The organism is Burkholderia arboris, assembly GCF_038723655.1.
Lineage (GTDB): Bacteria > Pseudomonadota > Gammaproteobacteria > Burkholderiales > Burkholderiaceae > Burkholderia > Burkholderia arboris.
On record NZ_CP109821.1, the window covers coordinates 57,672 to 282,305 of the forward strand.

General features: G+C 67.6%; 209 protein-coding genes, 2 tRNA genes, 1 pseudogene and 3 riboswitches (2 of these 215 running past the window's edge). Of the genes and pseudogenes, 117 read left to right on the plus strand and 95 right to left on the minus strand.

Features of this window, described 5'->3' with window-relative positions:
• Together OHZ10_RS00265 and OHZ10_RS00270 are read right to left on the minus strand one after the other, a co-directional pair.
• Nucleotides 1-648, minus strand: the 5' portion of a protein-coding gene (locus OHZ10_RS00265) for an LrgB family protein (protein ID WP_059232829.1). Its footprint begins 75 nt before the window's first position; 648 of the gene's 723 nt are visible here — the first part of the coding sequence; its start codon is at nt 646-648; the stop codon falls past the left edge of the window.
• A gap of 13 nt (nt 649-661) precedes the next feature.
• Complete coding sequence (locus tag OHZ10_RS00270; RefSeq protein ID WP_342703312.1) at nt 662-1,135, minus strand: CidA/LrgA family protein; 474 nt, start codon at nt 1,133-1,135, stop codon at nt 662-664.
• A 139-nt stretch (nt 1,136-1,274) separates the two neighbouring features.
• On the opposite strand from OHZ10_RS00270, the gene OHZ10_RS00275 reads away from it, so the two are divergent.
• Entirely contained in the window at nt 1,275-2,201 is a 927-nt protein-coding gene (locus tag OHZ10_RS00275) for a LysR family transcriptional regulator (RefSeq protein ID WP_059232828.1), read from the plus strand.
• A 72-nt stretch (nt 2,202-2,273) separates the two neighbouring features.
• On the opposite strand, the gene OHZ10_RS00280 is transcribed toward OHZ10_RS00275, so the two are convergent.
• Nucleotides 2,274-3,836 (minus strand): DHA2 family efflux MFS transporter permease subunit, encoded by a 1,563-nt coding sequence (locus OHZ10_RS00280; RefSeq protein ID WP_059232827.1) that lies wholly within the window; start codon nt 3,834-3,836, stop codon nt 2,274-2,276.
• A 177-nt stretch (nt 3,837-4,013) separates the two neighbouring features.
• Nucleotides 4,014-4,499 carry a MarR family winged helix-turn-helix transcriptional regulator gene (locus tag OHZ10_RS00285; RefSeq protein WP_059232826.1) on the minus strand — a complete coding sequence of 162 codons (486 nt, stop codon included), beginning with the start codon at nt 4,497-4,499 and terminating at the stop codon, nt 4,014-4,016.
• A gap of 175 nt (nt 4,500-4,674) precedes the next feature.
• Here OHZ10_RS00285 and OHZ10_RS00290 point away from each other — a divergent pair, with 175 nt between their 5' ends.
• Nucleotides 4,675-4,959, plus strand: coding sequence for a multidrug ABC transporter ATPase (locus OHZ10_RS00290; RefSeq protein ID WP_081051891.1), 285 nt, complete (start codon nt 4,675-4,677; stop codon nt 4,957-4,959).
• Between the two features lie 270 nt (nt 4,960-5,229).
• Complete coding sequence (locus OHZ10_RS00295; RefSeq protein ID WP_059232824.1) at nt 5,230-6,801, plus strand: efflux transporter outer membrane subunit; 1,572 nt, start codon at nt 5,230-5,232, stop codon at nt 6,799-6,801.
• A gap of 21 nt (nt 6,802-6,822) precedes the next feature.
• On the opposite strand, the gene OHZ10_RS00300 is transcribed toward OHZ10_RS00295, so the two are convergent.
• The 8 genes from OHZ10_RS00300 to gspG are packed head-to-tail and all read right to left on the minus strand — an operon-like array spanning nt 6,823 to nt 12,825.
• A complete protein-coding gene (locus OHZ10_RS00300) occupies nt 6,823-7,611 on the minus strand; it encodes a type II secretion system protein N (RefSeq protein ID WP_059236553.1) in 789 nt (262 codons plus the stop codon).
• Between the two features lie 36 nt (nt 7,612-7,647).
• Nucleotides 7,648-8,154: a type II secretion system protein GspM gene (gene gspM, locus OHZ10_RS00305; RefSeq protein ID WP_059236551.1), complete on the minus strand. Its 507-nt coding sequence runs from the start codon at nt 8,152-8,154 to the stop codon at nt 7,648-7,650.
• A complete protein-coding gene (gene gspL / locus OHZ10_RS00310; protein ID WP_342703316.1) occupies nt 8,151-9,524 on the minus strand; it encodes a type II secretion system protein GspL in 1,374 nt (457 codons plus the stop codon). Before gspL ends, gspM begins: the two co-directional genes overlap by 4 nt.
• A 26-nt stretch (nt 9,525-9,550) precedes the next feature.
• Nucleotides 9,551-10,690, minus strand: a complete 1,140-nt coding sequence (gspK, locus tag OHZ10_RS00315) for a type II secretion system minor pseudopilin GspK (RefSeq protein WP_174993446.1) — start codon at nt 10,688-10,690, stop codon at nt 9,551-9,553.
• Between the two features lie 2 nt (nt 10,691-10,692).
• On the minus strand, nt 10,693-11,382 hold the full coding sequence (locus OHZ10_RS00320; RefSeq protein ID WP_081051773.1) for a PulJ/GspJ family protein: 690 nt from the start codon (nt 11,380-11,382) through the stop codon (nt 10,693-10,695).
• Complete coding sequence (gene gspI, locus OHZ10_RS00325; protein WP_081051772.1) at nt 11,360-11,767, minus strand: type II secretion system minor pseudopilin GspI; 408 nt, start codon at nt 11,765-11,767, stop codon at nt 11,360-11,362. The genes OHZ10_RS00320 and gspI overlap by 23 nt, the downstream gene beginning before the upstream one ends.
• Nucleotides 11,764-12,333: a GspH/FimT family pseudopilin gene (locus OHZ10_RS00330; protein ID WP_174993445.1), complete on the minus strand. Its 570-nt coding sequence runs from the start codon at nt 12,331-12,333 to the stop codon at nt 11,764-11,766. The genes gspI and OHZ10_RS00330 overlap by 4 nt, the downstream gene beginning before the upstream one ends.
• A gap of 39 nt (nt 12,334-12,372) precedes the next feature.
• Nucleotides 12,373-12,825 carry a type II secretion system major pseudopilin GspG gene (gene gspG / locus OHZ10_RS00335; RefSeq protein ID WP_034188200.1) on the minus strand — a complete coding sequence of 151 codons (453 nt, stop codon included), beginning with the start codon at nt 12,823-12,825 and terminating at the stop codon, nt 12,373-12,375.
• 175 nt (nt 12,826-13,000) lie between these two features.
• On the opposite strand from gspG, the gene OHZ10_RS00340 reads away from it, so the two are divergent.
• Nucleotides 13,001-13,411: a type II secretion system protein N gene (locus tag OHZ10_RS00340; protein WP_059232820.1), complete on the plus strand. Its 411-nt coding sequence runs from the start codon at nt 13,001-13,003 to the stop codon at nt 13,409-13,411.
• A 31-nt stretch (nt 13,412-13,442) separates the two neighbouring features.
• Here OHZ10_RS00340 and gspF read toward each other — a convergent pair whose 3' ends face one another.
• Genes gspF through gspD form a run of 3 tightly spaced genes read right to left on the minus strand, consistent with a single transcriptional unit; the run spans nt 13,443 to nt 18,488 of the window.
• Complete coding sequence (gene gspF, locus OHZ10_RS00345; protein ID WP_059232819.1) at nt 13,443-14,660, minus strand: type II secretion system inner membrane protein GspF; 1,218 nt, start codon at nt 14,658-14,660, stop codon at nt 13,443-13,445.
• Between the two features lie 4 nt (nt 14,661-14,664).
• On the minus strand, nt 14,665-16,164 hold the full coding sequence (gspE, locus tag OHZ10_RS00350; RefSeq protein ID WP_174993444.1) for a type II secretion system ATPase GspE: 1,500 nt from the start codon (nt 16,162-16,164) through the stop codon (nt 14,665-14,667).
• Nucleotides 16,161-18,488, minus strand: coding sequence for a type II secretion system secretin GspD (gene gspD / locus OHZ10_RS00355; protein ID WP_342703320.1), 2,328 nt, complete (start codon nt 18,486-18,488; stop codon nt 16,161-16,163). The genes gspE and gspD overlap by 4 nt, the downstream gene beginning before the upstream one ends.
• Before the next feature lie 367 nt (nt 18,489-18,855).
• Here gspD and OHZ10_RS00360 point away from each other — a divergent pair, with 367 nt between their 5' ends.
• Nucleotides 18,856-19,308, plus strand: coding sequence for a lytic transglycosylase domain-containing protein (locus OHZ10_RS00360; protein ID WP_059232816.1), 453 nt, complete (start codon nt 18,856-18,858; stop codon nt 19,306-19,308).
• 159 nt (nt 19,309-19,467) lie between these two features.
• Nucleotides 19,468-20,781: a GTP-binding protein gene (locus OHZ10_RS00365; RefSeq protein WP_059236545.1), complete on the plus strand. Its 1,314-nt coding sequence runs from the start codon at nt 19,468-19,470 to the stop codon at nt 20,779-20,781.
• 129 nt (nt 20,782-20,910) lie between these two features.
• On the opposite strand, the gene OHZ10_RS00370 is transcribed toward OHZ10_RS00365, so the two are convergent.
• The gene (locus OHZ10_RS00370) at nt 20,911-21,189 is read right to left on the minus strand and encodes an HU family DNA-binding protein (RefSeq protein WP_006401505.1); all 279 of its coding nucleotides are present in this window, start codon (nt 21,187-21,189) and stop codon (nt 20,911-20,913) included.
• A 388-nt stretch (nt 21,190-21,577) separates the two neighbouring features.
• Here OHZ10_RS00370 and mnmC point away from each other — a divergent pair, with 388 nt between their 5' ends.
• The 7 genes from mnmC to OHZ10_RS00405 all read left to right on the plus strand — a co-directional run bounded on the left by mnmC (nt 21,578) and on the right by OHZ10_RS00405 (nt 30,439).
• Nucleotides 21,578-23,503, plus strand: a complete 1,926-nt coding sequence (gene mnmC / locus OHZ10_RS00375) for a bifunctional tRNA (5-methylaminomethyl-2-thiouridine)(34)-methyltransferase MnmD/FAD-dependent 5-carboxymethylaminomethyl-2-thiouridine(34) oxidoreductase MnmC (RefSeq protein WP_342703323.1) — start codon at nt 21,578-21,580, stop codon at nt 23,501-23,503.
• 670 nt (nt 23,504-24,173) lie between these two features.
• The gene (locus OHZ10_RS00380) at nt 24,174-25,388 is read left to right on the plus strand and encodes a cation:proton antiporter (RefSeq protein WP_059232814.1); all 1,215 of its coding nucleotides are present in this window, start codon (nt 24,174-24,176) and stop codon (nt 25,386-25,388) included.
• A 14-nt stretch (nt 25,389-25,402) separates the two neighbouring features.
• The gene (locus OHZ10_RS00385; RefSeq protein ID WP_006490006.1) at nt 25,403-26,518 is read left to right on the plus strand and encodes a YbdK family carboxylate-amine ligase; all 1,116 of its coding nucleotides are present in this window, start codon (nt 25,403-25,405) and stop codon (nt 26,516-26,518) included.
• 507 nt (nt 26,519-27,025) lie between these two features.
• Entirely contained in the window at nt 27,026-27,664 is a 639-nt protein-coding gene (locus tag OHZ10_RS00390) for a MarR family winged helix-turn-helix transcriptional regulator (protein WP_043184842.1), read from the plus strand.
• A 28-nt stretch (nt 27,665-27,692) separates the two neighbouring features.
• Nucleotides 27,693-28,403: a glutamine amidotransferase gene (locus tag OHZ10_RS00395; RefSeq protein ID WP_059236543.1), complete on the plus strand. Its 711-nt coding sequence runs from the start codon at nt 27,693-27,695 to the stop codon at nt 28,401-28,403.
• Nucleotides 28,404-28,616: 213 nt separating this feature from the next.
• On the plus strand, nt 28,617-29,729 hold the full coding sequence (locus OHZ10_RS00400; protein ID WP_059232813.1) for an NADH:flavin oxidoreductase/NADH oxidase: 1,113 nt from the start codon (nt 28,617-28,619) through the stop codon (nt 29,727-29,729).
• A gap of 179 nt (nt 29,730-29,908) precedes the next feature.
• Entirely contained in the window at nt 29,909-30,439 is a 531-nt protein-coding gene (locus tag OHZ10_RS00405; protein WP_340623674.1) for an SET domain-containing protein, read from the plus strand.
• A 144-nt stretch (nt 30,440-30,583) separates the two neighbouring features.
• On the opposite strand, the gene OHZ10_RS00410 is transcribed toward OHZ10_RS00405, so the two are convergent.
• Together OHZ10_RS00410 and OHZ10_RS00415 are read right to left on the minus strand one after the other, a co-directional pair.
• Nucleotides 30,584-32,068 carry a sensor histidine kinase gene (locus tag OHZ10_RS00410; protein WP_059232811.1) on the minus strand — a complete coding sequence of 495 codons (1,485 nt, stop codon included), beginning with the start codon at nt 32,066-32,068 and terminating at the stop codon, nt 30,584-30,586.
• Between the two features lie 118 nt (nt 32,069-32,186).
• A complete protein-coding gene (locus OHZ10_RS00415) occupies nt 32,187-32,879 on the minus strand; it encodes a response regulator (protein ID WP_006401494.1) in 693 nt (230 codons plus the stop codon).
• Between the two features lie 122 nt (nt 32,880-33,001).
• On the opposite strand from OHZ10_RS00415, the gene OHZ10_RS00420 reads away from it, so the two are divergent.
• On the plus strand, nt 33,002-33,232 hold the full coding sequence (locus OHZ10_RS00420; RefSeq protein ID WP_006756491.1) for a DUF3717 domain-containing protein: 231 nt from the start codon (nt 33,002-33,004) through the stop codon (nt 33,230-33,232).
• A 92-nt stretch (nt 33,233-33,324) separates the two neighbouring features.
• On the opposite strand, the gene OHZ10_RS00425 is transcribed toward OHZ10_RS00420, so the two are convergent.
• Together OHZ10_RS00425 and phhA are read right to left on the minus strand one after the other, a co-directional pair.
• A complete protein-coding gene (locus OHZ10_RS00425; protein WP_256085417.1) occupies nt 33,325-33,633 on the minus strand; it encodes a 4a-hydroxytetrahydrobiopterin dehydratase in 309 nt (102 codons plus the stop codon).
• A 129-nt stretch (nt 33,634-33,762) separates the two neighbouring features.
• Nucleotides 33,763-34,695, minus strand: coding sequence for a phenylalanine 4-monooxygenase (gene phhA / locus OHZ10_RS00430; RefSeq protein ID WP_342703326.1), 933 nt, complete (start codon nt 34,693-34,695; stop codon nt 33,763-33,765).
• Nucleotides 34,696-34,801: 106 nt separating this feature from the next.
• Between phhA and OHZ10_RS00435 the strand changes: the two genes are divergently transcribed.
• On the plus strand, nt 34,802-35,287 hold the full coding sequence (locus tag OHZ10_RS00435) for an Lrp/AsnC family transcriptional regulator (protein ID WP_006408082.1): 486 nt from the start codon (nt 34,802-34,804) through the stop codon (nt 35,285-35,287).
• A 68-nt stretch (nt 35,288-35,355) separates the two neighbouring features.
• Here OHZ10_RS00435 and OHZ10_RS00440 read toward each other — a convergent pair whose 3' ends face one another.
• Together OHZ10_RS00440 and OHZ10_RS00445 are read right to left on the minus strand one after the other, a co-directional pair.
• Complete coding sequence (locus OHZ10_RS00440; protein ID WP_059232810.1) at nt 35,356-35,889, minus strand: class IV adenylate cyclase; 534 nt, start codon at nt 35,887-35,889, stop codon at nt 35,356-35,358.
• A 130-nt stretch (nt 35,890-36,019) separates the two neighbouring features.
• Complete coding sequence (locus OHZ10_RS00445; protein ID WP_059232809.1) at nt 36,020-36,919, minus strand: LysR family transcriptional regulator; 900 nt, start codon at nt 36,917-36,919, stop codon at nt 36,020-36,022.
• 186 nt (nt 36,920-37,105) lie between these two features.
• On the opposite strand from OHZ10_RS00445, the gene OHZ10_RS00450 reads away from it, so the two are divergent.
• From OHZ10_RS00450 to OHZ10_RS00570, 25 genes are all read left to right on the plus strand, one after another.
• Complete coding sequence (locus OHZ10_RS00450; RefSeq protein WP_342703327.1) at nt 37,106-38,791, plus strand: GMC family oxidoreductase; 1,686 nt, start codon at nt 37,106-37,108, stop codon at nt 38,789-38,791.
• Between the two features lie 433 nt (nt 38,792-39,224).
• Nucleotides 39,225-40,004, plus strand: a complete 780-nt coding sequence (locus OHZ10_RS00455; RefSeq protein ID WP_006477266.1) for an ABC transporter ATP-binding protein — start codon at nt 39,225-39,227, stop codon at nt 40,002-40,004.
• Nucleotides 40,001-40,756 carry an ABC transporter ATP-binding protein gene (locus OHZ10_RS00460; protein ID WP_059232807.1) on the plus strand — a complete coding sequence of 252 codons (756 nt, stop codon included), beginning with the start codon at nt 40,001-40,003 and terminating at the stop codon, nt 40,754-40,756. The genes OHZ10_RS00455 and OHZ10_RS00460 overlap by 4 nt, the downstream gene beginning before the upstream one ends.
• Before the next feature lie 77 nt (nt 40,757-40,833).
• Nucleotides 40,834-42,033: an ABC transporter substrate-binding protein gene (locus OHZ10_RS00465; RefSeq protein ID WP_342703329.1), complete on the plus strand. Its 1,200-nt coding sequence runs from the start codon at nt 40,834-40,836 to the stop codon at nt 42,031-42,033.
• Nucleotides 42,034-42,161: 128 nt separating this feature from the next.
• Complete coding sequence (locus tag OHZ10_RS00470; RefSeq protein WP_059232805.1) at nt 42,162-43,046, plus strand: branched-chain amino acid ABC transporter permease; 885 nt, start codon at nt 42,162-42,164, stop codon at nt 43,044-43,046.
• Entirely contained in the window at nt 43,046-44,020 is a 975-nt protein-coding gene (locus OHZ10_RS00475) for a branched-chain amino acid ABC transporter permease (protein ID WP_059236539.1), read from the plus strand. The genes OHZ10_RS00470 and OHZ10_RS00475 overlap by 1 nt, the downstream gene beginning before the upstream one ends.
• A 1,073-nt stretch (nt 44,021-45,093) precedes the next feature.
• Entirely contained in the window at nt 45,094-46,251 is a 1,158-nt protein-coding gene (locus tag OHZ10_RS00480) for an ABC transporter substrate-binding protein (RefSeq protein WP_059232804.1), read from the plus strand.
• A gap of 199 nt (nt 46,252-46,450) precedes the next feature.
• A complete protein-coding gene (locus OHZ10_RS00485; protein WP_059232803.1) occupies nt 46,451-47,506 on the plus strand; it encodes a branched-chain amino acid ABC transporter permease in 1,056 nt (351 codons plus the stop codon).
• 4 nt (nt 47,507-47,510) lie between these two features.
• On the plus strand, nt 47,511-49,295 hold the full coding sequence (locus tag OHZ10_RS00490; RefSeq protein WP_174993437.1) for an ABC transporter permease subunit: 1,785 nt from the start codon (nt 47,511-47,513) through the stop codon (nt 49,293-49,295).
• Nucleotides 49,295-50,050 (plus strand): ABC transporter ATP-binding protein, encoded by a 756-nt coding sequence (locus tag OHZ10_RS00495; RefSeq protein ID WP_096472134.1) that lies wholly within the window; start codon nt 49,295-49,297, stop codon nt 50,048-50,050. The genes OHZ10_RS00490 and OHZ10_RS00495 overlap by 1 nt, the downstream gene beginning before the upstream one ends.
• 507 nt (nt 50,051-50,557) lie before the next feature.
• On the plus strand, nt 50,558-52,528 hold the full coding sequence (gene mnmG, locus OHZ10_RS00500) for a tRNA uridine-5-carboxymethylaminomethyl(34) synthesis enzyme MnmG (RefSeq protein WP_340623681.1): 1,971 nt from the start codon (nt 50,558-50,560) through the stop codon (nt 52,526-52,528).
• Nucleotides 52,525-53,211 carry a 16S rRNA (guanine(527)-N(7))-methyltransferase RsmG gene (rsmG, locus tag OHZ10_RS00505; RefSeq protein WP_059232799.1) on the plus strand — a complete coding sequence of 229 codons (687 nt, stop codon included), beginning with the start codon at nt 52,525-52,527 and terminating at the stop codon, nt 53,209-53,211. The genes mnmG and rsmG overlap by 4 nt, the downstream gene beginning before the upstream one ends.
• A gap of 51 nt (nt 53,212-53,262) precedes the next feature.
• Nucleotides 53,263-54,042, plus strand: coding sequence for a ParA family protein (locus OHZ10_RS00510; RefSeq protein WP_059232798.1), 780 nt, complete (start codon nt 53,263-53,265; stop codon nt 54,040-54,042).
• A 31-nt stretch (nt 54,043-54,073) separates the two neighbouring features.
• Entirely contained in the window at nt 54,074-54,967 is an 894-nt protein-coding gene (locus OHZ10_RS00515) for a ParB/RepB/Spo0J family partition protein (RefSeq protein ID WP_342703331.1), read from the plus strand.
• A gap of 10 nt (nt 54,968-54,977) precedes the next feature.
• Nucleotides 54,978-56,108, plus strand: a complete 1,131-nt coding sequence (locus OHZ10_RS00520; protein WP_059232797.1) for an SLC13 family permease — start codon at nt 54,978-54,980, stop codon at nt 56,106-56,108.
• 568 nt (nt 56,109-56,676) lie between these two features.
• Nucleotides 56,677-57,198 carry an ATP synthase subunit I gene (locus OHZ10_RS00525; RefSeq protein ID WP_059236535.1) on the plus strand — a complete coding sequence of 174 codons (522 nt, stop codon included), beginning with the start codon at nt 56,677-56,679 and terminating at the stop codon, nt 57,196-57,198.
• Nucleotides 57,199-57,307: 109 nt separating this feature from the next.
• Nucleotides 57,308-58,159, plus strand: a complete 852-nt coding sequence (atpB, locus tag OHZ10_RS00530) for a F0F1 ATP synthase subunit A (RefSeq protein WP_011350522.1) — start codon at nt 57,308-57,310, stop codon at nt 58,157-58,159.
• Nucleotides 58,160-58,234: 75 nt separating this feature from the next.
• Nucleotides 58,235-58,504, plus strand: a complete 270-nt coding sequence (gene atpE / locus OHZ10_RS00535; RefSeq protein WP_006482730.1) for a F0F1 ATP synthase subunit C — start codon at nt 58,235-58,237, stop codon at nt 58,502-58,504.
• Between the two features lie 129 nt (nt 58,505-58,633).
• Nucleotides 58,634-59,104 carry a F0F1 ATP synthase subunit B gene (locus OHZ10_RS00540; protein ID WP_006751767.1) on the plus strand — a complete coding sequence of 157 codons (471 nt, stop codon included), beginning with the start codon at nt 58,634-58,636 and terminating at the stop codon, nt 59,102-59,104.
• A 2-nt stretch (nt 59,105-59,106) separates the two neighbouring features.
• Entirely contained in the window at nt 59,107-59,646 is a 540-nt protein-coding gene (locus OHZ10_RS00545) for a F0F1 ATP synthase subunit delta (RefSeq protein WP_059232796.1), read from the plus strand.
• A gap of 44 nt (nt 59,647-59,690) precedes the next feature.
• On the plus strand, nt 59,691-61,232 hold the full coding sequence (gene atpA / locus OHZ10_RS00550; protein ID WP_021160444.1) for a F0F1 ATP synthase subunit alpha: 1,542 nt from the start codon (nt 59,691-59,693) through the stop codon (nt 61,230-61,232).
• A gap of 118 nt (nt 61,233-61,350) precedes the next feature.
• Entirely contained in the window at nt 61,351-62,226 is an 876-nt protein-coding gene (gene atpG, locus OHZ10_RS00555; protein WP_059232795.1) for a F0F1 ATP synthase subunit gamma, read from the plus strand.
• A gap of 66 nt (nt 62,227-62,292) precedes the next feature.
• Nucleotides 62,293-63,687: a F0F1 ATP synthase subunit beta gene (gene atpD, locus OHZ10_RS00560; protein WP_006477287.1), complete on the plus strand. Its 1,395-nt coding sequence runs from the start codon at nt 62,293-62,295 to the stop codon at nt 63,685-63,687.
• 148 nt (nt 63,688-63,835) lie between these two features.
• Complete coding sequence (locus OHZ10_RS00565) at nt 63,836-64,261, plus strand: F0F1 ATP synthase subunit epsilon (protein ID WP_006477288.1); 426 nt, start codon at nt 63,836-63,838, stop codon at nt 64,259-64,261.
• A 242-nt stretch (nt 64,262-64,503) separates the two neighbouring features.
• A complete protein-coding gene (locus tag OHZ10_RS00570; RefSeq protein ID WP_342703335.1) occupies nt 64,504-66,231 on the plus strand; it encodes an AMP-binding protein in 1,728 nt (575 codons plus the stop codon).
• Between the two features lie 286 nt (nt 66,232-66,517).
• On the opposite strand, the gene OHZ10_RS00575 is transcribed toward OHZ10_RS00570, so the two are convergent.
• Together OHZ10_RS00575 and OHZ10_RS00580 are read right to left on the minus strand one after the other, a co-directional pair.
• On the minus strand, nt 66,518-66,673 hold the full coding sequence (locus OHZ10_RS00575; RefSeq protein ID WP_342703336.1) for a hypothetical protein: 156 nt from the start codon (nt 66,671-66,673) through the stop codon (nt 66,518-66,520).
• Between the two features lie 279 nt (nt 66,674-66,952).
• A complete protein-coding gene (locus OHZ10_RS00580) occupies nt 66,953-67,753 on the minus strand; it encodes a transporter substrate-binding domain-containing protein (RefSeq protein WP_342703337.1) in 801 nt (266 codons plus the stop codon).
• 149 nt (nt 67,754-67,902) lie between these two features.
• Between OHZ10_RS00580 and hemE the strand changes: the two genes are divergently transcribed.
• From hemE to OHZ10_RS00600, 4 genes are all read left to right on the plus strand, one after another.
• Nucleotides 67,903-68,997, plus strand: a complete 1,095-nt coding sequence (gene hemE / locus OHZ10_RS00585) for a uroporphyrinogen decarboxylase (RefSeq protein WP_319002396.1) — start codon at nt 67,903-67,905, stop codon at nt 68,995-68,997.
• 451 nt (nt 68,998-69,448) lie between these two features.
• Nucleotides 69,449-71,710, plus strand: a complete 2,262-nt coding sequence (locus OHZ10_RS00590) for a primosomal protein N' (RefSeq protein ID WP_174993431.1) — start codon at nt 69,449-69,451, stop codon at nt 71,708-71,710.
• Nucleotides 71,711-72,066: 356 nt separating this feature from the next.
• Complete coding sequence (gene putA / locus OHZ10_RS00595) at nt 72,067-75,999, plus strand: trifunctional transcriptional regulator/proline dehydrogenase/L-glutamate gamma-semialdehyde dehydrogenase (RefSeq protein WP_174993430.1); 3,933 nt, start codon at nt 72,067-72,069, stop codon at nt 75,997-75,999.
• 84 nt (nt 76,000-76,083) lie between these two features.
• Nucleotides 76,084-77,223: a branched-chain amino acid ABC transporter substrate-binding protein gene (locus tag OHZ10_RS00600; protein ID WP_166963881.1), complete on the plus strand. Its 1,140-nt coding sequence runs from the start codon at nt 76,084-76,086 to the stop codon at nt 77,221-77,223.
• A gap of 119 nt (nt 77,224-77,342) precedes the next feature.
• Here OHZ10_RS00600 and OHZ10_RS00605 read toward each other — a convergent pair whose 3' ends face one another.
• Together OHZ10_RS00605 and OHZ10_RS00610 are read right to left on the minus strand one after the other, a co-directional pair.
• Nucleotides 77,343-78,851 carry a class I adenylate-forming enzyme family protein gene (locus OHZ10_RS00605; RefSeq protein ID WP_340623687.1) on the minus strand — a complete coding sequence of 503 codons (1,509 nt, stop codon included), beginning with the start codon at nt 78,849-78,851 and terminating at the stop codon, nt 77,343-77,345.
• Nucleotides 78,852-78,884: 33 nt separating this feature from the next.
• The gene (locus tag OHZ10_RS00610; RefSeq protein WP_342703340.1) at nt 78,885-80,537 is read right to left on the minus strand and encodes an acyl-CoA dehydrogenase family protein; all 1,653 of its coding nucleotides are present in this window, start codon (nt 80,535-80,537) and stop codon (nt 78,885-78,887) included.
• Between the two features lie 120 nt (nt 80,538-80,657).
• Here OHZ10_RS00610 and OHZ10_RS00615 point away from each other — a divergent pair, with 120 nt between their 5' ends.
• The 4 genes from OHZ10_RS00615 to OHZ10_RS00630 all read left to right on the plus strand — a co-directional run bounded on the left by OHZ10_RS00615 (nt 80,658) and on the right by OHZ10_RS00630 (nt 84,984).
• On the plus strand, nt 80,658-81,326 hold the full coding sequence (locus OHZ10_RS00615; RefSeq protein WP_059232786.1) for a TetR/AcrR family transcriptional regulator: 669 nt from the start codon (nt 80,658-80,660) through the stop codon (nt 81,324-81,326).
• A gap of 211 nt (nt 81,327-81,537) precedes the next feature.
• Nucleotides 81,538-82,692: a pyridoxal phosphate-dependent aminotransferase gene (locus tag OHZ10_RS00620; protein WP_059232785.1), complete on the plus strand. Its 1,155-nt coding sequence runs from the start codon at nt 81,538-81,540 to the stop codon at nt 82,690-82,692.
• A gap of 61 nt (nt 82,693-82,753) precedes the next feature.
• Complete coding sequence (locus OHZ10_RS00625) at nt 82,754-83,542, plus strand: ABC transporter substrate-binding protein (protein WP_342703342.1); 789 nt, start codon at nt 82,754-82,756, stop codon at nt 83,540-83,542.
• 11 nt (nt 83,543-83,553) lie between these two features.
• A complete protein-coding gene (locus OHZ10_RS00630; RefSeq protein WP_342703344.1) occupies nt 83,554-84,984 on the plus strand; it encodes an FAD-binding oxidoreductase in 1,431 nt (476 codons plus the stop codon).
• 44 nt (nt 84,985-85,028) lie between these two features.
• Here the strand turns inward: OHZ10_RS00630 and OHZ10_RS00635 are convergent, their stop codons facing one another.
• Both OHZ10_RS00635 and cadR read right to left on the minus strand, forming a co-directional pair.
• Nucleotides 85,029-85,601 carry a PadR family transcriptional regulator gene (locus OHZ10_RS00635; RefSeq protein WP_174993425.1) on the minus strand — a complete coding sequence of 191 codons (573 nt, stop codon included), beginning with the start codon at nt 85,599-85,601 and terminating at the stop codon, nt 85,029-85,031.
• A 68-nt stretch (nt 85,602-85,669) separates the two neighbouring features.
• Nucleotides 85,670-86,101 (minus strand): Cd(II)/Pb(II)-responsive transcriptional regulator, encoded by a 432-nt coding sequence (cadR, locus tag OHZ10_RS00640; RefSeq protein ID WP_011546785.1) that lies wholly within the window; start codon nt 86,099-86,101, stop codon nt 85,670-85,672.
• A gap of 81 nt (nt 86,102-86,182) precedes the next feature.
• Here cadR and OHZ10_RS00645 point away from each other — a divergent pair, with 81 nt between their 5' ends.
• Both OHZ10_RS00645 and OHZ10_RS00650 read left to right on the plus strand, forming a co-directional pair.
• On the plus strand, nt 86,183-88,801 hold the full coding sequence (locus OHZ10_RS00645) for a heavy metal translocating P-type ATPase (protein ID WP_342703346.1): 2,619 nt from the start codon (nt 86,183-86,185) through the stop codon (nt 88,799-88,801).
• Between the two features lie 10 nt (nt 88,802-88,811).
• Complete coding sequence (locus OHZ10_RS00650) at nt 88,812-89,198, plus strand: zinc ribbon domain-containing protein (RefSeq protein WP_342703347.1); 387 nt, start codon at nt 88,812-88,814, stop codon at nt 89,196-89,198.
• 83 nt (nt 89,199-89,281) lie between these two features.
• Here the strand turns inward: OHZ10_RS00650 and OHZ10_RS00655 are convergent, their stop codons facing one another.
• Nucleotides 89,282-90,160, minus strand: a complete 879-nt coding sequence (locus OHZ10_RS00655) for an AraC family transcriptional regulator (protein ID WP_059232779.1) — start codon at nt 90,158-90,160, stop codon at nt 89,282-89,284.
• 276 nt (nt 90,161-90,436) lie between these two features.
• On the opposite strand from OHZ10_RS00655, the gene OHZ10_RS00660 reads away from it, so the two are divergent.
• From OHZ10_RS00660 to eutC, 4 genes are all read left to right on the plus strand, one after another.
• A complete protein-coding gene (locus OHZ10_RS00660) occupies nt 90,437-91,900 on the plus strand; it encodes a mechanosensitive ion channel (RefSeq protein WP_059232778.1) in 1,464 nt (487 codons plus the stop codon).
• A gap of 186 nt (nt 91,901-92,086) precedes the next feature.
• Nucleotides 92,087-93,508, plus strand: coding sequence for an ethanolamine permease (gene eat / locus OHZ10_RS00665; protein WP_342703349.1), 1,422 nt, complete (start codon nt 92,087-92,089; stop codon nt 93,506-93,508).
• A gap of 104 nt (nt 93,509-93,612) precedes the next feature.
• Complete coding sequence (locus OHZ10_RS00670; protein WP_059236533.1) at nt 93,613-95,010, plus strand: ethanolamine ammonia-lyase subunit EutB; 1,398 nt, start codon at nt 93,613-93,615, stop codon at nt 95,008-95,010.
• Entirely contained in the window at nt 95,007-95,798 is a 792-nt protein-coding gene (gene eutC / locus OHZ10_RS00675; protein ID WP_059232776.1) for an ethanolamine ammonia-lyase subunit EutC, read from the plus strand. Before OHZ10_RS00670 ends, eutC begins: the two co-directional genes overlap by 4 nt.
• Here eutC and OHZ10_RS00680 read toward each other — a convergent pair whose 3' ends face one another.
• Nucleotides 95,799-96,683, minus strand: coding sequence for a LysR family transcriptional regulator (locus OHZ10_RS00680; RefSeq protein ID WP_059236531.1), 885 nt, complete (start codon nt 96,681-96,683; stop codon nt 95,799-95,801).
• 155 nt (nt 96,684-96,838) lie between these two features.
• Between OHZ10_RS00680 and OHZ10_RS00685 the strand changes: the two genes are divergently transcribed.
• The 5 genes and pseudogenes from OHZ10_RS00685 (at nt 96,839) to OHZ10_RS00705 (ending at nt 102,783) form a co-directional block, all read left to right on the plus strand.
• Nucleotides 96,839-98,389, plus strand: a complete 1,551-nt coding sequence (locus OHZ10_RS00685; RefSeq protein ID WP_059232775.1) for an MFS transporter — start codon at nt 96,839-96,841, stop codon at nt 98,387-98,389.
• A gap of 216 nt (nt 98,390-98,605) precedes the next feature.
• Nucleotides 98,606-99,076, plus strand: coding sequence for a hypothetical protein (locus tag OHZ10_RS00690; protein ID WP_059232774.1), 471 nt, complete (start codon nt 98,606-98,608; stop codon nt 99,074-99,076).
• A gap of 214 nt (nt 99,077-99,290) precedes the next feature.
• Nucleotides 99,291-100,817, plus strand: a complete 1,527-nt coding sequence (gene exaC, locus OHZ10_RS00695) for an acetaldehyde dehydrogenase ExaC (RefSeq protein WP_174993420.1) — start codon at nt 99,291-99,293, stop codon at nt 100,815-100,817.
• A 168-nt stretch (nt 100,818-100,985) separates the two neighbouring features.
• A pseudogene (locus tag OHZ10_RS00700) lies at nt 100,986-101,538 on the plus strand (hypothetical protein).
• A 210-nt stretch (nt 101,539-101,748) separates the two neighbouring features.
• A complete protein-coding gene (locus tag OHZ10_RS00705; protein ID WP_059232772.1) occupies nt 101,749-102,783 on the plus strand; it encodes a helix-turn-helix domain-containing protein in 1,035 nt (344 codons plus the stop codon).
• Nucleotides 102,784-102,873: 90 nt separating this feature from the next.
• On the opposite strand, the gene OHZ10_RS00710 is transcribed toward OHZ10_RS00705, so the two are convergent.
• The gene (locus OHZ10_RS00710) at nt 102,874-103,980 is read right to left on the minus strand and encodes a glycosyltransferase family 9 protein (RefSeq protein WP_059236529.1); all 1,107 of its coding nucleotides are present in this window, start codon (nt 103,978-103,980) and stop codon (nt 102,874-102,876) included.
• Nucleotides 103,977-105,680, minus strand: a complete 1,704-nt coding sequence (locus tag OHZ10_RS00715; protein ID WP_340623695.1) for a thiamine pyrophosphate-binding protein — start codon at nt 105,678-105,680, stop codon at nt 103,977-103,979. Before OHZ10_RS00715 ends, OHZ10_RS00710 begins: the two co-directional genes overlap by 4 nt.
• 352 nt (nt 105,681-106,032) lie before the next feature.
• Here OHZ10_RS00715 and vapB point away from each other — a divergent pair, with 352 nt between their 5' ends.
• Nucleotides 106,033-106,269: a type II toxin-antitoxin system VapB family antitoxin gene (gene vapB, locus OHZ10_RS00720; RefSeq protein WP_059236527.1), complete on the plus strand. Its 237-nt coding sequence runs from the start codon at nt 106,033-106,035 to the stop codon at nt 106,267-106,269.
• Nucleotides 106,269-106,670, plus strand: coding sequence for a type II toxin-antitoxin system VapC family toxin (locus OHZ10_RS00725; protein WP_256085429.1), 402 nt, complete (start codon nt 106,269-106,271; stop codon nt 106,668-106,670). The genes vapB and OHZ10_RS00725 overlap by 1 nt, the downstream gene beginning before the upstream one ends.
• Nucleotides 106,671-106,739: 69 nt before the next feature.
• Here OHZ10_RS00725 and OHZ10_RS00730 read toward each other — a convergent pair whose 3' ends face one another.
• The 8 genes from OHZ10_RS00730 to OHZ10_RS00765 form a co-directional block, all read right to left on the minus strand.
• Entirely contained in the window at nt 106,740-108,128 is a 1,389-nt protein-coding gene (locus OHZ10_RS00730) for an L-serine ammonia-lyase (protein WP_340623697.1), read from the minus strand.
• Nucleotides 108,129-108,158: 30 nt separating this feature from the next.
• Nucleotides 108,159-109,301, minus strand: coding sequence for an alginate lyase family protein (locus tag OHZ10_RS00735; RefSeq protein ID WP_342703353.1), 1,143 nt, complete (start codon nt 109,299-109,301; stop codon nt 108,159-108,161).
• A 151-nt stretch (nt 109,302-109,452) separates the two neighbouring features.
• The gene (gene gcvP / locus OHZ10_RS00740; RefSeq protein WP_059232768.1) at nt 109,453-112,380 is read right to left on the minus strand and encodes an aminomethyl-transferring glycine dehydrogenase; all 2,928 of its coding nucleotides are present in this window, start codon (nt 112,378-112,380) and stop codon (nt 109,453-109,455) included.
• Nucleotides 112,381-112,445: 65 nt separating this feature from the next.
• A complete protein-coding gene (gene gcvH / locus OHZ10_RS00745; protein ID WP_059232767.1) occupies nt 112,446-112,826 on the minus strand; it encodes a glycine cleavage system protein GcvH in 381 nt (126 codons plus the stop codon).
• Between the two features lie 114 nt (nt 112,827-112,940).
• The gene (gcvT, locus tag OHZ10_RS00750) at nt 112,941-114,059 is read right to left on the minus strand and encodes a glycine cleavage system aminomethyltransferase GcvT (protein WP_342703356.1); all 1,119 of its coding nucleotides are present in this window, start codon (nt 114,057-114,059) and stop codon (nt 112,941-112,943) included.
• Between the two features lie 83 nt (nt 114,060-114,142).
• Nucleotides 114,143-114,276: riboswitch (glycine riboswitch) on the minus strand.
• Between the two features lie 34 nt (nt 114,277-114,310).
• A riboswitch (glycine riboswitch) is annotated at nt 114,311-114,413 on the minus strand.
• A gap of 120 nt (nt 114,414-114,533) precedes the next feature.
• The gene (locus OHZ10_RS00755) at nt 114,534-114,902 is read right to left on the minus strand and encodes a hypothetical protein (RefSeq protein WP_059232765.1); all 369 of its coding nucleotides are present in this window, start codon (nt 114,900-114,902) and stop codon (nt 114,534-114,536) included.
• Between the two features lie 200 nt (nt 114,903-115,102).
• Complete coding sequence (locus OHZ10_RS00760) at nt 115,103-116,155, minus strand: oxidoreductase (RefSeq protein WP_059232764.1); 1,053 nt, start codon at nt 116,153-116,155, stop codon at nt 115,103-115,105.
• Between the two features lie 244 nt (nt 116,156-116,399).
• A complete protein-coding gene (locus OHZ10_RS00765) occupies nt 116,400-117,107 on the minus strand; it encodes an SGNH/GDSL hydrolase family protein (RefSeq protein ID WP_059232763.1) in 708 nt (235 codons plus the stop codon).
• Between the two features lie 286 nt (nt 117,108-117,393).
• Between OHZ10_RS00765 and OHZ10_RS00770 the strand changes: the two genes are divergently transcribed.
• Complete coding sequence (locus tag OHZ10_RS00770) at nt 117,394-119,481, plus strand: UvrD-helicase domain-containing protein (RefSeq protein ID WP_342703359.1); 2,088 nt, start codon at nt 117,394-117,396, stop codon at nt 119,479-119,481.
• 83 nt (nt 119,482-119,564) lie between these two features.
• On the opposite strand, the gene OHZ10_RS00775 is transcribed toward OHZ10_RS00770, so the two are convergent.
• Nucleotides 119,565-120,446 carry a c-type cytochrome gene (locus OHZ10_RS00775; RefSeq protein ID WP_342703361.1) on the minus strand — a complete coding sequence of 294 codons (882 nt, stop codon included), beginning with the start codon at nt 120,444-120,446 and terminating at the stop codon, nt 119,565-119,567.
• Nucleotides 120,447-120,698: 252 nt separating this feature from the next.
• Between OHZ10_RS00775 and OHZ10_RS00780 the strand changes: the two genes are divergently transcribed.
• Nucleotides 120,699-120,774 (plus strand) — tRNA-Arg (locus OHZ10_RS00780).
• 54 nt (nt 120,775-120,828) lie between these two features.
• Here the strand turns inward: OHZ10_RS00780 and OHZ10_RS00785 are convergent.
• The 7 genes from OHZ10_RS00785 to OHZ10_RS00815 form a co-directional block, all read right to left on the minus strand.
• Complete coding sequence (locus OHZ10_RS00785) at nt 120,829-121,860, minus strand: site-specific integrase (RefSeq protein ID WP_342704352.1); 1,032 nt, start codon at nt 121,858-121,860, stop codon at nt 120,829-120,831.
• A complete protein-coding gene (locus OHZ10_RS00790; protein ID WP_338083538.1) occupies nt 121,773-122,228 on the minus strand; it encodes a helix-turn-helix domain-containing protein in 456 nt (151 codons plus the stop codon). The genes OHZ10_RS00785 and OHZ10_RS00790 overlap by 88 nt, the downstream gene beginning before the upstream one ends.
• 9 nt (nt 122,229-122,237) lie before the next feature.
• Nucleotides 122,238-122,609, minus strand: a complete 372-nt coding sequence (locus tag OHZ10_RS00795; protein WP_174993415.1) for a hypothetical protein — start codon at nt 122,607-122,609, stop codon at nt 122,238-122,240.
• A complete protein-coding gene (locus OHZ10_RS00800) occupies nt 122,606-125,398 on the minus strand; it encodes a toprim domain-containing protein (RefSeq protein ID WP_256086029.1) in 2,793 nt (930 codons plus the stop codon). Before OHZ10_RS00800 ends, OHZ10_RS00795 begins: the two co-directional genes overlap by 4 nt.
• A 5-nt stretch (nt 125,399-125,403) precedes the next feature.
• Nucleotides 125,404-125,667 carry a hypothetical protein gene (locus OHZ10_RS00805; RefSeq protein ID WP_342704354.1) on the minus strand — a complete coding sequence of 88 codons (264 nt, stop codon included), beginning with the start codon at nt 125,665-125,667 and terminating at the stop codon, nt 125,404-125,406.
• Nucleotides 125,668-125,795: 128 nt separating this feature from the next.
• Nucleotides 125,796-126,044: an ogr/Delta-like zinc finger family protein gene (locus tag OHZ10_RS00810; protein ID WP_006485448.1), complete on the minus strand. Its 249-nt coding sequence runs from the start codon at nt 126,042-126,044 to the stop codon at nt 125,796-125,798.
• Between the two features lie 181 nt (nt 126,045-126,225).
• Entirely contained in the window at nt 126,226-126,441 is a 216-nt protein-coding gene (locus OHZ10_RS00815) for a hypothetical protein (protein WP_059232740.1), read from the minus strand.
• A gap of 162 nt (nt 126,442-126,603) precedes the next feature.
• Here OHZ10_RS00815 and OHZ10_RS00820 point away from each other — a divergent pair, with 162 nt between their 5' ends.
• Nucleotides 126,604-127,023, plus strand: coding sequence for a hypothetical protein (locus OHZ10_RS00820; RefSeq protein WP_059236517.1), 420 nt, complete (start codon nt 126,604-126,606; stop codon nt 127,021-127,023).
• A gap of 316 nt (nt 127,024-127,339) precedes the next feature.
• Nucleotides 127,340-127,636, plus strand: a complete 297-nt coding sequence (locus OHZ10_RS00825; RefSeq protein ID WP_059232739.1) for a hypothetical protein — start codon at nt 127,340-127,342, stop codon at nt 127,634-127,636.
• 174 nt (nt 127,637-127,810) lie between these two features.
• On the opposite strand, the gene OHZ10_RS00830 is transcribed toward OHZ10_RS00825, so the two are convergent.
• From OHZ10_RS00830 to OHZ10_RS00890, 13 genes are all read right to left on the minus strand, one after another.
• The gene (locus OHZ10_RS00830) at nt 127,811-128,881 is read right to left on the minus strand and encodes a phage late control D family protein (RefSeq protein WP_059232738.1); all 1,071 of its coding nucleotides are present in this window, start codon (nt 128,879-128,881) and stop codon (nt 127,811-127,813) included.
• Entirely contained in the window at nt 128,878-129,309 is a 432-nt protein-coding gene (locus OHZ10_RS00835; RefSeq protein WP_059232737.1) for a phage tail protein, read from the minus strand. Before OHZ10_RS00835 ends, OHZ10_RS00830 begins: the two co-directional genes overlap by 4 nt.
• 24 nt (nt 129,310-129,333) lie before the next feature.
• Nucleotides 129,334-131,907: a hypothetical protein gene (locus OHZ10_RS00840; protein WP_342703369.1), complete on the minus strand. Its 2,574-nt coding sequence runs from the start codon at nt 131,905-131,907 to the stop codon at nt 129,334-129,336.
• 15 nt (nt 131,908-131,922) lie between these two features.
• Nucleotides 131,923-132,036: a GpE family phage tail protein gene (locus tag OHZ10_RS00845; RefSeq protein WP_006484104.1), complete on the minus strand. Its 114-nt coding sequence runs from the start codon at nt 132,034-132,036 to the stop codon at nt 131,923-131,925.
• A gap of 8 nt (nt 132,037-132,044) precedes the next feature.
• Nucleotides 132,045-132,425 carry a phage tail assembly protein gene (locus OHZ10_RS00850; RefSeq protein WP_059232735.1) on the minus strand — a complete coding sequence of 127 codons (381 nt, stop codon included), beginning with the start codon at nt 132,423-132,425 and terminating at the stop codon, nt 132,045-132,047.
• A 74-nt stretch (nt 132,426-132,499) separates the two neighbouring features.
• The gene (locus OHZ10_RS00855) at nt 132,500-133,009 is read right to left on the minus strand and encodes a phage major tail tube protein (RefSeq protein ID WP_059232734.1); all 510 of its coding nucleotides are present in this window, start codon (nt 133,007-133,009) and stop codon (nt 132,500-132,502) included.
• A gap of 28 nt (nt 133,010-133,037) precedes the next feature.
• The gene (locus tag OHZ10_RS00860) at nt 133,038-134,210 is read right to left on the minus strand and encodes a phage tail sheath protein (RefSeq protein WP_059232733.1); all 1,173 of its coding nucleotides are present in this window, start codon (nt 134,208-134,210) and stop codon (nt 133,038-133,040) included.
• Between the two features lie 55 nt (nt 134,211-134,265).
• Nucleotides 134,266-134,994 carry a tail fiber assembly protein gene (locus OHZ10_RS00865; RefSeq protein WP_342703374.1) on the minus strand — a complete coding sequence of 243 codons (729 nt, stop codon included), beginning with the start codon at nt 134,992-134,994 and terminating at the stop codon, nt 134,266-134,268.
• A 17-nt stretch (nt 134,995-135,011) separates the two neighbouring features.
• Nucleotides 135,012-137,654 (minus strand): phage tail protein, encoded by a 2,643-nt coding sequence (locus OHZ10_RS00870; RefSeq protein WP_342703375.1) that lies wholly within the window; start codon nt 137,652-137,654, stop codon nt 135,012-135,014.
• Nucleotides 137,655-137,660: 6 nt separating this feature from the next.
• Nucleotides 137,661-138,203 carry a phage tail protein I gene (locus OHZ10_RS00875; RefSeq protein WP_059232730.1) on the minus strand — a complete coding sequence of 181 codons (543 nt, stop codon included), beginning with the start codon at nt 138,201-138,203 and terminating at the stop codon, nt 137,661-137,663.
• Nucleotides 138,196-139,110: a baseplate J/gp47 family protein gene (locus tag OHZ10_RS00880; protein ID WP_342703376.1), complete on the minus strand. Its 915-nt coding sequence runs from the start codon at nt 139,108-139,110 to the stop codon at nt 138,196-138,198. Before OHZ10_RS00880 ends, OHZ10_RS00875 begins: the two co-directional genes overlap by 8 nt.
• Complete coding sequence (locus tag OHZ10_RS00885; RefSeq protein ID WP_059232728.1) at nt 139,107-139,469, minus strand: GPW/gp25 family protein; 363 nt, start codon at nt 139,467-139,469, stop codon at nt 139,107-139,109. The genes OHZ10_RS00880 and OHZ10_RS00885 overlap by 4 nt, the downstream gene beginning before the upstream one ends.
• Nucleotides 139,466-140,152 carry a phage baseplate assembly protein V gene (locus OHZ10_RS00890; RefSeq protein ID WP_342703377.1) on the minus strand — a complete coding sequence of 229 codons (687 nt, stop codon included), beginning with the start codon at nt 140,150-140,152 and terminating at the stop codon, nt 139,466-139,468. The genes OHZ10_RS00885 and OHZ10_RS00890 overlap by 4 nt, the downstream gene beginning before the upstream one ends.
• Nucleotides 140,153-140,319: 167 nt before the next feature.
• On the opposite strand from OHZ10_RS00890, the gene OHZ10_RS00895 reads away from it, so the two are divergent.
• The gene (locus OHZ10_RS00895) at nt 140,320-140,478 is read left to right on the plus strand and encodes a hypothetical protein (RefSeq protein WP_155627097.1); all 159 of its coding nucleotides are present in this window, start codon (nt 140,320-140,322) and stop codon (nt 140,476-140,478) included.
• Nucleotides 140,479-140,637: 159 nt separating this feature from the next.
• On the opposite strand, the gene OHZ10_RS00900 is transcribed toward OHZ10_RS00895, so the two are convergent.
• From OHZ10_RS00900 to OHZ10_RS00930, 7 genes are read right to left on the minus strand one after another with little or no spacing between them, the layout of a single operon-like run.
• The gene (locus OHZ10_RS00900) at nt 140,638-141,087 is read right to left on the minus strand and encodes a phage tail protein (protein ID WP_059232726.1); all 450 of its coding nucleotides are present in this window, start codon (nt 141,085-141,087) and stop codon (nt 140,638-140,640) included.
• Nucleotides 141,080-141,322: an Rz1-like lysis system protein LysC gene (gene lysC / locus OHZ10_RS00905; RefSeq protein ID WP_226196743.1), complete on the minus strand. Its 243-nt coding sequence runs from the start codon at nt 141,320-141,322 to the stop codon at nt 141,080-141,082. Before lysC ends, OHZ10_RS00900 begins: the two co-directional genes overlap by 8 nt.
• A complete protein-coding gene (gene lysB / locus OHZ10_RS00910) occupies nt 141,204-141,644 on the minus strand; it encodes an Rz-like lysis system protein LysB (protein WP_340623708.1) in 441 nt (146 codons plus the stop codon). Before lysB ends, lysC begins: the two co-directional genes overlap by 119 nt.
• Nucleotides 141,641-142,486, minus strand: coding sequence for an N-acetylmuramidase family protein (locus tag OHZ10_RS00915; protein ID WP_342703379.1), 846 nt, complete (start codon nt 142,484-142,486; stop codon nt 141,641-141,643). The genes lysB and OHZ10_RS00915 overlap by 4 nt, the downstream gene beginning before the upstream one ends.
• Before the next feature lie 3 nt (nt 142,487-142,489).
• Nucleotides 142,490-142,756 (minus strand): phage holin family protein, encoded by a 267-nt coding sequence (locus tag OHZ10_RS00920; RefSeq protein ID WP_059232722.1) that lies wholly within the window; start codon nt 142,754-142,756, stop codon nt 142,490-142,492.
• A 1-nt stretch (nt 142,757) separates the two neighbouring features.
• Nucleotides 142,758-143,102, minus strand: a complete 345-nt coding sequence (locus tag OHZ10_RS00925; protein ID WP_059232721.1) for a putative holin — start codon at nt 143,100-143,102, stop codon at nt 142,758-142,760.
• Between the two features lie 16 nt (nt 143,103-143,118).
• Nucleotides 143,119-143,325, minus strand: a complete 207-nt coding sequence (locus tag OHZ10_RS00930; RefSeq protein ID WP_059232720.1) for a tail protein X — start codon at nt 143,323-143,325, stop codon at nt 143,119-143,121.
• Nucleotides 143,326-143,886: 561 nt separating this feature from the next.
• Here OHZ10_RS00930 and OHZ10_RS00935 point away from each other — a divergent pair.
• The 4 genes from OHZ10_RS00935 to OHZ10_RS00950 all read left to right on the plus strand — a co-directional run bounded on the left by OHZ10_RS00935 (nt 143,887) and on the right by OHZ10_RS00950 (nt 149,241).
• Nucleotides 143,887-145,497, plus strand: a complete 1,611-nt coding sequence (locus tag OHZ10_RS00935) for a TIGR04222 domain-containing membrane protein (RefSeq protein WP_342703380.1) — start codon at nt 143,887-143,889, stop codon at nt 145,495-145,497.
• Between the two features lie 264 nt (nt 145,498-145,761).
• A complete protein-coding gene (locus tag OHZ10_RS00940; RefSeq protein ID WP_059232718.1) occupies nt 145,762-146,505 on the plus strand; it encodes an acetyltransferase in 744 nt (247 codons plus the stop codon).
• Nucleotides 146,506-146,544: 39 nt separating this feature from the next.
• Entirely contained in the window at nt 146,545-148,485 is a 1,941-nt protein-coding gene (locus OHZ10_RS00945) for a tetratricopeptide repeat-containing glycosyltransferase family protein (RefSeq protein WP_342703381.1), read from the plus strand.
• Between the two features lie 93 nt (nt 148,486-148,578).
• Nucleotides 148,579-149,241, plus strand: a complete 663-nt coding sequence (locus OHZ10_RS00950; protein WP_059232716.1) for an acetyltransferase — start codon at nt 148,579-148,581, stop codon at nt 149,239-149,241.
• A 10-nt stretch (nt 149,242-149,251) separates the two neighbouring features.
• On the opposite strand, the gene vioA is transcribed toward OHZ10_RS00950, so the two are convergent.
• The 5 genes from vioA to OHZ10_RS00975 form a co-directional block, all read right to left on the minus strand.
• Nucleotides 149,252-150,394 (minus strand): dTDP-4-amino-4,6-dideoxy-D-glucose aminotransferase VioA, encoded by a 1,143-nt coding sequence (gene vioA / locus OHZ10_RS00955; protein WP_059232715.1) that lies wholly within the window; start codon nt 150,392-150,394, stop codon nt 149,252-149,254.
• 28 nt (nt 150,395-150,422) lie between these two features.
• Nucleotides 150,423-152,771 (minus strand): tetratricopeptide repeat protein, encoded by a 2,349-nt coding sequence (locus OHZ10_RS00960; RefSeq protein WP_342703382.1) that lies wholly within the window; start codon nt 152,769-152,771, stop codon nt 150,423-150,425.
• Nucleotides 152,772-153,011: 240 nt separating this feature from the next.
• Nucleotides 153,012-153,311 carry a flagellar protein FliT gene (locus tag OHZ10_RS00965; RefSeq protein WP_059232713.1) on the minus strand — a complete coding sequence of 100 codons (300 nt, stop codon included), beginning with the start codon at nt 153,309-153,311 and terminating at the stop codon, nt 153,012-153,014.
• Between the two features lie 25 nt (nt 153,312-153,336).
• A complete protein-coding gene (fliD, locus tag OHZ10_RS00970; protein WP_059232712.1) occupies nt 153,337-154,845 on the minus strand; it encodes a flagellar filament capping protein FliD in 1,509 nt (502 codons plus the stop codon).
• A 132-nt stretch (nt 154,846-154,977) separates the two neighbouring features.
• Nucleotides 154,978-156,135, minus strand: coding sequence for a flagellin (locus OHZ10_RS00975; protein ID WP_059232711.1), 1,158 nt, complete (start codon nt 156,133-156,135; stop codon nt 154,978-154,980).
• Between OHZ10_RS00975 and OHZ10_RS00980 the strand changes: the two genes are divergently transcribed.
• Both OHZ10_RS00980 and rpsU read left to right on the plus strand, forming a co-directional pair.
• Nucleotides 156,134-156,328 (plus strand): hypothetical protein, encoded by a 195-nt coding sequence (locus tag OHZ10_RS00980; protein ID WP_155627096.1) that lies wholly within the window; start codon nt 156,134-156,136, stop codon nt 156,326-156,328. The two genes, OHZ10_RS00975 and OHZ10_RS00980, sit on opposite strands and share 2 nt — an antisense overlap.
• Nucleotides 156,329-156,656: 328 nt before the next feature.
• Nucleotides 156,657-156,869 (plus strand): 30S ribosomal protein S21, encoded by a 213-nt coding sequence (rpsU, locus tag OHZ10_RS00985; RefSeq protein ID WP_006401410.1) that lies wholly within the window; start codon nt 156,657-156,659, stop codon nt 156,867-156,869.
• 160 nt (nt 156,870-157,029) lie between these two features.
• On the opposite strand, the gene OHZ10_RS00990 is transcribed toward rpsU, so the two are convergent.
• Nucleotides 157,030-159,153, minus strand: a complete 2,124-nt coding sequence (locus OHZ10_RS00990) for a TonB-dependent receptor (RefSeq protein WP_342703384.1) — start codon at nt 159,151-159,153, stop codon at nt 157,030-157,032.
• A 230-nt stretch (nt 159,154-159,383) separates the two neighbouring features.
• Here OHZ10_RS00990 and OHZ10_RS00995 point away from each other — a divergent pair, with 230 nt between their 5' ends.
• Complete coding sequence (locus OHZ10_RS00995) at nt 159,384-160,619, plus strand: PepSY-associated TM helix domain-containing protein (protein ID WP_342703385.1); 1,236 nt, start codon at nt 159,384-159,386, stop codon at nt 160,617-160,619.
• A gap of 65 nt (nt 160,620-160,684) precedes the next feature.
• Here OHZ10_RS00995 and OHZ10_RS01000 read toward each other — a convergent pair whose 3' ends face one another.
• Nucleotides 160,685-161,287, minus strand: coding sequence for a DNA-3-methyladenine glycosylase I (locus OHZ10_RS01000; RefSeq protein ID WP_059232708.1), 603 nt, complete (start codon nt 161,285-161,287; stop codon nt 160,685-160,687).
• Nucleotides 161,288-161,429: 142 nt separating this feature from the next.
• On the opposite strand from OHZ10_RS01000, the gene OHZ10_RS01005 reads away from it, so the two are divergent.
• Together OHZ10_RS01005 and OHZ10_RS01010 are read left to right on the plus strand one after the other, a co-directional pair.
• Nucleotides 161,430-162,311, plus strand: coding sequence for a BadF/BadG/BcrA/BcrD ATPase family protein (locus OHZ10_RS01005; protein ID WP_059232707.1), 882 nt, complete (start codon nt 161,430-161,432; stop codon nt 162,309-162,311).
• Between the two features lie 136 nt (nt 162,312-162,447).
• A complete protein-coding gene (locus OHZ10_RS01010) occupies nt 162,448-163,272 on the plus strand; it encodes a Cof-type HAD-IIB family hydrolase (RefSeq protein WP_342703386.1) in 825 nt (274 codons plus the stop codon).
• A 132-nt stretch (nt 163,273-163,404) separates the two neighbouring features.
• On the opposite strand, the gene aqpZ is transcribed toward OHZ10_RS01010, so the two are convergent.
• Nucleotides 163,405-164,148 (minus strand): aquaporin Z, encoded by a 744-nt coding sequence (gene aqpZ / locus OHZ10_RS01015; protein WP_006477345.1) that lies wholly within the window; start codon nt 164,146-164,148, stop codon nt 163,405-163,407.
• Between the two features lie 300 nt (nt 164,149-164,448).
• Between aqpZ and OHZ10_RS01020 the strand changes: the two genes are divergently transcribed.
• Entirely contained in the window at nt 164,449-164,745 is a 297-nt protein-coding gene (locus OHZ10_RS01020) for an H-NS histone family protein (RefSeq protein WP_059232705.1), read from the plus strand.
• Between the two features lie 103 nt (nt 164,746-164,848).
• Here the strand turns inward: OHZ10_RS01020 and OHZ10_RS01025 are convergent, their stop codons facing one another.
• Nucleotides 164,849-165,913: a glycosyltransferase family 4 protein gene (locus tag OHZ10_RS01025; protein WP_340623714.1), complete on the minus strand. Its 1,065-nt coding sequence runs from the start codon at nt 165,911-165,913 to the stop codon at nt 164,849-164,851.
• Nucleotides 165,914-166,141: 228 nt separating this feature from the next.
• Complete coding sequence (locus OHZ10_RS01030; RefSeq protein WP_226196786.1) at nt 166,142-166,579, minus strand: hypothetical protein; 438 nt, start codon at nt 166,577-166,579, stop codon at nt 166,142-166,144.
• Here OHZ10_RS01030 and flhD point away from each other — a divergent pair.
• The 26 genes from flhD (at nt 166,578) to metF (ending at nt 192,503) form a co-directional block, all read left to right on the plus strand.
• The gene (gene flhD / locus OHZ10_RS01035; RefSeq protein ID WP_011350590.1) at nt 166,578-166,898 is read left to right on the plus strand and encodes a flagellar transcriptional regulator FlhD; all 321 of its coding nucleotides are present in this window, start codon (nt 166,578-166,580) and stop codon (nt 166,896-166,898) included. The two genes, OHZ10_RS01030 and flhD, sit on opposite strands and share 2 nt — an antisense overlap.
• Nucleotides 166,899-166,991: 93 nt before the next feature.
• Complete coding sequence (gene flhC, locus OHZ10_RS01040) at nt 166,992-167,546, plus strand: flagellar transcriptional regulator FlhC (protein ID WP_034209584.1); 555 nt, start codon at nt 166,992-166,994, stop codon at nt 167,544-167,546.
• Nucleotides 167,547-167,713: 167 nt separating this feature from the next.
• The gene (gene motA / locus OHZ10_RS01045; RefSeq protein ID WP_006482649.1) at nt 167,714-168,574 is read left to right on the plus strand and encodes a flagellar motor stator protein MotA; all 861 of its coding nucleotides are present in this window, start codon (nt 167,714-167,716) and stop codon (nt 168,572-168,574) included.
• Nucleotides 168,575-168,587: 13 nt separating this feature from the next.
• Nucleotides 168,588-169,607 carry a flagellar motor protein MotB gene (gene motB / locus OHZ10_RS01050; RefSeq protein ID WP_059232703.1) on the plus strand — a complete coding sequence of 340 codons (1,020 nt, stop codon included), beginning with the start codon at nt 168,588-168,590 and terminating at the stop codon, nt 169,605-169,607.
• A 29-nt stretch (nt 169,608-169,636) separates the two neighbouring features.
• A complete protein-coding gene (locus OHZ10_RS01055) occupies nt 169,637-170,014 on the plus strand; it encodes a response regulator (protein ID WP_034188085.1) in 378 nt (125 codons plus the stop codon).
• A 33-nt stretch (nt 170,015-170,047) separates the two neighbouring features.
• Entirely contained in the window at nt 170,048-172,276 is a 2,229-nt protein-coding gene (cheA, locus tag OHZ10_RS01060) for a chemotaxis protein CheA (RefSeq protein ID WP_342703391.1), read from the plus strand.
• Between the two features lie 47 nt (nt 172,277-172,323).
• Nucleotides 172,324-172,839: a chemotaxis protein CheW gene (gene cheW, locus OHZ10_RS01065; protein ID WP_059232701.1), complete on the plus strand. Its 516-nt coding sequence runs from the start codon at nt 172,324-172,326 to the stop codon at nt 172,837-172,839.
• Between the two features lie 37 nt (nt 172,840-172,876).
• Nucleotides 172,877-174,841, plus strand: a complete 1,965-nt coding sequence (locus OHZ10_RS01070; RefSeq protein WP_059232700.1) for a methyl-accepting chemotaxis protein — start codon at nt 172,877-172,879, stop codon at nt 174,839-174,841.
• 3 nt (nt 174,842-174,844) lie between these two features.
• On the plus strand, nt 174,845-175,837 hold the full coding sequence (locus OHZ10_RS01075; protein WP_059232699.1) for a CheR family methyltransferase: 993 nt from the start codon (nt 174,845-174,847) through the stop codon (nt 175,835-175,837).
• Nucleotides 175,834-176,589 carry a chemoreceptor glutamine deamidase CheD gene (gene cheD, locus OHZ10_RS01080; protein WP_342703394.1) on the plus strand — a complete coding sequence of 252 codons (756 nt, stop codon included), beginning with the start codon at nt 175,834-175,836 and terminating at the stop codon, nt 176,587-176,589. The genes OHZ10_RS01075 and cheD overlap by 4 nt, the downstream gene beginning before the upstream one ends.
• Nucleotides 176,586-177,677 carry a protein-glutamate methylesterase/protein-glutamine glutaminase gene (locus OHZ10_RS01085; protein ID WP_059232697.1) on the plus strand — a complete coding sequence of 364 codons (1,092 nt, stop codon included), beginning with the start codon at nt 176,586-176,588 and terminating at the stop codon, nt 177,675-177,677. The genes cheD and OHZ10_RS01085 overlap by 4 nt, the downstream gene beginning before the upstream one ends.
• 67 nt (nt 177,678-177,744) lie before the next feature.
• Nucleotides 177,745-178,140, plus strand: a complete 396-nt coding sequence (gene cheY / locus OHZ10_RS01090) for a chemotaxis response regulator CheY (RefSeq protein WP_006485893.1) — start codon at nt 177,745-177,747, stop codon at nt 178,138-178,140.
• Nucleotide 178,141: 1 nt separating this feature from the next.
• Nucleotides 178,142-178,873, plus strand: a complete 732-nt coding sequence (cheZ, locus tag OHZ10_RS01095) for a protein phosphatase CheZ (protein ID WP_059232696.1) — start codon at nt 178,142-178,144, stop codon at nt 178,871-178,873.
• A gap of 259 nt (nt 178,874-179,132) precedes the next feature.
• Nucleotides 179,133-179,636: a DUF2844 domain-containing protein gene (locus OHZ10_RS01100; RefSeq protein ID WP_059232695.1), complete on the plus strand. Its 504-nt coding sequence runs from the start codon at nt 179,133-179,135 to the stop codon at nt 179,634-179,636.
• Nucleotides 179,637-179,652: 16 nt separating this feature from the next.
• A complete protein-coding gene (locus tag OHZ10_RS01105; RefSeq protein WP_342703397.1) occupies nt 179,653-180,882 on the plus strand; it encodes a DUF3443 family protein in 1,230 nt (409 codons plus the stop codon).
• Nucleotides 180,883-181,047: 165 nt separating this feature from the next.
• Nucleotides 181,048-181,545, plus strand: coding sequence for a VOC family protein (locus OHZ10_RS01110; RefSeq protein WP_059232693.1), 498 nt, complete (start codon nt 181,048-181,050; stop codon nt 181,543-181,545).
• A gap of 124 nt (nt 181,546-181,669) precedes the next feature.
• Entirely contained in the window at nt 181,670-181,843 is a 174-nt protein-coding gene (locus OHZ10_RS01115) for a hypothetical protein (RefSeq protein ID WP_155627095.1), read from the plus strand.
• A gap of 184 nt (nt 181,844-182,027) precedes the next feature.
• Nucleotides 182,028-182,408 carry a DUF805 domain-containing protein gene (locus OHZ10_RS01120; RefSeq protein WP_059232692.1) on the plus strand — a complete coding sequence of 127 codons (381 nt, stop codon included), beginning with the start codon at nt 182,028-182,030 and terminating at the stop codon, nt 182,406-182,408.
• Nucleotides 182,409-182,718: 310 nt separating this feature from the next.
• The gene (gene flhB, locus OHZ10_RS01125; RefSeq protein ID WP_342703398.1) at nt 182,719-183,918 is read left to right on the plus strand and encodes a flagellar biosynthesis protein FlhB; all 1,200 of its coding nucleotides are present in this window, start codon (nt 182,719-182,721) and stop codon (nt 183,916-183,918) included.
• Nucleotides 183,919-184,117: 199 nt separating this feature from the next.
• Nucleotides 184,118-186,217, plus strand: coding sequence for a flagellar biosynthesis protein FlhA (gene flhA / locus OHZ10_RS01130; protein WP_059232690.1), 2,100 nt, complete (start codon nt 184,118-184,120; stop codon nt 186,215-186,217).
• On the plus strand, nt 186,214-187,959 hold the full coding sequence (gene flhF, locus OHZ10_RS01135) for a flagellar biosynthesis protein FlhF (protein ID WP_342703399.1): 1,746 nt from the start codon (nt 186,214-186,216) through the stop codon (nt 187,957-187,959). Before flhA ends, flhF begins: the two co-directional genes overlap by 4 nt.
• Nucleotides 187,952-188,770 (plus strand): flagellar biosynthesis protein FlhG, encoded by an 819-nt coding sequence (locus OHZ10_RS01140; protein ID WP_059232688.1) that lies wholly within the window; start codon nt 187,952-187,954, stop codon nt 188,768-188,770. Before flhF ends, OHZ10_RS01140 begins: the two co-directional genes overlap by 8 nt.
• Before the next feature lie 18 nt (nt 188,771-188,788).
• Complete coding sequence (locus OHZ10_RS01145) at nt 188,789-189,523, plus strand: RNA polymerase sigma factor FliA (protein ID WP_059232687.1); 735 nt, start codon at nt 188,789-188,791, stop codon at nt 189,521-189,523.
• A gap of 98 nt (nt 189,524-189,621) precedes the next feature.
• Nucleotides 189,622-189,735: riboswitch (S-adenosyl-L-homocysteine riboswitch) on the plus strand.
• Nucleotides 189,736-189,767: 32 nt separating this feature from the next.
• On the plus strand, nt 189,768-191,186 hold the full coding sequence (gene ahcY / locus OHZ10_RS01150) for an adenosylhomocysteinase (RefSeq protein ID WP_059232686.1): 1,419 nt from the start codon (nt 189,768-189,770) through the stop codon (nt 191,184-191,186).
• A gap of 98 nt (nt 191,187-191,284) precedes the next feature.
• Nucleotides 191,285-191,638, plus strand: coding sequence for a phage holin family protein (locus tag OHZ10_RS01155; RefSeq protein WP_006477367.1), 354 nt, complete (start codon nt 191,285-191,287; stop codon nt 191,636-191,638).
• A 34-nt stretch (nt 191,639-191,672) separates the two neighbouring features.
• On the plus strand, nt 191,673-192,503 hold the full coding sequence (gene metF / locus OHZ10_RS01160; RefSeq protein ID WP_059232685.1) for a methylenetetrahydrofolate reductase [NAD(P)H]: 831 nt from the start codon (nt 191,673-191,675) through the stop codon (nt 192,501-192,503).
• Between the two features lie 126 nt (nt 192,504-192,629).
• Here metF and OHZ10_RS01165 read toward each other — a convergent pair whose 3' ends face one another.
• The gene (locus OHZ10_RS01165; RefSeq protein ID WP_174994495.1) at nt 192,630-194,108 is read right to left on the minus strand and encodes an amidase; all 1,479 of its coding nucleotides are present in this window, start codon (nt 194,106-194,108) and stop codon (nt 192,630-192,632) included.
• Between the two features lie 82 nt (nt 194,109-194,190).
• Complete coding sequence (locus tag OHZ10_RS01170; RefSeq protein ID WP_059232683.1) at nt 194,191-194,883, minus strand: dienelactone hydrolase family protein; 693 nt, start codon at nt 194,881-194,883, stop codon at nt 194,191-194,193.
• Nucleotides 194,884-195,106: 223 nt separating this feature from the next.
• Here OHZ10_RS01170 and OHZ10_RS01175 point away from each other — a divergent pair, with 223 nt between their 5' ends.
• Entirely contained in the window at nt 195,107-196,186 is a 1,080-nt protein-coding gene (locus OHZ10_RS01175; protein ID WP_342703401.1) for a nitronate monooxygenase, read from the plus strand.
• A gap of 418 nt (nt 196,187-196,604) precedes the next feature.
• On the plus strand, nt 196,605-197,747 hold the full coding sequence (locus OHZ10_RS01180; RefSeq protein WP_059232681.1) for a branched-chain amino acid ABC transporter substrate-binding protein: 1,143 nt from the start codon (nt 196,605-196,607) through the stop codon (nt 197,745-197,747).
• Between the two features lie 94 nt (nt 197,748-197,841).
• Here OHZ10_RS01180 and OHZ10_RS01185 read toward each other — a convergent pair whose 3' ends face one another.
• On the minus strand, nt 197,842-199,059 hold the full coding sequence (locus OHZ10_RS01185; RefSeq protein WP_174994496.1) for an MFS transporter: 1,218 nt from the start codon (nt 199,057-199,059) through the stop codon (nt 197,842-197,844).
• A gap of 221 nt (nt 199,060-199,280) precedes the next feature.
• On the opposite strand from OHZ10_RS01185, the gene OHZ10_RS01190 reads away from it, so the two are divergent.
• The 3 genes from OHZ10_RS01190 to OHZ10_RS01200 all read left to right on the plus strand — a co-directional run bounded on the left by OHZ10_RS01190 (nt 199,281) and on the right by OHZ10_RS01200 (nt 201,989).
• A complete protein-coding gene (locus OHZ10_RS01190) occupies nt 199,281-199,940 on the plus strand; it encodes a HugZ family protein (RefSeq protein ID WP_256085451.1) in 660 nt (219 codons plus the stop codon).
• Nucleotides 199,941-200,296: 356 nt separating this feature from the next.
• Complete coding sequence (locus OHZ10_RS01195; protein ID WP_006491875.1) at nt 200,297-200,590, plus strand: H-NS family nucleoid-associated regulatory protein; 294 nt, start codon at nt 200,297-200,299, stop codon at nt 200,588-200,590.
• A gap of 241 nt (nt 200,591-200,831) precedes the next feature.
• Nucleotides 200,832-201,989, plus strand: a complete 1,158-nt coding sequence (locus OHZ10_RS01200) for a cation diffusion facilitator family transporter (protein ID WP_059232679.1) — start codon at nt 200,832-200,834, stop codon at nt 201,987-201,989.
• A 51-nt stretch (nt 201,990-202,040) separates the two neighbouring features.
• Here the strand turns inward: OHZ10_RS01200 and OHZ10_RS01205 are convergent, their stop codons facing one another.
• The 3 genes from OHZ10_RS01205 to OHZ10_RS01215 form a co-directional block, all read right to left on the minus strand.
• Complete coding sequence (locus OHZ10_RS01205; protein ID WP_006477376.1) at nt 202,041-202,511, minus strand: Lrp/AsnC family transcriptional regulator; 471 nt, start codon at nt 202,509-202,511, stop codon at nt 202,041-202,043.
• Nucleotides 202,512-202,590: 79 nt separating this feature from the next.
• Complete coding sequence (locus tag OHZ10_RS01210; protein ID WP_256085452.1) at nt 202,591-203,250, minus strand: exonuclease; 660 nt, start codon at nt 203,248-203,250, stop codon at nt 202,591-202,593.
• Nucleotides 203,247-203,891, minus strand: coding sequence for an MBL fold metallo-hydrolase (locus tag OHZ10_RS01215; RefSeq protein ID WP_059232678.1), 645 nt, complete (start codon nt 203,889-203,891; stop codon nt 203,247-203,249). Before OHZ10_RS01215 ends, OHZ10_RS01210 begins: the two co-directional genes overlap by 4 nt.
• Before the next feature lie 656 nt (nt 203,892-204,547).
• Between OHZ10_RS01215 and OHZ10_RS01220 the strand changes: the two genes are divergently transcribed.
• Nucleotides 204,548-205,159: a septal ring lytic transglycosylase RlpA family protein gene (locus OHZ10_RS01220; protein WP_059232677.1), complete on the plus strand. Its 612-nt coding sequence runs from the start codon at nt 204,548-204,550 to the stop codon at nt 205,157-205,159.
• Between the two features lie 99 nt (nt 205,160-205,258).
• Here OHZ10_RS01220 and rsmI read toward each other — a convergent pair whose 3' ends face one another.
• Complete coding sequence (rsmI, locus tag OHZ10_RS01225; protein ID WP_059232676.1) at nt 205,259-206,137, minus strand: 16S rRNA (cytidine(1402)-2'-O)-methyltransferase; 879 nt, start codon at nt 206,135-206,137, stop codon at nt 205,259-205,261.
• A gap of 46 nt (nt 206,138-206,183) precedes the next feature.
• On the opposite strand from rsmI, the gene OHZ10_RS01230 reads away from it, so the two are divergent.
• From OHZ10_RS01230 to OHZ10_RS01250, 5 genes are all read left to right on the plus strand, one after another.
• Nucleotides 206,184-206,612: a YraN family protein gene (locus OHZ10_RS01230; RefSeq protein ID WP_174994509.1), complete on the plus strand. Its 429-nt coding sequence runs from the start codon at nt 206,184-206,186 to the stop codon at nt 206,610-206,612.
• A gap of 126 nt (nt 206,613-206,738) precedes the next feature.
• Complete coding sequence (locus tag OHZ10_RS01235; protein WP_174994499.1) at nt 206,739-207,323, plus strand: SIS domain-containing protein; 585 nt, start codon at nt 206,739-206,741, stop codon at nt 207,321-207,323.
• Between the two features lie 17 nt (nt 207,324-207,340).
• On the plus strand, nt 207,341-208,141 hold the full coding sequence (locus tag OHZ10_RS01240) for a BON domain-containing protein (protein WP_059232673.1): 801 nt from the start codon (nt 207,341-207,343) through the stop codon (nt 208,139-208,141).
• Nucleotides 208,138-208,500 (plus strand): c-type cytochrome, encoded by a 363-nt coding sequence (locus OHZ10_RS01245; RefSeq protein WP_059232672.1) that lies wholly within the window; start codon nt 208,138-208,140, stop codon nt 208,498-208,500. Before OHZ10_RS01240 ends, OHZ10_RS01245 begins: the two co-directional genes overlap by 4 nt.
• A gap of 66 nt (nt 208,501-208,566) precedes the next feature.
• Nucleotides 208,567-208,642, plus strand: a tRNA-Ala gene (locus tag OHZ10_RS01250).
• A gap of 68 nt (nt 208,643-208,710) precedes the next feature.
• Here the strand turns inward: OHZ10_RS01250 and OHZ10_RS01255 are convergent.
• From OHZ10_RS01255 to OHZ10_RS01270, 4 genes are all read right to left on the minus strand, one after another.
• Nucleotides 208,711-209,190 carry a DUF4386 domain-containing protein gene (locus OHZ10_RS01255; RefSeq protein ID WP_230950375.1) on the minus strand — a complete coding sequence of 160 codons (480 nt, stop codon included), beginning with the start codon at nt 209,188-209,190 and terminating at the stop codon, nt 208,711-208,713.
• The gene (locus OHZ10_RS01260; protein ID WP_256085460.1) at nt 209,148-210,545 is read right to left on the minus strand and encodes an enolase C-terminal domain-like protein; all 1,398 of its coding nucleotides are present in this window, start codon (nt 210,543-210,545) and stop codon (nt 209,148-209,150) included. Before OHZ10_RS01260 ends, OHZ10_RS01255 begins: the two co-directional genes overlap by 43 nt.
• Before the next feature lie 62 nt (nt 210,546-210,607).
• Entirely contained in the window at nt 210,608-211,948 is a 1,341-nt protein-coding gene (locus OHZ10_RS01265) for an MFS transporter (RefSeq protein ID WP_059232658.1), read from the minus strand.
• A gap of 212 nt (nt 211,949-212,160) precedes the next feature.
• Entirely contained in the window at nt 212,161-213,135 is a 975-nt protein-coding gene (locus OHZ10_RS01270; RefSeq protein WP_340623725.1) for a LysR substrate-binding domain-containing protein, read from the minus strand.
• A gap of 40 nt (nt 213,136-213,175) precedes the next feature.
• On the opposite strand from OHZ10_RS01270, the gene OHZ10_RS01275 reads away from it, so the two are divergent.
• From OHZ10_RS01275 to OHZ10_RS01285, 3 genes are all read left to right on the plus strand, one after another.
• A complete protein-coding gene (locus OHZ10_RS01275; protein ID WP_342703407.1) occupies nt 213,176-213,907 on the plus strand; it encodes a glutathione S-transferase in 732 nt (243 codons plus the stop codon).
• A gap of 126 nt (nt 213,908-214,033) precedes the next feature.
• Nucleotides 214,034-214,666 carry a DUF2239 family protein gene (locus OHZ10_RS01280; RefSeq protein WP_342703408.1) on the plus strand — a complete coding sequence of 211 codons (633 nt, stop codon included), beginning with the start codon at nt 214,034-214,036 and terminating at the stop codon, nt 214,664-214,666.
• Nucleotides 214,663-215,994, plus strand: a complete 1,332-nt coding sequence (locus OHZ10_RS01285; RefSeq protein ID WP_342703409.1) for a carotenoid oxygenase family protein — start codon at nt 214,663-214,665, stop codon at nt 215,992-215,994. Before OHZ10_RS01280 ends, OHZ10_RS01285 begins: the two co-directional genes overlap by 4 nt.
• A gap of 22 nt (nt 215,995-216,016) precedes the next feature.
• Here the strand turns inward: OHZ10_RS01285 and OHZ10_RS01290 are convergent, their stop codons facing one another.
• From OHZ10_RS01290 to OHZ10_RS01310, 5 genes are all read right to left on the minus strand, one after another.
• The gene (locus OHZ10_RS01290; protein ID WP_059232653.1) at nt 216,017-219,088 is read right to left on the minus strand and encodes a metallophosphoesterase; all 3,072 of its coding nucleotides are present in this window, start codon (nt 219,086-219,088) and stop codon (nt 216,017-216,019) included.
• 111 nt (nt 219,089-219,199) lie between these two features.
• Nucleotides 219,200-220,366, minus strand: coding sequence for an ABC transporter permease (locus tag OHZ10_RS01295; RefSeq protein WP_342703410.1), 1,167 nt, complete (start codon nt 220,364-220,366; stop codon nt 219,200-219,202).
• An 8-nt stretch (nt 220,367-220,374) separates the two neighbouring features.
• Nucleotides 220,375-221,529, minus strand: a complete 1,155-nt coding sequence (locus OHZ10_RS01300; RefSeq protein WP_059232651.1) for an ABC transporter permease — start codon at nt 221,527-221,529, stop codon at nt 220,375-220,377.
• 21 nt (nt 221,530-221,550) lie between these two features.
• The gene (locus tag OHZ10_RS01305; protein WP_342703411.1) at nt 221,551-222,249 is read right to left on the minus strand and encodes an ABC transporter ATP-binding protein; all 699 of its coding nucleotides are present in this window, start codon (nt 222,247-222,249) and stop codon (nt 221,551-221,553) included.
• A gap of 7 nt (nt 222,250-222,256) precedes the next feature.
• On the minus strand, nt 222,257-223,462 hold the full coding sequence (locus OHZ10_RS01310) for an efflux RND transporter periplasmic adaptor subunit (protein ID WP_059232649.1): 1,206 nt from the start codon (nt 223,460-223,462) through the stop codon (nt 222,257-222,259).
• A gap of 358 nt (nt 223,463-223,820) precedes the next feature.
• On the opposite strand from OHZ10_RS01310, the gene OHZ10_RS01315 reads away from it, so the two are divergent.
• Nucleotides 223,821-224,054, plus strand: a complete 234-nt coding sequence (locus OHZ10_RS01315; RefSeq protein WP_059232648.1) for a hypothetical protein — start codon at nt 223,821-223,823, stop codon at nt 224,052-224,054.
• A gap of 77 nt (nt 224,055-224,131) precedes the next feature.
• Here OHZ10_RS01315 and OHZ10_RS01320 read toward each other — a convergent pair whose 3' ends face one another.
• Nucleotides 224,132-224,634, minus strand: partial view of a Mut7-C RNAse domain-containing protein gene (locus OHZ10_RS01320; protein ID WP_174994519.1) — the 3' portion only. The gene runs 268 nt beyond the window's last position; only the last 503 of its 771 coding nucleotides appear in the window; the start codon falls outside the window, past its right edge — the gene reads right to left on this strand; its stop codon occupies nt 224,132-224,134.

Sequence of the window (224,634 nt, forward strand, 5' to 3'; positions counted from 1 at the left end):
CACGACGCCTTCCTCGCTGCCGATCTCGCGCGCCTTCGCGGTGCCCACACCGTGGGCCGCCGCGCCGAACAGCGCGCCGCGCGCGAGCCGCGTGCGCATCGGCACCAGCGCGAGCACGAGTTCGCCGAGCAGCATTCCGCAGATGCCGGTCGCGATCACGAACAGCGCCGTGAGATCCTTCGGCGCGTGGATCTTGTCCGATACGGCGAGCGCGAACGGCGTCGACACCGAGCGCGTCATCAGCGAGCGCTGCAGTTCGGGCGACAGGTGCAGCAGCTTCGCGAGCAGCAGCGACCCGCACACGCCTGCGGCGATCCCGACCGCGACGCCGACCGACAGCGACAGCCAGTGCCGGCGGATCAGGTCGCGATACTCATAGATCGGCACCGCGAACGCGATCGTCGCCGGGCCGAGCAGCCACATCAGCCAGCGCGTATCGCGGAAGTAGACCGAATACGGGATGCCGGTCACCAGCACGAGCAGCACCAGCACACCCGGCACGAACACGAGCGGCGAGAACAGCAGCGTCTTCTTGTACGCATAGAGCCGCTTCGACGCGAAATACAGCACGACCGTCAGCACGAAGCAACCGAGGGAGATCGCGGTATTCGCCTGGTCGGCGGACAGGTTCGATAGCGCAGCCAGCATGGTCAGCTCCGGCTCAGTGCGCGGACACGGCGCTCAGGCGCGTGCGGCGGCGTTCGGCGAACACGCGCTGCGCGGCGAGCCGGCGTTCGAGCTTCGCGGCGAGATCGACCGCGACGGCTACCGCGACCATCACGAACGCGGTACCGGCGAGCATCACCAGCGCGATGCGCCAGCCGTCCTCGCGGAACAGCCCGCCGTACTGCACGGCCGCGACGGCGGCCGGCACGAAGAACAGCAGCATGTCGGACAGCAGCCAGTTCGCGCCGTCCTTCACCCACGCGGGCGCGACGCGGCCCGAGAACAGCAGCGCGAGCAGCACCGCGAGGCCGATCACGCCGGACGGAATCGGCAGCCCGACCTTGCGCACGGCCCAGTCGACGGCCATCCACAGCGCGCCGAGCGCGGCGGCCTGCAGCACGATCCGGCCCGTATGCGCGAGGCTGCCCGAAGCGGCAGGGCGGGCGGCGGCGGCGATCGGCTTGGTCATGACGGGCTCCATACGGATAGTGCGTTGATGGTGTGAGTATAGGGTTTCCCCTAACCATAAATAAAATGACTTGTCTCTATCCTTGTCATTCCAATTCGGAATTCGCTTGTGATTGCCGCACCAATTTGGGGAGACACCGATGGAATTGCGCGCACTGCGGTACTTCGTCGAGGTGGTTCGCCAGCAGAGCTTCACGGCGGCCGCCGACAAGCTGTTCGTGACGCAGCCGACCATCAGCAAGATGGTGAAGGCGCTCGAGGACGAGATCGGTTCGCCGCTGCTGCTGCGCGACGGCCGGCAGATGGTGCTGACCGATGCGGGGCGGATCGTGTTCCAGCGCGGCCAGGACGTGCTCGCCGCGCAGGCGCAGCTGCAGTCGGAGCTGAACGATCTCGGCACGCTCGGCCGCGGCGAGCTGACGATCGGGATCCCGCCGCTCGGCGGCTCGCTGTTCACGCCGATCATCGCCGCCTACAAGCAGCGCTACCCGAACATCGAGCTGAAGCTGTTCGAGCAGGGCGCGCGGATGATCGAGGCCGCGCTGACGTCGGGCGAACTGGAGCTCGGCGGGCTGCTGGAGCCGGTCGATCCCGGCACGTTCGAGCGGCTGCCGATGGTGCGCGCGCCGCTGTGGCTCGTCGCGCCGCGCGAATCGCGCTGGGAGGATCACGCGGCCGTGCCGCTCGCCGATCTCGCGCGCGAATCGTTCGTGTTCTATGCGGAAAGCCTCGCGCTGCACGACGCGGTGCTCGATGCGTGCCGGCAGGTCGGCTTCACGCCGTCGATCGTGAGCCGCAGCGGCCACTGGGATTTCATGGCCGCGCTCGTCCATGCGGGCGTCGGCATCGCGCTGCTGCCCGAGCCGTATTGCCGGCGGCTCGACGCGGGCCAGTTCACGTGCCGGCCGATCGTCGAGCCGGAAATCACGTGGGCGATCGCGCTCGGCTGGCTGAAGAAGGGCTACCTGTCGCACGCGGCGCGCGCGTGGCTCGATGTCGCGCGGGCGACGCTGCCGATCGCGCCCGGCGACGATCTCGCATTCGGCGGGTTGCGGGCGAGGGCGTGACGGCAGCGCGGCGGAGCGCGGAAGCGGGCCGTGAAACAAAAAGGGCGGCCGTCGTGGCCGCCCCTTTCACGCTCAATGCCCCATCGCGGGCCCCGCACCCTTCCTCGGCTTCGTGATCCACACGAGCGCCGCGAGCGCGATGAACATCCCCGCCGACAGGTGGAAGAAGTCGTTGGTCGCCATCATGAAGCCCTGCTGCGTGACGAGCTGATTCAGCTGCGCATTGGCCGTCTGCCCGACGATGCCGAGCTGCGCGAGCGCGCCCTGGTAATCGGTCGTGTTCTGCGCGTAGATGCTCACCGATTCCGACAGCCGCGCATGGTGGTAGATCGCGTCGTTCTCCCAGAATGTCGAACTCGCCGCGGTGCCGATCGCGCCGGACAGCGTGCGCAGGAAGTTCGACAGCCCCGACGCGCTCGCGAGCCGCTCGTCGGAAATGCTCGACAGCGTGATCGTCGTCATCGGCACGAAGAAGCATGCAACGCCGATCCCCTGCACGAGCCGCGGCAGGATCACGTGGTTGAACGGCACGTCGAGCGTGAACGTCGCGTTCCACAGCGACACGCCCGCGAACACGATGAACGCGAAGCTCGCGACCATCCGCAGGTCGAGCCGGTGCATGTTGCGGCCGATCAGCGGCGACAGCACGAGCGCGAGCAGCCCGACCGGCGCGGTCGCGAGGCCGGCCTTGCCGGCCGTGTAGCCCATCACCGTCTGCAGCCACAGCGGGAAGATCACGACCGAGCCGAAGAACGCCATGAAGCCGAACGAGATGATCATCGCGCCGAGCGCGAAGTTGCGGTCCTTGAACAGCGACAGGTCGACCACCGGCTCCTTTTCGGTCGCCTCCCACACGAGCATGAACGCCAGCGACACGACCGCGATCAGCGCGAGCGCGACGATGAACGACGAGTTGAACCAGTCGCGGTCCTTGCCGAGGTCGAGCATCATCTGCAGGCACGACACGCCGATCACGAGCAGCGCGAGGCCGATCGCGTCGATCCGCTGCTTCGACGTCTTCGTCTCGCGGCCGCGCAGCAGGAAATACGCGCAGGCCGCGGAGAAGATGCCGATCGGCAAATTGATGTAGAAGATCCACGGCCATGTGTAGTTGTCGCTGATCCAGCCGCCCAGCAGCGGGCCGAAGATCGGCGCGACGATCACCGTCATCGCCCATAGCCCGAGCGCGAGCCCGCGCTTCGCGGGTGGATAGCTGCGCATCAGGATCGTCTGCGACAGCGGCACCATCGGCCCCGACACGAGGCCCTGCAGCAGCCGGAACGCGATCAGCGTCTCGAAGTTGGTCGCGAAGCCGCACAGCGCCGACGCGACCGTGAACGCGAGCACCGACAGCGTGAACAGCCGCACCTCGCCGACCCGCCGCGCGAGCCAGCCGGTGAGCGGCACCGCGATCGCGGACGCGACCGAATACGACGAGATCACCCAGGTGCCTTCGCTGGTCGCGACACCGAGGCTGCCCGAGATGGTCGGCACCGCGACGTTCGCGATCGACGTGTCGAGCACTTCCATGAAGGTGCCGAGCGCGAGCCCGATGGTGAGCAGCGCGAGCGTCCCGCCGGACAGCGGCGCGGGTTCGGCGGCGGGGGAGGCGGCGGATGCCGGGGTGGCGGACATCGGAATCTCCTAGATGCGGCGCGCGCAACGCGCCGGCACAACGCACGGGCGTGCGACGCAGCGCGGCCCGGCCGGGTGGAACGAAAAAGGGAAAAAGCGGAGCACGTGTCCTGTCATTTTCTGCCCAGACAGATAAATAAGCGAATGCTTAACCTAGACATGGGGCCGCCGCGCGCATCAGGCGTCTTCGTCGGGCTTCGGGCAGCCGGGCGTGCCGGGCCCGTTGGCGATGAAGCGCTGCAGCAGGCCGGTGAGCGTCGCGAGTTCGTCGGCCGAGAAGCCTTCGAGCTGCGCGTTGAGCGCGGTCGCGACCAGCGACGGCAGCGCGCGGGCTGCTTCGGCGCCGCGCTCGGTCAGCGTCAGCTCGATCATCCGGCGGTCCTGCTCGCTGCGCGAACGTGCGATCAGCCCCTTGCGTTCGAGCCGGTCCAGCATGCGCGTCATCGAGCCGCTGTCGTAGGACATCTTGCGCGACAACTCGAACGGCGTGCGCGCGTAGCCGCGCGACAACAGCAGGATCACGCCGATCTGCTGCGCGGTGAGGTCGAGCGGCTCGAGCGCACGGTCCATCCGCTCGACGAGCGCCTGCTTCGCCTTCGACAGGTAATAGCCGAGGCTCGTTTCCAGCGCGATGTTCTCGGGATCGTAAAGGCCGCCGGTCATACGATTGCGCGCGCAGCAATAGTGCGTTTCAGGTTAAAACGCGCCCAGTATCTTGAAAAATGATTGCTTAGTCAATATTATTTGAGGCAACCAGTTACGACGTGCATGTTGCACTGCCGGAGACGATGTTCTGACCGATTCGCCCGCGCTGCCGGGCACCCCTAGGATGTTCGCGATGCTGTCCCTGAAAAATGCCGCCGGCGCGCTGCGCCGCAACCTGACCGATACCGCTCATCATGTGTTTTCCGGGCCGCACCGCGGCTGGAAGATCGCGCTGTACGTGACGATGCTGGTCGTGCCGGGCGGCTCGCTCGCGGCGCTCGGGTTCGCCTGGTTCGATCATCGCCGGCAACGCAACGCGAAGGGCGGCGCACGCCGCACGAGCCAGCCGGCCGCCACGGAGCCGTCGACATGGCGGTCCGCCGCCGACCCCATCCCGGTGCCGGTGCGCTGCCACTGACGCCGCACCGCTCCCGCTTCCCCGTCTGATCCGGCCGGGCGCCGGCAGCATTGCTGCGCGGCCGTCGTCGCACGCCCGTTTTCCCGCAAGCGATCCGTAATGGCCGGTAAACCGGCCGGCTGCGCCGGTAACACATTCCGGCCTTCGCGCACCGTACCCTTAGGGCTGCGCAGCTTCCCCGCCGTCAGTTACCATTTGTCCGCCAGCGGCATGACGACCGCATCGCGCGGCGCCGCTCGCCGGCCGTCACGCCCAGACAGGAAAACCACGATGCCGTACGCCTCCCTCCCGCGCGCCCTTCGCCCGCTGAGCGCCGCCGTCGCCGTTGCGACGGCCGTGCTGCTCGCCGGCTGCGCCGTCGGGCCCGACTATCACCGGCCCGACACGTCGATCCCCGCCGCGTTCAAGGAAGCGCCGGCCGGCTGGAAAGTCGCGCAACCGGCCGACCGCACCGATCGCGGCCCGTGGTGGACGGTCTACAACGATCCGCAGCTCGATGCGCTGATCGGCAGGCTCAACGCATCGAACCAGACCATCGCGCAATCGGCGGCCGCCTACCGGCAGGCGCGCGCGCTCGTCACCGAGGCGCGCGCCGCGTATTTCCCGACCGTCGGGCTGACCGCGTCGGGCTCGCGTGCCCGCACGCCGCGTACGTCGGTGTCGTCGGGCTCGTCGTCGAGTTTCGGCAGCGGCTCGTCCGGGTCGATCAACAACAGCTACAGCGTCGGCCTCGATGCCAGCTGGGAACCGGACCTGTGGGGCAAGGTGAGCCGCACCGTCAGCGCGCAGCGCGCCGGCGAAGCCGCGGCGGCGGCCGATCTCGCGAACGCGCGGCTGTCGCAGCAGGCGCTGCTCGCGCAAACCTATTTCCAGTTGCGCACGTCCGATGCGCTGCAAAAGCTGCTCGACGACACCGTGAAGTCGTACGAACAGTCGCTGAAGCTCACGCAGAACCAGTACGCCCAGGGCGTCGCCGCGCGTGCGGACGTGATCCAGGCGCAGACGCAGCTGCAGAGCGCGCAAGCCGCGCAGATCGACAACGGTGTGGCGCGTGCGCAGTACGAGCATGCGATCGCGACGCTGATCGGCGAACCGGCGTCGACCTTCTCGCTGCCGCCGGCCCCGCTCGCGGCCGAGCCGCCGATCACGCCGGTCGACGTGCCGTCCGCGATCCTCGAGCGCCGGCCCGACATCGCGGCGGCCGAGCGCCGCGCGGCGGCCGCGAACGAGCAGATCGGCGTCGCGATTGCCGCGTTCTTTCCCACGCTTACGCTGTCGGCCACCGGCGGCTTCCAGAGCTCGGTGTGGTCGCAGCTGTTCACGTTGCCGGCGCGTTTCTGGACGGTCGGCCCGCAGCTCGCGGCCACGCTGTTCGATGCAGGGCTGCGCGCCGCGCAGACCGACGCCGCGCGCGCGACCTACGACCAGGACGTCGCCGCGTATCGCCTCGCGGTGCTCACCGCGTTCCAGGACGTCGAGGACAACCTCGCGTCGCAGCGCATCCTCGCGCAGGAAATTGACGTGCAACGGCAGGCCGTCGACAGCGCCGAGCACTCGCTCGCGATCGTCACGAACCAGTACAAGGCCGGCACGGTCGCGTACCTGAACGTGCTGACCGCGCAGACCACCGCGTTCACCGCGCAGCAGAAGCTCGCGACGATCGCCGGCCAGCGGATGGTGTCGTCGGTCGGACTCGTGAAGGCGCTCGGCGGCGGCTGGGATGCTTCGGACATGGCGCGCGAGAACGGCGACATGGCGGCGCCGGCCCCCGTGCCGGCGTCCGGTGCAGCCGCGCCTGCCGCCACCGCGCCATCAGCCGCTACGCCGCTCGCGCAGAAGTAAGGAAAACGGGCGACGCGCGCGTCAGCGCTGCGCGTCGCCGAAGATCAGCGACACCTCGTTGTTTCCGATCGGGTGGCCGAGCAGGTTCAGCAGCCCCGCGAGGTTCGCCTGCTGTTCGGGCGCCGCATGCGCGGTGCCGCGGAACGATCCCTGCCCAGGGCCGAAGTTGCCGTGCCCGTCGAGGAACAGCGGGCCCTGCGTCGTCGACAGGTCGAGATCGGCGCCCGCGCCCTTCGCCTGCAGCACCGCGCGGTACGAACCGAGCGGCTTCACGCGCGACACGCGCGAACTCATCGAGTCGATCGTCACCGTCAGCTGGCCGAATGCGTTGTTGCCGAACAGGCGCCAGTCGCTCCAGCCGATCCGCACGTCGCCCTGCAGGTCGAGCGTGTTGAACGGCGTGCCGAGCCCCGCGAGCAGCGAAGCGGGCACGGCCATCGTGCCCGCCGACAGCACCGCGCCGCGCCACGTCGCATCGAGCGTGACGGCATCGGGCATCGCCTCGGTCTGCCGCATGCGCATCTGCACGCGGCCGGTCAGCAGCGGCCAGAAGTGCGTGGTCCATTCGACCCGGCCCGGCAGCAGCGTCGCCGCGCTCTGGTCGGCGCCCGGCGCGAGCATCAGCGTGCCCGAGCCGTGCCACAGCGACCCGTCCGGATCGACGAGATTCACGTGTCCGCCGGTCGCGCGCGCGAACTGCGGCGCGATCCACGCGGCCGGCGCCAGCGCGACGAGCGTCACCGCCGTCGCCAGGCCACCTGCCAGTACCCACGGCAATACCGTGACGAGCCGCTTCGCCCACGGCCTCATCGGCCGACCCGCGTTTGCATCATCCGCTGCCGTCATCTATTTCTGGACGGAAGGTTGCATCACGGCCGTCAGGTCGACCTGGCCGTCGTCCTTCAGCGCGGTCGCGTGCGCCTCGCCGACCTGCACCTTGAACTGCCGGCGCGCATCGTCGAGCCACTGGGTCCACGCCGGGAACGACACGTTCTTCATCTGCACCTGCACGCCGTTGCCGACGATCTGCACCTGCGCCCCCTGCAGCCCGTGATCGGACAGCGACGCGGTCAGTGCGTCCTTCAGCGCGAGGCCGGTCGGCGCGACGCCTTGCGCGGCGGCCGTCAGCGACTTCGCCTCGTTCGCCTGGGCGGTCATCTGCGCAAGCTCGTGACGCATCGTCGGCAGCTCGCGCTGGATCCGTGCGCGGCCTTCCTGCGCGGGCGACCACAGCACCGAATACGCAATCGCGACCGCCAGAACGGCGCCGCCCCAGCCGAGCAGCGTCTTCTCGCGCGGCGAGCGTTCGCCCCAGAACTGGGCCAGCGTCTGGTTCAGTTGTTCCGTTTTCATGAGCGGCTCCGGATCGTCCATTTGCCCGTGTTGCTGTCGACTTCGCCGGACAGTCCGTTGCGCGCGAGGCGCTGCGTGAAATCGGGATCGACCTTGACCTCCGGCTTGAAGCCGACGTCGAGCCGCCGGTCGTGATAGTCGAGCGACGCGATGCCGTTCAGCGGCAGCGCGCCCATCGACCGCGACAGCCCGCTCGACAGCGCGAGGAAATCGTTCGGCGACAACTCGCCGGCCGCCAGGCGAAGCTGGTCGAGCTGGCGCTGCATCTGCGCGGGCGGATCGAGCACCGTCGTCGTCTTCGGGAACGCGGACAAGAGCGTCTCGGTGATCTGCGCGGACAGCGCATCGCGTTCGCGCGACAGCTTCCACCAGTGCAGGTTCATCCCGATCACCGCGACGCCGAGCGTCGCCGCGACGAGCGCGAGCGGCACGCGCAGGCGTTTCACCGTCGCGCGGTCGAAACGCCAGGGCTGCGACTCGAATTCGAACTGGCACAGATCGAACTTCTCGGTCAGCGCGCGACGCGCGAACGTGTCGAACGGCAGCGGCGCGGCGCCTGGCAACAGCGTCGCGTCAGGCCGGCCGACCGACGCGAGCCGCGGCTCCGCACCCGGTTCGCCGAGCTCGTACAGTTCGACGTCGCCGCCACGCGCGAGCGCGGTCAGCGTGCCGGCCGCGCGCGCCGCAGGCGCCGCGAAGCCTTCGCCGAGCGCACCGCGCGCCACGGCGAGTTCGAGGCGCGGCGCACCGGCCGCGGCCGGCAGCGCGCCGGCGTCGACCAGCACCGGCTCGACCGACGTCGCGAGCCCGAGCACCGCGGCGACCGTCGCCGGGCGGGCAGGCGGCTCGGCGGCGTCCGCGGCAAGCGCGGCGGCGTCGGTAGTCTCACCGTCGGCCGGCGCGGTCGATGCCGTTTCGGCCGACGCACGCGGCGCCGGCAGGCAGCGGGTGGCGGGCACCGCGCTCAGGTGCCGGTGGCCGGCCGACGTGAACGCTTCGCAGATCGTGCGGAACCACGCGCGATCGACGACGGCCAGCACGCGGCGCCCGTCGGGCAGCGCGGCCGGATCGAGCGCGATGTGACAGCCGAGCGGATCCTGGATCAGCTGATCCTCGACGATGTTGGGCAGCGCCTGGCGCAGCTTCGGCCCCTTCAGCGGCGGCACGGTCGCGGCCAGCAGCAGCACGTCGCGCGCGGCGACGATCAGCACCGTCGCATTCGCGCGCGGCAGCAGCGCGAGCGCGGCGCGGCCCGCGCGCTGCACCTGGCCGGCCTTGTCGACGAGCGTGAACGGCAGCTCGGGCCACTGCCATTCCTGCAACGGCACGGCAGGCTCGCGCGGCGGCAAAGAAACAATCAACGTGCTCACAAGAGCTCCTCTCCCGATTGGCGTCGTTATAGCTGGTCGCGGATACGCACGACCCGCGTCGAGTGCGTGGTCGGATCACGATACACGAGCGAGGTGCGGTCGACCTCCGCGCGATCGTGCTGGATCCGGCCGTGCACGATGAAATAGCTCGAATTGACATCGACGAGGCTCGAGTCGATCGTCACGTTCGGCGGCGCGCCGGCCCCGCGCAGCGCGAGCTGCACGTCGCCGACGTTCCGGAAAAACACGGTCTCGCGGCGCGACACGAGCGCCTGCGCGGACGACACGCTCATCCCCGGCACCAGCGCGGCGATCACTTCGGCCGGCGCGGTGTTCATGTTCACGGGCGTCGTGGTCGGCAGCACGGTGACGAACGGGCGCAGCCGCGCAACCATTTCGGGCGTCACGCCGTCGACGTCGAGCAGGCTGTCGACGCTCGTCATCATCAGCGGCGCGGGCCCGCGATCGCCACCGGAGAGCCCCGGATCGTCGGTGAAGCCGCTACCCTGCATGTCGCCGCTGGTCACCGGCGCGGTCGCGGCGTTCGCCGCGGTGCCGCCGCCGCCGGGCAGGTTCGGCATCTGGAAGCGCGTCGCCGAATGCAGCAGGCCCGCGCGCACCTGCAGCGCAATGCGCTTCGCGAACGCACCGTCGTAGCCGAGCGTCGTCAGCAGGCGCTGGAACGCCTGGAGCTGCGTGACGTTCAGCTGCAGCACGCCGGGCGCCGGCGACGACACGAGGTTGCGCAGGTTGAACTTCGCCTGCGCGTCCTCGATCGAGCCGGAGATATAGGTGTCCTCGCCGCCGTTGTCGTTGGGTGCACCGATCCGGCCGAGGAAATCCGACAGCTTCGTCTTCGCGATCGGCACGCCCCAGATCCCGCCGAGATAGGTGATGCCGGGCGCCGTGTCGCCTTCGGAGCGCAGGATCATCCGCGTCCAGTCGAGCGCGCCGCGCGCGACCCACTGCGCCTGCGCGATCACGCGCTGGTTTTCGATGCGGCGGATCTGCACCTGCTGGCGCCACAGCATCCCCGACACGAGGATCGCCGACAGCGCGACGACGAGCAGCGCGGTGATGATCGCGGCGCCGCGCTGGCGGCCGCGTGCTCGCACGCGTGCGGCGGCGCGGCTGCGGGAGGATGGACGGGAAGGGCGCACGCGCATCGTCATTCCCCGACGAGGAAGATGCGCGTGACCGGCACGCGCAGCGACGTCGCGCCGATGCTGACCTGCAGCCCCGTCACCGCGCGCGTCGGCGGCGCGTTGCCGATCTGCGGCACCTTGAGCGCGTCGTTGTTCTGCGCGAGTGCTTCATCGGCCGTCTGCAGGTTGGTGGTCCAGCCCACGCGCGGCACGTACAGCTTCGCGTCGATCGCGCCGACGCCGCCCATCAACGCGACCCAGCTCCAGCCTTCGACGCTGCTGTCCTTCAGCACGGTCCGCAGCCGGTTCGCGTCGTCGATCGGCGGCGATGCGTAGCGCACGACACGCCCGCCGGCGATCCGGTAGCGAACCACCTGCAGCCGCGGCGCCGCGCCCGGCACCTCGAGCTCGCGCACGATCTGCAGCGTATTGCCGGCGACGCCGATCGCCGGCTGGCCGGCCTCGTCGTCAGTCGCGGCGAGCCGCGCGTCGATGCGCATCTGGTCGAACATCTGCGCGAACACGCGTTCGTCTTCCATCGCGGCCGCCACCTTGTCGCGGCCGCGCATGATCTGGTCGAGCCCGCGCCACGCGAGGATCGCGACCACCGCGAGGATCGCGATCGCGATCATCAGCTCGATCAGCGTGAAGCCACGGGCGGGGCGGGCGAACGGGCGTCGCATCGGCGCGTCAGAGCGGACGGCTGGTTTCATTCGCGACCACCGTCACCATTTGCGCGAGCACGCCGGAATGGCCGGGCATGCTCACCGAAATCCGGACGCGCCGGAACACCGGGTTCGGCGTGGTGCTCACGCGCTGCGTGCAGACGAGCTGCACGTTGCCTTGCGAGCAGTCGAAACTCTGTTCGCCGACCTCCGGCCATGCATGCGTGAGCCGCAACTGCGCAAGCGCGTTGTCGGCGCTCCAGCCCGCGAGCAGCCGGCGATGCAGGTCGGACGCGTTGGTCGCCATCGTGCCGACCGCACGGATCGACGCGGCGAGCGCGACCGCGATGATCGCGAGGGCGACCAGCACCTCGATCATCGTGAAGCCTCGGGATGAAGAAGCGGAACCGGGCAGGCGACGACGCATCGTCATTGCACCTCGTAGCGGCCGTTGCCGGTGCCGACGATCGTCGCGCTGCCGACAGCCGAATGCAACGTCACGCGCACCGGCGTGTCGATGCTTTCGGTGCCGAACACGACGCGATTCGCGTGCGTGTCGGACCCCGGATAGTCGATGTCGGCGCCCGTGACGCCGCCGTCCCAGTCGCGCGGGCGCAGCAGGTCGTCGCGCAGCGTGCGCCAGCCGTCGGGCGAGCTCACGTCGAACCGGAAACCGTGCTCGGTCGGCTGCCATGCGATCGGCCGCGCGCGCACCTGCGCTTCGTCGCCGGCCGTCTCGAACAGCAGCGCGACGCGCTGCGCTTCTTCACGCAGGTCGGTGCGCGGATTGCGCGTCAGCGACAGCGACGCGAGCGACACGAGCAGCCCCGCGATCACGAGCACGACCAGCATTTCGAGCAGCGTGAAGCCGCGTGCGCGGCGATGCCGCGCGCCGCGCTTCATCCGCCCGCCATCGGCACGCGCCGGTACGGACGACACCGCGCCGCGACGCACACGGCAATCGCGGCCGCAGCGGAAGGTCGTGCGAATGGCGAGCATGAAGAACGGGATTGAAACGTCGGGGCGATCAGTGCCGGCTTATTGCCACGAACCGATGTCGGTATCGTTGCCTTCGCCGCCTTCCTTGCCGTCGGCGCCGTAGCTGAACACGTCGATTTCGCCGTGCACGCCCGGGTTCAGGTACTTGTACCCGTTACCCCACGGGTCGTTCGGCAGGCGCTCGAGGTAGCCGCCGTCCTTCCAGTTGTTCGGGATCGGATCGGTGGTCGGCTTCTGGATCAGCGAATTCAGGCCCTGCTCCTGGGTCGGATAGCGGCCGTTGTCGAGACGGTACAGTTTGAGCGCCTGCATGATCGTGCCGATGTCCTGCTTCGCGGCGATGCGGCGTGCCTCGTCCGGGCGGCTCATGATCTTCGGCACGATCAGCGCCGCCAGGATCCCGAGGATCGCGACCACCACCATGATCTCGATCAGCGTGAAACCGCGCTGACGACGCACGGCCGCGTTGCGGCGAGTGATCCACGTTTGCATGAGTGACTACCTCTTTCCAAAAAATGTCGTCGATTGAGTGACGCACCCGGCGCACCGGACAATTGCCTGACAGCAAGCTTCCGAACCCGCGGGCGCGGAGCACGCATTGTAAGGCGCGCATCGCCGAGGGCTTTCACCCAACGCAAATTTCATATACATCCGTACAATAGCGCGCATGAACGCGCTCTCGATCCGGATCCTCTCCCTAGCCCTCTTCGCGGGTTTGTGCGCGACGGCCACCTATTGGGTCGTCACGCTGTCTGCCCGCGAAGCGCCGCTGCCCGCCGCCGCCGCGCGGCTGCCGATCCGCACCGAGGACGCCGCGGCGCTCTTCGGCGGTCAGCTCGACAAGAATCCCGTCCAGGACATCCACCTGTTCGGCATCCTGTCGCTCGACCGCGGCGCCGCCGCGATCGTCGGCGTCGGCGGCGAACCGCCCCGCGCCGTGTCGCTCGGCGCGGACGTCACGTCCGGCGCGAAACTCGCCGAAGTCCGCCCGCGCTCGATCGTGATCGACCGCAACGGCGCCCGCGCCGAAATCCAGCTCCCGGCGAACACGCCGTCCCCCGCGATCTACATGCGCTGAACGTCGGCGGCCTGACACGCAGGCCGCCACGTCACTGCACCATGTTGTTCAGCTCGATGATCGGCAGCATCACCGCCAGCACGATCACGAGCACGATCCCGCCCATCGCCAGGATCAGCAGCGGCTCCAGCAGGCTCGTCAGGAACATCGTGCGGCGTTCGAGCTCGCGCGCTTCGCCTTCGGCCGCGCGATCCAGCATCGTCGTCACGTCGCCCGTCGCTTCGCCCGAACGGATCAGGTGCACGAGCACCGGCGGAAACGTCTTCACGTTGTTCAGCGCGCGCGACAGCGCGGAGCCTTCGCGCACGCGCACGATCGCATCGTCGATGTTCGCGCGCATCGCGCGGTTCGACAGCGTCTCGCCGGCCGCCTGCAATGCGCGCAGGATCGGCACGCCCGCCGCTGTGAGGATGCCGAGCGTGCTCGCGAAGCGCACCGTGTTGTAACCGCGCACGAGCTTGCCCGCGAGCGGGGCGGTCAGCACCCAGCGGTCGAACGCGAGCCTGGGCCCGTCACGCGACAGCGTCGCCTTCACGAACCACACGACGAGCACGAACGCGATCAGGATCGCCCACCACCAGTGCCGCACGAATTCCGACAGCGCCATCATCACGACCGTGAGGATCGGCAGCTGCTGTTTCGTACTCGCGAACACGTTGACGACCTGCGGCACGACGTAGCTCAGCAGGAACGTGACGATGCCGAATGCGATCAGCGTGACGATGCCCGGATACGTGAATGCGAGCAGGATCTTCTGCTTCAGCGCGTTGCTTTGCTCGATGTAGTCGGCGAGGCGCGACAGCACGATGCCGAGCTTGCCGGTGTGTTCGCCCGCCGCGACGAGCGCGCGGTAGATTTCCGGAAAATCGCGCGGATGCTGGCCCAGCGCATTCGCGAGCGAATGGCCGCCGAGCACCTCGGCGCGGATCGCGGCCATCAGTTCGCGGATGTAGTCGCGCTCGGCCTGCTCGGTCAGCACGCCGAGCGCCTCGTCGAGCGGCAGCCCCGCGATCAGCAGGCTCGCGAGCTGGCGCGTGAGGATCGCCTGTTCGCGCTGCGACAGCTTGCGGCCGAACGCGAGCCGCTGCGAACGCGCCCCGCGCGTCGCGCTGGCGGCCGGCTCGACGACGAGCGGCGTGAGCCCCTGCGTACGCAGCTGGCCGCGCGCGGCACGCGCGCTGTCGGCATCGATGACGCCTTTCTGCGCGCGTCCCGCCGAATCGATTGCTTCGAAACGGAATGCCGGCATCGCGCTATGCGCCTCCCGTCACGCGCAGCACTTCCTCGAGCGACGTCGCGCCGGACGCGAGCCAGCGCTCGGCGTCGTCGCGCAACGTGCGCATCCCATCCGCACGGCCGGCGGCGAGAATCTCCGCGTCGGCTGCGTTGCGGTGGATCAGCGAGCGGATCGACTCGTCGACCAGCAGCAGTTCGTACACCCCGCGCCGGCCCGCATAGCCCGAATGGCCGCACTTGTCGCAGCCGACCGGATGCCACACGGTGCGGCCGTCCTCGTGCCGCTCTTCCTTGCAGGCGGAGCAGAGCTGGCGCACGAGACGCTGCGCGAGCACGCCGAGCAGCGACGACGCGAGCAGGTACGGCTCGACGCCCATGTCGGTCAGACGCGTGACGGCGGAAGCCGCATCGTTCGTGTGCAGCGTCGCGAGCACGAGGTGGCCCGTCAGCGACGCCTGCACCGCGATCTGCGCGGTTTCGAGGTCGCGGATTTCGCCGATCATGATCACGTCCGGATCCTGGCGCAGGATCGAGCGCAGCGCACGGGCAAAAGTCATCCCGATCCGCTCGTTCACCTGCGTCTGGCCGATGCCGCCGAGGTCGTATTCGATCGGATCCTCGACGGTCATGATGTTGGTCGTCGCGGTTTCGAGCCGCGACATCGACGCATACAGCGTCGTCGTCTTGCCCGAACCGGTCGGGCCCGTGACGAGCACGATGCCGTGCGGACGCGCGATCAGCTTGTCGAACTGGACGAGCGTGTCGCGGCCCATCCCGAGCGCTTCGAGGTTCAGGCGCTGCGCATCCTTTTCCAGGAGACGCAGCACCGCGCGCTCGCCGTGCCCGGTCGGCAGCGTCGACACGCGCACGTCGACCGGCCGGCCGCCGACGCGCAGCGTGATGCGGCCGTCCTGCGGCAGGCGTTTCTCCGCGATGTCGAGCTGCGCCATGATCTTGATCCGCGAGATCAGCGCGCCGTGCAACGCCTTCTTCGGCCGCACGACGTCGCGCAGCGTGCCGTCGACGCGAAAGCGCACGACCGATGCATTCTCGAACGGCTCGATGTGAATGTCCGACGCCTGTTCGCGCGCCGCTTGCGTGAGCAGCGCGTTGATCATCCGGATGATCGGCGCGTCGTCTTCCGACTCGAGCAGATCCTCGACTTCGGGGATGTCCTGCATCAGCCGCGACAGATCGACTTCGCCTTCGACCTCGCCGACCACCTGCGCGGCGCTGCCGTCCTGGCGCGCGTAGGCCTGGTTGATCGCCTGCGCGAGCTCGTCGGCCGGCACGCGATGCACGGCGATCGAACCGAAGTTGCGGGCGATTTCCGCGAGTGCAGCATCGCTCGTGCGTTCGCTGATCCACACCTCGAGCGTGTCGTCGAGCTGGTGCGCGATCAGCACCTGGCCGCTCTTCGCGAAGCCGTACGGCAACAGCCGCGCGGCGAGCGGCGACGGCGGCTGGCGTTCGCCCGGCGCGCCGTCGTGGGCGGAAGACGCGAGCACGTCGCTCACTGCGAGGCTCCCGGCGTGGCGGTCAGCGGCTGTTGCGGCACGCTTTGCGGCTGCGCGGGCGTCGCCTCCGGCAACGGCTGGGCCGGCACCGGCACTACCTGGCGCTGTACCTGCTGGCGACGCATCTTGTCGAGATCGAACAGGTTGCCGGCGGCCGTGCCGCCCTGGCTCGGGCCGATCGGCATCGGCGGGACGATCGGGTCGTCCTTGTCGCGCATCACGTTGTTGTCCGACTTGTACGCGCCCGTCACGCCCTGGATGTAGTCGTAACGGTTCGCCGTGACTTCCTGCGCGGTATTGCGGTCGGAGATGATCACCGGGCGCAGGAACACCATCAGGTTGGTTTTCGCGCGCACCTTCGATTCCGAACGGAACAGCTGGCCGATCCACGGAATGTCGCCGAGCAGCGGCACCTTGCTGTTCGTTACCTGGTAGTTGTCCTGCATCAAGCCGCCGAGCACGATGATCTCGCCGTTGTCGGCCAGGATCGTCGACTGGATCGACCGTTTCGTGAAGGTCGGGCCGGTCTGCGCGCTGGTCGTGCCGGCGACGACCGCCGAATCCTCGGTATAGAGCTGCAGCTTCAGGATCCCGCCGTCGGTGATCTGCGGCTTCACGTGCAGCGTCAGGCCGACGTCGCGACGGTCGTAGGTATTGAATGCATTGCTCGTCGTGCCGCTCGTCAGGTTCGAATACGAGCCGGTCGCGATCGGCACGTTCTGGCCGACGACGATCTTCGCTTCCTCGTTGTCGAGCGTGATCAGGTTAGGCGTCGACAGCACGTTCGCGTCGCTCACGCCCGCGAAATACTGCAGCAGTGCGCCGAGCCCCTGCACGCCGAACATGTTGTGCAGCCAGCCGATGTTGAGCCCTTGGGACAACTGCCCGAGATTGGAGGCAAGCCCGCCGCCGGTGATCCCGCCGGCGGCGTTGGCCACACCGCCGGCCGTCAGGTTGATGATGCTGTTGCCCAGGCCGAGCCCGGGGTTCAGGTTCGTGCCGCCGAGAAACTGGCCGCTCGCCACCTGCCACTGGATGCCGAGGTTGCCCTGCGACGTCGAGTTCAGCTCGACGATCAGCGCTTCGATGTAGACCTGCGCACGCCGCGCATCGAGCTGGTCGATCACCGAGCGCAGGTTGCGGTAAACCGGATCGGACGCGGTGATGATCAGCGAGTTCGTCGCCGCGTCGGCCTGGATCATCCCGCCCGGCTGGTTGTCGTCGCCCTTGTCCTTGTCGCCGCCGAGCAGGCCGCCCGAACCGAGACCGCCGCCACTGGACGAGCCGCCGTACGACGATGAAGACGAAGACGAGCCGCCGAGGCCGCCCGACGGCAGCGGCGGGGTGCCGGACGAGCCGGTCGAGAAGTTGCCGCTCGACGACGAGCCGCCGTTCTGGTTGAAGCTGTTCGCATCGTTGGACGACGCCGACGAGCCGCTGTCGTTGCCGCCCTTGCCGAGCATCCCGCGCAGCGTCTTCGCGAGCTTCACCGCATCGGCATTGCGCAGCGGCACCACGTGCATGTTGCCGGGCACCGCGCTCGGCGCGTCGAGCTGCTGCGCGAGACGTTTCGCGGCCGCGAGGCGCGAACCGTTCGACGCGCGCAGCAGCAGCGAGTTGGTACGCGGGTCGGCCGTGACCGACACCTTCAGCGTCGCATCGCTGTTGCCGATCGCACCGGGGTCGAGCATCTTCTGCATCTGCGCGGCGAGGTCGATCGCGTTCGCGTTGCGCAGCGTCACGACCTGCACCTGCGAGCCCGCGGCACTGTCGACGCCCGAGATGATCTGCGCGATGCGGCGCACGTTGTCCGCATAGTCGGTCACGACGATCGTGTTGTTCGCCGGGTAGGCCGTCACCGTGTTGTTCGGCGAGATCAGCGGCCGCAGCACGGGCAGCAGGTTGTTCGCCGATTCATTGTGCAGCTCGAACACCTGCGTGATCACCTGGTCGCCGCGTGCCTGCGGCGCATTGCCGACATAGGTCGGCACGCCCTGCAGCTTCGCGTCGGCTTCCGGCACGACCTTCAGCACGCCGTGATCCTGCACGAGTGCGAAGCCCTGCATGCGCAGTGCCGACTGCAGCGTCTTCAACGCCTGGTCTTCCGGCACCGGCCGTTCGGCCACGAGATTGAGCTGCCCCTTCACGCGGGGGTCGACGATGATGGTCTTGCCGGTCGCGGCGCCGATCGCTTTCGCGACCTGGTCGATATCCGCATTCACGAAATTGAGCGTGACCTGAGCGTAGGCGGCCTGCGAAGCGATGATGCCGGCCACGAGCAGAGTCGTGGCAACGCGCCGCATAACGAAGCGATTTCTTGTCATGGATGAATGGGTCGATGCCGGCTCAGGCCACTTCCGGCGGTAGTGCTGGGATCCAAGTCCGAAAGAGGCGACATTAGCAGTTTTTCATGTCCGAAATATCACATTGATCCGAGGACTGTCTCACATACGACATGTGTCCGGTGAATCGTATGCAATATGTAAGGATCGGCGTGGCCCTCCGCATGCCGGCCATCGCCCCCGTTTCACGATGAACCGACACATCAATCCGGTATAACCGGGTTGCCGTATTCCTGCCTGTCGCAATCTGACGGTCTGCCGGTATGATACGGGCGACGCGTTTCTCGTCGCACTAATAACAGGCACGGGTTTTCCCGAGCTTCGCGAAATTCCTTTTCGTTTCCGCACGATGAACAGACGACGGTTCGCTTCGATCGCGTTGATCGCCGCTGGCGCGTGGTTCGCCAGCGCAAACGCTCGTGCGGATTGTTTCGACGAAGCGGCTAAATATCAGCAGGTCAATCCGCTGATCCTGCGCGCGATCGCCTGGCAGGAGTCGCGCAACCGGCCCGACGCGCTGAACAAGAATACGAACGGCTCGGTCGACTACGGCCTGATGCAGATCAATTCGATTCATCTGCCTGCACTGTCGCGCTTCGGGATCGGCCGCGACACGCTGATGGAGCCGTGCAAGAACGTGTACATCGCCGCGTGGCATCTGAAGCAGAAGATGAACCGCTACGGCAACACGTGGCAGGCCGTCGGCGCCTATCATTCGGAAACGCCGTCGCTGCGCGACAAGTACGCGCGGCAGATCGCCGGCATCCTGACGCAATGGAAGCTGCTGCCGCCCGTGCAATGACGTTGCGCCGCATCGCGGCCTGACGCCGTGCCGGCCGGCCGGCGCGCGTTTGATGCACAATGCGGATCTCACGCCGCAACTTCGCCCGTCCGCGGGCCGATCGCGCCCCGGAAGGGCGCCGCGGCCGCTTTTTCATCTTTACCGTTGGTGCATATCATCATGAATCCGGCAATGAACCAGCCGTTGCCCGTCACCGTGCTGTCGGGCTTCCTCGGCGCCGGCAAGACCACGCTGCTCAACCACGTCCTCGCGAACCGCGCGGGCCTGAAAGTCGCCGTGATCGTCAACGATCTCGCGGCGGTCAACATCGACGCGTCGCTCGTGCGCGATGCGCAGGCACTGTCGCACGTCGAGGAACGCCTCGTCGAAATGTCGAACGGCTGCATCTGCTGCACGCTGCGCGACGACCTGCTCGTCGAGATCCGCAACCTCGCATCCGAAGGCCGCTTCGACGCGATCATGATCGAATCGACCGGTATCGCGGAGCCGATGCCGATCGCCGAGACCTTCACGTTCGTCGACGACGACGGCACGTCGCTGTCGGCCGTCGCGCGGCTCGATACGCTCGTCACCGTGGTCGACGCGTACAACTTCCTGCGCGACTACGGCTCCGACGACGCGCTCGCGACGCGCGGCATCGCCGCGTCGGAAGAAGACGACCGCACGCTCGTCGAGCTGCTGATCGAGCAGATCGAATTCTGCGACGTGCTGGTGATCAACAAGGCCGACCTCGTCAGCGCCGACGATCTCGCGCGGCTGCAGCACATCCTCGCGCGGCTCAACCCGCGCGCGCACCAGGTCGTGTCGACGTTCGGCAACGTGCCGCTCGACGAAGTGCTGAACACCGGCCGCTTCGATTTCGACGAAGCCGCGAACGCACCCGGCTGGCTCGCGTCGCTCGATCACGATCACACGCATTGCGACGACCCCGATTGCCATGACGCACATCATGCGCACGTGCACGGCGAAGCCGACGAATTCGGCATCGGCAATTTTGTTTACCGCGCGCGCCGGCCGTTTCACCCGGCACGACTCTGGGCGCTGCTGCATCAGGAGTGGCCGGGCGTGCTGCGCAGCAAGGGCTTCTTCTGGCTCGCGACGCGCAACGATATCGCCGGTTCGCTGTCGCAGGCAGGCGGCGTATGCCGGCATGGCCCGGCGGGTCTGTGGTGGGCCGCGCAGGATCGCGCGGAATGGCCGGACGACGACGAGCTGCTCGACGAAATCCGCGCCGAATGGCTGGGCGATCTCGACGATCGCGCGGTGGGCGATCGCCGGCAGGAACTCGTGCTGATCGGCATCGCGCTCGACGCCGACGCGTGGCGTACGAAACTCGATGCGTGCCTGCTGACCGATGCGGAATTCGCACTCGGCGCGGCGGGATGGGCCGCGTTCGACGATCCGTTCCCGGCGTGGGATGTCGATTCGCACGACGACGACGATCACGGCGACACGCAGATCGTGCACGCGTGACCCCGTGGTAACGGCTTGTAAAAGTAACCGTTAACTTTTGCAAGAGCGGCGCGGACTGTGGCGAAAATGCCGCGCGCGCCCAACAAAAAACCCGCCGAGAGGCGGGTTTTTCTTGGAACAGGCGCTGGTTTAACGCTTGTTGACGGCGTCCTTGAACGCCTTGCCAGCCGTGAACTTGACCGTCTTGGCTGCCGGGATCTTGATGGTTTCGCCCGTCTTCGGGTTGCGGCCCGTACGTGCTGCGCGCTTGCCCGAACCGAAGCTGCCGAAGCCGATCAGCTGAACCGCATCACCCTTCGACACGGCCTTCTTGATGACTTCGAGCAGCGTGTCCAGCGTTTCGCCGGTTTGAGCCTTGCTGGCGCCCGTTTGGGCGGCGACGGCGTCGATCAGTTCCTGTTTGTTCATTAAGGTTCCTTTATCAGGTTAGGTTGACACGAACAGCGCGAACGCGCCGATTATACGTGCGCGAACCGTGCCGTCGAGAGTCAGACTCCGACGACACAGCGCCGAATCCTGGCCCGCGCGACGCGCCCTCCGGTTTGCCGGCGGCCACCCCGCGGTACGGCGTTGCTATGATAGCGCAGCGCAAACCCAATAACGACAAGGGTTTCAAAGATTTTCATCGGTATTTCGCCGAATGAATCGTCGATTGCCCATTTTTTGACCTGCGCCAACCGGACCGGATACACAGCGCGGTCCGCCCGTGCGCCGCGCCGTTGCCCATTTCCAACGGCCGCGCGGACGGCTCCGCGCAATCCCTTGCCAGGCTTGGCTGCCACGTTTTTTGTTTCGCATGCCCGACCGACTTGTTCCCGCCTCGCTCGCCCTTCGCGACGACGGCACGCTCGTCTCGCCCGAGTTCGGCGAGCTTCATCGCAGCGCGTCAGGCGCGCTCGCGCATCACGCGTTCGTCGCGGGAAACGGGCTGCCGGCGCGCTGGCAGCAACGCCGCACGTTCACGATCGTCGCGACGGCATTCGGCGCCGGCGCCGGCTTCCTCGCGACCTGGGCCGCTTGGCGCGACGACCCCGCGCGCTGCGAGCGGCTGCATTACGTCGCGGTCGAACCGCATCCGTTCTCGCGTGAAGACCTCCGCAGTGCAGTTGCCCATATGGTTGCTAACACAACCATTTCGGCGGATGTCGATGGATTGATCGACGCATGGCCGATGCTCGTGCCGGGCCTGCACCGGCTCGAATTCGACGAAGGGCGCGTGGTGCTCACGCTTGCGTTCGGCGATGCGCTCGACACGTTGAAGAAGCTTGTCGTGCGCGCCGATGCGTTCTATCTCGAAGGCGCCGCGGCATCGAACGACGCGGTCCGCGCACTCGCGAAGATGGCCGGTGACGATGCAACGTTTGCGGCACATGCAAGTTCCGGCGACATGAAGCATGCCCTCGGCGAAACAGGTTTCACGTTCCGCGAAGTCGACGGTCGTCTCGTCGGCGACTATGCGCCGCGCTGGCGCGCGCGCCGGCACGAACCGCCGCGTGCGCTGCCCGTTGCGACGCGCCGCGCGATCGTGATCGGCGCGGGCCTCGCCGGTTGCGCCGTCGTCGAACGCCTGGCAGCGCGCGGCTGGGACGTGACATTGATCGAGCGGCACGAACGGATCGCGAGCGAGGCATCCGGCAATCCTGCCGGCGTATTCCATCCACTGATGACACGCGACGACAACGTCGCGAGCCGCCTCACACGCAGTGGCTTCCTGCACGCGCTCACGCGCTGGCGCACACTCGAACGCGCGGGTCATGCATTCGCACGCAGCACGCACGGGATGATTCATCTCGCCGAATCGGCCGACGACTTCGCGCGGATGCGCGATGCATTCGATGCGTTCGGCGCGCCGTCCGACTACGTGACGTTGCTCGATGCCGATGCCGCGCGTGCGCATCTGAATCTGCCGGTCGCGCATGGCGGCCTGCTGTTTCCGCACGGTGGCGCCGTCTGGCCGGCCGCGCTGTGTGCCGCGCAATGCGCGGCGGCCGGCGAGCGCGTACGCCTGCTTGCATCGACCGGCGTCGCGCGGCTCGAGCGGCGCGGCGATGGATGGCACGCGCTCGACGACACGGGCGCGACGCTCGCCGAAGCGCCCGTCGTCGTGCTCGCGAACGCGGGCGACGCTGCGCGTCTTGCCGGGTTGCAGCATGTCGCGCTGCAACCGGTACGCGGCCAGCTCACGCTGCTGCCGCCGGGCACCACGGCGACGCTGCCGTGCCCGACGATCGGCGACGGTTACGCGGTGCCGCTCGACGACGGCACGCTGCTGATCGGCGCCACGTTCGAACCCGACGACATCGATCCCGCGATGCGCGTGGCCGGCCACGTCGAAAACCTCGATCGTGTGCGGCACCTGCTGCCGGGCCTGATCGGCGACCTGCCGGAGCCTGCCACGCTGCGCGGCCGCGTCGCGTTCCGCTGGGTCGTCGGCGACCGCCTGCCGCTCTTCGGCCCGCTCGCCGACGAAGCGCAAGCACTCGCGAACGCACGCGCGCTGGGTGGCGCGCAGGCGCGCGACTTGCCGCGCATGCCCGGCCTCTACGGCGCATTCGGCTTCGGCTCGCGCGGCCTCGTATGGGCCGCGCTCGGTGCCGAACTGATCGCGTCGCAACTCGAAGGCGAACCGTGGCCGCTCGAGCGCGAACTCGCCGACGCCGTCGACCCCGCACGCTTCCTGATCCGTGCCTTGCGCGCACGCCGCGTCGGTTCCGCCGGCTGACCGGCACGTAATCGCTCACAGTCTCCCGATTTCTTCGCGCAAGGTTATCCACGCAACGCTGTGGATAACCGCGCGAAATCCGCGCGCACTTCGTGTGCAATCACAGTGGACGTAAACTGGGCAACTCGGCACAGCTGTGCAGCGGCCCGAAAGTTGCTCAACTCAAATGTCTGTGCACGAACAGCCTGTGCAACCGGTTATGGTTTCGCCAAGGCCTTGATCCATCAGCGTAAACCGAAGTTATCCACAGAACTGTGCGGCCTTTGTTAACTTCTACTATGTATATATACAAGTAAACCTTTGAAACCAAAGACCTGCGGTGCCGCACAGCGCCGCGAGTCGATTCAATCGGTTCCAGAGCGAAAAAGCTGTGGCACAATCGGTTTCCTTCGCGTTCGTTCGGCCAGGCGCCGGACATGCTTCAATGGAACGGTCGGCACGATTTCGAATCTGAATCTTCGAGACTGCGCTGTCCGTTCACACACCAGGCCGACAATCCAGATCGGCAACCTGAACGACGTTCCGCCCTGTGGCGGAACAGGCGGATCCCACGTACCGCCGTCGTCGACCACAACAATCACATTCGGGGCGATACCCAGCCGGCGCGCATCCATTTCTGACGCTTGACCCCGCGTCGCTGGCGGTTGCTTCCAAAGGAGAAGTCACCACGATGAAGTCGGCGTTCTCATTCCTGCCCAACTGGCCGCTCGCGCCGGATGCCGTGTTCTGGGCCGGGCTCGCGTTGTTCGCGGCCGGCCTGTGTGGCGAGCTGTGCTATCGCGCGTGGCGTCTGCCACGCATCACAGGCTATGCCGTGATCGGCCTGATCGCCGGTTCGTTCGGATTCGGCGTGATCGACGCCAGCACCGACGAAACGTCGCGGCTGCTGATGGACGTCGCGCTCGGTCTGCTGCTGTTCGAACTCGGCAGCCGCCTCGATTTGCGCTGGATCCGGCGCAATCCGTGGCTCGTCGCGTCGAGCCTCGCGGAAGCCACGCTGACGTTCGTGCTCGTGCTGTTCGTGATGCTCGCGCTCGGCGTGTCGGGGATGGTCGCGCTCGTGCTGTCGGCGATCGCGATCGCGACGTCACCGTCGATGGTGATCCAGCTGAAGACCGAACTGCGCGCGGAAGGGCAGGTGTCGCAACGCCTCATCACGCTCACCGCACTCAACAGCGTGTACGCGATCGTGCTGACCAAGCTCGTGACGAGCTGGCTTCACCAGGAAGCGTACGGCAACGTGTTCGCGACGGTCCTGCAACCGCTCTACCTGATCGCCGGTTCGTTCATCGTCGCGTATCTCGTTGCGCGTTCGTGCAACTACCTGTTCCGCCACATGACCGCGACGATGCGCGACGAGCATTCGTTCGTCGCGCTGTTCGGGCTCGTGATGCTCGCGATCGCGGTCGCACAGGCATTGAAGCTGTCGACGCTGCTCACGCTGCTGCTCGCCGGCATCATCGTGAAGAACCTCGAAGCGCGGCCGCAGCTGTGGCCCGAGCATTTCGGCACGGCCGGCTGGCTGCTGACGGTGGTCCTGTTCGTGCTGACACTCACGTCGTTCACGTGGGGCGACATCGCGCTCGGCGGGCTGCTCGCGATCGTGCTGATCGTCACGCGGCTCGCCGCGAAGCTGGCCGGCGTCGTCGCGTTCGCGAAGCCGAGCGGCCTCGGGATGAAGCAGGGCATTGCGCTCGGCATCGCGCTGACACCGATGTCCGCGCTGTCGTACCTGCTCGTCGACGATACCTACCAGCTCTACCCGAATTTCGACCCGCACCTGCGCGCGATCGTGATGTGTTCGATCGTGATCCTGCAGCTCGTCAGCCCGTTCGTCGTCTACCGCTGCCTGTCGGCGGTCGGTGAACGCAGCGACAGCAACTGATTCCGGAACCTGCCATGGCACTCGAAACCTTCGTCAATTCCGAACCGTTCACGTTCGGCGTCGAACTGGAGATCCAGGTCGTCAACACGCACAACTACGACCTGACCAAAGCGGCATCCGACCTGATGCGCCTGATCCAGGGCGAGACCTTTCCGGGCAACATCACGCCGGAAATCACCGAGAGCATGATCGAGCTGTCGACCGGCATCTGCCATTCGCACGAGCAGGCCGTCAGCGAGCTGCATGCGATCCGCGACGTGCTCGTGAAGGCGGCCGACCAGCTCAACGTCGGGCTGGCCGGCGGCGGCACGCATGCGTTCCAGCAATGGAGCGACCGGCAGATCTACGATGCGCCGCGCTTCCAGTACATCTCCGAGCTGTACGGTTATCTCGCGAAGCAGTTCACCGTGTTCGGCCAGCACGTGCACATCGGCTGTCCCGATCCGGACAGCGCGCTGTTCCTGCTGCACTCGATGTCGCGCTTCATTCCGCACTTCATCGCGCTGTCCGCGTCGTCGCCGTTCGTGCAGAACGTCGACACGGGCTTCCATTCGGCACGCCTGAATTCGGTGTTCGCGTTCCCGCTGTCGGGCCGCGCGCCGTTCGTGCTGACCTGGGACAGCTTCGAGGAGTACTTCACGAAGATGGTGAACACGGGTGTCGTCAACTCGATGAAGGACTTCTACTGGGACATCCGCCCGAAGCCCGGCTACGGCACGATCGAGGTGCGCGTGATGGACACGCCGCTGTCGGTCGACCGCGCGGCGGCGATCGCCTGCTACATCCAGACGCTCGCGCGCTACCTGCTGACCGACCGGCCGCTGAAGCTGTCGGAGGATGACTACCTCGTCTACACGTTCAACCGTTTCGAAGCGTGCCGCTTCGGGCTCGAGGGCACCTGCGTGAATCCTCAGACGGGTGAACGCCGTACGATCGCGGAAGACATCCTCGACACGCTCGACCGGATCGCGCCGCATGCGGCCGCACTCGGTTCGCGCGCGGCGCTCGACGAGATCGGCGCGCTCGCGAAAGCACGCGTGAACGACGCATCGTGGTTGAGAACCGTTTTCAAACAGGAAAAATCGCTGAACGAGACGGTCCGGCAGCAGTGCTTACGTTGGCGCGAATGAAAAAATGTTTTGCAGATTGCAGGCTCGACCGCATCGCGATTCGCTGAACGGCGGTCGGCGCCATTTCGGGCCGAAATCGTTGCCAGTCGTCCTGAAAATCTGTGGATAACCCGATATTCCGCTGCAAAGTCAACGACCTGTGCGCGGGATAACCCGGTGGATCAAATCCATCCGACCGATGGCCGATCCGAACAGGAAAATGCTGGCGCGCCCCGTTCCGCGGGCGCGCGGCATTGCAGGCACAACGAAAAATTTCAGTTATCCAGCGATTTTCCACAGAATGCAGGGGATAACTTAGCTGTGCGATTTTCCGCTCTCGCTTAGAATGTCGGCTTTGCGGACACCGGAACGACGCGTGTCTCTCCGGTCGCCGCGAACGCGACCGCCGCGTGTGCCTCGCGACGGCCGTGCTGACGCACTCGAGAGAGCGCGTCTGTTTTGAGATAGACATTCGATCTCCACACTACGGCCGCTCGGCAACCCGGGCGGCGGCAAAGCGAAAAGACTATGAGCGAAGGCGTTTACGGGAACCAGGCTTCGGGACGTGTGACCCACAGCCTGCTGCGGTTGAGTACGGCCATGCGAAGCCAGGCATGGGATTGGGCGGAAGGCGCTGGCCTCACGCCGACGCAGGGCGAGATTCTCGTGCTGCTGCTGCAGCGCAAGGGCCCGATGCGGCTCGGCGAGATCGCGCGCGAGACGCAGCTCACCGCGGCAACCACGAGCGATGCGGTCAGCACGCTCGAGACGAAGGGGCTCGTCGAGAAGCGCCGTGCGCTGGACGACGGCCGTGCATTGGCCGTGCGTCTGTCGGCGCGTGGCCGTACGGCCGCGAAGAAGGCGCTGCAATGGCCTGAATTCCTGACGAAAGCGGTCGGCAAGCTCGGCGCGGACGAGCAGGGCGCGCTGTACCGCGCGCTGCTGAAGACGCTGCGCGAGCTGCAGGTGGCCGGTGCGACGCCGCCGCAGCGCATGTGCGTGACGTGCGCCCACTTCCAGCCGGGCAAGTTGTCGAAGAAGACCGTGCATCACTGCGCGGCGCTCGACATCTCGATGTCGGACAGCGATCTGCGTCTCGACTGCTCGGTGCAGGAAGAAGCCGACGCGGCAACGCAGAAGAAGACCTGGAAGATTTTCGCAGGCTGACGTCCGTCGATCGACCGGGAGGCCGATGATGAACGCTGAAGTCGTGGCGATCCGCCATGTGCATTTCGAGGATCTCGGGAGCTTCGAGCAGGTGCTCGGCGAACGGGGGAGGCGGGTGCGCTACGTCGACGTCGGATCGTCGCGGGTCGAGGTGCTCGACGTGCTCGAGCCGTCGCTGTTCGTCGTACTCGGCGGGCCGATCAGCGTGTACGACGATGCGCAGTATCCGACGATCGCGCCGCTTCTTGCGCTCGTGCGCCAGCGTATCGACGCGGGGCTGCCGATCCTCGGCATCTGCCTTGGCTCGCAGTTCATCGCCCGTGCGCTCGGTGCGCGCGTCTATCCGGCTGCGCAGCACGAACTCGGCTGGGCGCCGCTGACGCTTACCGACGCCGGCCGTGCGTCGGCGCTGCGTCATCTCGATGGCGCGGCGACGTCGATGCTCCACTGGCACGGCGATACGTTCGACCTGCCGGGCGGGGCGATCCATCTCGCGTCGACGCCGGCCTGCCGCCACCAGGCATTCGCTTGGGGGCAGCACGTGCTGGCGCTGCAATGCCATCCGGAAATCCGCACCGACCGCTTCGAACCGTGGCTGATCGCGAACGCCGGCGAAATCGCGGCGACGCCCGGCATCGACGCCCGCCAGTTGCGCGCCGATACCGTGCAGCACGGCCCCGCACTCGAAACGGCCGCGCGGCGCATGTTCGCGGAGTGGCTCGACAGCGTCGGGTTGTAACTCGGCGGGCGGCCCCGCCCGCCGCGAAGATTTGGCCCGGCCTGCATCCGTTGCAGGCCGGCGCACTGCTGTACGCCACGCATTTTCCGCATGGCCGGCACGTTGCCGCCGGCCGTACCTGACCATCCGCTTACTGCCGGTTGCGCCGTCTGCACGCTTCAAGCCTGCGTGCTACGCTCGTCCGCTCTTTCCCTTTCCAGGCGAGCGGCCTCCATGACTGCGCTGTTTTCTCCGTTCACGCTGCGCGGCGTGACCCTTCCGAACCGGATCGTGATTTCCCCGATGTGCCAGTACTCGGCCGAACGCGGTGAGGCCACCGACTGGCACATGATTCACCTCGGCCATCTCGCGCTGTCGGGCGCGGGGCTGCTCTGCATCGAGGCGACGGCAGTGGAGCCCGACGGGCGCATCACGCACGGCGACCTCGGCCTCTGGGACGACGTGACCGAAGCTGCGCTGAAGCCCGTACTGGCCGCGATCCGCAAGCATTCGCCGGTTCGCATCGCGATGCAGCTGTCGCATGCGGGGCGCAAGGCATCGAGCGCCGCGCCGTGGGAGGGAGGCCAGCTGGTATCGGTTGCCGATGGCGGCTGGTTGCCGCACGGGCCGTCGGCCGTGCCGCACAAGGACGGCGAGACGCCGCCGCTCGCACTCGATGCCGCGGGCCTGAACCGGATCCGCGAAGCCTTTGCCGCGTCGGCGAAGCGTGCCGCGCGGCTCGGGATCGACGCGATCGAAGTGCATGCGGCGCACGGCTACCTGCTGCACCAGTTCCTGTCGCCGCTCGCGAACCAGCGCACCGACGAATACGGCGGCTCGCTCGAAAACCGGATGCGTTTTCCGCTCGAGATCTTCGAGATCGTGCGCGCGGCGTTTCCGGCGGACCGGCCGGTCGGCGTGCGCGTGTCCGCGACCGACTGGGTCGAAGGCGGCTGGGAGCTCGACGATACGATCGCGTTCGCGCACGAGCTGAAGCGGCGCGGTTGCGACTGGATCGACGTGTCGTCCGGCGGCGTGTCGCCGCTGCAGAAGATTCCGCTGTCGCCCGGTTACCAGGTGCCGTTCGCGCAGGCCGTGAAGCGTGCGGTCGGCATGCCGACGATGGCGGTCGGCCTGATCAACGAGCCCGAGCATGCGAACCGGCTGATCGAATCCGGCGATGCCGACTTCGTCGCGATGGCGCGCGCAATGCTGTACGACCCGCGCTGGCCGTGGCATGCGGCGGCCGCGCTCGGCGCGCAGGTGACGGCGCCGCCGCAATACTGGCGTTCGCAGCCGCGCGAGCACAAGGCGTTGTTCGGCGACATCGCATTCGGCCAGCGTTGAGCGTCCGGCGTGCAATATTGCGCGCGATGTTGAACGAAGCAATCGTGAACGTGTAGGATGCGGGTGATTCGCCGCATGCCCCGACGCGGCACCAACTGGTGCCGCGTTTTCGTTTGGTGCGACGGCGGGCCGCGATCGCGGCCGCTTCCATTCAAGTCGTCTTCACAAGGATTCGTTCGATGAGTTCACGCAGGATCGCGGTGCGCCGCTCGGGAGTACACGGCAAGGGCGTGTTCGCCGTGGCGCCGATCAAGGCCGGCGAGCGCGTAGTGGAATACAAGGGCGAGCGAATTTCGTGGAAGGAAGCGTTGCGCCGCCACCCGCACGACCCGAGCGAGCCGAACCATACGTTCTACTTCGCACTCGACGAAGGCGGCGTGATCGACGGCAAGATCGATGGCAACAGTGCGCGCTGGATCAATCATTCGTGCGCGCCGAACTGCGAAGCCGAGGAAGTCAAAGGCCGCGTGTTCATCCATGCGCTGCGCGACATCGGGCCGGAAGAGGAGCTGTTCTACGACTACGGCCTCGTGATCGACGCGAAGCTGACGAAGACGCTCAAGCGCGAATACGCGTGCCATTGCGGCGCGCCGTCGTGCCGCGGCACGCTGCTCGCGACGTCGGATGAAGGCGGGAAGAAGAAAAAGAAGAAGGACAAGAAGGACGGCAAGTCCGAGCCCAGGTCGAAAGACAAGAAGAGCAAGAAGTAACGCAGACGGCGGCGCACCATGCGCCGCCGTTGTTGTTTTGGCGGACGGTTGCCGCGTCGCGATCGTCCTTCCTGCCTCCCGTATCCGGCGCGCGGCCCGCCCGGCGGACCGGCGGTTGCCCGCCGCGACTCGTTCAGCCCAAGCTCAGTGCGTCGACGCCGCGGCCGGCGTTTCGCTGGCCGGCTTTTCCGTATGCGCGGCGAGCGGCACCCGCACCACGAAGCGCGACCCCCCCTCCGATGCATCCTCGTACGACACGGTGCCGCCATGCATCGCGATGATGTCGTGCACGATCGCCAGGCCCAGCCCGGCACCCGTCTCGACGCCGTTGCCGCTTTGCGCGTCGCCGCGGAAGAAGCGCTTGAACAGGTCGGCCTGCTGGTTCGCGGGCACGCCTGGGCCGTTGTCCTCGACGACGATCTCGGCGGCCGGCTGGCCGTCTTCGAGCGCGCCGCGCGCAACGTTCACCGTGATCCGTGCGCCGTCCGGCCGTGCGAGCGGCACGTATTTCAACGCATTGTCGAGCAGGTTCGCGATCACCTCGCGCAGCAGCACGGGGTTGCCGCGCACGGTCAGCTTTTCGTCGTCGTCCGCGCCGTCGGTGCGCTGGAAGCCGAGGTCGACATGCGACGCGAGCGCGCGCGGCACCCATTCGGCACCGGTCTCGAACGCCATCGCCGCAAGGTCGACGTCGACGAAGCGTGCGGCCTGTTCGCCCGGCTCCGCACGGGCAAGCGACAGCAGCTGGTTCGACAGCCGCACCGCGCGGTCGGCGGCCGCGCGCAGCTCGCGCACCGCGGCGAAGGTCTGGTGCGGATCGCGCGCGACGGCGGCCTGTTCGGCGTGCAGCTTCACGGCCGTGAGCGGCGTGCGCAGCTGGTGCGCGGCATCGGCGATGAACTTGCGCTGCGCGTCGAGCGCGGTCTTCAGGCGGCCGAGCAGCGCGTTCATCGCGCTCGTCAGCGGCCGGATCTCAAGCGGCACGTCGGTTTCGTCGACCGGTTCCAGCGACGTGTGGGTCTGCCGGTTCAGCGAATCGGCGAGATGCGTGAGCGGGCCGAGCTGCTGGTTCACGACGCGCCACACGATGCCCCAGCCCGCGAGCAGCAGCAGCAGCAGCGGCATCATGATCGCGACGAGGAATTCGGCCGCGATCCGGTAGCGGTGCCGCACCGGCTGCGCGACTTCGACGACCATCGGCTTGCCGCCCTCGACGTCGTCGACGCGCACCTGCGCGACGCGCACCGCGCGGTTGTCGTACTCGGCCTCGAACACGTACGCGTGATGCATGCGGCGGACGTTGATGCCCTGCAGCGGCAGTTTCGGATCGCCGGCGAGTTCCTGTTCGCCGTCGCTGATCCGGTAGATCAGCGCTTCGGCGGGATCGGAGAACATCGCCTGCGCGAGCGGCGGCACCGTGAACGGCGCGTCGGGGCCGGCGATCTGGATCTGTTTGGAGATGGCGGTGGCGAGATCGGCGAGCGAGCGGTCGATCACGTGCTGCGTGTATTGCCACGCGAGCCAGTAGGCGATCAGGCCGCTCATCAGCGCGAGCATCGACAGCGGGGCGGCGAGGCGCCGGAGCAGCGAGCGGCGCAGGCTGGTGGTCACAGCCGGATCAGGAGACATTTCGACGGGCAAATGGATAAGCGCCGCTCACGGGGAGCGGCGCGGTCGTACGCCGGGCGGCGAAACGGAGCGGGGCGCGCACGCCGGCGGCACGCGGCCGGCCGGCGCGTGGCCCGGCTCAGACGCTCGCGGTCTGGCGGATTTCCTGCAGCAGGTAGCCGAAGCCGCGCACCGTGACGATTTCGACACGGCACTGCTCGAGTTTCTTGCGCACCCGGTGCACGTAGACTTCGATCGCGGTGTCGCCGAGATCGCCGCCGAAGTGCGTGAGGTGATCCTGCAGCTGGGCCTTGCTGACGACGCGGCCGTGACGCAGCAGCAGCATTTCGAGCACCGCGAATTCGCGCGGCGACAGTTCGAGCGGCTTGTCGTCGTTGAAGATGCGGCGGTCGACGCCCGACAGGCGGACGCCGCCGAGCGACACTTCCGGACGCGGCATGTCGCTGTGCGGGCCGCTGCGGCGCATCACCGCGCGGATGCGTGCTTCGAGCTCGGCCGGCTCGAACGGCTTGAGCATGTAGTCGTCGGCGCCCGAGTTCAGGCCCTGGATCCGGTCGTTCAGCTCGTCGCGTGCGGTCAGCACGATCACGGGCGTGTGGCGGTTGGTCTGGCGGAAGCGCGTGAGCAGCGTCATCCCGTCGATGCCCGGCAGGCCGAGGTCGAGGATCACGAGTTCGTGGCGGTTCTGTGCCAGCGCCTGTTCGGCAAAAATGCCGTCATGCACCATGTCGACGGTGAAGCCAGCCTGCTCGAGGCTGCTCTGGATACCGCGTGCGATGGGGCGGTCGTCTTCGATCAGAAGGAGTCGCATGAAGTTCGCTCAAGTACAATGGGTTGGCGGTTCAGGCACGCGGACAGCACGACGCCGTTTCCACAGGGGCGCCGCTTCGCCTGACATCAAGCATGGCGGCCAGCGAACGATTAAATCCAATCATGTCCGATATTTCGATCCACGACCTAGAAGCCGCGATCAATTTCTGGCGCGCCCGCTCGCCGTCGAGCGGCGACGAACTCAAACTCTGCGAAGAGGCCAGCGCGCTCTCCAAGCCGTATGCGCTGCTGATTGTACAGCGCGAAGGCGCGCTGCAACTGGAAGGTTTGGACCCCAAGGCGCGGAAAGCGTACGAGACTTACGTGCGCCTTAAGGATGGCTTGGAAAGCTGAAGGCTTTCGCTCACTACATCCTAGAAAACGTTCATCGAAATGAAAAGTTGACGCGCCGCGCATCGAAAGATGCGCGGCGGTAGAGGCGGGACTCAGGCGGCCGGTTGCGCGTGTGCGCCGGCGCGGTCGATGAACAGCGCGAGTTCGATGTCGCGTTCGGTCAGGCCGTCGGCGTCGTGGGTCGACAGCGTGACGTCGACGCGGTTGTACACGTTGAACCATTCCGGATGGTGGTTCATTTCCTGCGCCTTGATCGCGACGCGCGTCATGAAGCCGAAGGCTTCGTTGAAATCGGCGAACCGCAGGCTGCGCTGGATTGCGTCGCGGCCCGGCATGGCCGTCCAGAGCGGCAGGCCTTCGAGCCGGGTCTTGCGTTCTTCTGATGTGAGCTTGTGGATCATCTTGCACCTCTCGTTCGGTAACGGCACCCGCGCACGGCTGCGCCGCGCGGCGAAGCCGGCACCGTTCATTGTTTCATAGTTGCGGAAAGGGTGACCGGCGGCGGGCGGCCGGCTGCGGCACCCGGCATGTCACGCGTCGGCGTCGGCGTCGGCGGGCCAGCCTTCGCCCGTGCCGCGATGCAGCACGCGATCGGTATCCAGCACCGTGCCGGCCGCGAATTCGGGCAGCGCCGCGAGCCGGTCGGCCAGTGCACGGCCGTCGACGTCGGCGAGCGCGAACAGCTGCGCGAAATCGTCGATCACGAAGTAGGTCTTCTGGAACGTGTCGATCCGGTACTTCGTGCGCATCACGCGCTCGAGCTCGAAACCGAGCCGGTTCGGCGCCGCGCTTTCGAGGCTGTACAGGCTCTCGCCCTTGCTCGACACGATTCCGGCGCCATAGATCGACAGCCCGTTGGTGCCGCGCGGGTCGCGGATCAGTCCGAATTCCACCGTATACCAGTAGAGCCGTGCGAGTCGCGCCAGCGCCGCTTCGTCGTCGGCGACCGCGAGCGCGGTGCGGCCGTACGCCTGCATGTAGTCGGCGAACACCGGGTCGATCAGCAGCGGCACGTGGCCGAACAGGTCGTGGAAGCAGTCGGGTTCCTGCAGGTAGTCGAGCTGGTCGGGGCGGCGCATCCACCAGGTGACCGGGAAACGCCGGTTCGCGAGGTGCTCGAAGAACACGCGATCGGGCACAAGGCCCGGCACCGCGACGATCTCCCAGCCGGTCGCGGGTTTCAGCTGGCGGTTCACGTCGGCGAACGACGGCACGCGGTCGGCCGGCAGGTCGATCTTGCCGAGGCCCGCGACGAACGCGTCGCAGGCACGCCCGCGCAGCAGCGCCGACTGGCGCGCATAGAGCTGCTTCCACACCGCGTGGTCGACCTGGCCGTAGCGCTGCAGCGGCTGGTCGATGGTGAAATCTGCGCGGGTTTCGAGGCCCGCGTCGAACTGCTCCTGCAGTTTCGCGGTGACGACGGTGGACATGATGAGGCTCTGCACGCTGTGGTTGGGAACCATGCAAGTGTAGAGCGGGCGGCGCGCGGAATGGGCGCATAGTTGGCGCTGATTCGCCTGTTGATGCGATAATTACGCATCAAATTACGAATCAATGCGGAGAATGCTCATGCTGGAACTCGATCATTTCGATCTCGCGCTGCTGGACGTGTTGCAGCGCTTTGGTCGCGCGACGCATCAGCAGCTCGGCGAGGAGGTGCCGCTGTCGCCGTCGCAGATCGGCCGGCGGCTGCAGCGGCTCGAGGCGGCTGGCGTGATCGAAGGCTACCGCGTGATGCTGCGCCCGGAGAAGCTCGGGCTCGGCGTCACCGCGTTCACGAGCCTGAAGCTCAAGCACCACGGCGATTCGATCATCGAGCAGTTCCAGCAGCAGATCGACGTGCTGCCCGAGGTGCTCGAATGCCATGCGGTGGTGGGCGATGCCGACTACCTGTTGCGGATCGTCGCGCCGGACCTGAACGCGCTGTCGCAGTTCGTGATGAAGAAGCTGATGCGCGTGCCGGGCGTCGACAGCGTGCGCTCGAACATCGTGCTGACGACCTTCAAGCGCAACGGCGCGCTGCCGCTCGCGCATCTGGCGCCCGGCGCCGCATAAAGCAGTGACGGGGCGGCGGCCGCGCTGAAGGCGGCACGCGCTGCGCGGCCGCCGCCGGTGGGGCCGGATCAGGCCGCTTCGTGTTGCGTGTCGGCGTTCAGCAGGTCGACATACGCGACCGCGACGAGATCGTCCTGCGCCACGCCGAGCTTCGCGAACACGTCGTGCGCTTCGGCTTCGCCGCCGGCTTCGTCGTCGTCAGGGCCGAGCACGACTTCCAGTTCGATGAAATCGCCGAGGCCGTCGACGCGGTCGAGATGGATGCGCGTGCGGCCCGCGAGGTACACGTGCCGTTCCTTCGTCACGATCCCGCGCGTGGTCAGCGCGGTCGCGAGCAGCGCGTGCATCGCGTCGGGGTTCGTCACGGGGCTGCGCGTGTAGTACGACGCCTTCGGGCCGTCGCGGTCGTCACGCTGATAGAAGATCAGTTCGGCCGGCGTGCCGTCCTCGAAGCGGCGCAGCTTCAGCCGGCCGCGCGGCACGTCGTAGAAGAAATCCTGCTGGCGGTAGAACAGCGGCGCTTCGGTCGCGAGCTTGGCAGCCTGTTCGCGCAGCCGGTCGAATTCGCGGGCGCGGGCTTTGATCTCGATGTTGCGGGCCATGCGGGTCTCCTTCAATCGGGGTCTCGCGGTGTGCGAACGCACAATCTAGCAAAAACGCGGAGACGGTGGCGTGACGGCCGGTGTGGCGCGATGACGCGTCCGCATGCGAACGCCGCGTCATCAGCGCCGCTCATATCGCCCACTGCGTCTCGATCAGCCGCAGCGCGGCCGCGATCGCCGGCTCGTCGCGGCGCTCGGCGAGCGTCACGAACGTCAGTTCGGTCGGCACCGTCACACGTTCGACGATCGTCAGTGCATGCGCGTGCGCTTCGGCCAGCGCGGTCGAGTCGCGCGCGAGCGTCAATCCGATCCCCGATTTGACGAGGTCGAGCATCGACTGCTCCTGGTCGACCTCGGCGACCTTCACGGGTTGCGCGCCGGCGTCCGCGAAACGCCGCGACAGCAGCCGGTGGTGCGCGGACGCCGGCGGCGTCCAGATCCACGGCAGCGCGGCGAGCGCGCGCCAGTCATGCGCGCGCTGCACGCGCTCCTTCCAGCCGGCCGGCGCGAGCACGCGGTACTGGAAATGCGTGAGCGTGACGGTGTGGAACAGCGCGCCGTCGAGCGGATCGTCCTCACCCGGCCGGCCGATGTAGTAGCCGACGTCGAGCGCCTGCGCGCGCACCTGTTCGATCACCCAGCCCGACATTCCGTGCCGCAGCGCCGTCTCGATCTGCGGGTGGGTTTCGACCAGCGCGCGCAGGAAGCCGCCGAGCCGCAGGAAGCCCGGATCGAGGATCGTGCCGATCCGCAGCCGGCCGCGCACCTCGTGCCGCAGCGCAGCAGCGGCGCGCTGCACGTCGGCAGCCGCGGCGAGCGCGCGCTCCGCATGCGGCAGCAGCGTCTGGCCGTCGCGCGTGAGCGCGAGCCCGCGCGACGTGCGCGTGAACAGCGTGACGCCGAGCGTTTCCTGCAGATGCTTGATCTGCAGGCTGACGGCCGGCTGCGTCAGGTGCAGCTGCGCGGCGGCGCGCGTCAGGTTGCCTTCGCGCGCGACCGTCGCGAAGGCGCGGAGCAGGGTGAGATCCATCGTCGTGATATGAGCGCAGCTTATAACGCAGTTCAGCATAACTCATTGGATCGGCGGCCGGCTGCGGGAGTACGCTTCCTCGGGTCGTGGCGCGCGCGGCCGCCAGCGCGGCCCGCGACGCACTATGCTGAAAATGCGCGCGGCATCGCGCCGCGCGGCGCACAACAAGGAAGAAGGGGACACGCCGTGAGTACTCAACGTACGCTCGAAGGCGAATTCGATTACGTGATCGTCGGCGCGGGCACCGCGGGCTGCGTGCTCGCGAACCGCCTGACCGAGGATCCCGACATCCGCGTCCTGCTGCTCGAAGCGGGCGGCAAGGACGACTATCACTGGATCCATATCCCGGTCGGCTATCTGTATTGCATCGGCAACCCGCGCACCGACTGGCTGTACAAGACGCAACCCGAAGCGGCGCTCAACGGCCGCGCGCTGTCGTATCCGCGCGGCCGCGTGCTCGGCGGCTGCTCGTCGATCAACGGGATGATCTACATGCGCGGCCAGCGGGAGGATTACGACAGCTGGGCGGATGCCACCGGCGACGCCGGCTGGTCGTGGGACAGCGTGCTGCCGATCTTCAAGCGCAGCGAGGATCACCATGCGGGCGCGAGCGACGCGCACGGCGCGGGCGGCTGCTGGCGCGTCGAGAAGCAGCGGCTGCGCTGGGAGATCCTCGAATCGTTCGCGCAGGCAGCGCAGCAGACAGGCATCCCCGCCACCGACGATTTCAACCGCGGCGACAATACCGGGGTCGGCTATTTCGAGGTGAACCAGAAGCGCGGCGTGCGCTGGAATACGTCGAAGGCGTTCCTGCGGCCCGCGATGGCGCGGCCGAACCTGACCGTGATCACCGGCGCGCAGGCGCAGCGCGTGATCTTCGAAGGGCGCCGCGCCGTCGGCGTCGAGTATCACGGCGGCGGCACCGATTACGTCGCGCGGGCGCGCTCGGAAGTGCTGCTGACGTCCGGCGCGGTGAATTCGCCGCAGCTGCTCGAACTGTCGGGAATCGGCGACGGCCGGCGGCTGCAGGCGCTCGGCATCGACGTCGTGCAGGATCTGCCGGGCGTCGGCGAAAACCTGCAGGATCACCTGCAGTTGCGGATGGCGTATCGCGTCGAAGGCGTGCGCACGCTCAACACGCTGTCCGCGCACTGGTGGGGCAAGCTGATGATCGGCGCCGAATATGCGTTGCTGCAACGCGGGCCGATGTCGATGGCGCCGTCGCAGCTCGGCGCATTCGCGAAATCCGATCCGGACGATCCCGCGCTCACGCGCCCCGATCTCGAATACCACGTGCAGCCGCTGTCGCTCGAACGCTTCGGCGAGCCGCTGCACAGCTTCAATGCATTTACGGCGTCGGTGTGCCATCTGCGGCCGACATCGCGCGGCAGCGTGCACGTCACGAGCGCCGATCCGGGCGTCGCGCCGGCGATCGCGCCGAACTATCTGTCGACCGACCACGATCGGCATGTCGCCGCGAACGCGCTGCGCCTGACGCGCCGGATCGCGTCCGCGCCGGCGCTCGCGCGCTATCGTCCCGCGGAAATCCTGCCGGGTACGCAATATCGCAGCGAGGCCGAGCTGATCGAGGCGGCCGGCGCGGTCGGCACGACGATCTTCCACCCGGTCGGCACCTGCCGGATGGGGCGTGCCGACGACGAACGCGCGGTGGTCGACAGCCGGTTGCGCGTGCGCGGCATCGCCGGGCTGCGGATCGTCGATGCATCGGTGATGCCGTTCATTACATCGGGCAACACCAATTCGCCGACGCTGATGATTGCCGAGCGCGCGAGCGACATGATCCGCGCCGATCGCCGCGCGGCGCGCGAAGCGACCCCGGTGCGAACCGACGCTGCGGTGACGGTTGCGTGACGGCACGCTGACACGCGCGACAGCGGGCCGTCATGAAAGCGCCCGCTGATTCGCTATGCGAAACAAGCTGTCGTCGCGTTTGTTCGAACGGCACGATCCATGCAGGCAGCGCAGTCGCGCGGCTTTTTTCATCGCGTGCGTGCCGGGCATGCAGGAAGGTCAACGCGCGATGATGCACGTGTCAAAAAAACAGCGCGAAAAATCGTGCTCAGCCGCGTGCGATATAGCGGTCGGCCCTATAAGTGCAAATCCCGATGATTGCACTGCACCAACGGCGCGACAATGTTGCGCAATGTGCATACGCGTCGGCGCGGGAGACCAACCCTCGAGGCGTAACACGGCGCCCGGGGGCAGCCCGCTGATCCGCTGACCTGTTCGCGGTCGCTCGCGCCAGGCTTCCCGGTGCTTCGCCTGACTTCGTACGGAAGGGAACATGATTCTCGGCGACACGATTCTGGAAACACGCGGACTGACAAAAGAATTCAGGGGCTTCACCGCCGTGAACGGCGTCAACCTGCGTGTGCGCCGCGGCGCGATTCATGCGCTGATCGGGCCGAACGGCGCGGGCAAGACCACCTGCTTCAACCTCCTCACCAAGTTCCTGACGCCGACGGCTGGCCAGATCGTCTTCAACGGCATCGACATCACCGACGAGCGGCCCGCGCAGGTTGCGCGGCGCGGCATCATCCGTTCGTTCCAGATCTCGGCCGTGTTCCCGCACCTGACGGCGCTGCAGAACGTGCGCATCGGCCTGCAGCGCGCGCTCGGCACGGAATTCCATTTCTGGCGCAGCGAACGCACGCTGAAACGGCTCGACGATCGCGCGATGGACCTGCTCACGCAGGTCGGCCTCACCGATTTCGCGCACGTGCCGACCGTCGAACTGGCATACGGCCGCAAGCGCGCGCTCGAGATCGCGACGACGCTCGCGATGGAACCCGAACTGATGCTGCTCGACGAGCCCACGCAGGGGATGGGCCACGAGGACGTCGACCGTGTGACCGCGCTGATCAAGAAGGTCGCGAGCGGCCGCACGATCCTGATGGTGGAGCACAACATGAACGTGATCGCGGGCATCTCCGACACGATCACCGTCCTGCAACGCGGCGAGGTGCTGGCCGAAGGCTCGTATGCGGAGGTGTCGAAGAATCCGCTCGTCATCGAGGCCTACATGGGCAGTGCCGACGCGGCGCTCGCGGGGGCGCACGCATGAAGCACAGCGAACGGGAGGAACGCGAATTGAGCGGCGTCGAGAGCGGTACGCCCGCGCTGGAGATCACGGGCCTGGAGGCCTGGTACGGGGAATCCCACATATTGCACGGTGTCGACCTGACGGTGCATCGCGGCGAGGTCGTCACGCTGCTCGGCCGCAACGGCGCGGGCCGCACGACGACGCTGCGCGCGATCATGGGCCTCACGGGCCGCCGCAGCGGGTCGATCAAGGTCGCGGGCAACGAGACGATCGGCCTCGCGACGCACCGCATCGCACATTTCGGCATCGGTTACTGCCCGGAGGAGCGCGGGATCTTCTCGAGCCTGTCGTGCGAGGAGAACCTGATGCTGCCGCCGCTGATCGGGCCGCGCGAGCATGCGATGTCGCTCGACGAGATCTACGCGATGTTTCCGAACCTCGCGTCGCGCCGGCAGAGCCAGGGCACGCGGCTGTCCGGCGGCGAGCAGCAAATGCTCGCGGTCGCGCGGATTTTGCGCACCGGCGCGAACCTGCTGCTGCTCGACGAGATTTCCGAAGGCCTCGCACCGGTGATCGTGCAGTCGCTTGCACGGATGATCGTCGCGCTGAAGGCGCGCGGCTACACGATCGTGATGGTCGAACAGAATTTCCGCTTCGCCGCGCCGCTCGCCGACCGCTTCTACGTGATGGAGCACGGCAGCATCGTCGAGCATTTTCAGGCGGCCGAACTGGAAAGCAAGATGCCGACCCTGCACGACCTGCTTGGGGTGTGACGCCGCCCCGTTTCCCTAGCCGCTAGCCGTGGCGGCCCTCGAACAACCACAACGCATCAGAACAACAGGAGACGTCAATGAAAATGAAGACCCTCGCACAGGCCTGTCTCGCGCTCGCGACCGCCGCGCTCACCGCCGGCGCCGCACACGCGGCGGATACCGTGAAGATCGGCTTCATCACCGACATGTCGGGGCTTTACGCGGACATCGACGGGCAGGGCGGTCTCGAGGCGATCCGCATGGCGGTCGCCGATTTCGGCGGCAAGGTGCTCGGCAAGCCGATCGAGGTCGTCTACGCCGATCACCAGAACAAGGCCGACATCGCCGCATCGAAGGCGCGCGAATGGATGGACCGCGGCGGGCTCGACCTGCTGGTCGGCGGCACGAATTCGGCCACCGCGCTGTCGATGAACCAGGTCGCGGCCGAGAAGAAGAAGGTCTACATCAACATCGGCGCGGGCGCCGACACGCTGACCAACGAGCAGTGCACGCCGTACACGGTCCACTACGCGTACGACACGATGGCGCTCGCGAAGGGCACCGGTTCGGCGGTGGTCAAGCAGGGCGGCAAGTCGTGGTTCTTCCTGACGGCCGACTACGCGTTCGGCAAGGCGCTCGAGAAGAACACGTCGGATGTCGTGAAGGCGAACGGCGGCCAGGTGCTCGGCGCGGTGCGCCACCCGCTGTCCGCGTCGGATTTCTCGTCGTTCCTGCTGCAGGCGCAGGCGTCGAAGGCGCAGATCCTCGGCCTCGCGAACGCGGGCGGCGACACGATCAACTCGATCAAGGCCGCGAAGGAATTCGGCATCACGAAGACGATGAAGCTCGCCGCGCTGCTGATGTTCATCGACGACGTGCACAGCCTCGGCCTCGAGACGACGCAGGGCCTCGTGCTGACCGACAGCTGGTACTGGAACCGCGACACCGCATCGCGCCAGTGGGCGCAGCGCTACTTCGGCAAGATGAAGAAGATGCCGTCGAGCCTGCAGGCGGCCGACTACTCGTCGGTGACGACCTACCTGAAGGCCGTGCAGGCCGCCGGGACGACCGACTCCGACAAGGTGATGGCCGAGCTGAAGAAGATCAAGATCAACGACTTCTACGCGAAGGGCTACATCCGCCAGGACGGCAGCATGATCCACGACATGTACCTGATGGAAGTGAAGAAGCCGTCGGAATCGAAGGAGCCGTGGGACTACTACAAGGTGCTCGCGACGATTCCGGGCGAACAGGCGTTCGGGACCAAGCAGGAATCGCGCTGCGCGGCCTGGAAGTAAGCAGGGCGTAGCGGCGCGCACGGGCGCGCCGCTCGGTGGCGGCTGCAGCGATGTGCCCGCTGCGCCGCCCGCGCGTGCAACGCGAAAAAGTTGCGCGCGCAACGAAACTCATTCTGACGGCTAAGTCGATGGAAATCTTTGGCATTCCGTTGCCGGCGATGCTGAGCCAGTTGCTGCTCGGGCTCGTCAACGGCTCGTTCTACGCGATCCTGAGTCTCGGGCTCGCGGTGATCTTCGGGCTGCTCAACGTGATCAACTTCGCGCACGGCGCGCTGTTCATGCTGGGTGCGATGCTCGCGTGGATGGGCCTGTCGTACTTCGGGCTCCCGTACTGGGCGATGCTCGTGCTGGCACCGCTGGTGGTCGGCGCGTTCGGGATCGCGATCGAGCGCTCGATGCTGCGCTGGCTGTACAAGCTCGATCACCTGTACGGGCTGCTGCTCACGTTCGGCCTCACGCTGGTCGTCGAAGGCGTGTTCCGGTCGATCTACGGATCGTCGGGCCAGCCGTACGACGTGCCGTCGCAGCTGTCCGGCGCGACCAACCTCGGCTTCATGTTCCTGCCGAACTATCGCGCGTGGGTCGTCGTCGCATCGCTCGCGGTGTGTCTCGTGACGTGGTTCGTGATCGAGAAGACGCGCCTCGGCGCGTACCTGCGGGCGGGCACCGAGAATCCGAAACTCGTCGAGGCGTTCGGCGTGAACGTGCCGATGATGATCACGCTCACCTATGGCTTCGGTGTCGCGCTCGCCGCGTTCGCGGGCGTGCTGGCCGCGCCGGTGATCCAGGTGTCGCCGCTGATGGGCCAGCCGATGATCATCACCGTGTTCGCGGTGGTCGTGATCGGCGGGATGGGCTCGATCCTCGGCTCGATCGTCACGGGCCTGCTGCTCGGCGTGATCGAGGGCTTCACGCGCGTGTTCTATCCCGAAGCGTCGGCGACCGTCGTGTTCGTGATCATGGCGATCGTGCTGCTGTTCCGCCCGGCGGGCCTCTTCGGCAAGGAAAAATGATGCAGAGAAAAGTGCTCTACGGCGTGCTGCTCGCCGCACTGCTCGCCGCGCCGTTCATCGGTGCGTATCCGGTGTTCGTGATGAAGGTGCTGACGTTCGCGCTGTTCGCAGCTGCGTTCAACCTGCTGATCGGCTATACGGGGCTGCTGTCGTTCGGCCATGCGATGTTCCTCGCGACGGCCGGTTATGCGACCGGCTATTCGATGCAGACGCTCGGTTTCACGCCGGAACTCGGCGTGCTGGCCGGCACCGTCGCCGCGACGCTGCTCGGGCTCGTCGTCGGGCTGTTCGCGATCCGCCGGCAGGGCATCTACTTCGCGATGATCACGCTCGCGTTCGCGCAGATGGTCTACTTCATCTATCTGCAGGCACCGTTCACGCACGGCGAGGACGGCTTGCAGGGCGTGCCGCGCGGCCACCTGTTCGGGCTGCTGGACCTGTCGAACGACGTCGCGCTGTACTACGTCGTGCTCGCCGTGGTCGTCGCCGCATGCGCGTTCATCGTGCGGGTCGTCCATTCGCCGTTCGGCCAGGTGCTCGTCGCGATCAAGGAGAACGAAGCGCGCGCCATTTCGCTCGGCTACGACACCGACCGCTTCAAGCTGCTCGCGTTCATCCTGTCGGCCGGGCTCGCGGGGCTGGCCGGCTCGCTGAAGGTGCTCGTGCTCGGCTTCGAGACGCTGTCGGATGCGTACTGGACGATGTCGGGCCTCGTCGTGCTGATGACGCTGGTCGGCGGGATGGGCACGCTGTTCGGGCCGCTGCTGGGCGCGGCGCTGATCGTCGCGCTGGAAGACCGGCTCGGCGACATCGGCGAATGGCTCGCGTCGACGACGGGCGTCGCGTGGTTCCATTCGCTCGGCGAATCGGCGACGATCGTCACCGGGCTGATCTTCATCGCCTGCGTGCTTGCGTTCCGGCGCGGCATAGTCGGCGAGATGGTTGCGCGGATCAAGCCGCTCAGGGCGTCTTGAATGCGTGCAGCGCGCGTCACCGGGCGTTGATGCGAAGCACCATCCGGCATGCTCCGGAAGGGCGTCGCAGCGGGCTCGGGCCGGCGCCGCGCGGCAGGCTGGTGCCCCATTTTCGTGCGGCGATGCACCATAGGGGTAAATGCTAAGTTGTCGCAGTATGAAAGGTCCTTTAATCTTCGTCTTAGTTCTGATGCACCGCGAAACGAATTTGCAGGTGGAGAACGAGGAGACAATCGAGGCACAAAGTGCCCGGACCCCAAAGCGCTGTTGGACGGAATCCAACAGCGCTTTTTCATTTGCGTGCACGGATTGCCACCGATGGTGCATCGGCCGGCGCGATCATCCTGTCGCGCCTGCATTCGCACCGCCTCTCTTCCGCGCTTCGCGTCGTCCCTCCGTTTTTCCTGTTCCCGTGATTCGTTTGCAGACGGCGCGCCATTGCGCACGCGCTGTCCGGGCTTACCCGGTTGGCGTGCGCGAAACGCGTCCGTTACACTCAGCTTTCGCCGACCGCGCGGTCGGGAAAACGGGCGGCAGTTCTCCTACAAGCAGAATGCAGAAGAGGGAGTGCGGTTGGATGAGCAGCGCAGGACGATGGTTCGGGGCAGGAGGGGCGGCTGGCGGCGCTCGTTCGTCGCGAGGTGCGGGACAGGTCTTCGCGGCTTTCCCGAGCCGTTCTGCGGCCTGTATGCGCGTTGCGACGCCATCGCGGGTCGTTGCGCTTGCATCCGTATCCGCATCCTCATGACCCGCCGGTTTTCCGACGTTTCACCGTTCGCCGGCCCGGCCCCGTCCGGCCGGATCGGCATGCCTTCCCGCCATCGTTGCGCCCGCATCGATCTCCCGCACGATCCTGCATTTCTTCGCCTGCTTCATCCTGACGACACCGCTGTTGCGCATCGTGACGGTCGAACGACCGTTTCGGCCGGCATGCGGCGCATGGGTGCGGCGTTTCACGGGAAAACGAGCATGGGCGCGGCTGGGCGAGATAATTAAGATATTAACTTGTTTGGGGACCGGGAGCCGCCCGAGCGACCCGTGGCTTTTTCGAGCAGCGTTTGGAGACAACGTAAATGAAGATGAATCGATGGATGGAGGCCGTGCTTGCCGCGGGCCTCGTGTGCGCGGCGGCAACGGCGTCGGCGCAGGTGAAGATCGGTGTGACGCTATCGGCCACCGGGCCGGCCGCGTCGCTCGGGATTCCGGAAAAGAACACGATCGCGCTGCTGCCGAAGGAAATCGCGGGCAAGAGCGTCCAGTACATCGTGCTGGATGACGCCTCCGACACGAGCCGCGCGGTGCAGAACGTGCGCAAGCTGATCGACGAAGACCACGTCGACGCGATCATCGGCTCGTCCGTCACGCCGAACTCGCTCGCGATGCTCGACCCGGTATCGCAGGGCAAGACGCCGACGATCTCGCTCGCGGCGAGCGCGCAGATCATCGCGCCGATGGACGCGAAGCGCGCGTGGATGTTCAAGGTGCCGCAGAACGACCAGCTGATGGCCGACGCGATCGCCGGCTACATGGCGAAGCACGGCGTGAAGACGGTCGGCTTCATCGGTTTCGCGGATGCGTACGGCGACAGCTGGTACAACACGTTCAACGCGGCGGCCGCGAAGAACGGCCTGAAGGTCGTGTCGAACGAGCGCTTCAACCGCACCGACGCGTCGGTGATGGGGCAGGTGCTGAAGCTGATGGGCTCGAACCCGGATGCGGTGCTGATCGCGGGCTCCGGCACGCCGGCGGCGCTGCCGGCGAAGACGCTGAAGGAGCGCGGCTACAAGGGCAAGGTGTACCAGACGCACGGCGTCGCGAACAACGACTTCCTGCGCGTGTGCGGCAAGGATTGCGAAGGCGAGATCCTGCCGGCCGGCCCGGTGCTCGTGACCGACCAGCTGCCCGATTCGAACCCGGTGAAGAAGCCGGCGCTCGGCTACAAGGCTGCGTACGAGAAGGCCTACGGCGCGGGTTCGCTGGCGACGTTCGGCGGCCATGCGTGGGATGCGGGGCTGTTGCTGCAGCGCGCGATTCCGGAAGCGCTGAAGAAGGGCCAGCCGGGCACCGAGGCGTTCCGCGAGGCGCTGCGCGCGTCGATCGAAAGCGTGAAGGACCTGCCCGTGTCGCACGGCGTGATCAACATGACGGCGACCGATCACAACGGCTTCGATACGCGTGCACGCGTGATGGTGCAGATCGTCGACGGCAAGTGGAAGCTGCAGGCCGAGTAAGCACCACGTGAAACCGGCGTGCGCGGCGCGAACGGTGCCGTGCCCGCCGGCGGCAGGGCGCCGGGCCTGACAGGCCGCGCCCGTGCCGCCTGGAACCAGCGGGGCCCGCCGCGTGGCGCCTGACGCGCCTGTCGTGTCGTCCGCGCCCCGGCCGTTCCCGTCTTTCGTTTCTCCGCAGCATTCTCGATACACGAAACGTATGGATCTCTCGATTGCGGCGATCCTCGCGCAAGACGGCATCACGACCGGCGCCATTTATGCATTGCTGTCTCTGGCGCTCGTGCTGGTGTTTTCCGTCACGCGGGTGATCTTCATTCCCCAGGGCGAATTCGTCGCCTACGGTGCGCTGACGCTTGCCGCGTTACAGGCGCAGAAATTTCCCGCCACCTGCTGGCTGCTGTTCGTGATGGGCATCGCGTGTTTCCTGCTCGAAGTCGGCGGCCTGATCCGGCATCGCGAACGCCGCCATCAGCTCGGCCGCACGCTCGCGACGCTCGGCAGCCGCTACATCCTGCTGCCGCTCGCGGTGTTCGCGATCACGCGCAGCTTTGCCGCGCAGCCGATGCCGATGCTCGCGCAGATCGCGCTGACGCTCGCGATCGTCGTGCCGATGGGGCCGTTCGTTTACCGGCTCGTGTACCAGCCGATCGCCGAAGGCACGACGCTGCTGCTGCTGATCGTGTCGGTCGCCGTCCACTTCGCAATGGTCGGCCTCGGGCTCGTGATGTTCGGCGCGGAAGGCTCGCGCACCAACGGCTTCTCGGATGCGTCGATCGCGATCGGCAGCATGACGGTGTCGGTGCAGAGCATCCTGGTCGTCGTCACGGCGCTCGTGCTGATCGGTGCGCTCTACGTGTACTTCGGCCGCACGATCGCCGGCAAGGCGCTGCGCGCGACGTCGGTGAACCGGCTCGGCGCGCGGCTCGTGGGCATCGGCACGACGGAAGCGGGGCGGCTCGCGTTCACGTTCGCGGCGGGGCTCGGCGTGCTGTCCGGGATCCTCGTCGGCCCGCTGACGACGATCTACTACGACTCGGGTTTCCTGATCGGCCTGAAGGGCTTCGTCGGCGCGATCATCGGCGGGCTCGTCAGCTATCCGCTCGCGGCCGCCGGCTCGCTGCTGGTCGGTGTGCTCGAATCGTATTCGTCGTTCTGGGCGAGTGCCTACAAGGAGGTGATCGTGTTCACGCTGATCATTCCGGTGCTGCTGTGGCGGAGCTTCGTGACGCCGCATGCGGAAGAGGAAGAGGAGTGACGCGATGAAGACGATGGTACGCAACAAGACCTTCTGGGTGTTTCTCGTGGTGCTGTTCGCGTTGCCGGTACTGCCCGGCGCGCTGCAGGTGCCCGAGTACTGGATTACGCTGCTGAACTACATCGGCCTCTATGCGATCGTCGCGATCGGGCTCGTGCTGCTGACGGGCGTCGGCGGGATGACGAGCTTCGGGCAGGCCGCGTTCGTCGGTATCGGCGCGTATGCAACCGCGTTCCTGACGACGCGCTATGGCGTGTCGCCGTGGCTCGCGCTGATCGTCGGCGTCGTGCTGACGGCGCTCGTCGCGCTCGTGCTGGGCGCGGTCACGATGCGGCTGTCCGGGCACTTCCTGCCGCTCGGCACGATCGCGTGGGGCCTCGCGTTGTTCTACCTGTTCGGCAACCTCGAACTGCTCGGCAAGTACGACGGGATCAACGGGATTCCGGCGCTGAACCTGTTCGGCATCACGCTCGAAAGCGGCCGCAGCCTGTACTTCCTGATCTGGGCCGTGGTGCTGGCCGCGATCGTGTCGGTGCAGAACCTGCTGAACAGCCGCCCGGGGCGCGCGATCCGCGCACTGCGCGGCGGCGGCGTGATGGCCGAGGCGATGGGCGTGAACACCGCGTGGATGCGCGTGGTGATCTTCGTCTACGCAGCGGTGCTGGCCGCCGTGTCGGGCTTCCTGTACGCGCACTTGCAGCGTGCGGTGAACCCGACCCCGTTCGGCCTGAACCACGGGATCGAATTCCTGTTCATGGCCGTGGTGGGTGGCGTGTCGCACGTGTGGGGCGCGGTGCTCGGTGCGGCGATTCTCACCGTGCTGCAGGACTACCTGCAGACGCTGCTGCCGAAGCTGCTCGGTTCGGAAGGCAACTTCGAGATCATCGTGTTCGGCGTGCTGATGGTGCTGCTGCTGCAGTACGCGCGCCAGGGCGTGTGGCCGTTCGTTGCGAGGCTGTTCCCGCGCGGGCCGCGTGCCCACGTGCCCGAGCAGGCCGATCCGCTGCCGCAGCGTGCGAAGCCGGCGGCCGGCGAGCCGCTGCTCGTCGTCGACAACGCACGCAAGCAGTTCGGCGGGCTCGTCGCCGTCAACGACGTCAGCTTCGACGTGAAAGCGGGGCAGATCATCGGACTGATCGGCCCTAACGGCGCTGGCAAGTCGACCACGTTCAACCTCGTGACGGGCGTGCTGAAGCCGACGGGCGGCACGATCACGTTCCGTGGCGAGCGTATCGACGGGCTCACGTCGCGCCAGATCGTTCGCCGCGGCATCGGCCGTACGTTCCAGCACGTGAAGTTGCTGCCGGCGATGACGGTGCTCGAGAACGTCGCGATCGGTGCGCATCTGCGCGGCCATACGGGCGTGTGGCGCAGCATCGCGCGGCTCAATGCGCATGAGGAAGCGCAACTGCTGGCTGAAGCCGCACGCCAGATCCGCCGCGTGGGGCTCGAGAAGCACATGTACGACGAAGCGGGCAGCCTCGCGCTCGGCCAGCAGCGGATTCTCGAAATCGCACGCGCGCTGTGCTGCGATCCGACGCTGCTGCTGCTCGACGAACCGGCGGCCGGGCTGCGCTACCAGGAGAAGCAGCAACTCGCCGACCTGCTGCGACGGTTGAAGGCCGAAGGCATGAGCGTGTTGCTCGTGGAACATGACATGGATTTCGTGATGAATCTCACCGACCGGCTGGTGGTGATGGAGTTCGGCACGCGGATCGCGGAAGGGCTGCCGCAGGATGTGCAGCAGGACCCGGCGGTGCTCGAAGCGTATCTGGGCGGGGTGGAGTGATGACGGACACGACGATGCCGATTCTCGAAGTGCGCGGGCTGGCGGTCCGGTACGGGAAGGTGGAGGCGCTGCACGGCGCGGCGATCAAGGTCGGTGCGGGGCAGATTGTCAGCGTGATCGGCCCGAACGGTGCCGGCAAGTCGACGCTGCTGAACGCGATCATGGGTGCATTGCCGGTAACAGGGCATGCGTCGGGCGCGGTCGTGTATCGCGGCAACGACGTCGGCGCGTTGCCGGTCGAGCAGCGTGTCGCGCGCGGGATGTGCCTCGTGCCGGAAAAGCGTGAGCTGTTCAGCACGATGACGGTCGAGGACAACCTCGTGCTGGGTGCGTATCGCCGCAAGCAGGCTGGCGAATCGAACTTCCTCGACCAGCTCGATCACGTGTTCGCGCTGTTCCCGCGGCTGAAGGAGCGCCGCAAGCAGGCAGCCGGCACGCTGTCCGGCGGCGAGCGGCAGATGCTCGCGGTCGGCCGTGCGCTGATGGGTAAGCCCGATCTGCTGATGCTCGACGAACCGAGCCTCGGGCTGGCGCCGCTGATCGTGAAGGAGATTTTTCATATCATCAGCGCGTTGCGCGGGACGGGCGTGGCGACGCTGCTGATCGAGCAGAACGCGCGGGCGGCATTGCAGATCTCGGACTACGGTTATGTGCTGGAGACCGGTGAGTTTGCGCTGGAAGGGCCGGCTGCCGAGCTTGCGCAGAACCCGCGTGTGATCGAAACGTACCTGGGGTTGGCGAAGAAGACGGCTTGATGGCTTGGGTAGTTGGCGGGAAACGGGCGGCGTGTTTCACGTGAAACACGCCGTTTTTGTTTGTGGGCGAGGTTTCGATGGCACACGGTCGGGGGATAAGTGGCGGGGGAATAGTCTCAAGTCCTGTGCGGGGGCGGTTCGCTCCACAGACCGGCGATGCGTGGAACCGCAGTGGACAAGTATTGGGGCAACCGGCAGAAATGCTGTGAGGAGGAGGGTGGGCACAGCGTGCCGCGTCTGTTTTGTCTCGCGGGTCACAGATATCGATCGGGTTATGTGCTCGTCGTGGCCAAGTTTTTGCACGGACACAACGATGTACGGTGTACCGTCCACAGCCATTGCCAGAGCGGGTCCGACACCCTGGATTCACCTGTTCACAGCCAAAAATCGACGAAATGCACAGACCCTACCATTCGGACGGCATTCGGGTGAAAAGCGAACCCGCTATAATTCGGCCCATACATTTCTCTGATAGGTTCGTGCGCAGCTCTGCGTGCGGAATCCACCATGCTTTTTCCCACAGAATTTGACGTCATCGTCGTCGGTGGCGGTCATGCCGGCACGGAAGCCGCGCTGGCGTCCGCCCGTATGGGCGCGAAGACGCTGCTGCTGACCCACAACATCGAAACGCTCGGGCAGATGAGCTGCAATCCGTCGATCGGCGGCATTGGCAAGGGCCATCTGGTCAAGGAAGTCGACGCGCTGGGCGGCGCAATGGCCGCCGCGACGGACGAGAGCGGCATTCAGTTCCGGATCCTCAATTCGTCGAAGGGTCCGGCCGTGCGGGCGACGCGCGCGCAGGCTGACCGCATCCTGTACAAGGCGGCGATCCGCCACCGGCTCGAGAACCAGCCGAACCTGTGGCTGTTCCAGCAGGCCGTCGACGACCTGATGGTCGAAGGCGACCGCGTAGTGGGCGCCGTCACGCAGATCGGCATCCGTTTCCGCTCCCGTGCAGTCGTGCTGACCGCCGGCACGTTCCTCGACGGCAAGATCCACGTGGGCCTGAACAACTACACGGGCGGCCGTGCAGGCGATCCGGCGGCCGTGTCGCTATCGTCGCGCCTGAAGGAGCTGAAGCTGCCGCAGGGCCGCCTGAAGACGGGTACGCCGCCGCGTATCGACGGCCGGACGATCGATTTCTCGAAGCTCGACGAGCAGCCGGGCGACCTCGATCCGATCCCCGTGTTCTCGTTCCTGGGCCGCGCGGAGCAGCATCCGCAGCAACTGCCGTGCTGGGTCACGCACACGAACGAGCGCACGCACGACATCATTCGCGGCGGTCTCGACCGTTCGCCTATGTATACAGGCGTGATCGAAGGCGTTGGCCCGCGCTATTGCCCGTCGATCGAGGACAAGATCCATCGGTTCGCATCGAAGGAATCGCACCAGATCTTCCTCGAGCCGGAAGGGCTGACGACCAACGAGTTCTACCCGAACGGAATCTCGACGAGCCTGCCGTTCGACGTCCAGCTCGATCTCGTGCACTCGATGCGCGGCCTCGAGAACGCGCACATCCTTCGCCCCGGCTATGCGATCGAGTACGACTACTTCGACCCACGCGCGCTGAAGGCGTCGCTCGAGACGAAGGCGATCAACGGGCTGTTCTTTGCGGGCCAGATCAACGGCACGACCGGCTACGAAGAGGCGGCCGCACAGGGCCTGCTGGCCGGCCTGAATGCAGGCCGCTACGTGCAGGAGAAGGACGCATGGTGCCCGCGCCGTGACCAGGCTTACCTGGGCGTGCTGGTCGACGATCTCGTGACGCGCGGGGTGGCCGAGCCGTACCGGATGTTCACGAGCCGCGCCGAATATCGGCTGAGCCTGCGTGAAGATAATGCCGACATGCGTCTGACCGAGGTCGGCCGCGAACTGGGTCTCGTCGACGACGCCCGCTGGGATGCATTCAGCCGGAAGCGCGACGCTGTTTCACGTGAAACCGAACGCCTGAAGTCGACGTGGGTCACGCCGAAGACGCTGCCGCCGGAAGAGGCGACTGCGCTGCTGGGCAAGGCGATCGATCACGAGTACAGCCTCGCCGAGCTGCTGCGCCGCCCGGGCATCAGCTACGACGGCGTGTGCGGCCTGAAGGGTGGCGAATGCGGCCCTGCGGAGCCGCTGGCCGACGATCCGGTGCTGCTCGAGCAGATCAAGGAGCAGGTCGAGATCGGCATCAAGTATCAGGGCTATATCGAGCGCCAGGCATCCGAGATCGAACGCAACGACGCGAACGAAAACACGCGTTTGCCGGATGGCATCGATTACCGCGAAGTGCGTGGGCTGTCGTTCGAAGTGAGCCAGAAGCTGAACGAGTTCCGGCCGGAAACGATCGGGCAGGCGTCGCGCATCTCGGGCGTCACGCCGGCGGCGATCTCGCTGTTGATGGTGCACCTGAAGCGCCGCGGCCTCGGCCGTCGTAACGGCACGGCCGCCGAGGCAACGGAGCAGGGGGACGGTACCGTCCCGACGCAACAATGACGGCGCGTCGCGCGCCGGCGGTTAATCGGGACGTACTGGAACAGATGCTCGTCGAAGGCACGACGGCGCTTGGCCTCACGCTGACGGATGCACAACGCAACCAGCTGCTCGACTACGTCGCGCTGCTCGGCAAGTGGAACGCGGTCTACAACCTGACCGCGATCCGCGACCCGAAGCAGATGCTGATCCAGCACATCCTCGATTCGCTTTCGATCGTCCCGCATCTGCGCGGCCGTGCATCGGCACGCGTGCTTGACGTCGGCTCGGGCGGCGGGCTGCCCGGTATCGTGCTGGCAATCGTCGAGCCGGACTGGCAGGTCACGCTGAACGATATCGTGCAGAAGAAGTCTGCATTCCAGACGCAGATGCGTGCGGAGCTGAAGCTGGCGAACCTGTCGGTGGTCACCGGCCGAGTCGAATCGCTGCAGCCGGGTGTCGAAGTGCCGGAAAAATTCGACATGATCGTATCCCGCGCTTTCGCGGATCTATCCGACTTCGTTAAACTTGCTCGACATCTGGTTGCGCCGGGCGGATCGATCTGGGCAATGAAGGGCGTCCATCCGGATGACGAAATTGCGCGCTTGCCGGAAGGCAGCCGCGTGAAGCAGACGATACGGCTGGCGGTGCCGCTGCTCGATGCCGAACGGCATCTGTTCGAAGTGGCCGTCGACGACGCGATTTGAAGGCACGCGGTAGCGTGCCGTTTGTTTGAAGGTAAAGGGAACACACCAACGATGGCAAAGATCTTCTGCGTTGCGAACCAGAAGGGGGGCGTCGGCAAGACGACGACATCGGTCAATCTCGCCGCAAGCCTTGCAGCGCAGGAGCAACGAGTCCTGCTGATCGATCTCGACCCGCAGGGCAATGCGACGATGGGCAGCGGGATCGACAAGGCCTCCTGCGAAGCGACCGTGTACGAAGTGCTGGTGGACGGTGTGTCGGTGACCGACGCGCGCATCCGCCCGGACGGCGTCACCTATGACGTGCTGCCTGCGAACCGCGAGCTGTCCGGTGCCGAGATCGAACTGATCAGCATCGACAACCGCGAACGCCGGCTGAAGGCCGCGCTCGAGCACGTGGCCGACGACTACGATTTCGTGCTGATCGATTGCCCGCCGACGCTGTCGCTGCTGACGCTGAACGGGCTGTGCGCGGCGCATGGTGTCGTGATCCCGATGCAGTGCGAGTACTTCGCGCTGGAAGGGTTGTCGGACCTCGTCAACACGATCAAGCAGGTTCACGCGAACATGAACCGCGACCTGAAGATCATCGGCTTGCTGCGCGTGATGTTCGATCCGCGCATCACGCTGCAGCAGCAAGTTTCCGATCAACTGAAAGCGCACTTCGGCGACAAGGTGTTCGACGCGGTGATTCCGCGCAACGTGCGCCTGGCGGAAGCGCCGAGTTACGGGTTGCCGGGCGTCGTGTTCGACCGCAGCTCGCGCGGTGCGCAGGCCTATCTCCAGTTCGGTGCCGAGATGATCGAACGCGTGCGCGCGTTCGAGGTGTCGTGAGCCGGACATGAGCGAAGCGAGGAAGAAAGACATGAACGCGGTACCAAAGAAGAAGGGCTTGGGACGTGGCCTCGAAGCGCTGCTCGGCGGCAGTGCCGATATCACCGAAGCGGTGAAGATCGAAGGGGCGCCGAACACGCTCGCGCTCGGCAAACTGCAGGCCGGCAAGTACCAGCCGCGGACGCGGATGGACGAGGGCAGCCTGCAGGAGCTCGCGGCAAGCATCCGCGCACAGGGCGTGATGCAGCCGATCCTGGTACGGCCCATTTCGCCAGACAAATACGAAATCATCGCAGGTGAGCGGCGTTTCCGCGCGGCGCGCCTGGCCGGCCTCGATGAAGTGCCGGTACTCGTGAAGGACGTGTCCGATCAGGCTGCCGCCGCAATGGCGCTGATCGAGAACATCCAGCGCGAGGATCTGAATCCGCTTGAAGAAGCACACGGTATCCAGCGTCTGCTCGACGAGTTCGGTTTCACGCACGAACAGGCGGCTGAATCGGTCGGCCGTTCGCGCAGTGCAGTGTCGAACCTGCTGCGTCTGCTGAACCTCGCGTCGCCGGTGCAGACGATGCTGCTGGCCGGCGATCTCGACATGGGGCACGCGCGCGCGCTGCTCGCCGTCGATGCGGCGACGCAGATCACGCTCGCGCATCAGGTCGTCAACAAGCGCATGTCGGTACGCGAGACCGAGAAGCTGGTGTCGCATACGACGAAGGAAGCGCCGACCGTGAAGGCGCGCGCGAAAGACGATGGCGGCCGCGATACGCGCCGTCTCGAGGAGGAGTTGTCCGACCTGCTCGCGTCGACGGTGAAGATCAAGCTCGGCCGCCGTGGGCGTGGGCAGGTGTTGATCGACTTCGGCAATCTCGACGCGCTCGAGGGCATCCTCGTGCGGCTGCGCGGCAACGTCGCGACCGAAGAGTAACAGGTTGCCGATGGAGGAGACGGGCGCACCTGCGCCGCGCCGTTGGCTCGGATGGCTTGCGCAGGAACCGGTTCTGTCGGTGCTTGCGCTTGGCCTGATCGTGCTGCAATGGGTGCGTCCGCAACCATTTGCGATACTCGCCGGTCGCGTCGACTGGCAGACCGTCGCGACGCTCGCGGGCCTGCTGATGCTGACCAAGGCGCTCGAGTTGTCCGGCTGCCTGATGTGGCTCGCCCACCGTATCGTCCATCACGTGCATTCCGAACGCGGGCTCGCGATGCTGCTGGTCGGGTTCGCCGCGGTGCTGTCGATGTGGCTCACCAACGACGTCGCGCTGTTCGTCGTCGTGCCGTTGATGGTGTCGCTGCGTGCTCTGACACCGTTGCCGTTCCGGCGCCTCGTGATCGTCGTCGCGCTGGCCGTCAACGCGGGGTCCGTCGCGACACCGCTCGGCAATCCCCAGAATCTTTTCCTGTGGCAATTGAGCGGCGTGTCGTTCGGCCGCTTCGTGGTCACGCTCGGGCCGCTCGCGCTTGCGCTGATGGCGTTGCTGCTCGTGCTGACCGCATGCCTGTTTCGCGCGAAGCCGCTCGACCTGTCCGGCGATGCCGTCGCATTGCCCGTACAGCGCATGCATGCGCTGATCGCGGCGGTACTGTTCGCCGCGTTCGTGCTGCTCGCGGATGCGCACCATCCGCTGCCGGGCCTCGTCGGCGTCGCCATCGTGCTGCTCGCCGTCAAACGCAATGCAGTCCTAAAGATCGACTGGCTGCTGTTGCTGATCTTCGTACTGATGTTCGTCGTGCTGCGCACCGCGGCTGCGCTGCCCGTCGTGCACGACACGATTGCGAATGCGCAACTCGATTCGCCGCTGCGCGTCTATGCCGCCGGCGCGCTACTGTCACAGGCGATCAGCAATGTGCCGGCCGCGATCCTGCTGTCGGAATTCACGCACGACTGGCGTGCGCTGGCATTCGGCGTATCGGTCGGCGGCTTCGGTTTCGCGATCGGCTCGCTCGCGAACCTGATCGCGGTGCGTCTCGCGAAGGAGCCGCGCATGTGGCTGCCGTTTCATCTGGTGTCGATTCCGTTCGCGCTCGCGAGCGGGGCGCTCGGCGCGTGGCTGCTCGCGCACGGTTGAGCGAGGCCGGTGCGTGTGGCACAGGCGTACCGCCGGATTGGCGGGCAGGGCGCACAGCGTTCGGGGTGATTAGAGGTTGTTGATAAGTCCCGCAACCCACAGTCGAACTTCTGTGGCGGCGCGACAACTGATTGGACGTATCGATGCACGAGCATCCGGTCGAAATTCGCGCGTGGCGCGCGGTCGACCGGCCACAGCGTTTCGTGTGTTCCGGGCCGTCGCGCCGAGTCATTCCGGGCGACTGTTTCACTGCACGTTCCCCGCAGCGATCGTGCCACCTCTTGCGGGCCCGTATCGGGCATCGTTTCCCCGCCATTTCCCCATCGCCGGACTTTTTTCGTGCAAGAAATACCGGTGCAAGAAACCGACCTTACAACTGTCGTCGTACGTCGTCGAATCGCGCGTTTTTTCACATGATGAGGCGTCGTTTTACGCAGGTTTTTGTCGCGTCTAAAGCCTTGAATCACTTGCAACTATCGCTTACAATCGCCCGGATTTGTTAGCTAGGCACCCCTGAAAGCTTTCAGAAAGCTTGGGGTCGGGTTCAAGGACTTTGCGGAAGATTGCGATGGCGGGTCAGGCGCCGGACGACAGGCACGATGATCAGCGCACGCAACGCCCCGCTTCGGCGGCCGGCGAGTGGCGCGAATCCGACGACTGGGATGTCGAGCAGCAAGATAACAACATCGTTCCGCTTACACGGACGGAAGCCGAGAGGCTGTTCGGTCCGAACGTGAGCAAGCCCTCGCGCGTGACCCCCTACAAGGTGGTGTTCGCGCAAGTGGCCCTGTCCCTGGTTGCAACGCTGGCGTGGTGGCTGTTTTCGAAGTCGCCGGGCGCCGCTGCGCAATCCGCGTTTCTGGGCGGAGCGATTGGCTGGGTGCCCAGTGCGGTATTCGTGGCACGACTGAAGGCAGGTGGCTCGGCCACCGTGATGAGCTGGGTGATGGGCGAAGCCCTGAAACTCGCTCTGACGATCGGGATGTTCACCGCAGTGGCGTTCGGCTGGGCCGGCGTGCACTGGGTGCCGTTCCTCGTCACGTACCTCGTCGTGCTGAAGACGTACTGGATCGCGCTGGCCTGGCGGTAAAGAACAAGCAGCGTGCGGTTTCGACAACGAACCGCACCGGCCCGTTCCCGCAATAGCGTGTTGCGGAACAGGCAAAACGATTTTCGACAATTTGGGTGGCATTAACGATATGGCAGCTAGCGAAGGCACGCGCGGTCCGGATCCGTCCGAGTACATTGCGCACCACTTGCAGAATTTCTCCACCTCGCATCAGACGTCGATTTTCGACATCCACGTCTGGAATCTCGACACGCTGTTCTGGTCGATCGTGTGCGGCATCGTGACGATCCTCGTGCTGCGTCTGGCCGCCCGCAAGGCGACGTCGGGCGTGCCGGGCCGTTTCCAGTGCGCAATCGAGATGCTCGTCGAAATGGTCGAAGACCAGTCGAAGGCCATCGTCCACGGCAATCGTACCTTCATCGCGCCGCTCGCCCTCACGGTGTTCGTGTGGGTTGCGCTGATGAACTCCCTCGACTTTCTCCCGGTCGACCTGCCGGGCCGCGTGATCGGCCTGCTCGGTCTGTCGGACGTGATTTCCCACCATCGCATCGTTCCGACGGCCGACCTGAACGGCACGCTCGGCATCGCGCTCGGCGTGTTCGTCCTGATGATCTACTACAGCATCAAGATCAAGGGTGCGGGCGGCTTCGTGCACGAGCTGCTGTCGGCACCGTTCGGCGCACACCCGCTGCTGTGGATCCCGAACCTCGCGCTCAACATTGTCGAATATCTCGCGAAGACCGTCTCTCTCGGTATGCGGCTGTTCGGCAACATGTACGCGGGTGAGCTGTTGTTCCTGTTGATCGCCCTGCTCGGCAGCATGTGGAGCTTCGGTGGCGACGCAACGTTCCTCGGCTTCGTTGGTCACGTGATCGCGGGTAGCGTCTGGGCAATCTTCCACATCCTGATTGTTCTGTTGCAGGCATTCATTTTCATGATGCTGACGCTGGTGTATCTCGGCCAGGCGCACGACAAGCACTAAGCGCGGCGTGCAAGAAAGAGTTTCCGTTTTAGTTTTTTAAATCTCAGTTCCAAGTCTTTTCACAAAGGAGTGATCATGCAAGCTTACATCGCCAACATCCAGGGTCTGACCGCCATCGGTATCGGCATCATCATCGGCCTGGGTGCAATCGGCGCCTGTATCGGTATCGCGCTGATGGGTGGCAAGTACATCGAAGCCTGCGCACGTCAGCCGGAACTCATCAACCCGCTGCAAACGAAGATGTTCCTGCTGGCTGGTCTGATCGACGCTGCATTCCTGATCGGCGTTGGTGTCGCAATGCTGTTCGCGTTCGCGAACCCGCTCCTGTCGAAGCTCGCAGGCTAAGGTTCCTCGGAAATTTGCGTCCGGCGCAAGCCGGCGCAGGGCGGAACGGAGACTTGGGGCGCTGATCGAATGCAACTCGATGAGCGCCTTACCGTTTCATTTTTCCGGAATAGCAGATAAGGAAACACCGTGAATCTCAACGCAACTCTGTTTGCGCAAATGGTCGTGTTCCTGGTCCTCGCGTGGTTCACGATGAAATTCGTGTGGCCGCCGTTGATCAACGCCCTCGACGAACGTTCGAAGAAGATCGCCGACGGCCTCGCCGCCGCCGAGAAGGGCAAAGCGGAACTCGACGCAGCGCACAAGCGCGTGGACCAGGAACTCGCGCAGGCCCGCAATGACGGCCAGCAGCGCATCGCCGACGCCGAAAAGCGTGCCCAGGCGGTCGCCGAGGAAATCAAGGCCAACGCCCAGGCTGAAGCCGCCCGCATCGTCGCTCAGGCGAAGGCGGAAGCAGAACAGCAAATCGTGAAGGCGCGCGAAGCGCTGCGTGGCGAAGTCGCCTCGCTGGCCGTGAAGGGCGCCGAGCAGATCCTGAAGCGCGAAGTCGATCAAACGGCCCACGCCCAACTGCTGAATCAACTGAAAGCCGAGCTCTGATCATGGCCGAACTTGCAACCATCGCCCGCCCTTACGCAGAAGCGCTGTTCCGCGTGGCCGAGGGCGGTGACATCGCCGCCTGGTCCACGCTCGTGCAAGAGCTGGCCCAGGTTGCGCGTCTGCCGGAAGTGCTGTCGGTCGCGTCGAGCCCGAAGGTGACGCGCACGCAAGTAGCCGAGTTGCTGCTTGCTGCGGTGAAGTCGCCGCTCGGGGCTGGCGCCGAAGCGAAGAACTTCGTGCAGATGCTGGTCGACAATCATCGCATCGCGCTGCTGCCGGAAATTGCCGAGCAGTTCGAGGCGCTCAAGAACGAACGTGAAGGTGCAGCCGACGCCGAGATCGTGAGCGCGTTCCCGCTGAACGGCGCGGATCTCGACAGTCTCGTCTCGGGCCTCGAACGCAAGTTCAAGCGCAAGCTGAAACCGACGGTCGAAGTCGATTCGTCGCTGATCGGCGGCGTGCGCGTGACGGTCGGCGACGAAGTGCTCGACACCTCGGTTCGCGCGCGCCTCGCATCGATGCAGGCTGCCTTGACCGCCTGAGCGCCACGCCGGCACGCAACAGAATTGACTATCAGGAGCGAATAATGCAACTCAATCCCTCTGAGATCAGCGAGCTGATCAAGAGCCGGATCCAGGGCCTTGAAGCGAGCGCAGACGTTCGCAACCAGGGCACCGTGATCTCCGTGACCGACGGTATCGTGCGTATCCACGGCCTGTCGGACGTGATGCAGGGCGAAATGCTCGAGTTTCCGGGCAACACGTTCGGTCTCGCGCTGAACCTCGAGCGCGACTCGGTCGGCGCGGTGATTCTCGGCGAATACGAACACATCTCGGAAGGCGACATCGTCAAGACGACGGGCCGCATTCTCGAAGTCCCGGTTGGTCCGGAACTCGTCGGCCGCGTGGTCGATGCGCTCGGCAACCCGATCGACGGCAAGGGCCCGGTCAACGCCAAGCTGACCGACGCGATCGAAAAGATCGCCCCGGGCGTGATCTGGCGTAAGTCGGTGTCGCAGCCGGTGCAGACGGGCATCAAGTCGATCGACGCGATGGTGCCGATCGGCCGTGGCCAGCGTGAGCTGATCATCGGCGACCGTCAGTGCGGCAAGACCGCAGTGGCGCTCGACGCGATCATCAACCAGAAGGGCAAGGACCTGATCTGTATCTACGTCGCGATCGGCCAGAAGGCTTCGTCGATCATGAACGTGGTTCGCAAGCTCGAAGAAACGGGCGCGATGGAATACACGATCGTCGTCGCTGCTTCGGCATCGGATTCGGCTGCGATGCAGTACCTCGCACCGTACGCCGGCTGCACGATGGGCGAATACTTCCGCGACCGTGGCCAAGACGCGCTGATCATTTATGACGACTTGACCAAGCAAGCCTGGGCATACCGTCAGATCTCGCTGCTGCTGCGCCGCCCGCCGGGCCGTGAAGCGTACCCGGGCGACGTGTTCTATCTGCACTCGCGTCTGCTGGAGCGTGCGGCTCGCGTGTCGGAAGAGTACGTCGAGAAGTTCACGAACGGTGAAGTGAAGGGCAAGAGCGGTTCGCTGACGGCACTGCCGGTCATCGAAACGCAGGCTGGCGACGTGACCGCGTTCGTTCCGACGAACGTGATCTCGATTACCGACGGCCAGATCTTCCTGGAAACCGACCTGTTCAACGCAGGCATCCGCCCGGCAATCAACGCCGGCGTGTCGGTGTCGCGAGTCGGTGGCGCCGCTCAGACGAAGGTCGTGAAGAAGCTGTCGGGCGGTATCCGTACCGACCTCGCGCAGTACCGTGAACTGGCCGCATTCGCGCAGTTCGCATCGGACCTCGACGAAGCGACCCGCAAGCAGCTCGAGCGCGGCCGCCGCGTGACGGAACTGCTGAAGCAGCCGCAGTACCAGCCGCTGCAGGTCTGGGAACTGGCCGTGTCGCTGTACGCCGCGAACAACGGCTACCTCGACGACCTCGACGTCAAGCAAGTGCTGTCGTTCGAGAAGGGCCTGCGCGAAAACCTGAAGACCAGCCACGCTGACCTCATCAAGCGCATCGAAGACACCAAGGATCTCTCGAAGGACGACGAAGGCGCACTGCGCTCGGCGATCGAATCCTTCAAGAAGTCCGGTGCCTATTGATCCGCGAGTGACACACTGAGGCCGCGCGGGTGCTGAGGCGCCCGCGCCGCTTCGGTGAGCGATGCATGAGCCCCGAGTAAGCGCTAAAGCGCTAACTCGGGGCGCAAAGGAGCAAGCTATGGCTGGAATGAAGGAAATTCGCGGCAAGATCAAGAGCGTGCAGAACACGCGCAAGATCACGAAGGCGATGGAGATGGTGGCCGCATCGAAGATGCGTCGCGCGCAGGAACGCATGCGCGCCGCTCGTCCGTATGCAGACAAGGTCCGTGCCATCGCCGCGCACATGAGCCGTGCGAACCCGGAGTACCGCCACCCGTTCATGGTGGCAAACGACGGCGCGAACACGGCCGGCATCATTCTCGTCACGACGGACAAGGGTCTGTGCGGCGGTTTGAACACCAACGTGCTGCGTGCGACGATTCAGAAGTTCAAGGAGCTGGAAGAGAAGGGCCAGAAGGTCGAAGCCACCGCGATCGGTAGCAAGGGCCTCGGGTTCCTGAACCGCTTCGGCGCGAAGGTGCTGTCGCAGGTCGTGCACCTCGGCGACACCCCGCATCTGGACAAGCTGATCGGCGCCGTGAAGACGCAGCTCGATCTGTACTCGGAAGGCAAGCTGTCGGCGGTTTATATCGCTTACACGCGCTTCGTCAACACGATGAAGCAGGAAGCCGTGATCGAGCAGCTGTTGCCGCTGTCGTCGGAACACTTCGAAGCCGATGACGGTACGCCGGCCACGTCGTGGGACTACATCTACGAGCCGGACGCGCAGGCAGTCGTCGACGAACTGCTCGTGCGTTACGTCGAGGCGCTGGTGTACCAGGCCGTCGCGGAAAACATGGCGTCCGAGCAATCGGCGCGCATGGTCGCGATGAAGGCCGCGTCCGACAACGCGAAGACGGTGATCAGCGAACTGCAGCTCGTGTACAACAAGAGCCGTCAGGCCGCGATCACGAAAGAACTGTCGGAGATCGTCGGCGGCGCAGCCGCTGTTTAAGCGCGCGCCCGGGACGACAACTGCGCCTTTGCGCGAGTAAAGAATCAGGTATTTAAAGGAAAAGCGATGAGTACTGCTGCTTTGGTAGAAGGCAAGATCGTACAGTGCATCGGCGCCGTTATCGACGTGGAATTCCCGCGCGACAGCATGCCGAAGATCTACGACGCGCTTATTCTCGATGGCTCGGAACTGACGCTCGAAGTCCAGCAGCAGCTGGGCGACGGCGTGGTCCGTACCATTTGTCTGGGTGCATCCGACGGCCTGCGCCGCGGCCTGACCGTGAAGAACACGGCAAAGCCGATCTCGGTGCCGGTCGGCAAGCCGACCCTCGGCCGGATCATGGACGTCCTCGGCCGTCCGATCGATGAAGCGGGCCCGATCGAAAGCGATGTGACGCGTTCGATCCACCAGAAGGCTCCGGCGTTCGACGAACTGTCGCCGTCGACCGAACTGCTCGAAACGGGTATCAAGGTTATCGACCTGATCTGCCCGTTCGCAAAGGGCGGCAAGGTTGGCCTGTTCGGCGGTGCTGGCGTGGGCAAGACCGTCAACATGATGGAGCTCATCAACAACATCGCGAAGGAACACGGCGGTTACTCCGTGTTCGCGGGCGTGGGCGAGCGTACCCGTGAAGGGAACGACTTCTATCACGAAATGAAGGACTCGAACGTCCTCGACAAGGTCGCGCTGGTGTACGGCCAGATGAACGAGCCGCCGGGCAACCGTCTGCGCGTCGCGCTGACCGGCCTGACGATGGCCGAGCACTTCCGTGACGAAGGCCTCGACGTGCTGTTCTTCGTCGACAACATCTACCGTTTCACGCTGGCCGGTACCGAAGTGTCGGCACTGCTCGGCCGTATGCCGTCGGCAGTGGGCTATCAGCCGACGCTGGCTGAAGAAATGGGCAAGCTGCAAGAGCGCATCACGTCGACCAAGAAGGGCTCGATTACGTCGGTTCAGGCCGTGTACGTCCCTGCGGATGACTTGACCGACCCGTCGCCGGCTACGACCTTCGGCCACCTGGACGCAACCGTCGTTCTGTCGCGTGACATCGCTTCGCTGGGTATCTACCCGGCGGTCGACCCGCTCGACTCGACGTCGCGCCAGATCGACCCGAACGTGATCGGCGAAGAGCACTACTCGATCACCCGTCGCGTTCAGCAGACGCTGCAGCGCTACAAGGAACTGCGCGACATCATCGCGATTCTGGGCATGGACGAACTGTCGCCGGAAGACAAGCTGTCGGTCGCGCGCGCACGTAAGATCCAGCGTTTCCTGTCGCAGCCGTTCCACGTTGCTGAAGTGTTCACGGGCTCGCCGGGCAAGTACGTGCCGCTGAAGGAAACGATCCGCGGCTTCAAGATGATCGTCGACGGCGAGTGCGACCACCTGCCGGAACAGGCGTTCTACATGGTCGGCACGATCGACGAAGCCTTCGAAAAGGCCAAGAAGATCCAGTAAGGGTCACGGGATCGGAGTAAGCGCTGAAGCGCTTGCTCCCGTCGACCGCCGCAGGGCAAGAGTAAGCGCCGAAGCGCTAACGCTTGCCAACTGCGGCATGGGGCGGGAGCAAGTGCCAAAGCACTCACTCCCGCCGACAGGAGTCCATATGGCAACCATCAAAGTAGACGTCGTCAGCGCGGAAGAGCAGATCTTCTCGGGCGAGGCGAAATTCGTCGCGCTGCCGGGCGAAACGGGTGAGCTGGGTATTCTGCCGGGCCACACGCCGCTGATCACGCGGATTCGTCCGGGTGCGGTGCGCATCGAAGTCGAGGGCGGCAACGACGAATTCGTGTTCGTCGCGGGCGGCATTCTCGAAGTGCAGCCGGGCGCCGTGACGGTGCTCGCCGATACCGCGATCCGCGGCAAGGACCTCGACGCGGCGAAAGCCGAGGAAGCGCGCAAGCGTGCCGAGGAAACGCTGCAGAACGCGAAGTCGGATCTCGACCTCGCGAAGGCGCAATCCGAGCTCGCGACCGCGATGGCGCAGCTCGAAGCGATCCAGCGTCTGGCGAAGATCCGCAGCCGGCACTAAGCCGCGCCGCGTATCCCGCGAAAGAAAGCAGCCTTCGGGCTGCTTTTTTTTCGTCTGCGGATTGCGGGCCGGATCATTGCGTCCGGTCGTGCTATTTCATCCGTCCGCCGCGAATTGATGTCAGAGTGTCGTCAGCGGAGCGCGGCATCATCCGCGGTGAGGCTGTCCGTCGCGATCAGGCGGCGGAGGCGGGCGCAGCAGGCGCGCGCGGGCCGATCAGACAAAAAAGGACGGAGACATTCATGGCAGCAGACCTTGGCGTGGGCGCGCTGATCGCGCCCGAGAACGGCTTGTCGTACGTGCGTGGCGCGACCGACGTGCCGCTATCCGAAGCGACGATCGGCCGGTTCCTGCTCGACACGGCCGGCCGCTTTCCGGATCGTCCGGCCGTCGTGTTCCGCGAACAGCAGGTGCGCTGGACCTGGCGCGAGTTCGCGAACGAGATCGACGTGCTCGCGGCCGGGCTGGCCGCGCTCGGCATCGTGAAGGGCGACCGCGTCGGCATCTGGTCGCCGAATCGCAGCGAATGGCTGCTCACGCAGTTCGCGACCGCGCGGATCGGCGCGGTGCTCGTGAACCTGAATCCGGCCTACCGGCTCGCCGAGCTCGAATACGCGCTGAACAAGGTCGGCTGCAAGGCCGTGATCACGGCCGAACGCTTCAAGTCGTCGGCCTACGTCGAAATGCTGCAGACCATCGCGCCGGAGCTGGCGGGCGCGACGCCGGGCGACCTGCATGCGGCACGCGTGCCGAGCCTGCGCACGGTCGTGTCGATGGGCGACGTCGCGCCGGCCGGCATGTTCCGCTTCGCGGACGTGATGACGCGCGGCCGCCAGGCGGTCGATCCCGCGTTGCTCGATGCGATCGGCGCGACGCTCACGGCCAACGACCCGATCAACATCCAGTTCACGAGCGGCACGACGGGCAGCCCGAAGGGCGCGACGCTCACGCACCGCAACGTCGTCAACAACGGGCGCTCGATCGCGACCGCGATGCGCTTCACCGAGCAGGACACGCTGTGCATTCCCGTGCCGCTGTATCACTGCTTCGGGATGGTGCTGGCCGTGCTCGCGTGCGTGTCGAAGGGCGCGGCGATGGTGTTCCCGGGCGAGGCGTTCGACCCGGTCGCCACGCTCGCGGCCGTGGCCGGCGAGCGCTGCACCGCGCTGCACGGCGTACCGACGATGTTCATCGCGGAGCTCGATCATCCGGAGTTTTCGAAGTTCGACCTGTCGACGCTGCGCACCGGGATCATGGCCGGTTCGCCGTGCCCGATCGAGACGATGAAGCGCGTCGTGTCGCAGATGCATCTGTCGGAGATCACGATCGCGTACGGGATGACGGAGACGAGCCCCGTGTCGTTCCAGAGTTCGACCGACGATCCGCTCGAGAAGCGCACGACGACGGTCGGCCGCATCCAGCCGCACCTGGAAGTGAAGATCGTCGATGCGAGCGGCGACATCGCACCGGTCGGCGCGACGGGCGAGCTGTGCACGAAGGGCTATTCGGTGATGCTCGGCTACTGGGACGACGACGCGAAGACGCGCGAGGTGCTGGTCGACGGCTGGATGCACACCGGCGACCTCGCGACGCTCGATGCGGACGGCTACTGCAACATCGTCGGCCGCCTGAAGGACATGGTGATTCGCGGCGGCGAAAACGTCTATCCGCGCGAGATCGAGGAATTCCTGTTCCGGCATCCGAAGATCCAGAGTGCGCAGGTCTTCGGCGTGCCCGATGCGAAGTACGGCGAGGAGCTGTGCGCGTGGATCGTGCTGCGCGCGGACGAGCAGATGACCGAAGACGACGTGCGCGCGTTTTGCAGCGGGCAGATCGCGCACTACAAGATTCCGCGCTACATCCGCTTCGTCGACGAGTTGCCGATGACGGTGACGGGCAAGGTGCAGAAGTTCGTGATGCGCGACCGGATGATCGAGGAGCTGAAGCTCGACGTGCAGAAGACCGCTTGAAGCGGCATTGCGGCGGGAAAAACGTGGCGGCCTGCGGGCCGTTACGCTTTCGATGGACGAAAAAAAGCGGGCTTATTAGCCCGCTAAAAACCACACGCTACGGGGTTAGCGCGAGGAGACCAAAGATGAAACCGGATCCGGCGGGGGGCCGGAAACGACTCCAACAGGGATGCCCCTCGGAAGGGCTTCGGTACGTGACCGACTGGCTCGCAGCGCTTCGCGTCCGCTCACACTTGGCACACGAGACCGCATCCGTGTTGAAACCGTTGAGGCCATTGTGGGCGAATTAATGACCCGTCGCGGTAACAAAGTGTTTCAGGTTGTAACGCCCGCCAGATAAGGCTTTCCGGGATTTTTTGCTGTTTTCGGGATCCTGAAAAAGGTCATTTTTACTCATATTTTCCGCAGCGTTTTCAGGGTATGCGCGCGATGCGTTTTTCATGCGTATCGGGCGCGATGAATTGCCGATTTTCACGCGAGAAAGTGCGCGGCATGACCGATACCGTGCATGGCGATTCATTCGTCAGAAAGATTTTGAAACGTGATCGGACTGCGCGGAAGTCGGCCGATCGGCCGATTCGGTGGTCTGGAGCCGGTTGCGGGCTGCGGTGGCGCGATGGCGAGATGTAACGGCGGCGCAAACGCAGCCGTCGCGTGACGATTGCGGCCCGCGGCGGCCACGGGGTCGGTGCCCGTTATCGGCTGCCGCGCGCGGGCCTGCTTACTTCAGCCACTTGTCCGAGATCGCCCGGTATTCGCCGGTCGACAGCGCGAGATGGAGCCACTGGTCGACGTATTGCTGGAACACGACATCGCCGCGCGGCACCATGTACGCCTTCTCGCCGAACTGGAACGGCTTGTCCGGATGCACCGAGCACAGCCCCGGATTCAGCTTTTGCTGCAGCTGCGTCTCGGATGCATCCGTCACCATCACGTCGGCCTTGCCCGCGAGGATCTGCTTGAAGATCGTCACGTTGTCCGGATAGACGGTCAGGTTCGCATGCGTGAAGAACTGCTTCGCGAACCGCTCGTTGGTGCCGCCCGGATTCACGATCACACGCGTCTCGGGCCGGTCGATCTGTGCGATGGTCTGGTACTTGTCGGCGTCCGCGCAGCGCACGATCGGCGTCTTGCCGTCGACGACGTACGGCTGCGTGAAGAACACGCGCTTCTGGCGCTCGAGCGTCGTCGACACGCCGCCCACCGCGATGTCACATTTCGCGACGAAATCGGCGGTCAGGTTCGGCCAGCTCGTCTTCACGAAGTCGGTTTTCACGCCGAGCGACTTCGCGAGCGATTCGGCCATGTCGATGTCGATGCCCTCGAAACGGCTATCCGGGCGGTAGTACGAATACGGCTTGTAGTCGCCCGTCGTGCACACGCGCAGCGTGCCGCGTGCGAGCACGTCGTCGAGTCGCGAACCGGCGCCCGGCGCGGCCGTGGCGGCGCCCGCGGCGGTCTGCGCGTGCGCGGTGGCGCAGCAGAGCAGCGCGGCCGCGGCGAGCGTGGCGAGTGTCTTCATCGGTCTCCTCCTTCGTTTCGTTCGATATGAGCGTCCGATCATAACGGAGCCATCGCGCGCGTCATATGGCCGCCATCGCGTCGGCATGCGCAGCCTGAGGGCGGCAGTCCGGTAAAATGCCGCTTTGCCTTCGCATCGTCGCTCCTACCGTGGCCCATAACCTGCTCAACGACACCTTCCTGCGTGCGCTTCTGCGCGAGCCGACCGACTACACGCCGATCTGGCTGATGCGCCAGGCCGGCCGCTACCTGCCCGAATACAACGCGACGCGTGCGCGCGCCGGCAGCTTCCTCGGTCTCGCGAAGAATCCCGACTACGCGACCGAGGTGACGCTGCAGCCGCTCGAGCGCTTCCCGCTCGACGCCGCGATCCTGTTCTCGGACATCCTGACGATTCCGGACGCGATGGGGCTCGGCCTCGATTTCCAGGTCGGCGAAGGGCCGAAGTTCGCGCATCCGGTGCGCACCGAGGCCGACGTCGCGAAGCTCGCGGTGCCGGACATCGAGGAGACGCTCGGCTACGTGACGGGCGCCGTGCGCGAGATCCGCCGCGCACTCACCGACGGCCAGGGTCGCCAGCGCGTGCCGCTGATCGGCTTTTCGGGCAGCCCGTGGACGCTCGCGTGCTACATGGTCGAAGGCGGCGGGTCGGACGATTTCCGCACGGTGAAGTCGATGGCGTATTCGCGCCCCGACCTGATGCACCGGATCCTCGACGTGAACGCGCAGTCGGTGGCGGCGTACCTGAACGCGCAGATCGAAGCGGGCGCGCAGGCCGTGATGATCTTCGACACGTGGGGCGGCGCGCTGGCCGACGGCGCGTACCAGCGCTTCTCGCTCGACTACATCCGCCGCGTGGTGTCGCAGCTCAAGCGCGAGCACGACGGCGAGCGCGTGCCGGTGATCACGTTCACGAAGGGCGGCGGGCTGTGGCTCGAAGAGATCGCGGCGACGGGCGTCGACGCGGTCGGGCTCGACTGGACCGTCAACCTCGGCGCCGCGCGCGAGCGCGTGGCCGGGAGTGTCGCGCTGCAGGGCAACCTCGACCCGACGATCCTGTTTGCGCCGCCGGCCGCGGTGCGCGAACAGGCGCGTGCGGTGCTCGACAGCTACGGCAACCATCCGGGCCACGTATTCAACCTCGGGCATGGCATCTCGCAGTTCACGTCGCCCGATCACGTCGCCGAACTCGTCGACGAAGTACATAGCCACAGCCGCGCGATCCGTAGCGGCGCCGCCGGCTGAACGCAAGCGCTGTCATGCTGCATTGCGGGGTGACAGCGTTTCGTTGCGCGCACTAAACAGGGCGCAACCCCGCACCGGTTGCCGATTCGGTGCTTGTCAAGACTTGACTTATACACATTTTCCACGTTGCAGCGCGGTAGAGCCCCGTATCGGTCAAATTGTCTCGCTATGGTTTGGTAATTTGAATAGCAGCCTTATGGAATAAGGCTCCGCGGGGCGCTGCAGCAAGCGGCGAAAAACAGCGGAAAGCACGGCCCCGCGCGCGTTGCGGCCATTGGGCGGCGAGTTCTCAACAAAGTTATCCACAGGCTGGGCAGGGTATACGGCGATTCCTAATGCGAATCCAAAACTTAGCGCCGAATCTGACGTTTTACTTTAAGTTCGCCGCCGCGATGCGGGCGCGGATGCAAGCCGCCTGTACTTCGCGTACCGCTGCCGCCGGAGCGCCGCAATGAGCGGCACCTACCTGCGCGTCGCGCTCGACCATCCGCTCGCGACCCTGTTCGACTACCGCTGCGATGCGCAGCCGACACCCGTGCCCGGCACGCTCGTGCAGGTGCCGTTCGGCAAGCGGCAGGCCGTCGGGCTCGTCTGCGAAGTCACGACTCACACCGATGTCCCGCCGTCGCGGCTGCGCGCGGTCGATGCGATCTGCGCCGACCTGCCGCCGCTGTCGGCCGACTGGCTCGCGCTCGTGTCGTTCGCTGCCGACTACTATCAGCGCGGGCGCGGCGAGGTCGCATTGCCGGCGTTGCCGCAGGCGCTGCGCGATGCCGGGCGCTGGGGGCGCCTGCTCGCGCCCGAAGTGCGCTACCGGCCGACCGAAGCCGGCCGTGCGGCGCTGCCCGATGCGTTGCCCGCACGCGGCGCGGCGCTGCGGCGGCTCGCGCAGGCGCTCGTCGATACCGGCTCGCTGACGCTGCCCGACGCGCGCGCGCTCCACCCGAAGGCGGCCGCGACGCTCGACGACTGGGCGGCGCGCGGCTGGGTCGATATCGAGGAAATTGGCTGGGCCGATGCGCCTGTGCCCAAAGCTGTGGATAACCTGTCGACAACCGGTGGACGAACTGTGCCGCCGGCGCTGACCGACCAGCAGGCCGAGGCGCTCGACGGGATCCGCGCGGCGGAGGGCTTCGCGCCGTTCCTGCTGCACGGCGTGACGGGCAGCGGCAAGACCGAGGTTTATCTGCATGCGCTTGCGTCGCTGCTCGACGCGCGGCCCGACGCGCAGGCGCTCGTGCTCGTTCCCGAAATCAACCTGACGCCGCAGTTCGAGGCGGCGTTTCGCGCGCGCTTCGCGGGCGCGCTCGCCGACGATGCAATCGTCACGCTGCACAGCGGGCTCGCCGAGGGCGAGCGGGCGCGCAACTGGCTGGCCGCGCACACGGGCCGCGCGCGGATCGTGCTCGGCACGCGGCTCGCGGTGCTTGCGTCGATGCCGACGCTCGCGCTGATCGTCGTCGACGAGGAGCACGAGCCCGCGTACAAGCAGCAGGAAGGGCTGCGCTATTCGGCGCGCGATCTGGCCGTGTGGCGCGCGAAGCAGCTCGGCATCACGGTCGTGCTCGGCTCGGCCACGCCGTCGCTCGAAAGCTGGTGGCAGGCCGAGCAGGGGCGCTACACGCGGCTCACGCTGTCGCGCCGCGCGGTGGCCGACGCGACGCTGCCGACCGTGCGGCTGATCGATCTCGAAGAGGAGCGGCGGCGCGGCCGCGCGTCGATGGGCGGGCTGTCGGGGCCGCTCGTCGCGGCGCTGAAGGCGAGGCTCGAACGCGGCGAGCAGAGCCTCGTGTTCCTGAACCGGCGCGGCTATGCCCCGCAGCTCGCGTGCGACGCATGCGGCTGGGTCGCCGGCTGCCCGCGCTGCAGCGCGTATGTCGTGCTGCACAAGCCCGAGCATGCGCTGCGCTGCCATCACTGCGGCTGGGAATCGCGCATTCCGCGGTCGTGCCCCGAGTGCGGGAACGTCGACATCGCGCCGCTCGGGCGCGGCACCCAGCGTATCGAGGAAGCGCTGGCCGAGGCCGTGCCGGGCGCGCGCGTGCTGCGGATCGACGCGGACAGCACGCGCCGCAAGGGCAGCGCGCAGGCGCTGTTCTCCGACGTGCACGCGGGCGAGGTCGACATCCTGGTCGGCACGCAGATGATCGCGAAGGGGCACGACTTCCAGCGCGTGTCGCTCGTCGGCGTGCTCAACGCCGACACCGCGCTGTTCTCGCACGACTTCCGCGCGAGCGAGCGGCTGTTCGCGCAGCTGATGCAGGTGAGCGGCCGCGCAGGCCGCGCCGGGCTGCCGGGCGAGGTGATGGTGCAGACGCGCTACCCGCGTCACGCGCTGTACCACGCGCTCGGGCGGCAGGATTACGTCGGCTTCGCGAATTCGACGCTCGGCGAGCGCCGCGACGCGCACCTGCCGCCGTTCGTCTATCAGGCGCTGCTGCGCGCCGAAGGGCGCACGCTCGACGCGGCGCTCGCGTTTCTGCTGCAGGCCGCGGCGGCGTTGCCCGGCCTGCCGGGCGCCGATCGCGTGACCGTCTACGACGCGGTGCCGATGACGATCGTCAAGGTCGCGAACGTCCATCGCGCGCAGTTGCTGCTCGAAAGCGCGTCGCGGGCGGCGCTGCAGCATGCGCTGCGGGCCTGGCAGCCGGAGCTGCGCGCGCTGAAGGGCGTGCTGCGATGGAGCGTCGAAGTCGATCCGCTGGATATCTGAGCGGCGCGCTGCCGTATTGAAGACGCCCGGCCCGCCAGGCGCCACCCAACTGTCTGTCGTCCCACCCGAACCGGGCGCCGCACCCGCGTCTCTCCCCCAGTGCAACCCGTTTTCGGCCGCTTCCGCGCGCGCCGAAGGTTGCACACGCGTGCCGAATCGGCCCGATCAGGGAAAACACCGATCCTCCGACCACGGGCAACCCCTAGGTTGCAACCGCATAAGTGGCTGATTATATTGACTAACCTGAAGGTGCAACCTATCTCGCAATTTGGTTGCACCTTTTTATTGCGTGCCGTAGGATTTCGCGCATCCTCTCACACCCTATTGCCGGGCTCGCACCGGCGCACGAACCCACCATGGCAAGCACGACTCTCGGCGTCAAAGTCGACGACCTTCTCCGCTCGCGCCTCAAGGACGCCGCCGCGCGTCTCGAGCGCACTCCCCACTGGCTGATCAAGCAGGCGATCTTCGCGTACCTCGAGCGGATCGAGCACGGCCAGCTGCCGCCCGAGCTGTCGGGCCACAGCGGCGTGACGGAGCTCGCCGACGGTCAGGCGGCGGACGGCGACGACGACAACTCGCCGCATCCGTTCCTCGAGTTCGCGCAGAACGTGCAGCCGCAATCGGTGCTGCGTGCGGCGATCACGGCCGCGTACCGCCGCCCCGAACCGGAATGCGTGCCGTTCCTGCTCGGCCAGGCGCGCCTGCCGGCCAACCTGCAGGCTGACGTGCAGGCGCTCGCGACGAAGCTCGTCGAGGCGCTGCGCGAGAAGAGCTCGGGCGGCGGCGTCGAAGGGCTGATTCACGAGTTCTCGCTGTCGAGCCAGGAAGGCGTCGCGCTGATGTGCCTCGCCGAAGCGCTGCTGCGCATTCCCGATCGCGCGACGCGCGATGCGCTGATCCGCGACAAGATCAGCAAGGGCGACTGGCGCTCGCACGTCGGCCACGCACCGTCGCTGTTCGTGAACGCGGCGACCTGGGGGCTGATGATCACCGGCAAGCTCGTGACGACCAACAGCGAAGCGGGCCTGTCGTCGGCGCTCACGCGCCTGATCGGCCGCGGCGGCGAGCCGCTGATCCGCAAGGGCGTCGACATGGCGATGCGCCTGATGGGCGAGCAGTTCGTCACCGGCGAGACGATTTCCGAAGCGCTCGCGAACAGCCGCAAGTACGAAGCGCGCGGCTTCCGCTACTCGTACGACATGCTCGGCGAAGCGGCGACGACCGAAGAGGACGCGCAGCGCTACTACGCGTCGTACGAACAGGCGATCCACGCGATCGGCAAGGCGGCCGGCGGCCGCGGCATCTACGAAGGCCCGGGCATCTCGATCAAGCTGTCGGCGCTGCACGCGCGCTACTCGCGCTCGCAGCAGGACCGCACGATGAGCGAGCTGCTGCCGCGCGTGCGCGCCCTTGCGCTGCTCGCGCGCCGCTACGACATCGGCCTGAACATCGACGCGGAAGAAGCCGACCGTCTCGAACTGTCGCTCGACCTGCTCGAGGCGCTGTGCTTCGATCCGGATCTCGCGGGCTGGAACGGCATCGGCTTCGTCGTGCAGGGCTACCAGAAGCGCTGCCCGTTCGTGATCGACTACCTGATCGATCTCGCGCGCCGCAGCCGTCACCGCCTGATGATCCGCCTCGTGAAGGGCGCGTACTGGGATACCGAGATCAAGCGTGCGCAGGTCGACGGCCTCGAAGGCTATCCGGTCTATACGCGCAAGATCTACACGGACGTGTCGTACCTCGCGTGCGCGAAGAAGCTGCTCGCGGCGCCGGATGCCGTCTATCCGCAGTTCGCGACGCACAACGCGCACACGCTGGCCGCGATCTACCAGCTCGCGGGCCAGAACTACTACCCGGGCCAGTACGAATTCCAGTGCCTGCACGGGATGGGCGAGCCGCTGTACGAGGAAGTCACCGGCCGCGACAAGCTGAACCGCCCGTGCCGCGTGTATGCGCCGGTCGGCACGCACGAGACGCTGCTCGCGTACCTGGTGCGCCGCCTGCTGGAGAACGGCGCGAACACGTCGTTCGTGAACCGCATCGCCGATAAGGCGGTGCCGGTGAAGGAACTGGTCGCCGATCCGGTCGACGAAGCGTCGAAGGTCGTGCCGCTCGGCGCGCCGCACGCGAAGATCCCGCTGCCGCGCAACCTGTACGGCGACGAGCGTCCCAACTCGATGGGCCTCGACCTGTCGAACGAACACCGCCTCGCATCGCTGTCGTCCGCGCTGCTCGCGAGCGCGCACTTCCCGTGGCGCGCGGCGCCGATGCTCGACGACGACACGCTCGCCGACGCACCGGCACGCGACGTGCGCAACCCGGCCGACCAGCGCGACCTGGTCGGCACGGTCAGCGAAGCGACGGCCGAACACGTGAGCGCGGCGCTCGCGCATGCGGTGGCCGCCGCGCCGATCTGGCAGGCGACGCCGGTGGACGCGCGCGCCGACTGCCTGGTGCGCGCAGCCGACCTGCTCGAAGCGCAGATGCACACGCTGATGGGCCTGATCGTGCGCGAAGCCGGCAAGTCGCTGCCGAACGCGATCGCCGAGATCCGCGAAGCGGTCGACTTCCTGCGCTACTACGCAGCGCAGATCCGCGACGAATTCTCGAACGACACGCACCGTCCGCTCGGGCCGGTGGTCTGTATCAGCCCGTGGAACTTCCCGCTGGCGATCTTCATGGGCCAGGTGGCCGCGGCGCTGGCAGCAGGCAACACGGTGCTCGCGAAGCCGGCCGAACAGACGCCGCTGATCGCCGCCCAGGCCGTGCGCCTGCTGCGCGAGGCCGGCGTGCCGGCCGGTGCGGTGCAACTGCTGCCGGGCGACGGCGAGACCGTCGGCGCGGCGCTGGTCGCCGATCCGCGCACGCGTGCGGTGATGTTCACCGGTTCGACCGAAGTCGCGCGCCTGATCAACAAAACGCTGTCCGCGCGCCTCGACCCGGACGGCAAGCCGATTCCGCTGATCGCGGAAACGGGCGGCCAGAACGCGATGATCGTCGACTCGTCGGCGCTCGCGGAGCAGGTCGTCGCGGACGTGATGCAGTCGTCGTTCGATTCGGCCGGTCAACGGTGTTCGGCGCTGCGCGTTCTGTGTCTGCAGGACGATGTCGCGGACCGCACGCTGACGATGCTGAAGGGCGCGATGCACGAGCTGGCGCTCGGCAACCCGGACCGGCTGTCGACGGACGTCGGCCCGGTGATCGACGGCGAAGCGAAGCAGACGATCGACACGCACGTCGCGACGATGAAGGACAAGGGCCACGCGGTCACGCAACTGCCGTCGCCGGAAGCCTGCGCGCACGGCACGTTCGTGCCGCCGACGCTGATCGAGATCGGCACCATCGACGAGCTGAAGCGTGAAGTGTTCGGCCCCGTGCTGCACGTGGTGCGCTACCGCCGCAGCCAGCTCGACAAGCTGCTCGAGCAGATCCGTGCAACGGGTTACGGGCTGACGCTCGGCATCCACACGCGGATCGACGAGACGATCGCGCACGTGATTTCGAATGCGCACGTCGGCAACATCTACGTGAACCGCAACGTGATCGGCGCGGTGGTCGGCGTGCAGCCGTTCGGTGGCGAAGGGTTGTCGGGCACGGGCCCGAAGGCCGGCGGCGCGCTGTACCTGCAGCGCCTGCTCGCGACGCGTCCGTCGGGCCTGCCGCGCTCGCTCGCGCAGACGCTGATCGCGGACGGTGCGGTTGAAGGCGATGCGCGCGGCAATCCGGCGGCGGCACTCACGACGCTGCGCGACTGGCTGATCGAGCAGCGCGAGCCGGCACTGGCGGCACGTTGCGACGGCTATCTGGCACAGGTGCCGGCTGGCGCGACCGCCGTGCTGACCGGGCCGACGGGCGAGCGAAACACGTATACACTCGGCCCGCGCGGCACGGTGCTGTGTGTCGCGGCGACGCCAAGCGGCGCGCGTGCGCAGTTCGCGGCGGTGCTGGCGACCGGCAACCGTGCGCTGTTCGCCGGCGCGGCCGGCGAGGCGCTGGTCGCCGCGCTGCCCGCGTCGCTGAAGGCGCAGGCAACCGTGCGCAAGCAGGCCGACGTGCCGTTCGACGCGGTGCTGTTCGAAGGCGACAGCGACGAGCTGCAGACGCTGGTCAAGGACGTCGCGCAGCGGCCGGGCCCGATCGTGTCGGTGCAGGGCGTGTCGGTGGGCGCGTTCGAGAACGGCGATGCGGAAGATTACGCGCTGGAACGGCTGTTGACGGAGCGCTCGGTGAGCGTGAACACGGCGGCGGCCGGCGGCAATGCGAATTTGATGACGATCGGCTGATCATCCTTGCCGTTCGGATCAAACAAAGGAAGCGGCAAGGCGATCCCGAAGCCGCTCCATTTACCCTGGTACCAAGGAGATGCTATGCAACACACGATGAAAAAGCTGGCAGGCGCGACGTTCGTCGCGGTCATGTCGCTGGCGGGGACGGCCCATGCGGATGACGTGAAGATCGGTTACGCAGGGCCGATGACGGGCGCGCAGGCGCACTACGGCAAGGATATGCAGAACGGGATCGTGCTCGCGCTGGAAGACTTCAACGCGACGAACCCGAAGATCGGCGGCAAGCCGGTGAAGTTCGTGCTGAACACGCAGGACGACCAGGCTGACCCGCGCACGGGCACGACGGTCGCGCAGAAGCTCGTCGACGACGGCATCAAGGGCATGCTCGGCCACTTCAACTCGGGCACGACGATCCCGGCTTCGCGCATCTACGCGAACGCGGGCATTCCGGAAATCGCGATGGCGACGGCACCGGAATACACGCAGCAGGGCTACAAGACGACCTTCCGCATGATGACGTCCGACACGCAGCAGGGCTCGGTGGCCGGTACGTTCGCGTCGAAGGATCTCGGCATGAAGAAGATCGCGATCGTCGACGACCGCACGGCCTACGGCCAGGGTCTTGCCGACCAGTTCGAGAAGGCCGCGAAGGCTGGCGGTGCGACGATCGTCGACCGTGAATTCACGAACGACAAGGCAGTCGACTTCAAGGCGATTCTGACCAAGATCAAGTCGACGAAGCCGGACCTCGTCTACTACGGCGGCGCGGATTCGCAGGCAGCGCCGATGGTCAAGCAGATGAAGACGCTCGGCATCGCCGCACCGCTGATGAGCGGCGAAATGGTGAAGACGCCGACGTTCCTGAAGATCGCCGGCAACGCGGCCGACGGTACGATCGCTTCGCTGGCCGGCCTCCCGCTGGAAGAAATGCCGGGCGGCAAGACCTACGCCGACAAGTACAAGAAGCGCTTCGGCGAAGACGTGCAGACGTACTCGCCGTACGCGTACGACGGCGCGATGGCGATGCTGAACGCGATGAAGAAGGCCGATTCGACCGATCCGGCGAAGTACCTGCCGGTGCTCGCGAAGTCCGACATGGCGGGCGTGACGTCGACGCACGTCGCGTATGACGCGAAGGGCGACCTGAAGAACGGCGGCATCACGATGTACAAGGTCGAGAAGGGCGAGTGGAAGCCGCTGAAGAGCATCGGCGGCAAGTAAGCAGCCCGTCGTGATGTTTTGACGCGCGGGCGGCGGCGAAGGTCGCTGCCCGGTCGCTCATGACAAAAAGCCACCGGGCCGTTGAGGCCGGGTGGCTTTTTCATTGGCGTGTGCAGGCGTCAGTCCCGGCGCACGCGCAGCAGGAATTTCTGCAGCTTGCCGGTCGGCGTGCGCGGCAGCGCCTGCGCGAACGTGAACTCGCGCGGGACCTTGTACGCAGCGAGCCGCTCGCCGCAGAACGCGCGCAGCGCATCCGCGTCGGGCGCCGCGTTCGCGCGCAGCACGACGTGCGCGACGACCGTCTCGCCCCAGTCGGGATGCGGGGCGCCGACGACGGCCGCCTCGGCGATGTCCGGGTGCGCGCCGAGCACGTCCTCCACTTCCTTCGAATAGACGTTCTCGCCGCCCGTGACGATCATGTCCTTCAGCCGGTCGACGATGAACAGATAGCCATCCTGATCGATCCGCGCGATGTCGCCGGTACGATACCAGCCGTCCGGCGCGAACGCGGCGCGCGTCGCGGCCGCGTCGTCGAGATAGCCGAGCATCATGCAGTCGGTCTTCAGCCAGATCTCGCCGGTCTCGCCCGGCCGCGCATCGGCGCCGTCCATCCGCACGACGCGCAGGTCGACGCCCGGGCCGCCCTGGCGGCCGATCGAGCCGGCCTTCGCGATCTGCTCGTCCGGATACAGCGTCGTGCCGGCCGGGCCCGTTTCGGTCATCCCGTACACCTGGAAGAACGCGTGGCTGCGATACGCATGTGCGAGCCGTTCGGCCTGCGCGGCGCCGATCGGCCCGCCGCCGTACAGCCACGCGCGCACGCTCGACAGGTCGAACGCCGCGAAACCGTCGATCGTGTCGAGCGGCAGCGTGTACGACACCGGCGCGCCGAAATACATCGTCACGCGCTCGCGCTCGATGGCCTGCAGGAAGCGCAGCGGATGGTATTCGCGCAGCAGCACGACGGTGCCGCCCGCGAGCAGCGTGCCGCCGAACCAGTTGTTCAGCGGCGACGAATGCCAGATCGGCATCGCCATCAGCGTGCGCTCGTTGCGGCCGATGCCGGTCGCGAGCGCCGCCTGCATCGCCGCGAGCGTCACGGTGCGATGACTGTGCACGCAGCCTTTCGGGCGGCCGGTCGTGCCGGACGTGTAGAGGATCTGCGCGATGTCGCCGTCGGCCGGCTCGATGCCCGCGAGGCCGTCCCGCGTCGCGCACATCGTGTCGAAGTTCGGCACGCCGTCGAGCTCGCCCTCGGTCACGATCCGCCGCGCCGGATGCACGAGGCGCTCGACCACCGGCGCGAGCGCCACGTCGAACAGCAGTGCCTTGCTGCGGCTGTGTTCGAGCACGTAGTCGACTTCCGGCGCCTGCAGCTTGTGGTTGATCGGCACGAACGCCGCGCCGAGCCGCCAGGCGCCGAACATCAGGTCGACGAAGGCCGGCGTGTTGAAGCACATCGCGGCGACGCGGTCGCCGGCCGCGACGCCGAGCGCGCTCAGCACGGCCGCCGCGCGGTGCGAGCGCTCGCGTGCGGCGGCATACGTGATCGTCGCGGATTCGCTGACGAGGAACGGCTTGTCGGGCGTCGCACGGGCGGCGCGGTCGAGGGCGGCGACGAGGTTCATCGAGGCTCCGGGCAGGACGGGGGGCGGCGCCGATCAGGCCGGGTACGCGCGCTGCAGCAGCGCGGCGACGTCGATCGCATGCGGGTCGAAGCCGCCCGCAACGCGGCCCCAGTCGGGCGCGGCGAGCCGCGTCGCGACGAACGCGTCGGCGACGGCCGCCGGTGCATCGCGGCGCAGCAGGCAGGCCTGCGCGACGAGCGCGAGCCGCTGCGCGAACACGCGGCCCGATGCTTCGAGCGTGTCGGCCGGCGCCGCGAGCATCGCGCGCAGCGCGTCGAGCGCCGCACGGATGCGCGGCTCGCCCGCGCCGAGGCCGGCGAGTTCGTCGAACAGCGCGGCGGCCGCGTCGGGCTCGCGCGATATCGCGCGCAGCACGTCGAGGCACATCACGTTGCCCGAGCCTTCCCAGATCGAGTTGACGGGCGCTTCGCGGAACAGCCGCGCGATCGGGCCGTCGTCGACGTAGCCGTTGCCGCCGAATACTTCCATCACCTCGCCGGTCAGCTCGACCGCGCGCTTGCAGACCCAGAATTTCGCGGCGGGCGTGACGATCCGCTTCCATGCGCGTTCGCGCGGCGAGTCGTCGCGTTCGAACGCGTCGGCGAGGCGCATCGCGAGCGACAGCGCGGCTTCGCTTTCGAGCGCGAGATCGGCGAGCACGGTGCGCATCAGCGGCTGTTCGGCGAGCGCGCGGCCGAACGCGTGGCGCTGGCGCGTGTACGCGATCGCCTGCACGACGCCCTGGCGCAGCATCGCCGCGCTGCCGAGCACGCAGTTCAGCCGCGTGTAGGTGGCCATCTCGATGATGGTCGGAATGCCGCGGCCTTCGTCGCCGAGCATGATGCCCCACGCGTCGTTCAGTTCGATTTCGCTGCTGGAGTTGCTGCGGTTGCCGACCTTGTTCTTCAGCCGCTGGATCTCGACCGCGTTCTTCGTGCCGTCGGGCCGCCAGCGCGGCACGTAGAAGCACGACGGGCCGCCGGCTTCGGTGCGTGCGACGACGAGGTGCGCGTCGCACATCGGCGCGGAGAAGAACCACTTGTGGCCGCGCAGCCGGTATTCGCCGCCGCGCCCGCCCGCGCCGACCGGCGTGGCGAGCGTCGTGTTCGCGCGCACGTCGGAGCCGCCCTGTTTCTCGGTCATCCCCATGCCGAACCAGATCGCGCGCTTGTCGGCGACCGGGACGTCGCGGGGATCGTAATCGTCGCTGTAGAGCTTGTCGCGCAGCAGGTCCCACAGTGCCGGCTCCTTCTGCAGCACGGGGATCGCGGCCTGCGTCATCGTGGCCGGGCACAGCGTGCCGGCCTCGATCTGGCCATGCAGGTAGAAGCCCGCGGCGGTCGCGGCCCAGCGGCCGCGGCGAGACTCGCGGAACGCGAGCGACACGAAGCCTTCGTGGCGATACTGGCCGAGCAGCGCGTGCCATGCGGGGTGGAAGTCGACGCGGTCGATGCGCCGGCCGCGCCGGTCGAACGTGTTCAGTTCCGGCGCATGGTGGTTCGCTTCGTCGGCGAGCCGCGCGGTGTCGGCGCTGCCGAGCCGCGCGCCGTATGCGTCGAGCTGCGGCACGGCCCACTCGGCGCCTGCCCGGGCGAGCGCGTCGCGCAGCGCGAGATCCGTCGCGAAGAGGTTATAGTCGACGAGTTCGTCGAACTGGTTCGCGACGGCGTGAGTCGATTCGGTCATCGAGCGTGTCTCCGGTCTCAGGCTTCGCGGGCAGCCGGCGTCATGCCGTACGGACGGCGCGTCGGCGCGGGTTCCGGCGCCCGGTAAAACGTATTCCCTGCTGATTTCAGAGTAGCAAATATGCCGCCGCGACATGTTCAGGTTCCGGCGCCGCCCGGCCAGCCGGCGGCGCAACCCGCGCCCGCCTTGCGCCGCCGGCCGCGCCAGTCGCGCGCGCAGGCGAGTTCCGACGCGCTGCAGCAGGCCTTCGTTCAGCTTTTGCTCGAACGCGGCTATGCAAAGGCGACGATCCGCGAGATCGCGGCCGTCGCGGGCGTCAGCATCGGCACCTTCTACGAGTATTTCGGCGACAAGCAGAGCCTTGCCGCGCTCTGCATCCACCGCCGCGTGCTGGCGCTGGCCGACCGGCTGCGCGACACGGTGCAGCGGTTGCGCGGCGTGCCGCGGGCCGAACTGGCCGCCGCGCTCGTCGATCTGCAGGTCGACGCGATCGCCGCCGACGCGGCGCTGTGGGGCGCGCTGTTCGTGCTGGAGCGGCAGGTGTCGCCGCTGGCCGCGTATCGCCGGCATTACGACGCGTATGTCGCGCTGTGGCGCGACGCACTGGCCCATACGGCCGATCCGCCGCCGGCCGGGCGGCTCGACGGGCTCGCACGCATGGCTCACGCGATCTGCTACGGCGGCCTGTCGCAGGCGTTGCTGACGCTCGGGCCTGCGCTCGATTTCGCCGCGCAACGCCGCGAACTGCGGGCCGTGCTGCTCGCGTACCTGGCAGCGGCGGATGCGTAGCATTCCGTAGGGGAAATGCCTGATTCGCATGTCAGGCCCGTCGGTCTGCCTTGTCGCTGCGTGCTTCTCTCCTTGAGCCATGAGAAAAATGCATGGCCGCCATGACGAACTTTCGATTGTCCGCCGATATTGGCTGGGGCTAAATCATGCGGCAGATGCAGGGCCGCACACGCCGCGCGGCCCCGCCCGAAGGACATCAGAAGGAGGAGTCATGCGAAGCGCCACCGCGCCCCGTTCGAAACTGCCCGACGTCGGCACGACGATCTTCACGGTGATCGGCCAGCTGGCCGCTCAACACGATGCGTTGAACCTGTCGCAGGGCGCGCCGAATTTCGCGCCCGATCCGGCGCTCGTCGAAGGCGTTGCGCGCGCGATGCGCGACGGGCACAACCAGTACGCGCCGATGGCGGGCGTCATGGCGCTGCGCGAGCGGCTCGCCGAGAAGACGGAAGCGTTGTACGGCGCACGCTATGACCCCGCGACCGAAATCACGGTGATCGCGAGCGCGAGCGAAGGGCTGTACGCGGCAATCAGCGCGCTCGTGCATCCGGGCGACGAGGTGATCCATTTCGAGCCGTCGTTCGACAGCTATGCGCCGATCGTGCGGCTGCAGGGCGCGACGCCGGTCGCGATCAAGCTGTCGCCCGGGCATTTCCGCGTGAACTGGGATGAGGTCGCCGCCGCGATCACGCCGCGCACGCGGATGATCATCGTCAACACGCCGCACAACCCGACCGCGACGGTGTTCTCGGCCGACGATCTCGAGCGGCTCGCGCAGCTCACGCGCGACACGGGCATCGTCGTGCTGTCCGACGAGGTCTACGAGCACGTCGTGTTCGACGGCGCGCAGCACCAGAGCGTCGCGCGCCACCGCGAGCTGGCCGAGCGCAGCGTGATCGTGTCGTCGTTCGGCAAGTCGTTCCACGTGACCGGCTGGCGGGTCGGCCATTGCCTCGCGCCGGCCGAACTGATGGACGAGATTCGCAAGGTGCACCAGTTCATGGTGTTCTCGGCCGACACGCCGATGCAGTTCGCGTTCGCCGAGATCCTCGCGCGGCCGGACAGCTATCTCGGCCTGTCGGCGTTCTACCAGGCCAAGCGCGACCTGCTCGCGCGCGAGCTGGCCGATTCGCGTTTCGAGCTGCTGCCGAGCGAAGGCTCGTTCTTCATGCTCGCGCGTTTCCGCCACTTCTCGGACGAAAGCGACAGCGATTTCGTGCTGCGCCTGATCCGCGACGCGCGGGTCGCGACGATTCCGCTGTCGGCGTTCTATACCGACGGCACCGACGCCGGCGTGATCCGGCTCAGTTTTTCGAAGGACGACGCGACGCTGGTCGAAGGCGCGCGGCGGCTGCGTTCGCTGTAAGAAACCGGCGACGGGCACCCGGCGACGGGCATGTCGCATCGACCAGTCACAGGAGATCACGATGAAGCACACGGCCACCCTGAAACTCGCGTTTGCGCTCGCATGCGCAATCGGCTCCGGCGCCGCGCTCGCCGATACGCAGACGCTGCGTTTCGGCCTCGAAGCGCAATACCCGCCGTTCGAATCGAAAGCGCCGAACGGCGACCTGCAAGGCTTCGACATCGACGTCGGCAATGCCGTCTGCCGGACGGCGAAGTTGTCGTGCAAATGGGTCGAGACGTCGTTCGACGGGCTGATTCCCGCGCTGAAGGGCCGCAAGTTCGACGCGATCAACTCGGCGATGAACGCGACCGAGCAGCGGCGCCAGGCGATCGACTTTACGACGATCGTCTATCGCGTGCCGACCCAGCTGATCGCGCGCACCGGCAGCGGCCTGCTGCCGACGCCCGAATCGCTGAAGGGCAAGCGCGTCGGCGTGCTGCAGGCGTCGATCCAGGAAACCTTCGCGAAGGCGCACTGGGAACCGGCCGGCGTCGCGATCGTCGCGTACCAGGACCAGAACCAGGCGTATGCGGACCTTGTAGCGGGCCGCCTCGACGCGACGCTCGTGCTCGCACCGTCCGGCCAGCGCGGCTTCCTGTCGCGCCCGGACGGCAAGGGCTTCTCGTTCGTCGGCCAGCCGTTGCACGACGACAAGATCCTCGGCAGCGGCATCGCATTCGGCCTGCGCAAGGGCGACGACGCGCTGAAGGCGAAGCTCGACGCGGCGATCGACAAGCTGAAGGCGGACGGCACGGTGAAGTCGCTCGGCCTGAAGTATTTCGGCGATATCGACATTTCGACGAAGTAAGCGGGGCCGCGATGCAGAACCGGGAGACGGTTGCCGCGGGCGGCGAGGCGCGCGGCGATGCGCAGCCGGGCGAGGCGCTCGACGCCGTGCTCGTTGCCGAACTGGGCGACGCGCTCGTCACCCGTGCCGCCGACATCGATCCGCGGTACTTCACCGCGTACAACGAGCCGGCCGGCGTGCGGCCGCGTGCGCTGGTGCGCCCGCGCAGCGTCGACGACGTGTCGCGCACGCTCGCGCTGTGCGCGCGGCTCGGGCAGCCGGTCGTGCCGCAGGGCGGGCTGACGGGGCTCGCGCGTGGCGCAGTCGCGCTCGGCGGCGAGGTCGTGCTGTCGATGGAGCGCTTGGCCGGTATCGAAGCGATCGACGCGGCGGCCGGCACGATGACCGTGCGCGCGGGGACGCCGCTGCAGACGGTGCAGGAAGCCGCGGAAGCGGCGGGGTTCACGTTCGGCGTCGATCTCGGCGCGCGCGGCTCGTGCCAGATCGGCGGCATGCTCGCGACCAATGCGGGCGGCACGCGCGCGATCCGCTACGGGATGATGCGCGAGCAGGTGCTCGGGCTCGAGGCGGTGCTCGCGGACGGCACGGTCGTGTCGTCGATGAACCGGATGCTGAAGAACAACGCGGGCTACGACCTGAAGCAGTTGTTCATCGGCAGCGAGGGGACGCTCGGCGTCGTCACGCGCGCGGTGTTGCGGCTGCATCCGCTGCTCGCCGCGCCGGCCACGGCGCTCTGCCGTGTGCGCGACTACGGCGCGGTGGTCGCGCTGTGGAACCGCGTGCGCACGCTGCCGGAAGTCGTCAGTTTCGAGGCGATGTGGCCGGCGTTCTACGACTACGTCGCGCGTCATACGCCGGGTGTCTCGGCGCCGTTTGTCGGCGAGGAGGGTTTCGCGGTACTGATCGAATGCGCGACGAGCGCACCGGGCGGCGACGCGCCCCAGTCGCTGGAAACCGGTCTCGCGGCGGGGTTCGACGCAGGGCTCGTGGACGACGCGGTGCTCGCGGCATCGGAGCGGCAGGCGCGCGACCTGTGGACGCTGCGCGAAGGTCTCGCGATCGATGCGCTGCCGCATCTCTTCAACTTCGACGTGAGTTTGCCGACCGGCGAACTCGGCGCGTTCGCCGAACGCTGCGAGGCGGCGTTGCGGGCGCGCTGGCCGGACGTCACGTGCCTGTTCTTCGGCCATGTCGGCGACGGCAACGTGCATATCGGCGTGTCGCTGGCCGGGATGACCGACGCGGACCTCGATGCGCTCGATCACGGCGTGTACGCAGTGGTGCGCGACATGGGCGGCTCGGTGTCCGCCGAGCACGGGATCGGCGTGCTCAAGCGTCCTTATCTCGCGCATACGCGCAGCGACGCGGAAATCGGGCTGATGCGGCGCCTGAAGGCCGCGCTGGACCCGCGCGGCATTCTCAATCCCGGCAAGGTGCTTTGACAGCGCCGATTCCCGTGCGTGCGGGAATCGACCTGCCTGATGCTTCAGCCGTCCACCCAGCGCAGCGCGCCGATCTTCAGGTGTTCGACGACGCTGCGTGCCCAATCCAGCTCCGCATTGAGCAGCACCAGCGCATGTTCGTTCTGCAGCAGGAACAGGCGCGGCACCTGGTCGGCTTGCGCGGTGGCGCGCAGCGCTTCCAGCCGTTCGCGTTCGGCGTCGAGCCGCGCAATCCGCAGTTCGAGCTGGTGACGGGCATCTTCGGCGTCGAGCAGCGGCAGGAACGCGAGACCGGCGCCGAACACCGGGAATTCACGTGCGGGCTCCGCGAGCAGCGCATGCAGCCACGCCTGCCCCGCCGTATGCCCGGCTTCGGTCAGCGCATACAGCGTGCGCTCCGGAAACGCGCCGTCGCGCTCGGTGTCGTGCACGGCGATCATCCCGTCGCGCAGCAGCCGGTCGATCGTCTGGTAGAGGCTCGTGCGCTGCCGCACGTTGACGACTTCGTCGTATCCGCGGGCCTTCAGTTGCTGCAACATCCCATACGGATGCATGGGCGTTTCGGTGAGCGTCGCGAGGACGGCCAGCGCAAGCGGGGACGGGCGGCTCGTAGGCATGAATAGTTAGAATATATCTAGTAAGAATATAACTATTCTCAATCAGACTATCTTATTTCACAAGGGTTTCAGCCGAGGTGCGAACGCTTCGCGGCCGGTGCGACGGTTTCCATCGTCGCGAGACCATGCACGATTCCGCAATCCTCGACCGAATGCTCGCCGACGCACTGGCGGCGCAATTCGGTGAGCTGGTCGCGCAGATGCGTGAGTTCCGCCAGGCGCGCATCGACGTGTCCGATGTGATCGTCGAGCAGCGAATTGATCGAATCGCAGCGGTCGGCCGGCGTGTCGGTGAGCTGCAGCAACGCGCGGATTTCGTCGTGCGCCATGTCGAGCGCGCGGCAGTTGCGGATGAAGCGCAGCCGTTCGACGTGCACGTCGGTGTAGTTGCGGTAGTTCGAGTCGGTGCGCTCCGCATCCGGCATCAGACCCTCTTTCTCGTAGAAACGGATCGTCTCGGGGGTGCAGCGGGCCGCTTTGGCCAGTTCGCCGATCTTCATGCCTTTCTCCCGTGTAAGGGTTGACCTTGTAGTGGCTTCAGGGTGTTAACTCTACACCGTCAAGCCACAAAGGAGGTTGTCATGACCGACGCCAAGCGTACCCACGACCCACGACACCGTCATGCCGGCGGCGCCGATGCGTGCTGCGCCGACCCGCGCGACACGCAGACGGCGACCGTTGCCGACGCGGCGCCGGCGGCCGGCGAGCGCGCGCACGGCGAGGCTGCATCGCGCGGCCGCGACCATGATCACGATCATTCGCACGACGACGGGCATCGGCACGGCGCGACGGGCGCGCACGATCATGCGGCGCACGACGAAGCGGGTCATGATCACGACCACGATCGTTCACCTGGCGATGCGCATGTACACGGCGCGGCGTGCTCGCACGGCCACGCCGCGCACGACCACGCCGGTCACGACCACGACCACGACCACGACCACGACCACGACCACGACCACGACCACGGCCACGGCCACGACCACGCGGCCGGCGACTGCTGCGCGCCCGCCGCGCTGACGCTCGCGCCGCTGCCGGTCGCGCAGGCGACCGCGTCGGGTCACGTGCGCTCGGCGTTCCGGATCATGCAGATGGACTGCCCGACCGAGGAAACGCTGATCCGCAAGAAGCTCGGCGGGATGAACGAAGTGTCGGCGCTCGAATTCAACCTGATGCAGCGGATGCTGACCGTCGAGCACGTGCCCGGCGCGCAGCCGGCGATCGAAAGCGCGATCCGCACGCTCGGGATGACGCCCGAGGCCGCGACGGCCGGCGCACCGGCGGCGCGTGTCGCGGACGCGCCCGCGAAGCCGTGGTGGCCGCTGGCGCTCGCCGGCGTCGCCGCGATCGCGTCCGAAGGGGCGACGTGGGCCGGGCTGCCGGTGTGGCTGTCGGCGGCGCTCGCGCTCGCCGCGGTGCTCGCATGCGGGCTCACCACGTACAAGAAGGGGTGGATCGCGATCCGCAACGGCAACCTGAACATCAACGCGCTGATGAGCATCGCGGTGACGGGCGCGATGGCGATCGGCCAGTGGCCGGAAGCCGCGATGGTGATGGTGCTGTTCACGATCGCCGAATTGATCGAAGCGAAGTCGCTCGACCGCGCGCGCAATGCGATCCAGGGCCTGATGCAGCTCGCGCCGGATACCGCGACCGTGCAGGACGCGGACGGCTCGTGGCGCACGATCGAGGCCGCGCAGGTCGCGCTCGGCGCGGTCGTCCGCGTGAAGCCGGGCGAACGGATCGGGCTGGACGGCGAAGTCGTCGCGGGCCGCTCGACGGTCAACCAGGCGCCGATCACCGGCGAGAGCCTGCCCGTCGAAAAGACGGCCGGCGACGCCGTGTATGCGGGCACGATCAACGAATCGGGCTCGTTCGAATATCGCGTGACGGCCGTCGCGGCGAACTCGACGCTCGCGCGGATCATCCACGCGGTCGAGGAAGCACAGGGTGCGAAGGCGCCGACGCAGCGCTTCGTCGACCAGTTCGCGCGCGTGTACACGCCGATCGTGTTCGCGGTCGCATTGCTGGTCGCGGTGGTGCCGCCGGTCGTGATGGGCGGCGCATGGCACGACTGGATCTATCGCGCGCTGGTGCTGCTCGTGATCGCATGCCCGTGTGCGCTGGTGATCTCGACGCCGGTGACGATCGTGTCGGGTCTCGCGGCCGCGGCGCGGCGCGGGATTCTGGTGAAGGGCGGCGTCTACCTGGAAGAAGGGCGCAAGCTTGCCTGGCTCGCACTCGACAAGACCGGCACGATCACGCACGGCAAGCCGGTGCAGACCGACTTCGACGTGCATGCGGACGGCGCCGATGCGGCACGCGTGCGGCATCTCGGCGCGAGCCTCGCGGCGCGCTCCGATCACCCGGTGTCGCAGGCGATTGCTGCCGCGTCCCGCGATGCCGGCACGACGGCATTCGCCGATGTGCAGGACTTCGAAGCGATCGTCGGGCGCGGCGTGCGCGGTACGATCGACGGCACGCGCTACTGGCTCGGCAACCACCGGCTCGTCGAGGAGCTCGAGCGCTGCTCGACGGCGCTCGAAGCGAAGCTCGACGCGCTGGAGCGGCAGGGCAAGAGCGTCGTGGTGCTGGTCGACGAAGCGCGCGTGCTGGGCATCTTCGCGGTGGCCGACACGATCAAGGACACGAGCCGTGAAGCGATCGCCGATCTGCACGCGCTCGGCATCCGCACCGCGATGCTGACGGGCGACAACCCGCATACCGCGCAGGCGATCGCGAAGCAGGCCGGCATCGACGACGCACGCGGAAACCAGTTGCCGGAAGACAAGCTCGCGGCGGTCGAGGAGCTGTCGGCCGGCGGCGCGGGCGCGGTCGGGATGGTCGGCGACGGGATCAACGATGCCCCGGCGCTTGCGCGTGCCGACATCGGTTTCGCGATGGGCGCGATGGGCACCGACACGGCGATCGAGACGGCCGACGTCGCGCTGATGGACGACGACCTGCGCAAGATTCCCGCGTTCGTGCGGCTGTCGCGTGCGACGCACCGCGTGCTGGTGCAGAACATCGGCTTCGCGCTCGGCGTGAAGGTCGTGTTCCTCGGTCTCACGGTCGCGGGGCTCGGCACGATGTGGATGGCAGTCTTCGCCGACGCGGGCGCGAGCCTGATCGTCGTGGCCAACGGCTTGCGGCTGCTGTCGTCCTCCGGGGCGTTCGGCGGTGCACAGGCCAAGCGTTGAGGAGCGGGCGATGAGCTTTCTGAAACGGATCCTGGGCGGCCACGGCGGTGGCCATGGCAGCGGGCACGGCAGCGGGCACGGCAACGGCGGGAGCGGTAGCCACGGCGGCGGGCATCACGGCGGGCAGCGCCGCGACGCGCACGGCGGCCACGACGCACGCGGCCGCGATCGCTACGGCTGGGGCTGGCAGGCGCCGGCCGACGCCAGTGCCGGGCACGGCGGCAACGTGCCGCTGAGCCAGCTTGCGTGCGCGGGCTGCGGCGCGCTCAACGCGGCCGATGCGCGCTTCTGCGCGCAGTGCGGCGCGGCGCAACGCAGCCGGGCCTGCAGCCGTTGCCACACGGCGCTGGCGGCCGACGCGCGCTTCTGTCCCGGGTGCGGGACGCAGGCGGCGTAACAGGCATGCCGCTCATTCGCGCCGGCCGGGCATGACCATCGGCCGGCGCGTGTCGTTTCACGGCCGGCGCACCGGCTCGTCGCTCAGCGCAGCGGCAGGTGAATCTCGGTGCGCAGGTCGGCCGGCGCCGTGTCCATCGGCGTATTGAGGTACAGCTCGAACGGCGGCGCGTCCGCCGCTTCGCGGCCCGAGTGGCGCAGCCAGTCGCCGTAGAGCCACTGGTAGGCCGTCTTCAGGTCCGCATACGGCCCCGTATGCAGCAGCACGGCGTACTCGCCGCCCGCCACCGACGCGCGCTCCACCGGCGGCACGGGTTCGACGTCCGGCGCGCCGTCGGCCGGCATGAAGCAGGCTTTCGCGCGCAACTGCGCTTCAGGCGTGGTGTCCGGATCGTCGTAAAAAATGCCGATCATCTTCGCGCCGGGGCCGATCAGCCCATGCTGCCCGACCCACGCGCCGATCCGCCCGAACGCATCGCCGACTTTCATGTACGCGCCGGTATGCGCGACCGCGTAGCCGCTCAGTTCCGGCAGGCGCCGGATCTCGACCTCATGCTTGAACATGTCTTCCTCTCCTCGCTGCAGTGGATAAACCGGCCGGTGCGTGCCCGTGCGCCGGTGCTGCGCGGGCGGCACGCCATAAGCATCGCGAAATGCCCGCGCGAACGCGTGCGTCGAACCGTAACCCGCACGCCGCGCGATCTCGTCGATCGGCCGCGCCGTGCACACAAGATCCTCGGACGCGCGCACGATCCGCATCCGCCGCACCGTCAACACGATCGACTCGCCGTACAGCGCGCGGTAGACGCGCTGCCAGTGATACGGCGACAGGCACGCGACTTCGGCGAGCCGGTTCAGGTCGAGCGGGCCGTCGAGATGCGCGCGGATGTATTCGTGAACGCGCGCCACGCTCGCCGCATAGCGGACCCACGCGGGTTTGTCGGGTTTCGTTTCGGCTGTCATCGACGTGTCCGGGCAAGAACCGACGCCACGGTAGCACGGCCCGAATGAACAAATCTTGCGGAAATACGTAGCCGCCATAAATCCGTCCCTTTTTTATATTGCCGAAATGGGGTCTTGTCCCTCTGCGATCAATGACTAAAGTTAAAGACGGTGAAATCGGGTGATCGCGTCATTTTTCTCGGGTAAGTTGCTCGGACGGGGCAGCACGCTTTTCGAAGTACGCAGGTAGTTCGTCGATGTTCAATCGCAACACCACGTTTTTCGGGAGAAGAAGACATGGATGCTTCCAGCTTCATCACGTCGCTGCAGACCACGCTAGGCGGATACTTGCCCAAGATCGCCGGCGCGATCGGCATCCTGGTGATCGGCTGGCTGATCGCCGTGGCGGTGCGGGCCGGTGCGCTGCGCCTGCTCAACGCGCTGAAGGTCGATCAGCGGATCACCGACAGTACCGGCCAGGGCGCCTGCGTCGAGCGCATCATCGCCGGCGGCCTGTTCTGGCTCGTGCTGCTCGTCACCGCGGTGGGCATCTTCAACGTGCTCAACCTGTATGCGGTCTCCAATCCGTTCTCGCTGCTCGTCACGCACATCGTCAACTACCTGCCGAACCTGATCGGCGGCGCGGCGCTGACGCTGATCGCGTGGCTGATCGCGTCGCTGCTGCGCAGCCTCGCGAACCGTGCGCTGAAGGCCAGCAAGATCGACGACAAGCTGTCCGAAGGCGCCGGCATGCAGCCGATGAGCGGCTATCTCGGCGACGTGCTGTTCTGGCTCGTGATCCTGATGTTCCTGCCGGCGATCCTCGCGTCGTTCGCGCTGTCGGGCCTGCTGTCGCCGGTGCAGGGGATGGTCGACAAGCTGCTCGCGATCGTGCCGAACCTGTTCGCGGCCGCGGTGATCGGCTTCGTCGGCTGGGTCGTCGCACGCGTGCTGCGCGGCCTCGTGACGAACCTGCTGATCGCCGCCGGCGCCGACCGCCTCACGCAGGGCATCGACAGCCCGACGCCCGTGCGCGTGTCGAGCCTGGTCGGCACGATCGTCTACGTGTTCGTGTTCGTGCCGACGCTGATCTCCGCGCTCGACGCGCTGAAGATCGACGCGATCTCGATTCCCGCGACCAACATGCTGAACCAGTTCCTCGGCGCGGTGCCGGACATCTTCGCGGCGATCGTGATCGTGCTCGTCACGTTCTATTTCGCGCGCTTCGTCGCGTCGCTCGCGCAGAAGCTGCTGGAAGCCGCCGGCGCCGACGGGCTGCCGGCCGTACTCGGCGTCGAGCGCGTGTTCTCGGGCATCCTGCAGCCGTCGGTGCTGGTCGCGCGGTTGATCGTGTTTTTCGCGATGCTGTTCGCGTCGGTCGAAGCCGCGAACCGGCTCGGCTTCTCGCAGGTGCGTGACGTCGTCACGCTGTTCATCGAGTTCGGCGGCCACGTGCTGATGGGCGGCGTGATCCTCGTGATCGGCGTGTGGCTCGCGGGCCTGGCGCGCCGCGTGATCGAGCAGGCCGATCGCGAGCACAGCGTGCTGTTCGCGCGGATCGCGCAATTCGCGATCCTCGGCCTCGTGTTCGCGATGGGGCTGCGCGCGATGGGCATCGCGAACGAGATCGTCCAGCTCGCGTTCGGCCTCGTGCTCGGCGCGATCGCGGTGGCCGTCGCACTGTCGTTCGGCCTCGGCGGCCGTGAAGCGGCCGGCAAGCTGCTCGACCGCTGGTTCAACCAGCGCGGCGGCAGCCAGTAAGTGCCGCCGATCCGGCCGTTTCGTGCGGCCGGATCGCCGTCGCAACGAACGCGGCCGGCGTTTTCGCAAGCGAAACGTCAGCCGCGATCTTTGCCGAATTTCGATAACACGTCGTTTAATGACTCTCTAGCATCGATTCTCAGTCGCGCTGGCCGGCAGGCCCGGCGCCTTTGAGGAGAGAGTCCGATGAAAGCAGAGTCGAATGGCCGGCCCGCCGCCGGCGCCAAGTCGTCCGGCCAGCCCGCGCTGCAGCAGACGCTCGGGACCTGGCAACTGTGGGGCATCGCGGTCGGCCTCGTGATTTCCGGCGAATACTTCGGCTGGAGCTACGGCTGGGCGAGTGCCGGTACGCTGGGCTTCGTCGTCACCGCGCTGTTCGTCGCGGCGATGTACACGACCTTCATCTTCAGTTTCACCGAGCTGACGACGTCGATCCCGCACGCGGGCGGCCCGTTCGCGTATGCGCGCCGAGCGTTCGGCCCGACCGGCGGCTATCTCGCCGGCGCCGCGACGCTCGTCGAGTTCGTGTTCGCCCCCCCCGCGATCGCGCTGGCGATCGGTGCGTACCTGCACGTGCAGTTCCCGGGCCTCGAGCCGAAGCATGCGGCGATGGGTGCGTATCTCGTGTTCATGGCGCTGAACATCGTCGGCGTGCAGATCGCGGCGACCTTCGAGCTCGTCGTCACGCTGTTCGCGATCTTCGAGCTGCTGGTGTTCATGGGCGTCGTGTCGCCGGGCTTCGCGTGGAGCAACTTCATGAAGGGTGGCTGGTCGGGCGCCGATCATTTCAGCGTGGGCGCGTTCCACGGGATGTTCGCGGCGATCCCGTTCGCGATCTGGTTCTTCCTCGCGATCGAAGGCGTCGCGATGGCCGCCGAGGAAGCGAAGAACCCGAAGCGCTCGATTCCGATCGCGTACGTGGCCGGGATCCTGACCCTCGTTGCGCTCGCGATCGGCGTGATGGTGTTCGCCGGCGGCGCTGGCGACTGGACCAAGCTCGCGAACATCAACGATCCGCTGCCGCAGGCAATGAAGTACATCGTCGGCGCGAACAGCGGCTGGATGCACATGCTCGTGTGGCTCGGGCTGTTCGGGCTCGTCGCGTCGTTCCACGGGATCATCCTCGGTTATTCGCGCCAGATCTTCGCGCTGGCCCGCGAAGGCTACCTGCCCGAATGGCTCGCGAAGGTGCATCCGCGTTTCAAGACGCCTTACCGCGCAATCATCGCGGGCGGCGTGGTCGGCATCGCGGCGATCTACAGCGACGAGCTGATCCAGTTCGGCGGGCAGACGCTGACCGCGAATATCGTGACGATGTCGGTATTCGGTGCGATCGTGATGTATATCGTGAGCATGGCGTCGCTGTTCAAGCTGCGCCGCTCGCAGCCGAACATGGCGCGGCCGTTCCGCGCGCCGCTGTACCCGGTTTTCCCGGCCTTCGCGATCCTGGCGGCGTTCATCTGTCTCGGTACGATGGTGTACTTCAACGGGCTGGTCGCGCTGGTGTTCGTCGGCTTCCTCGCGCTCGGCTACGCGTACTTCCTCGCGACGCGTTCGCAGCGCGCGAGTGCGCCCGGCGACGCGCTGCTGGAGGAGTGGGCGGGGTGAAGGTGAAGGTGAAAGTGGCAGGCCGTTTCTGACGGCATCCGGCGCGCCCCGTCGAACGGGCGCGCCGTCGGCTTTTGGTTTGGATGGGCAAGGAGGCTCGCACGATGTCCTATACGGAGACGATCGGTCCGCGCACGTACCGCTTCGCGGATCTGAAGACGCTGCTCGCGAAGGCGAGCCCGCTGCGTTCCGGCGACCAGCTCGCCGGTGTCGCGGCGGCGAGCGAGGAGGAGCGCGTGGCCGCGAAGATCGCGCTCGCGGGCGTGCCGCTGAAGGCGTTCCTGAACGAAGCGGTGATCCCGTACGAAGACGACGAGGTCACGCGCCTGATCATCGACGATCACGACGCGCAGGCGTTCGCGGAAATCTCGCACCTCACCGTCGGCGATTTCCGCAACTGGCTGCTGTCGCCCGCGGCCGACGGCGCGGCGCTCGAACGGATCGCGCCGGGCCTCACGCCCGAGATGGTCGCGGCCGTGTCGAAGCTGATGCGCAACCAGGACCTGATCGCGGCCGCCCGCAAGCGCCGTGTCGTCACGCGCTTTCGCAACACGGTCGGGCTCGCCGGCCGGATGTCGGTGCGGCTGCAGCCGAACCACCCGACCGACGACGTGAAGGGCATCGCCGCATCGATGCTCGACGGGCTGATGTACGGCTGCGGCGACGCGATGATCGGCATCAACCCGGCCACCGACAGCCTCGCGGCGATTGTGAAACTGCTCGCGATGATCGACGGGTTCCGCGAACGCTACGGCGTGCCGACGCAGTCGTGCGTGCTCACGCACGTGACCAACACGATCGCGGCGATCGAGAAGGGCGCGCCGGTCGACCTCGTGTTCCAGTCGATCGCGGGCACCGAGAAGGCGAACGCGAGCTTCGGGATCTCGCTCGCGCTGCTCGGCGAGGCGCACGAGGCGGCGTTGTCGCTGCGGCGCGGCACCGTCGGCAACAATCTCATGTACTTCGAGACGGGCCAGGGCAGCGCGCTGTCGGCGAACGCGCACTTCGGCGTCGACCAGCAGACCTGCGAAGTGCGCGCGTATGCGGTCGCGCGCAAGTTCGAGCCGTTCCTCGTGAACACGGTGGTCGGCTTCATCGGCCCCGAATATCTTTACGACGGCAAGCAGATCATCCGCGCGGGGCTCGAGGATCACTTCTGCGGGAAGCTGCTCGGCGTGCCGATGGGCTGCGACATCTGCTACACGAACCATGCGGAAGCCGACCAGGACGACATGGATACGCTGCTGACGCTGCTCGGTGCGGCCGGCATCAACTTCATCATGGGGATCCCGGGCGCGGACGACGTGATGCTGAACTACCAGAGCACGTCGTTCCACGACCAGCTCTACGTGCGCGAGGTGCTCGGGTTGCGCCGCGCACCGGAATTCGAGGAGTGGCTGGAGACGATGGAGATCGCCGACGCGCATGGCGCGCTGCGCGCGGCGACGTCGCGCGTGCCGCTGCTCGCAGGCGCGAACGACTGGATGGGGATTTCGGCATGAGCGACGCCGTCGAAAAGAACCCGTGGGCGCAGCTGAAGTCGTTCACGAATGCGCGGATCGCGCTCGGTCGCGCAGGCAACAGCCTGCCGACCGCGCCGCTGCTCGCGTTCAACCTGTCGCATGCGCAGGCGCGCGATGCGGTACACCAGCCGCTCGATAGCGACGCGCTGCGACGCGCGCTCGATGCGGCCGGTTTCGCGACGCTCGGCGTGCAGAGCGCGGCGCCCGACCGTCAGCATTACCTGCGCCGGCCCGATCTCGGCCGCAAGCTGTCCGACGAAGGGCGCGCGCTGCTGGCCGGCCACGGTGCGGCGCTCGACGATGCGCCCGACGTCGTGTTCGTGGTTGGCGACGGGCTGTCGGCGTTCGCGGCCGCGAAGCAGGCATTGCCGTTGCTGCAGGCCGTGCGGCCGCGGCTCGACGCGGACGGCTGGCGGATCGGCCCGGTGGTGGTCGCGACGCAGGCGCGCGTCGCGCTCGGCGACGAGATCGGCGAGCTGCTGCGCGCGAAGGTCGTCGCGATGCTGATCGGCGAACGGCCGGGGCTCAGCTCGCCGGACAGCCTTGGCGTGTACCTGACGTGGGCGCCGAAGGTCGGCTGTCACGACGCGCTGCGCAACTGCATCTCGAACGTGCGGCCCGAAGGGCTGCCGCACGCGGCCGCCGCGCACAAGCTGCATTACCTGATGACGCATGCGCGCAGGCTTCAGCTGACGGGCGTCGGGCTGAAGGACGACAGCGATGCGTTGCTGCCGCCGGCGGAAGCGGAGCGGATCGGGACGACGTGATTACCTGAACAGCCGTTCGCACAGGAAATCGACGAACACGCGCAGCTTCGGCGACAGCTGCCGGCTCGACGGCCACACGATCGAGAACTGCCCCGGCGCGATCCGGTAATCGTCGAGCACGGTGACGAGCGCGCCCTGTTCGAGCGCGTCGCGCGCGAGGAAGTCGGGCATGTAGCCGATGCCGAGCCCCGCGAGCACGGTGCCGCGCAGCGCCTCCATGTTGTTGCAGGTCATCGCGGTGCGCAGCTTCAGCGGCGTGCCGTCGTCGGCTGCGAGCGCCCAGTCCTGCAGCTTGCCGGTGGTCGGGAAGCAGTAGCGCACGCAGTCGTGCGCTTCGAGATCGTGCGGCGTGCGCGGCGTGCCGGCCTGCGCGAGATAGGCGGGCGTTGCACACAGCACGAACGCGAACGGGCCGAGCCGCCGCGACATCAGGCTCGAATCGGTCAGCGGCCCGCTGCGGATCACCGCGTCGAACCCGCCTTCGACGACGTCGACCATCCGGTCGTTGAAATCGAGATCGAGCTCGACGTCCGGATAGCGCTGCCGGAATTCGGGCAGTACCGGCAGCAGGAAGCGGTAGCCGATCACCGGCAGGCTCACGCGCAGCTTGCCGCGCGGGCGCTGCGCCGACGCCGTCACGGTCGCTTCCGCATCGCGGAAATCCTCGAGGATCCGCTGGCAGCGTTCGTAAAAGTGCCGGCCCTCTTCGGTGAGCGTGACGCGTCGCGTCGTGCGGTTGAACAGGCGCACGCCGAGCGACTGTTCGAGCTTCGCGATCGTCTTGCCGACCGCCGACGCCGAGATGCCGAGCGCGCGGCCGGCCGCGACGAAGCTCAGCGCGTCGGCGGTGCGGACGAAGGCGACGATGCCGGACAGGTTTTCCATCGAATCGAAGAACGTGCGCCGACGCACGCGATTGAGTCAATTGCGGAATTTTAGTCCGTTATATGCGGAACTTTGCGTGGTTTTTCGCGAATTGAATCGGATTTATCTTCTGTCGCTCTGACGGTGCATCCGCGCCGGCTTTTCGAGGAGCGATGATGGATCACCCCGTTTCAGCCGTTTCAGCCCGGTCGGCACGCCGGCGTGCATGGGTGCTGGCCGCCGTGTGCATGGCCGCCGTCGCACTGCCGCTGTCGTTTTCGGGCGGCGCGGTCGCGACGCCGGCGATCGGCCGCGACCTGCACGGCAGCCCGGTCGCGATGAACTGGATCACCAACGCGTTCATGCTCGCGTTCGGCAGTTTCCTGATGGCATCGGGCGCGCTCGCCGATCAGTTCGGCCGCAAGCGCCTGTTCGCGATCGGCGTCGGCGGTTTCACGCTGATGTCGGTCGCGCTTGCGTTCGCGCCGTCGATGCTCGCGGTCGACCTGCTGCGCGCCGCGCAAGGACTCGCGGCGGCCGCGGCGCTCGCCGGCGGCACGGCCGCGCTCGCGCAGGAGTTCGACGGCGCGGCGCGTACGCGTGCGTTCAGCCTGCTCGGCACGACCTTCGGCATCGGGCTCGCGTTCGGGCCCGTGCTCGCCGGCGGCCTGATCGGACACTACGGCTGGCGCGCGATCTTCGTGACGAGCGCGGTGGCCGGCGTGCTGTCGCTGGTGGTCGGGCTGCCGCGCATGCACGAGTCGCGCGACCCGCATGCGACGGGGCTCGACTGGCCCGGCACGGCCGCGTTCACCACCGCGCTGACGCTGTTCACGTTCGGCGTGATCGAGGCGCCCGCGCGCGGCTGGTCGAGTGCGCTCGTGATCGTGCTGCTGGCCGGCGCCGCGCTGGGCGCGGGCGCATTCGTGATGATCGAGACGCGCGTCGCGCGGCCGATGCTCGACCTGTCGCTGTTCCGCATCGCGCGCTTCGTCGGCGTGCAGGTGCTGCCGGTGTCGACCTGCTGCTGCTACATCGTGCTGCTCGTCGTGCTGCCGCTGCGCTTCATCGGCATCGACGGCTTCAGCGAGATCGACGCCGGCTGGCTGATGCTCGCGATTTCCGCGCCGATGCTGGTCGTGCCCTTCGTCGCGGCGACGCTCACGCGCGGGCTGTCGGCCGGCGTGATTTCCGCCGTCGGGCTCGTGATCGCGGCGGCGGGGCTCGTGTGGCTGAGCGTCGCATTGCGCGGCGGCGCGGGGCCCGCGGCGATCGCGCCGATGCTTGCGATCGGCGTCGGCGCCGGCATGCCGTGGGGGCTGATGGACGGGCTGTCGGTGAGCGTCGTGCCGAAGGAGCGCGCCGGGATGGCGACCGGCATCTTCAGCACGACGCGGGTGGCGGGTGAGGGCATCGCGCTCGCGATCGCCGGCGCGGTGCTCGCGACGCTCGCGCAGGCGGGGCTGCGCGCAGCGTCCGTGGCGGGCGCGACGCCAGAGGCTATCGTCCGTGCGTCCGCCCGGCTCGCGACCGGCGACCTTGGCGGCGCCGCCGCGGTGTGGCCGCAGGCCGGGCGCGCGGTGTTGCAGCAAAGCTACGCGCAGGCGTTCGACCATCTGCTGATCGGGCTGGCCGTCGTCACGTTGCTGTGCGCGGCAGTCGTGTTCGTGTTTCTCGGCGGGCGGCGTGGCGTGGAGTCCGGCGATGCATGCGCGCGGCGAGCCTGACTGACGGGCCGCTGCTCGCGAGCCGACGCGTCGTGCCGGCACCGGCGGCGCGGCGCGTCGCTCGACCGCTGCGCATCGTCGCATTCGCAACTTTCGCTTGATTTTCCTGCATCTGCTCCGAAACTCTAAGACGACCGCGCCACGTACACATCGATCTTTCGGTGAAGGGGATACGCAGCGTCTCGAAGCGCCGTAGAAAGCCACAGGAGAATCGGAATGAATGAGCAAGTCAGTGACGACGTCGTTCAAAACACCATCAACTTCGCGATTTTTCGTGCCAGAGGAGGCGAGGGGGACATCGTGGAGCAGGTGCGCCGCGCATTTCGATCGTTGCAGTTGCTCCGTCGTACGGACAGCCCGAATGACATCAATCTCGCCGCCGCCGAGCACTACATGTACGCCCGGTTCCTGGCGGGGGCGACGGGCGACCCGTTGGTCAAGGCAACGCCGGCGCTTTACGGGGCGAAGAAACGGGTCTATTTCGCGCTCGGCATTCAGGACAGGATGGCGACCAGCGCTGGCAATCCCGTGTTGGCCCCGAACAGGTCGGTCGAACGTTGGGGACTCAAGGGGGCAACGGACGGTTTGCGCGACTACTCGACCGTCAACGACGGACAACGCGCCAACCGTTTCGGCGCGTCGCTCAGCTCGTTGAGCGGGGAAGCATTGCGATACAAGCGAGGCTGATGCGCCATGTGCCGCACGCCGCTGTCCCGAATTGGCACAGCATGACGCGTGCGAACCGCTCAGGGTGTTCCGAATCTGCGCATTCGCCGGGATGGCGCGCGCGCGGCGCGCGCGTGGGCGAGGCCGTGCAAGATGGCACGCATGTTGCGTAGACGGGTGCAGCGCATTCCAACCGGCGCTGTACTCACACAAGCACGATGAACAGGAGACATGTATGAACCCGTTTGACCTGAAGCAACTGGGCCTCGACGTCGAATACCCGTACCGTCAGCAGTACGACAACTACATCGGCGGCAAGTGGGTGGCGCCGGTGAAGGGCGAGTATTTCGAGAACGTGTCGCCGATCAACGGTCAGCCGTTCTGTCGCGTGCCGCGCTCGGGCGCCGACGACATCGAGCTGGCGCTCGACGCCGCGCATGCCGCGCGCCGCAAGTGGGGCAAGACGTCCGTGGCCGAGCGTGCGAACCTGCTGCTCGCCGCCGCCGAGCGGATGGAAAAGAACCTGAAGCTGCTGGCCGTGGCCGAGACGATCGACAACGGCAAGCCGCTGCGCGAGACGATGGCAGCCGACCTGCCGCTCGCGATCGACCACTTCCGCTACTTCGCGGGCTGCATCCGCGCGCAGGAAGGCGGTATCTCCGAAATCGACGACAACACCGTCGCGTACCACTTCCACGAGCCGCTCGGCGTGGTCGGCCAGATCATCCCGTGGAACTTCCCGCTGCTGATGGCCGCATGGAAGCTCGCACCGGCGCTCGCGGCCGGCTGCTGCGTCGTGATGAAGCCGGCCGAGCAGACGCCCGCGTCGGTGCTGGTGCTGATGGAGCTGATCGGCGACCTGTTCCCGGCCGGCACGATCAACATCGTGAACGGCTTCGGCAAGGAAGCGGGCGAGGCGCTCGCGACCAGCAAGCGGATCGCGAAGATCGCGTTCACGGGCTCGACGCCGGTCGGCAAGCACATCCTGCGCGCGGCGGCCGACAGCCTGATCCCGTCGACGGTCGAGCTGGGCGGCAAGAGCCCGAACATCTTCTTCGCCGACGTGCTCGACCAGGACGACGCGTTCCTCGACAAGGCGCTCGAAGGGCTCGCGATGTTCGCGCTGAACCAGGGCGAAGTGTGCACGTGCCCGTCGCGGATCCTGATCCAGGAATCGATCTACGAACGTTTCATCGAGAAGGCCGTCGCGCGGGTCGAACGCATCAAGGCCGGCCACCCGCTCGACCTGCAGACGATGATCGGCGCGCAGGCGTCGCAGCAGCAGCTCGACAAGATCCTGTCGTACATCGACATCGGCCGCGGCGAAGGCGCGCAATGCCTGACGGGCGGCGAGCGCACGGCGCCGGCTGCCGAACTCGGCACGGGCTACTACGTGAAGCCGACGATGCTGCTCGGCAACAACAAGATGCGCGTGTTCCAGGAAGAGATCTTCGGGCCGGTCGCGTCGGTGATGACGTTCAAGGACGAGGCGGACGCGATCGAACTCGCGAACGATACGTTCTACGGGCTCGGCGCAGGCGTGTGGACGCGCAACGGCACGCGTGCGTACCGGATGGGCCGCGAGGTCGAGGCCGGCCGCGTGTGGACCAACTGCTACCACCTGTACCCCGCGCACGCGGCGTTCGGCGGCTACAAGCAGTCGGGGATCGGCCGCGAGACGCACAAGATGGCGCTGTCGAACTATCAGCAGACGAAGTGCCTGCTGGTCAGCTACCAGGCCGAGGCGCTCGGGTTCTTCTGATCGCCGACGCGGGGGCGAAGCGCCGGGGCCGGTGGGGCCCGGCATTTCGCCCCGTTCGATTTCGACATTCGACGCAGGCTGCGCTTGTTGCAGCCTGCGCCGGAAACGATACCGGCAGCCGCGTGCGCGCGGCGGCACGGTGCGCCGATGCGTGCGACCACCCCCAGCATGGCTGAGCAGCCCCGATCCTTTCCGCGCCGTCCCGTCTTTCACGCGGGCGAACTCCGAACTCGATTCGCAGCGCCGCTTCGGCGTGGCCGACGATGCCAAGCGGATGCGTGACGTCGTGACGACGCGCCTGAACATCGGCGTGCGGCAGTTCGTCGAGTCGCAGCCGTTCATGTTCGCCGGCACCGCAAGCGGCGCACGCGCATCCGTGACCTGCGACATCGTGCAGAGCCTGCGCGACGCGAACGGCGATCTGCTGCCGGTGGTGCGCGTGATCGACACGAAGACGCTGCGGTTCGCGTTGCCCGCGCATGGCGGCGACGGTGGCCGCATCGACGCGGCCGCGTGCGACGGCAGCGGTATCGGGTTGCTGTTCGTCGATTTCGTGCGCGGGATCCGCTACCGGATCAACGGCCGCGCGACGCTGCGGGCCGATCTGCCGGACGCGGATGCGCAGCCGTGGGCGGCGGGCAGCGCGATCGTGGCGCTGGCGATCGCGCTGGCGTACGGCAACTGCGGCACACGGGGTGCGCGGCCGAAGCCGGCCGGGTAGCCGGTATCCGGGGGCCATCCGCCCGCGGCGGCACATGCGCGGTTGCAGCGCGGCTCGCACCGGCGGCGTGCGCGGCACGCCGCCTTCGGGTGCGCCCGCATGGCGCGCGCCGGCCGGGCAGCGTGGCATGGCGGGCGGTTCGCGGGGCCGGGTGGTTCGGCACGGGACTTGCGTGACAGGCGCGGTTCCGCGCAGGTGAGGGAGGACACGATGGATCAACACGTGGCGTGTATTGAAGAACCGACCGCCGAAGACACGCGGCGCAACGCGCAGGGCGACGACGCACAGGCCGGGCAGGCCGTCGTCAGCGTCGCGCACGATGCCGACGAGCAGGCGCGCAACCTGATCGGCTGGCGGCAGACCTACGACCAGCTCGCGGCCGGCCGCTTCGTCGGCACGCTGACCGAGCTGCCACTCGACACGATGAAGCTGTTTCGAGAATCGACGAGCCACCTGCTGCGCCAGGCGTGCGAAGTCCGCGGCGATGCGTACTGGTTCGGCATCCCGCTCGTGTGCGACGGCACCGCGCGCGTCGATGCGTGTCGCATCGGGCCCGGCGCCCTCGCATTCCGGCCCGGCAACGTCGAATTCGAACTGGTGACGCCCGCGCAGTTCTCGATCTACGGCGTCGTCGTGCGCGGCGACGTGCTGCGCCGCTATGCCGACGAAGTCGAGCGCCGTGCGCTCGACGAGCGGCTCTTCACACAGCGCGTGATGCAGGTCGGCGATGCGCGGCTCGCGCGCCTGTGCGCGCTGCTCGGCCGCCGCCTCGACGGCGCGGTGGCGGCGGCCGGTCCGCTGCCCGATGCGCAGCGCGACGACCTGCAGGCCGACGTGCTGGCCGCGCTGTTCGATGCGTGCGCGCAACCGGGTGACGACGGCGGCGGCGCCGCGCCGTCGACGCGCCGCTGGATCGTCGAGCAGGCGCGCGACTACGTGCTTGCGCACCGCACGCGCCCGGTCGGCGTGCCGGAGCTGTGCGAGCAGCTGCTCGTGAGCCGGCGGACGCTGCAGTACTGCTTCCAGGACGTGCTCGGGATGGCGCCCGCGACCTACCTGCGCACGCTGCGTCTGAACGGCGCGCGGCGCGATCTGTGCGGCCGCGCGGCCGGTTCGGTGCAGGATGTGGCCGAGGCGTGGGGCTTCTGGCACCTGAGCCAGTTTGCGACCGATTACCGGCGGCTGTTCGGCAAGCGGCCGTCGGAGACGCTGCGCGATCGTGCGGTGCGGGTCGCGGCGGGGTGAGGCGGGTCGCCGGAGGCGGCGCCGCGTCGGCGCTGGCTGCGTGCGCGGCTACGTGTTCGAGCGCTTGGCGGACGGCCGTATCGGGTTTGCTCAGCGGGCCGTCGCCGTTGCCGTCGCCGTCACGTCGCGCGGTGCGGGCCACGCCAGCGCGTCCCAGTCGACTGCGCGGTAAGCCGCTTCAACGGCAGCCAGATCGTCCGGCCGCTCGCTGCGATGGAGTCCGCGCAATTCGGCGGGCAAATCGAGCGCGACCGGCACGCAATGCGGATAGTCGCGCACGCGCAGCGCTGGCGCGATCGTCGTGAAGCATGCGAGCGTCGGCACGTCGAAACCGTCGGCGAGATGCAATGCCGCCGTGTCCGGCGCGAACAGCAGGCTGGCGCCCTTGACCCAGGCGATGAAGCGCGCGGTGTCGGTCGCGTCGCTGCTCACGTCGACGTAAGCGGGATGCGCGACCGGGCCGAAGCCGACCACCGGCAACCCGTAGCGCTGCACGAGCCTTTCCACGAACTCCGCGCGCAGCACAGGCGGCACGCTGCGCACCGCGGTGCTCGCGTTCGGGCAGAACAGCACGTATGGCCGCTGCCACGCGGCCGGCAGCGCCGGCAGCGGCAGCCGCGCGAGCCAGCGGTTGCGCTTCGCGGCGGCCGGCACGGCGGCCGGGTCGACGCCGAGCGCGGCGAGGAAGAAATCGATCATCGGCAGCCGCGAGAACGCGGGCCAGTACAGGTGATTGCCAACGTCGATGCACGGTGCATCGGCGGGCAGCGCTGCCACGGGACACGGCAGCGTGAGCGACGGCGCGACGACGTCGGCCGCGAGCGCATACAACGCGTCAACATAGCGCGGCGCGCGGGTTGGCCGGTACAGCGTGAAGCGCAGGCCCGGATGGGCCGCTCGCAGCGCGGCGAGGGCGGTCAGCCCGATCGCCGAATCGCCGAGCGTGACGCCCATCCCGTTGATCACATGCACATGCCGCGCATCGTCGTAGTCGAGCCGGAACGGCCTGTGTGCGGCATGCAGCAGGCCGAGTGCGGGCGCAGCCGGCACGTGGCCGTCGGCCCGCCCGCCACCGTGCTCGACGTCGTACGGCGCGACGAGCGTGCCGTCCGGCGCGAGCAGCGTGCCGGGGCAGGCCAGCGCATCCTCGTGCGACAGCGCGACGTCAGCCGGCGCGGTGTGCGTATCCACCGCTATCCGCCGCGCGCGCGGCGGCCCTGCTCGCGGATCTGCTCGAGCGTCGCGGCCGGCGTGCTGGCGTCCTGCGGGATGCGGATCTCGATCACCGCAGGCAGCCCGCAAGTCAGCGCGCGTTCGAGCGCGGGCGCGAAATCGGCGGTGCGCTCGACCGTCTCGCCATGCGCGCCGAACGCACGCGCATACGCGGCGAAATCGGGGTTCGTGAGCCCCGTGCCGTGCACGCGGCCCGGGTAGTTGCGCTCCTGATGCATGCGGATCGTGCCGAAATGGCCGTTGTTGACGACGATCGCGACGATGTTCAGCCCGTACTGCATCGCGGTCGCAAGCTCGTTGCCGGCCATCATGAAGCAGCCGTCGCCCGCGAGCGCGACGACCGCGCGCGACGGGTACAGCGATTTCGCGGCGAGCGCGGCCGGCAGCCCGTAGCCCATCGCGCCGCTGGTCGGGGCGAGCTGCGAACGGAAGTGCCGGTACGCGAAGTGGCGATGCAGCCAGATCGCATAGTTGCCGGCGCCGTTGGTCAGGATCGCATCGTGCGGCAGGCGTTCGCGCAACTGCACCATCACGTCGCCGAGCTGCACGTCGCCGGGCATCGGCAGCGGCGCATGCCATTCGCGGTACGCGCGGTGCGCATCGGCGGCCGCGCCGGCCCAGACGGGACGGTCGGGCGGTTCGAGCGCGGCAAGCGGCGCGGCGATCTCGGGCATTCCCGACACGATCGGCAGGTCGGCCGCATACACGCGGCCGAGTTCATCGGCGCCCTGGTGCACGTGGATCAGCGTCTGGCGCGTCTTCGGGATGTCGAGCAGCGTGTAGCCGCCGGTCGTCGCTTCGCCGAGGCGCGGCCCGATCACGAGCAGCAGGTCGGCGTCGCGGATGCGTTTCGCGAGCGCGGGATTGATCCCGAGCCCGACGTCGCCCGCGTAGTTCGGGTGCGCGTTGTCGATCGTGTCCTGGAAGCGGAAGGCGCACGCGACCGGCAGTTGCCAGCGTTCGACGAAGGTGCGCAGGTTCGCGCAGGCGTCGGGCGTCCAGCCGCTGCCGCCGACGATCGCGAACGGCCGTTCCGCGCGTGCGAGCCGCTCGCGCAGTTCGTCGATCTGCGCGGCCGACGGCGCGGCCGCGATGCGTTTCGCGGCCGGAACGACGGGCTGCGCCGCGCACGCTTCGGACAGCACGTCCTCCGGCAGCGCGAGCACGACCGGGCCGGGGCGGCCGGACGTCGCGACGTGGAACGCATGGCTCAGGTATTCGGGGATACGGCGCGGGTCGTCGATCTGCGCGACCCATTTCGCCATCTGGCCGAACATCCGGCGGTAGTCGATTTCCTGGAAGGCTTCGCGGTCGAGGTGCTCGCGGGCGCACTGGCCGACGAACAGGATCATCGGCGTCGAATCCTGGAACGCGGTGTGCACGCCGATCGACGCATGGGTCGCGCCGGGCCCGCGCGTGACGAAGGCGACGCCGGGGCGGCCCGTCAGCTTGCCGACCGCTTCGGCCATGTTCGCGGCGGCCGCCTCGTGACGGCAGACGACCGTCTGGATGCGCGCGGTGTCGTCCGCCAGCGCATCGAGTACGGCGAGGAAACTCTCGCCCGGCACGCAGAACACGCGTTCGACGTGATTGGCGAGCAACGCATCGACGAGCAGTCGCGCACCGGTGGTGGCGCGCGGCTCGAGATCCTTGGAATGCGACATGGGCTGCCGTCTCCCTGGGTAGCGGGACGTACAGCTTACGCCCGTTGGCGGGGCGCTGAAAAGTGTCGGAACGCTGGGTGGTTCGGGGCACGCGCCAGAACTTCGGTTGGCCGGACGGCCAGCTTGTGCGTGTACGCCCAATGGTGAAAAGTGAGCGCTATGGATGTCGAGCGCGAATCTCCGCCTGCTCACCCGGGCGCAGGCGGGGCAGTGTCCGGAACTGAAAGACTGCGGGGCGGCGCTCACATGAGAATCGATATCCGGGTGGTGCACGATGTACACACATGGATTTACATTGCCCGCTGCATAGTATGATGTACATCCATCGTACATCCGATTGTGGGAGATCGACGTGCATACCACCAGGGTATTTCGGAACGGTAACTCGCAGGCCGTGCGGATTCCTGCGGACCTTGCCTATGAGCGCAGCGACATGGAACTCGAAATCGAGCGGGTGGGCGACGAAATCCGTATTCGGCCCACTCGGAGACCTTTGACCCACGTACTCGAGAAGTTCGCGAACTTCGGGCCGGATTTCATGGCCGAGGGGCGCGGCGATCAGGAGCAGGCCGAGCGCGAGGGCTTGTGATGCCGCGTTACATGCTCGACACCAACATGTGCATCTATCTGATCAAGAATCAGCCGGAGCAGGTCGCGAGACGGTTCGCGCAGTGTTACAGCGGAGATGTCGTGATGTCGGCGATCACCCATGCCGAACTCGAGTACGGTGTCGCGGCGTGCGCGAATCCTGTCCGCGAGCGTCGCAATCTTGCTGCGCTGATCGAGGACATCCCCGTTGCTCCGTTCGACACGGCGGCCGCGCAAGCATACGGCCCGGTTCGGGAAGCGACGCGCGAGCGGAAGAAGGATCATCTCGACAAACTGATCGCCGCGCATGCGGTGTCGCTCGATGTGGTCCTGGTGACCAACAACGAACGGGATTTTGCGAGTTATCCGGGATTGCGGCTGGAGAACTGGTTGAACGATTGATTCGTGCCAGCCGCCGTCAGGCGGTCATGCGGGACTTCGGAGTGTCCCGCATGGCCGCCGGGTCCGGCATCAGCACTCGACGATATTGACGGCCAGCCCGCCGCGCGACGTTTCCTTGTACTTCGTCTTCATGTCGGCGCCCGTCTCGCGCATCGTCTTGATCACGGAGTCGAGCGACACGTAGTGCGAGCCGTCGCCGCGCAGCGCCATGCGCGCCGCGTTGACGGCCTTCACCGACGCCATCGCGTTGCGCTCGATGCACGGGATCTGCACCATCCCGCCGACCGGGTCGCAGGTGAGGCCGAGGTTGTGTTCCATCCCGATTTCGGCTGCGTTCTCGACCTGCTGCGGCGTGCCGCCGAGCACGGCGGCGAGCGCGCCGGCCGCCATCGAGCACGCGACGCCCACTTCGCCCTGGCAGCCGACTTCCGCGCCCGAGATCGAGGCGTTGAGCTTGTAAAGAATGCCGATCGCGGCGGCCGTCAGCAGGAAGTCGATCACGCCCTGTTCGTTCGCACCGGGCGTGAAGCGCGTGTAGTAGTGCAGCACGGCGGGGATGATGCCGGCCGCACCGTTGGTCGGCGCGGTGACGACGCGGCCGCCGGCGGCGTTTTCCTCGTTGACCGCGATCGCGTACAGGTTGATCCAGTCGATCATCGACAGCGGATCCTGCAGCGCGCGCTCGGGGCTGCCCGTCAGCGTGCGGTACAGCTGCGGCGCGCGGCGCTTGACCTGGAACGGGCCGGGCAGGTTGCCGTCGGCATCGGGGTTGCCGATCCCGCAACCGCGCGACACGCACGACTGCATCACGGCCCAGATCTTCAGCAGCCCGTCGCGCGTTTCCTCCTCGGTGTGCCACGCGCGCTCGTTGTCCCACATCAACTGCGCGATCGACTTGCCGGTCGATTCGGTCAGCGCGAGCAGCTCCGCGCCGGTGCGGAACGGGTGCGTCATCTGCTCGGCCGCGCTCAGCACCTTCGTGTTCGGCGCGCCGGCCGTCACGACGAAGCCGCCGCCGACCGACAGGTAGGTGCGCTCGATCAGTACCTCGCCGTTCGCGTCGGATGCGCGCAGTTTCATCCCGTTCGGATGCTCGGGCAGCGCCTGGCGGTAGAACGCGATGTTCTCCTTCAGCACGAACGGCACCGGATGCGTGCCCAGCAGCGCGAGTTTCTTCGACTTGCGGACTTCTTCGAGCCGCGCGTCGATGGTTTCGGGATCGACGGTGTCGGGCGCGTCGCCGAGCAGCCCGAGCATCACGCCGCGGTCGGTGCCGTGGCCCTTGCCGGTGGCGCCGAGCGAGCCGTACAGCTCGACCTTCACGTGCGCCGTCGCATCGAGCTGCCCGTCGCGCTCGAGGCCCTGGACGAACATCAGCGCCGCGCGCATCGGTCCGACCGTGTGCGAGCTGGACGGACCGATGCCGATCTTGAAGAGGTCAAATACGCTGACTGCCATTTCGATACCTGCCTTGCTATAAGAATAATGCTAGCGCGCCTGCAATGGCAGGCACGCGGCGAGCCATGCGGGTGGCGTTGGGGAAAGCTGCTGCGCGACGCGGGCATAGCGCCCGTCGAGCCGCGCGGCCAGATGAAAGAGTTCGGTGGCGTTTTTCGGGTCCCACTGCCCCGTGTAGCCCGGCAAGCCGGCCTCGCGGCGCTTCGCGTCGAACGGCACCGGCGAATTCACGAATTCCTCGTGCGTCTTCTCGCCGAGTGCATACGGCACGAGCCAGTCGAGCGCGGCCGCAAGCGTCGCGCCGTTCGCGCCGCGTTCGCGCAGCCAGTTGCGGTTGAAGCGGCGCGCGGCGAGCGCAGCCGTCACCAGCGGCTGCAGATCGTAGACCGCGTAATGCAGCGCATCGCGTTCCTCGAAGTCCCACGTCTTGCCGTCCGGGCCGATGTTGTCGGCGAGATGCTCGACGAACAGCCGCTGCGCGGCGTTCATCATCTTGCGGTCACCGAGCGTGAACGCGGACAGCGCGATCAGCTTGATCCGGTGGCTCTGCCAGTTGTTGCGCCAGGTGCCGGCGAGCGGGCGCTTCTGCGCATCGATCTGCGCGACATAGCCGGCGCCGAGCTTCGCGATGAACGCGGCCGTCGCGTTGCGGGTCTTCACCGGCAGTGCGCTCGCGGTCATGTCGTACGCGATGATCAGGCTGTCGAAGCGCGTCTCGTCGATCGGGTTGAAACTCGGCTGGTAGGTCGCGACCCACGCGGACAGGAAGCGGTCGACGAGCTGCAGGTAGCGCGGCGCGTTCGTCACGCGCCACGCCAGCGCCGCGTCGCGCATCAGGTCGAGATCCTTCAGCGCGGCCGCGCTCTGGTCGTAGATCCCTTCGTGCGGCAGCGTGCCCTCGGTGTGCACGCGCGCCATTGCCTTCGGCTGCTCGCCGATGCGCGCGTCGACACTGCGGATCAGCGCCTGCACGCCCGGTTCGGCCTGCGTCGTCTCGCTCGCCTGCAGCGCCGGCGCCGCGCAGAAATTCATCGCGGCGCGCACATGGCCGGATGCGCCGAGGCCGGCGGCGGCCAGCGACAGCGAGGCGACGAGCATCGGCACGAACCGGCCTGCGCGCGTGCGCGGCCGCCACTTGACTGCACCATGGCCCGGAAACATCGGACGCACCATGCGGAACTCCTTCATTGGCTGGATCGCGTGTGATGTTAGCCGGATTGGCGGGGGAACGTGAACCGGTTCGCCCGGCGAACGCAAAAACCGCACGCAACCCCGGGTTGCGTGCGGTGCGGTCACCATCGGGCGGCTCCGGGCCTGGCGTGCGTTATGCGTATTCCGACATCGGCACGCACGAGCAGAACAGGTTGCGGTCGCCGTACACGTTGTCCGCGCGGCCGACCGGCGGCCAGTACTTGTTCGTGCCGAGCGATGCGACCGGGTACGCAGCCTGCTCGCGCGAGTACGCGTGCGGCCATTCGTTCGCGGTGACGACAGCCGCCGTGTGCGGTGCGTGACGCAGCGGGTTGTCCTCGCGATCGGCGCGGCCTTCCTCGACTGCACGGATTTCGTCGCGGATCGCGATCATCGCGGCGATGAAGCGGTCGAGTTCTTCCTGCGATTCCGATTCGGTCGGCTCGACCATCAGCGTGCCCGGCACCGGGAAGCTCATCGTCGGCGCGTGGAAGCCGTAGTCCATCAGGCGCTTCGCGACGTCGTCGACGCTGATGCCGCTCGATTCCTTGATCGGACGCAGGTCGAGAATGCACTCGTGCGCGACCAGCCCGCCCGGGCCCGAATACAGCACCGGGTAGTGCGGCGCGAGGCGCTTCGCGATGTAGTTCGCGTTGAGGATCGCGGTTTCCGTCGCGGCGGTCAGGTTCTTCGCGCCCATCATCGCGATGTACATCCACGAGATCGGCAGGATCGACGCCGAGCCGTACGGGGCGGCCGACACCGCGCCGATGCCGTTTTCGTCGCGCGAGTAGCCGGTCGAACGCTGGTTCGGCAGGAACTTCGCGAGGTGCGCGCCGACCGCGACCGGGCCGACGCCCGGGCCGCCACCGCCGTGCGGGATGCAGAAGGTCTTGTGCAGGTTCAGGTGCGACACGTCGCCGCCGAACTGGCCCGGTGCGGTCAGGCCGACCATCGCGTTCATGTTCGCGCCGTCGACGTACACCTGGCCGCCGTGCGCATGGACGATCTCGCAGATCTCGCGGACGTTCTGCTCGAACACGCCGTGCGTCGACGGATACGTGATCATGATCGCCGCGAGGTCCTTCGCGTGCTCGTCGGCCTTCGCCTTCAGATCGGCGATGTCGACGTTGCCCTGTGCGTCGCACGCGACGACCACGACCTTCATGCCGGCCATGTGCGCGGACGCCGGGTTCGTGCCGTGCGCGGATGCCGGGATCAGGCACACGTCGCGATGCGCTTCGCCGCGCGATGCGTGGTAGGCGTGAATGATCAGCAGGCCCGCGTACTCGCCCTGCGAGCCGGCGTTCGGCTGCAGCGACACGGCCGCGTAGCCGGTGGCCGCGACGAGCATCTGCTCGAGCTGGTCGATCATCTCGCGGTAGCCGACGGTCTGCTCGGCCGGTGCGAACGGGTGGATGCCGCCGAACTCGGGCCACGTGACCGGCAGCATTTCCGACGTCGCGTTCAGCTTCATCGTGCACGAGCCGAGCGGGATCATCGAGCGGTCGAGCGCGAGATCCTTGTCCGACAGGCTGCGCAGGTAGCGCAGCATTTCGGTTTCGGAATGGTGGCGGTTGAACACGTGGTGCGTCAGGTACGCGCTCGTGCGCTCGAGGCCGGCCGGCAGCGCGGCGACGCCGGCAAGGCCTGCGTCCAGCGCGTCGACGGCCGGTGCGGTGCCGCCCGCGGCCTGCGCGAACACGGCGAGCAGATCGGCGAGGTCATCGCGCGTCGTCGTTTCGTCGACCGATACGCCGACTTGCGTGTCGCTCACGCGGCGCAGGTTGATGCGCTTGGCCTTCGCGAATTCATGGACCTGCGCGGTGCGCGCGCCGGTGTCGATCGTCAGCGTGTCGAAGAACGTGTCGTTGGCGGTCGTGAAGCCGAGCTGCTTCACGCCGGCGGCGAGCAGCGCCGCGATGCGGTTCACGCGCAGCGCGATCGTCTTCAGGCCGTGCGGGCCGTGGTAGACCGCGTACATGCTGGCCATGATCGCGAGCAGCGCCTGCGCGGTACACACGTTCGACGTCGCCTTTTCGCGGCGGATATGCTGTTCGCGCGTCTGCAGCGCGAGGCGCAGCGCGGGCTTGCCCTGCGCGTCGACCGTCACGCCGACGAGGCGGCCCGGCATCTGGCGCTTGAATTCGTCACGCACCGCGAGATACGCGGCGTGCGGGCCGCCGAAGCCCATCGGCACGCCGAAGCGCTGCGTGTTGCCGATCGCGACGTCCGCGCCCCATTCGCCGGGCGGCGTCAGCACGGTGAGCGCGAGCAGGTCGGCCGCGACGACCACGTGGCCGCCGGCCGCGTGGATCGCCTCGGTGAGCGCGCGGTAGTCGCGCACGTCGCCGTTCACGCCCGGGTATTGCAGCAGCACGCCGAATGCGTTTGCCTGCGCGGCGTCGGCGGCCGGGCCCGTCTTGACCTCGATGCCGACCGGCAGCGCGCGCGTGCGGATCACTTCGAGCGTTTGCGGCAGCACGTCGTCGGCGACGTAGAACACGTTCGACGCCGGCTTGCCGGTACGCTGCAGCAGCGTCATCGCTTCGGCCGCGGCGGTTGCTTCGTCGAGCAGCGACGCGTTCGAGATCGCGAGGCCCGTCAGGTCGGCGACCATCTGCTGGAAGTTCAGGAGCGCCTCGAGGCGGCCCTGGGAAATTTCAGGCTGGTACGGCGTGTAGGCCGTGTACCACGCCGGGTTTTCGAGCACGTTGCGCAGGATGACGGCCGGCGTGTGCGTGTCGTTGTAACCCTGGCCGATGTACGAGCGGAACACCTGGTTCTTGTCCGCGAGAACCCGCAGCGCGGCGAGGGCTTCGGCCTCGCTCTTCGGCTGCGCGAACGGGCCGAGCGGCAGCGTTTCGGCGCGGCGGATCGAGGCCGGGATCACGGCGTCCATCAGGGCGGCGCGCGACGCAAAGCCGAGCGTGTCAAGCATGGCCTGCTGGCTGGCGGCGTCGGGGCCGATGTGGCGTTCGGCGAACGCGTCGTGCGTTTCGAGCGCGGCGAGCGAGAGGGGCGTGCGGTTCATCAGGCGGTCCGGGTGTTCGAGCTTCATGGCGTGACTCTGGTCCCGCGCGGGACGGGGCGGCTGACCGGCCCCGCGCGGTTCGGGTAAGGAAATTAGTCGATCAGCTTGGAGTAGGCGGCAGCGTCGAGCAGGCTGTCGGTCGATGCGCCGGCCGCGAGCTTGATCTTGAACAGCCACGTGTCGTACGCGTCGCTGTTCACCTCTTCCGGCGTGTCGACTGCGTCCGCGTTGATCGCGACCACCTCGCCCGACACCGGCGAATAGATGTCCGACGCGGCTTTCACGGATTCGACGACGCCGATCGCGTCGCCTGCCTTCACCTGCTTGCCGACGGGCGGCAGTTCGAGGAAAACGATGTCGCCGAGCGTGTTCTGCGCGTGATCGGTGATGCCGATCGTCAGCGTGCCGTCGGCTTCAGTGCGGATCCACTCGTGTTCGTCGGTGTACTTCAGATCGGCCGGGACGTTGCTCATCGGATGCTCCTGATAAAAAGGGTTTGTTCGTTTTGCTGGCACGCCGCCGGGGCGCGCCGGATGTGGTTGCGCCGGGCGCCATCTCCCGGCTTACCGGGAGGGGCCCCCCGGCCGTTACGCAGCGAGGACCTTGCCGTTGCGCACGAACGGCAGTTTTACCACGCGCGCGGGAAGATTCTTGTCTCGAATTTGCACCTGGATCAGGTCGCCGATCTGGACGGCGGCCGGCACGCGGGCGAACGCGATCGATTCCTGCATCGACGGCGAGAACGTGCCGCTCGTGATCTCGCCTTCGCCGTGCGGCGTGATGACCTTCTGGTGCGCGCGCAGCACGCCGCCCGCCTTGCCGTTTTCCTTCTGCAGGATCAGGCCGACGAACGCGGCGCGCGTACCGTTGGCTTCCAGGGCGGCGCGGCCGACGAAGTCGCGCGGCGCAGTGAGGTCGATCGTCCATGCGAGGCCCGCGTCGAGCGGGGAGACGGTGTCGTCCATGTCCTGGCCGTACAGGTTCATGCCGGCCTCGAGGCGCAGCGTGTCGCGCGCGCCGAGCCCGCACGGGCGCACGCCGTTTTGCTGCAGCGCGGTCCACAGCGCTTCGACGTGCACGGCCGGGACGATCACTTCGAAACCGTCTTCACCGGTATAGCCGGTGCGCGCGACGGTGAGATCGCCGAACGGCGTGGCGGCGACCTGCGCGGCGTTGAACGGCTTCAGCTCGCTGGTGGCGGCGCGTGCGGAAGGCACCGTGGCCCACACCTTTTCGCGGGCGTTCGGGCCCTGTACGGCGACGATCGCGAAATCGCGGCGCGGCGCGATCGTGAGGTCGTAGCCGCCTTGCTCGTTCAGCTGGTTGAACCACGCGATGTCTTTCTCGGCGGTGCCGGCGTTGACGACCACGCGGAAGAATTCTTCGGTGAAGTAATAGACGATCAGATCGTCGATGACGCCGCCCTGCGGGTTGAGCAGGCACGAGTAGAGTGCCTTGCCGGGCGTCTTGAGCTTGCCGACGTTGTTCGCGATCGCATGCTCGAAGAATGCGCGCACGCGGCTGCCGGTGAAGTCGACCACGCACATGTGCGACACGTCGAACATGCCGGCGTCGGTGCGCACGGCTGCGTGTTCTTCGATCTGCGAGCCGTAGTTGACGGGCATGTCCCAGCCGCCGAAGTCGACCATGCGGGCATTGAGCGCGCGGTGCGCGGCGTTGAGCGGGGTGTGATTCAGTGCAGTCATCGAGGCCTCAGGCAAGGCGCTTGCGCGCGGATCAGAACGGCCATGTGCCGACCGCCGCGGCCGATGGCCTCAAGCGATCCGGTACATGCCCCTCTGTCCTCGATACCTGAGAGATTGCGCTGCGGGCAAAGCCCGGCGAACGCGCGCCCCTTCGGTGGGCAGCTTGCCCGCGCAGCCAATGCGCTGCGGGCTACTGCCGCTCTCCAGAGTGCGGGGAGTGTGTGGCCCGCGCAATGCGCGGACGCAATTCCCCGACGCGGTCGGTCCTTTTGCCTGAGAGTTTGCGGGTGTGCCCCTTCGGCGGCGCAACCGGTGGCGAAACCACCCGGTCACACGCTCTCCCGACGCGTGCGGGCGACTGTACGCGAGCAGGTGGGCCTTGTCAATTTGGGCAAAAGAATGTCGCTTCGCGACAAGCGGCGGCAGCCGGTGCCGCCGCTTTTCTCCGCGCCGGCCGGCGCGGGCACCGGCGCGTTACTCGCCGATCGCGCGTGCGGCCGTGTCGAGTTCCTGGTTCAGCACGCGCTGCTCGTCGCCGGACAGGCCGCCGTTGTGCTGGGCCGACATGTCGCTCGCTTCCTGGCGGATCACGTCGAGGCGGTGGTGCAGCTGTGCGCCGTACGGCGGCGGGTAGTAGCCGCCGTTCACGCGCGCGTCGATGCGGCGGTGCAGGTTGTCGATCCGGCCCTGGACCTCCTGCATGCGGTCGTTCGCGACGACCTGCGGATTCGGTCGCGGCGGGGGCGGAGGCGCCTGTCGGACCGGCCGCTGCGGCTGCACGATACAGGCCGCGAGCGAGGAAACCAGGACGCAGCATGCTGCTGCGCGAATCAACCGTTGCATCACATTCTCCTGACGGATTGGTGTCGGATCGACTTTTTGAGAAACGCATCAGACCGGGCGACCGCTGACTTTCGTTCCCGCACCATTTGTAACGGAATGTTCGGGACCGTGCCGGCGCGGCGGCTGACGCAGGGCCGCTGCCCGCGTGCGGCGCGGGATGGCGGCAGTGGCCGGGTCGGCACCGACCCGGCCGGCGGCCATCATACGGTGCGGCGCACGAACGGCAGCCGGCGGCCGTCGTGCTCGCTCTGCGCAGCGAGCTCGATGATCGTCATCACGTCGACGGCATCCTGCGCGGTGACCGGGAACGGCGCGCCGTCGCGGATCGACGCGGCGAGCGCGCGGTAGAACTCCGCGTACTGGCCGTCGAGCGTCGGTACCGGGCGTTCGACCTCGACGTCGCCGTCGAGCACGCGCAGCAGGCCGGGCGGGTTGCCGCCGCCGAATTCGACGTCGTCCGCGGTGAGGCCGGCCTTCAGCTGGTCTTCCTGCGTGTCGAGTCCGAACTTCTGGTAGCTGCCGCGGGTGCCGTGCAGCGTGAAGCGCGCGGGCTCGATCGCCGACAGCGCGCTCGCATGCAGCGCGACGTCCTTGTCCGGATAGCCGAGCAGCAGGTGGACGAAATCGGGCGCCGTGCCGTTGTCGCGGCGCGTCTTGACGGTGGCGCTCACCGTTTCCGGCAGGCCGAACAGCGCGAGCGCCTGGTCGATCAGGTGCGGGCCGAGGTCGAGCAGCAGGCCGCCGCCGCGGGCCGGTTCCTCGCGCCAGCGCGTGCGCGGCGTCGGCCGGAAGCGGTCGAAGTGCGACGCGAAGTAGGTGAGGCGGCCGAGTTCGCCCGATTTGACGATGTTGCGCACGGTGAGGAAGTCGCCGTCCCAGCGGCGGTTGTGGAACGGCGCAAACAGCCGGCTGCGCGCGTTCGCGAGGCGTGAGAGCGCGAGCGCCTCGTCGGCGGTGAGCGTGACGGGCTTGTCGACGACCACGTGGCGGCCGGCTTCGAGCACCTGGCGCGCGAGCGTGAAGTGCGTGTCGTTCGGCGTGGCGATCACCACGCACTCGATGTCGTCGAGGCCGAGCAGCGTGTCGAGATCGGGGACGACGCGCGCGCCCGGATACGCGGCCTGCGCGCGATCGGGCTGACCCGTCGCGATCGCGGCGACTTCAGTGCGGCCGCTTGTGGCGATCACCGGCGCGTGGAACGTCGCGCCGGCGAAACCGAAACCCATCAAACCAATCCTGAGCAATGACGACATGGCAATCCCTGGCTGCGAAGGAAACTAAAGGATGGCGCGCCGAAACGGCGCGAAGACGACCGGCTATTTTGGCATGGCGCCGCCGCTTGCACAGACGCGTTGGGCGAAACGCGCGATGCGATGCGGCGCTTGCGCAAGGAACGGCGGCGTTTTGCGCAGGCCCGCGCACCGTGCCCGATATGGCCGCCTGCCCGGGGGCGGACGAACGACCGGCGCGCGGCCATCGAGCCGCGATCGAGCCGCGTCATCCAGCCGCCCGCTGCCGCACGGACGCCGCGACCTGCGCGGCCCACGTCGCGCATGCGGATGCGCCGGGATGAAAGCCGTCGGCGGCCATCAGGTGGCGCTCGAGCGGCAGGTCGACCCGCAGGAACGTGCAATGCGGCTGCGCGCCCGCCCAGCCGGCGAGTGCCGCGTTGAGCCGCTTCGCGCGCAGCCCGAGGTACCACGCGAGCGGCTGCGGCAGCGCCGGGAAGCGCTCCATCGGCGGCACTGCCGACAGGATCGCGTGCCCGACCCGGAAGCGTGCGGCAAGCAGGCGGACCAGCTCGGCCTGCTGCGCCAGCCAGCGTGCCGGCGGCACGCCGCCCGTTACGTCGTTGACGCCGAGCGACGTGACGGCCACGTCGAACGGTTCGGCCGGTTCGGCGGCGAGCCAGTCGACGAGTTCCCGCGTGGTCAGGCCCGTGCGTGCGAGCAGCTTCCAGCTCACGCGGTGCGTGGCCGCCAGCGCGTTCACCAGTTGCCCGGACAGCGCGTCGCGTTGCGTGGCGACGCCGACGCCCGCGGCGGCCGAATCGCCGACCACCAGTACGCGCAGCGGCGGGCCGTCGCCGGCTACGCCGTCACGCGGGCCAGCCGCCTCGGGCAACCGCGGCGTGACGCGGCGCACGTAGCGGCCTTGCGCGAACAGCAGCGGGCCGAGGGCGGCGGTGGCGAACGGGTATCCCATGAGGTCGATCCGGTAGTGGTTCAGGCGAATGAAATCGGGCCGGAGCGGGCGGCGCCGGGGGAAACATATTGTGGCCGATCGGTGCGCGAACGGGGCCGGATTGGCCGGACGGACAGGGCGCGCCCGGCCGGTCGGCCTGCGCGGCCCCGTCCGGCGGCGCTCCCGAAATACGCGCCGCCGACGTGTTAACATGCGCGTCCTGCCCGCGTGTCCGCCTGCTTCGCCAGCCTGCCGCGCACGGCATCCTCCCGGCGCTCCGCCGTCAACCGCAACACCATCCGCCATCATGTCAGCAGGCCTCAATCCCGCTCAGAACGAAGCGGTGCGCTACCTCGACGGTCCCTGTCTCGTGCTCGCCGGCGCGGGCAGCGGCAAGACCCGCGTGATCACGCAGAAGATCGCGCACCTGATCGAAGCCAAAGGCTTCGAGCCGCGCCACATCGCGGCCGTCACGTTCACGAACAAGGCGGCCGCCGAAATGCGCGAGCGCGTGTCGAAGCTGCTCGAGGGCAAGACGCTCACCACGCCCGGCAAGGAAGGCCGCAAGGTGCCCGTCAACCAGCTCACCGTCTGCACGTTCCATTCGCTGGGCGTGCAGATCCTGCGGCAGGAGGCCGAGCACGTCGGGCTGAAGCCGCAGTTCTCGATCATGGATTCGGACGACTGCTTCGGGATGATCCAGGAGCAGCTCGGTACGACCGACAAGGGGCTGATCCGCAAGATCCAGAGCATCATCTCGCTGTGGAAGAACGGTCTGATCATGCCCGACGAGGCGATGGCGATCGCGGCCAACGAGGACGAGCACCAGGCTGCGATCGTCTACCGCAACTACGTCGCGACGCTGCATGCGTACCAGGCGGTCGACTTCGACGACCTGATCCGCCTGCCGGCCGAGCTGTTCGCGAAGAACGAGCAGGTGCGCGACCGCTGGCAGAACAAGCTGCGCTACCTGCTGATCGACGAGTACCAGGACACCAACGCGTGCCAGTACGAGCTGGTGAAGCTGCTCGCAGGCCCGCGCGCCGCGTTCACGGCGGTCGGCGACGACGACCAGGCGATCTACGGCTGGCGCGGCGCGACGCTCGAGAACCTCGCGCAGCTCGGCAAGGATTTCCCGAAGCTGCACTTGATCAAGCTCGAGCAGAACTACCGGTCGACGGTGCGGATCCTGACCGCCGCGAACAACGTGATCGCGAACAACCCGAAGCTGTTCGAGAAGAAGCTGTGGTCCGAGCACGGGATGGGCGATTCGATCACCGTCACGCCGTGCAACGACGAGGAGCACGAGGCCGAATCGGTCGTGTTCCGGCTGTCCGCGCACAAGTTCGAGCGGCGCGCGCAGTTCCGCGACTACGCGATCCTGTATCGCGGCAACTTCCAGGCGCGCATCTTCGAGCAGGTGCTGCGGCGCGAGCGGATCCCGTACGTGCTGTCGGGCGGCCAGTCGTTCTTCGACAAGGCCGAGATCAAGGATCTGTGCGCGTATCTGCGGCTGATCGCGAACGCCGACGACGATCCCGCGTTCATCCGCGCGATCACGACGCCGCGTCGCGGGATCGGCAACACGACGCTCGAGGCGCTCGGCTCGTTCGCCGGGCAGGCGAAGGTGTCGCTGTTCGAGGCCGTGTACATGGGCGGGATCGAGGCGCGGCTGTCGGCGCGCCAGGTCGAGCCGCTGCGGATGTTCTGCGATTTCATCCAGCGCCTGACCGAGCGCGCCGACAAGGAGCCCGCGACCGTCGTGCTCGACGACATGATGGAGGCGATCCACTACGAGGCGTACCTGTACGACGCGTTCGACGAGCGGCAGGCGCAGTCGAAGTGGCAGAACGTGCTCGAATTCCTCGAATGGCTGAAGCGCAAGGGCACCAAGCCCGACACGGAGGCCGTCGACGGCGAGGCCGAAGGCTTCCACAACGCGGACGGGCTCGCCGATACGGGCAAGAACCTGCTCGGCCTGATCCAGACCGTCGCGCTGATGTCGATGCTCGAGGGCAAGGAAGAGGATCCGGACGCCGTGCGGCTGTCGACCGTCCATGCGTCGAAGGGGCTCGAGTATCCGCACGTGTTCCTGGTCGGCGTCGAGGAGGGCATCATGCCGCACCGCGGCGGCAGCGAGGACGACGGCCCGATCGACAGCGAGCGGATCGAGGAAGAGCGCCGGCTGATGTACGTCGCGATCACGCGCGCGCAGCGCAGCCTGCACCTGAACTGGTGCAAGAAGCGCAAGCGGGCGCGCGAGACGGTGGTGTGCGAGCCGTCGCGTTTCATCCCGGAGATGGGGCTCGACGAAGCGCCGCCGCCGACGCCGGAAGAGGCGCCGATGTCGCCGAAGGACCGGCTCGCGAGCCTGAAGGCACTGCTGCAGAAGTGATGCGGCGGTCCGGTGGACCGGAAAGACAAAACCCCCGCGATGCGCGTGCGTCGCGGGGGTTTTTTACGGATGGCCCGGCGCGGCTACTTCGACGCGTTGACCATGTAGTCGACGGCCGCCTTCACGTCGGCGTCCGACGCGTTCGACCCGCCCTTCGGCGGCATTGCGCCCTTGCCGTGCAGCGCATAGTTGTAGACCGAATCCATCGAGTCCTTCAGGCGCGGCGCCCAGTCCTCCTTGCTGCCGAACTTCGGTGCGCCGAGTACGCCGGCCCCGTGACAGGCCACGCAGGTCGACGAATACAGCGCCTTGCCGGCCGTTGCCGCATCGGCGGCCGGAGCGGCGGCGGGCTTTTCGCCGGCCTTCGGGATCGCGGCGATCGCGGCCATTGCAGCGGCAGCCTGCGCGTTCGACGCGTCGGCGCCCGATGCGGCGGCGCCGGCGGCGGGCGCTGCATTGGCGGCCGGCGCGGCCGGTTCGGGGAAGTTCGCGCCGTCGTTGTTCGCCATGTAGACGATCGCGCGGGCGATTTCATAGTCGCTGACGTCGTCGGGGCTCGTGCCGCCGCGCGGCGGCATCGCGCCCTTGCCCGCGAGGGCCGTCTTCAGCAGCGTGTCGAAGCCTTGCGAGATGCGCGGTGCCCAGTCGTCCTTGTTGCCGAACTTCGGTGCGCCAGCGGCACCCGTGCCGTGACAGGTCACGCAGACAGCCTTGTAGACGTCCTCGCCGGTCTTGTACGTGCGGGGCGCGTTGGCGTCCTTCACGTCGACCTTCGCGAATGGCGCGATCCGCGCGGCGACCTGCTCGTCGGATAGCGCGTCCGTGCCGGCGCCGGAACGGAACGCATGGTTCGCATAGTTGGCGAACAGGACGATCAGGATGATCGGAATCGCGAACGACGCGATGATGACGGCAATCAGCTGCCCGGGTGTTTTGACGGGGGATTCGTGGGGTGCTTCGCTCATGCTTGCCTCGTCTCCATGAATAGGAATTGTGAGCGCGGTGCAACGGCAAAATGGCAGTCCAATGAAGCACGGACGATTATAGACGGAACGTTTACATCACGGCGAGCGGTCCGATGGCGCGTGTTTACCCGCACGCAGCATGGCCCGGCGGCGATTCGTCGGGCAAGGTGGACGCGTCTTGGGAAACCGGGTATCCTTGCCGTCTTGCCAATCGTGGGCGGCCTGTAATATGGGGTCGCTTCACTGTCTCACGCGCCCGTAGCTCAATGGATAGAGTACTGCCCTCCGAAGGCAGGGGTTGCTGGTTCGATCCCAGCCGGGCGCGCCAAGCCTGATCAGGTTTTCAGCGGTTTTCCCCCATCGTCTTGCAGCACCGTTGCAGCTAAATTGCAGCCGGGATCGGCATCGGCTCGGCCGTCAGCGGCGCGACCCATTGCGCCAGATGATCGGCCGACAGGTGCGCGTACCGCTGCACCATTTCCATCGTTTCCCATCCGCCCAGTTCCTTCAACACCTGCAGCGGCGTGCCGCGCTGCACGTGCCAGCTCGCCCAGGTGTGGCGCAGGTCGTGCCAGCGGAAGTCGTGCAGGCCGGCGCGCTGCAGCGCCTTGGCCCAGGCGGCCGTGGCCGTCTGGTGAACCGGCTTGCCGCGATAGACGAACACGCTGTCCGTGCAGTCCGGCGCCCGCGGGGTCGCGCGCTGACGATGCAGCACGGCGATCGCGGTGTCCGACAGCGGCACCGTGATCGCCTTCCTGGCCTTGGCCTGATCGGGATGGATCCAGGCGACGCGCCGCGCGAGGTCGACCTGCGACCACTGCAGCCCGGTCACGTTGGCGCGGCGCAAGCCGGTCTCGAGACTGAAGCGCGCCATGTCGGCGAGGTGCGCGGGCAGTTCGGCGAGCAACCGCTCCGCCTCGGCCGGCGTCAGCCAGCGGATGCGTTTCGAGACGACCTTCGCGCGTTTGGTGACCGGCGCGCGCGCCAGCCATTCCCATTCGACGGCCGCGTTCAGGACGGCTTTCAGCACGCCGATCACGCGGCGCACGGTGGCGTCGCTGACGGGCCGGCCGGTCTCGACGACACCGTGGCGCGTGCGCACCGTGCGCGGCTCGCGACGCTTGGCGAGCGCAATCGCATCGACGTGGCTCCGGTCGATATCGGCCAGCGCGACGCCGGACAGGTGCCGGTCGAGCCAGCGCAGATGGATCTTCGACGTCTCCAGGCTCGCGAGGCCCGAGCGCTCGCCCACGTAACGGACGACCGCATCGTTCCACGAATGGCGCGGCTTCGTGCCGAGCCGCGCCTGGTTCCACAGGTCGACCTTCAGCCGGTCGTGGAATTCCTGGGCCTGCGCTTTGTCGCGGGTGCCAGTGCTTCCCTGTATCGGCGTTCCGCCGCCAGGGGGGTACAGCTTGTATTGCCAGTTCGGGCTGGTTGTTCGTTTGTAGAGCGACATGGGCGGGTTTCCTGTTGCGGTTGCCGATCGTCCTGCGCGGCGCTCGGGAGCCATTCCCCGGCGAGGTAGCGCTGCAGGGCCATGATGGAAAAGATCCAGCGCTTGCCGACCTTGCGGCCCGGCAGCATGCCGGCCCGGGCCTTCAGGCGCACCGTTTCGGGATGTGCGCCGAGCAGGGCCGCGGCGCCGGGCAAGTCGACGGTCGCCGCGTTCGCGTCGTCGGCAGGCCGTGCGCCGGGCTGGCACGCAGCGCAACTCGTGGAATGATGGATGGCGTGTGAAGTGCGCATAACACGTTGATATTCAAGAGATTTGATTGCCATCGGTTGCCATCATTCACGCGTGGCGGCCGCGCCGGACCCGTGGCGCGAAACGGCGGCATCGATCGCGACCGATGGCAGCGCGCGCCCGACTCGTGGTGTGCGATGGCGGCCGGTTGCTGCGGCTTCCGCGTCCTCTTTCTTCTTTTCTTTCAATACTTTGAAGAGAGAAGAAAAGGAGGCCGCCGCGGCCCGCGGGTCAGCCGGACTCATGGCAAAAGCGGTGTGACTCGTGGCGATTGCCGTGCAACGCAAGGCGGCAGTTCCCTCGACAATCAAGGACTTGCGAGCATCGACCGCCGAAATCCACGACTCGCATGCGCTGCCTGCCGGCTCCCCGTCGCATCCGGAGCCCGCCAGCCGGGTTGCCGGGGCGCGGGTCATGCGCGGCCTCCTTGCAGCGCGTCGGTCGCCAGGTCCTCGCGAACCGACACGTGCAGGCCGAATGCGGCCAGGCGCTCGAGCGACACCGGCGTCAGATACGGCACGCGGCGCATGTAGATGCGGCGCTCGACCTCCTTCTCGCCGACCACGACACCGGCGTGCTTGAGCTGCGCCTTGAACACGCGGTCGGACTTCACGGGCAGGCCGTTCCATTTGTCGCGTAGCGCGCTCGTGTGCGCGAGGTGATCCATCACGTGCCCGGTGCGCAGCAGCAGGCAGAACTCGCCGTCGACGGTGTCGAACGTGTACGGATGCTTGTAGTTGCCGCCGTCGATTTCGGACAGCACCGTCTCCATGATCCAGACCCACGGTTCGCGGTCGGCGCTCGTTTCCGCGACGTGGCCGTTCATCTCGGCGATCAGGTCGCGCGGGAAATCGCCTTCGCTCGGGTCCATGCCGGCGAACTCGCACAGGTAGCGCCATGCGAGTCCGACCGCCGCGTAGTTGCCGGCCATGCGCCGCGCGCCGTCGTCCTCGCCGCTGGCGCGGCAGCCGGCGAGCGCCTTGTCGCGCAGCGTCGCGTATTGATCCAGCGCCGCACGCCGGTCGAGCCCGGTCAGGAAGTCGAGCCATTGCCGGACCGGGAAGCGCGGCAGGTCGTCGGGCAGCAGCGGCCCGCGCTTGCCGGTCAGCGTCGTGCGCACGAGCTTGCCGAGCAGGCTGCGCACCGGCACGTCCTCGCCGGCGAGCATCACGGGCGCGCACAGCAGGTATTCGGTCATGTCGGTGCCGCGCCGCGTCACCGTGTACTGGTAGTTCTCCTGCAGCAGCCCGACCGCCTTGTCGATCACGTCCTGCCGGCGGGCCGACAGCTCTTCCCAGCCGACCGGGTGGCTCGTGTGGCTGATGCTGGTCAGCAGCCGGAACTCGGTCTGCAGCGACTGCCCCGAGAACATCGTGAACGCGAGCGAGCGCTCGAGCCGCTTGATGAGCGTCGACTTGCCCGCGCCCTTGTTCGCCTGGATCGTGAGGTGCGGCCAGAAGCCGAGCAGCGCCTTCAGATGGCCGCCGAGCGCCCACACGAGCGGGATCGTCGCGGCGTTCTGCCGGAACGTCGTCTGGTAGGCCGAGATCACGCGGCGTGCATCGCTCACCGGGCCGCCCGGGAACGTCAGGTTGTGGTACGGGCACTGCTTGTCCGCTTCGGTGAAGTAGCAGTCGGGGCCTTCGTTGACGATCAGCCGGCCGTCGCGCCACGCGAGCCCGACGAAGTTCGCGGCGCGGCGCGCGCCCAGGTCGGCGCCGCGCTCCAGGATGTTCACCATCCGCTTGAACGGCGCAGGCGCCCAGATCGGGCCGAACTTGCCCCACTGGTCGACGTTGTGCAGCTGGTCGTCGAGCATCACGCGGCGGATCAGCTGCGCGCCGTGCCGCGGCGCCTGCACCGACACCGCAAAGTAGACGGTGGGCGCCTGGTCGGCGTCGCCCGTCATCGTCGAGGTGGCGCTCGCGACGGCCACGCGGCTGATGCCGGCGATGCGAAAGCCGCACAGATCCGTCGTCACGGGCGTGTCGACGCCCGATTCCTCGTTGCGATCCATCTTGGTGATGTAGCTCGTGAAATCCGGCCGCACGCGAAACCGCCAGTACTGCGCGAAGTCGTGCGGCGGCAGGAAGATGCGCGGCCGGCCGCGGCGCGACGCGTCGCCGGGCAGGCCGGCGACCAGCCAGGGTTCGAGCTGGTCGAGCGCGCGCGCCAGGCCGGCCGGGCCGCGCAGTTGCAGGTAGTCGTTCACGTCGTTGATCGGCGTGCGTGCGGCGTCGCCGTCCGCCAGATCCGCGAGCCAGTCCGACTGGTCGACCAGCACGGCGCTGATGTCGAGTGCCGTCAGCCGTTCGTGAAGAGCCCACGCGGCCTCCGGGCCGGGGCGCTGCCCGGCGCGCGGGTGGCCGTCCGCGAACGGCTCGTCGTTGTCCAGGCAGATCGTGACCTGCTTGCCGCGCAGGAACGTGAAGTCGATGCGCTCGACGTTCGCCAGGCCGCGCAGCGCGAGCGCGGCCGTGCCGGGCAGCGCGCAGGTGTCGATCGACAGCGCGTTGATCGCGCTCTCGACGACGACCACGCGCTTCGCGCGGTCGAGCCGGCGCGCGTCGGCGGTCCACGCGTAGCCGGCCTTGTCGCCCTGGGTCTGCGTCTTGACGTCACCGTTGAGGGCGGGATCGACGTAGCGCATGTCGACGGCGACGACGCGTGCGTCTCCTGGTGCGCGCACGATGAAGGCGGCCGCAGGGCCGCCGTGGCCGACTTCGCCGGCGGCGATCTTCGGGCTTGTCCACGAATTGAAGCCGAGGGTGCGCGCGGCAAGTGCCGCGTCGATCGCCGCGGCGGCAATGCCGCGGCCGCCGAGGTAGTCGCGCACGCGCTCGCGCTCGGCCGCGCACCGGTCGGCGATGTACTCGACGGTCGATTTCTCGCGACGCTCCGCCGGTGCCGGCCGCTCGGACGGGAGGCCGTACGTGTCGTGGAGATAGCGGACGGCGTCGGCGACGGTGCCGCCGCGCGCGTGGATCACCAGGTCGATGCAGGATCCGCCGGCATCGGCGCTGTGGTCGCGCCAGCCGGTGCCGTACTTCGGGTGGTTCGCATAGATCGACAGCGACGGGCTGCGGTCCGCGTGCTGCGGCGAGTGGTAGAGCGCGCGGTCGCCGCCGCGGCCGCGCTTCAGGCCGAGACGGCCCGCCAGGTCGTGCAGGTCGATGTGTCGTTTCAGTTCGTCGATCGAAGCCATCGTCGTCATTGCTGCCGTTCGGGTTGCGGTTGTGCGGGGTGCGCGGGATTGCCCGTCGTGGCCGGTGACGCGGCGAGCGCGCGCAGCGCGGCGGCGGATTGCGGGAAGCCGAGCGCGAGGCGATCGGCGAGCGCCGACACGAAGCGGCCGAGCGTGCGCTGACGCGTGACGCTGCCGGGCGCGTGATCGAAGCACAGCGTGTCGGCGGCCGCCGCGATCGCGGCCCGGAGCGCAACGTCGTGCGGTGCGGGTTCGGCGTGGCGGTTCATGCCGGGTGCCTCCGGGCCGCGGCCCGCGCGGTTCGAGATCATGAGGAATCCTTTCAATGGCAAAAGCGATCCCTCGCGCCGTACAGGCACGATGCGAGGGAAGCGGAAGAGGGTGACGGGTTAGGGCGTCAGACGGGCAGCTCGAGCTGCGCGGCGAGGCGTTCGCGCACGTGCGGCGAGAGCGGCAACTGCAACGACAGGTTCGGGATCGCAGACGGCGACAGCGTGCGCGCGAATTCCATGTTGACGACGTACGTGTGGCCGCACTCCGGATTCGAGCACTGGAACGTGATTTCGCGGAAGGTCAGCGACATTTCACGGCTGCTGCGTGCGGTGGCGCGCGTGCGGCAGTGCGGGCAGCGGTTCAGGATGCGCATGAGGGCTCACTCCGGGCGGGAGACCGCGCACGGCCGGTCCGGTCGCGGGGCGTGCGGCCGGCCAGGCTGCAGCGTTGGCCGGACGGCGGATGGATGCGGGCGCTCGCGCAGCTCACAATCGACGCTGCGGGCGCGGACGGTCGGGTGCATTCGAAAGCAGCGGACATGAAGGCGTTCCGGCTCAGTGGCGCGCGCCGCGGGAGCGGGGTGCCGCGATCGCGCGCAGATGGCTGGCGCCGATGCGGATCAGTTCGCGCGCCATGCTCGAGATCGAGCGGTTGCGCTGCGCCGCGAGCTGCTCGAGCTCGCCGCGCTCGACGGGCGTCAGCCCCACGTAGACGGGCTTGTCCGACATCGTGCCGCGCGGCGAACGGCGTGGGCCTTTGGAAGTGGTCATGGTCGGTATACTTTGCGGAGTTAGTCTTGCGTTACGGTGAGGCTAGTCTAATGAGCAAAAAACAGCGCGTCAATTGTTAATGGGTAATTTATGACACAAATCGGGAGTCGCTTGCGGGACGAGCGCTTGCGGATCGGGCTCAGCCAGGACGAGTTTGCGACCGTGGGCGGTGTCGCGAGACGCTCGCAATCGGCGTACGAGTCGGATGAGCGCGCTCCCGACGCGACCTATCTGCTGGCCGTCCGCGCGATCGGCGTCGATATCGGTTACGTGCTGACCGGCGAGCGGCTCGTTGCCGGCGAGGCGGCGACGGAGGCGGGCACCCGTGACGCGGACGAAGCCGACGTGCTCGCGATGTACCGGCAGCTCAACGACGCCGGCAAGGCATCGCTGCACGCGTTCCTCGCGAGCTGCATCAGCACGGGCGCGATGGTGCAGGCCGCGGCGCCACGGCGTGCGAAGCGCGTGCCGGAGAAGCGCCGCGCGGCGCTCGATCAGCGCACGGCGGAAAACGTCGATCGTGCGATGGCCGAAATCGAACGGCTGAAGGCCGAACGCGCGACGAAGCAACCGAAGAAGTAACGCGGCGGCGTGGCGACGCCCCGCAACGCCATCAGGCACGCGTGCACGCGGCGCGACACGCGCGGCCGGCCCCTACCCGATCAATCCGTTGCATGTACGACGGCAGCGGCGATCCATCTCCCCGTTTCTCGATGCCGCGGCGGCGCCCTCGGCGCACCGCGCAAGGGCATCGGATAAAATCGGACGAAACACTGTATATCCATACAGTATTGGTTTAGCATTCTGAAAGCCGGTGAGCTGGCGGCGGGGCGTTCCGAGGCGCGTCGTCGTGTCAGGCGGCCCCCGGTTGATGACTGAGTTTGCGGAGACCGGAAAAATGGACACCAACAGGAAGCACGACAACGGGACGATCGGCGCGTCGGCGCATGCCGACCATCGCGCGGACGCGCGTGGATTGACGATGGGCCCGCCGCGATATCGTTCGGACCTGACCGACGACGAGCGGGCCGACGCGCACGCCGCGATCGACAACGCGATGCTGTCGGTCGGGCAGGTGCTCGAGGCCGCGCTGCAGGCGATGGCCAATCTGCGCGATGCGCGTGCCACCTTGCAGCAATGCGGCGACGCGCGCGACGTGCGCATGACACTCGGCGGGCGTCAGCAATCGAGCTGAACCGCGACCACCCCTGATCCTCGCAGGCCGGCATTCGCTCCGGCCGCCGCAGCGAATCCGAGCCGCGCCTCCCGCGCGTTGCCTCGCCTCCCATCCCGCCGAAATCCCGAATGCGCCGCCGCGATCGACGACGTGCGATCGCGCATGGCGGCCGTTCCGCCGCCGGCCCGCCGGTCAGCGCTTGCCGGAGCGGGACTTTTTCTTCGGCGCGTCGCGCACTTCGAGTTCGAGCGCGGTCGTGAACCCGCCTTCGCCGATCGTATGCGTCGCTTTCTTCACCAGCCACGGTGTGTTGTCGATGTCCGGCTTGAACCCCGTCACGGTGACGGGCATCTCGGGAAACAGCTCGGGCCGGCCGAGCGCGAGCGTATAGCTCAGCGTCGACTGGCCGCGCTGCGTGCGCGCATAGTCGGCCTGCGCGGCCGCGCGGGCCTCGGCCTCGGTCGCGTAATCCTCGGGCAGTACCTTGGCGTTCTTGCCTTTGGCATCGCCGACGACCACCGACAGTCGCTTGGCGCTGCCGTTCGAGTGATAGTGCGCGCGCACCGACGTGTAGCTGTCGCGCTGCGCGACGTGATAGCGATGCTGGTCGCCGCTCGCGCGCGTGATCGCCAGCACGTCGAGCGATTTGCCGCTGGCCGTCTTGCCGCTGCCGATCGGCGTGAACAGCAGGTGCTTGTCCTTCACCGTCATCACCGCGTCGTAACGCCTGGCGAGGCGCGTCAGGAACGACATGTCGGACTCCTGCGTCTGGTCCACATGGTCGATCCGCGTCGCGGCGAGGGTCGCGTCGACGGCGGCCGTGAGCCCATAGCGTGCGGCGATGGTTCGCACGATTGCGCCGATCGTCTGCCGGTGCCAGCTTTTTTCGCGGCGTTCGTGCATGTCGTTCGTCATCGATGCCGAGCGTGCGCGGATCGTGATGACGTCCGGTGCGCCGCTGTGCTCGACTTCGTCGACCGTGAACGCGCCCTTGTCGACGAGCGGTTCGCCGACCCATCCGATCGACAGCTTGATGCTGGCGCCGCGATTCGGAATCGCGAACGCGCCCTGTGCATCGTCGAGCACCAGGTCGAGCATGTCGGCCTCGTCCGCGCGCGATTCCGACAGCGACAGGCTGATGAGGTTGGGCGCGATCAGGCGCGACAGGTCGCGGCCGTCGAGCGTGATGCGATAGTCGGCCTGCGGCTGCACGCGGCCCGCGCGGGCCTGCGCGTCGCCCGGCTTGCGTTCCTGCGTGCTCATTGCTCGGCTGCTCCGCTTTCGTCGTCCTGTTGCGCTTCGGCGAGCACGCCGTCGTCGACGCGCTTCAGCGTCAGCGTGAACGCGATCTTGCGCGGAATGCCTTCCTTCGTGTGATACGTGGCCGTTTCGTTGAGGCTGTCGATGACGTATGCGCCGTACACGTTGCCGTTGCCGTCGACGAGCACGTACGCGTCGCCGGCGTCGCCCATGCGGGCGAGCGCGTCGATCGACGCGATCTCGCCGATGCCGTTGTCGGGCGCGACGATGCCGGTGAGCGTGATCGTGTCGTCGCCGGCGCCGGTGAACTGGCTCGCGTCGCGCACGCCGATGCGCGAGCTGGTGCGGTGCTTCCAGTTGCGCTGGCGCTGAAGCTCCTGGTAAGGCGTGGTCGCCAGGCTGAAAACGAACTGGTCGAGCGACATCATCATGGGCGGGTTTCCTTCAACGAACGATCAATCGGACAGGCGCGAGCCGGCGCGCGACGCCTTCGCGCGTTCGGCGCGTTCGAGCTCGGCGCGCACCATGCGCGCGATCTCGGCCGCATCGGCGCCCGGCGGCGGCGCGATGTTGATGGTGACGGGGCCGGCCGCGGGGGCGGCGCTGCTGGCAGCGGCGGCCGGCGTCGTGAGCGGCGGGCGGTAGTCGAGCGACACGCTGTAGCGCGCGAGCGGGGCGGCAGCGGCGATCGCCGGGCTCGCGGCGAACGCGGGCGGGCCGACCAGCGCGGCGGTGGTCGTGAGCGCGGCGGCGGTGCGGGTCATGAGCGACGGGGCGCCGGCGGCTGCGCCTGCCGTGCCGTCGTCGGGCGTGGTCGAAGCCTGCATGCCGAGTTTTTCCTTGACCCAGCCGAGCATCGAACTGCCCAGGCCGCCGACCGTCTCCTTCAGCGCGGCGAAGCGGCTCTTGATGCCGTCGACGAGCCCAGACACCAGGCTGGCGCCGATTTCCTGGAAGCGCGTGCCGAGGTCGCCGAACCAGTCGCCGATGCCGCCGAGCGCGGTCTTCACCCACTCGACGGTGGCGTCCCATTTTGCGGTGATCCGGTCGCTGGCCGCGCCGAACGCGTCCTTGATGGTTTCCCACAGCGCGAGGAACTTCGGGCCGAGCGTGTCCCAGTTCTGCCAGATATAGACGGCGGCCATCGCGATCAGGCTGATCACGAACATCAGCGGATTCGCCAGCGCGAGCCGGCCGAGCAGCATGAATGCCTGCCCGACGAGCCTGAGCGCGCCGACCATCGACGTTGCGAAGCGGAGCACGTTCACCGACCCGAGCACGTTGCCGAAGACGCTTGCCAGCGTGCCGGCGACGGTGAGGACGCCGCTCAGCCCTGCGAAGGCCGTGACGAGGATGCGGGTGGCCGTGCCGTGTTCGCGCACGAACTTCACGATCTTCCCGAGCACGGTGGCCGTGACGTCCAGCGCCGCGTTGTACATCGGCGTGATCTTCTCGCCGATCTCGAGCTTCAGGTCGCGCAACTGCGCGAGCACGGCGAGCTCGCGGCCCGCGGTCGAATCCGCGGCCTTCGCCCGCATTCCGGTGATGCCGTCGGCGGCGGCGCTTTGCCGCTCGGTGTCGTGGATCTGCTCGCGCTGGTCGTACATCGTCGTGAGCAGGTTCCCCGCGGCCTTGTCGGGAAACAGTTTCGCCAGCTCGGCCTTTACCTTGTCGGGGCGCGTGATCCCCTTGGCGGCCAGCTTCGGCAGCAGCACCTTTTCGAGCCACTCGAACGGGGACGCCTGCAGCATGTCGCTGCCTGCCAGCGCGCCCGGCTTGAGCCCGCCGATCGCACCGTTCTTCCGGTGCGTGAGCCCTTTCGGATCGACCAGGCCGAGTGCCGCCAGCCGTTGCGCGGCGAGCGCGGTCGCCTTGCCCTCGAGCGCGCTGCCGGACAGCGCGGCCAGGCCTGCGCCGGCCGACTTGCCGCCAAGCTTCTCGATGAGCGGCTGCATCTGGTAATAGAACGCGTCCGTGCGCAACTTCTTCGCCGCGTTACCGCCCGATTCGGCGAAGTTGTTCCACTCGTCGCCGCTGACCTTGCCGCCGGTCGCCGTCTGCATCTTCTGCACGATGTTCGCTTCGGCGCCGAACGCCGCTTCGCTCTTCGTGCCGCCGCGCAGGTCGATCACCTTCAGCATGCTCATGAACTTGTCGACGTTCGCTTTCGCGTCGTCCTTGCCGTACAGCGCCTCGTTCGCAAATTTCATCGAGGACATGAGCGGCAGCGCGACCCGCGCATGCTGTTCGTCGCCGCCGAGCGCGGTCAGCGATTCGCGCATCAGCGCCAGGTTGTCGATGGTCGACTGACCCCGGGCCTGCTGCGCGCGCGCGAACTTCACGGCGTCGGCCGATGCGCCTTGCGCACGCATGCGCAGCGTTTCGCTTTCGGCCTGCTTCGCGGCGTCGAGCGGATCGGACAGCATGCCGAGCATGTTCTTGCCGACGCTTTTGACCGACTCGCCGCGCTTCGCCCACTTCTCGCCGATGCCGCTCAGCGCGTCGATCTTCGCGCGCCTGGCTTCGGCGCGCTTGCGGCGCGCGTCGTCGAACGCGTCCGTGTCGGCCGTCATCTTCGACCTGCGTCGCGCGCTGTTCGTGGCCAGCGCGAATTCGTGCTGGTCGAGATGGCGCGTGTCGATGCCCGCGCCGACGAGCTGGGTGCGCAGTTCGCGGATGCGCGAGACCTGCCTGCCTTGCGTGGCCGTCAGATCCGTGGCGGTGCGTTGTACCCTGGCGAAGTCGTCGATCATCTGGCGCGACGGTGGACCGAACTCGCGCAGCGACACGCGCAGCTCCCCGGCGCGCATCTTCGCCGCCTTGAGGTCGGTCGCCGTTCGCGCCACACCGCTGCGCAGGTCGCGAAACTCGCTGATGCGCTTCTGCGTCTTCGCCATGTCGTCCAGCTCGCGGCGGGTGGCCCGCAGCGAATCGGCCAGCCCCCGGTTGCCGGTCAGCATCATTTGCAGGGGCTTCGTCATGTTGTCGACCATGTCGAACATGACGCGCAGTTTCGTGGTGTTGTCCATCGTCGATCGTTTCGCTCATTGGGCGCCGGCACGCACTCGCGCGCGCTCGCGCCAGTCCATCAGCTCGGCCAGGCTGAAGGCGTCCATCACGGGCGGTGTCCAGCCGAACACCGTCGCGATGTCCGCCATCGGGTCTTCTATGCGGTCTGGGAGGCCAGTCGGGATTTCACGGCCTTCGGCATCAAAAAACCGGCGAAGATGCCTCCCAGTTGCACGAGGTCGGCCGGGTCGATGTTGGCGACGTCGGCTTCGGTCAGCATCGGCGAGCTGATGCGCGGCAGCACCTTCGACAGGGCAGCCACGTCGAGGCTGACGAGGTCGGACAGCGACACGCCGCGCAGTTCGCCCGATTTCGGCTTGCGCAGCGAGATCGACGTGATCGTCTGGTTGCCGCGCACGAGCGGCGTATCGAGCGTGTGGGTGGCCGGATCGTCCTGTTCGGGCGTCGCGGTGGCGGCCACGGCGGGCGCATCGGCCTGCAGGTCGTTCGCGGCGGCGTCGGGTTGCATCGGATTCATGGTGGTCCTGTGTGTGATCTGTCGGGGGGGAGGGCGCGGGCCGGCCCGGCCGGCGTAACCGGCCGGGCGGCGGATTACAGCCCGATCGCGTTGCGCAGCGCCGCGAACAGGTCGTTGCCGTTGACCTTCTCGATCATGTTGACGAAGTCGATCTCGATCACGTCCTGGCCGTTCACGGACAGCTTGTAATAGCTGGCGACCGTCGTGACCTTGAACGCGGTGTCTTCCTTCGACTTCGCGGTGCCCGGGTCGATTTCGCTATGGCGGCCGCGGATCACGATCTCGATCGCGTCGACCTGGGTCGAATCCTCGGATTGATAGCCGCCGGCGAAGCGCAGCAGCACGCCGTCGTGCTTCGTGATCGCGTATTGACCGAGCACGGAGCGCATGAAGCCGCCGCAGGTCCATTCGAGCTGGATCCCTTCCTGCCCGAAGTCGATCTTGATCGGACCGCTCATGCCGCCGCCCTGGTAGTCCTCCATCTTGCGCGTGAGCTTCGGCAGCGTGACTTCGACAACCTGGCCGACGAAGTTCTCGCCGTTCTGGAACAGGTTGAATCCCTTGAGTTTGCGAGGCATACCCATCGTGTTTGACTCCTGGTGAGGCCGGTCGTTACGCGCTCACGCGCGCGGCGAAATCGGCGAGATAACGGTCGGTGATGCGCTGGCGCAGCATCAGGTTTTCGAGCGGCGGAACCGGCGTGTATTCGTAGTCGAGATACGCCTTGCCGGACTTCAGCACGTCCGTCGTGTTCGGCTCCGGGTCGTACCAGGCCGAGCCGCCGATCAGGTAGCCCTGCGAGATCCATTCGCGGAACTTGGCGTTGATCGTTTCGATGATGTCGCGCGGCAGCGACGGGTTGAGCGGGCCGTCGATGATGGCCATCTGCGCTTCGGCGATCGAATCGGCGATGACCTGCGCGGTGCGCGTGTAGTTCTCGAACGCGAACAGCGGATCGTCCGAGCACGTGCGCGAACCCCAGAAGCGGAAACCGTTGCGGTTCACGAGCGTCGTCACGTCCTGCTCGTTCAGGAAGCCCGCGTCCGTCGCCGGATCCTGCAGGTCCCAGGACACGTCGGCGCTGATGCCGGTGACGCCGTTCACGCCGACGTTCGACAGCGTCTTGTGCCAGCCCGTGTCGTTGTCGATCTTCGCGCGCAGGCCGGCCGCATACGCGGTGGCCGGCACGACGACGGTCTTGTTGGTCGCGTCGTCCCACGCGAGGAAGTCCGGCCAGACCACCATCAGCTCGCGCTGGCTGAACTGCTTGCGATAGGCGACGGCTTCCTCCTTCGTCTTGGCGCCGTTGGCCGAGACATACGCGAACGCGCGCAGCGATTGCGCGATCGACGCCAGTGCGGCGGCGACGGGTTGCGTGTCGAGGCCCGGCGTCGCGAGGATGCGCGGCTTCACGCCGAAGCGCGCCTGCGCGCCGAGCAGCGCCTTCATCCCGGTGTACTTGCCGTCGGCGGTGACGGCGCCGATCACGTTGGTCGTCGTTTCCGCGGCGTCCTTGCCTTCGGCGACGCGCACGACGATCGTGACGGGCTTGGTCTGCCGGCCGATCGCGTCGAGGGTGCGGCGCAGCGTGCCTTTGGTGCCGGCCTTGCCGAGTGCGGCAACGACGTTGGTCAGAAGAACCGGCGTGTCGAGCGGGAATGCGGTGGCGTCGGCGTCGGACGCCGTGCAGACGATGCCGACGACAGCCGTCGACACGGTGCGGATCGGGCGCGAGCCCTCGTTGATTTCGATGACGCGTACGCCGTGGTGATAATCCTGCGGCATGGTGTGTGGCTCCTGTGTGTGCAGATGAAAGAGAACGGGAGGAATCCCGTGCGGATCAGGCCGCGGGGTCCGCGACCGGAGCTGCAGGTGCGCTTGGCTCGTCCGGCTGGGGCTTCGGCTCCGGCGTCGGCGTCGGCTCCGGTTTCGGCTCGGGCTCGGGCTCGGGCTTCGGCTTCGGCGTCGGCTCCGGTTTCGGCTCGGGCTGCGGAGGCGGTACGTACGGCGAGGGCGTTGCCGGCCACGTCACCGCATCGGGGAACGTGTCGGCCTGGATGACCGAAACGAGCGCCATCTGGTAGGCCGACCAGGCTTTGAAGTAGTAGATGCCTTCGTCGTCGAGCAGGCCTGCCGCGTAGGCATCGGCCTTGCCGGCGTTGGCCTTGCGCGCGGCGTCCAGCCGGCGCTCGAACTCGGCCATCGCGGCGTCGCGTTTCTCGCGCTCGAGCAGCGCAGCGGGGATGACCCACGCGCCGTTGATCCACGCATGGCGAGGCGACGGCTGCGCTTCGGTCGTCAGGCCGAGCTCGTCGGGCGTCTTGCCGGCGGTCGCGATTTCGACGGCTTCACCGGTGTCGGTGCGATAGCAGATCCGGCCGCGGAAGTCAGGCCGCAGCGCCCACGCGCCGTCGCGGTAGAACGGCCAGGTCGTCGGCGTGCGCGCCGGCGGCTCGTCGAACGTGGCCCATGACGGAACGAGCCAGCGTTCGGCGTTGCGCGGATCGGCGTCGGGCTGGCTGCTGCTCAGGTATTCGCCGGTCTGTGAGTTGTAGTGGTGAATCAACATAGGTTGAAGTCCGAGAGTTAGTAAGCGCGGATCATCGCGAGCAGCGCGATATTGCGCGGCCGTGCTTCGTTCCCGCCGTCCGCGTTGACGGTGATGGCGTGGCTGTGATTGCCGGCGCCGCCGATGCCGACGTTGTGGCCGTGATTGCCGGCGCCTTCCGTGTTGAATTCGTGGCTGTGACCGCCAGCCGGACTCGTCATCCCCCACACGTTGTCGCCGTCGCTGCTGCCGGAGCCCGTGTTGTTGGCCGCGCCCCAGGTTCCCCATGGCGGGCGGTAGACGGAGACGCTTTCGCCCCACGGCGACACGTGCTGGTGATCGCCCACGCCGGCCGTCCAGCCGTGGTGGCCGTGCCAGCCCTGTGCATCGGTCCATGCGGAGTGCGCGTGGTCGCCGACCGCGGCCGCGCTCGCGCCGTGCGCATGCGATCGGTTCTGGGGGGCCTGATACGTACCGATGGCGCGTTGCGGGTCGATGTCGTCGCGGCCGTCGGCCCAGCAGCGGATGAATTCGCCGCGCAGTTCCGGAAGGCGGAACGTCGTCGAGCCGTCGCCGGTGGAGAAGCAGCCCCAGCGCTCGTTGCGCCATTCGTCGTCCGAGACGAGCGTGCCGCTGGCCTCCGCATACGCCCACAGGGCCGGATAGTCCGCACGATTGACGAGGGTGCCGTTGGCTTTCAGGAAGCCGGCGCGCGGCAGCGTGCGCGGCTCGAATACGATCTGGCCGACCGTCGCCTTCGAGAGGGCGGCCAGCACCCATTCGGTCGTGGCGAGCGAGGTCGAGCGGTCGCCTGCCGCGGGTGTCGGGCCCTTCACGGGCGTCTGGAAGGTCGTTCCGCCCGGCGTGAACGAAACCTGCGGAATGCCGTTGCACGTGACGCCGAACGAACCGTCGTTGATGTGGTACAGGCCGGTGTCCGGCGCGCCGTCGTTGATGAAGGTGAGCGACGGTGCCTGCGCACTGCCTTCGGACAGGTAGATCCGTTTGCCCGGATCGAACCAGAGATCGCCCGACATCGTGCCGCCCTTCGTGCGATCGAGCGGCGTCAGGTTGCCCGAGTGCCATACCGGATTGCCGTTGATGCGGAAGGTGTGATCGTCCAGGATGTACTGGAACGAGTCTGCTTGACCCCACCAGCCGACCGAATGGGCGTTGGCGTAGAAGTGACCGTCGACCGGCCCCAGCCGGATGTGCCCTTCGTTCGTATTCCTGCCAATGGCGAGATCGCCGCCGATGTTCGTCAAGGCCCCGCTGTCGCTGATGCGGACGATCCCGTCGGCGAGCGACCACGCGAACGGGCGGAAATCGTTCCACTGACCTTCCGGATTGCCCTTGTTCGTCGACAGCAGATACACGTTCGTGCCGTCGTTGCGCAGGAAGGCGCCGTAGTCGTTGGAGATCGCACGGAAATGGGCGCCGTTCACGTCCATTTCGCGTGTGGTCAACCCGCCCTTGAAGGCTGCGTTTCCGCCGACCTGGAGCGCGTTCTTGCCGTCGTCGCCGACATCGCCGACGGTCAGACGCTTCGCGACCGAAAACGTCTGGGTGCCGCGGTCGACGCGGAACGCGGAGAACTGCGTGGCGCCGTCGTCCGCAAACGCGTTCAGTCCGAAGTTGTTGCCGCCGTTGCCGCCCGTTGCGACGCCATCGCGCTTGAACAGCGACCAGCGGATCTTGCCGCCGTCGGTAAAGAACAGCGTGGAGAAGTTGCCGGCACCGCCGTCGATCGACGCCGCCTTCGCATAGCTCGTGCCTTCGGCCGCAATATCGCCGCCGACCCGCAGGCGCGAATTCCCGTCGTCGTTCCTGACGTCGCCCACCAGCACGCGGCCGCCGTAGGCGATGCGCAGGGCGCGCGCCTGGTTCGCGTCGACCTGGTTATCGTTGCCGGTACGGTTGAGCCACAGGTCCACGTACTCGCGGCCCCAGGCGCCGTTGTCGAAGCCGGAGCGGATCGTGGCGATCAGGCGCGTCCCGGTATCGGCGTGGTTGCCGCCGAACGTGCCATGCAGGCGCACACGGCTTTCGCGGCCGTTCTTGCCCGACGGAGGGCGAACCAACACATGCGCGGTTTCCGGACCCGCATCGAAATCGGTGATGACCGGGCCGGTGAATGTCGCGCCGCTCAACGCCGCGTATCGTGTCGCGGCCGTCTTCGGCGTGACTGCGCGCGTGTCGTCGCCGCCCGCGTTCACTTCCGCCTGCGTCGCCAGCTCGACCACGCCTTGCCGCTCGGTGGTCGCAGGCGGATTGAGGAACGATGCGTCGCCGAACACGAGTTTCGTTGCGTCGATCGCCGTGAACTGCATGTCGGACGACAGCAGCAGCAACGCGGCCGGCGACTTCTCCATGATCGGCGTCGCCTGGCCATACGCGGCCAGCAGCACGCCGTTCTCGAGGTAGAGGCCGAACCCGTAGAGCGAGTACTGGTCCGCGGAGTCGTCCTTCAGCGTCGTGTGGATCGTGTCCGGCGCGACGTTGGCGCCGCCGAAGGACTTGATCCGCTTGAGCTCGTTCGGCAGCTTCGTGAGCCCCTTGTCGGCGACGAACGGCGCGTTCGCCAGGCCGATTTCCACGACCTGGTGGGCATTCGTGCCGCCGTTGCCGGCGGCGACGAGCGCGGCACGGCCGGCGTCGGTGATGATGATCTGGGTTGCCATGTGCGATCAGTAGTCGGTGAGGTTCAGGCGGCGATAGGCCGCCACGCGCGCGGCAGCGCCGACCGGTTGTCGGCACCGCATCTCGAAGCCCTGCGTGAACGTGTAGTGCGCCCGGACCGGCTTGGTCCGGTCGATTTCCGCGAGGATGTCGGCAACGTACGCGGCGGTCGGCGGCTCGCCTTCCTGTGCGCTGACCGTCATCACGAGGTCGAACGTGCCGGGCGGGCCCGGCGGGCGCTGCTCGAACCATTCGCGCAGGACGATGTTTCCGCCGAAGGTCGCGACGACTTCGCGCACCGAAGCCGCGGTGCCCTTGCGGCGGGCGATCGGAATCGCCTGGCCGACGCGGGCACGCTTCACGTACTCGGGCCAGTAGTCCTTCCACGCATCGACGCCGAGGTGCCAGGCGAGCCACGGCAGCAGGTCGGACCGGATCGCGTCCGGACTCGTTAGCGTCGCGAGCGGCGTCGGCACGTCGTCGATCCGGGCGTTCGTCGCGGCGAGCCGGCGCTCGAGCCGCGTCGCGTTCGGCGGCAGGATGTCAATCATTGCTGTACACCCCGCCATCGATCAGTTCGATCCCGGTGCAGTAGGGCGCCTGCTGCTTGCTCGCGGGCAGGCCGGCGAGCGGGCTTTCGAGGATCACCTTCTGCACGCCGGCCGCGCGGGCGGCCGCGTAGATCCCGTCGAGCGTGACTTCCATCCCGAGGCGGTGCATCGATTCGGTGTATTGCTTCATCGCGCGGTTGGCTTGCGCGAGCGCCACCGTGCGGTCCGGACCGGCGAAGAACACCAGCCGCGCGCGGACCTGGTAGCGCAGGATTTCGGCGCCGCGCACCGTGACCTTGTCGGTCAGCGGCCGCACGTCGTCGGCCTGCAGCGCCGACGCCACGGCGTCGATCAACGCCGGAGCCGCCGTGCCGTCGCCATCGCGCGCCAGCACCGTGACGAGGACTTCGCACGGGGCCGGGCTGATCGCCGAGGCGTCGAGCACACGGCCGTCCGCATTGCGCGCGTGCGAGACATACGCGCCTTCGGGGCCGGCAACGGAGAAGCTCTGCGGTGCGAGCTGCGTGCGGGCGCGCAGGTCGGTGTCGCTTTCCATCACCGCTGCGAGATCGTGTTCCGGATCGGCGGGCGAGATCGTCAGGCGCCGGATGCCGAACAGCGCCGCGAGGTGGTCGAGGTCCGTGCCGATCGCATACGCGAGCATCACCGCACGCGCGGCGTCGTTCACGCGCTGCCGCAGCACGATCTCGCGATACGCGCTTTCCTGCAGGAGCTTGACGAGCGGCTCCGACTCGAGCGCGAGCGTCGCGGCGATTTCGGCCTGTTCGGCAGCCGGGTAGAGCGACACGAGCCGGGCCTTGCGTGCGGCGAGCAACGTCTCGTAGTCGATCGTGTCGACGACGTCGGGCGACGGCAGCTGGGAGAGGTCGATCGGCGTCACGCTCATGCCGCGCTCCCGTTCGCGACCGGCACGCGGGTCGACACGGCGGTGCCGCTTTCGTTGGTCCAGCCTTCGATGTCGAGATAGAGCGAGCCGGCAGCCGCGTTCGCGTCGTCCGCGGCGAGGACGACGCGGGTCAGTGTCAGGCGCGGCTCCCAGCGCATGAGCGCCGTGGCGACGGCTGCATACAGCCGCGTGCGCACGGTGCCGTTGCCTGGTGCGTCGATCAGGTCGGGCAGCTCGGAGCCGAATGTGCGGCGCTTCACGCACGACGCGAGCGGCGTCGTCACGATTTTGCCGATCGACTGGTAGAAATGGTCCAGGCCCGAGATCGAGCGGCCGGTGTTCGCGTTCATGCCTTTCATTGCGGTGCGCTCACGAGTTGTCCATCGCCTTGTTCGCGATGCGTGTGATGCGGGAGGCTGATGCCCTGGGATTTCACTTCGCGGGTAAAGGTGGCCGCGCCGTCGATCTGCATCGTGGCGCCGCCGCCGGCGCCGCCCGTGCCGGTCATGCCCGATTCGAACGCGAACGGGCCCTTGACCGTCATCGCACCGGTGCAGGTCGTCTGCCGTGCGTCGAGCGTGATGCGCTCGGCCTGCACGGTTGCGTCCCGGGTCTGTACGACGACCGATCCCGGCGCGACGATGCGCAGGGTCGCGCCGGCGGGCAGCTCGGCGGTGAGCGCATGCGCGGCGTGGTCGTACGTGATGCTTGCGCCGTCGGGGTAGACGCGCGCATGGGTATCCGGGCTCGAGGCCGGCGCCGGTGCGGCGTTCGAATAGACGCCGCGCAGCGCGACACCTTGTGCCGGGTCGCCCATCGGGCAGAGCAGCACGACCTGTTCGCCGGGCGTCGGCGGCAGCCAGTCGCGGGTTCCGCCGGCGGTGCCGGCGACCCACGGAATCCAGTTGGTCTGCAGTCCGCTGCCGTCGGATTCGGCGTCGCCGACCGAGACGCGGCACAACGCTGCCGCATGGTCGACCGTGAGGATCGTTCCCTTGCGCACCGCGTTGCGTGCCTGCCGTTGAATTTCATTAGCGTCCATGCATTCATGGTGCCGACCGGGCGCTCGCGGCGCGAGCGATCGCCTGTGTCGTCGCGACGAAGACAGCACGCACCGGATGCCGGCACGAAGACGAGCGTCGACAATCGCAGCACCGGTTTGCGTGAGGATGGAGTCGTGCGTGCCGGCGAGACTGCCGAGAGGCGGGAATGCGTGAGCCGATCGAAGCGGGAACGGAAGGACGTGGCGCGGTGGTCCGGCGGATTGCGTGGACGCGCAGCGCCGACGGATGGTCGGGACGCGCGCCGCATGGCGACGGTGTCGTGGACGTCGCCGTCGGCGACAGGCGCGCCGTCGACGCGGGCTGATTCGCAGGGGAAGCGCGACCGGACGATCGGCGTCTTGATCGCGGCGTGCCGCTCCGTCGCCTCGGGCGAAGCGGCCGGCTGCGACGCGCGGTGGCCGCGGCGGCGAAAGGCGACGCGTGCGCGATTTGCGGCAGGAAGGCGGGCCGGCGCCCGCCGGGCTCATCGGATCTGCGGCAGCGCGACCCAGGTGAGGGTATTGGCCGGATCGACCCGTGTGTCGTCGACGTGCGCGATCACGTGTCGGCCGTCCGGCCCGGTCGTCACGGCGACGCTTTCCGTCAGCGCCAGCCGGATCGACAGGTCGAGCGCCGCCGGGTCGCGGATGCCGACCTCGAAGGTGATGCCGCTTGCCCGCGCGGCCGGGTTCGTCACGAGATCCGGCTGGTTCGCGCGCACCCACTCGACCAGTGCGACGAATACGGGATCGGTGTCGCCGGAGAAGTTCGTCGCGAGGACGTGCGCCGTATACCGGTATTCGAACGACGGCGTCAGCGTGCCGGTCGTCGCGATCGACCCTTGCTCGACGAGCACGGTCAGCGCGCCCGGTTCGGCGGCGAGCGACGGGATGGCGGCGACGAGGGCCCGCCGCAGGCTGTCGGGCTTAATCATGCGGATGCGCTCCGTGGTCGGGAATGGACGTGCCGGCCTGGCACGCCGCGATCATGTCGACGGTTGCCGCGCACGCCGCCCAGGCCGCCTTGGCGAGCGTGAGCGCGCCGTCGAGCTCACCGTTGGTGCGGGGCGCGAGCATCGGCAGCGTGCACGGTGTCACCGTCTGGCACGTGTTCGACATAATCGTCGGCGCCGGTGAGAGCGGGATTGGCTTGCAGGCGGACAACGACATCAGGCAAAGGAGTGTCAGCCCAGGCGCGAAGCGCGGCGTTTTCATCGGTCAATCTCCGGTTTTCAAGTCGAATGGCGTCGAGCTTTGACGCGATCGCGGTGTGTGAGCGGTCGAGCCGCGCCTGCTGCTGCGCGCGGGCGGCGGCATCCTGCTGCAGGCGCGCAATGACGCCGTCGCGCGCGGCGAGCGCCTGTTGCGCATCGACGCGTCGCCGTTGCGCGGTCGCCAGGTCCGCGCGCAACGCATGCAGGTACAGCGCCGCGACGGCGCACGCGGCCAGCGCGACGCCGCCGGCGGCGAATTTCGCGGCGAGTCCGTTCATGCAAGGCGCGCGGCGCCGGCCGGCCCGGGTGCGGCCTGCGTCGGCGTAGCCGGTTGCGACGCATAGCGGTCGAAGGCGCGCGCGAGCTTGACGTCGTAGAGGTTCGCCGCGTAGTCGGGCCCGTTGTACGCGCGTGCGAATGCGGCCCACTGGCGTGCGCCGAGTGCGCGGCGCAGCGCGTCGTCGGCCGCGATGTAGCGGACGAATGCGTCGAGGTGCTGCGCTTCGCCGCTTTCCATGCAGGCGACGAATTCGTCGATGCCCGCATAGCCGAGGCGTGCCCAGTGATAACCCATCACCTGGAACGATCCCCAGCTCGCGGATTCCCACGCGGCGCCGGCATCGATCGACTCGGCCGCGGCGAGGCGCGTGTATTCCGCGGCACCGCCGCGATAGCCGCCGCGTGTGCGCGACACGATGTCCGGCTGCCGGGCCGCGAACGGCGCAGGGTCGATGCCGCGCGCCTGCAGCCGCTTCCAGAACACATGACGTTCGAACAGGATGACGGGCCGGCCGTCGGTCAGGAAGCCGGCGCCGCGCGACTCGACCTCGTTGACCGCGCGAATGCACGCGAGCGGCACGTCGAGCGTGCGCGCGGCGCGTTCGAGGTCGGCCAGTGCCAGGTGTTTCGGATCGCGCACGCCGGTCGCCAGCGCGGCATAGGTCTTCGGGCCGGCGATGCCGTCGTCGACGAGGCCGGTCTTGCGTTGCAGCATGATGACGGCGGCTTCGGTCGCCGTGTCATAGAGGTGCGTGACCGGCACCGCATAGCCGGCGCGGAGCAGCCGGCGTTGCAGCAGGCCCACGTCGTCGCCGTGGTCGCCGAGTCGGCGGGTTTTCATGATTCATTCACTCCTCAGGAGGCGCGCGACGTTGCCGCGCGTGCCGCAGACGAACATCGCCAGGAATACCGAGGTGGCCGCGTCGAAGAAGCCGACGGAGCCGGTGTGCAGCAGCAACTCGATCGACGCGCCGCCGGCGGCGGCGACGAGCAGCCACGCGAACCACGATGCGTGGCGCCGGTGCCGCGCGCCGTTGCGTCGATAGGTGAGCACCCGCACGAGCACCGCGACGTGTGCGCAGAGGGCGATCAGCGCGAACGGGAGATGCATGTCATCCCCCTTTGCGGAACAGCGCGAGCAGGTCCAGCGTCTTGATCCGCTCGATCAGCTGCAGCGTGACGGTGATCACGAGCGCGGCCGCGAAGAACGCGGCGACGCCGGTCGAGCGGATCGGCGTGGCGCCGACGATTTCGGGCGCGGCGAGATAGCCCATCACGAGCGAGATCAGCAGGTAGGCGGCACGCCGTGCGACGCCGATCTCCTGCGAGGTGACGACCACGAGCGCGGCGCCCGTGAACGCGCCGATCAACGCGTTGCCGTCGATGCCGGGCGCGAGCCCGGCGACGCCGATCGCGGCGGACAGCATGGCGGCGGTGGTGAGGTTCGGTTCGGCCATGACGGCGATTCCAGGGTCAGTCAAACAGTTGCAGCAACGGCCGTGCGCTCGTCACGGTGTCGAACGGCGGAAGGTAGACGGGCGTGCCGGCGGGCAGCACGACGCCGAGGCTGGCGAGCGCGGTGTTGGCCTCGAGCACGGTCTCGACGGTGCCGTCGGTCCGGCCGTAGTGACGCCAGCACAGCGCGTCGACCGTGTCGCCCTGCAATGCGCGCGCGATCATGGCTGGACCCTCCGGTGCGGGAGGGGCTGGTTGCCGGCGGCGATGCCGGCCGGCGCGCCGCGAAGGCGTGTCGAAGTCGTGCTGCTTGCCATGGCGAGGTCTCGAGCCGTGAGGCGGTGAAGAGGGTTCTCATGGTCGAGCTTCGCGAGGCGGGGTTCAACGAGGCGCGTGCGTGGTTCGCCCGGACACGCAGCGCGGCGCGTGGCGCGACGCGCATCGCGCTTTACGCTTGACGGACTGGCGCGTGATGCTCGCGGGCGGGTGCCATGCGTGCCGTGCAGCGGAATTGCAGCCTGGGTGAGCCGGGGCGGCCTTGATCGATCTTGCGCAGCCTTGGTTTTGCCGTGCGCGTGGCCTGCGGGGCCTTGCCGGGCAAGGGGCGGGCAGGCGTAGGTAAAACTCCGAAGGCAGGGGTTGCTGGTTCGATCCCAGCCGGGCCGTTGCCGCCACGTGAGGGTTCGGCGCGGGCATGCCGGCGTACTTGCCGCTGTGCGAGAATCCCCGTAACGACCACTCCAAGCGTCGATCGCGGCGGCCGTCCGCGCATCGCGCCGACTCCCGATGGCTGCCATTCCGACACCCTCGACCGCAGTCGATGCCTGCGCGCTGACCGATGCGCAGCAGGCGCTGCTCGCGCGTCTGCACGCGTATTCCCCCGACGATCCCGACGCGCCGCTGCCGTACAGCCGGCGCCTCGCCGAAGCCGAAGGCTGGGCGCACGACCACGTGCTCGCCGTGATCGACGAATACAAGCGCTTCGCGTTTCTCGCGCAGGCGGCCGGGCATCCGGTCACGCCGTCGGTCGCGGTCGATGCCGCGTGGCATTTCCACCTGCAATACACGCTCGAATACTGGGATGTCTTCTGCGCCGGCGTGCTGCGTGCGCGGCTGCATCACATGCCCGGCACGGGCGCGCCGGACGAGGGCAGCGTGTACGCGCAGCGCTATCGCGACACGCTCGACAGTTATCGCCGGCTGTTCGGCAGCGAGCCGCCGGCATCGATCTGGCCGCGCCCCGCCGACCGGCCGGCCGAGGCCGGAGCACGGCAGGCCGACGCGGATACCGCGGCGGTCGCGGCGCCGCGCCGCGCGTGGCGCAACCTGCTGCCGAAATGCGTGTGGCCGGCGGCTGCCGCGAGCGTCGCCGCGACCTGCGCGTCGGCGCAGGACCTCGACGTGCTGAACTACACGGGCCCGCAGTTTCTCGCGTTCTACGTGCCGGCCTGCGTCGTCGCATTGCTGCTGATCGTCGTGCTCCAGGCCGTCGAATTTCGCGTCCGCCGCTGGGGCCGGCGTACGCGCAAGGGCGCGTCCGACCTGAGCGCCGATGAAGTCGCCTATCTCACCGGCGGTGAAGCACGGGTCGCGCAGGTCGTGACGATGTCGCTCGCGCATGCGGGCGCGGTCGATCTGTGGACCGTTCCGCGGCAGGGCGGCTACGTGAAGATCGCGGATCCGGACCGGGCGGGCCGGCACGACGACCACTGCGCGTGGCTCAAGGAGCAACCGTCCGGCACCGTCCGCTACGGCGTGTTTCGCGAGCGGCTTGCCAGGTACGCGCAGGAGGTCGCCGACGGGATGCGTGCGCAGGGCTGGCTCTGGGCGCCCGGCGAGTTGCGCGTGTCGCGCCTGGCCGCGCGCGCGATCGTGCTGCTCGTGCTCGGCACCGGTGCGGCAAAGCTGGCGGTCGGCCTGAGCCGCGGGCGGCCCGTGCTGCTGCTCGTCATCTGCATGGCCGTGTTCGCGATCGCGTACCGGATCGTTGCGCGGCGGCTGACCGGCTTCGGGCGGGGCGGCGCAACGGCGGCCGGGCGCGCCGCGCTGCTCGCGCGCCGGATCGCGCACGATCCGCGGGCCGGGCGCGATCCGCAGCCGGCACGCGACGCGGAGGGAACCCACGGGGCACGTCGTGCCGAGCGCGACGATCCGGACCCGTTGCTCTGGACCGCCGCGCTGTTCGGCGCGGGCGCGCTGGCCGGCACCGCGTGGTCGGCGTATTCGGGCACGGTGCTGGCCGCATCGCGGATGTCGTCGCTCGCCGCGGCGAAAGCGGGCGGCGGTTCGTTCGACGGGTCCGACAGCAGTTGCTCGTCGTCGAGCTGCAGTTCGTCGAGTTCGTGCAGTTCCAGCTCGTGCAGTTCGAGCAGTTGCGGAGGGTGCTCGAGCAACTGACGCCGAGCGAACGGGACGCGGCGCCGTCGATGCGGAAGGCCGGCGGCACGGGGGCGTGGCGCATGCCGCCCGCCGATGCGCGACCGTGCCGGGCCGATCGGCGGAACAGAAGTCAGAACGCCGCTCTTATCCGTTGTCGATCGTTCCCGCGCGCTTTCTATACTGCATCGTCCACGATCGCGGCCGATGCGCTGCGTCGTCTCCCAATCCTGTCCCGGGCGGTCTCGGCATCGAGCCGCTGCGCCGGCAAACCTGCGACCGCATATGAACGTTACGACCTCCGACGACTGTACTGGCGTGCTGTCCGACCATCCGTGGGCGAAGCAATTCATCGTGCTGGGCTACCGGGACGGCGCCTTTTCGGCGATTCCGAACAATTTTTTCCGTAACTGGCTCGATGAGGAGGCGCAGGTCGGTACGTTTCATATCGGCCGGTGCTCGAGCCTCGGCGTGGGCTCGATCGTGAAGTACGACCAGGGGTATCAGAAGCTCGTGGTCGGCAACAACGTGGCTGGCGGCATGCGCCTGCGGTTCCTGCTGAACGGCCAGCACGAGACCCGGACCATTTCCACGACCCTGTTCAGCCTCTACGGGAACGGCCTCACCAATGTGTCGATGCCGCAGTATGCGGATACCGTGATCCACAACGACGTCTGGATCGGCGACGAAGCGTTGTTCCTCGGCGGCAGCCAGATCGAGAACGGCTGCGTGGTCGGCGCGCGGTCCGTCATTCCGCCGAACTTCCGTACCGAAGCCTATGGAATCTATGCAGGGTCGCCGGCGCGCCTGATCCGCTTCCGCTTCACGGAAAAAGTGCGCGAACGGCTGTTGCAGCTCGCGTGGTGGGACATGCCGCTCGACTGGATCAAGCAGCACAACGACGCGTTTCTCGTCGATCTCGCGGCCGACGAAGGGCATGCGCTCGACACGCTCGCCGCACTCCAGGAGGCCAAGGACCGTGCCACGGGCAAGTCCGGCCGCCCGGCCGTCAATCCGGCGGCCGTCTGACCGTCCGTTTGCGGTGCGCGCCGCGCATCGCCGCATGACATGACACCTGCCTCAGACGAAACCGCGCGCGCTCAACACGCCGCGACCCTGTGCCAGAACGGACAGTTTGACGCCGCGTTGTCGCACGTCGCGCCGCTGCTCGACCGGCCGGCGCCGGCCGTTGCGGCGCTGCATGTCGCGGCCGTGTGCGCGCTCGGCCTGAACCGGCTGGCCGACGCGGAAGCGTGGTGGCGGCGCGCGATCGACGCGATGCCGGCGTTCGATCCGCCGTACGAGGGCCTTGGCGCGCTGCTCATGTCGCAGGGGCGGCTGCCCGAAGCTGACGCGATCGTCCGCCGGCAATTGGCGGCCGTCGCGCCGCTGCGGGCGTCGCATCATCACCGGTCCGGCAAGGTGCTCGAAGCGCTCGGCCGGCTCGACGAGGCGGAACAGGCGTACGGGCAGGCGCTGCTGATCGAGCCGCAGTCCGCCGACGTGCTGAACGATCTCGGCAACGTGTTGCGTGTTCTCGGCCGGCCGGCCGAGGCGGAACTCGCGTACCGGCTCGCGATCGCCGTTCGCGCCGACCACACGCTTGCACACGCGAATCTCGGCGCGGTCCTCGTCGACCTGCAGCGGTTGCCGGAAGCGGAAGCGGCCAGCCGGCAGGCGCTCGCGCTGTGTCCGGACCATCCGGAGGCACACTACAACCTCGGCGTCGCGCTGCAGAATCTCGATCGCCTGCCCGAAGCGGAAGCCGCCTATCGCGAAGCGATCCGCTGTCGTCCCGGCCTGCCGCAGCCGCGCAACAACCTGGGCTGCGTGCTGCGCGCACAGGGCCGCCACGACGAAGCGGCGGCCGCGTTTACCGATGCGCTCGCGCTCGCGCCGGACATGGCCGAGGTGCACTACAACCTCGGCACGACCTTCGCGCATGCGGGCCGCCTCGAGGACGCCGAACGCGCATACCGCCGCGCGCTCGACCTGCGTGCCGACTACGACGACGCGCGGTTCGGGCTGGCGACGCTGCTGCTCGGGCTCGGCCGGTTCGAGGAAGGCTGGCGGCGCTACGAATCCCGCTACGAGCAGTCGACCTTCGTGCACCGCCGGACCCGCGAGGTGCTGCGGTGCGCGCAGTGGCAAGGCGAGCCGCTGGCCGGCAAGACGCTGCTCGTCTGGCAGGAGGACGGCCTTGGCGACATGCTGCAGTTCAGCCGCTATTTCACGGCGTTTCGGGCGCGACAGCCCGCGCGCGTGGTCTTTGCGTGCCAGCCTGCGCTGCATCGGCTGATGGAGACGGTCGACGGCGTCGACGCGGTGCTCGACCACGAGACAGCCACGGCGCAGGCCGCGCAGTTCGATTACTGGACGAGCCTGTTGAGCGCGCCGATGCACGCGGGCACGACGCTCGACACGATCCCGCCGCCGGCGCGGTTCGCCCCCGACCCGGCGCGCGTTGCGCACTGGGGCACGCGCCTCGATGCGCTGCCGGCCGGCCCGCGCGTCGGCCTCGTATGGAAAGGCAATCCGAAGCATCACAACGATGCGCACCGCTCGCTGCCGTCGCTCGCGTTGCTGACGCCGCTCTGGAGCGTGCCGGGCGTGAATTTCGTGAGCCTGCAGAAGGGGCAGGGCGAGGACGAGGCGCGCCAGCCGCCGGGCGGGCTGCCGTTGCTGCACCTGGGTTCGGAGCTGGACGATTTCGCCGATACGGCCGCGATCGTCGCGCAACTCGATCTCGTGGTGTGCGTCGACACGTCGACCGCACATCTGGCCGCATCGCTCGGCAAGCCTTGCTGGGTACTGTTGCCGAATCAGGACGTGGACTGGCGCTGGATGCACGGCCGCGAGGATTCACCCTGGTATCCGGGCACGGTGCGGCTGTTCCGGCGCGGGCGCGACGACAGCTGGATCCGGCTGGCCGAGCGCGTGCGGGTGGCGTTTGCCGCGCAGTTTGCCGCCGGTTGCGTGACGGCGGACGATACGGCGCGTACCGTCTGACCTGACGGCGCACGCCGCGCGGGTGCGGCGACACGGCATACTGCGGGGAACGCGGCGATGCCGCCCCTGCTTTTCAGATCAATCGAGGCCCTCGTGGAAAACATCGTCATCGTCGGCTCGTCCGGTCACGCCAAGGTCGTGATCGACATCGTCGAACAGGCCGGCCGGTACCGGATCGCCGGGCTGATCGATTCGTTCCGGCCCCGCGGCGAGGAAACGCTCGGCTACGCGGTGCTGGGCGCCGAGCGCGATTTGCCGGATCTGGTCGATGCGCATGGCATCGCCGGGCTGCTGGTCGCCATCGGCGACAACCACGCGCGCGAGAACGTGACGGCCGCCCTCGCGACGCTCGTGCCGGGCCTGCCGTGCGTATCGGCGGTGCATCCGGGCGCGCGCGTCGGCAACGCATCGACGATCGGCGCGGGCTCGGTCGTGATGGCCGGCGCGGTGATCAACCCGTGCTGCACGATCGGCGAAGGATGCATCGTGAACACGCAGGCATCGCTCGACCACGACGGCGTGATGGCGGACTTCTCGAGCCTCGCGCCGGGCGTCGTCACGGGCGGCAACTGCCGGATCGGCCACGGCGCGGCGATTGGCCTCGGCGCGATGCTGCGGCACCGGATCGTGGTCGGCGAGCACAGCGTCGTCGGTGCGGGCGCGGTCGTGCTGCACGACGTCGAGCCGTACACGGTCGCGTACGGCAACCCCGCGCGCCGGATCCGCGCGCGCGCGGCCGGCGAGCGCTACCTGTAGGCGCCGCGCGTCAGGCGGCGATCAGCCCGACGATGCGGCGCACCATGTCGTCGGTGAGCGCCGGATAGATCGGCAGGCACAGCACCTTGCGCGCCGCCTCGGTCGCGACGGGCAGGTTGTCGCGGCTCGCGGACGGCAGCCCGCGGTACATCGGGAAATCCGAAATCAGCGGATGGAAGTAGCGGCGCGCGTACACGTCGTAGTCGCGCAGCTTCTGGTACAGCGCGTCGCGGTCGAGCGGATAGTCTTCGTCGACGAGGATCGCGAAATACGCATGGTTCGCGACGGTCTGGCCGCCGAGCGGCACGCAGCGGATGCCGCGCACGTCGGCCAGCAGCGTGCGGTACAGCGTGTCGATTTCGCGGCGGCGCGCGAGTGCGCCGTCGATGTGCTGCAACTGCAGCATCCCGAACGCGGCGTTGATTTCGCTCATCTTGCCGTTGATGCCGGGCGCGACGACCGTGACTTCGTCGACGAAACCGAAGTTCTTCAGGTGATCGATCCGCTGCTTGGTCTTCGCGTCGGGGCAGATGATCGCGCCGCCCTCGAACGTGTTGAACACCTTCGTCGCGTGAAAGCTCAGCACCGACAGGTCGCCGTGGGTCAGCACGCTGCCGGTGGCGTTGCGCACGCCGAACGCATGTGCGGCGTCGTAGATCACGCGCAGGTTGTAGTTGTCGGCGATCTTCTGGATCGCGTCGACGTCGCACGGATTGCCGTAGCAGTGCACGGGCATGATCGCCGTGGTTTGCGGCGTGATCGCCGCCTCGATGCGTGCCGGGTCGAGATTGAGCGTGCCGGGCGCGACGTCGACGAAGACCGGCTTGATGCCGTTCCACAGCAGCGAATGCGCGGTCGCGACGAACGAGTACGGCGTCGTGATGACCTCGCCGGTGATGCGCAGCGCCTGCAGCGCGGTGACGAGCGCCAGCGTGCCGTTCGCGAACAGCGACAGGTGCGGCACGCCGAGGTACTCGCACAGCGCGCGCTCGAACTGCTGGTGGAACGGGCCGCCGTTGGTCAGCGTGCGGCTTTCCCAGATTTTCTCGAGGTACGGCACGAATTCCTCGAGCGGCGGCAGATGCGGTTGCGTGACGTAGATGCGTTCGTGCGGGAGTTGCGCGACGGACGACGCGGGCAGGCTGGCGGTCATGGTGGTTTCTCTCGATCTGGCGTGGCGTTCAGGCCTCGGCCGCGGCCTGTGCGGTGGCCGTGTCGTCGAACAGCGGCGTGTCGAATGCGGTGACCGGTTCGTTCGCGCACCAGCGGGCCCACATCGTGCGCAGCGCCGACGACAGCCCGGCCGCGACCACGTCTGGCCGGAACGCGGCCGATTGCGCGCAGCGCGCGCGCAGGCCCGTGCGCAGTGCCTGCAGCGCGGCGGTGTCGTGCCCGAGCGCCAGCGCCTTCGCAACGAAATCGTCCTCGTCCGTCGCGATGTACGCATCGAGCCCGACGTGCTGCAGCCAGCCCGCGCTGCCGCGCCCGGCCATCGTCGCGCCGGGGATCGTCACGGTCGGCACGCCCATCCACAGCCCGTTCAGCGTGGTCGTCGAACCGGTATACGGGAACGTGTCGAGGCAGAGGTCGACACCGTGATGCTGCTGCATGTAGACCGGAATGTTCGAGCGCCGGTGGAACGTCAGGCGATCGACACCGATGCCCGCGGCGGCGAACCATTCGGTCAGCGCGGCCTGATCGCGGTCGTTGCTGATCGCGCCGAGCGCCATGCGCGCGGTCGGGTCGGCATGCAGCACGCGCGCCCAGACCTCGATCACGTGCGGGCTCAGCTTGTTCAGGCGGTTGAAGCTGGCGTAGGTCGTGTAGCCGTTGTGCAGCGCCGGCAGCACGTTGACGGGCGGGCAATTGGGCGGCGGCATGAACGGCGCGATCGCGGGCAGCCGCACGATCTGCTCGACGAACTGGTCGTCGAATGCGCCGTGCGGCGCGACGAAGCGATCCGTCAGGTAGTAGTCCATCTCGGCGAGGCCGGTCGTGGCCGGATAGCCGATCCAGGATGCCTGCACCGGCGCCGCCCGCTGCGCCAGCGCGACGAGGCGGTTGCGGCCCGTATGGCCCGACAGGTCGATCACGATGTCGATCCGGTCGTTGCGCACACGCTCGAGGAAGGCCTGGTCGCTCATGCCGGCGACGTTGCGCCAGGTCGTCGCGTGGGACTTGAAGCGTTCCGACGTGTGATCTTCTTCGAAGTGATTGTGATAGAAGTGCATCGCGATGCCGGGATCGGTCGCGAGCTGCTCGATCACGGGCACCGCGTAGGAGGCGACTGCGTGGCTGAACAGGTCGCCCGATACGAAGCCGATCTGCAGCTTGCGCGCCGGGTCGCGCGAGTTCGAGAACACGGCCGCGCGCTTGCGCTTGTGGTTGTCGTAGCGCTGGCCGAACTTGCGATGTTCGGCGACGAGCGCCTGCGGATCGAAGTCGCTGCTGTGCGCGATGCAGAACAGCATGCTGCTGTGCGTCACGCTGTCGGTCGGGTCGATTTCGATCGCGCGCTTCAACCAGCCCACCGCTTCCTCCGTGGCGCCCTGTTCGAGCAGCACGAAGCCGAGCGTGCTCATCGGGGCGGCCGCGCCCGGCGCGAGTTCGACCGCGCGCCGGCAGGTCGCGAGCCCTTCTTCGATGCGGCGCATCGCGAACAGCACGAGGCCGTGGATCCGCAGTCCCTCGGTGTGATCGGGCTGGAGCTCGAGCAGCCGGCGGCATTGGACGTCGGCTTCCGCGAGCCGGTTGACGGCCCGCAACGTATCGGCGAGCAGGATGCGCACGAGCACTTCGTCCGGCAGCAATTCGACCGTGCGAAAGCCGGCTTCGATCATCTCCGCGAAGCGGCCTTCCCGGTGATGCGACGCGGCCAGCGTACGCCAGCAGGCGCCGTCTTCCGGGTAGTCGGCGACCAGTTGCTTCGCGAGCGCGGTGGCTTCCGCATGCTTGTTCTTGTTGAACAGGGCGGCGTGCTTTTGCAGCAGGGCCTGGTTCGGGCGTCGAACCGGCTTGCCGGCGTCGTTCCGCACGACGGCGGCAGAAGCGGCTTCCAGGACGATCGCCGTTCCGATGCTGCTCGTGGCGACGGGCACCGCCGCGGTCGCAAGCACGATGTCGGGCGATGCCATCTGCCCGATCAGCCCTTCGAGCGCGGGGCCGCGGATGCCGCGCTGCTGCGCGATCTCGACGGCGATCCACGCGGCGGCCGTCTGTCCGCTGCGATGCAGCGCGTGGATGTAGCTGACCCAGTAATAGCCGTTGGCCGGGTTCGCGCCGATGGCGGCTTCGAAATGCGGCACCGCGCCGGCCGGACGGCCCGTATCCACCATCAGCACCGCGAGGTTGTAGTGCGCGTCGGCATGTGCCGGTACCGCGTCGAGAATGGCCTCGTACAGGGCCTGCGCGTCGTCGAATGCGCCGCTGCGCTGGCGCTCGAGCGCGTTGTCCATGACGAGCGCAATGTCCTGCGCAAGCTGCTGTTCGGGCGTGAGCGTGGCGGGGGCGGACAGTTCGAACGAGGGCATGATGAAATCTGCGGAAAGTCGGTCGATACCATTATGGGTAGCGTGCCGCTGCGCCGATGCCGCGAGATGACGGTAAAAGCCCGGTCAGTTTGGGCGATTGAACGGGCGGTCGCGACGCGACCGGCCGCGCGCAAAAAAACGCCCGCACGAGGCGGGCGGAGGCGAACGAGCACGCCCTCACATCAGCGTGTAGTTCTTGTTGTCGGGTGGGCGCGCGCTTGCGGCGGCGCCAGGGACGGATCAGCGGTTCGCGATGCTCTGGTACTGGCCGACGGCCTGCACGCGGCTCATGGCCGCCTGGTATTCGTCGGTCAGGTCCTGCTGCGCGCGTTGCGCGTCGGCGAAAATGCGGTCGTTGCTGGTCTGCATGCGGCGGATCGCGGCGATGCCGGCCGGCGGCTGGTCGGCCGCGAGCGACGCGACGAGGGTCCAGCGCGCATCGACGAGGCGCACCGCCTCGGTCCAGTCGGCCATCGAGGCTGCGTGCTCGATCGCGTCGGTGAGCGCGTCGAGCTGCGCAATCAGTTCGGTCTGTTCCATCTGGACTCTCCTGTCCGGCTAGCGGTCAGCTCTTGTTGTTCGACATTGCGCCGGCGCTGTTCGCGCCGCCGAACAACTGCGTCAGGTACTGCGAGTTGCTGTTCATCGTCGCCATCAGCGTGTTGAGCGCGGTGAACTGCGCCTGGTACTGGGTGGTCAGCTGTGCGACATAGTTCGACAGGTTCGACTGCTGCTGCGAGACGTTCTTCAGGTCGTTGCTGAGCGCCGTCGTGCGCGCGGCGATCAGCCCGTTCGTCTTCGTGTAGTTCGTGATGTTCGTCGTCAGCTGCTCGCCGATCCCGTTCGTCGAGTTGAACAGCGATGCGACGCCCGTCGGGTTGTTCTGCAGCGCGCCGTTGAGCGCCGTGTTGTCGACCTGCAGCGTGCCGTCGGCCTGCAGCGTGACGCCGATCGACGCGAGGTTGACCGTCGAGCCGTTGCCGTTCACGCCGCTTGCGACGATCGACGCGAGCGCGTTCTTGATCGTGTTCAGCGTGGAGTCGCCGAGCAGCGGGCCTTGCGACGACGCGCCGGACGTGAAGCTCGACAGCGAGCCCATCGTCGTGACGAGCGTGTTGTAGAGCGTCGCGAAGTTGTTGATCGCGGCGGCCTGGGTTTTCGTGTCGGTGGCGACCGTCAACGTTTGCGGCTGCGTTCCGCTGACGGCGGCGCTGGTCAGGTTCAGCGTGACGCCGGTGATCGCGCTCGTCACGGTGTTGCTCGCGCTCGTGCCGGCGATGCCGTTGATCGTGAACGCGGCGTCCTGCGCGGCGGTGCTTTGCTTCCATGCGGCGCTGCCGTTCGCGGACGTGAACGTCGACTGCCCGCCCGTCGTGCTGGGCGTCGACGTGACGCCGAGGCTGGACAGGCCGTTGTCGCCGGCGACGTTGCTGAGCGCGACGCTGATCGTGTTCGCCGCGCCGGTCGGCGTCGAGCTGAGCACGAGGTGCGCGCCGTCGCTGCCGTTGACGACCGACGCGACGATGCCCGGGTTGCCGGCCGTGTTGTTGATCGCGGCGGCGATGCCGGACAGCGTGTTGTTGGTACCGTTCACGTCGACCGTGAACGACTTGCTGCCGAGCGACAGCGTCATCGTGCCGGTGCCGAGCGCCGTCGACGAACCGAACGCGGCCGACGACAGCGACTGCGACGTCGCGATCTGCGTGACGCCGACCGAATAGCTGCCGGCCACCGCGCCGGCGCCCGCGGTCGCGGTGAGGCCGGTGCCGCTCGCGGTCGCGGTGAAGGTGTTCTGCAGCGAGCCGTTCGACAGCGTCGTGATGCTGGCCTGCAGTGCGCTCAGCGCGGCCGAAAGGGCGCCGAACGCGGAAATCTGGGTGTTGTCGCTGCTTTGCTGCGCGCTGAGCGCGGCAGCCTGACCGGCGGTCTTCGCATTGACGAGTGCCGTCACGAGCGAGTTGACGTCCATCGACGAGTTGCCGGTCGAACCGCTGATGATCGATTGGGCAGCCTGCTGCAGCTGGCTGTTGGCCGAGGCGGTGGCGGAATTGACGGCGGAATTGATCGTCGACATCGTGTTGCTCCGTGCGGCGGATGATCCGTGAGATTCTGGATGAAGACCTGGCTGCGGGGCAAGGCCCCGCGCGCCAAGTGCCTGCGGCCGGGCCGCGCGTTACGCGGAGCCCGGCCGTGGGTTGCTACGCGATTACTGCAGGAGCTTCAGGACCTGCTGCGGCAGCGAGTTCGCCTGTGCGAGCACCGAGATGCCTGCTTGCTGCAGCACCTGGTTCTTCGACATGTTCGCGGTTTCCTGCGCGAAGTTCGCGTCGGTGATCTGCGACTGTGCCGACGACAGGTCGGTCGATTCCGCTTGCTGCGCCGTGGCGATTGCCGTGAAACGGTTTTGCGCCGCGCCGAGTGCTGCCTGCAGGTTGTTCACCGTCTGCAGCGCGTTGTCGATCGACACCATCGCGACGTTCGCACCGCTGACCGTGCTGATGTCGAGGGTCGACACGGTGGACGGCTTGTTGACGGCGTTGATCTGCGCAACGGCGTTCGAGATCGCGGTGAGCGATGCTGCCGACATGCTGGAGCTGGTCGCGCCCGCGCTGATCGAGATCTGCGTGACGGCCTGGCCGTTGGACGCGGTACCTGCCGACGTCGTGAAGACTGCCGATGCTGCGGTGCTCGACAGCGTCGAACCGTTCTGGTCGGTGAACGTGAAGCCGCCCTTGCCGTCCGACGTCACGTTGATGGCCGTGATCGTTGCGCCCGACGACGTGTATGCGCCGCTTGCGTTGAGGCTCAGGCCCGTGATCGTGCCGACCGTCTGGCCCGTCTGAACGACGCCGCCGCCGATCTGGGCTGCCGACATGCTTTGGCTCAGGTCCAGCGAGATCGTCTGGCCGACGTTTGCGCCGACCTGGAACGACACGATGCCTGCGTTGCCGTTCAGGATGTTCGTGCCGTTGTACGTCGTTTGCGACGAGATACGGTTCACTTCCTGGATCTGCTGCGCAACTTCCTGTTGCAGTGCGGCCTGGTCGGTCGTGGACATCGTGCCCGTCGACGCCTGGACGGCCAGCTGGCGGATACGTTGCAGGCTGTTCGTCAGCGACGACAGTGCGCTCGATGCCGTTTGGATCATCGACACGCCGTCGTTCGCGTTCGACACGCCCTGGTTCAGACCGTTGATCTGCGTCTGCATCCGGGTCGAGATCGCGAGGCCTGCTGCGTCGTCTGCTGCGCTGTTGATGCGCTTGCCCGACGACAGGCGCGTGATGGCCTGCGACAGGGCGTTTTGCGAGCCGCTGAGGTTCTGCTGTGCAACCAGCGAGTTGATGTTGCTGTTAATTCCGAGCATGGAAATTCTCCTGTTTAAGCCGAAAGCCCTGGAAAGCCGTTTTGGCGTCGGCGGAAGCACTCGTTCATTGCTGGCCGCCTCAGAGCAGGATTTCGGCGCACCAAAACAAAACTTGAGGGGCGCGTTGAGATTCGGCCCGATTTTTTATCCATATTTGTCATTTCAAACGGGCGCGACGCGATGCCGGCATTAACGGGGGCAGAGACCGGCCCGGGCACGCAGTCGTAACGCTGTGCACACGCGACCGACAAAGGGGTGGTTTTGTCTGTGATTCCCTGCTATGATGGCGGGCTGAATTGAGATTTCTGTCAAGCCTCTGCCGTTTTCGGCATGTCTGCTGGCAGTCAAACGCGGCGCTGCACGCGGCTTGTGAAGCGTACTCGCGGTGCTTTCCGCCTCTCATTTCCGGCCTCCGAGGCCGTATTTCCGCTCGTTTCGCCTGTTGTTGGGGGACGCTCGGATGGCCGGTGCGTGGCGCTTGGCCGCTACGTTTTTGACCGTTTAAGCAATTTAGGAACGACATGACGACGATTCTTCTGAAAGAAAACGAGCCGTTCGAAGTGGCGATTCGCCGCTTTCGCCGTGCTATCGAAAAAAATGGCCTGATCGCTGAACTGCGTGAGCGCCAGTCTTACGAAAAGCCGACCGCAGTCCGCAAGCGCAAGAAGGCAGCAGCCGTCAAGCGCCTGCACAAGCGCCTGCGCAGCCAGATGCTGCCGAAGAAGCTCCACTAAGAGCGTCTGACGGTTCGCCGCGAAACGGCGGAGTGTGCCTCGCAAGAGGCCACTCCGCCGTTTTGCTTGTGGGGTCCAGGAAAATCCCGAGGCCGCCGCGGTGCGGCTTTGGCGGGCGTTCCGACTGATCGCCGGCGGCCGCCAACCGCCGGCGCGGCGCTCAGAAGTCGATTTTCGCGCTCAGGCTCACCGTGCGCGGGTCGCCCGGTTTGACGTAGTCCGCGTACTGGTATTCCCAGTAGCGGCGGTTCAGCACGTTGTCGATCGACGCGCGCAGCGTCACGTCGTGGCGGCCGACCCGCGTCAGGTAGCGCGCGCCTGCGTTGACGACCAGAAAACCCGGCGCATCGAGGCCGCCGGCCGCGCGCAGCGGCGTCGCGCCGGTGAATTTCGCGTCGACGCCGAGCGTCAGCCCCGGCACGCCCGGCACCGCATAACCGAGGTCGCCGGCCAGCACGAAGCGCGGCGCGCCTGCAACACGGTTGCCGTTGTTGCCGATCCCGTTCGCGTACCACGCGTCGAGCAGCATCGCGTCGACCCCCGCGTTCCAGTGCGCGCCGAATTTCGCGCGCGCACCGACCTCGATGCCCTGGATGATCGATTCGCCGTCCTGCACGTAGACGTTCGCGGCGTTCGCATATTCGGCGCTGCGCTCGATGCGGAACAGCGCGGCCGTCGCGCTCCCGCGCGCGTGCTCGCTCTTGATCCCGAGCTCGTATTGCTTGCTGCGCAACGGCTTGAGCACCTGGCCCGCGTTCGCGTAGACGTCGTTCACGCGGCTGCCCGGCTCGAGCGATTCGGCGTAGCTTGCGTAGGCCGTGGTCGTCGGCGCGAGCTTGAACATCACGGCGAAGGTCGGCGTCACCACGCCGTTCTGGCGATAGCCGGGGTCCTCGGCGCCGCTCGCCTGGAACGAGCGCTGCTCGTAATTCATGTAACGCACGCCGGCGAGCACCGACCAGCGCCCGGTGAGCTGCACGGTGTCGCTCGCGAACAGCGATTTCTGCACGATCTCGCTCGTGCGGTACTGGATGAAGCCGTGCGGGCTTTCATAGCGGTACGGATTCGGCGCGTAGAGGTTGCCGGCGCCGAGCGGCACGAACACGCTGTTCGCCGAGTAGTCGTTCGCCTGCTTCTGCCACGATGCGCCGAGCACGATCTGGTGGCTGAACGGGCCCGTGCGCACCTTGCCCTCGACCATCGCGCGCCATTGGCTGAAGCGGTGATCCTCCATGCCGACGTAGCGGCTGTCGGTGTAGTTCCCGGCTGCGTCCTGCAGGTACAGCGTGCTTTCGTTGCGGCGGCGCGTCGCCTTGCTGTAGCTGTACGCGACGTCGAGCTGCCAGTCGGGCGCGAGCTGGTATTGCAACCCGGCCGTATAGAGCTGCAGGTTCGTGTTCAGGTACTGGTCCTTGCCGCCGAGGTTCGTCGACCCGCCGCTGATCGTCGCGGGCAGCGCGCCGCCCGGATAGCTGCCGGTAAAGATCGACGGCGTCTGGCCGGTCGTGCGGCGGTCCTGGTACAGCGCGCCGAACGATACCGACAGGTCGCGCGTCAGGTTCGCCTGCAGCGCGAGCGATACGCTGTCGCGGCGGATGTTGCCGTCGTTGTACGTCTTGCCTTCCTCGTGCGTCGCGTTCAGCCGCGCGCCGAACATGTTGTTCGGCCCGAAGCGCTGGCCGAGATCGACGTGTTCGGTCCACACGTTGGTGCTGCGGTAGCCGACGTCGACGCTGCGCACGGGCTCGGCGCCCGGCTGCTTCGTCACGTAGTTCACGACGCCGCCCGGCGTCACGAAGCCGTACAGGAAGCCGCCGAGCCCCTTCAGCAGCTCGACGCGCTCGAGCTGCTCGTACGGCATCGTGATCCCGTACGTGACGAACGGCAGCCCGTCGATCTTGAAGCCGTTCTGCCAGTCGAGCTGCATGCCGCGCACGGTCATGTAGCTTGCCCATGCGCCGTACGCGCCGCTGTTGTCGGACACCGCTGCGTCGTTCGCGAACACGTCGCCGAGCTTGTATGGCTGGCGCGCCTCGAGCTCTTCCTGCGTGACGATCGTCGTCGAGAACGGCGTGTCGAGCTGGCGGCGCGTGCCGAGTGCGCCGGTCGAGATCGTGTCGGTCAGGTGTTGCGGCGAATCGTGCGCGGCCGTGATGTTGAGGGCCGGCAGCACCGCGGCGTCGCCGGGTGAATCGTCCGCGTGCGCGAGCGAGGCGGCAAGGCAGGCGAGGGCGGCGGCCACACGGCGTGGACGGACGGGAGGACGGGCGAGGCTGGCGATCATGACGGGTGAGCAAAAATGCAAGTAAGAATCATTCGCATTGAGTTAAAATGTTGCGCATCGTATCAAAACCCGCCGACCGCGCAACATTTCCACGCCGCGCACAAGGGCATCCGGCCTCGCCTGGGCGCGGCCGGACGGCGCTTGCGCGGCGTTTGACATCACATGACCTGTCTTCCGTCGAACCGGGGCCGCCGCATCTGCCGGCCCGCCTTCCTGTCGCTGCGCACGCGATGAATGCGTTCCTGCGACCGTTTTTCGTCCGCCTGCATCGCTGGTTCGGGCTCGCCATCGCGCTGTTCCTGTTCGTCGCGGGGCTCACCGGCGCGCTGATTGCGTGGGACCACGAGCTCGACGCGGCGCTGAATCCGGATTTCTACGCCGCGCGCAGCGGCGCCGCGCCGCTTGCACCGCTCGAACTCGCGGCGCGCATCGAGGCCGCCGATCCGCGTGTGCAGGTGACTTATCTGCCGCTCGCGGTCGAACCGGGCCACACGCTGCAGGCGAGCGTGATGCCGCGTACCGATCCGGCGACCGGCCAGCCGTACGCGCTCGGCTTCAGCCAGATCGCCGTCGATCCCGCGACCGGCGTGGTGCAGGGCCGCCGCGAATGGGGCGCGCTGTCGCTCGCGCGGCTCGACCTGATGCCGTTCATCTACCGGCTGCACTACTCGCTGTTCCTGCCCGAGTACCGCGGGATCGACTTCGGGTTCTGGGCGATGGGTGTCGTCGGCATCGTGTGGGCGGCCGACTGCCTGATCGCGCTGGTGCTCGCGTTTCCGAACCTGAAAAGCTGGCGCAAGTCGTTCGCGTTCCGCGTGCGGCGCGGCGGATATCCGCTCGTGTTCGACCTGCACCGCTCGGGCGGCGTGTGGGTGTGGGGGCTGCTGCTGGTCGTTGCGGTCACATCGATCTCGATGAACCTCGCCGTTCCGGTCGTGCGCCCGCTGGTCTCGCAGGTTTCGCCGCTCGCCGAGACGCCGTATACGAATCCCGAACATTTCCCGCCGGCCCCGCCGGGCAGCCAGGTGCTGTCGCGCGAGCGGATCGTCGAGATCGCGCGCTCGGCCGGGCGCGACGCGGGGATCACCGCGCCGCCCGGCGCGCTGCTGTTCGCCCCGGCGATGAACGCCTATGCGGTCGGGTTCTTCACGCCCGGCAACGACCACGGCGACGTCGGGCTCGGTAACGCGTGGCTGTACTGGAGTGCGGTGACCGGCAAGCCCGTCGCGGCCCTGGTGCCGGGCCGCGGTTCGGCCGGCGACCTGTTCATGCAGGCGCAGTTTCCGCTGCACTCGGGGCGGATTGCCGGTGTGGCGGGACGGATCGCGGTGAGCGTGCTCGGCGTCGTGATCGCGATGCTGAGCGTGACCGGGATCTGCATCTGGGTGAAGAAGCGCAGCGCGCGCGCGCGGGCCGCGCGAAGCGCGCGGCCGGTCGTACCGGCGTCATCGCGCGCCGCGCGGTAAGCGGGCGGCGCCCCACTGCCGCGAGGCAGCCGTGCCGGATGGGCCCCCGGCTTGCGCCGGCGCCCTCAGCCCGCGTTGCGCTTCCGTGCCGGCTGCTTGCCGCCGAGCGCCGCGCATGGCGCGTGGCACGGGCAGTCGACCTCGTGGTCGTTGACCATGCCGGTCGCCTGCATCAGCGCATAGCAGATCGTCGAACCCACGAACTTGCAGCCGTATGCCTTCAGCGCCTTGCTGAGCGCGTCGGACTGCTCGGTCGACGCGGGCGCGTCGCGGTATGACTGCCACGCATTCTGGACCGGCGTGTTGCCGACGAACGACCACAGGAACGCGGCGAGCGACCCGTGCTCCTCGCGGATGCGCTGCACGGCGCGAGCGTTGGTCACCGCCGATTCGACCTTCGCGCGGTTGCGCACGATGCCCGGATTCTCCAGCAGCTTCTCGATGCGCTTCGGCGTGAAGCGCGCGACGGCGTCGACGTCGAAATCCGCGAACGCTTCGCGATAGCCCGAACGCTTGTTCAGGATCGTCGACCACGACAGCCCGGCCTGTGCACCCTCCAGGATCAGCATTTCGAACAGGTGGCGATCGTCGTGCGACGGCACGCCCCACTCGGTATCGTGATAGTGAGCGTCCGCTTCCGTCTTCACCCAGTTGCACCGCTGCGACATCGTCTACCTCGTTTTCAGTGTCGATTCGATCGCGCCAGCATAGCGGAAGCCCTTTTCGCGGGATAGCAGGCCGAACGGCAGATGGGCGCGCGGCGCCGATCCGGTTAAGCTTGGCGCCTGTTCGAATCAGCAGGATGAAGGCATGGCGGCATTACTTTTTGCGATCGGCATCGACGGCGGCGGCACGGGTACGCGCGCGGTGCTGGCCGACCGGCACGGGCGCGAGCTCGCTCAGGGGCGCGGCGGCCCGTCGGGTCTCGGCCTCGGCATCGAGCGCGCATGGGCGTCGATCGGCGCCGCGTGCGCGGATGCGTTCACGCAGGCCGGCTTCGCGTTCAACTGGCCGCAGTGCGCGCTCGGCTGCGGGCTCGCGGGCGTCAACAACGCGGCGTGGCTGGCCGCGTTCCGCGCGCAGGCGCCGCTCGGCGCGCTCGCGATCGAGAGCGACGCATATACGACCGTCGTCGGTGCGCACGGCGGCGCGCCGGGGCTCATCGTCGCGCTCGGCACCGGCAGCATCGCGGCGGCGCTCGACGCGGCCGGCGCGTGCCGGATCGCGGGCGGCTTCGGCTTTCCGTCCGGCGACGAGGCGAGCGGCGCGTGGCTCGGCGTGCGCGCGCTCGCGTACGCGCAACAGGCGCTCGACGGCCGCGTGCCGCGCGACGCGTTTGCCGATGCGCTGCTCGCGGAAACGGGCGCGCAGGATCGCGACGCGCTCGTCCAGTGGTCGTGCGATGCGAACCAGACAATCTACGCGCGCCTCGCGCCGATCGTATTCGCGCATCGCACGCATCCGGTCGCCGGCGCGCTGATCGCGCAGGCCGGCGACGAGATCGGCAAGATGATCGATGCGCTCGATCCGCAGCAGGCGCTCCCGGTCGCGCTGTGCGGCGGGCTGGCCGACGCGCTCGCACCGGTCGTGCCGGCGCGTCACGCCGCCCGGCTGCGCGCGCCGCTCGACGATTCGGCGCATGGCGCGCTGCGGCTCGCGCTGCAGGCGCTGCGGGCGGCGGAAGGCGGCTGAAGCCGGGATGGGGCGGGGTGGCGGCGCGTCGCAGCAGCCTCGAAGGCGGCACCTGGCGGGGAACCGTCCGGCGCGCCGCCGGGCACGACGTTAAAATGGCGATTCCGCAGAGCCCTGAGCGCCATTCTCCCGTCCCATGTACAAAGTTATCGCCACCGATCTCGACGGTACGCTGCTGAACAGCGACCACCAGCTCGACCCGTACACGATCGACACCGTCCGCCGGCTCGACCGCGACGGCCTGCAGTTCGTGATCGCGACGGGGCGCCATTATGCGGACGTCGCCGGCATTCGCGACGTGCTCGGCATCCGGCCGTACCTGATCACGTCGAACGGCGCGCGCGTGCACGCGCCGGACGACACGACGATCCACGCGCAGGACATCGATCCCGCGATCGTGCGCGGCCTCGTGCAGCCGGACGTCAGCGGCGCGCACGGCCGCGTGATCGTCAACCTGTTCACCAACGACGGCTGGCTGATCGACCGCGATGCGCCGCACCTGCTCGATTTCCACCAGGATTCGGGCTTCCGGTACGACGTGATCGACATGGCCGCGCATGACGGCGCCGATATCGCGAAGGTGCTGTATATCGGCGAGCCGGCCGATCTGGCCGTGGTCGCCGAGCAGATGCGCGTGCGTTTCGGCGATGCGCTGTACGTCACGTACTCGCTGCCCGACTGTCTCGAAGTGATGACCGCGAACGTGTCGAAAGGCCGCGCGCTGCGTACGGTGCTCGCGCGGCTCGGCGTCGATACCGGCCACTGCATCGCGTTCGGCGACAACATGAACGACATCGACCTGCTCGAAACCGCCGGTCACGCGTTCATGATGAACAACGCGAACCCCGACCTGGTCGCGCGGCTGCCGCACATCCCGCGGATCGGCAACAACTTCGATGCGGGCGTTGCCCGCCACCTGCGCACGCTGTTCTCGCTCGAGGGCAACGTCGCCGCTTCCTGAGCGCCCGGCCCCGCGCGCGTTTCCCGAGCGGAAATGAAAAACGGGCGCCAGGGGCGCCCGTCGAAATTGCCTGCCTCGATGTTCTTGGACAGCGTGAGGCTCGCTGCTCTGCTCGCTTGACCCCGTAGTGTTTTATTCGCTTGTGCGAGCCGATGCCGGCAGCAGGTCGACGGCGTCGTCACGCCCGGCGACCAGCGGGTAAATGATCCCGGCGAGTACCGCGCCGATCAGCGGCGCCACCCAGAACAGCCAGAGCTGGCCGATCGCGTCGCCGCCGACGAACAGCGCCGGGCCGGTCGAGCGCGCCGGGTTCACCGACGTGTTGGTGACCGGGATCGAGATCAGGTGAATCAGCGTCAGGCACAGGCCGATCGCGATCGGCGCAAAGCCGGCCGGCACACCGCGCTTGTCGGTCGCGCCGAGGATCACGAACAGGAAGAAGCCCGTCATCACGACTTCGCAGATGAACGATGCGGTCAGCGAGTAGTGGCCGGGCGAGCGATCGCCGAAGCCGTTCGTCGCAAAGCCGCTGCCGACGACGTCGAAGCCCGGCTTGCCGGTCGCGATCAGGTACAGCACGAACGCGCCGAGCGTCGCGCCAACGACCTGCGCGACGATGTACGGCGCGAGATCGCGTGCCGGGAAGCGGCCGGCGACCGTCAGACCGACGCTCACCGCCGGATTCAGGTGGCAACCCGAGATGTGGCCGATTGCGAATGCCATCGTCAGCACGGTCAGGCCGAAGGCAAGTGCGACGCCGGCAAAGCCGATGCCGAGGCCCGGAAAGGCGGCGGCCAGCACGGCGCTTCCGCACCCGCCGAGCACCAGCCAGAACGTGCCGAATACCTCTGCAGCGAGACGCTGAGAAAGATTCATGTAAGGACCTCGTCCAAGTGGGTTGAAGACCGCCGGACGACACTGCGGATTTATTCCATCGCCCGGAATTGGTCTGGATTATAGGAAATGAATCGGGTCCGGGAGGGTCAACGATTGTTAAATTTGAATGGCTGACGAATGCCTTTTATTAGAATAAGTCCGCATTCTCGATATAGACGATTCGGTTAAAGATGACAGCATTTATTTCGAAGGGCAGGGCGGCAGTGCGGATGGCGTAACGGATGTTGGTGTCCCGGCCGGATTCGCCGGGGCCGCATCATCGAAAAGGGGAGTCGAAAAATGTCTCAATACGCGAAACTCAAGGCGCAGATCGCCGATCTGCAGGCCCAGGCGGACGACGTACGCCGCCAGGAAGTGGCGGCGGTGATTGCCGACGTCCAGCGAATGATTGCCGAATACGGCCTGACGGCCCAGGACCTGGGGTTCGCGGAGCGGGCACGGCGCGGGCGCCCCCCGAAGAAGGCGCCGCTGCCGCCGAAGTACCGCGATCCGAAGTCGGGTGCAACCTGGAGCGGGCGCGGCAAGCCGCCGAATTGGATCGTCGGGAAAAACCGCGAGCGTTTCGCGATCGAATGACTGAAAGCCAGATAGAAAGAGCCGCATCGACGATGCGGCTCTTTTGTTTTGCGCGCCGATTTCGGCGCGGATTTTACCGAATATTTCGGCGCGGATTTCCGTATCAGGCGCCCGCGACCCGGCGCAATACCGGTTGCTTGGTCGCCGTGCAAAGCGATTCGTAAGTTTCCACATAACGCTGCGCCATTGCCTTCGAGCTGAAACGCGTGTCGAAACGCTGGCGGATCGCGGTGCGCGACAGCGTGTCGATCCGGTGCAGCGCACCGACCGCGCCCTGCACGTCCTCGACGATGAAGCCGGTCACGCCGTCCTCGATCACTTCCGGCACCGAGCCGCGATTGAACGCGACGACCGGCGTGCCGCAGGCCATCGCCTCGATCATCACCAGGCCGAACGGCTCCGGCCAGTCGATCGGGAACAGCAGCGCCTTCGCGCCGGACAGGAACGCAGGTTTCTGCGCCTCGTTGATCTCGCCGATGAACTCGACGTGCGCCTCGCCGAGCAGCGGTTCGATCACTTCCTTGAAATAGTCGGCGTCGGCCTTGTCGACCTTCGCGGCGATCTTCAGCGGCAGCCCGCTTTGCGCGGCGATCCGGATCGCGGTGTCGACCCGCTTTTCGGGGCAGATCCGGCCGAGGAACGCGAGGTATTCGGGCTTCACGCCCGGCTGCGGCTTGAGCAGCGTGTCGGGCAGCCCGTGATACACGGTGCCGGCCCACGCGGCCTGCGGCAGCGGCTTGCGCTGGTTGTTCGAGATCGACACGACCGGCGCGTCCGGGAACGCGTCGAACACCGGCTGCAGCTCCGGCAGGTCGAGGCGGCCGTGCAGCGTCGTCACGTACGGCGTATCGAGGCGCGACATCAGCGGGAACGGCAGGTAGTCGAGGTGGAAGTGCAGCACGTCGAATTCGTGCGCGACCCGGGCGACCTGCTCGAGGAGCCGCATGTGGGGCGCCATCGAATCGCGGATCGACGGGTCGAGCCGCAGTGCGCGCGGCCACGCCGCCTCGAGACGGGCCGACGTGACGGAGTCGCCGCTGGCGAACAGCGTCACGTCATGGCCGAGTTCGACGAGCGCCTCGGTGAGGTAGGACACGACACGCTCGGTGCCGCCGTAGAGTTTCGGCGGAACGGCTTCGTAAAGCGGCGCGATCTGGGCAATTCGCATGGGTGTTCTCCGGTTTCGATCCGTGGGCGCCGTGGCGCCGCTGTGGATCCCATCCAACGTTGCGGAACTCGCCGACGCCCGCGTTTGGCGGTACGTGGCCGGGCCCTGGGCGGGGTGCGCGGGGCGCCGGACGGCAAGCTGCGGGGCGGGCCGGCACGGCTCGCGCCGCCGCCCATTGGAGTCCATTATCGATATCGCCCTGAGGGGTTCGAGTGTTTTTTCAAACACTTAAGGCTTGTTACACGATGAAATACGCGAAAACCCCGAGAAAAAGGGCGCGGAATCGTGAAGCGAGATGGCCGCAACTATTGTTGCGCTATCGTGAAAAAGCACTATAATTTTTACCGATCCGATTGTCGGCAGCCTTGCCGGCAAGCCTTCCGCCACCGCGCGGCGGCCATCGGGCGCCTCGCAACCGAAACCGCGTTGCAACCCGTTTTTCCGATTGCTCCTTTCAATTCGCTTTGTCGGAAAAATTCCTACACGGTTTACAGACAAATCCTGCATGGCATACGCCACTTCGCTGATACCGGCATAAATGCCGTTTGGCCAAAATTCGCCCTGTAAGACTATAAACGAGCCGACCGAGCGCCAAGAGCGCTCCGAACGAGCAAACGTTTTCATAACACGAATGGCCAAAGCAAAGCTCTTTAACGGGGGAATCATGAGCGCTACCAGCGAAATGCTCAGTGAGATCAAAGAGGTCAACCTGTCGTACCTCCTCCTCGCGCAACGACTGCTGCGGGAAGACAAGGCGATGGGCATGTTCCGCATGGGCATTTCCCAGGAACTCGCCGACGTGCTCGCCAACCTCACGCTCGCACAGACCGTGAAGCTGGCTGCGTCGAACCAGATGCTGTGCCGTTTCCGCTTCGATGATCACGCGCTGCTGTCGTCGCTCGCCGACAAGGGCCGCAGCGATGTCGTCGCGCACGCCCACTCGGCCATCCTGATGGCCGGGCAGCAGGTCGAAGGCGTCCGCTGATCCATCCCGCCTTGCGTTGTGTCCCGGCGTGCCGCGCCGGCAGGCAGCGTATTGGCCATCCATCCGAACAACGTCAAGCGGACGGTTATCACCATGGCAAGCAAAAGCGTCGTGATCGAGGTGAAGGAAATCACCCTCGCCATCGAACTGATCGAACTGGGCGCCCGGCTGCAGCTGCTGGAAGCGGAGACGAGCCTGTCGCGGGACCGTCTGATCAAGCTGTACAAGGAACTGAAGGGCGTATCGCCGCCGAAGGGGATGCTGCCGTTCTCGACCGACTGGTTCATGACGTGGCAGCCGAACATCCACTCGTCGCTGTTCTACAACATCTACCGGTTCATGCAGGACCACGGCCGTTGCGAGCCGATCCAGTCGATCGTGAAGGCGTACCGGCTCTATCTGGAGCACGTGAACCTGTCCGGCGACGAGGCCGCGCTGAGCCTCACGCGCGCATGGACGCTCGTGCGCTTCTTCGATTCGGGGATGCTGCAGATGACCCCGTGCACGCGCTGCGGCGGCCACTTCGTCGCGCATGCGCATGATCCGCATCAAGGTTTCGTGTGCGGCCTGTGCCAGCCGCCGTCGCGCGCGGGCAAGACCCGCAAGGCTGCCGCCGCACGCGCCGAACTGGCTGCTGCCGCGGCCTGAGCGCCGCCGGGCGGGGCGCTCAGGCGCCCGCGGGCCGCGCGAATCGTCTGCGAATTGCTGGTAAACACCGTCGGGCCGCCGCCGGGCGGCCGCGAAAGTTTTCCTGCCGACTGCCGTAAACCTGTTTAACGGCGGTCTTCCCGCCGGTCTATCGTGAGGGACAGGCAGTGCTGATTATCGTGGGAACTCTCGTGACGCTGTTGTCCGTCTTCGGCGGTTATGCGCTGGCAGGCGGGCATCTGGGCGCCTTGATCCAGCCCGTCGAGATCCTGATGATCGCGGGCGCCGGCGTCGGCGCGTTCATCCTCGGCAACGGCGGCAAGACCATCAAGGCGACGCTGCGCGTGCTGCCGACGCTCTTCAAGGGCTCGAAGTACACGAAGGACGTCTACATGGAGCTGATGGCGCTGCTCTACGTGCTGCTCGCGAAGGCACGCAAGGAAGGCACGCTGACGCTCGAGGCCGACATCGACGATCCGCAAAAGAGCCCGATCTTCACGCAATACCCGAAGATCCTCGCCGATCATCACATCGTCGAATTCCTGACCGACTACCTGCGCCTGATGGTGGGCGGCAACATGAACGCGTTCGAGATCGAGAGCCTGATGGACGAGGAGATCGAGACGCACCACGCGGAAGGCGAAGGCCCGGCGCACGCGCTGATGCGCGTCGGCGACGCGATGCCGGCGTTCGGGATCGTCGCGGCCGTGATGGGCGTCGTGCACACGATGGCCTCGGCCGACAAGCCGCCCGCGGTGCTCGGCGCGATGATCGCGCAGGCGCTGGTCGGCACGTTCCTCGGGATCCTGCTGTCGTACGGGCTGATCGGGCCGCTCGCGAGCCTCGCGGAGCAGCGCGTCGCCGAGTCGACCAAGATGTTCCAGTGCATCAAGGTGACGATCCTCGCGACGCTGAACGGCTATGCGCCGGCGATTGCGGTCGAGTTCGGTCGCAAGGTGCTGTTCTCGACCGAGCGCCCGTCGTTCTCGGAGCTCGAAGAGCACGTGCGCCGCGTGAAGGCGAAGTGACGCGGAGCGCCCGATGAGCAAGAGCAAGGATCGCGCGATCGTCGTCAAGCGGGTGGCCCCGGCGAAGAAGGGCCATCACGGCGGCGCATGGAAGCTCGCGTATGCGGACTTCATGACCGCGATGATGGCGTTCTTCCTGCTGATGTGGCTGCTGAGCTCGGTCACGCCGGTGCAGCTGAAGGGGATCGCCGAATACTTCAACACGCCGCTGAAGGCCGCGCTGCTCGGCAGCGGCGACCGCAATTCGCAGGACTCCAGCATCCTCAACGCCGGCGGTCGCGACCTGTCGAGCGCCGATGCCGGCACGCTGCGCCGCACTGACGGCACGACGCAGCTCGCCGATCGCATCGCGAAGACCGGCGACAACAACACGCGCTCGCAGGCGCAGGGCGCGCAGGACCGGCTCGAGCAGACGCGCCTGCACGACCTGCAGATCAAGCTGATGGCGGCGATCGAGGCCAACCCGACGCTGCGCCAGTTCAAGCAGCAGATCCGCATCGATTCGACGCTGATGGGGCTGCGCATCGAGATCGTCGATACACAGAAGCGGCCGATGTTCGCGATGTCGAGCGACCGCGTCGAGCCGTACATGCGCGACATCCTGCGCGAGATCGGCAAGACGCTGAACGACGTGCCGAACCGGATCATCGTCCAGGGCCATACCGACGCCGTGCCGTACGCGGGCGGCGAGGGCGGCTACAGCAACTGGGAGCTGTCGGCCGACCGCGCGAACGCGTCGCGCCGCGAGCTGATTTCCGGCGGCATGGACGAGGCGAAAGTGCTGCGCGTGCTCGGCCTCGCGTCGACGCAGAACCTGAACAAGGCCGATCCGCTCGATCCGGAAAACCGCCGGATCAGCGTGATCGTGTTGAACCGTAAATCCGAAGAGGCGCTGATGCGCGACGACGCAACGACCACGACGCTGTCGGCCGACGCGGCCGGCTCGAAGCAGCTCGCGCAGCAGCTCGGCAGCGCGGCGCCGGCCGTGCGCCCCGCGCTCGCGGCATCCGCCGTCGCCGTACCGAAACCCTGACATCGACAAGACCAGCTTCCGAGACAGACATGATCCGAACCATTCTCGCCATCGACGACTCCGCGACCATGCGCGCACTGCTGCAGGCGACGCTTGCACAGGCCGGCTATGACGTGACGGTGGCGCCGGACGGCGAAGCCGGCTTCGACATGGCCGCAACCGCGCCGTACGACCTGGTGCTGACCGACCAGAACATGCCGCGCAAGAACGGGCTCGAGGTGATCGCCGCGCTGCGCAAGCTGACCGCGTATGCGGACACGCCGATCCTCGTGCTGACGACCGAGGGCAGCGATGCCTTCAAGGACGCCGCGCGCGACGCGGGCGCGACCGGCTGGATCGAAAAGCCGATCGACCCGGCCGTGCTGGTCGACCTGGTCGCGACGCTGTCCGAGCCGGCCGCCTCCTGACATGAACGCGACGAATTCAACCGGTGACCGGGCATGACTCTCGACATCACTCAGTTCTACCAGACCTTTTTCGACGAAGCGGACGAGTTGCTCGCGCAGATGGAGCAGCTGCTGCTGAACCTCGACGTCGACTCGCCCGACCCCGAAGACCTGGCCGCGATCTTTCGCGCCGCGCATTCGATCAAGGGCGGCGCGGCGACGTTCGGCTTTTCCGCGCTGACCGATACGACGCACATCCTCGAATCGCTGCTCGACCGCGCGCGCAACCATGAGCTGACGCTGACCAAGGACATGGTCGACGCGTTCCTGGAAACCAAGGACGTGCTGTCCGACCAGCTCGCGGACTACCGCGCGAGCGCCGAACCGGACGCGGCCGCCGCCGCGACGATGTGCGCGAAGCTCGAGCGGCTGAAGGCCGAGAGCGGCGCGGGGGCGCCGGCGGCGGTCGCCGCGCCCGCGCCTGCCGCGCCGGTCGCCGCGGCCGTGGAACCTGCTGCCGGCAGCGACCGCGCGCCCGACCATGTGGTCGAGCAGGCCGTCGCGGCCGCGCATCCGGCGGATGACGCCGGCGGCCCGCACCTGAAGATCACGCTGGTGGGCGTCGACGCGAAGGACCAGGCGCTGCTTACCGAAGAGCTCGGCAACCTCGGCCGAATCGTCGGCCGCGAGGAAGCGGGCGCCGACCTGTCGCTGTGGGTCGAGTCGGACGTGCCGTCCGACGACATCGTCGCCGTGTGCTGTTTCGTGATCGACGAAAGCCAGATCCGCGTTGCGCACGGCACGGCGCCGGCCGCACCGGCGGCACCGGCCGCCGCGCAGGACGCCGCGGCCGTGGCTGCGGAACCGCCCGCCGCCGCGCAACCCGCGCGCGTCGAGGTGTTCGCGCCGCCGGCCGCCGCGCCGCAGCCGGCCGCACCGGCACCGGCCGAGCCGGCCGCCGCCGCCGCCGCGCAGCCGCAGCAACACGCTCAACCGCAGCCGGCCGAACACGCCGCACCGGCCGCCGCGCATCACGACGACAAGCGTGCGCGTCCGGCCGCCGCGGCCGCATCGGGCGCCGAAGGCAGCTCGATCCGCGTCGGCGTCGAGAAGGTCGACCAGCTGATCAACCTCGTCGGCGAACTCGTGATCACGCAGGCGATGCTCGCGGAGACCGCGAGCGCGTTCGATCCGGCGCTGCACGACCGCCTGTTCAACGGGATGGCGCAGCTCGAGCGCAACGCGCGCGACCTGCAGGAAGCCGTGATGTCGATCCGCATGATGCCGATGGACTACGTGTTCAGCCGCTTCCCGCGCCTCGTGCGCGACCTCGCCGGCAAGCTCGGCAAGCAGGTCGAGCTCGTCACGTTCGGCCAGGCGACCGAGCTCGACAAGAGCCTGATCGAACGGATCATCGATCCGCTCACGCACCTCGTGCGCAACAGCCTCGACCACGGGATCGAAACCGTCGACAGGCGCGTCGCCGCCGGCAAGGACGCGGTCGGCCAGCTCGTGCTGTCGGCCGCGCATCACGGCGGCAACATCGTGATCGAGGTGAGCGACGACGGCGCAGGCCTGAACCGCGAGCGGATCCTCGCGAAGGCCGCGAAGCAGGGGATGCAGGTGTCCGACAACATCAGCGACGACGAAGTCTGGCAACTGATCTTCGCGCCGGGCTTCTCGACCGCCGAGACGGTGACCGACGTGTCGGGCCGCGGTGTCGGGATGGACGTCGTGAAGCGCAACATCCAGTCGATGGGCGGCCACGTCGAGATCACGTCGCTGGCCGGCCGCGGCACGACCACGCGGATCGTGCTGCCGCTCACGCTCGCGATCCTCGACGGGATGTCGGTGAAGGTCGGCAACGAGATCTTCATCCTGCCGCTGAACTTCGTGATGGAGTCGCTGCAGCCGTCGACCGACGACATCTACACGGTCGGCAACGGCGAGCGCGTGGTGCGCGTGCGCGGCGAATACCTGCCGCTCGTCGCGCTGCACGAGGTGTTCTCGGTGGAGGACGCGCGCACCGACCCGACGCAGGGGATCGTCACGATCATGGAAACCGAGGGACGCCGCTTCGCGATGCTGATCGACGAACTGGTTGGCCAGCAGCAGGTGGTCGTGAAGAACCTCGAAACCAACTACCGCAAGGTGCACGGCATCTCGGCGGCGACCATTCTCGGCGACGGCAGCGTCGCGCTGATCGTCGACGTCGCGGCGCTGAACCGTGAAACCCGTGCGACGCACGGCGCCCGTGCCGGCGCCGAGCTCGCGATGTTCTGACTCTCGCCATCAACCGATTGGGGGCAACCGTGTCTGCTGAAGTCCAAATGATCAATCCGGCCGCGGCGAACGCGGCAACCAGCCGCCGCGACGCGGCGCAAGGCGACGCGACGGGCCAGGAATTCCTCGTGTTCACGCTCGGCGACGAGGAATACGGGATCGACATCCTGAAGGTGCAGGAGATCCGCGGCTACGACAGCGTCACGCGCATCGCGAACGCGCCGGAGTTCATCAAGGGCGTGATCAACCTGCGCGGGATCATCGTGCCGATCGTCGACATGCGGATCAAGTTCCATCTCGGCCGCGTCGAGTACGACCACCAGACCGTCGTGATCATCCTGAACGTGTCGAACCGCGTGGTCGGGATGGTGGTCGACGGCGTGTCGGACGTGCTGACGCTGCAGACCGACCAGATCATGCCGGCGCCGGAATTCGGCGCGACGCTGACGACCGAGTACCTGACGGGTCTTGGCACGGTCGACGGCCGGATGCTGATCCTGATGGACATCGAGAAGCTGATGTCGAGCCGTGAAATGGCGCTGATCGAGACGCTCGGCGGGTAAGCGCGCCGCGCGCGCAGTAATTTCGGGAGAAGCTGCAATGTTGCATAACTGGTCGATTCGCACGACGCTCACGGCGGTCGGACTCATCCTCGTGTGCCTGGCCGCCGCGGTCGGCGGGCTCGGCCTCTACGCGCTGAATCACGCGAGCCGCTCGCTCGACGAGATTGCGCACGTCGACCTGCCGGCGATCCATACGCTCGACGATACGTCGTCGTACCTGCTGCGCGCACGCGTGTCGCTCGACCGCTTCCGCTCGCTGACGGAAGCCGGCAACACGGCCGAAGCGGCCAAGGTGCTCGACCGTGCGCAGGAGCTGTACACGAAGTCGAACCAGAACTGGCAGGCGTTCCAGTCGACGCCGAAGCTCGGCGTCGAGCAGGGGCTCGTCGACGAGCTCACCGCACGCTATACGACGATCGTGAAGGAAGGCGTCGAGCCCGAGTTCGCGGCCGCGCGCGCGGGCGACATGGCCGGGTACCACGCGATCGCCGACACCAAGATCAGCCCGATGTTCGTTGCGTACGACCAGGCCGCGTCGGCCGTGGTCGCGTCGCTGCAGAAGCGCGCGGAAGAGCGCCAGGCCACGACGCAGTCGCAGATCTCGCTGATGGTCGCGCTGATCGCGGCCGGCATCGCGATCGCGTTCGTCGTCGTGATCGCGATCCGCTTCGCGCTGCGCGGGCTGATCGTGCAGCCGCTCGAGGACGCGATCGCGCACTTCGAGCGCATCGCCGGCGGCGACCTCACGCAGCCGGTGAACGTGTTCAGCACGAACGAGATCGGCCGCCTGTTCGGCGGCATCAAGCGGATGCAGGACGCCGTCACGACGATGGTGCAGGCCGTGCATCGCGGCACCGAGTCGATCGACGTCGGCGCGCGCGAGATCGCGACCGGCAACATCGACCTGTCGCAGCGTACCGAGGAGCAGGCCGCGTCGCTGCAGGAAACCGCGTCGAGCATGGAGCAGCTGACGGGCACCGTGCGGCAGAACGCGGAGAACGCGCGGCAGGCGAGCCAGCTTGCGGTGAATGCGTCGGACATCGCGACGCAGGGCGGCGACGTGGTCGGCCAGGTCGTGTCGACGATGCAGGACATCGCGGCGAGCTCGGGCAAGGTCGTCGACATCATCGGCACGATCGAGGGCATCGCGTTCCAGACCAACATCCTCGCGCTGAACGCGGCGGTCGAAGCCGCGCGCGCGGGTGAACAGGGCCGCGGCTTCGCGGTCGTCGCGGGCGAGGTGCGTTCGCTTGCGCAGCGCAGCGCGAGCGCCGCGAAGGAAATCAAGCAGCTGATCGGCGATTCGGCCGGGAAGGTCGAAAGCGGGTCGGCACTCGTGTCGCGCGCGGGCTCGACGATGGACGAGATCGTGCAGGCCGTGCGCCGCGTGACCGACATCATGGGCGAGATCAGCGCCGCGTCGGACGAGCAGTCGACCGGCATCGAGCAGGTCAACCGCGCGGTCGGCCAGATGGATTCGGTCACGCAGCAGAACGCGGCGCTCGTCGAGCAGGCGGCCGCCGCGGCCGCGTCGCTCGAGGAGCAGACGCGCCAGATGAAGGCGATCGTGTCGGGCTGGCGTGTCGCGGGCGGCATCGTGCTCGCGCCGGCGCGCAGTGTCGCGCGGCCGGTCGCGCACGAACCGGCGGCCGCGCCCGCGTTGCCGCTGGAGCCGCGTTACGACGCGGCGCCCGTCGCCGCGCTGCCTGCCCCGCAGGCGGCGGCACAGCCGGCACGCCGCGCCGCGCCGGCCTCGCGTGCCGCTGCATCGGGCGCCAGCCACGAACCGAAGCGCGCGGCCGACACCGCCGCACGCACGCAGAAGGACGCTCCGGCTTCCCGTGGCGCTGCCGCGGGCGGCTATGGCCCGCGCCTCACGAAGTCGGCCGCACCGGCGGACAAGCCGGCGGCGAAGCCCGCGCTCGTGCGCCCGGCGCTGAACGGCGAGAAGCCGGCGCTGGCGGCAGCCGGCACGTCCGACGACGACTGGGAGACCTTCTAAACCATGCCGCACGCGCGCGCGCCGTTTCGACCCGATGCACCGGATGCCTCGCCCCGCGCGGGCGAGCCGGGGCGCGACTTCGCGTTCACGGGCGCGGATTTCGCACGCATCCGCGCGCTGATCCATCAACGCGCGGGGATCTCGCTGTCCGAGCACAAGCGCGACATGGCGTACAGCCGTCTCGCCCGGCGGCTGCGTGCGCGCGGCCTCGACACGTTCCGCGACTACCTCGACCTGCTCGAGCAGGAAGACGATCCGCTCGAGTGGGAAGCGTTCACCAACGCGCTGACGACGAACCTGACCGCGTTCTTCCGCGAGTCGCACCATTTCCCGATCCTGTCGGATTTCGTGAAAGGGCGGCCGGCGCCGGTGTCGGTCTGGTGCTCGGCGGCGTCGACCGGCGAGGAGCCGTATTCGATCGCGATCACGCTGATCGAGGCGCTCGGCGACTCGGCGGCACGCGGCGCATCGATCCTCGCGACCGATCTCGACACGCAGGTGCTCGCGAAGGCGGAAGCCGGCATCTATACGTACGACCAGGTCAAGCACCTGTCGCCGGAGCGGCTCAAGCGCTTCTTCCTGAAGGGCACGGGCCCGCAGGCCGGCCGCGTGAAGGTGCGCCCCGAGCTGCGCGCGATGATCCGTTTCGAGCAACTGAACCTGACCGATGCGGACTACGGGATCGCGAAGCCGTTCGACGCGATCTTCTGCCGCAACGTGATGATCTATTTCGACAAGCCGACGCAGGGGCAGGTGCTGTCGCGCTTCGAGCCGCTCGTGAAGCCGGGCGGGCTGCTGTTCGCCGGCCATTCGGAAAACTTCACGTATGTGACGCAGGCGTTCCGGCTGCGCGGACAGACGGTGTACGAACTGACACGCGACGCCGCGCAGGGCATGCGGCCCCGTGTCGCGCAGGCACCTGCGGCGGCCGCGATGCCGTCGCCCGTGCATGCGCGGGCTGCGGGCGCTGCGCCCGCCTATGGAGATCGCGGATGAGCGCACTGCCGATCGCGACCAATCGCTACTTCGACAACCACTTCGGCCTTCCCGGCGTGAAGCTGCTGCCGAACGAGTTCTACACGACGGGCGAGGACATGGTGCTGATGACCGTGCTCGGCTCGTGCGTCGCCGCGTGCCTGCACGATCCGTATGCGCGCATCGGCGGGATGAACCACTTCATGCTGCCCGACGACGGCGCCGATCCGGGCGCGGCCGCGTCGGAATCGATGCGCTACGGTGCATATGCGATGGAAGTGCTGATCAACGAGCTGATCAAGGCCGGCGGGCGGCGCGAGCGCATCGAGGCCAAGGTGTTCGGCGGCGCGGCCGTGCTGGCCGGGATGACGACGATCAACATCGGCGATCGCAACGCGGATTTCGTGCGCCGCTACCTCGCGCTGGAACGCATCCGCATCACGGCGGAAGACCTGCAGGGCGTGCATCCGCGCAAGGTCGCGTTCATGCCGAACAGCGGGCGCGCGATGGTGAAGAAGCTGCGGCTGCAGGTGCCGGGCGTCACCGAGCGCGAAGCCGCGCTTGCCCGCGAGGCCGATCGCGCCCGCGCGGCACGGCCGCGTCCGCAAGTCGAGCTGTTCACGGCGAAGCGGGCGGCGGCGCCCCAGCCGGCGCGACCGCGCATCGAGCTGTTCGGCGCGCGCGGCGCGGCGCCGGCCGGCGGCGTGCGGGCGGCGAGCCCGTATGCCGGGAGCCCGGGCGCGGCGAACCTATCAAGAAAGCAGGAGGCATGACCGCTGTGCAGAAGATCAAAGTATTGTGCGTCGACGATTCGGCGCTGATTCGCAGCCTGATGACCGAGATCATCAACAGCCAGCCCGACATGACGGTGTGCGCGACCGCGCCCGATCCGCTCGTCGCGCGCGAGCTCATCAAGCAGCACAACCCCGACGTGCTCACGCTCGACGTCGAAATGCCGCGCATGGACGGCCTCGACTTCCTCGAGAAGCTGATGCGCCTGCGGCCGATGCCGGTCGTGATGGTGTCGTCGCTGACCGAGCGCGGCTCGGAAATCACGCTGCGCGCGCTCGAACTCGGCGCGGTGGACTTCGTCACGAAGCCGCGCGTCGGGATTCGCGACGGGATGCTCGACTACGCGGAAAAGCTCGCCGACAAGATCCGCGCGGCGTCGCGCGCGCGCGTGCGCCAGGCGCCGCAGCCGCAGGCCGTCGCGCGTGCGGCGGACAGCCCCGCGGCCGCGCCGATGATCAACAACCCGCTCGTCAGTACCGAGAAGCTGATCATCATCGGCGCGTCGACGGGCGGTACCGAGGCGATCCGCGAAGTGCTGACGCCGCTGCCGCCGGATGCGCCGGCCGTGCTGATCGCGCAGCACATGCCGCCGGGCTTCACGAAATCGTTCGCGCAGCGGCTGAACGGCCTGTGCCGGATCGCGGTGAAGGAAGCCGAGCACGGCGAGCGCGTGCTGCCGGGCCACGCGTATATCGCGCCGGGCCACGCGCACCTGTTGCTTGCGAGGAGCGGGGCGAACTATATTGCGCAACTGTCGGACGAGCCGCCGGTGAACCGGCACCGCCCGTCGGTCGACGTGCTGTTCCGCTCGGCGGCGACGCATGCGGGCAAGAACGCGATCGGCGTGATTCTCACCGGGATGGGCCGCGACGGTGCGGCCGGCCTGCTGGAAATGAAACGCGCGGGCGCCCACACGTTCGCGCAGGACGAAGCAAGCTGCATCGTGTTCGGGATGCCGCGCGAGGCGATCGCGCTCGGCGGCGCGGACGAGATCGCGCCGCTCGCCGACATGAGCCGCCGCGTGATGGCGCGCCTGGCGACGATGGGCGACCGCGTGCAGCGCGTTTGAATGGAATGTCACGGGGCGCGTGCCACGATACGCGTCCCGATGGAAACGAATCTGGAAAGGAACGACGATGGACAAGAGCATGAAAATCCTGGTGGTGGACGATTTCCCGACGATGCGCCGGATCGTCCGCAACCTGCTCAAGGAACTGGGCTATTCGAACGTCGACGAGGCCGAGGACGGCCTGGCCGGCCTCGCGCGGCTGCGCGGCGGCGGCTACGACTTCGTGATCTCGGACTGGAACATGCCGAACCTCGACGGCCTCGCGATGCTGAAGGAAATCCGCGCGGACGCGACGCTCACGCACCTGCCGGTGCTGATGGTCACGGCCGAGTCGAAGAAGGAGAACATCATCGCGGCCGCGCAAGCCGGCGCGAGCGGCTACGTCGTGAAACCGTTCACGGCCGCGACGCTCGACGAGAAGCTGAACAAGATCATCGACAAGATGGCGAAAGCCGGGAGCTGACGTGAACGAGCCGATCCATGCGGCGCTCGCCGGCGCGGGGTTCAGCGCCGACAGCCACCCAGAAGGCGCCGATTTCCCGAGCGACCGCATCCTCGCCCGCATCGGCCACGTTACGCGCACGCTGCGCGATTCGATGCGCGAGCTCGGGCTCGACAAGCATGTCGAGCGCGCGGCGGAGGCCGTGCCCGATGCGCGCGACCGGCTGCGCTACGTCGCGACGATGACCGAGCAGGCCGCCGTGCGCGTGCTGAATGCGATCGAGATCGCGAAGCCGATGCAGGAGCGCGTCCAGAACGAGGCCGAGGCGCTCGACGCGCGCTGGGCGCAGTGGTACGCGGCGCCGATCGAGCACGCGGAAGTGCGCGAACTGATGGACGATACGCGCAAGTTCCTGCGCGCGCTGCCGGAGTCGACGTCGGCGACCAGCGCGCAGTTGCTCGAGATCATGCTCGCGCAGGATTTCCAGGATCTCACCGGGCAGGTGATCAAGAAGATCATGGACATGGTCTACCTGATCGAGCAGCAGCTCCTCACCGTGCTCGTCGAGAACATCGCGCCCGAGCGGCGCGAACAGTTCGCGGCGACCGCGGCCGCGCTCGCGGCCGAGCAGATGAGCCCGACCGGCAGCCCCGAGTCGCTGTTGAACGGCCCGCAGATCGCGCCGGAAGGCAAATCCGACGTGGTCCAGGACCAGGGGCAGGTCGACGATCTGCTCGCGAGCCTCGGCTTCTGACCCTGCCGCAATGCATCGGCGCGCCCCGTCCCGCGGGGTTCCCGATGCGCCCAATTCCCGTTCCCGTCCGGTTTCCCCGTGCGCGCCGCGTCCCGGCGGCGCGGCGCGATCCTGCGCCGGATTGACACTTCGCCACACTCAGCAGGCATACTACGCGTCAGCAGCAACGTAGCGTCATTCGTACGATTCATAAGTTGGCTGACGGCGCGGACCCGACGGCGGCGCCGCCGGCAACGAAGCCAGTCCCTTGGGGGGGAACGTGAAGCTGAAACGCTTGGGCTGGACCGTCGCGCATGCGACGGCTGCAATGGGTGTGCTGTGGGCCGTCCACGCACACGCGGAACTGGGTGGCGCACCGATGTCGCCGCCGGCGGACGACCAGGGCGCAACCGTGCGCGCGCTGCAGCGCGCGATGCGGTCGGCAGACGGCGTGCAGGCGAGCACCGCCAGCTATACCGTCCGCGAAATCACGCTCGGATCGGGCACCGTCATCCACGAATACACGTCGGCCGCCGGCAGCGTGTTCGGCCTCGCGTGGCGCGGGCCGACGATGCCGGACCTCGCGTCGCTGCTCGGCAGCTATTTCCCGCAATACACAGCCGGCGTTCAGGCCGCCCACAAGGCGCGCGGCTGGCGCGCGCCGGTGGCCGTCGACACGAGCGGCCTCGTGATCCGGACGGGCGGCCACATGGGCGCCTTCTCGGGCCAGGCATGGCTGCCGGCGGCGCTGCCTGCCGGCCTGGCCGGCACCGACATCCAGTGACAGCGGGAGAGCGATCTTGAGCATTCATCGTACATTCAAGCGCTGGCTCGGCGTGCTGGGCCTCGCAGCGGCGACGGCCGTGCTCGTGACGGCCTGCGGCGGCGGCGACGGCGGCAGCGGCAACAACAACAACTCGGGCAACAACGGCAACAGCGGATCCGACGGCAACAGCGGGAACACGGCCGTCATCACGGTCGGCACCGGCGTCGCGAACGTGATCAACATCCCGACCATCAGCGTGAAGGTCTGCGCGCCGGGCACGTCGAACTGCCAGGTGGTCAGCAACGTGCTCGTCGATACCGCGTCGTACGGGCTGCGGCTCGTCGGCAGCGCGGTGTCGGGCGTGCTCGGCAACCTGCCGCAGGTGACGAGCGGCGGCGCACCGGTGGCCGAGTGCGGCAAGTTCGTGTCGAGCTACACGTGGGGGTCGGTGCGCACGGTCGATCTGTCGATCGGCACCGAGCAGGCGACGTCGCTGCCCGTGCAGATCATCGGCGACCTCGGGACGACGAACGTGCCGAGCTCGTGCACGAACGGCGGCGCGTCGGCCAACTCGGCGAGCGCGCTCGGCGCGAACGGGATCCTCGGCATCGGGCCGGCACCGTACGACTGCGGCACGACCTGCGCGACGTCGACGTCGTCGAGCAACAACTACTATGCGTGCCCGAACGGCAGCAACGCGAATTGCGCCGTCACGCTCGTGCCGCTGGCGCAGCAGGTGGCCAACCCGGTGCATCGTTTGGCGAACAGCGACGGCGTGAGCGTGCAGATGCCTGACATTTCGCCCAATGGGCAGGCGAATGCGACCGGCACGCTGACGTTCGGTCTGCCGAACCTGAGCGGGAAGACGGTGATGACGTCGACCACGACGGGCGACGTCAGCGCGACGTTCCAGGGGCGCAACGTGACCGCGTTCTTCGATACGGGCTCGAACGCGTATTTCTTCAACGATTCGGCGCAGACGGTCTGTTCGCGGAACACGGAGTTCTACTGCCCGGCGTCCGCGACGACCTATTCGGCGACGCTGAGCGGCCAGAACGGCGTGTCGGGCGTCGTATCGATGCCGGTCGCGAACGCCGATTCGCTGTTCTCGAACCCGTCGACGTTCGCGTTCAGCAACATCGCGGGCCCGTTCGGTTCGTCGAGCTGGCTCGACATCGGCATGCCGCACTTCTACGGCAAGACGATCTACTTCGGGATGGACAAGACCGCGAGCGGCGGTGCACAGCCGTTCGTCGCGTTCTGACGACGCGGCGCGGCCGCAGGCAGGAACAAAGGGGGCGATCGATCGCCCCCTTTTTTTATCCGGCCGCCGTGCGTGCGCCTCGAGCGGATTGCCGCCATGCGCCGGCGCAGCGCCTACGATGTAAGACCGGCACCGGTGCCGGCACGATATCGAGGAGACAGCGCCATGAGCCCGCGCATACAACGCATCACGCCGTTCCTGTGGTTCGACAGCGACGCCGAGGCCGCGGCCGGTTTCTACGTGTCGGTGTTCGACAACGCACGCATCGTGCACGTGGCGCGCTACGGCAAGGCCGGCGCGCATGCGTCCGGGAACGCCGAGGGCGCGGTGATGACCGTCGCGTTCGAGCTTGACGGGCAGGCGTTCGTCGCGCTGAACGGTGGCCCGGTGTTCCAGATCACGCCGGCCGTCTCGTTCGTCGTCAACTGCCGCGACCAGGACGAGATCGACCGCTACTGGGCGCGCCTGTCCGAAGGCGGCGACGAGCGCGCGCAGCAGTGCGGCTGGCTGCGCGACCGTTTCGGCGTGTCGTGGCAGGTCGTGCCCGCGCAGATGGCCGAACTGATGACCGGCGACGCGGCGCGCGCCGAGCGCGTGATGGCGCAGGTCATGACGATGAAGAAGCTCGATCTCGCCGCACTGCAGCGGGCGGCGGCCGGCTAGGCGCCGGCCGGGGCTGGCCGGCGCGCGTCAGGCCGCGCGAACCCGTTCCGGCGGTTCGCCGCGCGTCTCGGCCCAGCGGAACGGGCGAACGACGGAGCCGCGCGGGATCCGGTGGCGATCGGGAATGGCGCAGGGTGGCGCGCCGCGCGCATGGGCGCATTGCCGCATTGCCGGCCAGTTAATCGAATGCCGTGCGCTCGCGGCGATTATCGCCGGTGCCGGTTTTCATTCGGTTGTAATCAAACGCTGGATTATCGAGGTCGCGGTTTCTGTCAGGTCTTCAAGATTATTAAAATGACGTGGCATGCAAGCCTGCAGCGCTGCATTATGCTGCAGCAGTCTTTCCCGCGTCGCGCCGGCGTGCCGTGCGAACGGCCTCGCGCGTCGGCCCGCACGCGAAAAGAATTGGAATCCGGGGAAATTCAAACATATAATTCCGGCGTTGTTTCCGGGGTGCCAATATAAAACAGGAGGGTAATAAGATGGGTTTTTCCGAAGCCGTTCGTACCGTACTCAATAAATACGCGACATTCGAAGGCCGTGCGCGTCGTGCCGAATACTGGTATTTCACGCTGCTGAGCGTCATTCTTTCGATCGTGGCCCAGGTCATCGGCGCGGGTGGCCGTGATGGGGGGCTGATCACGCTGCTGCTGCTCGGCATCCTCTGCCTGGTTTCGCTGGCGCTGCTCATTCCGGGCATCGCGGTCAGCGTCCGCCGCCTGCACGATACGGGCCGCTCGGGCTGGTTCCTGCTGATTGCGCTGATTCCGATCGTCGGCGGCATCCTGCTGCTCGTGTGGATGTGCTCGCGCGGCACCGAAGGCCCGAACCGCTTCGGCGCGGATCCGATCCCGGCGGCCTGACCGACGCCTGCCCCGGCGCGCGGCCGTCGCGCCGGGGCCTGAACGTCCCGCCTGTCGTTTCACCGTTTCTCCGCCTCCCGCCGTCGCCGTCCCGCCCGGGACCGACACCTCGCCATTGCGCCGACCGGCACGTTTTTCCGCCGCGCCGCGCGTCGTTCCGCCCCCGATCCAGCCGCGTTTGCGGCGGCTCGCCCGATTCCCCGAAATACCCCCCTTTCCCGGCTTTGCTCGACCGATCGGCGTTTGACGCCTCCATGAATAATCGGTGTCACTGGAAAGCGGCATTCCGCCGTACCCGACTGGAGGCCCCGTGGCAGACGAGAGCGATCTCGACAAGACCGAAGCCGCCACTCCCAGGCGCCGCGAGAAGGCGCGCGAGGAGGGGCAGGTCGCGCGTTCGCGCGAGCTGGCTTCGTTCGCGCTGCTCGCGGCCGGGTTCTACGGCGCATGGCTGCTCGCGGGCCCGTCGGGCGCACATCTGCAGGCGATGCTGCGCGGCGCGTTCACGTTCGATCGTGCGACCGCGTTCGACACGAACCGGATGCTGTCGGCCGCCGGCAGCGCGAGCCTCGAAGGCTTCGCCGCGCTGATGCCGATTCTCGCGCTCACCGGCGTCGCCGCCCTGCTCGCGCCGATGGCGCTTGGCGGCTGGCTGATTTCGCAAAAGACGTTCGAGCTGAAGTTCGACCGCCTGAACCCGATCTCGGGGCTCGGCCGGATCTTCTCGATCCAGGGGCCGATCCAGCTCGGGATGGCGCTCGCGAAGACGCTGGTCGTCGGTCTGGTCGGCGGCATCGCGATCTGGCGCAGCAAGGACGAACTGCTCGGCCTCGCGACGCAGCCGCTCGGCGCCGCGCTGCCCGATGCGCTGCATCTGGTCGCCGTGTGCTGCGGCACGACGGTCGCCGGGATGCTGGTGGTCGCCGCGCTCGATGTGCCTTACCAAATCTGGCAGTACAACAAGAAGTTGCGCATGACGAAGGAAGAAGTGAAGCGCGAGCATCGCGAGAACGAAGGCGATCCGCACGTAAAGGGACGGATCCGCCAGCAGCAGCGCGCGATCGCGCGCCGCCGGATGATGGCGGCCGTGCCGAAGGCCGACGTGGTCGTCACGAACCCGACGCACTTCGCCGTCGCGCTGCAATACACGGACGGCGAGATGCGCGCGCCGAAGGTCGTCGCGAAGGGCGTGAACCTCGTCGCCGCGCGCATCCGCGAACTCGCGGCCGAACACAACGTGCCGCTGCTCGAAGCGCCGCCGCTCGCGCGTGCGCTGTATCACAACGTCGAACTCGAGCGCGAGATCCCCGGCACGCTGTACTCGGCCGTCGCCGAAGTGCTCGCGTGGGTCTACCAGCTCAAGCGCTTCCGTTCGGAAGGCGGCGCGTTCCCGGCGGTGCCGGTCGATCTCGACGTGCCGGCCGAACTCGACAAGGGCACGTCGGTGGCCGCCGAAGACGAACGCGAAGAAGCCGAAGACACGCTCGGCAAGCAAGGAGCCTCCCGGTGATTAGCCCCCACGCTCACATGCTTGGCATGGGACCGGAGTACGCGCTGAAGCGCTACGCCGGATCGACACGTTCGCGGCTGTCCGAGGGGGCGGCTGCCGTCCACGGCCGGCTTTGCAAAGCCGGCCGGCTGCGCGGGCGCGGAGCGATGCTCCGCGAATTCCCCGCTACGCCCCTTGGGTCGGCCCGGCGGGAGGCGGCATGAGCACCCCGACCGGCCTGTTCGCGAAGCGCCCGAACCTGCTGGCAGGCACGAACCTGCGCGCGCTCGCGGGCCCGATCCTCATCTGCATGATCCTGGGGATGATGATCCTGCCGCTGCCGCCGCTGCTGCTGGATCTGTTGTTCACGTTCAACATCGCGCTGTCGGTGATGGTGCTGCTCGTCAGCATGTACACGATGAAGCCGCTCGACTTCGCGGCGTTCCCGAGCGTGCTGCTGTTCTCGACGCTGCTGCGCCTGTCGCTGAACGTCGCGTCGACGCGCGTCGTGCTGCTCGAAGGCCACACGGGCCCCGATGCGGCCGGCCAGGTGATCGAGGCGTTCGGCCACTTCCTCGTCGGCGGCAACTTCGCGGTCGGCATCGTCGTGTTCGTGATCCTGATGATCATCAACTTCATGGTGATCACGAAGGGCGCGGGGCGGATCGCCGAAGTGTCCGCGCGCTTCACGCTCGATGCGATGCCCGGCAAGCAGATGGCGATCGACGCCGACCTGAACGCGGGCCTCATCAACGAGGAACAGGCCCGCAAGCGCCGCCAGGCCGTGTCGCAGGAGGCCGAGTTCTACGGGTCGATGGACGGCGCGTCGAAGTTCGTGCGCGGCGACGCGATCGCCGGCCTGATCATCATGGCGATCAACGTGATCGGCGGGCTGATCGTCGGGATGGTCCAGCACGACATGAGCTTCGCGGCGGCCGGCACGAACTACACGCTGCTGACGATCGGCGACGGCCTCGTCGCACAGATCCCGTCGCTCGTGATCTCGACCGCGGCCGGCGTGATCGTGTCGCGCGTCGCGACCGACGAGGACATCGGCACGCAGATCACCGGCCAGCTGTTCACGAACCCGCGCGTGCTGGCGATCACCGGCGTGATCATCGTGATCATGGGGCTGATCCCCGGGATGCCGCATTTCGCGTTCCTCGGGCTCGGCGGCGGCGCGATCTGGCTGGCCCGCACGCAGACCAAGCGCGCGGCGGCCCGCAAGGCGGCCGGCGACGTGAGCGACATCGCACCGCCCGCCGTGCTGCCGTCCGACAGCCACGAGGCGACCTGGGACGACGTGCAGCTGATCGACCCGCTCGGCCTCGAAGTCGGCTACCGGCTGATCCCGCTCGTCGACAAGAACAGCGACGGCGAGCTGCTCAAGCGGATCAAGAGCATCCGCAAGAAATTCGCGCAGGAAATCGGCTTCCTGCCGCCGGTGATCCATATCCGCGACAACCTCGAACTGCGGCCGAACGCATACCGGATCGCGCTGAAGGGCGTCGAGATCGGCGTCGGCGAAGTGTTCCCGGGCCAGTGGCTCGCGATCAACCCGGGCCAGGTGACGGCCGCGCTGCCGGGCGCCGTCACGCAGGATCCCGCGTTCGGGCTGCCGGCCGTGTGGATCGACGTCGCGCTGCGCGAGCAGGCGCAGGTGTACGGCTACACGGTGGTCGACGCGAGCACGGTCGTCGCGACGCACCTGAACCATCTCGTCGTCCAGCACGCGGCCGAGCTGCTCGGCCGCCAGGAAGTGCAGGCGCTCGTCGAGCGCACCGGCAAGGACGCACCGTCGCTCGTCGAGGACCTCGTGCCGAAGACGATCTCGCTGACGACGCTGCAGAAGGTGCTGCAGAACCTGCTCGAGGAAGGCGTGCCGATCCGCGACATGCGCACGATTCTCGAGGCCGTGTCCGAGCATGCGGGCCGCGGCGATGCGTTCGAGATCACGGCCGCCGTGCGGCTCGCGCTCGGCCGTGCGATCACGCAGCAGTGGTATCCGGGCGCCGGCGAAATGCAGGTGATGGGCCTCGACGCGAATCTGGAACGCGTGCTGTCGCAGGCGCTCGCCACCGGCGCGAACCCGGGCCTCGAACCCGGCCTCGCGCACAACCTTCTGACCGGCACGCAGCAAGCGATGCTGCGTCAACAAAATCTTGGGCTGCCGCCCGTGCTGCTCGTGCAGCACGCGCTGCGCGCGATGCTCGCGCGTTTCCTGCGCCGCAGCCTGCCGCAATTGAAAGTGCTGTCGTATGCCGAAGTGCCGGACACACGCACGATCAAAGTCGTTAACGTCATCGGGGGTTCCGCTTGAACATTCGCAAATTCACCGGCGCAACGAGCCGCGACGCACTTCGTCTCGTGCGCGAGGCACTCGGCGCCGACGCGGTCGTGCTGTCGAACCGCACGCTCGATGACGGCAGCGTCGAAATCGTTGCACTCGCCGATTCGGACCTCGCCGCGGTGGCGCCCCCCGCCGCCCGCCCGCGCCTCGCCACGCCGCGCCTGCCGGAATCCGTGCCGGCGGCCGCCGTGCCGGGCATCGTGTCGCGCCCGGGCGCCGTCCCGGCTCGCCCGGCCATCAATCCGTACGCGGCCGGCGAAGGCGGGCTGCCGGACGTGTTCTCGTCCGTGTTCGGCGCGAGCGCTGACGCGGAAGAGCTGGACGTGCATCCTTCGCTGCCCGACGCGGACGCGGCATCGCCGTCGATCGCCGCGCCGGCCGCCGGAGCGCCGGCCGCCGCTTCCGAACCCGCGCCGTGGCTGGTCGAGCACGCGAAGCGCCTGACGCAGCAGCGCGACGCGCTGATCGCGCGTGCGCAGGCGCCTGCCGCGCCGCAGCCCGCACCCGCGCCGCAGGCCGCCGCCAGCACGACGCCGCCCGACTGGGCGCGCGACATCGTGCGCGACGCCGAGCGCCGGATCCCGGCCGCCGCGACTCGCACGCCCGACACGGGCGCCACGTCCGCTGCCAAGGCGGCCGAACGCGCGCGCCTGTCCGCCGATGCGGCCGCCGCGGTGGCCGATGCGGTGAAGTCGCGCATCGAGCGGATCGTCAACGACACGGTGATGCAGGAGCTCGGCGCGCTGCGCGGGATGATGGAAGAGCAGTTCGACAGCCTGAGGTGGCACGACCGCCAGCGTCGCAGCGCCGTGCATGGCGCGCTGACGAAGCACCTGTTTGCGGCCGGCTTCTCCGCGCAGCTCGTGCGGATGCTGGTCGACAACCTGCCGTCCGGCGACGGCGCGCAGACTTTCGAGCAGGCTGCCGAATGGGCGCAGTCGGTGCTCGCGTCGAACCTGCCGGTGCTCGACAGCGAGGATGCGCTGATGGAGCGCGGCGGCGTGTTCGCGCTGATGGGGCCGACGGGCGTCGGCAAGACGACGACCACGGCGAAGCTGGCCGCGCGCTGCGTGATGCGCTTCGGCGCGAGCAAGGTCGCGCTGCTGACCACCGACAGCTACCGGATCGGCGGCCACGAGCAGCTGCGCATCTTCGGCAAGATCCTCGGCGTTCCGGTCCACGCGGTGAAGGATGCGGGCGATCTCGCGCTCGCGCTGTCCGAACTGCGCAACAAGCACATCGTGCTGATCGACACGATCGGGATGAGCCAGCGCGATCGCGCGGTGTCCGACCAGATCGCGATGCTGCACGGCGCGAACACTCCGGTGCAGCGCCTGCTGCTGCTGAACGCGACGAGCCACGGCGACACGCTCAACGAAGTCGTGCAGGCGTACCGCAGCGCGGGCGAGCATCCGCATGCGGCATCCCCGGACCTCGCCGGCTGCATCCTCACGAAGCTCGACGAGGCGACCCACCTCGGCGGCGTGCTCGATACGGTGATCCGCTACAAGCTGCCGATCCACTACGTGTCGACCGGCCAGAAGGTGCCGGAGAACCTGTACGTCGCGTCGACCAAATTCCTGCTGAAGAGCGCGTTCTGTGTGCCGCGCGACGGCTCGCCCTTCGTGCCGCAGGACGAGGACATGCCGACGCTGCTGTCCGCATTGACCGCACGTTCCACTGCCGAGCTGCACGAGGTGCGATTTGGATAAACGGATCATCGATCAGGCCGAAGGGCTGCGGCGCCTGCTCGCCGGGCGCGCGTCGCGCATCGTCGCGGTGACGGGCGGGCCGGCGGGTGTCGGCTGCACGTCCACCATCGTGAACCTCGCGGCGGCGCTCGCATCGCTCGGCAAGGACGTGCTCGTCGTCGACGAACGTGCCGACGTGCACTCGGCCAGCGCGACGCTGGCCGGCGCATGGCTGCGCGACGGCGAGCGCACGCGGGTGGCGGCCGGCTTCGGCCTGTGCGCCGCCGCGCGGCTCGCGCGGGCCGGCTACAGCGACGCGCAGCTGAGCGATTTCATCGACGGCCCGGCCGATATCGTCCTCGTCGACGCGCAGCTCGGCGCCGACGGTTCGTTCTCGGCGCTCGCCCGCGAAGCGCACGACGTGCTGGTCGTCACGCGGGTCGCCGCGCAGGCGATCACCGAGGCGTACGCGTGCATGAAGCGGCTGCATTTCGCGCATGCGTTCGCGCAGTTCCGCGTGCTGACCAATCACGTCGGCAGCCATGCGGACGCGAAGACCGCCTTCGACAACCTCGCGGGCGTCGCGAGCCGCTACCTGACCGTGTCGATCGCCGACGCGGGTTGCGTGAGCGCCGATCCGCTCGTCGAGCATGCGCGCGAACTGACGCATGCGGTGGTCGATGCGTTCCCGTCGTCGGCCGCCGCGCGCGACTACCGGCAGATTGCCGCGGACCTGCTGTACTGGCCGATGCGCCCGCGTTCGGGTGCGGGTCGCGCCGTCCACGCGGGTGGCAAGCCGTCGTATGAGGCGGGCGCGGCACACGCCGCGTGAGCGCCTAAGGAGAGAGCCATGATGTACAACGCTCAAGGAAAGATGTCCCAGGCCGACGTGCTCGCGCAATACGCGCCGCTCGTGCGCCGCCTCGGGCTGCAGCTCGTCGCGAAGATGCCGGCGAGCGTCGATCTCGACGACCTGATCCAGGCTGGCATGATCGGCCTGATGGACGCGGCCGGCCGCTACAAGGAAGACCAGGGCGCGCAGTTCGAGACCTACGCGACGCAGCGCATCCGCGGCGCGATGCTCGACGAGCTGCGCAGCAACGACTGGCTGCCGCGCAGCCTGCGCAAGACGTCGCGCGAGGTCGAGCACGCGGTGCACCAGGTCGAGCAGCATCTCGGCCGCTCGGCGAGCGAGACCGAGATCGCGGAACACCTGAACATGCCGCTCGACGAATACCAGGGGATGCTGCAGGACCTGCACGGTAGCCAGCTCATCTACTACGAGGATTTCGACCGCGCGGCCGACGACGAGCCGTTCCTCGACCGTTATCGTGTCGATCACGCCGATCCGCTGTCGGCGCTGCTCGACGAGCACCTGCGCGAGGCCCTCGTCGAGGCGATCGAGCGGCTGCCGGAGCGCGAGAAGCTGCTGATGTCGCTGTACTACGAACGGGGTCTGAATCTGCGCGAGATCGGCGCGGTGCTCGAAGTGAGCGAGTCGCGCGTGTGCCAGCTGCACAGCCAGGCCGTCGCGCGCCTGCGTGCGCGGCTGCGCGAACAGGCGTGGGTCGGCGCGGAATCCTGACCCTTTGCTGACGGCCGCGCGCGCCGACGCCGCGCGCTCGTGCCAGGGTTGCGCGGTGCTTGCGCATTCCGCGCGCCGATTTGCTACAATCCCCTCCGTTTTCCGAGGAGCGTTGCGACGGACATCTGTGTCCGCCAGGCTCGGAAGGCTTCACCAAGCAGCCGTGCGGCGATGTCGCGCCGGCCCCGCTTCCTGAACGGCGCTCACGTCACCAATCTAGAAACTTTTTAGAAAGGAGGGCGTGATGAACGCCATTATCGATTCCAAGGCTTCCCACGATTACGTCGTCGCCGACATGGCGCTGGCCGGCTGGGGCCGCAAGGAACTCAACATCGCCGAGACCGAAATGCCGGGCCTCGTGCAGATCCGCGACGAATACAAGGCAGAGCAGCCGCTGAAGGGTGCGCGCATTGCCGGTTCGCTGCACATGACGATCCAGACGGGCGTGCTGATCGAGACGCTGAAGGCGCTCGGCGCGGACGTCCGCTGGGCGTCGTGCAACATCTTCTCGACGCAGGATCACGCTGCGGCCGCGATCGTCGAAGCCGGCACGCCGGTGTTCGCGTTCAAGGGCGAATCGCTCGACGAATACTGGGAGTTCTCGCACCGCATCTTCGAATGGCCGAACGGCGAATTCGCGAACATGATCCTGGACGACGGCGGCGACGCAACGCTGCTGCTGATCCTCGGCTCGAAGGCCGAGAAGGACCGTTCGGTGATCGCGAAGCCGACCAACGAGGAAGAAGTCGCGCTGTACAAGTCGATCGCGAAGCACCTCGACATCGACGCGACCTGGTACTCGAAGCGCCTCGCGCACATCAAGGGCGTGACCGAGGAAACCACGACCGGCGTGCACCGCCTGTACCAGATGGAAAAGGACGGCCGCCTGCCGTTCCCGGCGTTCAACGTGAACGATTCGGTCACGAAGTCGAAGTTCGACAACCTGTACGGCTGCCGCGAGTCGCTGGTCGACGGCATCAAGCGCGCGACCGACGTGATGATCGCGGGCAAGGTCGCGGTCGTCGCGGGCTACGGCGACGTGGGCAAGGGCTGCGCGCAGTCGCTGCGCGGCCTCGGCGCGACCGTGTGGGTCACCGAAATCGATCCGATCTGCGCGCTGCAGGCGGCGATGGAAGGCTACCGCGTCGTGACGATGGAATACGCAGCCGACAAGGCCGACATCTTCGTGACGGCCACCGGCAACTTCCACGTGATCGGCCATGACCACATGAAGGCGATGCGCCACAACGCGATCGTCTGCAACATCGGTCACTTCGATTCGGAAATCGACGTTGCGTCGACTCGCCAGTACCAGTGGGAAAACATCAAGCCGCAGGTCGACCACATCATTTTCCCGGACGGCAAGCGCGTGATCCTGCTGGCGGAAGGCCGCCTCGTGAACCTCGGCTGCGCGACCGGCCACCCGTCGTTCGTGATGTCGAACTCGTTCGCGAACCAGACGCTCGCGCAGATCGAGCTGTTCGTGCGCGGCAACGAGTACGAGAACAAGGTGTACGTGCTGCCGAAGCATCTCGATGAAAAGGTCGCGCGCCTGCACCTCGCGCGCATCGGCGCGAACCTGTCCGTGCTGTCGGACGAGCAGGCTTCGTACATCGGCGTGCAGAAGGACGGCCCGTTCAAGCCGAACCACTACCGCTACTGATGTACGGCCGCCGCCGTGCCGTGCACGCCCCGCTGCGGGGCGTGCGGCGCGGCGGCGGCGATTGATCGTACCGATCGACCACCGAACCGGAGCACTCCATGAGCGTCATCCTCACCTGGGTCATCAACGCGCTCGCGCTGCTGATCATCACGTACCTCGTGCCGTCGATCCACATCAAGAGCTTCGGCACCGCGCTGATCATCGCGGTCGTGCTCGGGCTGATCAACACGGTGATCCGCCCGGTGCTGATCCTGCTGACGCTGCCCGTCACGATCGTCACGCTCGGGGTGTTCATCCTCGTCGTGAACGCGTTGTGCTTCTGGTTCGCGTCGTCGCTGCTGAAGGGCTTCGAGGTGTCGGGGTTCTGGTCCGCGTTCTTCGGTTCGATCCTGTACAGCATCGTGTCGTGGCTGCTGTCCGCCCTGATCTTCGGCCAGCGCGACATCGGCTGAGGGCGGGCGGGCGCAGGCCCAACCCCATCGAATCATGAAACCGATCGAACTCTCGTTTGAATTCTTCCCGCCGAAGACGGCGGACGGTGTCGAAAAGCTGCGCGCGACCCGTGCGCAGCTGCTGCCGCTGAAGCCGAAATTCGTCTCCGTGACGTTCGGCGCCGGCGGTTCGACGCAGCAGGGCACGCTCGATACCGTGCTCGACATGCAAAAGGACGGCCTCGAGGCCGCGCCGCACCTGTCGTGCATCGGCTCGTCGCGCGACAGCCTGCGTGCGATCCTCGACCAGTATCGCTCGCACGGCATCCGGCACATCGTCGCGCTGCGCGGCGACCTGCCGTCGGGGATGGGCGAGGTGGGCGAGCTGCGCTATGCGTCCGAGCTCGTCAGCTTCATCCGCGCCGAGCATGGCGACTGGTTCCACATCGAAGTCGCCGGCTATCCGGAGTACCACCCGCAATCGCGCTCGCCGAAGGCCGATCTCGAGAATTTCGCGCGCAAGGTGAAAGCCGGCGCGAATTCCGCGATCACGCAGTATTTCTTCAACGCGGACGCGTATTTCCGCTTCGTCGACGATGCGCGCAAGCTGGGCGTGGACGTGCCGATCGTGCCGGGCATCATGCCGATCACGAACTTCTCGCAGCTGATGCGCTTCTCCGAGATGTGCGGCGCCGAAGTGCCGCGCTGGGTCGCGCGCCGGCTCGAAAGCTTCGGCGACGATCGCGAGTCGATCCGCGCGTTCGGCGCGGACGTCGTCACGGGCCTGTGCCAGCGCCTGATCGATGCGGGCGTGCCGGGTCTGCACTTCTATACGCTGAACGCAGCGACCGCCACGCGGACGATCTGCGAACGGCTCGTCGTGTAAGCGCGGTCACGCGGTTGCATGCGCAAAAGCCCCGCCGGGTTCGCCGGCGGGGCTTTTTTATCGTGACGCGTGACGCGTGACGCGTGGTGCGTGGTGCGTGGTGCGTGGCGCAGGCGCGTGCGCGCGTCAGCGCTGCGCCTGCATCAGCGGCGGGCGGCGGTCGAACCACGGCCGCGCTTGTTCGAGCTGCCGTGCAAGCCTGAGCAGCAGCGCTTCGTCGGCATGACGCGCAGCGAACTGCACGCCGATCGGCAGCCCGCGCGCATTCCAGTAGAGCGGCACCGACATCGCCGGCTGGCCGGTCAGGTTGAACAGCTCGGTGCAGCCGGCCCACGCGAACGCCTTCTCCGACGACCTCGCGAGCATTTCCTTCAGCAGCGGCTTCACCGGCAACGCGGCGAGCAGCTTCATCTGCGCGGATTCGAACGGCGTCGGCTGCAGCTCGCCGATCTTCACCGGCGGCGCCGCGAGCGACGCGCACAGGATCGCGTCGTAGCGCGACACGAGGCCGGAAACCTGCACGGTCAGCTGACGCTGCCATTCGAGTACGTCCGGCAGGCGCGTGCGCGCGAGGCGCCGGCCGACCACCGCCATTGCCCAGGTCGCGGCCTCGAATTCGCCGCGTCGCGGCGTGCGGCCGGTCAGTTCGCGTGCGCCGAGCACCATTTCCTCGGCGATCGTCGCCCACAGCGTGAGGAAGGTTTCGGCCGCGCGCGCGTAGTCGACATGCAGCGTCGCCGGTTCGACGTGATGGCCGAGCGATTCGAGCAGTGCGGCCGCATCGTCGAGCGCCGCGCGCGTGTCGTCGGCGAGTGCCGGCGCGAGCATCGGATCGACGACGAGGCCGATCCGCAGCGGGCCGGGCGGCGTGTCGAGTGCGCCGAGGAACGTGCCGGGCGCGCCGTGCGGCAGCGTCTGGCCGGTTGTCACGTCGAGCAGCAGCGCGCTGTCGCGCACGCTGCGCGATACCGCATGCTGGACGACGAGCTCGCCGTTCGACGGCAGGTCGACGAGCACCGGGTTGCGGCTCGGTTTCAGGCCGAACAGCCCGCAGCACGATGCGGGGATGCGGATCGAGCCGCCGCCGTCGGACGCATGCGCGAGCGGCACGATGCCGGCCGCGACGGCTGCCGCCGCGCCGCCGCTCGAGCCGCCGGGTGTGTGGTCTAGATTCCACGGGTTGCGGCACGCGCCGAACAGCTCGGGTTCGGTGTACGGCATCTGGCCGATTTCCGACGTGTTGGTCTTGCCGAACACGTTCAGGCCCGCCGCGCGGCTGCGCGCGATCACCGGCGAATCGTCGGCCGGCACGAAGTAGCGGTAGTGCCGGCTGCCCATCGACAGCGGCAGCCCGGCCACCGCCGCGCCGAGATCCTTGACGAGATACGGGACGCCCGCGAACGGCGCATCGGCGCCGGATTCCGTTGCGGCGGTCGCGCGCTGGCGCGCGGCTTCGTAGTCCTGCAGCACGATCGCGTTGATCGCGCTATTGACCGCCTCGGCCTGGCCGATCGCGGCGTCGAGCAGTTCGCGCGGGCTCGCCTGGCGGTCGCGCACGAGCGCCGCGAGGCCGATCGCGTCATGCGCGAGATAGTCCGAGTGCATCGCAGTCACCCCCGTTGTGACGCGTGGCGATGATGGGAGCATAACGCGGACCCGGCGCACCGGGCCCGCAGCCGGGCGCTTTTTACAGGTGCTCGGCGAGGAACGTCAGCGTGCGGCCGTGTGCGAGCGCCGCTGCGCGCTGGTGGTACGACGCGCGGTCCGTGCAGTTGAAGCCGTGCTCGGCGCCCGGATAAACGTGGAAGGACGCGTGGCCGTGGCCGGCGAACGCGGCCTTCACCTGGTCGACGGCCGTGAGCGGGATCCCGTGGTCGTTTTCCGCGTAGTGGAACAGGATCGGCTGCGTGACCTTGTCGGCGAGGTCGAGTGCATTCTGGATGCCGCCGCCGTAATAGGACACCGCCGCGTCGAGCTTGCCGGTCGCGGCCGCACGGTACGCGAGCTGGCCGCCGAAGCAGTAGCCGATCGCGGCGACCTTGCCGGCCACTTCGGGGCGGGCACGCAACGCGTCGGCTGCCGCGCCGATGTCGGCCACCGCGAGACCCACGTCGGTCTTCTTCATCAGTTCGATGCCCTTGTCGCGATCCGCGCCTTCGTAGGTCAGCTCGACGCGCGGCTGCGTGCGCCAGAACACGTCCGGCGCGAGCGCGACGAAGCCGTCGGACGCGTACTGGTCGGCGACCGCACGGATGTGCGAGTTCACGCCGAAGATCTCCTGGATGATGATGACGGCTGGGCCCGTGCCGCGCTTGGGCAGCGCGAGATAGCCGCCGAAGCTGTCGTTACCGGTCGGGATGTCGATCCATTGGGCAGTCACGTTCTGAACTCCTGGCGAACGGGATGCGCGATGCGCACCCCGGGGTGAAAGAGGGCGGCCTAGTGTGCCACCAATCGTCGGGTGATGCAGGGCGCGCGCCCGCTTCTCGCGCAGCGATCGTTTCGATCTCGATTATTCATTTTTCGGCGCTGCGCCGCTTCGATAGAGTCAATGTGTTGGCCTTTACAAAGCGCTTTCGCGCATCGTCATCGAAGGATTCGCCATGTCTGCCCGTCAGTTTTCCACCCCCTTTTCCGAACGCTTCGGCCTGCGCCTGCCGCTCGTGCAGGCGCCGATGGTCGGCGCGACCACGACCGCGATGGTCGCCGCCGCATCGAACGCCGGCGCGCTCGGCAGCCTCGGCGCCGCCGCCTTCGCGCCCGAGCGCCTCGCCACCGAAGTCGACGCCATTCGCGCGGCGACCGATCGCCCGTTCGCGGTCAACCTGTTCGTGCTGCCGGACGCCGCGCCCGATGCGGCGACCGTCGCGCGCGCATTGGCGGCGATCGACCCGCTGAACGCGGCGCTCGGCTTGCCGCCGGGCACGGCGCCTGCCCGCTACGCGCCCGATTTTCGCGCGCAGCTCGATGCACTCGTCGCATTGCGCGTGCCGGTCGCGAGCTTCACGTTCGGCGTGCTCGACGCGGCCGACGTCGCGCGGCTGAAGGCGGCCGGCACCTATGTGATCGGCACCGCGACGCACGTGGCCGAAGGGCTCGCGTGGCAGGCGGCCGGCGCCGACGCGCTGTCCGCGCAGGGTGCCGAGGCGGGCGGCCATCGCGGCACGTTCATCGGTTCCGCCGACGATGCGCTGATCGGCACGCTCGCGCTCGTGCCGCAGCTCGTCGATGCGACCGGCCTGCCCGTGCTCGCCGCGGGCGGCATCATGGACGGCCGCGGGATCGCGGCCGCGCTCGCGCTCGGCGCGCAGGGCGCCCAGCTCGGCACCGCGTTTCTCACCTGTGCGGAAAGCGCGATCGCGGCAGACTGGAAGGCGCGCCTGCTCGCGAGCACCGATACGTCGACGCAGGTCACGCGTGCGATCACCGGCCGCCATGCGCGCGGGCTGCGCAACACGCTGATGGCGCGGCTCGGCCAACACGTGGCCGACGTCGCACCGTACCCGGTGCAGAACGCGCTGACCCAGCCGCTGCGCCAGGCCGCCGCGCGTGCGAACGACGGCGACTACCTGTCGCTGTGGGCCGGGCAGGGCGCGCCGCTCGCGCGGCGGCGCGGCGATGCGCTGACGACGTCGCAACTCGTCGCCGCGCTCGATGCCGAATGGCGCGCAACGGCCGCTTGAATCGTTCATATCGGACGACGAAACGCGCGTGTTGTCACGCGCGTTTCATTCAATGATCCCGGGCACAAAATACCGAATCGAAATGCCCCGGGAATCTTTTAAAACGACCTTTCGGCGGGTCGCCCTGAATTAGCGGAAACCCTTATCCGGCGGGGCTTGCGGCGATATTCGAGTGGTTGCTCCAAAGTGCGCATATCAGTAGTGTTACCACTACCCCAAAAAAGTCCCACAAATTAATTTGATCACCTACACTTGCGCGCAAGTACGGACGGGTGGCTGCTAAAAGCGGCTGTTTTCACGTGCTTGAGGCCAAGTGCATGAACGATGCAACCGGCGAATCGTCCAGTGATTGCAAACACAGGGATGGCAGCGGGGCACCGGGCGATGGCGTTTATTGGGACCGAAACTGGAGACTTACATGAATATCAAGATGCAAAAGCTGTTGCCGATCACCGCCGCGGCGATGCTGTGCGTTGCAGCTGCAAGCAACGCGGCCGCCGATCAAGTCGTCAAGATCGGCCACGTCGCGCCCTTGACGGGCGGTATTGCACACCTGGGCAAGGACAACGAAAACGGCGCACGTCTCGCAGTCGAGGAGATCAACGCGAAGGGTCTCACGGTCGGCGGCCAGAAGATCACGCTGCAACTCGACCCGCAGGATGACGCCGCCGACCCGCGGCAGGCCACGCAGGTTGCGCAGAAGCTCGTCGACGACAAGGTCGTCGCGGTGGTCGGCCACCTGAACTCGGGCACGTCGATCCCGGCCTCGAAGATCTACAGCGATGCGGGCATCGTACAGATCTCGCCGTCGGCGACCAACCCGGCGTACACGCAGCAAGGCTTCAAGACCACGTACCGCGTGGTCGCGACCGATGCGCAGCAGGGCCCGGCACTGGCGAACTACGCGCACTCGAAGGGCATCAAGAGCGTGGCGGTGGTCGACGATTCGACCGCCTACGGCCAGGGTCTCGCGAACGAGTTCGAGAAGAAGGCGAAGGCGCTCGGCCTGAAGGTGATGTCGCATGACGCGACGAACGACAAGGCGGTCGACTTCCGCGCGATTCTGACCAAGATCAAGGGCGAGAATCCGGACGCGATCATGTACGGCGGCATGGACGCCACCGGCGGCCCGTTCGCGAAACAGGCGAAGCAGCTCGGCCTGCGCGCGAAGATCTTCGCAGGCGACGGCGTGTGCACGGAAAAGCTGGCCGACCTGGCTGGCGATGCGACCGACAACGTCGTGTGCTCGGAAGCCGGTGCGTCGCTCGAGAAGATGCCGGGCGGCGGCGCGTTCAAGGCGAAGTACGAGAAGCGCTTCGGCCAGCCGATCCAGATCTACGCACCGTTCACGTATGACGCCGTGTACATCATCGCCGATGCGATGAAGCGCGCGAACTCGACGGACCCGGCGAAGATCCTCGCGGCCATGCCGGCGACGAACTACACGGGCGTGATCGGCACGACGACCTTCGACTCGAAGGGCGACCTGCAGCACGGCGTGATCTCGCTGTACAACTACAAGGGCGGCAAGAAGTCGCTGCTCGACGAAGTGAAGATGTAACGCAACAAGCGGTCAACAGAAGGGGTGAAAGCGCGCATGCGGCAACGCATGCGCGCTTTCTTTTTGGCCGTTCGGGCCGGCGTGGGCCGGGTGGTCAGATCTTCAGGTGCGCGAGCACCTTCGGCGCGATGGCCGCAACGAGCGCCGCGCACAGCGCGACGACCGACAGGCCGATCGTCAGGTTCGCGGCCTGCGCGACCGCACCGATCACGACCGGACCGAACAGCAGTCCGAAATACGCGAGCCCGGCCACGTGCGCGAGCCCTTCGGCCGCGTGGATGCCCTTCACGCGCGCGGCGGCCGCGAACAGCACGGGCATCATGTTGGCCAGGCCGAGGCCCATCAGCGTGAAGCCGGTCAGCACCGCGACCGGATTCGGCAGCAGCAGCGCGCCGATCATCCCCGCGCATGCGAGCGACGCGCTCGCGAACACGAGCTGCGGCGCGCCGAAGCGCGCACGCACGGCGTCGCCCGCGAAGCGGGCGATGGCCATCCCGCCCGAGAACGCCGCATACGCGGCGCTCGCGAGCGCAGGGCTCGCCGCAACGACGTCGCGCATGTAGACCGTCGCCCAGTCGTACATCGCGCCTTCGGCGATCAGTGCAATCAGCGCGATGCCGCCGAGCATCCACAGTGCGGGCGAGCGCCAGCGGTTGCCGCCGCCGTGCGCCTGTTCGTGGTGCGGCACATGCGGCAGCACGGCCGGGCCTGCGGCCACGAGCACCGCGGCGCTCACCGCCGCCGCGAGCGCGAGATGCGCGGCCGGCGCCATGCCGGCCGACAGCAGCGCGCCGCCGGCCGCTGCGCCCGACATCCCGCCGATGCTGAACATCCCGTGCAGCGACGACATGATCGGCTTGCCGAGCGCGATCTCGACCGCGCTGGCCTCGGCGTTCATCGCGACGTCGAGCGTCGCCATCGAAAAGCCGAACAGCGCGAGCACCGCGAGCAGCATCCAGTAGTCGGGCACGACGAGGATCAGCGCCGCGCACGCGGACATCACGAGCCCGCCGGCGAGGCACGCGGTGCGCGAGCCGACGCGGGCGATCCAGCGCGCGATGGTCAGCATCGCGGCGATCGAGCCGCCGGCGACCGCGAACAGCGCGATCGACAGCAGGCCGGGGCTCAGCGCGAACTTGTCGCGCACGGTCGGTACATGCACGCCCCATGACGCGTACATCATGCCGGCGACGAAGAACAGCGCCATCGACGCGGTGCGCGCCCGCTGGCGGGCCGGCAGCGGCAGCACGCGGTGCGCGTCGGGCGGCGCGGCGAACGGGGACGACGATTCGGGAGAGGAGGATTCGGACACGGGAAGGCTCGTCAAAAAATGCACGGGCGCGCGCGGCGCCCGCCGGAATCGTCCGATTCTATCGAACCGCTTACGATCCTGCCGGACGCCGGACGCCGGACGCCGGACGCCGGACGCCGGACGCCGACCGTTCGGCCGATGCGCGGCGCGTTGCGCCAGCGGGTAACATCGAAGCGCGCACGGCAAGCCCGGCGTACCGCCCTTCGACCGCAGGAGTCCTCTTGAACATCGATCCCGCCCTTGCCCTGCATCTGCTGCACCGCTGCGCGCTCGGCACGCTCGCCACCCATGCGCGCGATCCGCAGGGTTTCCCGTATCCGACGGTCGTTCCGTTTGCACCCGATGCAAGCCATCGGCCCGTCATCCTCGTGAGCGGCCTGGCCGAGCACACCCGCAACCTTGCCGCCGATCCGCGCGCGGGCTTCCTCGTCGTCGATGCGACCGATGGCGACGTCCTGAACGCCGAGCGCGCAACGCTGCTCGGCCGGTTCGTGCCGCTGGGAGACGATCCGCACGTCGCGGCGCGCTATCTGCGCTACGAACCGGACGCCGCGCGCTATCTCGCCCTCGGCGATTTCGCGTTCTGGGCGCTCGATGTCGAACGGCTGCGCTATATCGGCGGTTTCGGGCGGATGGGCTGGGTCGACGGCACGCATCTCGATGCACTGCCGTCGCTTGCGTTCGACGACGAACAGGCGCTGTGGGAGGCCTACGACGGGGGCGCGGCACGTCGCGACGGGCTCGATTTGCTCGGTGTCGATCGCCACGGCGCCGACTGGCGTTGCGACGGCCGCCGCGTGCGCACGCCATTCGACGCGCCGTCGGCCGATACCGGGGCGCTGCGCGACCGGCTGATGGCATGCGCACGGGATGTGACGTGACGTCGCGGGTCAGTGATTTGTCCGTTTAGCAAACCGCGTCATGTGGTTTTTGCAAAGCTGTCGTCCGATGAAAGCTTCGATTTTCCCGAATAGAGGGTAATTGCGTATGTTGATAGCCCGAATAGGCAATCACTAATGTCCTAATCTCTGTGTACGCGCGTAAAAATTTGAGAAAAGGCCGCAGCCGGTCAAAATGACATGCGCGAATTACAATGGGTCTCGGGATTTTCATGAATCTCTCTTCTATCAAATCTTTTTTGTGCTAATCTCTGCCTTCGAAAATCCGAGGCACATATATTTCATGAATGGTGAGCTGGCTGCAGACCGGCGCCATTGGTCAGATAGAAAGGGAAACTATGTCTTCTTACAAGGACCTGCTGGCCCAGCGGGAGAAGCTGGAGAAGCAAATCGAAGAAGCAAAGTCGCGTGAATACGCTGAAGTGCTGAATGACGTGAAGCAGAAAATTGCCGACTATGGCTTTTCGCTCGCCGAACTCGGTCTCAGCCGCGCGAAGGCAGGTAAGGTTGGCCGTCCGCGCGCAGGCGTGGCCGCGAAGTACCGCGATCCGGAAACGGGCGCAACGTGGTCGGGCCGCGGCAAGCCGCCGCGCTGGATTGCCGGCAAGAACCGCGAACAGTTTGCGATTTAAACGTTTGTTTAAGTCGCCTGTGCTTCAAAAAAGCCGCGTGTCCGTTCAGGAGCGCGGCTTTTTTGTTTCCGGGCACCGCCGGCGCGCAAACATTGTCATAAAAATGTAAGAATCCGGCGTGAATGAAAATGCGACACGTTCGTATAAGCGGTTGATTTAAATGAGAAATTTGTGGGTATTGGAAGGGGTTGCGGAGCGCTTTTGATAGAATTGCGTATCGCACACCGATATCTCATATTTCATGTCCACCTTTTCCGGCGACGCGCAGAGCGCGGATAAGCACGCCGTTGCGCGCAAGAGCACGCTTGTCAGTATTGTTCTGAATGTCGTCCTGGCGACATTTCAGATCGCCGTTGGTGTGATTGCGCATTCGCAGGCATTGATTGCTGACGGTGTGCATTCGATATCCGATTTGATCTCGGATTTTGTCGTGCTGGTTGCGAATCGCCATAGCGGCGCATCGCCGGATGCCGACCACAATTACGGCCATAGCCGCTACGAGACGGTCGCGTCATTGTTTCTCGGCGCGATCCTGATTGCGGTCGGGATCGGCATGCTCTGGCGCGCCGGCGACCGCCTCGTTAATCTCGAAAACATCCCGGCCGTGCATTTTTCCGCGCTGATTGTTGCGTTGACCGTGCTCGTGTCGAAGGAGGCGCTGTTTCGCTACATGCTGCGCGAGGCGCGGCGCGTGCGCTCGGCGATGCTTGTCGCGAACGCCTGGCATGCGCGTTCGGATGCCGCGTCGTCACTCGTGGTCGCGATCGGTATCGTCGGCAGCCTGGCCGGCGTGCGGTTGCTCGACCCGATCGCCGCGGCGATCGTCGGCTTCATGGTCGCGCGCATGGGCTGGACGTTCGGCTATGACGCGTTGCAGGACCTCTCGGATCGCGCGCTCGATACGGCCGACACGGCCGAGATCCGCGCGCTGCTCGCCGCGACACCCGGCGTGCGCGATGTGCACGACCTGCGGACGCGCAAGATGGGCGATGCCGCGCTCGTCGATGCGCACATTCTCGTCGATCCGAAGATCTCCGTCTCCGAAGGGCATTACATCGCCGAGACCGCGCGGGCGCGCGTCCTGTCCGACCCGCGCGTGCTCGATGCGCTGATCCATGTCGACCCCGAGAACGACGCGGCGCGCCGTCCGGCGCTCGCGCTGCCGCCGCGCGGCGAGATTGCCGCACGGCTCGAGGCCGCGCTCGCGCGGCGCGGGCTGCGTGCGGCGACGATCAACCTGCATTACCTGAGTACGGGGCTCGAGATCGACGTGACGCTCGCCAGCGATCCGCGCGATACCGACGCGACGCTGGCCGGCCGGATCGACGTCGGCGCGCTGGAGCGCGAGTTCGGCGCACGCCGGATCGGCTTTACGCGCGCGATGCCCGCGCAGGTGTAACCCGCGGCCGGTAACTGCGAACGCGGCGAACCGGCCGTGCCGGCCCGTGCGTTACAGCGGCAGTTGCGTGTCGAACTTGATTTCGCGCAGCACGACGCTCGTGCGCACCTGCGACACGGCCGGGATCTTGAAGATCCGTTCGTGCAGGAACACGTCGTAGGCCTTGATGTCCGGTGCGACGATCTTGAGGATGTAATCGGCTTCGCCGGTCGTGCTGTAGCACTCGGTGACTTCCGGGCAGGTCGCGATCTCGCGCTCGAACTGCTCGACGCCGCCTTCGTTGTGGCGCGTCAGGTGCACGTGCGCGAGCGCGCAGACGTGCAGCCCGAGCTTCTCGCGATCGAGCAGCGCCGTGTAGCGCTGGATCACGCCCGACTGTTCCATGTCCTTGATGCGGCGCCAGCACGGCGTGCTCGACAGGCCGACCTGGTCGGAGATTTCCTGTACGGAACGGCGCGCGTCGAGCTGCAACAGGCGAAGGATTTTTTGCGAAAAGGAATCGAGCGTCACCTGCGCCTCCATGCGGCAGCAACAACATGCTGAATGTTAGAGGGCCGGGAAAGGAAACGCAATCTGGTGTGGCGCTGCTGAGCGAGATTCGCTAATTTGCCCGCGGATCCGTGGGATTTTGCCCCGCCCCCGCGTTTTCCGACTGATCGGTGTCCGACACGGCGAGGCCCGCGAGCGCGGCCTGCTGCCGGCGCAGGTCGGCGAGCATGTTGCAGAACAGCGCGCCTTGTTCGATCGCGTCGTCGAGCGCGACGTGCGTATGCGGATGGTCGTCGAACCAGTGCTTCGGAAAGCGCGGCTTGATCGCCTTGCGGTACGGCAGGCCGGTCATCGCGAACGCGAGCGTCTTGATGTCGAGTGCCGACCACGAGAACGGGCAGCGTCCCGCGAAGCGCATCATGTACCAGAACATGAACGTGAAATCGAAGCCGGCCGGCATGGCGACGAACACCGGCTTGCCGGGCAGCGCCTCGACCCAGTCGACGTATGCGACCAGCGCCGCCTCCGGCGCCTGCAGGTCGCGCCGGCACGCGGCCCAGGCTTCGGGCTCGGTTTTCCACCAGGCTTCCTGCACCGGGTGCGCCTGCGCGCCGGGCAGCGTCTCGAGGTTCGCCGAGAAGGTCGCGATCAACTGCTTGTCCTCGGTGTAGGCGGCCGATGCGAAGCTCAGCATCGAGTGCGGGCCGGGGATCGGGCCGTCGGCCTCGACGTCGGTGCTGACGTAGATTTCCGGGATGGCAGTCTGGTTCATCCGAACACCTTGTCGGACACGAACGGGTTCGTGCGGCGCTCGTCGCCGAACGTCGACACCGGGCCGTGGCCCGGCACGAACGTGACGTCGTCACCGAGCGGCCACAGCTTTTCCTTGATCGAACGGACGAGATCCTCGTGATTGCCGCGCGGGAAATCGGTCCGGCCGATCGAGCCGGCGAACAGCACGTCGCCGACGATCGCGACGCGATGCTCGCGGCTGAAGAACACGACGTGGCCGGGCGTGTGGCCCGGGCAGTGATAGACCTCGAGCGTCTCGTCGCCGAACTGTACGGTGTCGCCGTCGTTCAGCCACTGGTCGGGCTCGAAGGTGTCGGCGGCCGGGAAACCGAAGCGTTCGCTCTGCATCGGCAGCTTCTCGATCCAGAAGCGTTCTTCTTCCTGCGGCCCCTCGATCGGCACGCCGTAGTGCGTCGCGAGCGTCTTCGCGCCCGCACAGTGATCGATGTGCCCGTGCGTGAGCAGCACCTTCTCGACCTGCACGTTTTGCCGCGCGACTTCCTGCTGGATCCGGTCGAGATCGCCGCCCGGATCGACGACGGCGGCACGGCCCGTTTTCTCGCAGACGAGCAGCGAGCAGTTCTGCTGGAACGGCGTGACCGGAATGAGCGTGACTTTCATGAGGGCACCGGCGGCTAAAAGGAGCGATTGTACCGGTCGCGCGCGCCGCCTGCCGCTCGTGCGCCGCGTGCCGAGGCGTGCGGACGAGGGCATTCCCGGGGCATGTCGATTGTTACAGCCATAGTGAGAATCAATGGTCCGCCGGGGGTGCTTTTCGGGACAACGTTTTGATTTATGTATAATGCGCTCCATTGCGCGTGAATTTCACGCCATTCGCTGGTGTTTCGGCCCCGTTAAAAGAGGCGTCCGATTCACCGTCAAGCATCAGCCGCCGGGGAGTCCGGCGGTGTATCCAGCACCGAACATTCGGTGCTCACGTCTTGTCCGGCCGGGTGCTGCGCGCCCGCCTTGCGGCCCTGCTGCCGCGCCGCCGGATGAGGCCTGTGCCGCCGTTCCTGTGCGTTGGTCGTATCGACGCGCGCGAACGTGAAGCCATGTTCGATGGCGGCATGTGGGGTCTGGTCAGGCTGTTGGGGACAGGTTGCGCCAGACGTGAAAACTAATCAGGACGGTTGCGGCATAGACGAAAGCCGCGCCCATGCTAGCCGCCTGCTCGCATCCGAGCGGGGCGTGCACGCATTTGCCGTCCGGGCCGCGTGTCTGCGCAGTAGCGCAGCGTTGTGAAGGAGCGGCCCGAACCAGAAGGCGACACGTCGATGAATTTACGTTTTCCGAGTCGATTCGGGACCATTGCATTGTTTTTTGCGCTGACGGGCTGTGCGGTGCCACCCAGCCAGACCACCAGCAGCGCGAACCAGAAGAAGGCGGTCGACAAGACGGCCGCTGCCGCGAAGGCGGACGACGACAAGCAGCAACTCAATTTCGATTCCGCGCTGGCATCGATGCCGGCGACGGACAGCAAGGACGCGAAGAAATCGTCGCTGGCCGACGCCGAGCCGATCGACGGCAAGGATGTGTCCGACTTCCGCCAGACGGGCCGCGCTTCGTGGTACGGGCGGGATTTCCACGGCCGCCGCACCGCGAACGGCGAGCGCTTCAACATGAACGCGTTCACCGCCGCGCACCGCACGCTGCCGCTGTCGTCGTACATCAAGGTGACGAACTCGTCGACCGGCAAGTGGGTCGTCGTGAAGGTCAACGATCGCGGGCCGTTCAAGCGCGGCCGTGTGCTCGACCTGTCGTATGCGGCTGCCAAGGTGATCGGCCTCGTGCACGCCGGCACGGGCCGCGTGAAGATCGAAGGGCTGTCGCCGCAGGAAGCGCGCGAGGCCCGTGACGAAATGTTCGCGTCGATCTCGGCGAAGTAACGCGGCGGTTCGTCCGCACACGCATCAGGTATCGAGCATCAAGTACAAAGGGCTGCCTTCCGGCAGCCCTTTGTCGTTCCGGCGCGGCGTCGTCCCGCGTCAGCCTTCCTTCAGCGCGAGCGCACGCGCATACAGCGTGTTGCGCGATGCGCCCGTCAGCGCGGCCGCGAGCTTCGCGGCACTCTTCACCGGCACTTCTTCCAGCAGCAGCCTGAGCAGCGCGTCGTGCGCGGTGTCGTCGGCTTCGCCGCTGGCCGCCGGCGCGCCTTCGACGACCAGCACGAATTCGCCGCGCTGACGGTTCGCATCACCGGCAAGCCAGGTCTGTCCTTCGGCCAGGGTGCCCTGGAACAGCTGCTCGTGTAGTTTGGTGAGTTCGCGCGCAATCAGCAGCCGGCGCGCGGGGCCGAACGCATCGGCGAGCGCGGCGACGGTTTCGGCGATCCGGTGCGGCGCTTCGTAAAACACCAGCGCATACGGGTGCGACACCAGCGCCTGCAGCGCGGTTGCGCGCTGCTTGGCCTTCGGCGGCAGGAAGCCCGCGAACGTGAACGCGCCGGCCCAGCCGCCGGCCACGCTCAGCGCGGTCACGGCCGCGCTCGCGCCCGGCAGCGGGATCACCGCGAAGCCGGCGTCGCGCACCGCGTCGACGAGCCGCGCGCCGGGGTCCGAGATGCCGGGCGTGCCGGCGTCCGAGACGTAGGCCACGCGTTCGCCGCCACGCAGCAGCTCGATCACGCGCTGCGCGGCTTCGCGTTCGTTGTGCTCGTGCACGGCCAGGAGCGGCTTCGAGATCCCGTAGCGGGCGAGCAGCTGGCCCGTGTTGCGGGTGTCTTCGGCCGCGATGCGGTCGGCGAGGCCGAGCACGTGCAGCGCGCGCAGCGTGATGTCGGCGGTGTTGCCGATCGGCGTGGCGACCACGTAAAGCGCGGCGTCCGGGTAGTGCTGCGTATGCGCGAGTTCGAGGAGGGCAGTCATGGCAGGCAATGCACGCAATCGCGGCGCAAGCGGAACAAGGTCGGCATTGTGCCACGCGGCGCCGGCCGGCCCGGGCGACGGGCGCGGTTTGCCGCGCGCGGGCGACAACTTTTCCGGCGCGGCGCGATCCAAACCGGTCGGCGCGGCGTTCGAGCAGCGCGCGCGGCAGTTTCTCGAGCGCCGCGGCCTCGGGTTCGTCGCGGCGAACGTGACGATGCGCGGCGGCGAGCTCGATCTCGTGATGCGCGAGCCCGACGGCATGCTCGTGTTCGTCGAAGTGCGTGCACGGCGCAGTGTCCGGCACGGCGGCGCGGCCGCGAGCGTCGGCTGGCGCAAGCGGCGGCGTCTCGTCGCGGCGGCGTTGCAGTTCTGGGCGCGACACGGTGCCGGTGCCGCGTGCCGGTTCGACGTCGTCGCGTTCGAGGCCGGGCGGCTTGCGTGGCTGCGCGACGCATTTCGTACCGACGATGCGTAGCCGCGAGCTGTGACGAGATGTAAAGAGTTCTTGCCGGACCCCCGGAGTGGGTGCCGGAGTACGGTAAACTCGCCGCACCCACGATGTCGCGCGACATGTGCCACGCGCCCAGTTCACCAGGAATCGATGTCAGTCGAACGTATTCAGCAACAATTCCACGACAGCGCCGCGCTTCACGCCGAAGCAGCCGACGCGCTGGCGTTGCCGATCGCAGCCGCGGTCGATGCGATGTTCGCCGCGCTGGCGAACGGCAACAAGATCGTCGCGTGCGGTGACGGCCCGTCGGCCGCCGCCGCGCAGTACCTCGCCGCGTCGCTCGTCGGCGGTTTCGAGCGCGAGCGTCCGGGCCTGCCCGCGATCGCGCTGGCCACCGATGCGTCGCAGGCCGGTCTCATGGGTGCGATGGCCGCCGAGCAACTGTTCGCGCAGCAGGTGCGCGTGCTCGGCCAGACCGGTGACATCCTGCTGGTGCTCGATTCGGGCGGCGCGTCGTCGCGCGTGCTGGCGGCGATCGAAGCGGCGCACGAGCGCGAGATGACCGTCGTCGCACTGACGGGCGGCAATGGCCATGCAGTCGCGGCCGCGTTGTCCGATACCGATATTCCGATCAGCGTGCACGCCGTTCGCGCGGCACGCGTCCACGAAGTCCATCTGCTGACCATCCACTGCCTGTGCGACGGCATCGACGCGATGCTGCTGGGTGAGGATTGAACGAAGGAGAGCCGTCGATGAATCAAAGCCGCGTCAAACAGACGCTCGTCAGAACCACGCTGCTCGCCGCGCTGACGGCGGGCCTCGCCGTGTCGCTGCAGGGTTGTGTGCTCGGGGTCGTGGGCGCAGCGGCCGGCGGCGGCGCGCTGATCGCGACCGATCGCCGTACGCTCGGCGCGCAGACGGAAGATCGCGAGATCCAGGTCAAGTCGCTCACGCAGATCAACAACGGGCTGCCCGACCAGTCGCACGTGAACGTGACGGTGTACAACCGCCGCGTGCTGCTGACGGGCGAGGTGCCGAACGATGCGTCGAAGCAGCGCGCCGAGGAAATCGTGCGCGGCATCAACAACGTGAACGGCATCGTCAACGAGCTGTCGGTCGAGCCGGCGTCGTCGCTGTCGTCGCGTGCGAACGACTCGTACCTCGAAGGGCGCGTGAAGTCGGAACTGATCGCGACGAAGGGCATCTCGGCGAACTACTACAAGGTCGTCAGCGAGCGCGGCAACCTTTACCTGATGGGCCTCGTGACGGTGGACGAAGGCAATCGCGGTGCGGAAGCCGCGAGCCAGGTGCCGGGCGTCGAGAAGGTCGTGAAGGTGTTCCAGTACGTGAAGCCGCAGGACGCGCAGGCGCTGCAGGACGCATCGCCCGCGAGCGGCGCATCCGGCGCGCAGGCTGCCGCCGCGCCGGCGGACAGCGCGACGGTCGGCGCCGTGCCGGACGCGTCGGTGCAGTCCACGCCGCTGCAATCGCCCGCACCGATCTCGAATTCGTCGAGCGTGCATCCGGGCAACCCGAAGGCGAAGGCGCAATGAAGGCCGTGAAGATGACGCAGATGAAACGATGGATCGCGCAGGGCGCCACGGCGGTTGCGCTCGTGGCCGGCACGCTGGGCGCGGCGCACGCGGACGTCGGCGACGGCCTGAAGGTGGCGCGCAGCAACGCATGCATGGGCTGTCACGCGGTCGACCGCAAGCTCGTCGGCCCGTCGTTCAAGGATATCGCCGCCCGCTACAAGTCCGATCCGCAGGCCGTCGCGAAGCTGTCGAAGAAGGTGAAGGACGGCGGCTCGGGCGCCTGGGGCGCGATTCCGATGCCCGCGCATCCGCGCATGAGCGACGCCGACGTCCGTTCGGTGGTCGAATGGGTGCTGGCCGGCGCGCCGTCAAAGTGACGCTTCAGGGGGCACGTAACCCCTATTGCCAAGCGCAGAAATGCGTGTGTATGATGATTGACTGATGGGGCGGTAGCTCAGCTGGGAGAGCGTCGCGTTCGCAATGCGAAGGTCGGGAGTTCGATCCTCCTCCGCTCCACCAACGGAATTCGAAAGGCCCGATCGCAAGATCGGGCCTTTTTGTTTTCTGCGGGCCCATAGTCCGGCGGACTAGGTCGCCAACTCGTAGATCACCCTGATCGCCGGCACCGACAACACGGCGAACGCCACCGTGATGGCCGCAAGGATCGCGATCCTCTTCCGCAGCAGCGCGAAGAGGGCGATCGACAGTCCGTAGAACACGCAGGTCAGAATGATGATCCACCAGAGCGCCGCGTAGCCTGCACCGCCTTCGAAATTCGATACGTTCTGCGTGATCCGGGTCGCGGCATAACCCGCAACGGTCATGCTCGCGGGCAGGCACAGCACCGAATACAGGACGAAGACGATGATCTGCCGCGGTGTCGGGTCGGGAGACGTCATGACGAGCGCTTTTCCTTCGGGTGAACGGGGCGCCGAGCCGCCCGCCACGCGGGCCGGCTCAGGCAGCCGGCAGGATGCGGGCGTTTTCCGCGTTTGGCAACAACCGCCCGCCGCCTGCCGCGCTATCACCCGCGCCCGAAACTCGGCCGCTTCGGATCGTACGTCCACCCCGGCACCAGATAGCGCATCGCGATCGCGTCATCGCGCGCGGTGCCGCCCACCGCGTTGTACAGCGCATGCGCGGCCTCGACCTGTGCCATGTCGATCTCGATCCCGAGCCCCGGCCGTTCCGGCACGGCCACCTTGCCGCCGACGATCGCGAGCGGTTCGCGCGTGAGCCGCGCGTCGCCTTCCTGCCAGATCCAGTGCGTGTCGATCGCGGTGATCGTGCCGGGCGCGGCCGCGGCCGCATGCGTGAACATCGCGAGCGACACGTCGAAGTGGTTGTTCGAGTGCGAGCCCCATGTGAGCCCCCAGTCGCGACACAGCTGCGCGAGCCGCACCGAGCCCTGCATCGTCCAGAAATGCGGATCGGCGAGCGGGATGTCGACCGCCTGCAGTCGCACGGCGTGATCCATCTGCCGCCAGTCGGTTGCGATCATGTTGGTCGCGGTCGGGATCCCCGTCGCACGGCGGAATTCGGCCATCACCTCGCGGCCCGAATAGCCGCCTTCCGGCCCGCACGGATCTTCCGCATACGCGAGCAGCTGGCCTTGCCCGCGGCACAGTGCGACGGCTTCGTCGAGCGACCACGCGCCGTTCGGGTCGAGCGTCGCGCGCGCGTCGGGAAAGCGCGCCTTGATCGCGGCGATCGCTTCCATCTCGTCGGCACCCGCCATCACGCCGCCCTTCAGCTTGAAATCGGCGAACCCGTAGCGCTCGACCGCGGCCTCGGCCTGCCGCGCGATGTCGGCCGGCGTGAGCGCCGCCTCGTTGCGCAGCCGGAACCACGCATCCACTGCGCGCGTCTCGTCGCGATACGGCAGGTCGGTGCGACGCCGCTCGCCGATGTAGAACAGGTACGCGAGCATCGGCACCGCGTCGCGCTGCTGGCCTTCGCCGAGCAGCGCCGCGACCGGCACGTCGAGATACTGGCCGAGCAGGTCGAGCAGCGCGGCCTCGATCGCGGTGATCACGTTGTCGAGCCGCAGGTTGATCTCGTGCGGCTGGCGCAGCACCGCAGCCTCGCCAGCCGATGTCACTTCGTGCCGGATCGTGCGGCCCGCACCCGCGTCCGCACCGGACAGCGCCGCGCGCACCGCGTTGAGCGTCGCCTGGTAGCGCCCGATCGGCTGGCCGACCACGCGATCCGTCATGCGCTCGAGCGCGTGGCGGATGCCTTCGCCGCCCGGCACTTCGCCGACGCCCGTATGCCCGCTGCTGTCGTCGAGGATCACGAGGTTGCGCGTGAAATACGGCGCATGCGCGCCGCACAGGTTGAGCAGCATGCTGTCGCGGCCGGCGACGGGAATCACCTGCATGCGCGTGACGCGCGGCGTGCCGGCACGGCTGGGTTCGGACATCGGTTCGCTCCTGGTTCCGGTGGCGCGCGGGCCGCCGGACGCGCCGGCGCGGCCCGCGCCGTTCATTGAAGCTCGACGCGGCGGATCTCGCCGACGACGAACAGGTAGCAGATCACGGCGACGAGCGCGTGCGCGACGACATAGACGAGCGCGCCGTTGAACGAGCCGCTGCGGTCGACGATATAGCCGATCGCGATCGGCGTCGTGATGCTGGAGAGGTTGCCGCACGTGTTGAGCAGCGCGCCGCTCAGCCCCGCGATCTGGCGCGGCGCGGTGTCGGCGTTGACGGCCCAGCCGAGCGCGCCGAGCCCCTTGCCGAAGAACGACAGCGCCATGAACAGCACGACGAGCACGTGCGAATCGGTGTAGTTGCAGACGATCATCGACATCGACAGCAACATGCCGAACACGATCGGCACCTTGCGTGCGACCGACAGCGACCGGCCCTGCTTGAGCAGCGCGTCGGACACGACGCCGCCGAGTATCCCGCCGAGGAATCCGCACACGGCCGGGATCGACGCGACGAGCCCCGCGTTGAGGATCGACATCCCGCGCGCCTGCACGAGATAGACGGGGAACCACGTGATGAAGAAATAGGTGAGCGCGTTGATGCAGTACTGCGCGACGTACACGCCGATCAGCATCCGGTTCCTCAGCAGCGCCTTCACGTGATGCATCGACGGGCCGCCGTCGCGTCCGCCGGTCGCCTGGTCGATGTTGACGAGCGCGCCGCCTTCGGCGAGGTAGTCGAGTTCCGCACGGTTGATGTTCGGGTGGTCCTTCGGGTCGTACATCGTGCGGTTCCACACCAGGACGAACGCGAAGCCGAGCACGCCCATCACCGCAAACACCGACTGCCAGCCGAACGCGTGCACGAGCCAGCCCATCAGCGGCGCGAACACGACGGTCGCCGCGTACTGCGCGGCGTTGAAGATCGCCGACGCGGTGCCGCGCTCGGCGGCCGGGAACCACGCGGACACGATCCGGCTGTTGGCCGGGAACGACGGCGCCTCGGCCGCGCCGACCAGGAAGCGCAGCCCGAACAGCAGCGCGAACGCGGCCGCGCCGCCGAAGAAGCCGATCGAGCCCTGCAGCAGCGTGAACAGCGACCAGAAGAAGATGCTGAACGCATAGACGATGCGCGACCCGTAGCGGTCGAGCAGCCAGCCGCCCGGCAGTTGCGCGACCACGTACGACCAGCCGAACGCGGAGAAGATGAAGCCGATCTGCACGTGGCTCAGGTGCAGCGCGCGGGCGAGGCTCGGGCCGGCGATCGCGATCGCCGCGCGATCCGCGTAGTTGATCGTCGTGACCGCGAACAGGACGGTCAGCACGAGCCAGCGCACGCGCGTGCGCCGGGCCGTTGCCGACGCGGACGCCGGCAGCGCGTGAAGCGGATTCATGACTTGTCTCCTCCGAAGGGCGGAAGGTGCCGTCGTGCGGCAGGCGCGTCGATGCGCGCGTTGTGTGCGTGGGTGCCGCCGGTTCGAGGCCGGGCACCGGACGCCGATGCAGGCAGGGCGTCCGGACCATTCTGTCATGTCGAAATTTGCGCTTTCATGCCAATTGCTGACTTGATCGATTCAGCATTTGAATCGATCGGCGAGTCGATCGGTCAGGCGTGCGCGTCGTCCGCGCCGGCACCGTGATGGCGCGCCACGTGTTGCGCGAGAAACTCGACGGCGGCGCGCACGCCGGGCAACTGGCCGCGCCGGTGCGGCATCAGCAGCGTTGTCGTGACGGTGCCCGCGCGCCAGCCGGGCAGCACGCGCACGAGCGCACCGGAGGCGAGCGCGGCGCCGGCGATCCAGTCGGGCAGGCAGGCGATGCCGAGGCCGGCTGTCGCAGCCTGCAGCAGCAGCGTCGATTCGTCGGCCTGCAGGCGGATGCGCGGCGCCACGTCGACGGTGTCGCCCCCGCGCTGCAGCCGCCACGGCTGCTGGCCCGGATGCAGCCCGTCATGCCGCGCGAGATCGGCAGGCTCGTCCGGGATGCCGGCACGCGCGAGATAGGCCGGCGACGCCACGGCGATGATCGGCGAGGCCGCGAGCGGCCGTTGCACGAGCGCGGAATCGGGCAGCGGCGCGAAATGGCTGCGCACCGCGATGTCGAAGCCTTCCTGCGCGATGTCGACGAGGCGGTCGCTCGCATGAATCTGCAGCAGCAGCTTCGGGTGCGCGATCGCCAGCGCCGGCAGGCACGGCGCGAGGATGTGCTGCGCGACCGGCACCGAGCTCGTGATCCGCACGATGCCGGCCGGCTCGGCGGCCTGCCGCAGCACCGCGTCGCGTGCGCTGTCGGCCTCGATCACGGCCGCACGCGCATGCTCGAAGAATTCGGTGCCGACCGGCGTGAGCCGGAAGCTGCGCGACGTGCGATGCACGAGCCGCGCGCCGAGCGTGCGCTCGAGCTCGGCCACGCGCTTGCTGACCGTCGATTTCGGCAGGTCGAGCCGGCGCGCCGCCGCCGACATGCTGCCGGCGTCGACTGCCTGCACGAACAGGTAGAGATCGTTCAGATTCACTTTCAACGTCCACATGAGGAAACGACGGGTTTCAATTTTAGCGGCTACTGCGTCATCGTTCGTCATGGGAGCATGATCGCTCGTTCAACTTATGCGGAATCCTCCGATGTCTCCCATCCTTCTCTACGGCATTCCCGCCGGCTGCTCGTTCGGCTCGATCGTCGCGCTCGAATGGATCGGCCGCCCGTACCGTCTGTCGCGCATCGCGATGCCGAGCGTCGCGACGAGCGACGCGTATCTCGCGCTGAACCCGGTCGCCGAAACGCCGGCATTCGTGACCGCGAATGGCGACGTGCTGACCGAAAGCCTCGCGATCCTCGGCCACATCGGCGCGCAGGCGCTCGACAACGGCCTCGCCTTTCGCCAGGGCAGCACGGATTTCGACCGGCTGAACCGGATGCTGGCGTGGCTGAACACGACGTTCTTCAACGCGTTCGGCGCGCTCTGGTATGTGTATGAACACGACACCGAGGGCGCCGAGAAAGCGGCGCTGCAGGCGTACGGCCGCGGCAAGGTGCTGAAGGCGCACCGCCAGCTCGAAGCGATGCTCGAGCGCAGCGAAGGCCCGTGGCTGCTGGGCGCGCGGCGCACGCTGGCCGATGCCTACTTCTCCGGGATCGCACGCTGGGCCGACTATCACGCGGTGTTCGAACGCGATGCGTTCCCGCATATCGCCGCGCTGCGCGCACGGCTCGCCGACGATGCGGGCGTGGAGTTCGCGCACGCGATCGAGAAAGAGCTGCCACTGCCGGCGTCGCTGGCGTTCGAAGGGCATGTGTCGCTCGACGACGCGCTGGCAAGCGCACGTGACCTCGCGTTTCCGGCCCGGGTGCTCTGACCGGCGTCGTGGTCGCCCGACGGGGCGGAAGACGGCAACGACAATTTTTACCCGGATAATATTGACATCCAATTAATACCCGGATAAAAATAGCGTCATTCCGATTCCTGCCCACGGGCGACCACGATGACAACTTCTACGCTTTTTCCTTCATACACGGCCTTCGACGGCCACCGGCGGCTCGCGTCAGGCCCGCTCGCGACGGTCGCGCTCGCGGTCCGGCAGGCTGCCGGCGACGCGATGCCCGGCACGATCCTGATCTTCGACGATGCGACGGGCCGCTCGATCGACCTCGACCTGCGCGGCACGGCGGACGACATCCGCACGCGCTACGCGCCGCCGGGCGACGCGCCCGGGGCCGCCGGCGAGCCGGCCGGCGCGGGTGAACAGCGCGGCCGCGGCCGGCCGAAACTCGGCGTCGTGTCGCGCGAAGTCACGTTGCTGCCGCGTCACTGGGAATGGCTCGGCGCGCAGCCGGGCGGCGCGTCGGTTGCACTGCGCAAGCTCGTCGAGGACGCACGGCGCACGCATGCGGCGGCCGACCGGCACCGCGATGCGCAAACCCGCGCCTACCACTTCATGTCGGCGATGGCGGGCGACTTGCCCGGTTTCGAGGAAGCTGCGCGGGCGCTGTATGCGAACGACGCGGCGCGGCTGGCCGAGCTGGTTGCCGGCTGGCCGGACGACGTGCGCGACCATGCGCTTGCCCTGGCGCGCGGCGACCTGCCGACGACTGCTGACGGAGCCCCGACGCAATGACCGTATTCGACCTGAACCGCGGCGCGCTCGCGCCGGTCGCCGACGAAACCGATGTCGTCGATCTGCGCGTGACCGGCGCCATTCCGCGCGAACTCGACGGCACGTTGCTGCGCAACGGCCCGAATCCGCCGGGTGGCCGCTTCGAAGGGAACGACATGCTGTCGTGGTGGCCGGAAGCCGCGATGCTGCATGCGATCGCGTTCGACGACGGCCGCGCGACCGGCTACCGGAACCGCTGGGCACGCACGCAGCGCTGGGCCGTCGTGCATGCGCCTGAGCAGGTGCCGCATCTGCCCGACACCAATCCGAACGTGAACGTGGTGCAGCATGCAGGCGAATTGCTCGCGCTGGCCGAGGGCGGGGCGCCGCTCGCGATCACCGCCGCGCTCGATACGCTCGGCGCGCCGGCGCGGCACGCGGGCTTCGGCGGCGGGATGACCGCGCATCCGAAGGTCGACCCGGTGACCGGCGAGCTGATCGCGTTCCGCGCGGACTGGCGCGTGCCGTGGCTGCGCTACGGCGTGGCGGATGCGCAGGGCGTGCAACGTGTCGACGTCGAGATCGGCCTGAGCGCGCCGTCGATGATGCACGACCTCGCGATCACCGAAACCCGCAGCCTGCTGCTCGACCTGAACGTCGGCTACGACTTCTCGCTGCTGAAACAGGGCCACCGGATGCCGCTGCGCTGGCACGACGACCGGCCGGCGCGCATCGGGGTGATCGCGCGCCACGGCGGCGACGTGCGCTGGTTCGACGTCGAGCCGTGCTTCATCCAGCACGTCGTGAACGCCTACGACTGCGACGCGTCGTGCATCGTGCTCGATGCGGTGCGCTATCCGTCGTTCCTGCGGCTCGACGCGCGCACGGGCCGCTTCGCCGACAACCCGGTCGGCGAGCTGTGGCGCTACGTGATCGACACGGCGAACAGGCTGATCGACGAAGGGCCGCTCGCCGACGGCGGTATCGAGTTGCCGCGCATCAACGAAATCCGGACGGGGCGCCGCTACCGCTATCTGTATGCGGTCGAGCAGCCGAACAACGCGGAAATGCGCGGCGTGATGCGCTTCGATCACGTGCGCGGCACGACGATGCACTACGCGGTGCCGGCCGGAGACCAGAACGGCGAGCCGGTGTTCGTGCCGCGTCCGGGCGGCACCGACGAGGACGACGGCTGGCTGCTGGTGGTGGTCTATCGTGCGGCGACCGATACGAGCGACGTCGTGATCCTCGATGCGCGGGCGATCGATGCGGGGCCGGTCGCGACCGTGCATCTGCCGCGTCGCGTGCCCGCCGGGTTCCACGGCGCGTGGGTGCCGCGCGCACGCTGAGTCGGGCTGGCCGGCTGGAGGCTTACGAGCCTTGCCGCGTCTTTTCCTGGATCTGGCGCCGGATGACTTCGCAGTAGTTGTCCCAGCTTTGACGGTCGTGGGCCAGATTCAGAAGGTCCAGTGCTCCGGACAGGTTGCCTTGGACCATCTGGTGCCTTGCCTCGTCGGCATAGAACACCGGGTTGCTACTACCCGCGTCGATTTTGGCCATTCGAAGTACGGAGGCTTCCGGGCCGCGCCCCAGTCTTTCGAGGGTATGGATCCGCATGGCGTCGGAGTAGTCGTCCGCGCACTGGCGATCGCCGGCAAGGTCCAGCAACCTCAATGCTTCAGGAGCGTTGTCGTGGTCGAGCTGATACTTGGCTTCGTCGTTATAGAACACGGGGTCGCGGGTGTCGCTGGCAATCGCCTGCTGACGCTGGCGCGACGCTTCGTGTGCGTTGCCGACGAGGCTCAGGCAATCGGCCCGGATGTGATCAACGTGCCCGTCAACCGCCTGCGGATGACGCTTCTGGTGCTCATCGAACCGGCGCAGAAAAGCTTCCGCGCCAGGTTTGCCGCGAGAGAGCAACGCTTTGCCGAGATTGGCCAGATAGGGCGGGAATCCGGGGTGCAGTTCCAGCGCCCGTTCGAAAGCCTGTAACGCTTCGTCGCATGCGTCGCCGCTGGTTACTCGCAGGCATTCTCCGAGAAAACGCAGCGCCTTGTGTTCGCGCGGGTGGATATTGACCAGCAGTTGCAGCACCTCCTGCTGACGGGCGATCGACTCCCCACCGTCACGCCGGCGATGATAAATGGCCCACAGTGCTTCATTGCTCCAGCCGATTTCCTTGCCGGTCAGATGGCCGATCCATTCCTCCATTGCGCCGAGCTCGTTGGCGCAGAGCAGGTGGTAAAAGGCTTCGTTGGCTCGCTGGAAGTTGATCTCTTCCCTCTGGCGGCCGATCTGGCGCTGCCAGCAGCGCGCGATCAATACATGCATATCGGCGACGGCCGGGTCGATGGCATCGGCGTAGTCGATGGCGAGCCCCGAGTCGCGCAGCCCCATTTGCGTCTGGCGCACCCAACTGGCGATGAAGCCGTGCAGGTAGTGATCCCTGTTGTTGTCGAGCGGAAGGAGACCGCGCCCACGCAGCTTTTGCCAGGCATCCTGGACACCGATGCCGTCTTCGAGTCCGTCGGCATGGTCCTGTGGAATCGCCCGGCGGTAAAGCGCAATGACTTTCAGCAGCTTGCGCTCGGCCGTTCCGAGGACCTCGTTGTGCAGGATCCCGAGCAGCCGTTCGTCGAGGCGGTCAATGAGCTCCTTGCGCAGATTCCGATAGACCTGCATGGGCGTGCTGCCCTGCTCTCTGGCGACAGTGGCGAGCAACTCGGCAGCCAGCGTATGGGCCGCGCCTCCATGCCCGCCACCCAGCCACTGGAAGAGGGCCTTGAGATCGGAGCCGGCATATGTCCAGTCGGCCTTCCGATCCGGCGGCGCACTGTTTGCAAGGAGTTCCGCGAGGCCGGCCTTGTCGAGCCCGGGGATTTCGAATGCGGGTGATTCGCTGCCGAAGCTCCCGTCGGCGGGCTTGTCGTTGAACTCGTAGACCCACTTCCAGTTCGGGAAGGCCGCGGACATTGCACGCAGCAGGACTCGAAGCTCCGGGTTGCACCATTGCGCGCCGCTCATCAGCAGGTGCGCGTCGTCGATCCAGACGAACGCTGGCTGGGCATTCGGGTATTGCCGTCTCAGCTCGGCGATCTGCTCCTCGAGCTTGCCGCTGGGCGGGGACGGATCTTCGCGCCGATTCTGCAGCACCCCCAGGAATCTGCGGAAAAACTCGCCGACCACGATCTGGCGGCTGCCGTGCACATCGACGAATTGCATGCCCTGGAATGGCGCGTGCCCGTGCAGTGCCTTGATCAGCGTGGTCTTGCCATTGCCGCTCAGGCCGTGCAGCACCAGGCCGGATTTGTCCTTGAGTCGGGCGACGAGCTGGCCAAGCAGTTTGTCGCGCCCGTACAGCGCTTCTCCGGCCGGACCTGCCGCTTGAGTTGGCGTGGCCGGCGATTGCGAACCGGTCCGGTCCGTGCCTGGCGGCGCGGCGACGAGGTCCGGCGTCAGTCGCACTGACGATTGGAATGGCCACTGCGCCGTCGGCGCATGTTTGGGGACGGGCTGGATCATCCAGCCGCGGTTGTAGCCGAACAGGTGAACCTTGCCTTTGCCGCTCCTCGGATCGAGGTGCACCAGATTGATGCCGAACTGGTCCGGCGTATCGGCGCCTACTGCGCCGGCCGCCAGTTGCGTACAGGCTTCGCTCGTGCGAACCCATGCGGTATGCGTGTGTCCATGCAGCAGGAAATGCAATCCGGTGCTGGCATTCGCATCGGCGTCGTGCTGTTCGGCCGAGTTCAGCCAGTCGAACGGATGATGAATGAGTCCGATCTTCAGGCCGGCGTCGCGCAGCCCTTCGGCCATATGGTTGAACTGCCACTTGCTGGCCAGCCAGATGTGACGATCGTCTTCGTCACCGGCACAGCTCCATGCCGAGTTGAAGCCCGCAATGCCGACACGATATCCGTTCACCTCGAGCGTATGGGCGTACAGATGGAGATCTTCGCGATGCAGTTCGGGGCGGTATTCCTTCACGAACGCACCGTAGTCCTTCAAGCGCTCCATCGCGGAGCGATGGTCCCGAGTGCGATCGGCGAAACGCTGATTGATCGCGTCGACATGAGCGAGCGGGTTGGTCTGCGCCATTTCGAAAAGGCGCGCTTGCTGATCACCCGATATTTCCCTACGGTTCACGTCATGATTGCCGGGCACGATGAACAGCCGATCCTTGGGGAGTTGGCAGCAGGCCAGCAAGTCGTCGAAAAATTGTGCTGCGTCCTTGTATTGCTCGCTGAGCGGGGCGCCGCTGGTTTCGCCGAAGGCGATGTCACCCGTGCAGAACACGAGGTGCGGTCGCGGCAATCCGTTGTCGAACTCGGCACGCAGGAAGTCCAGCAGTTCCCGGCGCGTCGCGTTATCCCTCCACGACGTTTTCGGATGAAAATGAATATCGGAAATGTGCAGCCAGATTAGATCGTTGTTATGTGGCATGACGACTTGCTTGTACGAGAATTGTTTGTGAAGCGCGCTTGATCGACAGCAGGCTTGCAGGTTGGCACCTGATCGAGTTCGATCACCCCGGCTCGCTATCTCGATATTCTGTCACTGCGCGCGCAGCGCGTCGACGATCTTCAGCCGCGCGGCGCGCATCGCCGGCAGGAACCCGCCGACGAGCCCCATCACGAGCGAGAACAGCAGCGTCTTGACGACGATCGCGGGCGTCAGCACGAAGCGGAACGACAGGTCCGAGAAGGTCTGGAAGTTGGTCGTCGAGAACGACGCGAACTGCATCAGCGACGCACACGCGAGCCCCGCGACGCCGCCGACGAAGCCGAGCAGCAGCGCTTCCAGCAGGAACGCTGCGAGCACACTGGTGCGCTTGAAGCCGAGCGCGCGCAGCGTGCCGATCTCGGCCACGCGGTTCGCGACCGACGCGTACATCGTGATCATCGCGCCGATCATCGCGGCGATCGAGAAGATCGTCGACAGCGTGATGCCGAGGATGTTGATGAACGTCGACAGCGCTTTCGACTGGTCGCCGTAGAAGGTCTGCTCGCGTTTCGCCTCGTCGGTCAGCCGCGGGTCGACGTCGATGTCGGCCTTGAAGCGCGCGAAGCCGTCGGCGCTCGGGATGCGCAGCACCATCGACGAATAGCTGGTGCGCCGGAACGACTGCATCAGCTGGTCGACGTCGCCCCAGATTTCCGAATCGAAGCCGCTGCCGCCCGCGTCGAAGATGCCGACGACGGTCCAGTCGCGCTGCGCGAAATGCAGGCTGTCGCCGAGCTGCGTACCGCTGAAGCCTTTCGCGATCGCGCTGCCGACGATGATCTCCGACGAGCCCGGCGCGAACATCCGGCCGGCCACGAGCTTCACGTGCGGACGCAGCGCGAGCCCGGACTGCGACACGCCGCGGATCACGACGTTCGACGGTTTGCCGGTCGAGGTCTTCACGAGCGAGATCAGCACGACGGCTTCCTTCGACACGAGCGGCCGGCCGTCGGGCCCGAGCGCGACGGCCGGGTGCATCTCGAGCGCGTTGGCCTGCTGGTGGTCGATCGAACTCTGGATCTCGGTCTCGGCACCCTTGCGGATCACCACCGCGTTGTCGGGTTCGCCGGTCGACACGAGCGTCTGCGTGAGGCCCGCGTCGAGCATCTGCACGGTCGCGAACACGAAGATCACGAGCGCCATCCCGCCGGCGGTCAGCGCGGTGGTGAGCCGCCGGGTCCACAGGTTGCGCGCGATGTAGTTGAGCGGGATCGCCATGTGCAAACCTAACCGATTGCCCTGAGGCCTTCGACCACGCGTACGCGCGCCGCCTGCCACGCCGGCACGATCGCGGCCGCGAGGCCGACCGCGACCGAGCATGCGGCCTGCAGCGCGACCGTCTCCGTCGATACCTTGAACACCGGGAAGATGCCGCCGGCCGCCTGCTTGAACAGGCTCGCGGCGGGCGGCGTCGCGAGGATCCCGAGCCCGCCGCCGGCCACCGCGATCAGGACCGATTCGCCGAACACGATCAGCGCGAGGAAGCCGGGGCCGAAGCCGAGCGCCTTCAGCGTCGCGTATTCGGCCGTGCGCTCGCGCGCGCTCATCGCCATCGCGTTGGCCATCACGGCCATGATGATCAGGATCACCACGTACGACACGAGACGGATCGCCGCGATGATCTGGTTCGACATCGCGACGAAGCCGAGCTGGAACGCCTGCTCGGTCTCGGTCAGCGTCTCGGCGAGCGAGTTCTTGAACACCGCGTCGACGTTGCGCGCGATCGACGCGCCGTCGTCGGGGTTCGCGACGCCGAGCACGAATACCCCGACCTGGTCGGCCTGCTTCGGCGTGCGCTGGCGCACCGTCTCGTTCAGATAGTCCCAGTGGAACACCAGCTGGCGCGTGATCGTCGAGTCGTCGCGGCCGTCGAAGATCCCGCGCACGACGAAATCCCAGGTGCCCGGATAGATCGTGCCCTTCAGCGGGATCACGTCGCCGATCTTGAAGCCGAATTGCGTCGCAAGCTGGCGCCCGACCAGGCAGCCGCGCCGGTCGCGGTTGTAATCGGCGCGCTGCTGATCCGGGACGATGTATTCCGGGTACAGGTCGAGATAGTTGTCCGATACCGCGAAGCTCGCGAAGAAGTTCTTCGGGTCGCGGTAGATGCCGCCGAACCAGTTCGAGCGGACCACGGCCGTCACGCCTTCGACGCCGCGGATCCGGTTCTCGTAGCTGACGGGCAGCGGAAACACGAGCGAGATCGCGTTGCGCGTGACGAGCCGCCCGCTGGACGCGGCGGCCGCGCCCGCGTACCACGCGTCGACCACGGTGTGCAGCAGCCCGAACGCGAGCACGGCGATGGTCAGCCCGAGCACGGTCAGCAGCGTGCGCAGCCGGTGCCGCAGCGCGTTGCGCGCGATCAGCTTCAGCACGTACATCGCGCGCGCTCCCGCCGCCGGTCAGCCGGCGTACCCATCGATCAGCTCCCCTTTTTCCAGATGCACGAGCGACTGCGCGGCGCCGGCCGCGTGCGCGTCGTGGGTCACCATGATGATCGTCTTGCCGAGCTCGGCGTTCATCCGCTGCAGCATTGCGAGCACATCGGTGGCCGACGCGCGGTCGAGGTCGCCGGTCGGCTCGTCGGCGACGATCAGCACGGGATCGGTGATCAGCGCGCGTGCGATCGCGACGCGCTGCTGCTGGCCGCCCGACAGCTCGGACGGGTAATGGCTGGTCCGGTCGCCGAGGTTCACCATGTCGAGCACGAGTTCGACGCGCTCGCGCCGCTCGCGGCGCGACAGGTGCGTGAGCATCAGCGGCAGCTCGACGTTCTCGAACGCGGTGAGCACCGGCATCAGGTTGTAGAACTGGAAGATGAAGCCGACGTTCGCCGCGCGCCATTCGGCCAGTTGCGCCTCCGCGAGCAGCGAGATGTCGAGCCCGCCCACGCGCAGCTCGCCGCTGTCGGGCCGGTCGATGCCGGCCACGAGGTTCAGCAGCGTGCTCTTGCCGGAGCCGGACGGCCCCATCAGCGCGACGAAGTCGCCTTCGCCGATGTCGAGCGTGATGTCGGTCAGCACGGGCACGATCTGGTTGCCGCGCCGGTACGACTTCGCGACGTGGCTGAGCTCGACGAGGGGCGGCGATGCGTCGTTCACGCGCGCGCTACTTCTTCGCGACGGTCACTTTCGCGCCGTCCTTCAGCTTCACGCCTGGCGCGAGCACGACCGTGTCGCCGGGTTTCACGCCGCGGATCGCCACCAGTTCGCCGATCCGCATGCCGCGCATCACGGCCACCGCGTGCACGGCGTCGTCCTTCACGACGAACACGACCGGCCGGCCGTCGCGCTCGACCACCGCGCTCGCCTGCACGGCCGTCACGGGCTGCCGGTCCTGCGCCGACACGGGTTTCGACAGGAACGCGATCTTCGCGCTCATGTCGGGCAGCACGCGCTCGTCGCGGTCGACGAAGCGGATCTTCACGAGCACGGTGGCCTTCGACCGGTCGACGGTCGGCACGATGCGCGACACGCGGCCCGCGAAGCGCATGTCGGGCAGCGCGTCGAGCTGGATCTCGCACGGCTGCTCGGCGCGGATCTTCGCGATGTTCGATTCGGCGACGTCGGCCTCGACTTCGAGCGTGTCCATGTCGGCGATCGTCACGACGGCGCCCTTGCTGTCCGACGCGGACGAGAACGGCGTGATGTTGTCGCCGACGTTTGCGTGCTTCGCGAGCACGATGCCGTCGAACGGCGCGCGGATCACCGTCTGGTCGACGGCGACCTGCGCTGCCTGCGCGTTCGCTTCGGCCGACGCGATCGCGGCCTGGTCGCTGCTGAGCGTCGCGCGCGCCTTGTTCACGCGGGCCGTGTCGGTGTCGAGCTGCGCGGCCGGCACGGCGCCGCGCGGCGCGAGCGCGGACGTGCGGCGCAATGCGATCTCGGCGTCCTTCAGCTCGGCCTGTTCGACGCCGAGGTTCGCGCGGGCAACCTTCACCTGCGCGAGCGCCTGCGACAGCGATGCCTCGACGTCGCGGCTTTCGAGGCGCGCGATGATGTCGTCCTTCTTCACGCGCGTGCCTTCGAGCACGCCGAGCCATTCGACGCGCCCCTGGCCCTTCGACGCGACCGCGGCCTTGCGCTGCGGCACGACGTAGCCGGTCGCATTGAGCTGCGTGTCGTTCTGGTACGGGTAGGCGGACGTGACGGACGTGGTTTCGACGGCCGGCCGGCCGGTGAGCGCGAGGCCGGCGACGATCGCGACGACGAGGATCGCGGCGGCCGCCGCATAGCGGACCCACCGGCGCCGGCGGGGCACCGGTGCGATCGGACGCCGGTCGATTTTCAGTTTGTCCAGATTGTGATCGGGCAATTTGAGCGCCTCGAGACGGCGGCGGTCTGGCGACCGGCCGCGATCCGGTTTCCCGGGAAGGGACGGATGGTCGCCAGTATAAGCGTCGCCCCGACGGCGCGCGAGCCGGTTTGCGGCGCCATGCGGCGGCAGTCTGGCCGGGGCGCCGGCGCAGGACGAAGCGCTCGCCCCCGGGGAAACCCGAGGGCGCAAGCAACGTGTCAACTGGCCGCGAAGTCGGCGCGTTATGGAACCAGTGCGTCAGGTTTTGTCGCGACGGAACGGCGAAAGCCGGCCTCGCGGCCTGGGGCTCCGATGCGAATGCCTCGCATCTTTACTTACCGGTACGTTTGATTTTTTCTCCGCTAAAGGAAGAACAATGAAGAAGACGCTCGCTTCGATCATCGCCGCAGCATTCGCACTCGCATCGGTTTCGGCATTCGCACAGGCGTCCGCGCCGGCAGCCGACACGTCGGCAGCAGCTCCGGCACCGGCCAAGAAGGATCACAGCAAGCCGAAGCACACGCTGAAGCACCACGGTTCGGCCAAGGGCAAGGCGAAGGCTGCCGCCGCTTCGGCAGCCGGCACGAACGACGCAGGCGCAGCAAACTAAGCGCTTCGCACCGGGCCGGCACTGCCGGCCACGCGTCGCGGAACCCCGCATGTTTCGGCATGCGGGGTTTTGTTTTTTCAGGCGTCGCGTTCGCCGGGCGGCGGCGGTGTCGGTAGCGGCGTCGTGCGCATCGCGTCGACCACCGCGCGCATGCGCCGCCAGTGCGAGCCTTCCCAGAACACCCGCCGGCACACGTCGCACGCGGCGAAGCGCCGGTGCCGCTGCATGATGCCTGCCGGCACGCGCGGCGCGGCGGCGGCCGCGTCGAGCGGATGCAGCGGCGCATTGCAGCGAAGGCAGAGCCGGAACGGCCGCATGTGCGGCGCGAGATCGAGCCGCTCGAACAGTTCGCGTAACTGGTCGGCCGGCTGCAGCGCATGCAGGTAGCAGCCGCGCACGACTGCGCGCCGCTTGAGCAGTTCGCGGTCGCGCGTCAGCACGATCCGGCCCTCCCGCCCGGCCAGCGCCGCGAGTTCGTCGTCGCGATAATGGTTGTCGTAGCAGGTATCGAAGCCGGCAAGGCGCAGCAATTGCGCGAGGCCGCCGAGATGCGCGTCGGCGACGAAGCGCCACCGCGCCG

Bases quoted from the DNA above. Each gene is read 5' to 3' on its own strand.
- OHZ10_RS00270 (WP_342703312.1), bottom strand. From the start codon at position 1,135: ATGACCAAGCCGATCGCCGCCGCCGCCCGCCCTGCCGCTTCGGGCAGC.
- OHZ10_RS00275 (WP_059232828.1), top strand. From the start codon at position 1,275: ATGGAATTGCGCGCACTGCGGTACTTCGTCGAGGTGGTTCGCCAGCAG.
- OHZ10_RS00280 (WP_059232827.1), bottom strand. From the start codon at position 3,836: ATGTCCGCCACCCCGGCATCCGCCGCCTCCCCCGCCGCCGAACCCGCG.
- OHZ10_RS00285 (WP_059232826.1), bottom strand. From the start codon at position 4,499: ATGACCGGCGGCCTTTACGATCCCGAGAACATCGCGCTGGAAACGAGC.
- OHZ10_RS00290 (WP_081051891.1), top strand. From the start codon at position 4,675: ATGCTGTCCCTGAAAAATGCCGCCGGCGCGCTGCGCCGCAACCTGACC.
- OHZ10_RS00295 (WP_059232824.1), top strand. From the start codon at position 5,230: ATGCCGTACGCCTCCCTCCCGCGCGCCCTTCGCCCGCTGAGCGCCGCC.
- OHZ10_RS00300 (WP_059236553.1), bottom strand. From the start codon at position 7,611: ATGAGGCCGTGGGCGAAGCGGCTCGTCACGGTATTGCCGTGGGTACTG.
- gspM (WP_059236551.1), bottom strand. From the start codon at position 8,154: ATGAAAACGGAACAACTGAACCAGACGCTGGCCCAGTTCTGGGGCGAA.
- gspK (WP_174993446.1), bottom strand. From the start codon at position 10,690: ATGCGCGTGCGCCCTTCCCGTCCATCCTCCCGCAGCCGCGCCGCCGCA.
- OHZ10_RS00320 (WP_081051773.1), bottom strand. From the start codon at position 11,382: ATGAAACCAGCCGTCCGCTCTGACGCGCCGATGCGACGCCCGTTCGCC.
- gspI (WP_081051772.1), bottom strand. From the start codon at position 11,767: ATGACGATGCGTCGTCGCCTGCCCGGTTCCGCTTCTTCATCCCGAGGC.
- OHZ10_RS00330 (WP_174993445.1), bottom strand. From the start codon at position 12,333: ATGCTCGCCATTCGCACGACCTTCCGCTGCGGCCGCGATTGCCGTGTG.
- gspG (WP_034188200.1), bottom strand. From the start codon at position 12,825: ATGCAAACGTGGATCACTCGCCGCAACGCGGCCGTGCGTCGTCAGCGC.
- OHZ10_RS00340 (WP_059232820.1), top strand. From the start codon at position 13,001: ATGAACGCGCTCTCGATCCGGATCCTCTCCCTAGCCCTCTTCGCGGGT.
- gspF (WP_059232819.1), bottom strand. From the start codon at position 14,660: ATGCCGGCATTCCGTTTCGAAGCAATCGATTCGGCGGGACGCGCGCAG.
- gspD (WP_342703320.1), bottom strand. From the start codon at position 18,488: ATGACAAGAAATCGCTTCGTTATGCGGCGCGTTGCCACGACTCTGCTC.
- OHZ10_RS00360 (WP_059232816.1), top strand. From the start codon at position 18,856: ATGAACAGACGACGGTTCGCTTCGATCGCGTTGATCGCCGCTGGCGCG.
- OHZ10_RS00365 (WP_059236545.1), top strand. From the start codon at position 19,468: ATGAATCCGGCAATGAACCAGCCGTTGCCCGTCACCGTGCTGTCGGGC.
- OHZ10_RS00370 (WP_006401505.1), bottom strand. From the start codon at position 21,189: ATGAACAAACAGGAACTGATCGACGCCGTCGCCGCCCAAACGGGCGCC.
- mnmC (WP_342703323.1), top strand. From the start codon at position 21,578: ATGCCCGACCGACTTGTTCCCGCCTCGCTCGCCCTTCGCGACGACGGC.
- OHZ10_RS00380 (WP_059232814.1), top strand. From the start codon at position 24,174: ATGAAGTCGGCGTTCTCATTCCTGCCCAACTGGCCGCTCGCGCCGGAT.
- OHZ10_RS00385 (WP_006490006.1), top strand. From the start codon at position 25,403: ATGGCACTCGAAACCTTCGTCAATTCCGAACCGTTCACGTTCGGCGTC.
- OHZ10_RS00390 (WP_043184842.1), top strand. From the start codon at position 27,026: ATGAGCGAAGGCGTTTACGGGAACCAGGCTTCGGGACGTGTGACCCAC.
- OHZ10_RS00395 (WP_059236543.1), top strand. From the start codon at position 27,693: ATGAACGCTGAAGTCGTGGCGATCCGCCATGTGCATTTCGAGGATCTC.
- OHZ10_RS00400 (WP_059232813.1), top strand. From the start codon at position 28,617: ATGACTGCGCTGTTTTCTCCGTTCACGCTGCGCGGCGTGACCCTTCCG.
- OHZ10_RS00405 (WP_340623674.1), top strand. From the start codon at position 29,909: ATGAGTTCACGCAGGATCGCGGTGCGCCGCTCGGGAGTACACGGCAAG.
- OHZ10_RS00410 (WP_059232811.1), bottom strand. From the start codon at position 32,068: ATGTCTCCTGATCCGGCTGTGACCACCAGCCTGCGCCGCTCGCTGCTC.
- OHZ10_RS00415 (WP_006401494.1), bottom strand. From the start codon at position 32,879: ATGCGACTCCTTCTGATCGAAGACGACCGCCCCATCGCACGCGGTATC.
- OHZ10_RS00420 (WP_006756491.1), top strand. From the start codon at position 33,002: ATGTCCGATATTTCGATCCACGACCTAGAAGCCGCGATCAATTTCTGG.
- OHZ10_RS00425 (WP_256085417.1), bottom strand. From the start codon at position 33,633: ATGATCCACAAGCTCACATCAGAAGAACGCAAGACCCGGCTCGAAGGC.
- phhA (WP_342703326.1), bottom strand. From the start codon at position 34,695: ATGGTTCCCAACCACAGCGTGCAGAGCCTCATCATGTCCACCGTCGTC.
- OHZ10_RS00435 (WP_006408082.1), top strand. From the start codon at position 34,802: ATGCTGGAACTCGATCATTTCGATCTCGCGCTGCTGGACGTGTTGCAG.
- OHZ10_RS00440 (WP_059232810.1), bottom strand. From the start codon at position 35,889: ATGGCCCGCAACATCGAGATCAAAGCCCGCGCCCGCGAATTCGACCGG.
- OHZ10_RS00445 (WP_059232809.1), bottom strand. From the start codon at position 36,919: ATGGATCTCACCCTGCTCCGCGCCTTCGCGACGGTCGCGCGCGAAGGC.
- OHZ10_RS00455 (WP_006477266.1), top strand. From the start codon at position 39,225: ATGATTCTCGGCGACACGATTCTGGAAACACGCGGACTGACAAAAGAA.
- OHZ10_RS00460 (WP_059232807.1), top strand. From the start codon at position 40,001: ATGAAGCACAGCGAACGGGAGGAACGCGAATTGAGCGGCGTCGAGAGC.
- OHZ10_RS00465 (WP_342703329.1), top strand. From the start codon at position 40,834: ATGAAAATGAAGACCCTCGCACAGGCCTGTCTCGCGCTCGCGACCGCC.
- OHZ10_RS00470 (WP_059232805.1), top strand. From the start codon at position 42,162: ATGGAAATCTTTGGCATTCCGTTGCCGGCGATGCTGAGCCAGTTGCTG.
- OHZ10_RS00475 (WP_059236539.1), top strand. From the start codon at position 43,046: ATGCAGAGAAAAGTGCTCTACGGCGTGCTGCTCGCCGCACTGCTCGCC.
- OHZ10_RS00480 (WP_059232804.1), top strand. From the start codon at position 45,094: ATGAAGATGAATCGATGGATGGAGGCCGTGCTTGCCGCGGGCCTCGTG.
- OHZ10_RS00485 (WP_059232803.1), top strand. From the start codon at position 46,451: ATGGATCTCTCGATTGCGGCGATCCTCGCGCAAGACGGCATCACGACC.
- OHZ10_RS00490 (WP_174993437.1), top strand. From the start codon at position 47,511: ATGAAGACGATGGTACGCAACAAGACCTTCTGGGTGTTTCTCGTGGTG.
- OHZ10_RS00495 (WP_096472134.1), top strand. From the start codon at position 49,295: ATGACGGACACGACGATGCCGATTCTCGAAGTGCGCGGGCTGGCGGTC.
- mnmG (WP_340623681.1), top strand. From the start codon at position 50,558: ATGCTTTTTCCCACAGAATTTGACGTCATCGTCGTCGGTGGCGGTCAT.
- rsmG (WP_059232799.1), top strand. From the start codon at position 52,525: ATGACGGCGCGTCGCGCGCCGGCGGTTAATCGGGACGTACTGGAACAG.
- OHZ10_RS00510 (WP_059232798.1), top strand. From the start codon at position 53,263: ATGGCAAAGATCTTCTGCGTTGCGAACCAGAAGGGGGGCGTCGGCAAG.
- OHZ10_RS00515 (WP_342703331.1), top strand. From the start codon at position 54,074: ATGAACGCGGTACCAAAGAAGAAGGGCTTGGGACGTGGCCTCGAAGCG.
- OHZ10_RS00520 (WP_059232797.1), top strand. From the start codon at position 54,978: ATGGAGGAGACGGGCGCACCTGCGCCGCGCCGTTGGCTCGGATGGCTT.
- OHZ10_RS00525 (WP_059236535.1), top strand. From the start codon at position 56,677: ATGGCGGGTCAGGCGCCGGACGACAGGCACGATGATCAGCGCACGCAA.
- atpB (WP_011350522.1), top strand. From the start codon at position 57,308: ATGGCAGCTAGCGAAGGCACGCGCGGTCCGGATCCGTCCGAGTACATT.
- atpE (WP_006482730.1), top strand. From the start codon at position 58,235: ATGCAAGCTTACATCGCCAACATCCAGGGTCTGACCGCCATCGGTATC.
- OHZ10_RS00545 (WP_059232796.1), top strand. From the start codon at position 59,107: ATGGCCGAACTTGCAACCATCGCCCGCCCTTACGCAGAAGCGCTGTTC.
- atpA (WP_021160444.1), top strand. From the start codon at position 59,691: ATGCAACTCAATCCCTCTGAGATCAGCGAGCTGATCAAGAGCCGGATC.
- atpG (WP_059232795.1), top strand. From the start codon at position 61,351: ATGGCTGGAATGAAGGAAATTCGCGGCAAGATCAAGAGCGTGCAGAAC.
- atpD (WP_006477287.1), top strand. From the start codon at position 62,293: ATGAGTACTGCTGCTTTGGTAGAAGGCAAGATCGTACAGTGCATCGGC.
- OHZ10_RS00565 (WP_006477288.1), top strand. From the start codon at position 63,836: ATGGCAACCATCAAAGTAGACGTCGTCAGCGCGGAAGAGCAGATCTTC.
- OHZ10_RS00570 (WP_342703335.1), top strand. From the start codon at position 64,504: ATGGCAGCAGACCTTGGCGTGGGCGCGCTGATCGCGCCCGAGAACGGC.
- OHZ10_RS00575 (WP_342703336.1), bottom strand. From the start codon at position 66,673: ATGAAAAACGCATCGCGCGCATACCCTGAAAACGCTGCGGAAAATATG.
- OHZ10_RS00580 (WP_342703337.1), bottom strand. From the start codon at position 67,753: ATGAAGACACTCGCCACGCTCGCCGCGGCCGCGCTGCTCTGCTGCGCC.
- OHZ10_RS00590 (WP_174993431.1), top strand. From the start codon at position 69,449: ATGAGCGGCACCTACCTGCGCGTCGCGCTCGACCATCCGCTCGCGACC.
- putA (WP_174993430.1), top strand. From the start codon at position 72,067: ATGGCAAGCACGACTCTCGGCGTCAAAGTCGACGACCTTCTCCGCTCG.
- OHZ10_RS00600 (WP_166963881.1), top strand. From the start codon at position 76,084: ATGCAACACACGATGAAAAAGCTGGCAGGCGCGACGTTCGTCGCGGTC.
- OHZ10_RS00605 (WP_340623687.1), bottom strand. From the start codon at position 78,851: ATGAACCTCGTCGCCGCCCTCGACCGCGCCGCCCGTGCGACGCCCGAC.
- OHZ10_RS00610 (WP_342703340.1), bottom strand. From the start codon at position 80,537: ATGACCGAATCGACTCACGCCGTCGCGAACCAGTTCGACGAACTCGTC.
- OHZ10_RS00615 (WP_059232786.1), top strand. From the start codon at position 80,658: ATGCCGCCGCGACATGTTCAGGTTCCGGCGCCGCCCGGCCAGCCGGCG.
- OHZ10_RS00620 (WP_059232785.1), top strand. From the start codon at position 81,538: ATGCGAAGCGCCACCGCGCCCCGTTCGAAACTGCCCGACGTCGGCACG.
- OHZ10_RS00625 (WP_342703342.1), top strand. From the start codon at position 82,754: ATGAAGCACACGGCCACCCTGAAACTCGCGTTTGCGCTCGCATGCGCA.
- OHZ10_RS00630 (WP_342703344.1), top strand. From the start codon at position 83,554: ATGCAGAACCGGGAGACGGTTGCCGCGGGCGGCGAGGCGCGCGGCGAT.
- OHZ10_RS00635 (WP_174993425.1), bottom strand. From the start codon at position 85,601: ATGCCTACGAGCCGCCCGTCCCCGCTTGCGCTGGCCGTCCTCGCGACG.
- cadR (WP_011546785.1), bottom strand. From the start codon at position 86,101: ATGAAGATCGGCGAACTGGCCAAAGCGGCCCGCTGCACCCCCGAGACG.
- OHZ10_RS00645 (WP_342703346.1), top strand. From the start codon at position 86,183: ATGACCGACGCCAAGCGTACCCACGACCCACGACACCGTCATGCCGGC.
- OHZ10_RS00650 (WP_342703347.1), top strand. From the start codon at position 88,812: ATGAGCTTTCTGAAACGGATCCTGGGCGGCCACGGCGGTGGCCATGGC.
- OHZ10_RS00655 (WP_059232779.1), bottom strand. From the start codon at position 90,160: ATGACAGCCGAAACGAAACCCGACAAACCCGCGTGGGTCCGCTATGCG.
- OHZ10_RS00660 (WP_059232778.1), top strand. From the start codon at position 90,437: ATGGATGCTTCCAGCTTCATCACGTCGCTGCAGACCACGCTAGGCGGA.
- eat (WP_342703349.1), top strand. From the start codon at position 92,087: ATGAAAGCAGAGTCGAATGGCCGGCCCGCCGCCGGCGCCAAGTCGTCC.
- OHZ10_RS00670 (WP_059236533.1), top strand. From the start codon at position 93,613: ATGTCCTATACGGAGACGATCGGTCCGCGCACGTACCGCTTCGCGGAT.
- eutC (WP_059232776.1), top strand. From the start codon at position 95,007: ATGAGCGACGCCGTCGAAAAGAACCCGTGGGCGCAGCTGAAGTCGTTC.
- OHZ10_RS00680 (WP_059236531.1), bottom strand. From the start codon at position 96,683: ATGGAAAACCTGTCCGGCATCGTCGCCTTCGTCCGCACCGCCGACGCG.
- OHZ10_RS00685 (WP_059232775.1), top strand. From the start codon at position 96,839: ATGGATCACCCCGTTTCAGCCGTTTCAGCCCGGTCGGCACGCCGGCGT.
- OHZ10_RS00690 (WP_059232774.1), top strand. From the start codon at position 98,606: ATGAATGAGCAAGTCAGTGACGACGTCGTTCAAAACACCATCAACTTC.
- exaC (WP_174993420.1), top strand. From the start codon at position 99,291: ATGAACCCGTTTGACCTGAAGCAACTGGGCCTCGACGTCGAATACCCG.
- OHZ10_RS00705 (WP_059232772.1), top strand. From the start codon at position 101,749: ATGGATCAACACGTGGCGTGTATTGAAGAACCGACCGCCGAAGACACG.
- OHZ10_RS00715 (WP_340623695.1), bottom strand. From the start codon at position 105,680: ATGTCGCATTCCAAGGATCTCGAGCCGCGCGCCACCACCGGTGCGCGA.
- OHZ10_RS00725 (WP_256085429.1), top strand. From the start codon at position 106,269: ATGCCGCGTTACATGCTCGACACCAACATGTGCATCTATCTGATCAAG.
- OHZ10_RS00730 (WP_340623697.1), bottom strand. From the start codon at position 108,128: ATGGCAGTCAGCGTATTTGACCTCTTCAAGATCGGCATCGGTCCGTCC.
- OHZ10_RS00735 (WP_342703353.1), bottom strand. From the start codon at position 109,301: ATGGTGCGTCCGATGTTTCCGGGCCATGGTGCAGTCAAGTGGCGGCCG.
- gcvP (WP_059232768.1), bottom strand. From the start codon at position 112,380: ATGAAGCTCGAACACCCGGACCGCCTGATGAACCGCACGCCCCTCTCG.
- gcvH (WP_059232767.1), bottom strand. From the start codon at position 112,826: ATGAGCAACGTCCCGGCCGATCTGAAGTACACCGACGAACACGAGTGG.
- gcvT (WP_342703356.1), bottom strand. From the start codon at position 114,059: ATGACTGCACTGAATCACACCCCGCTCAACGCCGCGCACCGCGCGCTC.
- OHZ10_RS00755 (WP_059232765.1), bottom strand. From the start codon at position 114,902: ATGCAACGGTTGATTCGCGCAGCAGCATGCTGCGTCCTGGTTTCCTCG.
- OHZ10_RS00760 (WP_059232764.1), bottom strand. From the start codon at position 116,155: ATGTCGTCATTGCTCAGGATTGGTTTGATGGGTTTCGGTTTCGCCGGC.
- OHZ10_RS00765 (WP_059232763.1), bottom strand. From the start codon at position 117,107: ATGGGATACCCGTTCGCCACCGCCGCCCTCGGCCCGCTGCTGTTCGCG.
- OHZ10_RS00770 (WP_342703359.1), top strand. From the start codon at position 117,394: ATGTCAGCAGGCCTCAATCCCGCTCAGAACGAAGCGGTGCGCTACCTC.
- OHZ10_RS00775 (WP_342703361.1), bottom strand. From the start codon at position 120,446: ATGAGCGAAGCACCCCACGAATCCCCCGTCAAAACACCCGGGCAGCTG.
- OHZ10_RS00790 (WP_338083538.1), bottom strand. From the start codon at position 122,228: ATGGCAATCAAATCTCTTGAATATCAACGTGTTATGCGCACTTCACAC.
- OHZ10_RS00795 (WP_174993415.1), bottom strand. From the start codon at position 122,609: ATGACCCGCGCCCCGGCAACCCGGCTGGCGGGCTCCGGATGCGACGGG.
- OHZ10_RS00800 (WP_256086029.1), bottom strand. From the start codon at position 125,398: ATGGCTTCGATCGACGAACTGAAACGACACATCGACCTGCACGACCTG.
- OHZ10_RS00805 (WP_342704354.1), bottom strand. From the start codon at position 125,667: ATGAACCGCCACGCCGAACCCGCACCGCACGACGTTGCGCTCCGGGCC.
- OHZ10_RS00810 (WP_006485448.1), bottom strand. From the start codon at position 126,044: ATGCGCATCCTGAACCGCTGCCCGCACTGCCGCACGCGCGCCACCGCA.
- OHZ10_RS00815 (WP_059232740.1), bottom strand. From the start codon at position 126,441: ATGACCACTTCCAAAGGCCCACGCCGTTCGCCGCGCGGCACGATGTCG.
- OHZ10_RS00825 (WP_059232739.1), top strand. From the start codon at position 127,340: ATGGACACCAACAGGAAGCACGACAACGGGACGATCGGCGCGTCGGCG.
- OHZ10_RS00830 (WP_059232738.1), bottom strand. From the start codon at position 128,881: ATGAGCACGCAGGAACGCAAGCCGGGCGACGCGCAGGCCCGCGCGGGC.
- OHZ10_RS00835 (WP_059232737.1), bottom strand. From the start codon at position 129,309: ATGATGATGTCGCTCGACCAGTTCGTTTTCAGCCTGGCGACCACGCCT.
- OHZ10_RS00840 (WP_342703369.1), bottom strand. From the start codon at position 131,907: ATGGACAACACCACGAAACTGCGCGTCATGTTCGACATGGTCGACAAC.
- OHZ10_RS00845 (WP_006484104.1), bottom strand. From the start codon at position 132,036: ATGGCGGACATCGCGACGGTGTTCGGCTGGACACCGCCCGTGATGGAC.
- OHZ10_RS00850 (WP_059232735.1), bottom strand. From the start codon at position 132,425: ATGAATCCGATGCAACCCGACGCCGCCGCGAACGACCTGCAGGCCGAT.
- OHZ10_RS00855 (WP_059232734.1), bottom strand. From the start codon at position 133,009: ATGGGTATGCCTCGCAAACTCAAGGGATTCAACCTGTTCCAGAACGGC.
- OHZ10_RS00860 (WP_059232733.1), bottom strand. From the start codon at position 134,210: ATGCCGCAGGATTATCACCACGGCGTACGCGTCATCGAAATCAACGAG.
- OHZ10_RS00865 (WP_342703374.1), bottom strand. From the start codon at position 134,994: ATGTTGATTCACCACTACAACTCACAGACCGGCGAATACCTGAGCAGC.
- OHZ10_RS00870 (WP_342703375.1), bottom strand. From the start codon at position 137,654: ATGGCAACCCAGATCATCATCACCGACGCCGGCCGTGCCGCGCTCGTC.
- OHZ10_RS00875 (WP_059232730.1), bottom strand. From the start codon at position 138,203: ATGATTGACATCCTGCCGCCGAACGCGACGCGGCTCGAGCGCCGGCTC.
- OHZ10_RS00880 (WP_342703376.1), bottom strand. From the start codon at position 139,110: ATGAGCGTGACGCCGATCGACCTCTCCCAGCTGCCGTCGCCCGACGTC.
- OHZ10_RS00885 (WP_059232728.1), bottom strand. From the start codon at position 139,469: ATGAAAGGCATGAACGCGAACACCGGCCGCTCGATCTCGGGCCTGGAC.
- OHZ10_RS00890 (WP_342703377.1), bottom strand. From the start codon at position 140,152: ATGGACGCTAATGAAATTCAACGGCAGGCACGCAACGCGGTGCGCAAG.
- OHZ10_RS00895 (WP_155627097.1), top strand. From the start codon at position 140,320: ATGCGTGAGCCGATCGAAGCGGGAACGGAAGGACGTGGCGCGGTGGTC.
- OHZ10_RS00900 (WP_059232726.1), bottom strand. From the start codon at position 141,087: ATGATTAAGCCCGACAGCCTGCGGCGGGCCCTCGTCGCCGCCATCCCG.
- lysC (WP_226196743.1), bottom strand. From the start codon at position 141,322: ATGTCGTTGTCCGCCTGCAAGCCAATCCCGCTCTCACCGGCGCCGACG.
- lysB (WP_340623708.1), bottom strand. From the start codon at position 141,644: ATGAACGGACTCGCCGCGAAATTCGCCGCCGGCGGCGTCGCGCTGGCC.
- OHZ10_RS00915 (WP_342703379.1), bottom strand. From the start codon at position 142,486: ATGAAAACCCGCCGACTCGGCGACCACGGCGACGACGTGGGCCTGCTG.
- OHZ10_RS00920 (WP_059232722.1), bottom strand. From the start codon at position 142,756: ATGCATCTCCCGTTCGCGCTGATCGCCCTCTGCGCACACGTCGCGGTG.
- OHZ10_RS00925 (WP_059232721.1), bottom strand. From the start codon at position 143,102: ATGGCCGAACCGAACCTCACCACCGCCGCCATGCTGTCCGCCGCGATC.
- OHZ10_RS00930 (WP_059232720.1), bottom strand. From the start codon at position 143,325: ATGATCGCGCGCGCATTGCAGGGCGACACGGTCGACGCGCTGTGCTGG.
- OHZ10_RS00935 (WP_342703380.1), top strand. From the start codon at position 143,887: ATGGCTGCCATTCCGACACCCTCGACCGCAGTCGATGCCTGCGCGCTG.
- OHZ10_RS00940 (WP_059232718.1), top strand. From the start codon at position 145,762: ATGAACGTTACGACCTCCGACGACTGTACTGGCGTGCTGTCCGACCAT.
- OHZ10_RS00945 (WP_342703381.1), top strand. From the start codon at position 146,545: ATGACACCTGCCTCAGACGAAACCGCGCGCGCTCAACACGCCGCGACC.
- vioA (WP_059232715.1), bottom strand. From the start codon at position 150,394: ATGACCGCCAGCCTGCCCGCGTCGTCCGTCGCGCAACTCCCGCACGAA.
- OHZ10_RS00960 (WP_342703382.1), bottom strand. From the start codon at position 152,771: ATGCCCTCGTTCGAACTGTCCGCCCCCGCCACGCTCACGCCCGAACAG.
- OHZ10_RS00965 (WP_059232713.1), bottom strand. From the start codon at position 153,311: ATGGAACAGACCGAACTGATTGCGCAGCTCGACGCGCTCACCGACGCG.
- fliD (WP_059232712.1), bottom strand. From the start codon at position 154,845: ATGTCGACGATCAATTCCGCCGTCAATTCCGCCACCGCCTCGGCCAAC.
- OHZ10_RS00980 (WP_155627096.1), top strand. From the start codon at position 156,134: ATGGAAATTCTCCTGTTTAAGCCGAAAGCCCTGGAAAGCCGTTTTGGC.
- OHZ10_RS00975 (WP_059232711.1), bottom strand. From the start codon at position 156,135: ATGCTCGGAATTAACAGCAACATCAACTCGCTGGTTGCACAGCAGAAC.
- rpsU (WP_006401410.1), top strand. From the start codon at position 156,657: ATGACGACGATTCTTCTGAAAGAAAACGAGCCGTTCGAAGTGGCGATT.
- OHZ10_RS00990 (WP_342703384.1), bottom strand. From the start codon at position 159,153: ATGATCGCCAGCCTCGCCCGTCCTCCCGTCCGTCCACGCCGTGTGGCC.
- OHZ10_RS00995 (WP_342703385.1), top strand. From the start codon at position 159,384: ATGAATGCGTTCCTGCGACCGTTTTTCGTCCGCCTGCATCGCTGGTTC.
- OHZ10_RS01000 (WP_059232708.1), bottom strand. From the start codon at position 161,287: ATGTCGCAGCGGTGCAACTGGGTGAAGACGGAAGCGGACGCTCACTAT.
- OHZ10_RS01005 (WP_059232707.1), top strand. From the start codon at position 161,430: ATGGCGGCATTACTTTTTGCGATCGGCATCGACGGCGGCGGCACGGGT.
- OHZ10_RS01010 (WP_342703386.1), top strand. From the start codon at position 162,448: ATGTACAAAGTTATCGCCACCGATCTCGACGGTACGCTGCTGAACAGC.
- aqpZ (WP_006477345.1), bottom strand. From the start codon at position 164,148: ATGAATCTTTCTCAGCGTCTCGCTGCAGAGGTATTCGGCACGTTCTGG.
- OHZ10_RS01020 (WP_059232705.1), top strand. From the start codon at position 164,449: ATGTCTCAATACGCGAAACTCAAGGCGCAGATCGCCGATCTGCAGGCC.
- OHZ10_RS01025 (WP_340623714.1), bottom strand. From the start codon at position 165,913: ATGCGAATTGCCCAGATCGCGCCGCTTTACGAAGCCGTTCCGCCGAAA.
- flhD (WP_011350590.1), top strand. From the start codon at position 166,578: ATGAGCGCTACCAGCGAAATGCTCAGTGAGATCAAAGAGGTCAACCTG.
- OHZ10_RS01030 (WP_226196786.1), bottom strand. From the start codon at position 166,579: ATGATTCCCCCGTTAAAGAGCTTTGCTTTGGCCATTCGTGTTATGAAA.
- flhC (WP_034209584.1), top strand. From the start codon at position 166,992: ATGGCAAGCAAAAGCGTCGTGATCGAGGTGAAGGAAATCACCCTCGCC.
- motB (WP_059232703.1), top strand. From the start codon at position 168,588: ATGAGCAAGAGCAAGGATCGCGCGATCGTCGTCAAGCGGGTGGCCCCG.
- OHZ10_RS01055 (WP_034188085.1), top strand. From the start codon at position 169,637: ATGATCCGAACCATTCTCGCCATCGACGACTCCGCGACCATGCGCGCA.
- cheA (WP_342703391.1), top strand. From the start codon at position 170,048: ATGACTCTCGACATCACTCAGTTCTACCAGACCTTTTTCGACGAAGCG.
- cheW (WP_059232701.1), top strand. From the start codon at position 172,324: ATGATCAATCCGGCCGCGGCGAACGCGGCAACCAGCCGCCGCGACGCG.
- OHZ10_RS01070 (WP_059232700.1), top strand. From the start codon at position 172,877: ATGTTGCATAACTGGTCGATTCGCACGACGCTCACGGCGGTCGGACTC.
- OHZ10_RS01075 (WP_059232699.1), top strand. From the start codon at position 174,845: ATGCCGCACGCGCGCGCGCCGTTTCGACCCGATGCACCGGATGCCTCG.
- cheD (WP_342703394.1), top strand. From the start codon at position 175,834: ATGAGCGCACTGCCGATCGCGACCAATCGCTACTTCGACAACCACTTC.
- OHZ10_RS01085 (WP_059232697.1), top strand. From the start codon at position 176,586: ATGACCGCTGTGCAGAAGATCAAAGTATTGTGCGTCGACGATTCGGCG.
- cheY (WP_006485893.1), top strand. From the start codon at position 177,745: ATGGACAAGAGCATGAAAATCCTGGTGGTGGACGATTTCCCGACGATG.
- OHZ10_RS01110 (WP_059232693.1), top strand. From the start codon at position 181,048: ATGAGCCCGCGCATACAACGCATCACGCCGTTCCTGTGGTTCGACAGC.
- OHZ10_RS01115 (WP_155627095.1), top strand. From the start codon at position 181,670: ATGGCGCAGGGTGGCGCGCCGCGCGCATGGGCGCATTGCCGCATTGCC.
- OHZ10_RS01120 (WP_059232692.1), top strand. From the start codon at position 182,028: ATGGGTTTTTCCGAAGCCGTTCGTACCGTACTCAATAAATACGCGACA.
- flhA (WP_059232690.1), top strand. From the start codon at position 184,118: ATGAGCACCCCGACCGGCCTGTTCGCGAAGCGCCCGAACCTGCTGGCA.
- OHZ10_RS01145 (WP_059232687.1), top strand. From the start codon at position 188,789: ATGATGTACAACGCTCAAGGAAAGATGTCCCAGGCCGACGTGCTCGCG.
- ahcY (WP_059232686.1), top strand. From the start codon at position 189,768: ATGAACGCCATTATCGATTCCAAGGCTTCCCACGATTACGTCGTCGCC.
- OHZ10_RS01155 (WP_006477367.1), top strand. From the start codon at position 191,285: ATGAGCGTCATCCTCACCTGGGTCATCAACGCGCTCGCGCTGCTGATC.
- metF (WP_059232685.1), top strand. From the start codon at position 191,673: ATGAAACCGATCGAACTCTCGTTTGAATTCTTCCCGCCGAAGACGGCG.
- OHZ10_RS01165 (WP_174994495.1), bottom strand. From the start codon at position 194,108: ATGCACTCGGACTATCTCGCGCATGACGCGATCGGCCTCGCGGCGCTC.
- OHZ10_RS01175 (WP_342703401.1), top strand. From the start codon at position 195,107: ATGTCTGCCCGTCAGTTTTCCACCCCCTTTTCCGAACGCTTCGGCCTG.
- OHZ10_RS01180 (WP_059232681.1), top strand. From the start codon at position 196,605: ATGAATATCAAGATGCAAAAGCTGTTGCCGATCACCGCCGCGGCGATG.
- OHZ10_RS01195 (WP_006491875.1), top strand. From the start codon at position 200,297: ATGTCTTCTTACAAGGACCTGCTGGCCCAGCGGGAGAAGCTGGAGAAG.
- OHZ10_RS01200 (WP_059232679.1), top strand. From the start codon at position 200,832: ATGTCCACCTTTTCCGGCGACGCGCAGAGCGCGGATAAGCACGCCGTT.
- OHZ10_RS01205 (WP_006477376.1), bottom strand. From the start codon at position 202,511: ATGGAGGCGCAGGTGACGCTCGATTCCTTTTCGCAAAAAATCCTTCGC.
- OHZ10_RS01210 (WP_256085452.1), bottom strand. From the start codon at position 203,250: ATGAACCAGACTGCCATCCCGGAAATCTACGTCAGCACCGACGTCGAG.
- OHZ10_RS01215 (WP_059232678.1), bottom strand. From the start codon at position 203,891: ATGAAAGTCACGCTCATTCCGGTCACGCCGTTCCAGCAGAACTGCTCG.
- OHZ10_RS01220 (WP_059232677.1), top strand. From the start codon at position 204,548: ATGAATTTACGTTTTCCGAGTCGATTCGGGACCATTGCATTGTTTTTT.
- rsmI (WP_059232676.1), bottom strand. From the start codon at position 206,137: ATGACTGCCCTCCTCGAACTCGCGCATACGCAGCACTACCCGGACGCC.
- OHZ10_RS01235 (WP_174994499.1), top strand. From the start codon at position 206,739: ATGTCAGTCGAACGTATTCAGCAACAATTCCACGACAGCGCCGCGCTT.
- OHZ10_RS01240 (WP_059232673.1), top strand. From the start codon at position 207,341: ATGAATCAAAGCCGCGTCAAACAGACGCTCGTCAGAACCACGCTGCTC.
- OHZ10_RS01245 (WP_059232672.1), top strand. From the start codon at position 208,138: ATGAAGGCCGTGAAGATGACGCAGATGAAACGATGGATCGCGCAGGGC.
- OHZ10_RS01260 (WP_256085460.1), bottom strand. From the start codon at position 210,545: ATGTCCGAACCCAGCCGTGCCGGCACGCCGCGCGTCACGCGCATGCAG.
- OHZ10_RS01265 (WP_059232658.1), bottom strand. From the start codon at position 211,948: ATGAATCCGCTTCACGCGCTGCCGGCGTCCGCGTCGGCAACGGCCCGG.
- OHZ10_RS01270 (WP_340623725.1), bottom strand. From the start codon at position 213,135: ATGACGAACGATGACGCAGTAGCCGCTAAAATTGAAACCCGTCGTTTC.
- OHZ10_RS01275 (WP_342703407.1), top strand. From the start codon at position 213,176: ATGTCTCCCATCCTTCTCTACGGCATTCCCGCCGGCTGCTCGTTCGGC.
- OHZ10_RS01280 (WP_342703408.1), top strand. From the start codon at position 214,034: ATGACAACTTCTACGCTTTTTCCTTCATACACGGCCTTCGACGGCCAC.
- OHZ10_RS01285 (WP_342703409.1), top strand. From the start codon at position 214,663: ATGACCGTATTCGACCTGAACCGCGGCGCGCTCGCGCCGGTCGCCGAC.
- OHZ10_RS01290 (WP_059232653.1), bottom strand. From the start codon at position 219,088: ATGCCACATAACAACGATCTAATCTGGCTGCACATTTCCGATATTCAT.
- OHZ10_RS01295 (WP_342703410.1), bottom strand. From the start codon at position 220,366: ATGGCGATCCCGCTCAACTACATCGCGCGCAACCTGTGGACCCGGCGG.
- OHZ10_RS01300 (WP_059232651.1), bottom strand. From the start codon at position 221,529: ATGTACGTGCTGAAGCTGATCGCGCGCAACGCGCTGCGGCACCGGCTG.
- OHZ10_RS01315 (WP_059232648.1), top strand. From the start codon at position 223,821: ATGAAGAAGACGCTCGCTTCGATCATCGCCGCAGCATTCGCACTCGCA.